The sequence below is a fragment of the Streptomyces flaveolus genome (genome assembly GCF_014648815.1).
In the GTDB taxonomy this organism is placed as follows: Bacteria; Actinomycetota; Actinomycetes; order Streptomycetales; family Streptomycetaceae; genus Streptomyces; species Streptomyces flaveolus.
This window is the reverse complement of the sequence record NZ_BMRV01000005.1, coordinates 167967-394213: the sequence shown is the minus strand read 5'-3', so window position 1 is coordinate 394213 and position 226247 is coordinate 167967. Positions and strand designations below refer to the sequence as shown.

The 226247-nt window shown below is 72.0% G+C and carries 208 protein-coding genes, 7 tRNA genes, 3 pseudogenes and 1 riboswitch (2 of these 219 cut by a window edge); of the genes and pseudogenes, 51 read left to right on the top strand and 167 right to left on the bottom strand.

Going from position 1 to position 226247, the window contains the following annotated elements; translation table 11 throughout:
* Positions 1-208: the 5' portion of an acyl-CoA dehydrogenase gene (locus IEZ05_RS15580; protein WP_189230684.1), read on the bottom strand. Its footprint begins 965 nt before the window's first position; only the first 208 of its 1173 coding nucleotides appear in the window; its start codon is at positions 206-208; its stop codon lies beyond the left edge, outside the window.
* Between the two features lie 357 nt (positions 209-565).
* Here IEZ05_RS15580 and IEZ05_RS15575 point away from each other — a divergent pair, with 357 nt between their 5' ends.
* The gene (locus IEZ05_RS15575) at positions 566-1816 is read left to right on the top strand and encodes a glycoside hydrolase family 18 protein (RefSeq protein WP_189230683.1); all 1251 of its coding nucleotides are present in this window, start codon (positions 566-568) and stop codon (positions 1814-1816) included.
* Here IEZ05_RS15575 and IEZ05_RS15570 read toward each other — a convergent pair.
* From IEZ05_RS15570 to IEZ05_RS15560, 3 genes and pseudogenes are all read right to left on the bottom strand, one after another.
* A pseudogene (locus tag IEZ05_RS15570) lies at positions 1800-2301 on the bottom strand (hypothetical protein); the annotation flags it as partial. The gene IEZ05_RS15575 and the pseudogene IEZ05_RS15570 overlap by 17 nt on opposite strands.
* 25 nt (positions 2302-2326) lie before the next feature.
* Positions 2327-2467: an SCO1431 family membrane protein gene (locus IEZ05_RS15565; protein WP_189230682.1), complete on the bottom strand. Its 141-nt coding sequence runs from the start codon at positions 2465-2467 to the stop codon at positions 2327-2329.
* A 151-nt stretch (positions 2468-2618) separates the two neighbouring features.
* The gene (locus IEZ05_RS15560) at positions 2619-3989 is read right to left on the bottom strand and encodes a peptidase C39 family protein (RefSeq protein ID WP_189230681.1); all 1371 of its coding nucleotides are present in this window, start codon (positions 3987-3989) and stop codon (positions 2619-2621) included.
* Positions 3990-4172: 183 nt separating this feature from the next.
* Here IEZ05_RS15560 and IEZ05_RS15555 point away from each other — a divergent pair, with 183 nt between their 5' ends.
* Entirely contained in the window at positions 4173-4823 is a 651-nt protein-coding gene (locus tag IEZ05_RS15555; protein ID WP_189230744.1) for a uridine kinase family protein, read from the top strand.
* Positions 4824-5277: 454 nt separating this feature from the next.
* Positions 5278-7143, top strand: a complete 1866-nt coding sequence (locus tag IEZ05_RS15550; RefSeq protein ID WP_189230680.1) for an AAA family ATPase — start codon at positions 5278-5280, stop codon at positions 7141-7143.
* A gap of 201 nt (positions 7144-7344) precedes the next feature.
* On the opposite strand, the gene IEZ05_RS15545 is transcribed toward IEZ05_RS15550, so the two are convergent.
* The 9 genes from IEZ05_RS15545 to IEZ05_RS15505 form a co-directional block, all read right to left on the bottom strand.
* Positions 7345-8421: a hemolysin family protein gene (locus IEZ05_RS15545; protein ID WP_189230679.1), complete on the bottom strand. Its 1077-nt coding sequence runs from the start codon at positions 8419-8421 to the stop codon at positions 7345-7347.
* On the bottom strand, positions 8418-9749 hold the full coding sequence (locus IEZ05_RS15540) for a hemolysin family protein (RefSeq protein ID WP_189230678.1): 1332 nt from the start codon (positions 9747-9749) through the stop codon (positions 8418-8420). The genes IEZ05_RS15545 and IEZ05_RS15540 overlap by 4 nt, the downstream gene beginning before the upstream one ends.
* Positions 9750-10028: 279 nt before the next feature.
* Complete coding sequence (locus IEZ05_RS15535) at positions 10029-10508, bottom strand: PH domain-containing protein (RefSeq protein WP_189230677.1); 480 nt, start codon at positions 10506-10508, stop codon at positions 10029-10031.
* A 52-nt stretch (positions 10509-10560) separates the two neighbouring features.
* Positions 10561-11409 carry an ATP phosphoribosyltransferase gene (gene hisG, locus IEZ05_RS15530; protein ID WP_189230676.1) on the bottom strand — a complete coding sequence of 283 codons (849 nt, stop codon included), beginning with the start codon at positions 11407-11409 and terminating at the stop codon, positions 10561-10563.
* A 49-nt stretch (positions 11410-11458) separates the two neighbouring features.
* Positions 11459-11731, bottom strand: coding sequence for a phosphoribosyl-ATP diphosphatase (locus tag IEZ05_RS15525; RefSeq protein WP_055564821.1), 273 nt, complete (start codon positions 11729-11731; stop codon positions 11459-11461).
* Between the two features lie 34 nt (positions 11732-11765).
* Entirely contained in the window at positions 11766-12251 is a 486-nt protein-coding gene (gene ribH, locus IEZ05_RS15520) for a 6,7-dimethyl-8-ribityllumazine synthase (protein WP_189230675.1), read from the bottom strand.
* Between the two features lie 29 nt (positions 12252-12280).
* Positions 12281-13570 (bottom strand): bifunctional 3,4-dihydroxy-2-butanone-4-phosphate synthase/GTP cyclohydrolase II, encoded by a 1290-nt coding sequence (locus tag IEZ05_RS15515; RefSeq protein WP_189230674.1) that lies wholly within the window; start codon positions 13568-13570, stop codon positions 12281-12283.
* A complete protein-coding gene (locus tag IEZ05_RS15510; RefSeq protein ID WP_189230673.1) occupies positions 13567-14211 on the bottom strand; it encodes a nicotinamide mononucleotide transporter family protein in 645 nt (214 codons plus the stop codon). The genes IEZ05_RS15515 and IEZ05_RS15510 overlap by 4 nt, the downstream gene beginning before the upstream one ends.
* Positions 14208-14810 carry a riboflavin synthase gene (locus IEZ05_RS15505; RefSeq protein ID WP_189230672.1) on the bottom strand — a complete coding sequence of 201 codons (603 nt, stop codon included), beginning with the start codon at positions 14808-14810 and terminating at the stop codon, positions 14208-14210. Before IEZ05_RS15505 ends, IEZ05_RS15510 begins: the two co-directional genes overlap by 4 nt.
* A 151-nt stretch (positions 14811-14961) precedes the next feature.
* Positions 14962-15092: riboswitch (FMN riboswitch) on the bottom strand.
* A gap of 227 nt (positions 15093-15319) precedes the next feature.
* On the opposite strand from IEZ05_RS15505, the gene IEZ05_RS15500 reads away from it, so the two are divergent.
* Positions 15320-17683 carry a chitinase C-terminal domain-containing protein gene (locus tag IEZ05_RS15500; RefSeq protein WP_189230671.1) on the top strand — a complete coding sequence of 788 codons (2364 nt, stop codon included), beginning with the start codon at positions 15320-15322 and terminating at the stop codon, positions 17681-17683.
* Between the two features lie 174 nt (positions 17684-17857).
* A complete protein-coding gene (locus tag IEZ05_RS15495; protein ID WP_189230670.1) occupies positions 17858-18625 on the top strand; it encodes an SDR family oxidoreductase in 768 nt (255 codons plus the stop codon).
* 55 nt (positions 18626-18680) lie between these two features.
* On the opposite strand, the gene IEZ05_RS15490 is transcribed toward IEZ05_RS15495, so the two are convergent.
* Positions 18681-19874: an ROK family transcriptional regulator gene (locus IEZ05_RS15490; RefSeq protein ID WP_189230669.1), complete on the bottom strand. Its 1194-nt coding sequence runs from the start codon at positions 19872-19874 to the stop codon at positions 18681-18683.
* 135 nt (positions 19875-20009) lie between these two features.
* Here IEZ05_RS15490 and IEZ05_RS15485 point away from each other — a divergent pair, with 135 nt between their 5' ends.
* A complete protein-coding gene (locus IEZ05_RS15485) occupies positions 20010-21221 on the top strand; it encodes an MFS transporter (protein ID WP_189230668.1) in 1212 nt (403 codons plus the stop codon).
* Here the strand turns inward: IEZ05_RS15485 and IEZ05_RS15480 are convergent.
* Positions 21181-21639: an acyl-CoA thioesterase gene (locus IEZ05_RS15480; RefSeq protein WP_189230667.1), complete on the bottom strand. Its 459-nt coding sequence runs from the start codon at positions 21637-21639 to the stop codon at positions 21181-21183. The genes IEZ05_RS15485 and IEZ05_RS15480 overlap by 41 nt on opposite strands.
* 188 nt (positions 21640-21827) lie before the next feature.
* On the opposite strand from IEZ05_RS15480, the gene IEZ05_RS15475 reads away from it, so the two are divergent.
* Entirely contained in the window at positions 21828-23270 is a 1443-nt protein-coding gene (locus tag IEZ05_RS15475) for a uracil-xanthine permease family protein (protein ID WP_189230743.1), read from the top strand.
* Here IEZ05_RS15475 and IEZ05_RS15470 read toward each other — a convergent pair.
* Positions 23252-24382 (bottom strand): glycoside hydrolase family 6 protein, encoded by a 1131-nt coding sequence (locus IEZ05_RS15470; RefSeq protein ID WP_189230742.1) that lies wholly within the window; start codon positions 24380-24382, stop codon positions 23252-23254. The two genes, IEZ05_RS15475 and IEZ05_RS15470, sit on opposite strands and share 19 nt — an antisense overlap.
* A 174-nt stretch (positions 24383-24556) precedes the next feature.
* On the opposite strand from IEZ05_RS15470, the gene IEZ05_RS15465 reads away from it, so the two are divergent.
* Complete coding sequence (locus IEZ05_RS15465) at positions 24557-25252, top strand: DUF5995 family protein (protein WP_189230666.1); 696 nt, start codon at positions 24557-24559, stop codon at positions 25250-25252.
* Between the two features lie 104 nt (positions 25253-25356).
* Positions 25357-26286, top strand: a complete 930-nt coding sequence (locus IEZ05_RS15460) for an LLM class F420-dependent oxidoreductase (protein ID WP_189230665.1) — start codon at positions 25357-25359, stop codon at positions 26284-26286.
* On the opposite strand, the gene IEZ05_RS15455 is transcribed toward IEZ05_RS15460, so the two are convergent.
* The 11 genes from IEZ05_RS15455 to fmt form a co-directional block, all read right to left on the bottom strand.
* Positions 26283-27980: a flavin monoamine oxidase family protein gene (locus IEZ05_RS15455; RefSeq protein WP_189230664.1), complete on the bottom strand. Its 1698-nt coding sequence runs from the start codon at positions 27978-27980 to the stop codon at positions 26283-26285. The genes IEZ05_RS15460 and IEZ05_RS15455 overlap by 4 nt on opposite strands.
* Before the next feature lie 47 nt (positions 27981-28027).
* The gene (locus tag IEZ05_RS15450) at positions 28028-28816 is read right to left on the bottom strand and encodes a carbon-nitrogen hydrolase family protein (RefSeq protein ID WP_189230663.1); all 789 of its coding nucleotides are present in this window, start codon (positions 28814-28816) and stop codon (positions 28028-28030) included.
* 264 nt (positions 28817-29080) lie between these two features.
* Positions 29081-30286 (bottom strand): MFS transporter, encoded by a 1206-nt coding sequence (locus IEZ05_RS15445; protein WP_189230662.1) that lies wholly within the window; start codon positions 30284-30286, stop codon positions 29081-29083.
* Positions 30287-30424: 138 nt separating this feature from the next.
* Positions 30425-30877 carry an Lrp/AsnC family transcriptional regulator gene (locus tag IEZ05_RS15440; RefSeq protein ID WP_189230661.1) on the bottom strand — a complete coding sequence of 151 codons (453 nt, stop codon included), beginning with the start codon at positions 30875-30877 and terminating at the stop codon, positions 30425-30427.
* Positions 30878-30892: 15 nt separating this feature from the next.
* Complete coding sequence (locus IEZ05_RS15435) at positions 30893-32383, bottom strand: amino acid permease (RefSeq protein ID WP_189230660.1); 1491 nt, start codon at positions 32381-32383, stop codon at positions 30893-30895.
* A 647-nt stretch (positions 32384-33030) separates the two neighbouring features.
* A complete protein-coding gene (locus IEZ05_RS15430; protein ID WP_189230659.1) occupies positions 33031-34473 on the bottom strand; it encodes a GuaB1 family IMP dehydrogenase-related protein in 1443 nt (480 codons plus the stop codon).
* Between the two features lie 108 nt (positions 34474-34581).
* Complete coding sequence (locus IEZ05_RS15425; protein WP_189230658.1) at positions 34582-34935, bottom strand: barstar family protein; 354 nt, start codon at positions 34933-34935, stop codon at positions 34582-34584.
* 26 nt (positions 34936-34961) lie between these two features.
* Positions 34962-36005 (bottom strand): sugar-binding transcriptional regulator, encoded by a 1044-nt coding sequence (locus tag IEZ05_RS15420; RefSeq protein WP_189230657.1) that lies wholly within the window; start codon positions 36003-36005, stop codon positions 34962-34964.
* Between the two features lie 77 nt (positions 36006-36082).
* Positions 36083-36769 (bottom strand): ribulose-phosphate 3-epimerase, encoded by a 687-nt coding sequence (gene rpe / locus IEZ05_RS15415; protein ID WP_189230656.1) that lies wholly within the window; start codon positions 36767-36769, stop codon positions 36083-36085.
* Positions 36770-37214: 445 nt separating this feature from the next.
* A complete protein-coding gene (locus IEZ05_RS15410) occupies positions 37215-38636 on the bottom strand; it encodes an RsmB/NOP family class I SAM-dependent RNA methyltransferase (RefSeq protein ID WP_189230655.1) in 1422 nt (473 codons plus the stop codon).
* Between the two features lie 74 nt (positions 38637-38710).
* On the bottom strand, positions 38711-39643 hold the full coding sequence (fmt, locus tag IEZ05_RS15405) for a methionyl-tRNA formyltransferase (protein WP_189230654.1): 933 nt from the start codon (positions 39641-39643) through the stop codon (positions 38711-38713).
* A gap of 329 nt (positions 39644-39972) precedes the next feature.
* Here fmt and IEZ05_RS15400 point away from each other — a divergent pair, with 329 nt between their 5' ends.
* Positions 39973-40521, top strand: a complete 549-nt coding sequence (locus IEZ05_RS15400; protein WP_189230653.1) for a hypothetical protein — start codon at positions 39973-39975, stop codon at positions 40519-40521.
* Positions 40522-40617: 96 nt separating this feature from the next.
* Here the strand turns inward: IEZ05_RS15400 and IEZ05_RS15395 are convergent, their stop codons facing one another.
* The 14 genes from IEZ05_RS15395 to pyrR form a co-directional block, all read right to left on the bottom strand.
* Complete coding sequence (locus tag IEZ05_RS15395) at positions 40618-42768, bottom strand: primosomal protein N' (RefSeq protein WP_189230652.1); 2151 nt, start codon at positions 42766-42768, stop codon at positions 40618-40620.
* 138 nt (positions 42769-42906) lie between these two features.
* Positions 42907-44115, bottom strand: coding sequence for a methionine adenosyltransferase (metK, locus tag IEZ05_RS15390; RefSeq protein ID WP_189230651.1), 1209 nt, complete (start codon positions 44113-44115; stop codon positions 42907-42909).
* Between the two features lie 240 nt (positions 44116-44355).
* A complete protein-coding gene (coaBC, locus tag IEZ05_RS15385) occupies positions 44356-45558 on the bottom strand; it encodes a bifunctional phosphopantothenoylcysteine decarboxylase/phosphopantothenate--cysteine ligase CoaBC (protein ID WP_189230741.1) in 1203 nt (400 codons plus the stop codon).
* Positions 45559-45672: 114 nt separating this feature from the next.
* Positions 45673-45945, bottom strand: coding sequence for a DNA-directed RNA polymerase subunit omega (rpoZ, locus tag IEZ05_RS15380; protein WP_003977348.1), 273 nt, complete (start codon positions 45943-45945; stop codon positions 45673-45675).
* A gap of 69 nt (positions 45946-46014) precedes the next feature.
* Positions 46015-46608, bottom strand: coding sequence for a guanylate kinase (gene gmk / locus IEZ05_RS15375; RefSeq protein ID WP_189230650.1), 594 nt, complete (start codon positions 46606-46608; stop codon positions 46015-46017).
* A gap of 37 nt (positions 46609-46645) precedes the next feature.
* Positions 46646-46969 (bottom strand): integration host factor, encoded by a 324-nt coding sequence (locus IEZ05_RS15370; RefSeq protein WP_003977346.1) that lies wholly within the window; start codon positions 46967-46969, stop codon positions 46646-46648.
* Positions 46970-47192: 223 nt separating this feature from the next.
* Positions 47193-48038, bottom strand: a complete 846-nt coding sequence (pyrF, locus tag IEZ05_RS15365; RefSeq protein ID WP_189230649.1) for an orotidine-5'-phosphate decarboxylase — start codon at positions 48036-48038, stop codon at positions 47193-47195.
* On the bottom strand, positions 48035-49141 hold the full coding sequence (locus IEZ05_RS15360; protein ID WP_189230648.1) for a quinone-dependent dihydroorotate dehydrogenase: 1107 nt from the start codon (positions 49139-49141) through the stop codon (positions 48035-48037). The genes pyrF and IEZ05_RS15360 overlap by 4 nt, the downstream gene beginning before the upstream one ends.
* Before the next feature lie 73 nt (positions 49142-49214).
* Complete coding sequence (gene carB / locus IEZ05_RS15355) at positions 49215-52523, bottom strand: carbamoyl-phosphate synthase large subunit (RefSeq protein WP_189230647.1); 3309 nt, start codon at positions 52521-52523, stop codon at positions 49215-49217.
* Positions 52516-53658, bottom strand: a complete 1143-nt coding sequence (gene carA, locus IEZ05_RS15350; RefSeq protein ID WP_189230646.1) for a glutamine-hydrolyzing carbamoyl-phosphate synthase small subunit — start codon at positions 53656-53658, stop codon at positions 52516-52518. Before carA ends, carB begins: the two co-directional genes overlap by 8 nt.
* Positions 53655-54221, bottom strand: a complete 567-nt coding sequence (locus tag IEZ05_RS15345; protein WP_189230645.1) for a PH-like domain-containing protein — start codon at positions 54219-54221, stop codon at positions 53655-53657. Before IEZ05_RS15345 ends, carA begins: the two co-directional genes overlap by 4 nt.
* On the bottom strand, positions 54218-55504 hold the full coding sequence (locus IEZ05_RS15340; protein ID WP_189230644.1) for a dihydroorotase: 1287 nt from the start codon (positions 55502-55504) through the stop codon (positions 54218-54220). The genes IEZ05_RS15345 and IEZ05_RS15340 overlap by 4 nt, the downstream gene beginning before the upstream one ends.
* Before the next feature lie 4 nt (positions 55505-55508).
* Complete coding sequence (locus tag IEZ05_RS15335; RefSeq protein ID WP_189230643.1) at positions 55509-56507, bottom strand: aspartate carbamoyltransferase catalytic subunit; 999 nt, start codon at positions 56505-56507, stop codon at positions 55509-55511.
* A gap of 115 nt (positions 56508-56622) precedes the next feature.
* Entirely contained in the window at positions 56623-57222 is a 600-nt protein-coding gene (gene pyrR / locus IEZ05_RS15330; protein ID WP_189230642.1) for a bifunctional pyr operon transcriptional regulator/uracil phosphoribosyltransferase PyrR, read from the bottom strand.
* Between the two features lie 297 nt (positions 57223-57519).
* Between pyrR and bldD the strand changes: the two genes are divergently transcribed.
* Complete coding sequence (bldD, locus tag IEZ05_RS15325) at positions 57520-58023, top strand: transcriptional regulator BldD (RefSeq protein ID WP_006131213.1); 504 nt, start codon at positions 57520-57522, stop codon at positions 58021-58023.
* A gap of 182 nt (positions 58024-58205) precedes the next feature.
* On the opposite strand, the gene nusB is transcribed toward bldD, so the two are convergent.
* The 14 genes from nusB to IEZ05_RS15255 form a co-directional block, all read right to left on the bottom strand.
* On the bottom strand, positions 58206-58640 hold the full coding sequence (gene nusB / locus IEZ05_RS15320) for a transcription antitermination factor NusB (protein WP_189230641.1): 435 nt from the start codon (positions 58638-58640) through the stop codon (positions 58206-58208).
* Positions 58641-58642: 2 nt separating this feature from the next.
* Positions 58643-59209 (bottom strand): elongation factor P, encoded by a 567-nt coding sequence (efp, locus tag IEZ05_RS15315; RefSeq protein WP_189230640.1) that lies wholly within the window; start codon positions 59207-59209, stop codon positions 58643-58645.
* Positions 59210-59267: 58 nt separating this feature from the next.
* On the bottom strand, positions 59268-60374 hold the full coding sequence (locus IEZ05_RS15310; RefSeq protein WP_189230639.1) for an aminopeptidase P family protein: 1107 nt from the start codon (positions 60372-60374) through the stop codon (positions 59268-59270).
* Between the two features lie 169 nt (positions 60375-60543).
* Positions 60544-61392, bottom strand: coding sequence for a Pro-rich N-terminal domain-containing protein (locus IEZ05_RS15305; RefSeq protein WP_189230638.1), 849 nt, complete (start codon positions 61390-61392; stop codon positions 60544-60546).
* Between the two features lie 195 nt (positions 61393-61587).
* Positions 61588-62679 carry a 3-dehydroquinate synthase gene (gene aroB, locus IEZ05_RS15300; protein ID WP_189230637.1) on the bottom strand — a complete coding sequence of 364 codons (1092 nt, stop codon included), beginning with the start codon at positions 62677-62679 and terminating at the stop codon, positions 61588-61590.
* Positions 62676-63191, bottom strand: a complete 516-nt coding sequence (locus IEZ05_RS15295) for a shikimate kinase (RefSeq protein WP_189230636.1) — start codon at positions 63189-63191, stop codon at positions 62676-62678. The genes aroB and IEZ05_RS15295 overlap by 4 nt, the downstream gene beginning before the upstream one ends.
* Positions 63188-64372 (bottom strand): chorismate synthase, encoded by a 1185-nt coding sequence (aroC, locus tag IEZ05_RS15290; RefSeq protein WP_189230635.1) that lies wholly within the window; start codon positions 64370-64372, stop codon positions 63188-63190. Before aroC ends, IEZ05_RS15295 begins: the two co-directional genes overlap by 4 nt.
* A 156-nt stretch (positions 64373-64528) precedes the next feature.
* Positions 64529-64852, bottom strand: a complete 324-nt coding sequence (locus IEZ05_RS15285) for a hypothetical protein (protein WP_189230634.1) — start codon at positions 64850-64852, stop codon at positions 64529-64531.
* 48 nt (positions 64853-64900) lie between these two features.
* The gene (locus IEZ05_RS15280) at positions 64901-65728 is read right to left on the bottom strand and encodes a shikimate dehydrogenase (protein WP_189230633.1); all 828 of its coding nucleotides are present in this window, start codon (positions 65726-65728) and stop codon (positions 64901-64903) included.
* Entirely contained in the window at positions 65728-67446 is a 1719-nt protein-coding gene (mltG, locus tag IEZ05_RS15275) for an endolytic transglycosylase MltG (protein WP_189230632.1), read from the bottom strand. Before mltG ends, IEZ05_RS15280 begins: the two co-directional genes overlap by 1 nt.
* A 128-nt stretch (positions 67447-67574) precedes the next feature.
* On the bottom strand, positions 67575-68039 hold the full coding sequence (gene ruvX / locus IEZ05_RS15270; protein WP_189230631.1) for a Holliday junction resolvase RuvX: 465 nt from the start codon (positions 68037-68039) through the stop codon (positions 67575-67577).
* An 8-nt stretch (positions 68040-68047) separates the two neighbouring features.
* A complete protein-coding gene (gene alaS / locus IEZ05_RS15265; protein ID WP_189230630.1) occupies positions 68048-70720 on the bottom strand; it encodes an alanine--tRNA ligase in 2673 nt (890 codons plus the stop codon).
* Positions 70720-71070: a hypothetical protein gene (locus IEZ05_RS15260; protein WP_189230629.1), complete on the bottom strand. Its 351-nt coding sequence runs from the start codon at positions 71068-71070 to the stop codon at positions 70720-70722. The genes alaS and IEZ05_RS15260 overlap by 1 nt, the downstream gene beginning before the upstream one ends.
* Positions 71071-71077: 7 nt before the next feature.
* Positions 71078-71554: a DUF948 domain-containing protein gene (locus IEZ05_RS15255; RefSeq protein WP_189230628.1), complete on the bottom strand. Its 477-nt coding sequence runs from the start codon at positions 71552-71554 to the stop codon at positions 71078-71080.
* Positions 71555-71690: 136 nt separating this feature from the next.
* On the opposite strand from IEZ05_RS15255, the gene IEZ05_RS15250 reads away from it, so the two are divergent.
* On the top strand, positions 71691-73871 hold the full coding sequence (locus IEZ05_RS15250; protein WP_189230746.1) for an ATP-binding protein: 2181 nt from the start codon (positions 71691-71693) through the stop codon (positions 73869-73871).
* A gap of 31 nt (positions 73872-73902) precedes the next feature.
* Here the strand turns inward: IEZ05_RS15250 and rpsD are convergent, their stop codons facing one another.
* The 5 genes from rpsD to IEZ05_RS15225 all read right to left on the bottom strand — a co-directional run bounded on the left by rpsD (position 73903) and on the right by IEZ05_RS15225 (position 79039).
* Complete coding sequence (rpsD, locus tag IEZ05_RS15245) at positions 73903-74517, bottom strand: 30S ribosomal protein S4 (protein ID WP_030973190.1); 615 nt, start codon at positions 74515-74517, stop codon at positions 73903-73905.
* Positions 74518-74809: 292 nt separating this feature from the next.
* Positions 74810-76165 carry a replication-associated recombination protein A gene (locus IEZ05_RS15240; protein ID WP_189230627.1) on the bottom strand — a complete coding sequence of 452 codons (1356 nt, stop codon included), beginning with the start codon at positions 76163-76165 and terminating at the stop codon, positions 74810-74812.
* A 41-nt stretch (positions 76166-76206) separates the two neighbouring features.
* Positions 76207-76866 (bottom strand): vitamin K epoxide reductase family protein, encoded by a 660-nt coding sequence (locus IEZ05_RS15235; protein ID WP_189230626.1) that lies wholly within the window; start codon positions 76864-76866, stop codon positions 76207-76209.
* 189 nt (positions 76867-77055) lie between these two features.
* The gene (gene hisS / locus IEZ05_RS15230) at positions 77056-78318 is read right to left on the bottom strand and encodes a histidine--tRNA ligase (RefSeq protein WP_189230625.1); all 1263 of its coding nucleotides are present in this window, start codon (positions 78316-78318) and stop codon (positions 77056-77058) included.
* Positions 78319-78331: 13 nt separating this feature from the next.
* A complete protein-coding gene (locus IEZ05_RS15225) occupies positions 78332-79039 on the bottom strand; it encodes an MBL fold metallo-hydrolase (RefSeq protein WP_189230624.1) in 708 nt (235 codons plus the stop codon).
* A 181-nt stretch (positions 79040-79220) separates the two neighbouring features.
* On the opposite strand from IEZ05_RS15225, the gene IEZ05_RS15220 reads away from it, so the two are divergent.
* Complete coding sequence (locus IEZ05_RS15220) at positions 79221-80072, top strand: peptidylprolyl isomerase (RefSeq protein ID WP_189230623.1); 852 nt, start codon at positions 79221-79223, stop codon at positions 80070-80072.
* A gap of 135 nt (positions 80073-80207) precedes the next feature.
* Complete coding sequence (locus IEZ05_RS15215) at positions 80208-81437, top strand: DUF349 domain-containing protein (protein WP_189230622.1); 1230 nt, start codon at positions 80208-80210, stop codon at positions 81435-81437.
* 75 nt (positions 81438-81512) lie between these two features.
* On the opposite strand, the gene relA is transcribed toward IEZ05_RS15215, so the two are convergent.
* The 15 genes from relA to pgsA form a co-directional block, all read right to left on the bottom strand.
* Positions 81513-84053, bottom strand: a complete 2541-nt coding sequence (relA, locus tag IEZ05_RS15210) for a GTP pyrophosphokinase (RefSeq protein WP_189230621.1) — start codon at positions 84051-84053, stop codon at positions 81513-81515.
* Positions 84054-84225: 172 nt separating this feature from the next.
* A complete protein-coding gene (locus tag IEZ05_RS15205; RefSeq protein WP_189230620.1) occupies positions 84226-84765 on the bottom strand; it encodes an adenine phosphoribosyltransferase in 540 nt (179 codons plus the stop codon).
* Positions 84762-85874, bottom strand: a complete 1113-nt coding sequence (gene secF / locus IEZ05_RS15200; protein WP_189230619.1) for a protein translocase subunit SecF — start codon at positions 85872-85874, stop codon at positions 84762-84764. The genes IEZ05_RS15205 and secF overlap by 4 nt, the downstream gene beginning before the upstream one ends.
* Positions 85875-85877: 3 nt before the next feature.
* Positions 85878-87668, bottom strand: a complete 1791-nt coding sequence (gene secD / locus IEZ05_RS15195; RefSeq protein ID WP_189230740.1) for a protein translocase subunit SecD — start codon at positions 87666-87668, stop codon at positions 85878-85880.
* 122 nt (positions 87669-87790) lie between these two features.
* Positions 87791-88285 carry a preprotein translocase subunit YajC gene (gene yajC, locus IEZ05_RS15190; RefSeq protein WP_189230618.1) on the bottom strand — a complete coding sequence of 165 codons (495 nt, stop codon included), beginning with the start codon at positions 88283-88285 and terminating at the stop codon, positions 87791-87793.
* 175 nt (positions 88286-88460) lie between these two features.
* Complete coding sequence (gene ruvB, locus IEZ05_RS15185; RefSeq protein WP_189230617.1) at positions 88461-89534, bottom strand: Holliday junction branch migration DNA helicase RuvB; 1074 nt, start codon at positions 89532-89534, stop codon at positions 88461-88463.
* Positions 89535-89561: 27 nt separating this feature from the next.
* A complete protein-coding gene (ruvA, locus tag IEZ05_RS15180) occupies positions 89562-90167 on the bottom strand; it encodes a Holliday junction branch migration protein RuvA (RefSeq protein WP_189230616.1) in 606 nt (201 codons plus the stop codon).
* Positions 90164-90748 carry a crossover junction endodeoxyribonuclease RuvC gene (gene ruvC / locus IEZ05_RS15175; protein WP_189230615.1) on the bottom strand — a complete coding sequence of 195 codons (585 nt, stop codon included), beginning with the start codon at positions 90746-90748 and terminating at the stop codon, positions 90164-90166. Before ruvC ends, ruvA begins: the two co-directional genes overlap by 4 nt.
* 116 nt (positions 90749-90864) lie before the next feature.
* On the bottom strand, positions 90865-91617 hold the full coding sequence (locus IEZ05_RS15170; RefSeq protein ID WP_189230614.1) for a YebC/PmpR family DNA-binding transcriptional regulator: 753 nt from the start codon (positions 91615-91617) through the stop codon (positions 90865-90867).
* A gap of 48 nt (positions 91618-91665) precedes the next feature.
* Positions 91666-92274 carry a pyridoxal 5'-phosphate synthase glutaminase subunit PdxT gene (gene pdxT, locus IEZ05_RS15165; RefSeq protein WP_189230613.1) on the bottom strand — a complete coding sequence of 203 codons (609 nt, stop codon included), beginning with the start codon at positions 92272-92274 and terminating at the stop codon, positions 91666-91668.
* A gap of 12 nt (positions 92275-92286) precedes the next feature.
* Positions 92287-93198 carry a pyridoxal 5'-phosphate synthase lyase subunit PdxS gene (pdxS, locus tag IEZ05_RS15160; protein WP_189230612.1) on the bottom strand — a complete coding sequence of 304 codons (912 nt, stop codon included), beginning with the start codon at positions 93196-93198 and terminating at the stop codon, positions 92287-92289.
* A 125-nt stretch (positions 93199-93323) separates the two neighbouring features.
* Positions 93324-93866 carry a LemA family protein gene (locus IEZ05_RS15155; protein ID WP_189230611.1) on the bottom strand — a complete coding sequence of 181 codons (543 nt, stop codon included), beginning with the start codon at positions 93864-93866 and terminating at the stop codon, positions 93324-93326.
* Positions 93867-94013: 147 nt separating this feature from the next.
* A complete protein-coding gene (locus IEZ05_RS15150) occupies positions 94014-95180 on the bottom strand; it encodes a glycosyltransferase family 4 protein (RefSeq protein ID WP_189230610.1) in 1167 nt (388 codons plus the stop codon).
* Positions 95177-96106 (bottom strand): phosphatidylinositol mannoside acyltransferase, encoded by a 930-nt coding sequence (locus IEZ05_RS15145; RefSeq protein ID WP_189230609.1) that lies wholly within the window; start codon positions 96104-96106, stop codon positions 95177-95179. Before IEZ05_RS15145 ends, IEZ05_RS15150 begins: the two co-directional genes overlap by 4 nt.
* Positions 96103-96828, bottom strand: coding sequence for a phosphatidylinositol phosphate synthase (gene pgsA / locus IEZ05_RS15140; RefSeq protein WP_189230739.1), 726 nt, complete (start codon positions 96826-96828; stop codon positions 96103-96105). Before pgsA ends, IEZ05_RS15145 begins: the two co-directional genes overlap by 4 nt.
* A 218-nt stretch (positions 96829-97046) precedes the next feature.
* Between pgsA and IEZ05_RS15135 the strand changes: the two genes are divergently transcribed.
* Positions 97047-99245 carry an elongation factor G-like protein EF-G2 gene (locus IEZ05_RS15135; RefSeq protein WP_189230608.1) on the top strand — a complete coding sequence of 733 codons (2199 nt, stop codon included), beginning with the start codon at positions 97047-97049 and terminating at the stop codon, positions 99243-99245.
* 218 nt (positions 99246-99463) lie between these two features.
* Positions 99464-101125 carry a hypothetical protein gene (locus IEZ05_RS15130; protein WP_189230607.1) on the top strand — a complete coding sequence of 554 codons (1662 nt, stop codon included), beginning with the start codon at positions 99464-99466 and terminating at the stop codon, positions 101123-101125.
* Positions 101126-101251: 126 nt separating this feature from the next.
* Here IEZ05_RS15130 and IEZ05_RS15125 read toward each other — a convergent pair whose 3' ends face one another.
* The 4 genes from IEZ05_RS15125 to IEZ05_RS15110 form a co-directional block, all read right to left on the bottom strand.
* Positions 101252-101800 (bottom strand): HIT family protein, encoded by a 549-nt coding sequence (locus IEZ05_RS15125; RefSeq protein WP_189230606.1) that lies wholly within the window; start codon positions 101798-101800, stop codon positions 101252-101254.
* Between the two features lie 82 nt (positions 101801-101882).
* A complete protein-coding gene (gene thrS / locus IEZ05_RS15120) occupies positions 101883-103859 on the bottom strand; it encodes a threonine--tRNA ligase (RefSeq protein ID WP_189230605.1) in 1977 nt (658 codons plus the stop codon).
* A 92-nt stretch (positions 103860-103951) separates the two neighbouring features.
* A complete protein-coding gene (locus IEZ05_RS15115) occupies positions 103952-105181 on the bottom strand; it encodes a hypothetical protein (protein ID WP_189230604.1) in 1230 nt (409 codons plus the stop codon).
* A complete protein-coding gene (locus IEZ05_RS15110; RefSeq protein WP_189230603.1) occupies positions 105178-105744 on the bottom strand; it encodes a DUF4365 domain-containing protein in 567 nt (188 codons plus the stop codon). The genes IEZ05_RS15115 and IEZ05_RS15110 overlap by 4 nt, the downstream gene beginning before the upstream one ends.
* A gap of 171 nt (positions 105745-105915) precedes the next feature.
* Here IEZ05_RS15110 and IEZ05_RS15105 point away from each other — a divergent pair, with 171 nt between their 5' ends.
* On the top strand, positions 105916-106641 hold the full coding sequence (locus IEZ05_RS15105; protein ID WP_189230602.1) for a 3'-5' exonuclease: 726 nt from the start codon (positions 105916-105918) through the stop codon (positions 106639-106641).
* A gap of 140 nt (positions 106642-106781) precedes the next feature.
* On the opposite strand, the gene IEZ05_RS15100 is transcribed toward IEZ05_RS15105, so the two are convergent.
* The 9 genes from IEZ05_RS15100 to IEZ05_RS15060 all read right to left on the bottom strand — a co-directional run bounded on the left by IEZ05_RS15100 (position 106782) and on the right by IEZ05_RS15060 (position 115015).
* A tRNA-Val gene (locus IEZ05_RS15100) sits at positions 106782-106853 on the bottom strand.
* Positions 106854-106892: 39 nt separating this feature from the next.
* Positions 106893-107342, bottom strand: a complete 450-nt coding sequence (locus tag IEZ05_RS15095; RefSeq protein ID WP_189230601.1) for an SRPBCC family protein — start codon at positions 107340-107342, stop codon at positions 106893-106895.
* A 39-nt stretch (positions 107343-107381) separates the two neighbouring features.
* Positions 107382-110120, bottom strand: coding sequence for an exo-rhamnogalacturonan lyase family protein (locus IEZ05_RS15090; protein WP_189230600.1), 2739 nt, complete (start codon positions 110118-110120; stop codon positions 107382-107384).
* Positions 110121-110222: 102 nt separating this feature from the next.
* Complete coding sequence (locus tag IEZ05_RS15085; protein ID WP_189230599.1) at positions 110223-110822, bottom strand: hypothetical protein; 600 nt, start codon at positions 110820-110822, stop codon at positions 110223-110225.
* A 12-nt stretch (positions 110823-110834) separates the two neighbouring features.
* Positions 110835-111725 (bottom strand): carbohydrate ABC transporter permease, encoded by an 891-nt coding sequence (locus IEZ05_RS15080; protein WP_189230598.1) that lies wholly within the window; start codon positions 111723-111725, stop codon positions 110835-110837.
* Complete coding sequence (locus IEZ05_RS15075; protein WP_189230597.1) at positions 111722-112723, bottom strand: carbohydrate ABC transporter permease; 1002 nt, start codon at positions 112721-112723, stop codon at positions 111722-111724. Before IEZ05_RS15075 ends, IEZ05_RS15080 begins: the two co-directional genes overlap by 4 nt.
* A complete protein-coding gene (locus IEZ05_RS15070) occupies positions 112723-114012 on the bottom strand; it encodes an ABC transporter substrate-binding protein (RefSeq protein ID WP_189230596.1) in 1290 nt (429 codons plus the stop codon). Before IEZ05_RS15070 ends, IEZ05_RS15075 begins: the two co-directional genes overlap by 1 nt.
* 399 nt (positions 114013-114411) lie before the next feature.
* Positions 114412-114483: transfer RNA gene (locus IEZ05_RS15065), tRNA-Val, on the bottom strand.
* Between the two features lie 79 nt (positions 114484-114562).
* Positions 114563-115015, bottom strand: coding sequence for a TIGR02611 family protein (locus IEZ05_RS15060; RefSeq protein WP_189230595.1), 453 nt, complete (start codon positions 115013-115015; stop codon positions 114563-114565).
* Between the two features lie 191 nt (positions 115016-115206).
* Between IEZ05_RS15060 and IEZ05_RS15055 the strand changes: the two genes are divergently transcribed.
* On the top strand, positions 115207-115620 hold the full coding sequence (locus IEZ05_RS15055) for an SsgA family sporulation/cell division regulator (protein WP_004002642.1): 414 nt from the start codon (positions 115207-115209) through the stop codon (positions 115618-115620).
* Positions 115621-116068: 448 nt separating this feature from the next.
* Positions 116069-116629 carry a CGNR zinc finger domain-containing protein gene (locus IEZ05_RS15050; protein ID WP_189230594.1) on the top strand — a complete coding sequence of 187 codons (561 nt, stop codon included), beginning with the start codon at positions 116069-116071 and terminating at the stop codon, positions 116627-116629.
* Between the two features lie 51 nt (positions 116630-116680).
* Here the strand turns inward: IEZ05_RS15050 and IEZ05_RS15045 are convergent, their stop codons facing one another.
* Together IEZ05_RS15045 and IEZ05_RS15040 are read right to left on the bottom strand one after the other, a co-directional pair.
* Positions 116681-116860: a hypothetical protein gene (locus tag IEZ05_RS15045; RefSeq protein ID WP_161168424.1), complete on the bottom strand. Its 180-nt coding sequence runs from the start codon at positions 116858-116860 to the stop codon at positions 116681-116683.
* A gap of 144 nt (positions 116861-117004) precedes the next feature.
* The gene (locus IEZ05_RS15040) at positions 117005-117445 is read right to left on the bottom strand and encodes a hypothetical protein (protein WP_189230593.1); all 441 of its coding nucleotides are present in this window, start codon (positions 117443-117445) and stop codon (positions 117005-117007) included.
* Positions 117446-117658: 213 nt separating this feature from the next.
* Here IEZ05_RS15040 and IEZ05_RS15035 point away from each other — a divergent pair, with 213 nt between their 5' ends.
* The gene (locus IEZ05_RS15035; RefSeq protein WP_189230592.1) at positions 117659-118183 is read left to right on the top strand and encodes a DsbA family protein; all 525 of its coding nucleotides are present in this window, start codon (positions 117659-117661) and stop codon (positions 118181-118183) included.
* Positions 118184-118203: 20 nt separating this feature from the next.
* Here IEZ05_RS15035 and IEZ05_RS15030 read toward each other — a convergent pair whose 3' ends face one another.
* Genes IEZ05_RS15030 through IEZ05_RS15020 form a run of 3 tightly spaced genes read right to left on the bottom strand, consistent with a single transcriptional unit; the run spans position 118204 to position 120950 of the window.
* Positions 118204-119028, bottom strand: a complete 825-nt coding sequence (locus IEZ05_RS15030) for a GNAT family N-acetyltransferase (protein ID WP_189230591.1) — start codon at positions 119026-119028, stop codon at positions 118204-118206.
* Between the two features lie 51 nt (positions 119029-119079).
* On the bottom strand, positions 119080-119901 hold the full coding sequence (locus IEZ05_RS15025; RefSeq protein ID WP_189230590.1) for an aminotransferase class IV: 822 nt from the start codon (positions 119899-119901) through the stop codon (positions 119080-119082).
* Positions 119898-120950: a chorismate-binding protein gene (locus IEZ05_RS15020; protein ID WP_189230589.1), complete on the bottom strand. Its 1053-nt coding sequence runs from the start codon at positions 120948-120950 to the stop codon at positions 119898-119900. The genes IEZ05_RS15025 and IEZ05_RS15020 overlap by 4 nt, the downstream gene beginning before the upstream one ends.
* Before the next feature lie 178 nt (positions 120951-121128).
* Between IEZ05_RS15020 and IEZ05_RS15015 the strand changes: the two genes are divergently transcribed.
* The 5 genes from IEZ05_RS15015 (at position 121129) to IEZ05_RS14995 (ending at position 121563) form a co-directional block, all read left to right on the top strand.
* Positions 121129-121201 (top strand) — tRNA-Gly (locus IEZ05_RS15015).
* A gap of 38 nt (positions 121202-121239) precedes the next feature.
* A tRNA-Cys gene (locus IEZ05_RS15010) sits at positions 121240-121313 on the top strand.
* Between the two features lies 1 nt (position 121314).
* Positions 121315-121386 (top strand) — tRNA-Val (locus IEZ05_RS15005).
* A gap of 19 nt (positions 121387-121405) precedes the next feature.
* Positions 121406-121477, top strand: a tRNA-Val gene (locus IEZ05_RS15000).
* 14 nt (positions 121478-121491) lie between these two features.
* Positions 121492-121563: transfer RNA gene (locus IEZ05_RS14995), tRNA-Val, on the top strand.
* A gap of 55 nt (positions 121564-121618) precedes the next feature.
* Here IEZ05_RS14995 and IEZ05_RS14990 read toward each other — a convergent pair.
* The 3 genes from IEZ05_RS14990 to IEZ05_RS14980 form a co-directional block, all read right to left on the bottom strand.
* Positions 121619-121903 (bottom strand): TFIIB-type zinc ribbon-containing protein, encoded by a 285-nt coding sequence (locus IEZ05_RS14990; RefSeq protein WP_189230588.1) that lies wholly within the window; start codon positions 121901-121903, stop codon positions 121619-121621.
* Positions 121904-122003: 100 nt separating this feature from the next.
* Positions 122004-122963 carry a phosphotransferase family protein gene (locus tag IEZ05_RS14985; protein ID WP_189230587.1) on the bottom strand — a complete coding sequence of 320 codons (960 nt, stop codon included), beginning with the start codon at positions 122961-122963 and terminating at the stop codon, positions 122004-122006.
* 475 nt (positions 122964-123438) lie between these two features.
* Complete coding sequence (locus IEZ05_RS14980) at positions 123439-123621, bottom strand: hypothetical protein (RefSeq protein ID WP_189230586.1); 183 nt, start codon at positions 123619-123621, stop codon at positions 123439-123441.
* Positions 123622-124136: 515 nt separating this feature from the next.
* On the opposite strand from IEZ05_RS14980, the gene IEZ05_RS14975 reads away from it, so the two are divergent.
* On the top strand, positions 124137-125603 hold the full coding sequence (locus IEZ05_RS14975) for a serine/threonine protein kinase (protein ID WP_189230738.1): 1467 nt from the start codon (positions 124137-124139) through the stop codon (positions 125601-125603).
* A 70-nt stretch (positions 125604-125673) separates the two neighbouring features.
* Here IEZ05_RS14975 and IEZ05_RS14970 read toward each other — a convergent pair whose 3' ends face one another.
* From IEZ05_RS14970 to IEZ05_RS14930, 9 genes are all read right to left on the bottom strand, one after another.
* Complete coding sequence (locus IEZ05_RS14970) at positions 125674-126516, bottom strand: TrmH family RNA methyltransferase (protein ID WP_189230585.1); 843 nt, start codon at positions 126514-126516, stop codon at positions 125674-125676.
* 1 nt (position 126517) lies between these two features.
* Positions 126518-127750 carry a uroporphyrinogen-III C-methyltransferase gene (cobA, locus tag IEZ05_RS14965; RefSeq protein ID WP_189230584.1) on the bottom strand — a complete coding sequence of 411 codons (1233 nt, stop codon included), beginning with the start codon at positions 127748-127750 and terminating at the stop codon, positions 126518-126520.
* Between the two features lie 239 nt (positions 127751-127989).
* Positions 127990-132123, bottom strand: a complete 4134-nt coding sequence (cobT, locus tag IEZ05_RS14960; RefSeq protein ID WP_189230583.1) for a nicotinate-nucleotide--dimethylbenzimidazole phosphoribosyltransferase — start codon at positions 132121-132123, stop codon at positions 127990-127992.
* 346 nt (positions 132124-132469) lie between these two features.
* Positions 132470-133690 (bottom strand): precorrin-6y C5,15-methyltransferase (decarboxylating) subunit CbiE, encoded by a 1221-nt coding sequence (gene cbiE / locus IEZ05_RS14955; protein ID WP_189230582.1) that lies wholly within the window; start codon positions 133688-133690, stop codon positions 132470-132472.
* A gap of 117 nt (positions 133691-133807) precedes the next feature.
* Positions 133808-134446, bottom strand: a complete 639-nt coding sequence (locus IEZ05_RS14950) for a GNAT family N-acetyltransferase (RefSeq protein ID WP_189230581.1) — start codon at positions 134444-134446, stop codon at positions 133808-133810.
* Between the two features lie 138 nt (positions 134447-134584).
* Positions 134585-135409: a MetQ/NlpA family ABC transporter substrate-binding protein gene (locus IEZ05_RS14945; protein ID WP_189230580.1), complete on the bottom strand. Its 825-nt coding sequence runs from the start codon at positions 135407-135409 to the stop codon at positions 134585-134587.
* Positions 135410-135485: 76 nt separating this feature from the next.
* Entirely contained in the window at positions 135486-136223 is a 738-nt protein-coding gene (locus IEZ05_RS14940) for a methionine ABC transporter permease (protein ID WP_189230579.1), read from the bottom strand.
* The gene (locus tag IEZ05_RS14935) at positions 136220-137266 is read right to left on the bottom strand and encodes a methionine ABC transporter ATP-binding protein (RefSeq protein WP_189230578.1); all 1047 of its coding nucleotides are present in this window, start codon (positions 137264-137266) and stop codon (positions 136220-136222) included. Before IEZ05_RS14935 ends, IEZ05_RS14940 begins: the two co-directional genes overlap by 4 nt.
* A 423-nt stretch (positions 137267-137689) precedes the next feature.
* Positions 137690-138340: an HAD family hydrolase gene (locus IEZ05_RS14930; protein WP_189230577.1), complete on the bottom strand. Its 651-nt coding sequence runs from the start codon at positions 138338-138340 to the stop codon at positions 137690-137692.
* A 100-nt stretch (positions 138341-138440) separates the two neighbouring features.
* Here IEZ05_RS14930 and IEZ05_RS14925 point away from each other — a divergent pair, with 100 nt between their 5' ends.
* Positions 138441-138800, top strand: coding sequence for a hypothetical protein (locus tag IEZ05_RS14925; protein ID WP_189230576.1), 360 nt, complete (start codon positions 138441-138443; stop codon positions 138798-138800).
* 1 nt (position 138801) lies between these two features.
* Entirely contained in the window at positions 138802-139230 is a 429-nt protein-coding gene (locus IEZ05_RS14920) for a hypothetical protein (protein ID WP_189230575.1), read from the top strand.
* Between the two features lie 30 nt (positions 139231-139260).
* On the opposite strand, the gene IEZ05_RS14915 is transcribed toward IEZ05_RS14920, so the two are convergent.
* The 3 genes from IEZ05_RS14915 to IEZ05_RS14905 form a co-directional block, all read right to left on the bottom strand.
* Complete coding sequence (locus IEZ05_RS14915) at positions 139261-139758, bottom strand: GNAT family N-acetyltransferase (protein WP_189230737.1); 498 nt, start codon at positions 139756-139758, stop codon at positions 139261-139263.
* Between the two features lie 57 nt (positions 139759-139815).
* On the bottom strand, positions 139816-140310 hold the full coding sequence (locus IEZ05_RS14910; protein WP_189230574.1) for a sigma-70 family RNA polymerase sigma factor: 495 nt from the start codon (positions 140308-140310) through the stop codon (positions 139816-139818).
* 75 nt (positions 140311-140385) lie between these two features.
* Entirely contained in the window at positions 140386-141567 is a 1182-nt protein-coding gene (locus IEZ05_RS14905) for a glycerophosphodiester phosphodiesterase (protein ID WP_189230573.1), read from the bottom strand.
* 580 nt (positions 141568-142147) lie between these two features.
* Between IEZ05_RS14905 and IEZ05_RS14900 the strand changes: the two genes are divergently transcribed.
* Entirely contained in the window at positions 142148-142819 is a 672-nt protein-coding gene (locus IEZ05_RS14900; protein WP_189230572.1) for a lysophospholipid acyltransferase family protein, read from the top strand.
* A 70-nt stretch (positions 142820-142889) separates the two neighbouring features.
* Here IEZ05_RS14900 and IEZ05_RS14895 read toward each other — a convergent pair whose 3' ends face one another.
* From IEZ05_RS14895 to argH, 4 genes are all read right to left on the bottom strand, one after another.
* The gene (locus IEZ05_RS14895) at positions 142890-144422 is read right to left on the bottom strand and encodes an MFS transporter (protein ID WP_189230571.1); all 1533 of its coding nucleotides are present in this window, start codon (positions 144420-144422) and stop codon (positions 142890-142892) included.
* A 3-nt stretch (positions 144423-144425) separates the two neighbouring features.
* Positions 144426-144971, bottom strand: a complete 546-nt coding sequence (locus IEZ05_RS14890) for a TetR/AcrR family transcriptional regulator (protein ID WP_189230570.1) — start codon at positions 144969-144971, stop codon at positions 144426-144428.
* A 113-nt stretch (positions 144972-145084) separates the two neighbouring features.
* On the bottom strand, positions 145085-146056 hold the full coding sequence (locus tag IEZ05_RS14885; RefSeq protein WP_189230569.1) for an aldo/keto reductase: 972 nt from the start codon (positions 146054-146056) through the stop codon (positions 145085-145087).
* A gap of 73 nt (positions 146057-146129) precedes the next feature.
* On the bottom strand, positions 146130-147557 hold the full coding sequence (gene argH / locus IEZ05_RS14880) for an argininosuccinate lyase (protein WP_189230568.1): 1428 nt from the start codon (positions 147555-147557) through the stop codon (positions 146130-146132).
* A gap of 118 nt (positions 147558-147675) precedes the next feature.
* Between argH and IEZ05_RS14875 the strand changes: the two genes are divergently transcribed.
* The 5 genes and pseudogenes from IEZ05_RS14875 to IEZ05_RS14855 all read left to right on the top strand — a co-directional run bounded on the left by IEZ05_RS14875 (position 147676) and on the right by IEZ05_RS14855 (position 151699).
* A complete protein-coding gene (locus IEZ05_RS14875; RefSeq protein WP_189230567.1) occupies positions 147676-148263 on the top strand; it encodes a pyridoxamine 5'-phosphate oxidase family protein in 588 nt (195 codons plus the stop codon).
* Positions 148264-148266: 3 nt separating this feature from the next.
* Complete coding sequence (locus tag IEZ05_RS14870; protein WP_189230566.1) at positions 148267-148974, top strand: L,D-transpeptidase family protein; 708 nt, start codon at positions 148267-148269, stop codon at positions 148972-148974.
* Between the two features lie 75 nt (positions 148975-149049).
* Positions 149050-150432, top strand: a complete 1383-nt coding sequence (locus IEZ05_RS14865; protein WP_189230565.1) for a ferredoxin reductase family protein — start codon at positions 149050-149052, stop codon at positions 150430-150432.
* A 27-nt stretch (positions 150433-150459) separates the two neighbouring features.
* A pseudogene (locus IEZ05_RS14860) lies at positions 150460-150897 on the top strand (FMN-binding protein); the annotation flags it as partial.
* 64 nt (positions 150898-150961) lie between these two features.
* Positions 150962-151699, top strand: coding sequence for an FAD:protein FMN transferase (locus IEZ05_RS14855; RefSeq protein ID WP_189230735.1), 738 nt, complete (start codon positions 150962-150964; stop codon positions 151697-151699).
* Between the two features lie 170 nt (positions 151700-151869).
* On the opposite strand, the gene IEZ05_RS14850 is transcribed toward IEZ05_RS14855, so the two are convergent.
* From IEZ05_RS14850 to argC, 5 genes are read right to left on the bottom strand one after another with little or no spacing between them, the layout of a single operon-like run.
* A complete protein-coding gene (locus IEZ05_RS14850; RefSeq protein WP_189230564.1) occupies positions 151870-152409 on the bottom strand; it encodes an arginine repressor in 540 nt (179 codons plus the stop codon).
* Between the two features lie 7 nt (positions 152410-152416).
* Complete coding sequence (locus tag IEZ05_RS14845) at positions 152417-153622, bottom strand: acetylornithine transaminase (protein ID WP_189230563.1); 1206 nt, start codon at positions 153620-153622, stop codon at positions 152417-152419.
* Positions 153619-154521: an acetylglutamate kinase gene (gene argB / locus IEZ05_RS14840; protein ID WP_189230562.1), complete on the bottom strand. Its 903-nt coding sequence runs from the start codon at positions 154519-154521 to the stop codon at positions 153619-153621. The genes IEZ05_RS14845 and argB overlap by 4 nt, the downstream gene beginning before the upstream one ends.
* Positions 154518-155669: a bifunctional glutamate N-acetyltransferase/amino-acid acetyltransferase ArgJ gene (gene argJ / locus IEZ05_RS14835; protein WP_189230561.1), complete on the bottom strand. Its 1152-nt coding sequence runs from the start codon at positions 155667-155669 to the stop codon at positions 154518-154520. The genes argB and argJ overlap by 4 nt, the downstream gene beginning before the upstream one ends.
* Positions 155666-156694, bottom strand: a complete 1029-nt coding sequence (argC, locus tag IEZ05_RS14830; RefSeq protein WP_189230560.1) for an N-acetyl-gamma-glutamyl-phosphate reductase — start codon at positions 156692-156694, stop codon at positions 155666-155668. The genes argJ and argC overlap by 4 nt, the downstream gene beginning before the upstream one ends.
* Positions 156695-156914: 220 nt before the next feature.
* Between argC and IEZ05_RS14825 the strand changes: the two genes are divergently transcribed.
* The gene (locus tag IEZ05_RS14825; protein WP_189230559.1) at positions 156915-157598 is read left to right on the top strand and encodes a hypothetical protein; all 684 of its coding nucleotides are present in this window, start codon (positions 156915-156917) and stop codon (positions 157596-157598) included.
* 43 nt (positions 157599-157641) lie between these two features.
* On the opposite strand, the gene IEZ05_RS14820 is transcribed toward IEZ05_RS14825, so the two are convergent.
* Positions 157642-160116, bottom strand: coding sequence for an alpha-L-arabinofuranosidase C-terminal domain-containing protein (locus IEZ05_RS14820; protein WP_189230558.1), 2475 nt, complete (start codon positions 160114-160116; stop codon positions 157642-157644).
* A 134-nt stretch (positions 160117-160250) separates the two neighbouring features.
* On the opposite strand from IEZ05_RS14820, the gene IEZ05_RS14815 reads away from it, so the two are divergent.
* Complete coding sequence (locus tag IEZ05_RS14815; RefSeq protein ID WP_189230557.1) at positions 160251-160694, top strand: DUF6314 family protein; 444 nt, start codon at positions 160251-160253, stop codon at positions 160692-160694.
* Between the two features lie 15 nt (positions 160695-160709).
* Here IEZ05_RS14815 and IEZ05_RS14810 read toward each other — a convergent pair whose 3' ends face one another.
* The 3 genes from IEZ05_RS14810 to IEZ05_RS14800 form a co-directional block, all read right to left on the bottom strand.
* Positions 160710-161294: a histidine phosphatase family protein gene (locus IEZ05_RS14810; RefSeq protein ID WP_189230556.1), complete on the bottom strand. Its 585-nt coding sequence runs from the start codon at positions 161292-161294 to the stop codon at positions 160710-160712.
* Positions 161295-161367: 73 nt separating this feature from the next.
* Entirely contained in the window at positions 161368-161808 is a 441-nt protein-coding gene (locus IEZ05_RS14805) for a GNAT family N-acetyltransferase (protein WP_189230555.1), read from the bottom strand.
* Positions 161809-161848: 40 nt separating this feature from the next.
* Positions 161849-163303, bottom strand: coding sequence for an aminotransferase-like domain-containing protein (locus IEZ05_RS14800; RefSeq protein WP_189230554.1), 1455 nt, complete (start codon positions 163301-163303; stop codon positions 161849-161851).
* On the opposite strand from IEZ05_RS14800, the gene IEZ05_RS14795 reads away from it, so the two are divergent.
* Both IEZ05_RS14795 and IEZ05_RS14790 read left to right on the top strand, forming a co-directional pair.
* Positions 163302-164228 carry a DMT family transporter gene (locus IEZ05_RS14795; RefSeq protein WP_189230553.1) on the top strand — a complete coding sequence of 309 codons (927 nt, stop codon included), beginning with the start codon at positions 163302-163304 and terminating at the stop codon, positions 164226-164228. The genes IEZ05_RS14800 and IEZ05_RS14795 overlap by 2 nt on opposite strands.
* Positions 164229-164268: 40 nt before the next feature.
* Complete coding sequence (locus IEZ05_RS14790; RefSeq protein ID WP_189230552.1) at positions 164269-164463, top strand: DUF1918 domain-containing protein; 195 nt, start codon at positions 164269-164271, stop codon at positions 164461-164463.
* 1 nt (position 164464) lies between these two features.
* Here the strand turns inward: IEZ05_RS14790 and IEZ05_RS14785 are convergent, their stop codons facing one another.
* On the bottom strand, positions 164465-165730 hold the full coding sequence (locus tag IEZ05_RS14785) for a glycoside hydrolase family 10 protein (RefSeq protein WP_189230551.1): 1266 nt from the start codon (positions 165728-165730) through the stop codon (positions 164465-164467).
* Positions 165731-165905: 175 nt separating this feature from the next.
* Here IEZ05_RS14785 and IEZ05_RS14780 point away from each other — a divergent pair, with 175 nt between their 5' ends.
* On the top strand, positions 165906-166778 hold the full coding sequence (locus tag IEZ05_RS14780) for a 3-hydroxybutyryl-CoA dehydrogenase (protein WP_308033458.1): 873 nt from the start codon (positions 165906-165908) through the stop codon (positions 166776-166778).
* Positions 166779-166971: 193 nt separating this feature from the next.
* Positions 166972-167229, top strand: coding sequence for a hypothetical protein (locus IEZ05_RS14775; protein ID WP_189230550.1), 258 nt, complete (start codon positions 166972-166974; stop codon positions 167227-167229).
* Between the two features lie 34 nt (positions 167230-167263).
* Here IEZ05_RS14775 and IEZ05_RS14770 read toward each other — a convergent pair whose 3' ends face one another.
* The 9 genes from IEZ05_RS14770 to infC all read right to left on the bottom strand — a co-directional run bounded on the left by IEZ05_RS14770 (position 167264) and on the right by infC (position 177267).
* Positions 167264-167809, bottom strand: a complete 546-nt coding sequence (locus IEZ05_RS14770) for an NUDIX hydrolase (RefSeq protein ID WP_189230549.1) — start codon at positions 167807-167809, stop codon at positions 167264-167266.
* A 119-nt stretch (positions 167810-167928) separates the two neighbouring features.
* Positions 167929-169269, bottom strand: coding sequence for a transcriptional regulator (locus IEZ05_RS14765; protein WP_189230548.1), 1341 nt, complete (start codon positions 169267-169269; stop codon positions 167929-167931).
* Between the two features lie 517 nt (positions 169270-169786).
* Positions 169787-172309, bottom strand: coding sequence for a phenylalanine--tRNA ligase subunit beta (pheT, locus tag IEZ05_RS14760; protein ID WP_189230547.1), 2523 nt, complete (start codon positions 172307-172309; stop codon positions 169787-169789).
* A complete protein-coding gene (gene pheS, locus IEZ05_RS14755; protein ID WP_189230546.1) occupies positions 172309-173430 on the bottom strand; it encodes a phenylalanine--tRNA ligase subunit alpha in 1122 nt (373 codons plus the stop codon). Before pheS ends, pheT begins: the two co-directional genes overlap by 1 nt.
* A 162-nt stretch (positions 173431-173592) precedes the next feature.
* Positions 173593-174732, bottom strand: a complete 1140-nt coding sequence (locus IEZ05_RS14750) for a sensor histidine kinase (protein WP_189230545.1) — start codon at positions 174730-174732, stop codon at positions 173593-173595.
* A gap of 52 nt (positions 174733-174784) precedes the next feature.
* A complete protein-coding gene (locus IEZ05_RS14745; protein ID WP_189230544.1) occupies positions 174785-175633 on the bottom strand; it encodes a TrmH family RNA methyltransferase in 849 nt (282 codons plus the stop codon).
* Between the two features lie 182 nt (positions 175634-175815).
* The gene (gene rplT, locus IEZ05_RS14740; protein WP_004002577.1) at positions 175816-176199 is read right to left on the bottom strand and encodes a 50S ribosomal protein L20; all 384 of its coding nucleotides are present in this window, start codon (positions 176197-176199) and stop codon (positions 175816-175818) included.
* A gap of 97 nt (positions 176200-176296) precedes the next feature.
* Complete coding sequence (gene rpmI / locus IEZ05_RS14735; RefSeq protein ID WP_003977225.1) at positions 176297-176491, bottom strand: 50S ribosomal protein L35; 195 nt, start codon at positions 176489-176491, stop codon at positions 176297-176299.
* A 110-nt stretch (positions 176492-176601) separates the two neighbouring features.
* Positions 176602-177267 carry a translation initiation factor IF-3 gene (infC, locus tag IEZ05_RS14730; RefSeq protein WP_189230733.1) on the bottom strand — a complete coding sequence of 222 codons (666 nt, stop codon included), beginning with the start codon at positions 177265-177267 and terminating at the stop codon, positions 176602-176604.
* A 385-nt stretch (positions 177268-177652) separates the two neighbouring features.
* On the opposite strand from infC, the gene IEZ05_RS14725 reads away from it, so the two are divergent.
* Complete coding sequence (locus IEZ05_RS14725; protein WP_077800719.1) at positions 177653-178009, top strand: DUF1844 domain-containing protein; 357 nt, start codon at positions 177653-177655, stop codon at positions 178007-178009.
* A gap of 1 nt (position 178010) precedes the next feature.
* Here IEZ05_RS14725 and IEZ05_RS14720 read toward each other — a convergent pair whose 3' ends face one another.
* On the bottom strand, positions 178011-178742 hold the full coding sequence (locus tag IEZ05_RS14720) for an SseB family protein (RefSeq protein ID WP_189230543.1): 732 nt from the start codon (positions 178740-178742) through the stop codon (positions 178011-178013).
* Between the two features lie 117 nt (positions 178743-178859).
* Here IEZ05_RS14720 and IEZ05_RS14715 point away from each other — a divergent pair, with 117 nt between their 5' ends.
* On the top strand, positions 178860-179861 hold the full coding sequence (locus IEZ05_RS14715) for a serine hydrolase (protein WP_189230542.1): 1002 nt from the start codon (positions 178860-178862) through the stop codon (positions 179859-179861).
* Here the strand turns inward: IEZ05_RS14715 and mycP are convergent.
* Entirely contained in the window at positions 179846-181027 is a 1182-nt protein-coding gene (gene mycP, locus IEZ05_RS14710; RefSeq protein WP_189230541.1) for a type VII secretion-associated serine protease mycosin, read from the bottom strand. The two genes, IEZ05_RS14715 and mycP, sit on opposite strands and share 16 nt — an antisense overlap.
* Positions 181024-181836 (bottom strand): hypothetical protein, encoded by an 813-nt coding sequence (locus tag IEZ05_RS14705; protein WP_189230540.1) that lies wholly within the window; start codon positions 181834-181836, stop codon positions 181024-181026. Before IEZ05_RS14705 ends, mycP begins: the two co-directional genes overlap by 4 nt.
* A gap of 1144 nt (positions 181837-182980) precedes the next feature.
* Here IEZ05_RS14705 and IEZ05_RS14700 point away from each other — a divergent pair.
* Positions 182981-184183, top strand: a complete 1203-nt coding sequence (locus tag IEZ05_RS14700) for an amino acid deaminase/aldolase (RefSeq protein ID WP_189230539.1) — start codon at positions 182981-182983, stop codon at positions 184181-184183.
* Between the two features lies 1 nt (position 184184).
* Here IEZ05_RS14700 and IEZ05_RS14695 read toward each other — a convergent pair whose 3' ends face one another.
* Genes IEZ05_RS14695 through IEZ05_RS14680 form a run of 4 tightly spaced genes read right to left on the bottom strand, consistent with a single transcriptional unit; the run spans position 184185 to position 188740 of the window.
* On the bottom strand, positions 184185-185150 hold the full coding sequence (locus IEZ05_RS14695) for a DUF2510 domain-containing protein (protein WP_189230732.1): 966 nt from the start codon (positions 185148-185150) through the stop codon (positions 184185-184187).
* A 37-nt stretch (positions 185151-185187) separates the two neighbouring features.
* Complete coding sequence (locus IEZ05_RS14690) at positions 185188-185979, bottom strand: 3-oxoacyl-ACP reductase (RefSeq protein ID WP_189230538.1); 792 nt, start codon at positions 185977-185979, stop codon at positions 185188-185190.
* A complete protein-coding gene (locus IEZ05_RS14685) occupies positions 185976-187367 on the bottom strand; it encodes an aldehyde dehydrogenase family protein (RefSeq protein ID WP_229869717.1) in 1392 nt (463 codons plus the stop codon). Before IEZ05_RS14685 ends, IEZ05_RS14690 begins: the two co-directional genes overlap by 4 nt.
* An 8-nt stretch (positions 187368-187375) precedes the next feature.
* On the bottom strand, positions 187376-188740 hold the full coding sequence (locus IEZ05_RS14680) for a glutamine synthetase family protein (protein ID WP_189230536.1): 1365 nt from the start codon (positions 188738-188740) through the stop codon (positions 187376-187378).
* Between the two features lie 73 nt (positions 188741-188813).
* On the opposite strand from IEZ05_RS14680, the gene IEZ05_RS14675 reads away from it, so the two are divergent.
* Together IEZ05_RS14675 and IEZ05_RS14670 are read left to right on the top strand one after the other, a co-directional pair.
* Positions 188814-189548: a FadR/GntR family transcriptional regulator gene (locus IEZ05_RS14675; protein ID WP_189230535.1), complete on the top strand. Its 735-nt coding sequence runs from the start codon at positions 188814-188816 to the stop codon at positions 189546-189548.
* A gap of 76 nt (positions 189549-189624) precedes the next feature.
* Positions 189625-190341 carry a gamma-glutamyl-gamma-aminobutyrate hydrolase family protein gene (locus tag IEZ05_RS14670; protein ID WP_189230534.1) on the top strand — a complete coding sequence of 239 codons (717 nt, stop codon included), beginning with the start codon at positions 189625-189627 and terminating at the stop codon, positions 190339-190341.
* A 61-nt stretch (positions 190342-190402) separates the two neighbouring features.
* Here the strand turns inward: IEZ05_RS14670 and IEZ05_RS14665 are convergent, their stop codons facing one another.
* Entirely contained in the window at positions 190403-191359 is a 957-nt protein-coding gene (locus IEZ05_RS14665; RefSeq protein WP_373298776.1) for a LysR family transcriptional regulator, read from the bottom strand.
* A gap of 70 nt (positions 191360-191429) precedes the next feature.
* On the opposite strand from IEZ05_RS14665, the gene IEZ05_RS14660 reads away from it, so the two are divergent.
* Positions 191430-192587 (top strand): TDT family transporter, encoded by a 1158-nt coding sequence (locus tag IEZ05_RS14660; protein WP_189230533.1) that lies wholly within the window; start codon positions 191430-191432, stop codon positions 192585-192587.
* Here the strand turns inward: IEZ05_RS14660 and IEZ05_RS14655 are convergent.
* The 4 genes from IEZ05_RS14655 to IEZ05_RS14640 all read right to left on the bottom strand — a co-directional run bounded on the left by IEZ05_RS14655 (position 192514) and on the right by IEZ05_RS14640 (position 197921).
* On the bottom strand, positions 192514-193233 hold the full coding sequence (locus tag IEZ05_RS14655) for a helical backbone metal receptor (protein ID WP_189230532.1): 720 nt from the start codon (positions 193231-193233) through the stop codon (positions 192514-192516). The two genes, IEZ05_RS14660 and IEZ05_RS14655, sit on opposite strands and share 74 nt — an antisense overlap.
* Entirely contained in the window at positions 193230-193799 is a 570-nt protein-coding gene (locus IEZ05_RS14650) for a helix-turn-helix domain-containing protein (protein WP_189230531.1), read from the bottom strand. Before IEZ05_RS14650 ends, IEZ05_RS14655 begins: the two co-directional genes overlap by 4 nt.
* A 422-nt stretch (positions 193800-194221) precedes the next feature.
* Complete coding sequence (locus IEZ05_RS14645) at positions 194222-196840, bottom strand: ABC transporter permease/substrate binding protein (RefSeq protein WP_189230530.1); 2619 nt, start codon at positions 196838-196840, stop codon at positions 194222-194224.
* Positions 196833-197921 carry a quaternary amine ABC transporter ATP-binding protein gene (locus tag IEZ05_RS14640; protein WP_189230529.1) on the bottom strand — a complete coding sequence of 363 codons (1089 nt, stop codon included), beginning with the start codon at positions 197919-197921 and terminating at the stop codon, positions 196833-196835. The genes IEZ05_RS14645 and IEZ05_RS14640 overlap by 8 nt, the downstream gene beginning before the upstream one ends.
* 155 nt (positions 197922-198076) lie before the next feature.
* Between IEZ05_RS14640 and IEZ05_RS14635 the strand changes: the two genes are divergently transcribed.
* Together IEZ05_RS14635 and IEZ05_RS14630 are read left to right on the top strand one after the other, a co-directional pair.
* Positions 198077-199012: a 5'-3' exonuclease gene (locus IEZ05_RS14635; RefSeq protein WP_189230528.1), complete on the top strand. Its 936-nt coding sequence runs from the start codon at positions 198077-198079 to the stop codon at positions 199010-199012.
* Positions 199013-199175: 163 nt separating this feature from the next.
* Positions 199176-200018: a siderophore-interacting protein gene (locus IEZ05_RS14630; RefSeq protein WP_189230527.1), complete on the top strand. Its 843-nt coding sequence runs from the start codon at positions 199176-199178 to the stop codon at positions 200016-200018.
* Between the two features lie 133 nt (positions 200019-200151).
* On the opposite strand, the gene IEZ05_RS14625 is transcribed toward IEZ05_RS14630, so the two are convergent.
* Positions 200152-200733, bottom strand: coding sequence for a GNAT family N-acetyltransferase (locus IEZ05_RS14625; protein ID WP_189230526.1), 582 nt, complete (start codon positions 200731-200733; stop codon positions 200152-200154).
* An 80-nt stretch (positions 200734-200813) separates the two neighbouring features.
* Here IEZ05_RS14625 and IEZ05_RS14620 point away from each other — a divergent pair, with 80 nt between their 5' ends.
* Positions 200814-201785 (top strand): RluA family pseudouridine synthase, encoded by a 972-nt coding sequence (locus IEZ05_RS14620; RefSeq protein ID WP_189230525.1) that lies wholly within the window; start codon positions 200814-200816, stop codon positions 201783-201785.
* Here the strand turns inward: IEZ05_RS14620 and IEZ05_RS14615 are convergent.
* The 16 genes from IEZ05_RS14615 to IEZ05_RS14540 all read right to left on the bottom strand — a co-directional run bounded on the left by IEZ05_RS14615 (position 201779) and on the right by IEZ05_RS14540 (position 218176).
* The gene (locus tag IEZ05_RS14615) at positions 201779-203263 is read right to left on the bottom strand and encodes a cytochrome P450 (RefSeq protein WP_189230524.1); all 1485 of its coding nucleotides are present in this window, start codon (positions 203261-203263) and stop codon (positions 201779-201781) included. The genes IEZ05_RS14620 and IEZ05_RS14615 overlap by 7 nt on opposite strands.
* A gap of 55 nt (positions 203264-203318) precedes the next feature.
* The gene (locus IEZ05_RS14610; protein WP_189230523.1) at positions 203319-203939 is read right to left on the bottom strand and encodes a GTP-binding protein; all 621 of its coding nucleotides are present in this window, start codon (positions 203937-203939) and stop codon (positions 203319-203321) included.
* Positions 203920-204324: a DUF742 domain-containing protein gene (locus IEZ05_RS14605; protein WP_189230522.1), complete on the bottom strand. Its 405-nt coding sequence runs from the start codon at positions 204322-204324 to the stop codon at positions 203920-203922. The genes IEZ05_RS14610 and IEZ05_RS14605 overlap by 20 nt, the downstream gene beginning before the upstream one ends.
* Positions 204321-204698, bottom strand: a complete 378-nt coding sequence (locus tag IEZ05_RS14600; protein ID WP_202436838.1) for a roadblock/LC7 domain-containing protein — start codon at positions 204696-204698, stop codon at positions 204321-204323. Before IEZ05_RS14600 ends, IEZ05_RS14605 begins: the two co-directional genes overlap by 4 nt.
* 26 nt (positions 204699-204724) lie before the next feature.
* Entirely contained in the window at positions 204725-206332 is a 1608-nt protein-coding gene (locus IEZ05_RS14595) for a sensor histidine kinase (protein WP_189230521.1), read from the bottom strand.
* A 389-nt stretch (positions 206333-206721) separates the two neighbouring features.
* The gene (locus IEZ05_RS14590) at positions 206722-209529 is read right to left on the bottom strand and encodes a DEAD/DEAH box helicase (protein WP_189230520.1); all 2808 of its coding nucleotides are present in this window, start codon (positions 209527-209529) and stop codon (positions 206722-206724) included.
* 171 nt (positions 209530-209700) lie between these two features.
* Entirely contained in the window at positions 209701-210606 is a 906-nt protein-coding gene (tatC, locus tag IEZ05_RS14585; RefSeq protein WP_189230519.1) for a twin-arginine translocase subunit TatC, read from the bottom strand.
* 92 nt (positions 210607-210698) lie between these two features.
* The gene (gene tatA, locus IEZ05_RS14580; RefSeq protein ID WP_189230518.1) at positions 210699-210977 is read right to left on the bottom strand and encodes a Sec-independent protein translocase subunit TatA; all 279 of its coding nucleotides are present in this window, start codon (positions 210975-210977) and stop codon (positions 210699-210701) included.
* A 265-nt stretch (positions 210978-211242) separates the two neighbouring features.
* Entirely contained in the window at positions 211243-211437 is a 195-nt protein-coding gene (locus IEZ05_RS14575; RefSeq protein ID WP_189230517.1) for a hypothetical protein, read from the bottom strand.
* Between the two features lie 49 nt (positions 211438-211486).
* The gene (locus IEZ05_RS14570; protein WP_361577975.1) at positions 211487-211720 is read right to left on the bottom strand and encodes a hypothetical protein; all 234 of its coding nucleotides are present in this window, start codon (positions 211718-211720) and stop codon (positions 211487-211489) included.
* Between the two features lie 56 nt (positions 211721-211776).
* The gene (locus IEZ05_RS14565; protein WP_189230515.1) at positions 211777-212865 is read right to left on the bottom strand and encodes a helix-turn-helix transcriptional regulator; all 1089 of its coding nucleotides are present in this window, start codon (positions 212863-212865) and stop codon (positions 211777-211779) included.
* Positions 212866-212883: 18 nt separating this feature from the next.
* Positions 212884-213837 (bottom strand): helix-turn-helix transcriptional regulator, encoded by a 954-nt coding sequence (locus IEZ05_RS14560; RefSeq protein WP_189230514.1) that lies wholly within the window; start codon positions 213835-213837, stop codon positions 212884-212886.
* A gap of 126 nt (positions 213838-213963) precedes the next feature.
* Entirely contained in the window at positions 213964-214335 is a 372-nt protein-coding gene (locus IEZ05_RS14555) for an FKBP-type peptidyl-prolyl cis-trans isomerase (protein WP_189230513.1), read from the bottom strand.
* Between the two features lie 58 nt (positions 214336-214393).
* Entirely contained in the window at positions 214394-215395 is a 1002-nt protein-coding gene (locus IEZ05_RS14550) for an FKBP-type peptidyl-prolyl cis-trans isomerase (protein WP_189230512.1), read from the bottom strand.
* Positions 215396-215545: 150 nt separating this feature from the next.
* A complete protein-coding gene (gene pafA, locus IEZ05_RS14545) occupies positions 215546-216907 on the bottom strand; it encodes a Pup--protein ligase (protein ID WP_052837743.1) in 1362 nt (453 codons plus the stop codon).
* Positions 216908-216916: 9 nt separating this feature from the next.
* Positions 216917-218176 carry an MFS transporter gene (locus IEZ05_RS14540; protein WP_189230511.1) on the bottom strand — a complete coding sequence of 420 codons (1260 nt, stop codon included), beginning with the start codon at positions 218174-218176 and terminating at the stop codon, positions 216917-216919.
* A gap of 107 nt (positions 218177-218283) precedes the next feature.
* On the opposite strand from IEZ05_RS14540, the gene IEZ05_RS14535 reads away from it, so the two are divergent.
* Positions 218284-219294, top strand: a complete 1011-nt coding sequence (locus IEZ05_RS14535) for a LacI family DNA-binding transcriptional regulator (RefSeq protein ID WP_189230510.1) — start codon at positions 218284-218286, stop codon at positions 219292-219294.
* A gap of 63 nt (positions 219295-219357) precedes the next feature.
* On the opposite strand, the gene prcA is transcribed toward IEZ05_RS14535, so the two are convergent.
* The 6 genes and pseudogenes from prcA to arc all read right to left on the bottom strand — a co-directional run bounded on the left by prcA (position 219358) and on the right by arc (position 225135).
* Positions 219358-220113 carry a proteasome subunit alpha gene (gene prcA, locus IEZ05_RS14530; protein ID WP_189230509.1) on the bottom strand — a complete coding sequence of 252 codons (756 nt, stop codon included), beginning with the start codon at positions 220111-220113 and terminating at the stop codon, positions 219358-219360.
* A gap of 65 nt (positions 220114-220178) precedes the next feature.
* Positions 220179-221024 (bottom strand): proteasome subunit beta, encoded by an 846-nt coding sequence (gene prcB / locus IEZ05_RS14525; RefSeq protein WP_189230508.1) that lies wholly within the window; start codon positions 221022-221024, stop codon positions 220179-220181.
* A pseudogene (locus IEZ05_RS37195) lies at positions 220976-221101 on the bottom strand (endonuclease VII domain-containing protein); the annotation flags it as partial. The gene prcB and the pseudogene IEZ05_RS37195, both read right to left, overlap by 49 nt.
* A 129-nt stretch (positions 221102-221230) precedes the next feature.
* A complete protein-coding gene (locus IEZ05_RS14520; RefSeq protein WP_016325855.1) occupies positions 221231-221449 on the bottom strand; it encodes a ubiquitin-like protein Pup in 219 nt (72 codons plus the stop codon).
* Between the two features lie 178 nt (positions 221450-221627).
* A complete protein-coding gene (gene dop, locus IEZ05_RS14515; protein ID WP_350719022.1) occupies positions 221628-223139 on the bottom strand; it encodes a depupylase/deamidase Dop in 1512 nt (503 codons plus the stop codon).
* A 229-nt stretch (positions 223140-223368) separates the two neighbouring features.
* The gene (gene arc / locus IEZ05_RS14510) at positions 223369-225135 is read right to left on the bottom strand and encodes a proteasome ATPase (protein WP_189230507.1); all 1767 of its coding nucleotides are present in this window, start codon (positions 225133-225135) and stop codon (positions 223369-223371) included.
* A 245-nt stretch (positions 225136-225380) separates the two neighbouring features.
* On the opposite strand from arc, the gene IEZ05_RS14505 reads away from it, so the two are divergent.
* Positions 225381-225686: a ferredoxin gene (locus tag IEZ05_RS14505; protein ID WP_189230506.1), complete on the top strand. Its 306-nt coding sequence runs from the start codon at positions 225381-225383 to the stop codon at positions 225684-225686.
* A 74-nt stretch (positions 225687-225760) separates the two neighbouring features.
* On the opposite strand, the gene IEZ05_RS14500 is transcribed toward IEZ05_RS14505, so the two are convergent.
* Positions 225761-226247 carry the 3' portion of a hypothetical protein gene (locus IEZ05_RS14500; RefSeq protein ID WP_189230505.1) on the bottom strand. Its footprint extends 92 nt past the window's final position, so 487 of the gene's 579 nt are visible here — the last part of the coding sequence; its start codon lies off the right edge, out of view — the gene reads right to left on this strand; it ends in the stop codon at positions 225761-225763.

Genomic DNA, 226247 nt, shown 5'->3' with positions numbered 1-226247 from the left:
CGCCGTACTCGGCGTCGTAGGGCAGGCCGAGCAGTCCGGAGTCGGAGAGCAGGGTGAAGACCTCGCGCGGGAAGCGTCCGGCGTCCTCCTCCTCGGCCGCGCTCGGGGCGATCTCACGCTGCGCGATGTCACGGACGAGCGAGATCAGATCCCGTGCCTCGTCCGTGGGCAGTTGCCGGTCCACCGGCTGCGGGGCGCGGTCGGGCATGGCGACGCTCTCCTCCCTGTCGGGCACATCGGCGGACGTGCGCCTTGGGTGGAGGCGGCTCCGCCTGGTCGTTCGGGCCTGGCCGATGCTCGCACTCCCGGGTCGCGGAAGCGGCTGACCAGCGGCTGTGCGCTGTGAGTATGCCCGATCGGACGTATGGAGTCACCAGTTAACGACCGCTTACTTCAAGAAATCTCCGACCAGGTCGACGGACCCCGAACACCTCCGCACGCCCGGCCGTTTGGTCCGAACCATTGACCGTACTGGTCTAGTCCTCCTACGGTGACGGACCGGACGCACTTACCGCGTTCATGCCAATCGGCGAGCGTTCCCTCTTCCCCCACGAGGAGACACCCGATGCACCTCCCGCACCTCCCCCGCGCCCCCTTCCGGGCGCTGCTCTCCACCCTGTGTTCCGCCGCTCTCGGCGCCGGGCTGCTCGCCGGCGCGGGCGCCGCGACGGCCACGGGCACCGCCACGGCCGCGCCCACCGCCCAGGAGGCGGCCGGCTCGAAGGTCGTCGGCTACTTCACCGAATGGGGCACCTACGACCGCAAGTACTACGTCAAGAACATCGAGACGTCCGGTTCCGGCGCGAAGCTCACCCACATCAACTATGCCTTCGGCAACGTCACCGGCGGAAAGTGCGCCATGGGCGACGCCTACGCCGCCACCGACCGGGCGTACACGGCGGCCGAGTCCGTCGACGGCGTCGCCGACACGTGGGACCAGGCGCTGCGCGGCAACTTCAACCAGCTGCGCAAGCTCAAGAAGAAGCACCCGGACCTCAAGATCCTCTGGTCCTTCGGCGGCTGGACCTGGTCCGGCGGCTTCGCCGAGGCCGCGAAGAACCCGGCCGCGTTCGCCCAGTCCTGCTACGACCTGGTCGAGAACTCGAAGTGGGCCGATGTCTTCGACGGCATCGACATCGACTGGGAGTACCCGAACGCCTGCGGTCTGAGCTGCGACACCAGCGGCCGGGACGCGTTCCCGAAGCTGATGAGCGCCCTGCGCGCCAGGTTCGGCTCCGGCAACCTGGTCACCGCGGCCATCACGGCCGACGCGACGTCCGGCGGCAAGATCGACGCGGCCGACTACGCGGGCGCGGCGCGGTACGTCGACTGGTACAACCCGATGACGTACGACTTCTTCGGCGCCTGGGACGCCGCCGGTCCGACGGCCCCGCACTCGCCGCTGACCTCGTACTCCGGCATTCCGAAGGCCGGTTACCACACCTCCGCGACCATCGCGAAGCTCAAGGGCCTCGGGATCCCGTCCTCGAAGCTGCTGCTCGGCATCGGCTTCTACGGCCGCGGCTGGACCGGCGTCACCCAGTCGGCGCCCGGCGGCACCGCGACCGGACCGGCCAAGGGGACGTACGAGAACGGCATCGAGGACTACAAGGTGCTCAAGACCACGTGCCCGGCGAACGGCACCGTGGCCGGCACGGCGTACGCCAAGTGCGGGAGCAACTGGTGGAGTTACGACACCCCGGCGACCATCGCGACCAAGATGACGTACAAGAACCAGCAGGGTCTGGGCGGCACGTTCTTCTGGGAGCTGAGCGGGGACACCACGAACGGTGAGCTGATCAAGGCGATCGGCTGACCGGCCGACGGGGGGCGCGGGGGCGGGGGCCGGCTCGGGCCTCCGCCCCCGCGTCAGGCGTCCCGTCGGGCGGGGCCGGGTCCAGCTCCTCGACGGCGCGCAGGGCGCCGCCGAGCGCCTTCACCAAGAGGTCGCGCATGGCCTTGCGGGGCAGTCCGGGACGCTCGATCCAGCTCAGGCCGCACACCCAGGAGAGCAGGCCCATGCGGGCCGGCGGGCCGATGTCGCAACGGCCGTACGCGCCCTCGGCGATGGCCTCGACGATCGCCCCGCGCACCCCGTCGCGGATGGCGTGACCTCGGCGTCGAAGCACGCCGCCGCCGACGATCGCGCGGTACGCGGCCTGGTTGTGCTCGGCGTAGCGCAGATAGCCATCGCTGGTGCGGTGGACGCGGTTCATCATTCGCCTGGCGGGCGATGTCGTCCATCGACAGCGCGTCGTACGAGGTGTCGGCGAACAACCTGCGTCCGATGGCGATGAGTTGGGGGACGGGTCCCACGCGGGTCGTGTCAGAGCAGGCCCAACTGGACCACGAGCATCGCGATCACCACGACGAGGGTCCAGCCCATGACGTGCTCGAAGACCTTGGGGCCGTCGTCCTTGGGGCCGCCGGTTCGGACACGGGCGGCGGTGGCGGTGTGTGCGCTCATGACATCTCGCTGATCTCGGACGGTTGCAGGACTCCCCCACTGACCCTGTCCACCTTGCCACCGGCAGCGGCTTTTGCGGCGGAGACCTTGGTCACAGGAAGTCGGCCCCCGGCGGTCGTTCGTGCCGGGGGCCGTCGTGGCGGTGCGGGTGTCAGCGCACGCCCACCGCCGCGAGCGCCTTGCGCTGGCGAGGGCTCGGGTGGGCGGGGAAGTACAGGTAGCAGACGCCGCCGGTGCCCCCCACGACCTTGCCGCTGGCGTTGTACCGCTTGGTCCTGAGCCAGATGTTTTCCCACTCGCGCCGCTTGTAGACGCGGCGCACGGCCTCGTTGTCGTCCGAGGCGGGGTCGTTGGCGATCACGTCGCCGTCGGCGGTGAAGCCGATCACGGTCATCAGGTGACCCGAAGTGCCGTACCCGGCCCCGGTCAGCTCCTTCTCCAGGAAGGACTGGGACGTTATGGCCGGGATACCGGCCGCGATCAGCGTCTCCAGGTCGGTCAGGGAGCCGAGGCGGGTGACCACACCCTGGAGGCCCTTGAAGGTGGCCGCGTAGGCGGCGTTGAAGGGCCAGTTGCCGCAGCCGGCGTACTGGAAGTCGTACGTGTACCGGGCCGCGTGGCAGACCTGCGGGTCGGCGTACGCGGGATCGACCCAGGCGAGCTGCTCCGCGGTGAGCCGGCCGCCCCAGTACTCGATGATCATCTGCGAGGAGGTGGGGCTGCACCAGGCCTCTCCGCCGTTGTCGTACTCCGGGTACTGGCCCTTGTGGATCTCCTGGGAGTAGCGCGGGACGCGCAGTTCCCCGGCGAGGCCGGGAGCGGAGGCGGGGACGGTGAAGCGGTCGGGGATGTCGGAGCCCATGGCGCCGAGCCGCCAGACGGTGGGGGTGACCCGCGAGCCGGGGCGGCGGTAGAGGGTGAGCCTGAGCCGGTAGGAGACCAGGCGCAGACCGGTGGAGGCGTCGTCGATCGAGAAGGTGTCGGTCCAGATGCTGCTTCTGCCGTCGCTCTGGTCGTCGACCGAGGTCCGCCGGATGTCCTGGTCGCCGGCGGCCCAGCGGCCCATCACGTACCAGGGCGTGTCCGTGCCGTCCGAGTACGTGCCCCCGAGCTCGACCTGGAGCCAGGTGCCGTCCGGGGTGTGGGCGTTCCAGGAGGCGATGACCTCCGTCGAGGGCACGCCGAGCCGGTGGACGGGCGACGTCCAGGTGGCGTACTCCCACGTGGCGGTCCTGCCGGTGTGCGGGTCGGTGTAGTCGACGGTGCCGGCCGCGGCGGCGATGACCACACCGGGCCGGGCGCCGGCGACGGGCCGGGCGCCCTGCGCGGTCCCGCCCCGCCAGTCGTAGAACGTGGTCCAGGCCCGGTAGTCGACCGGACGGGAGGTGCGGTCGGGGTCCGCGGTCGCGGTGCCGGCGTACGGCGCGGCCTCGGCGGTGGCCGGGACCGCGCCGCCGGCCACCGCGGCGGCGACGGCGGCGGTCAGCACCGTTCTGCGGGACGGCTGTTCGGCTCTGCTCATGGGCGAAAGACCCCCAGGTGTGCGAGTCGGGGCGGTTCCGTTGCACGGATGTGCGCCAACTATGGCCGCAGGCTGCCACTCCTGCCAGCACTTCTGCGCACGCCACGCCATGAACATTGGTGTCGACCAGTGACACGGAGGTGGGGCGGGGGGAGGGGAGGGCCCGCAGGCGCGGCTAGAGTGCTGGGCGAACGCCCGCCCGCTCCCCCTCCCCCCTTCGCCCAGGACACCGCCATTCACGACCTCGCCGACCGCATCCGCCGGCTGCCCCCCTCCTGCGGGCCCGTGCGCCTCGTCGGCGTGGACGGGCACGCCGGGTCGGGGAAGTCCACGTTCGCCGGGCGACTGGCCGACTCGCTGGGCGGCGCGCCGGTGCTGCACCTGGACGACATCGCCAGCCACGACGAGCTGTTCGGCTGGACCGGGCGGCTGCTGCGTCAGGTGGTCGAGCCCCTGCGGCGCGGCGACACGGCGCACTACGCGCCCTACGACTGGCGGACCCGGCGCTTCACCGCTCCCCGCGCCCTGCCGCCCGCGCCGGTCGTCCTGGTCGAGGGTGTCGGCGCCGGCCGGCGGGACCTGCGCCCGCACCTGGCCCTGCTGCTGTGGATGGACCTGCCGCCCGAGGAAGCGTGGAGCCGCGGACGGGCGCGCGACGGTGCGGAACAGCGGACGTTCTGGGACGGGTGGATCCCGGCGGAGCGCCGGCACTTCGCCGATGACCCCTCGCGCCCCTTCGCGCGCCTTCTGGTACGCCAGAGGGATGAGGGGTACGAGGTGCGTCCGGGGCCTGCCGGGCCCGGGAATCCCGGCACTCTTTGTCACACTGAGTGACAGCTCCTCCGCAATGTGTTGAAGTTGTGAAGGCCGCTCTCGGGCGGCTCGCCGGAGTGCCTCAACTCTGCTTGACCCGGGGGCCGTACAGGTCTTACGTTCTGGATGTGCGGTCTTCCGGGACCGCCCGCAGACACGAAGCCCCCGGTTGTTCCCCCGTGACCGGGGGCTTCGTTCTGCCCAGAACTCTGATTTCGGCTGCTCCGTGGCGCTCCCCGATCACCCTCGGTCACCGCGCGGCGTGCGCCCCGTCCGCTCCCACCTCGGGAAACGGCCTGTCCCGGCACCCTTCGGAGGGAAGACCGCCGCGGGTACGATGCCCTCGGTGTGCGACCTACGGACGGCCGCTGCGCGCACCTTGCAACTCCGGTCGCCCGTACAGCGGTTGGAGTGGAGGGCCGGCGGGCGACGGTCCGGTGGCATACCGACGGGGGCACGGTTCGTGGGGGACGTGATGGACTTCGGCACGCAGGGCCCGCAGGCCCCGGCCGACCTCGCCTGGCTGCGCGGCGTGGACGCCTACACCATGGGGGCCTATCCGCAGGCCGAGGAGGAGTTCCGGACCGCGGTGCGCATCGATCCCTCGATGGCCGACGGCTGGCTCGGGCTGCACGCGCTGCGCGTCGACACCACCAACGCGCTGCTCCGGATGTTCCGGCACAGGGACCGCTTCGGCGAACAGCGCAACCGGCACCGCCGTACGCTCAACTCCTGGTACTGGCTGGGCTGGTGGGTCCAGCCCGTGCTGGAGAGCCCGCGCGACCTGCTGCTGGCGCACGCCTCGCACTGGCTGGACGGCCGCCACGTCCCGGAGCTGGACCGGGCGCTCGCCGGACTGCCCCCGGTGGACACCGACGCCCAGGTCCGCTTCCTGCACGCCTGCCGCGCCTACCTCGTCAAGGACTGGGAACAACTCGTCCGGCACACCGATCCCCTGCTCGGCGACCCCCTGCTGGGCATCGAGGCGGGCCTGTTCAGCGGAATGGCCCGGGTACGGCTGGAGATGTACGGACAGGCCGAACCGCTGCTGTCGGCCGCGCTCATGCGGTGCCGCAGCGAGCAGCCGCAGCGCAAGGAACTGCGCTACTGGCTGGCGCGGGCCCACGAGGGCACGGGCCGCAGCGCCGCGGCACTGCCCCTGTACCGTGCCGTGCACCGCGTCGACCCGGCCTTCATGGACACCTCGGCACGGCTCGCGGCCATCGCCGAGAGCGACGGCTACGACGACCCCGCCGACCTCGCGGGACTCGCCCCGGCCGGTGCCGGACCGGACGGCATGGACGGGGCCGACGGGCTCGATCCGCTCTTCGGCACCGAGGAGCGCGACCTGAAGCTCTCCGACCCCGAGCCGCCGCCGTCCGGCGCGCTCCCCTCGCTGACCGGTCCACCGGTGCGCAGGCGGGACGGCGTACCGGACCCGTCCCTGCCCGCCGGGCCCACGGACCCCGCGTTACTGGAGGAAGCGCTCGCCGAGCTGGAGCGCATGGTGGGTCTCGAACCGGTGAAACGTCAGGTGAAGGCCCTGTCCGCGCAGCTGAACATGGCGCGGCTGCGGGCCGGGCAGGGCCTGCCGGTCCAGCCGCCCAAACGCCACTTCGTCTTCTCCGGCCCCTCGGGCACCGGCAAGACCACCGTGGCCCGCATCCTGGGCCGCGTCTTCTACGCCCTCGGCCTGCTGGGCGGCGACCACCTCGTCGAGGCGCAGCGGGCCGACCTGGTCGGCGAGTACCTGGGCCAGACGGCCGTGAAGGCCAACGAGCTGATCGACTCCGCGCTCGGTGGTGTGCTGTTCGTCGACGAGGCGTACTCGTTGTCCAACTCGGGGTACGGCAAGGGTGACGCGTACGGGGACGAGGCGTTGCAGGTGCTGCTGAAGCGGGCCGAGGACAACCGCGATCACCTGGTGGTGATCCTCGCCGGTTACCCGGAGGGCATGGACCGGCTGCTGGCCGCCAACCCCGGGCTGTCGTCCCGGTTCACCACCCGCGTGGACTTCCCGTCGTACCGGCCGCTGGAGCTGACCTCCATCGGGGAGGTGCTCGCCGCCGAGAACGGGGACGGGTGGGACGAGGAGGCGCTCGACGAGCTGCGGGCGATCGCCGGGCACGTGGTCGATCAGGGGTGGATCGACGAGCTGGGGAACGGGCGGTTCCTGCGGACGCTGTACGAGAAGAGCTGTGCGTACCGGGATCTGCGGTTGTCCGGGTACAGCGGGGTGTTGACGCGGGACGATCTGGCGACGTTGCGGTTGCCGGATCTGATGCAGGCGTACGGGGAGGTGCTGTCGGGGCGGGGTCCGCAGGACCCTCCGGGGGTGTAGCCGCAGGATCGTGGGCGTGCCCGCTCGGGGCGTTGTCAGGTGCCCTCGGGCGGGGCGGCGCCGGGTGGGTATGCCCGCGCCCCGCTGAGAAATGCCGCTGCGCCCACCCGTGCCGCCCTGGGGGTGCCTCCCCCAGGCCGTTCAGGCACTGGGGGAGGCACGACTGCCCGCAGCTACGACGGCTGCGGCCGCGGCTGCCGGCTACGCCGGTACCTCCTCCGGGGCCCCGCTCGCCCGTTGTTCCGCCACCACCGGTGCCTCCCGGTGGGCCGGGTCGCGGACCTCGCCGACCAGGAGTTCCAGTACGTCCTCCAGTGCGACCAGGCCCAGGACCCTGCCGGACGCGTCGGCCACCTGGGCCAGGTGGGTAGCGGCGCGGCGCATGACGGTGAGGGCGTCGTCGAGCGGGAGTTCCGCGCGGAGGGTCGTCATCGGGCGCCACAGTTGCTGGGGCACCGCTCGGTCGGAGTCCTCCACGTCGAGGACGTCCTTGACGTGCAGGTATCCCATGAAGGCGCCCGTGTCCGCGGCGACCGGGAAGCGGGAGTACCCGGTGCGGGCGGTGAGCGCGACGATCTCGCCCGGCGTGACCGACGGGCTGACCGTCACCAGGGACTCGCGCCCGAGGAGCACGTCGGTCACGGGACGGGAGCCCAGTTCCAGGGCGTCCTCCAGGCGCTCCTGCTCCTCCGGGTCGAGCAGGCCGGCCTGACCGGCGTCCTCGACCAGCCGGTTGAGCTGCTCGCTGGTGAAGACGGCCTCGACCTCGTCCTTCGGCTCGACGCGGAACAGCCGCAGGATGCCCTGGGCGCAGGCGCCGAGCGCGAAGGTGATCGGCTTGCAGAGGCGGGCGAAGGCGACCAGGCCGGGGCTCAGCCACAGCGCGGCCTTCTCTGGGGCGGCCATCGCGAGGTTCTTCGGGACCATCTCGCCGATGACGAGGTGGCAGAAGACGACGGCGGCCAGCGCGATGACGTAGCCGAGCGGGTGGATCATGCCGTGCGGCAGGTGGATCCACTCGAAGACCGGCTCCAGCAGGTGGGCGACCGTGGGCTCGGCGACCGCGCCGAGCGTCAGCGAGCAGACGGTGATGCCGAACTGGGCGGCGGCCATCATCTGCGGCAGCCGCTCCAGCCCGTACAGCACCTGCCGGGCCCGGGCGGTGCCGAGGGGCTCGATCTGGCTGCGGCGCACGGAGACGAGCGCGAACTCGGCGCCGACGAAGAAGCCGTTGGCGAGCACGAGCAGCGCGGCGAACAGGAGTTGCAGGACGCTCATCGGGCGGCCTCCAGCAGCGACGCCGGCGCCGTCCGCACCAGCCGTATCCGCTCGGCGCGGTAGTGGCCGACCTGCCGGACCGACAGCCGCCAGCCGGGCAGTTCCGCGCGGTCCCCGACGGCCGGGATCCGGCCGAGCAGGTCGGCGACCAGGCCGGCCACCGTCTCGTACGGGCCCTCGGGCGTCTCCAGGCCGATGCGGCGCAGGGCGTCGACGCGGCAGCTGCCGTCGACGTCCCAGGCGGGGCGGCCGTCCTCGGGCGGGGCGGGGGCGAGTTCGGGCACGTCCGCGCCGTCGTGCTCGTCGCGGACCTCGCCGACGATCTCCTCGACGATGTCCTCCAGGGTGACGACGCCGGCGGTGCCGCCGTACTCGTCGACGACGACCGCGATGGGCTGCTCGCTGCGCAGCCGGGTGAGCAGCGGCCGTACCGGCAGGGTCTCGGGGACGAGCAGGGCCGGGCGGGCGATACGGCCGGCGGGGGTGCGCAGCCGGTCGTGCACGGGGACGGCGAGAGCGTCCTTGAGGTGGACCATGCCGACGATCTCGTCGATCTTCTCCCGGTAGACGGGGAAGCGGGACAGACCGGTGGCGCGGGTCAGGTTGACCACGTCCTCGGCGGTCGCCGAGGACTGCAGGGCGCTGACCTTCACGCGGGGGGTCATGACGTGCTGTGCGGTCAGTTCGCCCAGGGACAGGGTGCGGACGAAGAGTTCCGCCGTGTCCTGTTCCAGGGCGCCGGCCCGGGCGGAGTGCCGGGCGAGGGAGACCAGTTCGCCGGGGGTGCGGGCGGAGGCCAGCTCCTCGGCCGGCTCGATGCCGAGCATGCGGACGAGCCGGTTGGCGACGGTGTTCAGCGCGGAGATCACGGGGCGGAACAGCCGCGCGAAGACGTGCTGCGGGCCGGCGACGAAGCGCGCGACGTGCAGCGGCTTGGACACCGCCCAGTTCTTGGGCACGAGCTCGCCGATCACCATCTGCACGGCCGAGGCCAGCAGCATGCCGACGACGACCGACACCCCGGACACGGCGCCGTCGGGGACGCCGATCGCGGTGAACGGGCCGTCCAGCAGCTGGGCGAGGGCCGGTTCGGCGAGCATGCCGACGACGAGGGAGGTGATGGTGATGCCGAGCTGGGTGCCGGAGAGCTGGAAGGACAGCTCCTTGAGGGACTCGACGACCCGGCGGGCACGTCGGTCGCCGTCGGCGGCGGCCTGTTCGGCGTCCGCCCGTTCGACCGTGACGAGGCCGAACTCGGCCGCGACGAAGAAGCCGTTGGCCAGGATCAGCAGGAACGCGGCTGCCAGGAGCAGCAGGGGGGTGGTCATGATGCCGCCGCCTCCGCAGGGACGCGCACCTCGTGGGTGCGGTCCGCGCTATGTCGGCAGGGGGCGGCGCAGGTACTGCAGGACGATCCGTCCATCGCCGGAGGGAGTCACTCCTCGGGTAGCAGGAACCCCTGCGCACCGGGCGGAGCGACAGGGGCGGAGCCGCGACGACCGCGTCTCCGTTCCCAGATTAATCACGAAAAGGGGGTGTGCGGCAGGGTGGACGCCGCCGAGCCGGTCCCCCGGTTGCTCCGGAGGGCGTCCCGGGGGCGTACGCGGTCAGCCGCGCGGTGCCTCGGGGCCGGCGGCGGAGCGGGCCTCCACCAGGGCGCGCAGGGCACGCGCGTCGGCGATGGCACGCTGCTTGGCGATGCCCGGCTGGATGCCGAGCGCGGGCAGGCTGGTGCCGTCGCTGAGGTCGAGGAACACCCACGGGTCGCCGGCGCGGAGGTTGACCTGGAGGATCTCCGGCCACTCCAGGCGCCGCTTGGCCGTCAGGTTGACGACGGTGACGCCCGACTCCTCGGCGACGACCTTGGGCCGGGACAGCAGCATCAGGACGCCGGCCAGGAAGAGGGCCGTCAGCACGAAGCTGAGGCGCTCCCCCGGGCCGAGCCCGTTCAGCAGCAGGCCGACCGCCGACACGGTCACGACCGTGGCGACGGCGAGGCTGATGAGGACGGCGCGGGTGCGGCCCGGCCGGAAGGTGACGGGCAGGGCGGGCAGATCCGGTCCGGCGCCCGACGGTGCGTCCGACATGGTGTGTGTGCTCCGGGTCACGCTGGAGGGACGACGGGTCAGGGGCGGCGGGTCACAGACGGCAGGCGTGGATGGCCGTGGTCAGGATGGCCCGGGCGCCGATGTCGTACAGGTCGTCCATGATCCGCTGGGCCTCCTTGGAGGGGACCATGGCGCGGACGGCGACCCAGCCCTCGTTGTGCAGCGGGGAGACGGTCGGGGACTCCAGGCCGGGGGTGAGCGCGACGGCCTTCTCCAGCTGCTCGACGCGGCAGTCGTAGTCCATCATCACGTACGTCCGGGCCACCAGGACGCCCTGGAGGCGGCGCAGGAACTGCTGGACCTTGGGCTCCTCCGCGTCGGCTCCGGTGCGGCGGATCACGACCGCCTCGGACTTCATGATGGGCTCGCCGAAGACCTCCAGCCCGGCGTTGCGCAACGAGGTGCCGGTCTCGACGACGTCGGCGATGACCTCGGCGACGCCCAGCTCGATGGCGGTCTCGACGGCGCCGTCGAGGTGGACGACGGAGGCGTCGACGCCGTTCTCGGCGAGGTGGCCGGCGACGATGCCCTCGTAGGAGGTGGCGACGGTCCTGCCCTTGAGGTCCTCGATGCCGCTCGCGGTTCCCGGCTTGGCGGCGAAGCGGAAGGTGGAGCGGGCGAAGCCGAGCGGGAGGATCTCCTCCGCCCGGGCGCCGGAGTCGACCAGCAGGTCGCGGCCGGTGATGCCGATGTCGAGGCGGCCGGAGGAGACGTAGATCGCGATGTCACGGGGGCGGAGGTAGAAGAACTCCACCTCGTTCACCGGGTCGACGATGCGCAGTTCCTTGGACTCGCGGCGCTGCTGGTAGCCGGCCTCATGCAGCATCTCCCCCGCGGGGCCTGACAGGGAACCCTTGTTGGGGACGGCGATGCGCAGCATGAGGTCGGCTTCCTTTGTGTGAAGGGGTGTAAGGGGAGAGCTGGAGACTTCAGAGGTGGGCGTAGACGTCGTCCAGGGAGATCCCGCGGGCGACCATCATCACCTGGACGTGGTACAGCAGCTGGGAGATCTCCTCGGCCGCCGCCTCCTTGCCCTCGTGCTCGGCGGCCATCCAGACCTCGGCGGCCTCCTCGACGACCTTCTTGCCGATGGCATGGACCCCCTTGTCCACCAGTTCGGCGGTGCGGGAGGTGGCGGGGTCGCCGTTCGCGGCCTTGTGCTGGAGCTCGGTGAAGAGCTCCTCGAAAGTCTTCTTGGACATGGTGGCGCCCACTTTACGCGTAGTGCCGCCGGGCCTAACGCCACGGTTCGGATACTGAGCGGAGCGTGGCCGCCGTGGCGACGGCCGCGGTCACCGCCTCGTGCCCCTTGTCCTCGCTGGAGCCCTCGATGCCGGCCCGGTCCAGGGCCTGCTCCTCGGTGTCGCAGGTGAGCACGCCGAAGCCGACGGGCACGCCGGTGTCGACGGAGACCTGGACCAGGCCCTGGGTCACCCCCTGGCACACGTAGTCGAAGTGGGGGGTGCCGCCGCGGATGACGACGCCGAGGGCGACGATCGCGTCGTAGCCGCGGCCGGCGAGGACCTTGGCGACCACCGGCAGCTCGAAGCTGCCGGGGACCCTGAGCAGGGTCGGCTCGTCGATCCCCAGCTCGTGCAGGGCACGCAGGGCGCCGTCCACCAGTCCGTCCATCACCTTGTCGTGCCACTGTGCCGCGATGACGGCGACCCGCAGGTCACCCACGTTGCGTACGGACAGCTCCGGTGCACCCTTGCCGCTCACGTGTCTCCTTGAATCCTTGCTTGCTGCGCTTACTGGTTGCCGCAGGTGGACACGGGCGTCGTGTCCAGCCAGGGCAGGTCGTGTCCCATCCGGTCCCGCTTGGTGCGCAGGTACCGGAGGTTGTGCTCGCCGGCCTGGACGGGCATCGGCTCGCGGCCGGTGACGTCGATGCCGTGCCGTTCGAGGGCGGCGGACTTGTCGGGGTTGTTGGTCATCAGCCGCACGGCGCGCACGCCGAGGTCGGCGAGGATCTGGGCGCCGGCGCCGTAGTCGCGGGCGTCGGCGGGCAGGCCGAGTTCCAGGTTGGCGTCGAGGGTGTCCCGGCCGCGCTCCTGGAGTTCGTAGGCGCGCAGCTTGGACATCAGGCCGATGCCACGTCCCTCGTGGCCGCGGAGGTAGACCACCACTCCCCTGCCCTCGGCCTGGATGCGGTCGAGGGAGGCGTCCAGCTGGGGGCCGCAGTCGCAGCGCTGGGAGCCGAAGACGTCCCCGGTGAGGCACTCGGAGTGGATGCGGACCAGGACGTCCCGGCCGTCGCCGATCTCGCCGTGGACGAGGGCGACGTGCTCGACGCCGTCGACCGTGGAGCGGTAGCCGTACGCCGTGAACTCGCCGTGCCGGGTCGGCAGGTGGACCTCGGCCTCGCGGCGGACGGTGGGCTCGGCGCTGCGGCGGTAGGAGATCAGGTCCTCGATGGAGATGATCGTCAGGCCGTGCTTGCGGGCGAACGGGATCAGCTCGGGCAGCCGCAGCATGCGCCCGTCCTCGCCGGCGATCTCCACGATGGCGCCGGCCGGGCGCAGGCCCGCCAGGCGGGCGAGGTCGACGGCGGCCTCGGTGTGGCCGTTGCGGACCAGCACGCCGCCGGAGCGGGCGCGCAGCGGGAAGATGTGGCCGGGCCGGACCAGGTCGTCCGGCTCGGCGGTGCCGCTCGCCAGGAGCTGGAGGGTGGTGGCGCGGTCGGAGGCCGAGATGCCGGTGCTCACGCCGTGGGCGGCGGTGGCGTCCACGGAGACCGTGAACGCGGTCTTCATCGACTCGGTGTTGTCGTCGACCATCTGCGGGAGCCGGAGCCGGTCCAGTTCGCCGCCCTCCATGGGGGCGCAGATCAGGCCGCGGCACTCGCTCATCATGAAGGCGACGATCTCCTCGGTCGCCTTCTCGGCGGCGATGACGAGGTCGCCCTCGTTCTCGCGGTTCTCGTCGTCGACGACGACGACCGGGCGGCCGGCCGCGATGTCGGCGATGGCCTGTTCGACGGGGTCGAGGGCGAGGTCCTCGGGGCCGTCGGGGCTGTAGAGGATGGGTGCCGCAGTCATGCGGGCGCTCCTTCCGGGACGGGCCGCGTCGTGTTGCGGGAGCGCAGCCACCAGTCGCGCAGGCCCCACAGGACGAGCGCGCCGTAGAGGACGTAGACGAAGCCGGAGAAGGCGAAGCCGTTGGCGAAGTTCAGCGGGACGCCGACCAGGTCGACGAGCAGCCAGGCGAACCAGAACTCGACCATGCCGCGGGCCTGGGCGTACATGGCGACGACGGTGCCGACGAAGATGTACGCGTCCGGCCACGGGTCCCAGGACAGGGTCGGGAAGGCGGTGAACAGGCCGCCGACCGCGAGGGTGCCGACGGCTGCGGCACCGACCAGGGCGCCGCGTTCGCGCCAGGTGGCGAAGCGCACGGCGATCGATCCGTCCTGGCTCTGCTGCCGGCCGCGGTTCCACTGCCAGAAGCCCCAGGCGGCGACGACCATGACGACGATCTGCTTGCCGGCGCTGCCGGAGAGGTGGGCGGTGGCGAAGGCCGTGAAGAGGATGAGCCCGGAGACGAACTGCACGGGCCAGGTCCATATCGAGCGCCGCCAGCCGAGGGCGAGGCCGAGCAGACCGATCACGTTGCCGATCATGTCCGACCACTTGATGTGCTGGTCGAAGAGCGTGAAGGCCTCGGAGTTGAGCCAGTTCACCGGGTGCCCCCCTGGGCGCCGAGCAGCCGCTCGACGTACTTGGCGATGACGTCCACCTCGAGGTTGACCGGGTCGCCGGGCTGCTTGAGGCCGAGCGTGGTCAGGGCGAGGGTGGTGGGGATGAGGCTGACGGTGAAGAAGTCGGGGCCGGCGTCGACGACGGTGAGGCTGATGCCGTCGACGGTGATGGAGCCCTTCTCGACGACGTAGCGCGCCAGGTCGGCGGGCAGGGAGATCTTCACGATCTCCCAGTGCTCGGAGGGCTTGCGCTCGATGATCTCGCCGGTGCCGTCGACGTGGCCCTGGACGATGTGGCCGCCGAGCCGGGCGCCCACGGCGGTGGGGCGCTCCAGGTTGACGCGGGAGCCGACGGCGAGGGCGCCGAGGCTGGAGCGGTTCAGGGTCTCGGCCATCACATCGGCGGTGAACTCGTCGCCGTCGTGGTCGACGACGGTGAGGCACACGCCGTTGACGGCGATGGAGTCGCCGTGCCGCGCCCCCTCGGTGACCACGGGGCCGCGCAGACGGAAGCGACAGGCGTCGTCGAGGGTCTCGACAGCGGTGATCTCGCCCAGCTCTTCGACGATTCCGGTGAACACTTCCCGGGTCCTCCTGCCTCTTCGGGCACGGACTCCGGGGCTGCCGACGAACGACAGAAAGGACGAACGAGAACACCGGGAGCGACGCCGGACGGGGCCCGCCCGTGACGGACGAGCCCAGAGATCGGCGGCGCGCACATATGCTCGCCCGCCGCGCACTGCCTCCCATCCGGACTTTAACCGTCGGTCCAGGAATTTCACCTGGTCAACCGGCCGCTGGAAGCGACCGGGTCGCGGACTGTAACCGCCGGTTCGGACTTTCACCGACCCCGGAGTGCGCTGCTTCTGGTACAGGGCCAGTGTGCCACGACCGACACGCACTCATGCCGACGGAGGGTGTGGGGTGGCTCACAGAGTGCTTCGACGGGTCGTCCGGCCACGGCTCACCCACCACCGCGCGCACTCAACTCCCCCGTCTCCCCACCTTCTTGAGATTGGTCCATACCTATTGACTCACTGGTCTAGTCCTCTCTAGGGTCTGCGCAACTTCCGTGGAGAGGAACCCGACTGTGCCTTCCCCCTCACGCTCCAGAACCCGCCACCGGGCGAGACCGGCCCTGTTCGCCGGCGCCGCCGCCGTCGCCGGCCTGGTGTTCGCCGGGCTCCCGGCCACCGTCTCGCACGCCGCCGACCAGGAGACCTGTCGCCCCGACGGGCTCTACCGGACACCCGGAGTCGACGTCCCGTACTGCTCGGTCTACGACGCCGAGGGCCGGGAGAAGATGGGCGCCGACCACCCGCGGCGGGTGATCGGCTACTTCACGGGCTGGCGCACCGGCAAGGACGGCAAACCCGCCTACCTGGCCTCCGACATCCCCTGGGACAAGGTCACGCACATCAACTACGCGTTCGCGCACATCGACGGGGCCAACAAGCTCTCCGTCGGTTCGGACGGCGCGACGAACCCCGCGACCGGGATGACGTGGCCGGGCGTCGGCGGCGCGGAGATGGACCCGGGCCTCCCCTACAAGGGCCACTTCAACCTGCTGAACAAGTTCAAGAAGCAGCACCCGAACGTCAAGACGATGATCTCGGTGGGCGGCTGGGCCGAGACGGGCGGCTACTTCAAGGACGACGGCACGCGCGCGGACTCGGGCGGCTTCTACTCGATGGCCACCAACGCCGACGGCTCGGTCAACCAGGCCGGCATCGACACCTTCGCGGACTCGGCCGTCGACTTCGTCCGCACGTACGGCTTCAACGGCGTCGACATCGACTACGAGTACCCGACGACGATGAAGGACGCGGGCAACCCGCTCGACTGGTCGTTCGCCAACGGCCGCCGGGCCGGACTGGTCAAGGGCTACGCGGCGCTGATGAAGACGCTGCGCGAGAGGCTCGACCGCGCGGGGGCCGCGGACGGCAGGCACTACCTCCTCTCCGTCGCCGCGCCGTCCTCCGGATACCTGCTGCGCGGCATGGAGACCTTCCAGGTCCAGAAGTACCTAGACTACGTCAACATCATGTCGTACGACCTGCACGGCGCCTGGAACGAGTACGTCGGCCCCAACGCCTCCCTCTTCGACGACGGCAAGGACGCCGAACTCGCCGCCGCGGGCGTCTACTCCACGTCCCAGTACGGCGGCATCGGCTACCTCAACACCGACTGGGCCTACCACTACTTCCGCGGCTCGATGCCGGCCGGGCGCATCAACATCGGGCTGCCGTACTACACGCGAGGCTTCAAGAACGTCACCGGCGGCACCGACGGACTGTGGGGCAGGGCCCCGGCCACGAACTGCCCGGCGGGCTCAGGCCTGACCAAGTGCGGTGACGGCGCGGTCGGCATCGACAACCTGTGGCACGACCTGGACAGCAACGGCAAGGAGTCGCCCGCCGGGTCCAACCCGATGTGGCACGCCAAGAACCTGGAGAAGGGCGTCGTCGGGGACTACCTGACCGACTACGGCTTCCCGGCCGGCACCAGGCTGACGGGTACCTACGCCCGCAAGTACGACGCCACGCTGGTCGCGCCGTGGCTGTGGAACGCGGAGAAGAAGGTCTTCCTGTCCACCGAGGACGAGCAGTCGGTCAAGGCCAAGGCGGACTACGTCGTGGACCGCGGCATCGGCGGCACGATGGTGTGGGAGCTCGCGGGCGACTACGCCTGGAACGCGGGCACGGGGCAGTACGAACCGGGCTCGACGCTGACCAGCACGATGTACGACACCTTCAAGTCGGCCTCCCCGTACGGGGCGAAGCGGTCCGCGGCCGGTCTGCCGGCCGAGGCGCTGGACATCGACGTGGAGTTCGGGCAGTTCCCGCTCGGCGACTCCAACTACCCGATCGGCCCGAAGCTGAAGATCACCAACAACTCGGGCACGACGCTGCCCGGCGGCACGGAGTTCCAGTTCGACTACGGCACCTCCGCCCCCGGCAACGCCAAGGACCAGTCCGGCTGGGGCACCACGGTCGTCCGCAGCGACCACACCGGCTCCAACGCCGGCGGGCTGAAGGGCGACTACCACCGCGTCTCGCTGAAGCTGCCGGCCTGGCAGTCGCTGGCGCCGGGCGCCTCCGCCACCGTGGACTTCGTGTACTACCTGCCGGTGTCGACGCCGTCGAACTGGACGGCGACGTTCGGCGGCAAGTCGTACGCCCTGGCCGGTGACCTGGCCCGGGGCACCACCGTGGTGAACCCCGGTACGCCGACCCCGACGCCCACACCGACGGGCACGGGGTCCCCGAGCCCGAGCCCGACGGGCGGCACCGGTCAGTGCGCCGCACCGGCCTGGAGTGCGGCCGACTCGTACGGCGGGGGCGTCACGGTGTCCCACGAGGGGCACTCCTGGAAGTCCAAGTGGTGGACGAAGGGCGAGGAACCCGGCACCACCGGACAGTGGGGCGTCTGGCAGGACCTCGGCGCCTGCTGAGCCCCCGCAGGACCGGCCCGGCGGCGGTGACGACGGCCCTTGCCCGCCGCCGGGCCACCCAGCGCGACACCGGGCCGGCCCCGCCCGGTGTCACGTTCTCGGCGTGCTGATCCGTCCAAGCCGACGACAGGTGTTCCACTCGGGAGCACCACCCGTGCGAAGGGGCTGAACAGCATGACCACGATCCTGGTGACCGGCGGCACCGGAACGCTCGGCCGGCTCGTCACCGAGCGGCTGCGCGCGGACGGGCACGAGGTGCGGGTGCTCAGCCGGCACGCCCAGCCGTACGCCGTCGACCTGCGCAAGGGCGGCGGCGGCCTGGACGCGGCGCTCGACGGCGTGGACACGGTCGTGCACTGCGCGAGCACGCAGACCGGCGGGGACGAGCGGGCGGCCGTGAACCTGCTGGCGGCGGCCCGGCGGGCCGGGGTGCGGCACCTGGTGTACATCTCGATCGTCGGCGTCGACCGGGTGCCGCTCGGCTACTACCGCACCAAGCTGGCCGTCGAGCGGCTCGTGGAGGAATCCGGGCTCGGCTGGACGGTGCTGCGGACGACGCAGTTCCACGACCTGCTGGTGCGGCTGTTCCAGGGCCTGGCCAAGTCGCCGGTCATGCTCGTGCCGGCGAAGGTCGCCGACCAGCCGGTCGAGGTGCGGGAGGTCGCGGACCGGCTCGCCGAGCTGGCGGCCGGCGAGCCCGCCGGGCGGGTCCCCGACCTGGGCGGCCCGCAGGTGCGCGGCTTCGAGTCGCTCGCCCGTGCCTACCTGGCGGCCACGGGACGCCGTCGGGCCGTGGTGAACGTGCCGCTCGCCGGGAAGACCTACCGTGCGTTCCGCTCGGGCGGCCATCTGGCACCGGAGAGGGCGCTGGGCAAGGGCACCTTCGAGGAGTACCTGACCGCCCGGTTCGGGCGCGGCGCCGGGGGCGGACGGCGCGACTGACCGGGGCCGGCCGTCGCATGACCCCCGCGACCCCGGCAAGATCCGTACGACAGCCCTAGCGCTCCGGCGGTCCGAACAGGTCGTCCTGGGCGCGGTCCCGGGCGGTCAGCAGTGCTCCGCGCAGTACGGCGCCGCCGCCCAGGGTGCCGGCGCGCACCTCGGTGGCGAGGGGTGACATCCGGGCCAGGCGGTCCCGCACGCGGGCGGCGAGTGTGTCGCCGCCCGCCCGCCCGGTCTCGCCGGCCAGCACGACACAGCCGGGGTCCAGGACGGAGACGACGGCTGCGGCCCCGAGCGCGATCCGGTCGGCGAGGACGTCGAGGAACCGCCCGGCCGACGGGTCGGTGCCGGCCCCGCGTACCGCCGCCCGCACCAGCGCGGCCGCGTGCGGCTCCTCCGCCACGGGGTCCGCCGTCACGCCGTGCCGCGCCGCGAGGGCGGCCACCGCCGCCGCCCCGGTCACGGAGTGGAAACCGCCCTCGCAGTCGGTGGCCGACGGCACGCCCGACGTGCCGGGCACCGGCAGGAAGCCCAGCTCGCCCGCGCCGCCGGAGACGCCGCGCCGCAGGACGCCGTCGAGGACGACCGCGCCGCCGACGCCCAGACCGAGCCACAGCAGGACGAACGTGTCCCGGTCGCGGGCGGCCCCGTCGCGCTGCTCGGCCAGGGCGGCGAGGTTGGTCTCGTTCTCCACGCCGACCCGCGCCCCCGGCAGCCGCTCCCGCAAGGCGGCCACCAGACGGCGGTGCCACTCGGGCAGGCCGGTGGAGTCGTGGAGTTCTCCGCTGGCCGGGTCGATCAGGCCGGGGGCGCCGACGCAGACGGTGTGCAGCCGGTCGGCGCCCGCCTCCTTCACCGCGCGCTCGACCAGGCTGACCGCCTGTTCCACCGCGGGGCCCGTCCCGGTGCCGTCGCCGATCGGCACGGACGCCTCGGTGAGGACCCGGCCGAGCAGGTCCGACACGAGGACGGAGACGCTCTCGGTGCGCACGTCGAGGGCGGCCAGGTGGGCCCGGCCGGCGACGATGCCGTACAGCCTGGCGTTCGGCCCGCGGCGCTGCTCTCCCGACTCCCCTGTCACCTCGATCAGGCCGGAGGCGGTGAGGCGTTCGACGAGGTCGGCCACCGTGGGCCGGGAGAGGCCGGTCAGCTGCTTCAGCTGGGTGGCCGTCAACGGGCCCTCCTGCTGGAGCAGACGCAGGGCGAGCCGGTCGTTGATGGCCCGGGCGGTGCTCGGGGATGCGGGCATGCCGGGATCCTTCCAGATCGACGGGCGGAGGGTCGCGCCGAGAACTCACTATCTATCAGGCAGGGTTCCTGATAGTTTACGCCGCGCGACGGAGCAGTGGACCTGACCCGAGCCGATTCGACGGAGGAGCCCGCAATGAGCGCAGTGGTCTACGCGCACAGTGAGGTGAGGCGCGCCCGGTACGCCGTGGCCGCCGTGTTCGCCGTGCACGGCGCGGTCACCGGCTCGTTCGCGACCCGGGTGCCGTGGATCCAGGACCACGCCGGGGTCAGCGCGGGCCAGCTGGGGCTGGCGCTGGCGTTCCCCGCGCTCGGTGCCTCCGTCGCCATGCCGCTGGCCGGCAGCGTCAGTCACCGCTTCGGCGCCCGTACCGCCCTGCGCGGTCTGCTCGCCCTGTGGACACTGGCGCTGGTGCTGCCCTCCCTCGCCCCGAACCTGCTCACCCTGTGCCTCGCCCTGTTCGTCTACGGCGCCTCGGCGGGCATGTCGGACGTGGCGATGAACGCGCTCGGCGTCGAGGTGGAGAACCGGCTCAACAAGTCGATCATGTCCGGCCTGCACGGCATGTGGAGCGCGGGAGCCCTGATCGGCTCGGCGGCCGGTACGCTCGCCGCCCATCTGGGCGCGGACGCGCGGCTGCACCACGTCCTCGCCGCGGGGGTGCTGACCGTGCTGGGACTGCTGGTCTGCACCTGGGTGCTGGACCTCCAGCCCGCCGAGGACGAGGACCCGCCGCCGCGGTTCGCGCTGCCGCCCAGGTCGGCGCTGCTGATCGGCGCGGTCGGGTTCTGCGCGGTGTTCGCGGAGGGCGCGAGCCTGGACTGGTCGGCGGTCTACCTGCGGGACCAGCTGGAGACCTCGGCCGGTCTCGCCGCGGCCTGCACGACGGGCTTCACGCTCACCATGGCCGTGGCCCGGCTCGCCGGGGACAAGGTGGTGGACCGCTTCGGCGCCGTGCGCACGGTCCGGGTGAGCGGCGTGCTGGCCACGCTCGGCGGCCTGCTGGTGGTCGTCGGCGGGCATCCGGCGGTGGCGATGACCGGCTTCGCGCTGATGGGCCTCGGCATCGCGGTCGTCGTCCCGCTGTGCTTCGCGGCGGCGGGCCGGGCCGGTTCCAACCCGAGCCTCGCCATCGCGGGCGTCGCGACCATCACGTACACGTCCGGGCTGGTGGCGCCCAGCGCGATCGGCGGCCTGGCGCAGGCGACCAGCCTGGTGGTGTCGTTCGGCCTGGTGACCGTGCTGGCCTGTTGCCTGGTGGTGTTCGCGAGGGTCCTGCGGGCCGGCGACCGCAACCGGCCGAAGATCAGTCCGTCGAGCGCAGCAGTGCCCGACCGGCAGCCCTGAAGGCCTCGCTCCACGGCGCCGGGCGCAGCGTCGCCGAGTCCAGCCGGACCAGCACCCGGGTGCCGCGGGCGTACGTGGTGGCGCCGTCCGCCGAGCAGAACCGGAAGCCGTAGGTCAGCCCGGTCGTGCCGAGCCGCTCCAGCCAGAGGTGGACGGCGTACGCGCCCGGCCTGGTGACCGGCGCCTCGTAGCTGACCGTCAGCTCCTTGACCGCGTTGCAGGCGTCGCCGGCCGCCGCCCAGTCGCCCTCGAAGCGGAAGCCGTGCTCGGTCCACAGCTCGGCCCAGGCCCGCTCGGCCATCACGGGGTAGCGGGCGTTGTGCAGCAGCCCGAGCGCGTCCAGGTCGTCGAAGTGGACGGTGACGGGGACGAGCCTGCCGTAGGACAGGGCGGGGGCGGCGGGGGCTTCGGCGGTCACGGGCGGGGCTCCTGGTCTTGCTCGGCTGTGCTCACGTGCGGCGGTTCCCCTCCATCCTAAGCGGACGCTCAGCGGCGTCGGCCGTGGGGAAGCCGCTGGTCAGCAGGGGGCGTGGCGCGGGGGACGGCCGGCTACCCCTGACAATGGTGCGGACAGTGCTCACGTTCAGCAGAAAGCGAAACCTCACCATGGACCTCGGCGTGCGCTGGAAGCTGCACGGGGACGGGAAGGTACCCGCCCCCGGAGCGGTGGTCCGCCCCGACGAACGGCTCTCGTGGCCCCGCACGGCCGGGCTCGGCGCCCAGCACGTGGTGGCCATGTTCGGGGCGTCCTTCGTGGCTCCGGTCCTGATGGGCCTGGACCCCAACCTCGCGATCATGATGTCGGGCGTGGCGACCGTCATCTTCCTGCTCGCCACCCGCGGCCGGGTGCCGAGCTACCTCGGCTGCTCGCTCTCCTTCGTCGGCGTCGCCGCCGTGATCCGGGCGCAGGGCGGCACCAGTGCCACGGTCACCGGCGCGGTGCTCGTGGTCGGCGCCGCGCTGTTCCTGGTGGGTCTCGCGGTGCAGCGGTTCGGGGCGCGGATCATCCACGCCGCGATGCCGCCGATCGTCACCGGCGCGGTGGTCATGCTGATCGGCTTCAACCTGGCGCCGGTCACCGCCTCCACCTACTGGCCGCAGGACCAGTGGACGGCCCTGCTGGTGATGCTGTTCACCGGTCTGGCCGTGGTCTGCCTGCGCGGCTTCTGGTCCCGGATCGCGATCTTCCTGGGGCTGGTCTTCGGCTACGCGCTGTCCTGGGCCCTGGACCGGATCTTCGGGAAGATCCACTCGGTGGACGGCAGCGGCAAGGTCACCGACCACTGGCGGCTGGACTTCTCGGCCGTGGGGCACGCCGACTGGATCGGGCTGCCGTCCTTCCACGGGCCGAGCTTCGAGTGGTCGGCGATCCTGGTCGCCCTGCCCGTCGTCATCGCGCTGATCGCGGAGAACGCCGGGCACGTCAAGGCGGTCGGCGAGATGACCGGCGACTCCCTCGACGACAAGCTGGGCACGGCGATCTCCGCGGACGGCGTCGGCTCGATGCTGTCCACCGCGGTCGGCGGCCCGCCCAACACCACGTACTCCGAGAACATCGGCGTGATGGCCGCGACCCGGGTCTACTCGACGGCCGCCTACTGGGCCGCCGCCGGTTTCGCCCTGCTGTTCGGCATCTGCCCCAAGTTCGGCGCGGTCGTCGCCGCGATCCCCGGCGGCGTGCTCGGCGGCATCACGGTCATCCTGTACGGCATGATCGGCCTGCTCGGCGCGCAGATCTGGATCAACGCCAAGGTGGACCTGCGCAACCCGCTGAACCTGGTGCCGGCCGCCGCGGGCATCATCATCGGCGTCGGCAACGTCACCATGAAGTTCACCGACACCTTCTCCCTCAGCGGCATCGCGCTGGGCACCCTGGTCGTCATCACCGGCTACCACGCGCTGCGCGCCTTCGCCCCGGCCCACCTCAAGACGCAGCAGCCGCTGCTGGACGAGGGGACGTCGTCGTACGACGAGGAGACGGACGAGGAGAGGGACGAGAAGACGGACCGGAAGACCGGCGACGGCGGTTCTCAGCGCGCCAAGTCGTAGGCGTACGACGGGGTGAACGTGCCCGGCGACCCCTTGCAGCCGTCCGACTCCCCCGGCAGCTTCACCCACAGGTAGGCGTCGATGCGCCCCATGCCGGTGCTCAGGGTCGGCGCGCGGCCCAGCTTGCGGCCGTCGGGGTCGCACCACTCGCCGTCGGGCGGGGCGCCGTTGCCGTTGCGGCTGGTGTCGATGACGGCGCCCAGGCTCGCCGGGCCTCCGAGGGCGTCGAGGACCGCGCGGTCGTGGGCGACCTCGTCGGCGGTGGTGTGGAAGTTGGAGACGTTGCTGAAGACGCCGTCCGAGGACTCGGCGGAGGCGGCGCCGGCCTGCTTCAGCCACCCCGCCTGCTTGGCGGGCGTGTGCCAGCCGGAGTGGCCCGCGTCGAAGTAGACGCGCGCCTTCGGATCGGCGTCCTTCATGACGCGGCCGGCCCGGGCCAGGGAGGCGAAGCGGTCGGCCCGTTCACCGGCGGACAGGCACTCGGCCTGGGCCACCGAGTCGGGCTCCAGGACGACGATGACCTCGCCGGATCCCAGCCCCGCGGCGAACCGGTCGATCCAGTCGTCGTAGGCGTCGAGGTCCGGTGCCCCGCCCTCCGAGTACCCGCCGCAGTCGCGGCCGGGTATCACGTACGGCACGACCACCGGCACCCGGCCCTGGGCGGCTCCGCCCGAGGTCACCGCGCGGACCCGGGAGGTGATGTTCTCCGGCGAGAAGTCGGCGAACCACACGGCGGCCGGGTGGTCGGCTATGCGGGACTCGATGACGTCCTGGCGCGGGTCGTCGGGATGGGCCCGGATCCACTCGAGGACCTGGGAGTCGGGGTGCCGGTAGAGCCCGGCGGAGGCCGCGGTGGTGCGGGGTTTGTTCCGTTCGGTCTTCCTCGGCGAGGGGCTGGGGCTCGCCTTCTTCGACGGGGAGGGCGAGGCGGAGACCGAGGGCGAGGGCGACGCCGAGGCGGACGGGGTCGGCGCGACGGGCAGCGGGTCCAGCCGCGGCGACCGTGTCACCTGCGGCCGTGCCTCGTCCGCGCCGCGGTCGTCGTCGCCGAGCGCGGTCAGCATGCCGGTCGCGGTACCGACCGCGACGACGACGGACGCCGCCGCGACCATCGCGCTGCGGCGGGCGGCACGCCTGCGCTCGGTCCTGCGAGCGGCCAGGCGCCGGGCACGAAGGCCTGACACGTACGGTTCCCCCTCCCCCGCACGGCGGGTGCGTTCCCCCGTTCTGGGGAAGCGTCGGGCCCGCCGGCACTCCCGCCACCCTAAAGCTGCGACCCTGCCGCCATGGCGCACTGTGAGCAAGTCCCGACGGCCGCCCGGACGGTGGACACCGTCCTGTCCCGGATGCGCGCCCTCGACGCCACGCTGCCCGCGCGGGACGGGGTGGCCGTCTTCAACGGCGTCTACCTGGCCGTCACGGAGGCCGTCGACCGGCACATCGACCATGGTCTGTTCCCGGACGTCCGGGCCGCGATCGCGCTGGACGTGCGGTTCGCGGAGCGCTATCTGGCCGCCGTCGACGCCCTGGAGAGCGGGCGCCGGCCGCCCGCGAGCTGGCGGCCCCTGTTCCAGTTCCGCCGCCATCCCGGCGTACGCCCGCTGCAGTTCGCGCTGGCGGGCATCAACGCGCACATCGGGCACGACCTCGCGCTGGCCTTGGTGGACACCTGTCGTACGCTCGGCTGCGAACCCGTCGACCTGGAGGACGAGTTCGACCGGGTGGGCGATCTCCTCGTGTCGCTGGAGGAGCGCATCCGCGACGAGCTGATGCCGGGTCCCGACCTCCTCCAGATCGCCGACCCGCTGACCCATCTGCTCGGCTCCTGGAGCCTGGAGCGCGCCCGCGACGCCACCTGGGCCACGGCCCGGGCACTGTGGGCGCTGCGCCGGATGCCCGACGTGGCCGGGGAGTTCACCGAGCGGCTGGACGCGGCGGTGGGCTTCGCGGGACGCATGCTGCTCACCCCGCTGCCGGACTGACCCAGGTCGGCACTCCCGGTGCGCAACCCCGTAACTCCCGTGCGTGCGCGGTACGTTGGCCCCTCGGGCAACATCGCACCCCGACTGCGAAGGAGCACCCAGGAATGACGACCCGGCTCGGACTCGGCCTCCCCCAGATGCGTCAGTACGACATCGGCAAGGACGTCCCCGACGTGGCGCGCGCGGCGGAACGGATGGGCTACGAGAGCCTGTGGGTCTTCGAACGGGCCCTGTTCCCCGAGCCCGCCACCCAGGGGCTGTACGGCGTCGAGGGCCTGCCCTGGCCCGACACGTACCGGAGCGTGGCCGAGCCGCTGGTCGCCCTGACGCTCGCCGCCGCGGCCACCGAGCGGGCGCGGCTGGGCACCAGCGTGCTGGTCGCGCCGCTGCACGTGCCGTTCCAGCTGGCCAAGTCGCTGGCCACGCTGGACGCGGCGAGCGGCGGCCGGGTGGTCGCGGGGTTCGGCACCGGCTGGTCCCCCGACGAGTACGCGGCGGCGGCCGTAAGGCCGTTCGCCGAGCGCGGCGCCGCCCTGGACGAGCTGATCGAGGTGTGCCGGGCGGTGTGGGGCCCGGACCCGGTGGTGTACGACGGGCACGTCACGAAGATCGCGTCCGCCGTGGTCGGCCCCAAGCCCGCCCGGCCGATCCCGATCATGCTGGCGGCGGGCAGCGGCCGGGCCCGGCGCCGGCTGGTCGACCACGCCGACGGCTGGCTGCCGAACGGCGTGGGCGCCGAGGCCGTGGCCGAGCAGTGGCGCCTGCTGCGCGACCTCGCCGAGGAACGCGGGCGTACGGAGCCGATCCGGACGGTTCTGCGCGTCAACGCCCGCTACCGGGCGGCCGGCCAGGACGGCGGCGACCGCCGTCCCTTCCACGGCAGCGTCGACCAGATCGTCGAGGACCTGGCCGCCCACGCGGAGATCGGGCTCGACGAGATCCTCCTCGACCTCCAGGCCCCCCTGCGGGACGCCGAGGAACTCAAGGACGTCGCCGCCGAGGTGTACGAGAAGGCCAGGGCCGCCGGGATCTAGTCCTCGGGGAGCTCGACCGGGGCGATCTCGTCGTAGACGTCGCCCGGGCCGGGGTTGGTCGGGTCGGTCTCCCCGCCGAAGTGGTGCATGACGCCCCAGACCGCGTTCAGCGCGGTCTGGACGGCGCCCTCGGCCCAGCCGGCCGTCCAGGAGATGTCGTCGCCGGCCAGGAAGATGCCCCGCTTGTCCTCGGGCAGCCCCTCCTGCATGAAGTGCGTGAACAGGCGCCGCTGGTAGCGGTAGTGACCCGGCAGGTTGGCCTTGAAGGCGCCCATGAAGTAGGGCTCGTTCTCCCAGGAGACCGTCACCGGGTTGCCGATGATGTGCTTCCGGATGTCGACCTTCGGGTAGATCTCGCCGAGCGACTTCAGCATGACCTCCATCCGCTCGTTCGCGGACAGCGGCAGCCACTTCAGGCTGTCGTCGCACCAGGTGTAGGAGAGGCAGATGACGGCGGGCTTGTCCGGGCCGTCGTCGAGCAGGTAGGTGCCGCGGGTCATGCGGTCGGTGAGCGTCATCGACATGACGTCCCGGCCGGTCTCCTCGTCCTTGTCCAGCCAGAAGGGCCGGTCCACGGGCACGAACAGCTTGGAGCTCTCCATGTAGTGGGTGCGCTCGATGGCGGTCCAGTGGTCGATCGGGAAGAGCGAGTCGTCGCAGGCGATCTTGGAGAGCAGCATCCAGGACTGGGCGGTGAAGATGGCCGCCCGATAGGTGCGGATGTCGCCGTCGGCGTCGGTCACGGTGATCCGGTTGCCGGCGGTGCGCGTCAGCCGGGTCACGGCCGGGCGCGGCTCGCCGTCCACGTGCAGGGACTTCAGCGAGGTGCCGTAGGGCCAGTGGACGATCTTCTCCGGCTCGCGCTCCCACAGGCGCAGCGGCAGCTGCTGGGAGCCGCCGACGATGCCGCGGTGGTGGTCGTCGGCCTCGGTGTAGACGACGCGGAGGATCTCCAGGATGGAGTTCGGGAAGTCGGTGTCCCAGCCGCCGGTGCCGAAGCCGACCTGGCCGAAGATCTCGCGGTGCCGGAAGGACTTGAAGGCCTCGGAGTCGCAGAGGAAGCCGTAGAAGGTCTGGTTGTCGAGCTTCTCGACCAGCTTGGCCCAGATCTCGCGGATGCGCGGCACGTCGCGCTCGCGCAGGGCGCGGTTCATGTCGGAGAAGTCGGCGCCCTCCTCCAGGCACCGGGCCCAGGCGTCGGCGACGTCCCGGTAGACCTGCGGCAGGTCGTCGAGCGTCTCGGCGTAGTGCGACTCGCCCTTGAGGTCGACGACGGTCGAGGGCGTCGCCTCGGCGAGGGGGTTGGGGAACGAGCGGGTCTCGAGCCCCACCAGGTCGATGTAGTGCTGGAGGGCGGTGGAGGACGGCGGGAAGCGCATCGCGCCCATCTCGGCGGTCAGCGACGGGTCGCAGCCGTCGAAGCCGACGGTCCGCAGCCGGCCGCCGATCCGGTCGGCCTCGTAGACGACGGGCTTGAGGCCCATCTTCATCAGCTCGTAGGCGGCGACGATGCCGGACAGGCCACCGCCGATGACGGCGACCTCGCTGCCGTGCTCGGTCGCGGGTATCTGGCCGAGGCCCGCCGGGTGGGCGAGGAAGTCGTCGTACGCGTACGGGAAGTCCGGCCCGAACATGGTGATCGGCGGCTGCTGCTCGTCTGCGTGCTCGATCGCGTTGGGCACCGTGGACGTCATGGGGTACGGACTCCTTGCACAGGTGGAACGGGGGTGGCGGTGGGGGTTCAGACGAGGGACCCGTAGAGGCCGGGGCGGCGGTCCTTCAGATACGGGTTGGCCTCGCGTGAGGCGGCGAGGAAGGCCGGGTCGGCGTCGGCGACGGCCAGTTCCTCGGTGCGCCCGGCCCGGGCGCGGGCGGTGCCGTCGGGGCCGGCGAGCACGGACAGCCCGACGAACTCGAACTCGCCCTCCCGGCCGACCCGGTTGACGTACGCCACGTACATCTGGTTCTCGAAGGCCCGCACGGGCACGACCGACTCGGCGACGAACTGGAACGGGTGCATCTGCGCGGTCGGCACGAGCAGCAGGTCGGTGCCGGCCAGGGCGTGGGCGCGCACGTTCTCCGGGAACTCGACGTCGTAGCAGATCATCAGGCCGACGGTCATGCCGTTCAGCTGGGCCTGCACGACGGGCTGCTCACCGGGGACGAAGTGATCGTGCTCGAAGCAGCCGAAGAGGTGGGTCTTGCGGTAGTTGGCGAGGCGGGTGCCGTCGGCGGAGATCAGCTGGACGGAGTTGAAGACGCCCTCACCGGCCCGCTCGGGGTAGCCGTACGCGACGGCGAGGCCGTGACGCGTGGCGGTCTCCGCGATCGCGTCGGCGGCCTCGCCGTCGGCGGCCTCGGCGAGGCGGCCGATGCCGTCGCCGATCGCGTATCCGGTCAGGAACAGCTCGGAGGTGACGAGCAGCCCGGCACCCGCGGCGGCGGCGCGGCCGGCGGCCTCGTCGAGGACCTTGAGGTTCTCGACGGTGGAGCCGGGTCGGCCGGAGCTCTGGAGCAGGGCGGTGCGCATGCGTGTTCCTCACCGGTGGGAGGGGGTCGGGGGGCCAGATAGACGGTACGGTCGGCGGGCTCGGCCGGACAAGAAGGAGCCGTTGCGCGCCGGTGAGCGGATCGTTGCGTCCGCCGGGCAGGTGGCGGCGATTCGTTGCGCACCTCGTTCGTCGTCCCGCCCGGGCGCGGCCGGGCCCCGCTCGGCGGCATGCCGACCACCGGTGACTCGGCCTTCGGGCACGGAGTCGTCCCCTCCCGGGGGCGCTCAGGGGCGCGGCCCCTCTCAGCCGACCCGGTCCGGCCGGCAGGCCTTGGAGCGGGCGCCCGCCAGCACCACCGCCGTCAGCAGATACGGCACCGCGAAGACGGCGAACGCGGTGCCGTGCCCCGTCTGCGTCCCGGCCACCGCGTACGCCCCGTACACCGCGACCGTGGCCAGCTCGGTGCCGAGCCCGGCCACGGAGGTCAGGGTCGCCCGGCCGGAGGCGCCGATGCGTCGCTGGAGGCGGGCGTCGGCGAGCACGCTCGCCAGCTGGAAGCCGCCGAAGGCGACGGCGACCAGCGCCAGCCCCGGCGGCGTGCCCGCGCCGGCGCCCACGGCCAGGGCGAGCGCGGCACCGGCGAGCAGCCCGCCGAACCCGGCGTCGCCGAGCCGTTCGGCGGGCCCGGCCAGCAGGCCTCCGGCCGTGGCACCGGCCCAGATCAGCAGGAGCAGCCACGGCACGGTGGTCTCGGCCACGCCGCTGTCGCGCACCAGCAGCGGGGTGTACTCGTCGAGGGCGCCCCACACGGCCCCCACCGCCGGCACGAGCAGCAGCGCGCCGCGCACGGACCGGTCGGCGCGGGCCTCGGCGAGCCCGGACCGCAGGGTCGAGGCCCACCCGTCGCCGCCCGTCACCGGCGTACGGTGCTCGGGGAACCGGGTCGCCAGGGCCGCCGCCAGCAGGCAGACCAGGATGCTCGCCGCCCCCACGGCCGGGTAGCCGCCGTGGGCGAACACCGGCCCGGCCAGGCCCATCGCGGCCATCACGGCCACCAGCCCGGCCGAGCGTGCCCGGCCCATGACACGGGCGTACCGGTCGGCGGCGCCGAGCCGGTCCAGTTCGTCGTGGACCAGCGCCTCCAGCGCGCCGGACCCGAGCGCTCCCCCGGCGCCCCACAGGACGAAACCGAGCGCGAACGCGCCGTAGGACGGGACGAGCACCCACAGGGCGAAGCCGGCGGCGGTGAGCAGCGGGCCGAGCCACAGCAGCAGCCGCCGGGAGACGGCGTCGGCCCAGGCGCCGGAGGGCACCTCCAGCAGGACGCCGGTGACCGACCACAGGGCGAAGAGTGAGGAGATCTGCCAGACGGACAGACCGGCGTCGCTGAAGAGCAGCGCGTACACCGGGTAGAGCAGGACGAAGTCGTCGAGGAACGCGTAGCCGTACAGCGTGGCCGTCAGCCGCCGGTAGCCGGCGGGCGGCACACGTGTGGGTGCGTGGGTCATGAGGCCTTCCCGAGGGAGCGGATCGGACACCGGAGGTACGGCGTCCGAGGCGGTCCTCGGGGGCGGGCACGGCTGGTGGATCAATGTCGCCAGGTCATGGCACCGATGGTAGACGGGACGGCGCCCCGGGCCCAGCGCTTATGCGGGAGACCCCGACGAGAAGCGCCGCAGCAGCGGCGAGAGCACCAGCACGGACTTGGTGCGTTCCACGAACGGCTCCCCGGCGATCCGCTCCAGGACCCGTTCGAAGTGCCGCATGTCGGCGGCGAAGACCTGGGCGATCGCGTCCGCGTCCCCGGTGACGGTGGACGCGGCCACGACCTCCTGGTAGCGCTCCAGTCCCCGCTGGATGGTCTCCGGCGAGGTGTTGCGGCGGCAGTAGATCTCGACGAACCCCTCGGTCTCCCAGCCGAGCGCGGCGGGGTCGACCCGCACGGTGAAGCCGGTGATGGCTCCGGTGGCGCGCAGCCTGTCCACGCGCCGTTTCACGGCGGGCGCGGACAGGCCGACCGACTGCCCGATGTCCGCGTAGGAGCGGCGGGCGTCCTCGGCGAGGGCGTGCACGATGCGTTCGTCGAGATCGTTCAGCACTGCGGGTCGTTCACTTCACTTCTGGTGCGCCCGGACCTCGGACGTGTCCGGCGTGGCGAGTCGGGAACGGCGATGGCCGTACACGAAGTAGAACACGAGCCCGGCGGCCATCCAGACACCGAAGACCACCCAGGTGATGGTGGACAGGCTGCCCATCATCCAGACGCAGAAGGCGAAGCCCAGGGCCGGCAGGACCGGGGACAGCGGCACCCGGAAGGTGCGGGGCATGTCCGGGCGGGACCGGCGCAGCACCACGACGGCCACGTTGACCAGGGCGAAGGCGAACAGGGTGCCGATGCTGGTGGCGTCGGCGAGCTGTCCGAGCGGCACGGCGGCGGCCAGGACACCGCAGAACAGGGAGACGATCAGCGTGTTGGCGCGGGGCGCGCCGGTCTTCGGGTGGACCTTGGAGAACACCTTGGGCACCAGGCCGTCGCGGGACATGGCGAACAGGACGCGGGTCTGGCCGTAGAGGACGGTCAGCACGACGCTGGCGATGGCGACGACCGCGCAGAAGGCCAGGAGGGTGCCCCAGAAGCTCTGCCCGGTCACGTCGGTCATGATCTGGGCGAGGGCGGCCTCGGAGTCGGTGAAGCCCTTCCACGGCTTGGCGCCGACGGCGACGGCGGCGACGAGGACGTACAGCACGGTGACGATGACGAGCGAGAGCATGATCGCGCGGGGCAGGTCGCGCTGGGCGTTCTTCGCCTCCTCACCGGCGGTGGAGGCGGCGTCGAAGCCGATGTACGAGAAGAAGAGCGTCGCGCCGGCCGCGCTGACGCCGGCCATGCCGAGCGGCATGAAGTTCTCGTAGTTGCCGGAGCGGAAGCCCTGGACGCCGACGGCGCAGAACAGCACCAGCGCGGCGATCTTGACGACGACCATGACCGTGTTGGCGCGGGCGGACTCTCGAGCGCCGCCCAGCAGGAACGTCATCGCGAGGAGCACCACGATCAGCGCGGGCAGGTTGAAGATCCCGCCGTCGCCGGGTGGCGCCGACAGGGCGTCCGGGATGGTGACGCCGATGGTGCCGTCGAGGAGCTCGTTCAGGTACTCGCCCCAGCCGACGGCGACGGCGGCGACGGAGACGCCGTACTCCAGGACCAGACACCAGCCGCAGATCCAGGCGACCAGCTCGCCCATGGTCGCGTAGGCGTACGAGTACGAGGAGCCGGCGACCGGGATGGTGCCGGCCAGCTCGGCGTAGGACAGGGCCGAGAAGAGTGCCGTCAGACCGGCGATGACGAAGGAGAGGGTGACCGCGGGTCCGGCCTTGGGGACGGCCTCGCCGAGGACGACGAAGATGCCGGTGCCGAGGGTGGCGCCGATACTGATCATCGTGAGCTGCCACAGGCCGAGGGAGCGGCGCAGGCTGCCGCCCTCGCCCTGGCCGCCCTCGGCGACCAGCCGTTCCACGGGCTTGCGGCGCATGAGGCGCGCGGCCAGCCCCGGGGACGCGGGGGCGGCCGATGTGTCGTGGTGCGGGGGTGCGCCTTGGTCGAGCACGCGTTGACTCCTTTGTCGCTGCCGGTCGCGCCGCCCGGTGTCGAGCGGGCTCTCTCGCGGCGGGCTTCTGGAGCGGCGGGGACCGGCGGCGTCCCTCGCGGAAGCGGGAACCCACCGAGCGGGGTCCTCGCCACGCCACGTACAGCGAAGAACCCTACGAGCGTCACGTTCCCCGGGTAATGCAGCAACCTTGCGCGTCTCCGCACGATCGTTGCGTTCGTCGCGGCAAGGCGTGTGTTCGTTGCGCGGGGGCTGTCGAGCGTTGCACAGGGCCGGTGTCCGGGCGCGGACCGCAGGTGGATCCGGCCTGGTCAGCGCCCGTCCGGAGCGCCCGCGACGGCCCGTGCCTCGGCGGCGCCCGCCGGGTCGAAGCCGATCTCGCCGGGCCGGTCCGGGCGGCCTCCTGGGCGTCGATCCAGCGCAGGTGCGCCGCCCGCACGGCCTCCTTGCCGGTGCCCGGCGCGGCCCCGATCCGCGACCAGGAGGCACCGGCCTCACGGGCGGCGCGGACGGTGAGCCGGCGGCCAGCAGGCGACCTTGCGGACCACCGACTCGCTCAGGGCGTGCGTACGCCGGGAATGACGAACGGCCTCCGCTCCTCCCCGGCGTCGGGCAGAGCGGAGGCCGTACGGAACGGCCGCGCGGGGTCAGCTCCAGCTGGCGTGCAGCGGCTTGCCCTCGGCGTAACCGGCGGCGCTCTGGATGCCGACGATGGCCTTCTCGGCGAATTCCTCCAGGGAGGCGGCACCGGCGTAGGTGCAGGAGGAGCGGACGCCCGCGATGATCGAGTCGATCAGGTCCTCGACGCCCGGACGGGTCGGGTCGAGGAACATGCGGGAGGTGGAGATGCCCTCCTCGAACAGCGCCTTGCGGGCCCGGTCGTACGCCGACTCCTCCGAGGTGCGGTTGCGCACGGCACGCGCGGAGGCCATGCCGAACGACTCCTTGTAGGGGCGGCCGTTGGCGTCGTGCTGGAGGTCGCCCGGGGACTCGTAGGTCCCGGCGAACCAGGAGCCGACCATCACGTTGGACGCGCCGGCCGCGAGGGCCATGGCCACGTCGCGCGGGTGGCGGATGCCGCCGTCGGCCCACACGTGCTTGCCGTACTTCTTCGCCTCGGCGGCGCACTCCAGGACGGCGGAGAACTGCGGCCGGCCGACGCCGGTCATCATGCGGGTGGTGCACATGGCGCCGGGGCCGACACCGACCTTGATGATGTCCGCGCCCGCCTCGATCAGGTCGCGCACGCCCTCGGCGGAGACGATGTTGCCGGCCACGATCGGCACCCGCGGGTCGAGGTCGCGCACCAGCTTGACGGCGCTGATCATCGACTCCTGGTGGCCGTGCGCGGTGTCGATGACGAGGGTGTCCACGCCCGCGGCGAGGAGCTGCTCGGCCTTGCCCGCCACGTCGCCGTTGATGCCGACGGCGGCGGCGATGCGGAGCCGGCCCTGCGCGTCGGTGGCCGGGGTGTACAGCGTGGCGCGCAGGGCGCCCTTGCGGGTGAGGATGCCGGCCAGGCGGCCGTCCTTGTCGACGGCGGGCGCGTAGCGACGGTTGGCGGCGTCGAGGGTGTTGAAGGCCTCGCGCGGGTCCGTGTCCGCGTCGATCAGGATCAGGTCCTTGGACATGACCTCTTCGAGCTGGGTGAAGCGGTCCACGCCGGTCAGGTCGGTGTCGGTGACCACGCCGAGGGGCCTGTTGTCCTCGTCGACGACCACACCGGCGTTGTGCGCGCGCTTGGGCAGCAGGGAGAGCGCGTCGGCGACGGTCTGGTGCGGGGCCAGCACGATCGGGGTGTCCAGGACGAGGTGGCGGCTCTTCACCCAGGTGACGACGTCGGTGACGACCTCGATCGGGATGTCCTGCGGGATGACCACGAGGCCGCCGCGACGGGCCACCGTCTCGGCCATGCGGCGCCCGGCGATGGCGGTCATGTTGGCGACGACCAGCGGGATGGTGGTGCCCGTGCCGTCCGGGGAGTTGAGGTCCACGCCCTGCCGGGAGCCGACGGCGGACCGGCTCGGCACCATGAAGACGTCGTCGTACGTCAGGTCGTACGAGGGCTGGATGTCATTGAGGAAACGCACGTGCTGCACATCCCAGTCGATCAGAGGTGGCCCCCGGACAGGTCAGCCAGGGGGAAAGAGCACGTACTTCATTGTCCCATGACCGGTGCCGGATTATCCCCGGGCAGATCATCCAGGCTGGTCAGCGGCCCCCTTGGAGGATTCTCCAGGTCCCAGGGTCACGAAGAGCCCCGGGCCGCGGTCGGTGGCCTCGGCGAAGACCTCCTCGGCGACGGCCCACTCGTCCGGCCGCGCCTCGGCGTACCCGCGCCAGCCCCGCACGAGGAGCAGCACGCCCCGCTCCGCCGCCTCCCCGGGCCAGACGGACGGGTCGGCCAGGGAGTCGGCGAGCGCGTCCCAGTTGCGGCCGAACCAGTCGGGCAGGTCCAGGGCACGGGCGCAGCGGTCCATGAGGCCCGCCTTGTCCGTGACCCCGTCGAGGTCCAGCGTGACCACGAGCCGGCCCGCGGGGTCCTCCCTCATGCCTGTGACCTCTCTCTGACTGTCCGTCAGACCCCGTCGGGGTCCGAGCGGTTGAGCGTCGGCTTCGGCGTCGTGCCCGCCGTCATCAGGTAGTCCGCGGCCGAGGTGTCCGTCACCAGGCTGGTGACCAGTCCTGACCGCAGTACCGCGTCGATGGCCGCCGCCTTGCGCTGCCCGCCCGCGATCGCGACGACCTCGGGGATACGGCGGAGCTGGTCGGCTTTGACCGTGATGCACCGCTCCCCCAGGTCCCGGCCGACCCGGCGCCCCTCGGCGTCGAAGAGGTGCGCGGACATCTCGGCGGCGACACCGAGGGAGGCGTAGTGCGCGCGCTCCTCGTCGCTGAGCATGTCGTGCACCGTCGAGATGCCCGGCTCCCAGGAGCCGATGGAGACGCAGGCGACGGTGACCTTGTCGAAGTACTCGAAGGCCCGGGCGATGCCGGTCTGGTGGCGCAGCGCCGTCGCGGTCGCCGCGTCCGGCAGCAGCATCGGTGCGTAGATGGGGTGGGCGTCGCCGCCCGACACCTGGGCGGCACGGCGGACGGCCTCGACCGAGCCGCGCTCGGCGGTCCCGGCGTCGTACACGCCCGTCAGCTGCACGACTGTGCACGGCGGCAGCCGGTCGAGCGCGGCCGCCATGTGGATCGTGGAGCGGCCCCAGGCGAGGCCGAGGACGTCGCCCTCGTTGACCAGCTCGCCGAGCAGGTCGGCGGCCACCTCGCCCAGGTTCTCCGGGTCGGGTGTCTCCTCGGCCTCGGCCGGGGACTCCACCACGACGGCGTGCCTGAGGCCGTAGCGGGCCCGCAGGGCGTCCGAGCGCTCCGCGTCCAACTCGGCCGGCACCCGGATCTCGATGCGTACTAGGTCCCGCTCGAGGGCGGTCTCGAGGACCCGGGCCACCTTGAAGCGGCTGACGCCGAACTCCTCCGCGATCTGGATCTTGGATTTGCCCTCGAGGTAGAAGCGGCGGGCCATGGCCGCCGCCTGGACCAGCTCAGCGGGTCCCATCCGCATGGCTGAACGGCCCGCCGACATACCCGACACGGCGATCTCCTCACTGCTGTTCACACTCTGGATTCGCCGTTCATCCTCGCAGATTCGGCGCACTTGATCAGCCCTGATGGGAGCCGTTCACGTTCTGTTCCTCAGTGGTCGCACGCCCAGGACGCCTTGGCGGTCGCCGCCTCGGCCTGGTTGCGCAATGCACGTACCGCCTCGGCCGGGTCGGACGCCCCGTACACGGCGGAACCCGCGACGAAGACGTCGGCGCCGGCGTCGGCGCACTGCTCGATCGTGGACGCCGAGACACCGCCGTCGACCTGCAGCCACAGCTCCAGACCGTGCTTCTTGATCAGCTCACGGGTGCGGCGGATCTTCGGAAGCATGATGTCGAGGAACGCCTGCCCGCCGAAGCCGGGCTCAACCGTCATGATCAGCAGCATGTCGAGCTCGGGCAGCAGGTCCTCGTACGGCTCGATCGGCGTCGCGGGCCGCAGCGCCATGGAGGCGCGGGCGCCCTTGGCCCGGATCTCGCGGGCGAGCCGGACCGGCGCGGAGGCCGCCTCCACGTGGAAGGTGACGGAACCGGCGCCGGCCTCCACGTACTGGGGCGCCCAGCGGTCGGGGGCGTCGATCATGAGGTGGCAGTCCAGCGGGGTGTCCGTCGCGCGGGCCAGGGACTCCACGACCGGCACGCCGAGCGTGAGGTTGGGGACGAAATGGTTGTCCATGACGTCGACGTGGAGCCAGTCGGCTCCCTCGACCGCCTTGGCCTCGTCCGCGAGGCGGGCGAAGTCGGCGGACAGGATGCTGGGGTTGATCTGCGCGGCCATGCCCCCAAGCCTGCCATGCCCTCCGGGGGTGGGGGGCATCGGTACCGGGGGGATGCGGTGGTTCTTCGGGCGCGGGCCGGTGGGGGTTGGTCGCGCGGGTCCCCCGCGCCCCTTCCGGGCGGGGCGTCCCGGACGTCGGAATGCGGTGGCCGGCGTTGCCCCCGTGGTCGCGGTCGTGCGTTGGCCGCGGGCCGGTGGGGGCTGGTCGCGCCGTTCCCCGCGCCCCTTCCGGGTGGGACGTCCCGGACGTCGGTATGCGGTGGCCGGCGTTGGCCCCGTGGGCGCGGTCGTGCGTTGGCCGCGGGCCGGTGGGGGCTGGTCGCGCCGTTCCCCGCGCCCCTTCCGGGTGGGACGTCCCGGACGTCGGAATGCGGTGGCCGGCGTTGGCCCCGTGGGCGCGGGGCGGGGGCCGGTCGCGCCGTTGCCCGCGGGCCTTCGGGGTGCGCTATGCGGTGCGGCGGAGCAAGGTCAGGTACATCGCGTCCGTGCCGTGGAGGTGGGGCCACAGCTGGATGTCGGGGCCGTCACCCAGGTGCGGGACGCCGGGGAGGAGGGGGCGGGCGTCGAGGAGCTCGGTGTCGGGGTGGTGCTTGAGCACGTCGGCGACGACCGCGCGGGTCTCGGCGAGGTGGGGCGAGCAGGTCGCGTAGCCGACGACGCCGCCGACCCGTACGGCCTCCAGCGCGCTGCGCAGCAGCCCGCGCTGGAGCGGGGCGAACCCGTCCAGGTCCTCGGGACGGCGCCGCCAGCGCGCCTCGGGGCGGCGGCGCAGGGCGCCGAGGCCGGTGCACGGCACGTCGACCAGGACGCGGTCGAAGCTCCCGGGCCGCCACGGCGGGCGCGTCCCGTCGGCGGCGATCACCTGGTACGGACCCGGGTTGCCGTCCAGCGCCTTCGCGACGAGCCCCGCGCGGTGCGGCTGCTTCTCGGAGGCGAGCAGGAAAGCGCCCCGCTCCGCCGCCAGGGCGCCCAGCAGCGCCGCCTTGCCGCCGGGCCCCGCGCAGCCGTCGAGCCAGCGCCGGTCGGGCCCGTCCAGGGGCGCGTTGGCCAGAGCGATCGCGACGAGCTGGCTGCCCTCGTCCTGCACGCCCGCCCGGTTCTCCCGCACGGCGTCGACCGCGCCGGGCTCGCCGCCTTCGCTCAGCCGTACCGCGTACGGCGACCAGCGCCCCGGTACGGCCGCCTCCTCCTCGAGCAGTTCCCCGGTCGTCGCCCGTCCGGGCCGGGCGACCAGCGTGACCTCGGGCCGCTCGTTGTCGGCGGCCAGCAGCTCCTCGATGCCGGCCCGGCCCCCGCCCAGCGAGTCCCACAGCGCGGAGACGACCCAGCGCGGGTGCGAGTGCACGACGGCGAGGTGGTCCTCGGGGTCCTCGTCGTAGGGCGGCGCGACGCGTTCCAGCCAGCCGTCGAGATCGTCCTGCGCGACCTTGCGGAGCACGGCGTTGACGAACTTGGCGCGCCCGTCGCCCAGCACCACACGGGCCAGTTCGACCGAGGCGGACACGGCCGCGTGGGTCGGGATCCGCGTCCCGAGCAGCTGGTGCGCGCCCAGGCTGAGCACGTCCAGTACCGGCGGGTCGACCTCCCGCAGCGGCCGGTCGACACATGCGGCGATGACCGCGTCGTACGTCCCCTGCCGGCGCAGCGTCCCGTACACCAGCTCGGTCGCGAGCGCGGCGTCCCGGGCGTCGAACTTCTCGTCGTTCTCCCGCGCCCTGCGCAGCAGTGGCGGCAGGACGAGGTTGGCGTACGCGTCCCGCTCGTCCACGGCCCTGAGCGCCTCGAAGGCGAGGATGCGGACGGGGTCCTTCTGGGGCCTGCGGTACGGCTTGCCGGACTTGCGGGGACGACGAGGCTGCTCGCTCACGAAAAAGGTGCTCCGGGTGTGGGGTGACGTGCGCTCACCAGCGTACGTCGGGCCGGTGAACGGTGGTGACGAGGTCAGGCGCCGAGCAGTTCGCCCTCGGCGATCCGCACCCCGCGCGCCCAGTCCGCGGCCCGCATCGGCTTCTTGCCCTGCGCCTGCACCCACAGCAGCTCGACGGCGTACGAGCCGGTGCCGACGTACACGTTGTTCTTGCCGGCCGCGAGCTGCCCGGGGGCGAGGTCGGTCCGGTCGGGCACGGGCAGCGCCTGCACCAGCTTGAGCCGCTCGCCGCGGAACGTGGTCCAGGCGCCGGGCGCCGGGGTGCAGCCGCGCACCACCCGGTCGACGCGCAGCGCCGGTGCCGCCCAGTCGATCCGGGCGTCCTCGACGGTGATCTTCGGTGCGAGGGTGACGCCCTCGGCGGGCTGCGGTACGGCCTTCAGGCTGCCGTCCTCGATGCCGTCCATGGTGGCGGCGAGCAGGCCGGCGCCGGCGAAGGCGAGCCGGGTCAGCAGGTCGCCGCTGGTGTCGGTGGGGCGGATGGTCTCGGTGACCGTGCCGTAGACGGGCCCGGAATCGAGGCCCTCCTCGATGAGGAAGGTGGACGCCCCGGTGATCTCGTCGCCCGCCATCAGCGCGTGCTGCACGGGCGCGGCCCCCCGCCAGGCGGGCAGCAGCGAGAAGTGCAGGTTGACCCAGCCCTGGGCGGGCACGTCCAGGGCCACGCGGGGCAGGAGGGCGCCGTAGGCGACCACGGGGCAGCAGTCGGGCGCGATCTCGCGCAGTCGCTCCAGGAACTCCGGGTCGCGGGGCTTCGCGGGCTTGAGCACCTCGATCCCGGCCTCCTCCGCACGCTCGGCCACGGGCGAGGCGACCAGCCGGCGCCCACGCCCGGCCGGTGCGTCGGGCCGCGTGACGACGGCGGCCACCTCGTGACGCCCGGAGGCGATCAGGGCGTCCAGGGCGGGAACGGCGACCTCGGGGGTACCGGCGAAGACCAGCTTCATGGGTGGGACGGGCCTCTCGGGCGGGACGACGGTGAGCGACGCACCAGTCTACGAGCCCGAAGCCGACGGGCGGCCGCCGACGGCGATCAGCCCACCTGGGGAAAGTTCAGCCTCTTGACCGACCGGAAACGGGTGGTGCGCGGATGGGAGGGAAAAGCCGACGGCCGAAGCCGAGGCGCACATCCGCCCGGAGAGGGGCGCACATCCAGACTCACACGCCCCCACCCCGTGACCAGCGGAGCGCCCACGCGTTGGTCAAGGAAGAGTTGACCACACAGGGCCGCCCGTGCGGCTCGATTCCTTTCAACGCCGGTTCGAGAGGCTTGTTCATGGCCGACCACGCAACCCACGACGCCCAGGCTCGGGCCAGCCTGCACTTGCTGGTGCGGGACATCGAGCGGGTCCGCCGGCAGGTGGACGCACTGCGCACCCTCACCGCCCAGTTGGGCAACGTCTACCGACCGCGCCGTTCCGGCCCGTCCACGGGCTTCGTCGTCTACGGACGCGCGCCCGCACCGACGGTGCGTCTCGCCCAGGAACTGCGGGACAGTGTCGAGACCCTGGTCACGGCCGCCGTGGACTTCGACCGCTCGCTCGGCTTCTCGTGGGACGCGGTCGGCTCCGCGCTCGGCGTCACCAAGCAGGCGGTGCACCGGCGCTACGGCTCCCGCCGCGCCGCGGCCCAGGCCGCGGCCACCGAGGCCCCCGAGCACACACCGGAGCCGACGGGCACCCGCCCGGTCAACGTGGGCACCGGCATCCCGGCCGTGCCCACAGTCCCCGCGGCCCGCTCCATGCCGACCCAGCCGACGGCGGGCAGCCCGTCCCTGCGCGACGAGGTCAGGCCGACGGCCTTCCCCGGCCCACGCAACGGCTGACCCGCACCCCCGCCCTCCCGCCACGCTCCGGGAGGGCGGCCCGCCCCCGAGCCACCACTCCTCACACGGCCTCGTGCGGACACCTCGCCCGCGCCCTCACCCGATGTCGGGCGGATCGATCCGCACCCACACCGCAGCGTCGCTCCCGCGTGCCATCCGTGCCGCCTGTGCGGCCTTCAGCGCCGCGGCCAGCGCCGCCCCGCTCCCCGGCGGCACCCGGACCAGCGCCCGCTCCCACTGCTCCCCCGGCGGCGGCCCGCCCACCCGGCGCGGGCGCCCCGGCGCCGTGACGGGGAGCGGCACGGGCCCCAGGATCTCCGCCTCGCGCGGCAGCTCCACCGCGTCGAGGAAGCCGGCCACCGCCTCCGCGGGACCCGCCACGGACGCCATCCGCGACACCGGCGGAAAGCCCAGCTCGGCACGCTCGGCCAGCTCACGCACCGCATGCCCGACGGGGTCCCAGCGCACCAGCGCCTGCACCGGCCGCAGGGTCGGCTCGGCGACCACCACCACGGTCCCGCCGGCCGGCTGTGGACGCACCAGCGCGGCGGCCGCGAGCCAGCGCCGCAGCGCGTCCTCACCGGCGCGCAGGTCGGGCCGCCCGAGCATGGCCCAGCCGTCGAGCAGCAGCGCCGCCGCGTAGCCGCCCTCGGCGACGGGTTCGGCGCCGGGGGTGCTCACGACCAGGGCCGGCGTCCCCGGCACCGTGTCCAGCACGTGCTCGCGCCCCGAGGTGCGCACCGGCACCGCGGGGAAGGCACGCCCCAGCTCCTCGGCGGTGCGGCGCGCCCCCACGATCTGCGCGCGCAGCCGGAAGGCCCCGCACTCCGGGCAGTGCCAGGCGCCCTCCTCGCGCCCGCACCACCCGCACCGCAGCGCCGCCCCGGATTCCTGCCCCTCCAGGGGCCCGGAGCAGTGCCGGCACCGCGCGGGCGTACGGCAGGCGGCACACGCCATCCGCGGCACGTATCCACGCCGGGGCACCTGCACGAGCACCGGGCCCTGACGCAGCCCGTCCCTGACGACCTGCCAGGCGAGGGTGGGCAGCCGCGCGGCCCGGGCGGCCTCGTCGCGGGCCAGGTCCCCGTCCCCCACGGTCCGTACCAGCGGAGCGCCGGCCCTCACCTGCTCCCGTGCGGCGACCAGCGGCCGGGCCCAGCCGGTCTCGACGAGCTGGGCGGCCTCCACGGTGCAGTTCCAGCCGCCCAGCAGGAAGGCGCACCTGTCCTGGGCCGCGCGCAGCAGCAGCACCTCGCGCGCGTGCGGCTGCGGGGCGTGCGGCTCGCTGTGACTGTCGTCGCCGTCGTCCCACAGGGCGACCAGCCCGAGGTCCCGCACCGGCGCGAACATGGCGGCCCGGGTCCCGATGACGGCCCGGACGGCCCCCCGGCGCACCGCGAGCCACTGCGCGTACCGCTTCTCGGGCCCGGCGTCGGCGGTGAGCACCGCGTGCCGTCCCTCGCCGAGCAGGGCGGTCAGCGCGGCGTCGGCCCGGGCGACCGCCCGCCCGTCCGGGAGGACGACCAGCGCGCCCCGCCCGGAGGCCAGCGTCGCCGCCACGGCCCGGGCCAGCTCATCGCTCCACCCGGGGCCGGGCAACGCGTTCCACACGGCCCGCGGCGAGCCGCCCGACGCGAGGGACGCGACGAACGCGGCCCCCTGCTCGTACCGCGCCCAGGATCCCGGCTCGGGCACCGGTGGCGGGGGCAGCGGGTCGGGCGAGGGCCGCTTCTCGGCGCGTGCGTTGCGCGGCGGTACGGCGAGCTGCAGCACGTCGGCGAGGCTGCCGGCGTAGCGGTCGGCGACGGCCCGCGCGAGACCGAGCAGCTCCTCGTCCAGCACGCGCTCGGGCGAGACGACCTGGGCCAGCGCGGCCAGCGGCCCCGAATAGTCGGACTCCGCGAGCCGCTCCACCAGAAAACCGTCGATGAGGCCGCCGCCCTCGCGCCGCCCGTCCCGCACCCGGTGCCGTCCGGCCCCGAACCGCACCCGCACCCGCACGCCCGGCTGGGCCTCGGCGTCGAGTTCCTCCGGGACGGCGTAGTCGAAGTACCGGTCGAGGTGGAGCACGCCCTTGTCGACCAGCACCCGGGCGACGGGCAGCTCCTTGGCGAGCGCGGCCCCGCGCCAGGTCCGCGGCTTGGCCCGCGGCGTCTTCGCCTTGCGCACGCTCTCCCGGATGAGCGCGAGCTGCTCGGGTGGCGCGTCGTCCGCGCCCCCGCCCGCCGGTTCGTTCTCGCTGCTCACGCCTGCATTCTTACCAAAGACCACTGACAACCGACGGCGCCCGGTTCGCACCGTCCCGCATCGGCTCCGGACGCGCCGAGGCCCGGCGCCCCCAGAGGGACGCCGGGCCTCGCGACGTGCCGTCGGTACGGGCCGCTGTTACAGGCCCGCCGCCTTGCGCAGGGCGTCGACGCGGTCGGTGCGCTCCCAGGTGAAGTCGGGGAGCTCACGGCCGAAGTGGCCGTACGCCGCGGTCTGGGCGTAGATCGGGCGGAGCAGGTCGAGGTCGCGGATGATCGCGGCCGGGCGGAGGTCGAAGACCTCGTCGATCGCCTTCTCGATCTTCTCCGTGTCGACCTTGGCGGTGCCGAAGGTCTCCACGAACAGGCCGACGGGCTCGGCCTTGCCGATCGCGTAGGCCACCTGGACCTCGCAGCGGGAGGCGAGGCCCGCCGCGACGACGTTCTTGGCGACCCAGCGCATCGCGTACGCGGCGGAGCGGTCGACCTTGGACGGGTCCTTGCCGGAGAAGGCGCCGCCGCCGTGGCGGGCCATGCCGCCGTAGGTGTCGATGATGATCTTGCGGCCGGTCAGGCCGGCGTCGCCCATCGGGCCGCCGATCTCGAAACGGCCGGTCGGGTTCACCAGGAGCCGGTAGTTCTCCGTGTCGAGCTTGATGCCGTCGTCGAGGAGCGCCTTGAGCTCCGGCTCGACGACGAACTCCTTGATGTCGGGAGCGAGCAGCGACTCCAGGTCGATGTCGCTCGCGTGCTGCGAGGAGACGACCACCGTGTCCAGACGGACGGCCTTGTCACCGTCGTACTCGATGGTGACCTGCGTCTTGCCGTCGGGGCGCAGGTAGGGGATCGTGCCGTTCTTGCGGACCTCGGACAGGCGCTTGGACAGGCGGTGCGCGAGGAAGACCGGCAGCGGCATGAGGGTCGGCGTCTCGTCCGAGGCGTAGCCGAACATCAGCCCCTGGTCGCCCGCACCCTGCCGGTCCAGCTCGTCCTCGTCGCCCTCGACCCGGGACTCGTACGCCGTGTCGACGCCCTGCGCGATGTCCGGGGACTGCGCGCCGATCGACACGGACACGCCGCAGGAGGCGCCGTCGAAGCCCTTCTTGGAGGAGTCGTAGCCGATCTCCAGGATCTTGCCGCGGACCAGCGTGGCGATGTCCGCGTAGGCCTTGGTCGTGACCTCGCCGGCCACGTGCACCAGGCCGGTGGTGATCAGCGTTTCGACGGCGACCCGGGAGGTCGGGTCCTCGCGCAGAAGCGCGTCGAGAATGGTGTCGCTGATCTGGTCAGCGATCTTGTCGGGGTGGCCCTCGGTCACGGACTCCGAGGTGAACAGGCGACGGGACACAACGCTCCCTGGGGTTGCAGCGGCTGCTGGCTGATCATTGGTGGACGGCACGGGGAGCTGCACCCGGCGACGTCCGAGAACAGTTTATCGGTCGCGCTCGGCCGCGGACTCACCCGTCTCAGCTCTCGGAAGGGCTGTGACCTGCGGCACGGGCATTCTGCACAATGCGAAGGGCCATTGGCCAGGCTCGCCACGCCCGAATGCGCGGGGTCCACGAGCTCTGGGGAACGAATGGGGCATTCAGGTGAGCCGTTCCGCCACGAGGTCCCACACCGTTTCGGCCAGGGCCTCCTTCGGGCCGTGCGCCACCGGCGTCTCGCTGCCGTCGGCGCCGAGGACCACGGCCTCGTTCTCCTCGGACCCGAAGGTCTTGCGTTCCCCCACCTCGTTCACCACGAGGAGGTCGCAGCCCTTGCGCTTCAGCTTGGCCCGGCCGTTGGCGAGGACGTCGTCCGTCTCGGCGGCGAAGCCGACGACCACCTGCCCGGGGCGCGCCCGGTCGGCGGAGATCTCCGCGAGGATGTCCGGATTACGCACCAGCGTGACCGGTTCCGGCTCCTGGCCGTCCTTCTTCTTGATCTTTCCGGCGGCGTAGACCGCCGGCCGGAAGTCCGCTACCGCGGCGGCCATGACGACGGCGTCGGCGTCCGCCGCCGCGGTGAGCACTGCCTCGCGCAGCTCCACGGCGGTGCCCACCGGGACGACGTCCACGCCGGCCGGGTCCGGCAGCGCCGCGTTCGCCGCGATCAGCGTGACACGGGCGCCCCGGGCGGCGGCAGTACGGGCGAGGGCGTAGCCCTGCTTGCCGGAGGAGCGGTTACCGAGGAAGCGGACGGGGTCGAGGGGCTCGCGGGTGCCGCCGGCGCTGACGACGACGTGTCGTCCGGCCAGGTCCGGCTCCCGCACGCCGCGGGCGAGCACCCGGCGGCAGACCTCGAAGATCTCGCCCGGGTCGGGCAGCCGGCCCTTGCCGGTGTCGACGCCGGTGAGGCGGCCGACGGCCGGTTCGATCACGACGGCGCCGCGGCGGCGCAGCGTCGCCACGTTCTCCTGGGTGGCCGGGTGCTCCCACATCTCCGTGTGCATGGCGGGTGCGAAGACCACCGGGCAGCGGGCCGTGAGCAGGGTGTTGGTGAGGAGGTCGTCGGCGAGGCCGTGGGCGGCCTTGGCGAGCATGTCGGCGGTGGCCGGGGCGACGACGACGAGGTCGGCGTGCTGGCCGATGCGCACGTGTGGGACCTGGTGCACGTCGTCCCACACCTCGGTGGAGACGGGGTTGCCGGAGAGGGCGGACCAGGTGGCGGCTCCCACGAAGTGCAGCGCGGAGGCGGTGGGGACGACGCGCACGTCGTGTCCCGACTCCGTGAACCTGCGGAGCAGCTCACAGGCCTTGTAGGCGGCGATTCCGCCGCTGACCCCCAGAACGACCTTGGGCTTGTCCACCATCTCTCCCGGACCTCGGAATGCGTATGCCCCCATCACACACCACAGGCCCGGCAGTCGGACTGCCGGGCCTGTGGAAAAGTCAGCTTCAGGCTGAAAATACTACTGCTGGTACTACTGCGCCGGGCCCTCGATGGCCTCGGAGGTCAGCAGACCCGCGTTGATCTCGCGCAGGGCGATCGAGAGCGGCTTCTCGTGGACGTGGGTGTCGACGAGAGGACCGACGTACTCGAGGAGACCCTCGCCGAGCTGCGAGTAGTACGCGTTGATCTGGCGGGCCCGCTTGGCCGCGTAGATCACGAGGCTGTACTTCGAGTCCGTGGCCTCGAGAAGCTCGTCGATCGGCGGGTTGATGATGCCCTCGGGCGCGGAGATGGAAGAGGACACGCTCTACCTTCCGATGGATGGGAAAGATTCAGTCGGACTGATCGGCCGGGGTCGGTGGACCTGTCGCGATCACACGACGTTCGTCAAGGCTAGCAGCTCGCGCGCCACGTCCTCGACGGAGGTGTTCACCAGGGTCTCGTCGAACTCCGGCTCGGCCGCCAGCTCGACCTTGGCCGCGGCGAGGCGGCGCTCGATCACCTCCGGCGGTTCGGTGCCCCGGCCGGTGAGCCTGCGCACCAGCTCCTCCCAGGAGGGCGGGGCCAGGAACACCAGCTGGGCCTCCGGCATGGACTCGCGGACCTGCCGCGCACCCTGGAGGTCGATCTCGAGCAGCACCGGCTCACCGGCCTCCAGGCGCTCCAGCACGGCGGTGCGGGGCGTGCCGTAGCGGTTGCCCGCGAACTCGGCCCACTCCAGCAGCTCGCCGTTGGCGATCAGCTTGTCCATCTCCTCGTCGGTGACGAAGAAGTAGTGGACTCCGTGCTGCTCGCCGGGCCGGGGCTTGCGGGTCGTCGCCGACACCGAGAGCCAGACCTCGGGGTGCTCCTTGCGCATATGGGCGACGACCGTGCTCTTGCCGACCCCCGAGGGGCCGGAGAGCACGGTCAGCCGCGGACGTGCGTCCGGGGGTACGGGGGACGTCCCCCGGGGTGTTGCTGCCATGCAGCGATTATTCCAGCAATCGCGCAGTGCCCGGGACTCAGGAGCCCGTGCTGCCGAACTCACGCTCCAGGGATGCGATCTGGTTGGAGCCGAGGCCTCGCACGCGACGGCTCTCGGAGATGCCGAGTCGCTCCATGATCTGCTTGGCGCGGACCTTGCCCACGCCCGGGAGGGACTCGAGGAGAGCGGAGACCTTCATCTTGCCGATGACGTCGTTCTCCTGGCCCTGCTTGATGACCTCGTGGAGGGAGGCGCCGGAGTGCTTGAGTCGATTCTTGACCTCGGCCCGCTCCCGGCGAGCCGCGGCGGCCTTTTCGAGCGCGGCTGCGCGCTGTTCAGGGGTAAGGGGCGGAAGAGCCACGCCTACGTCACCTCGGATGTCGAACTGTCGGATACGGACCGGTGAGGAACCTAGTCGCCCCACACCTGGTGAGCCACGAGCAACACGCTCGCCCGTTGACTCTCGACGGAGACTAGCGGTCAAGTCCGCCAGAGTCAGCGAGAACAGCGGAAAAGTCCTGGTCAGCCTCCGTCAGGCCAGACATTTAGGACATACTGCCTCGGATTTGAGGATGTATCCAGAGTCAGGCCGCGGTGACCGCGTCGCTGATCTCCTCCGCGAAGCGGTCGGTGGCCGTCCGCAACGCGGCCACATCGGGACCGTGACGCAGAACACCCCGGCTGACGTTGGGAACGACGTTGCGCACCGCGGCACCGAAGACCCGCGGCAGGTCCGCCGGGGTGGCGCCCTGCGCGCCGATCCCGGGCGCCAGCAGCGGACCGTTGATGCCCAGGTCGTACGAGGAGAGGTCGCCCAGGGTGGCGCCCACCACCGCGCCGAACGAGCCGAGGGGCCGCTCCCCCGCGTTCTCGGCCGCCAGGTGCGCCAGCATGGTGGCTCCGACGTTCCGTCCGTCGGCGCGCATGGCGTGCTGGACCTCGCCGCCCTCCGGGTTGGAGGTCAGCGCCAGCACGAACAGACCCACGCCGTTCTCCCGGGCCAGGTCGACGGCGGGCTTCAGCGAGCCGTAACCGAGGTACGGGGAGACCGTCAGCGCGTCCGAGAACAGCGGGGCGTCCTTGTGCAGGAAGGACTCCGCGTACGCGGCCATGGTCGAGCCGATGTCGCCGCGCTTGGCGTCCATGACGACCAGCGCGCCGGCCGCCCGGGCCTCCTGGACCGACTTCTCCAGGACGGCGACGCCGCGCGAGCCGAAGCGCTCGAAGAACGCGCTCTGCGGCTTGAGCACGGCGGCCCGCTCGGCCACCGCCTCGACGACGGTGCGGCTGAAGCGCTCCAGGCCCGCCACGTCGTCGTTCAGGCCCCACTCGGCGAGCAGGGAGGCGTGCGGGTCGATGCCGACGCACAGCGGGCCGCGTTCGTCCATCGCGCGGCGCAGCCGGGCACCGAAGGGCTCGAGTACGGTCATGCGTTCTTCCTCACATCGGCGCCGACGGCGTCGGCGAGCGTGGCGTACGGGCTCTGCCGCAGACGGGCGGCGAGCCCCTTGTGGATCGCGCGGCCCCAGAAGGGCCCCTCGTAGATGAACGCGCTGTAGCCCTGGACCAGCGTGGCCCCGGCCAGGATGCGCTGCCAGGCGTCCTCCGCGGTCTCGATGCCGCCGACGCCCACCAGGGTGATCCGGTCGCCCACGCGCGCGTACAGGCGGCGCAGCACCTCCAGGGAGCGGGCCTTGAGGGGGGCGCCCGAGAGGCCGCCGGTCTCCTTGACCAGGGAGGGCGTCGACCGCAGGCCGAGTCCCTCGCGCGCGATGGTGGTGTTCGTGGCGATGATGCCGTCCAGCCCGAGTTCGACGGCCAGGTCGGCGACCGCGTCGACGTCCTCGTCGGCGAGGTCCGGTGCGATCTTGACCAGCAGGGGCACGCGCCGGGTGGGCACCGCCCGGTCGGCAGCCTCGCGGACGGCGCTCAGCAGGGGGCGCAGCGCCTCGGTGGCCTGGAGGTTGCGCAGGCCGGGCGTGTTCGGGGAGGAGACGTTCACCACCATGTAGTCGGCGTAAGGCGCCAGCCGCTCGGCCGACTTCACGTAGTCGGCGACGGCCTCCTCCTCCGGGACGACCTTGGTCTTGCCGATGTTGACGCCGACGACGGTCCGGAAGACGGGGTTGCGGGAGGCCAGACGGGCCGCCACGGCCCGCGAACCGTCGTTGTTGAAGCCCATGCGGTTGATCAGCGCCCGGTCCTCCACCAGGCGGAACAGCCGCTTCTTGGGGTTGCCGGGCTGCGGCTCCCCCGTCACGGTGCCGATCTCGACGTGGTCGAAGCCGAGCATCGCCATGCCGTCGATGGCCACCGCGTTCTTGTCGAAGCCGGCGGCGAGCCCGAAGGGGCCGTGCATCCGCAGGCCCAGTGCCTCGGTGCGCAGCTCCTTGTGGCGGGGCGCGAGCGCGGCGGCGACGAAGGTGCGCAGCACGGGGACGCGGGCGGCGAGACGGATCCAGCGGAAGGCCAGGTGATGGGCCTGCTCCGGGTCCAGGCGGGCGAAGAAGAGCTTGAAGAAGATCTTGTACATGTGTCCTCGTCAGGGCTTCATGAGGGGCCTCATGAAGAGGGGGACACCGTTTCCGGTGTCCCCCTCGGGGCTGCTAGTCGCGGGCCGCGGTCAGGAATTCGGCGTGTTCCTGGAGTGAGCGGACTCCCACGTCGCCGCGGTTGAGGGCGTCGATGCCCTGGACCGCCGCGGCGAGCGCCTGGACCGTCGTCAGGCACGGCACGGACCGCGCCACGGCCGCCGTACGGATGTCGTAGCCGTCGAGGCGGCCGCCGGTGCCGTACGGGGTGTTGACGATGAGGTCGACCTCGCCGTCGTGGATGAGCTGGACGATGGTCTTCTCGCCGTTCGGGCCGGTGCCCTCGGACTGCTTGCGGACCACCGTGGCGTTGATGCCGTTGCGGCGCAGGACCTCGGCGGTGCCGGAGGTGGCCATCAGCTCGAAGCCGTGGGCGACCAGCTCACGCGCCGGGAAGATCATCGAGCGCTTGTCGCGGTTGGCGACCGAGATGAACGCCCGTCCCTTGGTCGGCAGCGGCCCGTACGCGCCGGCCTGCGACTTGGCGTACGCCGTGCCGAAGACGGAGTCGATGCCCATGACCTCGCCGGTGGAGCGCATCTCCGGGCCGAGGACCGTGTCGACGCCGCGGCCGTGGATGTCCCGGAAGCGGGACCACGGCATGACGGCCTCCTTGACGGAGATCGGCGCGTCCAGCGGCAGCTCGCCGCCGTCGCCGTTGGCCGGCAGCAGACCCTCGGCGCGCAGCTCGGCGATGGTGGCGCCCAGCGAGATGCGGGCGGCGGCCTTGGCCAGCGGCACCGCGGTCGCCTTCGAGGTGAAGGGGACGGTGCGCGAGGCGCGCGGGTTGGCCTCCAGGACGTAGAGGATGTCCCCGGCCAGCGCGAACTGGATGTTGATCAGGCCGCGCACGCCGACGCCCTTGGCGATGCCCTCGGTGGAGGCGCGCAGCCGCTTGATGTCGAAGCCGCCGAGCGTGATCGGGGGCAGGGCGCACGCCGAGTCGCCGGAGTGGATGCCGGCCTCCTCGATGTGCTCCATGACACCGCCGAGGTACAGCTCCTCGCCGTCGTACAGGGCGTCCACGTCGATCTCGATCGCGTCGTCCAGGAAGCGGTCGACCAGGACCGGGCGGGACGGGCTGATCTCGGTCGACTCGGCGATGTACGCCTCGAGGCGGGTCTCGTCGTAGACGATCTCCATGCCGCGTCCGCCGAGCACGTAGGACGGGCGGACGAGGACCGGGTAGCCGATCTCGTCGGCGATGGCCTTGGCCCCGGCGAAGGTGGTGGCGGTGCCGTGCTTCGGGGCGGGCAGCCCGGCCTGCGCCAGGACCTGGCCGAAGGCGCCGCGGTCCTCGGCGGCGTGGATGGCCTCCGGCGAGGTGCCGACGACCGGCACGCCGTTGTCCTTGAGCGCCTGGGCGAGGCCCAGCGGGGTCTGGCCGCCGAGCTGGACGATGACGCCCGCGATCGGGCCGGCCTGCGCCTCCGCGTGGACGATCTCCAGGACGTCCTCCAGGGTGAGCGGCTCGAAGTAGAGCCGGTCGGAGGTGTCGTAGTCGGTGGAGACGGTCTCCGGGTTGCAGTTGACCATCACGGTCTCGTACCCGGCGTCGCTCAGCGCGAAGGAGGCGTGGACGCAGGAGTAGTCGAACTCGATGCCCTGGCCGATGCGGTTCGGGCCGGAGCCCAGGATGATCACCGCGGGCTTCTCGCGCGGCGCGACCTCGGTCTCCTCGTCGTAGGAGGAGTAGAAGTACGGCGTCTTCGCGGCGAACTCGGCGGCGCAGGTGTCGACGGTCTTGTAGACCGGGCGGATGCCGAGCGCGTGCCGGACCTCGCGGACGACGTCCTCGCGCAGGCCGCGGATCTCGCCGATCTGCTGGTCGGAGAAGCCGTGCCGCTTGGCCTCGCCGAGCAGGCCGGGGGTCAGCTCGGGCGCCTCGGCGAGCTCGTCGGCGATCTCCTTGATGAGGAAGAGCTGGTCGACGAACCAGGGGTCGATCTTCGTGTACGCGAAGACCTCCTCGGGCGTGGCACCGGCGCGGATGGCCTGCATGACGGCGTTGATCCGGCCGTCGGTGGGTCGGACGGCCTCTTCGAGCAGCGCCTTCTTGTCGCCGGGCTCGCCGACGAAGGTGAACTGGCTGCCCTTCTTCTCCAGGGAGCGCAGCGCCTTCTGGAAGGCCTCGGTGAAGTTGCGGCCGATGGCCATGGCCTCGCCGACCGACTTCATGGTGGTCGTGAGGGTGGAGTCGGCGCTCGGGAACTTCTCGAAGGCGAACCGCGGGGCCTTCACGACCACGTAGTCGAGCGTCGGCTCGAAGGAGGCCGGGGTCTCCTGCGTGATGTCGTTCGGGATCTCGTCCAGGGTGTAGCCCACGGCCAGCTTGGCGGCGATCTTGGCGATCGGGAAGCCGGTCGCCTTGGAGGCGAGCGCCGAGGAGCGGGACACGCGCGGGTTCATCTCGATGACGATGACGCGGCCGTCGGCCGGGTTCACCGCGAACTGGATGTTGCAGCCGCCGGTGTCGACGCCGACCTCGCGGATGATCGCGATGCCGACGTCGCGCAGGATCTGGTACTCGCGGTCGGTCAGCGTCATCGCGGGCGCCACGGTGATCGAGTCGCCGGTGTGCACGCCCATCGGGTCGAAGTTCTCGATGGAGCAGACGACCACGACGTTGTCGTTCTTGTCGCGCATCAGCTCCAGCTCGTACTCCTTCCAGCCGAGGATGGACTCCTCCAGGAGCACCTCGGTGGTCGGCGAGAGGGTGAGGCCCTGGCCGGCGATGCGGCGCAGCTCCTCCTCGTCGTGGGCGAAGCCGGAGCCGGCGCCGCCCATGGTGAAGGAGGGGCGGACGACGACGGGGTAGCCGCCGAGCGTGTCGACGCCCGCGAGGACGTCGTCCATGGAGTGGCAGATCACGGACCGGGCGGACTCGCCGTGGCCGATCTTCTTGCGGACCTCCTCGACGACGTCCTTGAAGAGGTCGCGGTCCTCGCCCTTGTGGATGGCCTCGACGTTGGCGCCGATCAGCTCGACGCCGTACTTCTCCAGCACACCCTGCTCGTGCATGGAGATCGCGGTGTTGAGGGCCGTCTGGCCGCCCAGGGTGGGCAGCAGCGCGTCGGGCCGCTCCTTGGCGATGATCTTCTCGACGAACTCGGGGGTGATCGGCTCGACGTAGGTGGCGTCGGCGATCTCCGGGTCGGTCATGATCGTCGCCGGGTTGGAGTTCACCAGGATGACGCGCAGGCCCTCGGCCTTGAGCACGCGGCACGCCTGGGTGCCGGAGTAGTCGAACTCGGCGGCCTGGCCGATGACGATCGGGCCGGAGCCGATGACCAGGACGGACTGGATATCGGTGCGCTTAGGCACGCTGGCCCTCCATCAGGGAAACGAAGCGGTCGAACAGGTACGCGGCGTCGTGCGGGCCGGCTGCCGCTTCGGGGTGGTACTGGACGCTGAAGGCCGGCTTGTCGAGAAGCTGGAGGCCCTCCACCACGTTGTCGTTGAGGCAGACGTGGGAGACCTCGGCGCGGCCGTAGGGGGTGTCGGAGACCTTGTCGAGCGGGGCGTCGACGGCGAAGCCGTGGTTGTGCGCGGTGACCTCGACCTTGCCGGTCGTACGGTCCTGCACCGGCTGGTTGATGCCGCGGTGGCCGTACTTCAGCTTGAAGGTGCCGAAGCCGAGGGCGCGGCCCAGGATCTGGTTGCCGAAGCAGATGCCGAACAGCGGGGTGCCGCGCTCCAGGACGCCCTGCATGACCGAGACCGGGTGGTCGGCGGTGGACGGGTCGCCGGGGCCGTTGGAGAAGAACACGCCGTCCGGGTTGACGGCGTAGACGTCCTCGACGGTGGCCGTGGCGGGCAGGACGTGCACCTCGATGCCGCGCTCGGCCATGCGGTGCGGGGTCATGCCCTTGATGCCGAGGTCGACGGCGGCGACGGTGAACTTCTTGTCACCGATCGCCGGGACGACGTAGGCCTCGGTGGTGGCGACCTCGGCGGAGAGGTCCGCGCCGCTCATCTCGGGGGCCTGGCGGACCTCGGCGAGCATGGTGCCCTCGTCGGGCAGCGCGTTGCCGGAGAAGATGCCGACGCGCATGGCGCCGCGCTCCCGCAGGTGGCGGGTGAGGGCGCGGGTGTCGATGCCGGAGATGCCGACGACGCCCTGGGCGGCGAGTTCCTCGTCCAGCGTGCGCGTCGAGCGCCAGCTGGAGGGCACGCGGGCGGGGTCACGGACGACGTACCCGGAGACCCAGATCTTCTTGGACTCCATGTCCTCGTCGTTGACGCCCGTGTTCCCGACGTGCGGGGCGGTCATCACGACGACCTGGCGGTGGTACGACGGGTCGGTGAGGGTCTCCTGGTAGCCGGTCATCCCGGTGGAGAACACGGCTTCGCCGAAGGTCGCCCCCACGGCCCCGTAGGCGCGGCCGCGGAAGATCCGGCCGTCCTCCAGGACGAGTACGGCGGGAGTCCTGTCAACTCCCCTGGTGGAGGTCGTCATCGTGCGCCTTCCGTTTCCGTCTTGTTGATCATGTCGTTCAGGGTTTCGACCCACTCGTTGTGCTCGGCCGCGTGGTCGGAGCGGAAACCGGAGTCGATCAGTTTGTCGCCGTGTGCCCAGGTGACGATCAGCAGACCGCCCTCCGTGAGCACCTTGCCGGCGATGCCCTTGTCGAGCCGGGCCTCGCGCAGTGCGGCGACGGGGACGAAGAAGTCGGCCGCGCCGGGGCGTACGACGTCCAGTCCCGCGTCCGTCAGCGTGAGCTCGGCCCGGCTACGGGTGCCCAGGCCGTGCGCCACGATGCGGTCGAGCCACTGACCGGCGGTGGTGGAGCCGTGGTAGCGGCCGCTCATCGTCAGTTTCGCCGGACCCGGCTCGTCCGGCACGGTGGGCAGCTCGGGCAGGTCGCCCTGGAGGGTGCTGCGCCACTTCCAGCCCTCGCGCATCAGCCAGTAGACGAGCGCGACGAACAGGCCGAGGCCGACGACCCAGCCGACGCGAGCGGCCCAGTCGGTCACTTCCGCCGATTCCTTCCCGGCGGCCAGCAGGATTACAGGTGTCACGTGAGCTTCCCGTCGACGAGCGTGGCCTTGCCCCGCAGCCACGTGTGCGTCACACGGCCCGGCAGCTCACGTCCCTCGTACGGAGTGTTGCGGCTGCGCGAGGCGAAGCCCGCGGGGTCCACCCGGCCACGGTATGCCGTGTCGACGAGGGTGAGGTTGGCGGGCTCACCAGCCGAGACGGGTCGTCCGTGTCCGGCGGCCTGTCCGATCTGCGCGGGCTTGACGGACATCCGGTCGGCGACGCCGGCCCAGTCGAGCAGGCCCGTGTCCACCATGGTCTCCTGGACCACCGACAGCGCGGTCTCCAGGCCCACCATGCCCATGGCGGCGGCGGCCCACTCGCAGTCCTTGTCCTCGTGCGGGTGCGGGGCGTGGTCGGTGGCGACGATGTCGATCGTGCCGTCCGCCAGGGCCTCGCGCAGGGCGTGCACGTCCCGCTCGGTGCGCAGCGGCGGGTTGACCTTGTAGACGGGGTTGTACGACCGCACCAGCTCGTCGGTGAGGAGCAGGTGGTGCGGGGTGACCTCGGCGGTGACGTCGATGCCGCGGGACTTGGCCCAGCGGACGATCTCGACGCTGCCCGCGGTCGACAGGTGGCAGATGTGGACGCGGGAGCCGACGTGCTCGGCGAGCAGCACGTCCCGGGCGATGATCGACTCCTCGGCGACGGCGGGCCAGCCGCCGAGACCCAGCTCGGCGGAGACGACGCCCTCGTTCATCTGGGCGCCCTCGGTGAGCCGGGGCTCCTGGGCGTGCTGGGCGACGACGCCGTTGAAGGCCTTCACGTACTCCAGGGCGCGGCGCATGATCACGGCGTCGTGGACGCACTTGCCGTCGTCGGAGAAGACGGTGACGCCGGCCGCGGACTCGTGCATGGCCCCCAGCTCGGCGAGCTTGGCGCCCTCCAGGCCGACGGTCACGGCGCCGATGGGCTGCACGTCGCAGTAGCCGGACTCCTGGCCGAGCCGCCAGACCTGCTCGACGACGCCGGCGGTGTCGGCGACCGGGAAGGTGTTGGCCATGGCGAAGACGTTGGTGTAGCCGCCGCTCGCCGCCGCGCGGGTGCCGGTGAGGACGGTCTCGGAGTCCTCGCGGCCGGGCTCGCGCAGGTGGGTGTGCAGGTCGACCAGGCCGGGGAGCAGCACCTTGCCGGCGGCCTCGACGACCTCCGCGCCCTCGGCGGACAGGTTCGTGCCCACCTCGGCGATGGTGCCGCCGTCGATCAGCACGTCCTGCGGCTCGCCGCCGAGCACCTTCGCACCGCGGATCAGGGTCTTGCTCATCTTCTTACTTCTCCTCGGTGGTGCGGGCGTGGGTGACGGCGGGCTCGGTCTTCGGACCGAACTCGGCGCCGCCGAGCAGCAGGTACAGGACGGCCATCCGGATGGAGACGCCGTTGGTGACCTGCTCGACGACGGTGCAGCGGTCGGAGTCGGCGACCTCGGCGGTGATCTCCATGCCGCGGACCATCGGGCCGGGGTGCATCACGATGGCGTGCTCGGGCATCTTCGCCATGCGGTCGCCGTCGAGTCCGTACCGGCGGGAGTACTCGCGCTCGGTCGGGAAGAACGCGGCGTTCATGCGCTCGCGCTGCACGCGCAGCATCATCACCGCGTCGGACTTCGGCAGGGTGGAGTCGAGGTCGTAGGAGACCTCGCAGGGCCAGGTCTCGACGCCGACCGGCAGCAGGGTGGGCGGGGCGACGAGGGTGACCTGGGCGCCGAGGGTGTGCAGCAGGTCGACGTTGGAGCGGGCGACGCGGCTGTGCAGGACGTCGCCGACCAGGGTGATGCGGCGGCCGTCCAGGTCCTTGCCCAGGCCGGCGTCGCGGCCGACCAGGCGGCGGCGCATGGTGAAGGCGTCCAGCAGGGCCTGGGTGGGGTGCTGGTGGGTGCCGTCGCCGGCGTTGATGACGTGGGCGTCGATCCAGCCGGAGGTGGCCAGGCGGTACGGGGCGCCGGAGGCGCCGTGCCGGATGACGACGGCGTCGACGCCCATGGCCTCCAGGGTCTGCGCGGTGTCCTTCAGGGACTCGCCCTTGGAGACGCTGGAGCCCTTGGCGGTGAAGTTGATGACGTCCGCGGACAGGCGCTTCTCGGCGGCCTCGAAGGAGATCCGGGTCCGCGTGGAGTCCTCGAAGAAGAGGTTGACGACGGTCCGGCCGCGCAGGGTCGGCAGTTTCTTGATCGGCCGGTCCGCGACCCGGGCCATCTCCTCGGCGGTGTCGAGGATCAGGACGGCGTCGTCGCGGGTGAGGTCGGCGGCCGAGATGAGATGACGCTGCATCTGTCAGGCTCCGTAAGGCGATTCATGCGGAAGAGCGGGATAATTCGGGCGGCCGGGTGCGTGCGGGGGCACACCGAGCGGGCGTACGGCACCGGTGAGGGCGTACGCCGGGGTGCTACGGGTGGGCGCCCGGGGTGGTGTCCGGCTTGGCGCCGAGCAGCACGGTGTCGCGACCGTCCTCCTCGGCGAGCTGGACCTTGACCGTCTCCCGCAGCGACGTGGGGAGGTTCTTGCCGACGTAGTCGGCCCGGATGGGCAGTTCGCGGTGGCCGCGGTCGACGAGGACCGCGAGCTGCACGGCGCGCGGGCGACCGATGTCGTTCAGCGCGTCCAGGGCGGCGCGGATGGTCCGGCCGGAGAAGAGGACGTCGTCGACGAGGACGACCAGGCGGCCGTCGATGCCGTCACCGGGGATCTCGGTGCGGGCCAGTGCGCGCGGGGGCTGCATGCGCAGGTCGTCGCGGTACATGGTGATGTCGAGCGAGCCGACCGGCATCTTGCGCTCGGTGATCTGCTCCAGCTTGTCGGCGAGCCGCCGGGCGAGGAAGACGCCCCGGGTCGGGATGCCGAGGAGCACCACGTCGTCGGCGCCCTTGGCGCGTTCGACGATCTCGTGGGCGATACGGGTCAGGACCCGCGCGATGTCGGGCCCCTCGAGCACGGGCCGTGCGTCGGACTGCGTGTCCTGCTGCCTGCTGTCCTGCTGCTTGTCCATACGAAACGGACCTCCTTCTCCGCCTCACGGGACGGACCTTAAAGGACGTCGGATTTGCGCCACCTACGCTATCAGGCTCACAGGACCGTCTCGAACGGGCCCCCGACACTCCCCTGTCACTCCCACGCCGCCTCCGCATCACCCGTTCGCAGCAACGGAGGGCGGGTACCACGGAAGAGTCGGTGCGGACCATTCGGCTTGACGCAGAAGAGTAACGCTGCGTAACCTCACAGTGAGTTACCAGCCGCGCGGCAGACAACACAGCCGGCCGCGTCGACACCTTGTCCGGGGAGCCATATGTCCAGCGAATACGCCAAACAGCTCGGGGCCAAGCTCCGGGCCATCCGCACCCAGCAGGGCCTTTCCCTCCACGGTGTCGAGGAGAAGTCCCAGGGCCGCTGGAAGGCGGTCGTGGTCGGGTCGTACGAGCGCGGTGACCGTGCCGTGACCGTGCAGCGCCTCGCCGAGCTGGCGGACTTCTACGGCGTTCCCGTGCAGGAGCTGCTGCCGGGCACCACCCCCGGCGGCGCCGCCGAGCCGCCGCCGAAGCTGGTCCTGGACCTGGAGCGGCTGGCCACGGTGCCGGCCGAGAAGGCGGGCCCGTTGCAGCGTTACGCGGCCACGATCCAGTCGCAGCGCGGCGACTACAACGGCAAGGTGCTCTCGATCCGCCAGGACGACCTGCGCACACTCGCCGTCATCTACGACCAGTCGCCCTCGGTCCTCACCGAGCAGCTGATCAGCTGGGGCGTCCTGGACGCGGACGCGCGCCGCGCGGTGGCGTCCCACGAGGACGCCTGAGCCACAGCGCGCTCCTGACACAGCAGAAACGTGCCGCCGGGGTGGCCGGAAGCCTGAGGCTTCGGGCCACCCCGGCGGCGTCTTCGGGTACCGGGGGCTTCGGGAGCACGAAGAGACGCCGATGGGCCTGCGGCAACCGTTGTCGGTTGCCGCAGGCCCATCGGCGTCTGTGTCTGTCTCCGTCAGGCCTCGTCACGGCGCAGCGAAGGCTTCAGTTCCTTCAGCCGGCCGAGCAGACCGTTGACGAACGCCGGCGACTCGTCCGTGGAGAACTCCTTCGCCAGCTGCACCATCTCGTCGAGCACGACGGCGTCCGGGGTCGCGTCGACCCAGATCAGCTCGTACGCGCCGAGGCGCAGGATGTTGCGGTCGACGACCGGCATGCGGTCGAGCGTCCAGCCGACCGAGTACTGGGCGATGAGTTCGTCGATGCGCTTGGCGCGCTCGGCGTACCCCTCGACCAGCTCCATCGTGTACTCGCTCACCGGCGGCTGCCGGGTGTCGGACCGGGAGTGCCGGACCCAGTCGGCGAGGACCGTCAGGACGTCCGCGCCACGCTGATCGCCCTCGAAGAGGATCTGGAAGGCGCGCTTGCGGGCCGTGTTACGGGCAGCCACGGTTAGCTGTTCACCCGGCCGAGGTAGTCGCTCGTGCGGGTGTCGACCTTGATCTTCTCACCGGTGGTGATGAAGAGCGGGACGTTGATCTGGTGACCGGTCTCCAGGATGGCGGGCTTGGTGCCGCCGGTGGAGCGGTCGCCCTGGACGCCCGGCTCGGTCTCCTGGATGGTCAGCTCGACGGCGGCCGGCAGCTCGACGAAGAGCACCTCGCCCTCGTGCTGCGCGACGGTGGCCTCGAAGCCCTCGACGAGGAAGTTGGCGGCATCGCCGACGACCTTGCGGTCGATCATCAGCTGGTCGTACGTCTCCATGTCCATGAAGACGAAGTAGTCGCCGTCCATGTACGAGAACTGCATGTCGCGCTTGTCGACAGTGGCCGTCTCGACCTTGACGCCGGCGTTGAAGGTCTTGTCGACGACCTTGCCGGAGAGCACGTTCTTGAGCTTGGTGCGCACGAAGGCGGGGCCCTTGCCGGGCTTGACGTGCTGGAACTCGACGACGGACCAGAGCTGGCCGCCTTCGAGCTTGAGCACCAGGCCGTTCTTGAGGTCGTTCGTGGAAGCCACGGTTGCGGAATCTCCTGGACTGACGTGGACGACCCCGGGGCGTGCGCACAGCGCGAGGCTAGAGCGCGAGCAGCTCCTTGGTCGTGATGGTGAGTAGCTCGGGTCCGCCGTCCGCCTCGGGGCGCACGACGAGCGTGTCATCGATCCGGACACCGCCCCGGCCCGGGAGGTGGACCCCCGGTTCGACGGTGACCGGCACACAAGCGTCCAGTTTACCCATGGCCGCCGGACCCAACTGCGGGTCCTCGTCGATTTCGAGTCCTACACCGTGACCCGTGAGTGCCGGAAGGTTCTCGGCGTACCCGGCGGAGTCCAGTGCCTGGCGGGCCGCGCGGTCCACATCACGGCAGGCCGCGCCGGGTACGAGGGCCTCCCGGCCGGCCCGCTGCGCGGAGAAGACGAGGTCGTACAGCTCGATCTGCCAGTCCGCCGGCGAGGTGCCGATGACGAACGTACGGCCGATCTCGCAGCGGTAGCCGCGGTACGTCGCGCCCAGGCACACGGAGAGGAAGTCGCCCTCCTCCACGCGCCGGTCGGTGGGCCGGTGACCGCGGCGCCCGGAGTTCGGGCCGGTGCCGACGGAGGTCGGGAAGGCGGGGCCGTCGGCACCGTGGTCGACCAGGCGGCGTTCCAGTTCCAGGGCGAGGTGCCGTTCGGTGCGGCCGACGAGGATGGACTCCAGCAGCTCGCCGAGCGCCTGGTCGGCGATCTCGGCGCCGATCCGCAGGCAGGAGATCTCCTCCTCGTCCTTGACGACCCGGAGCTGCTCCACCGCTTGGCCGAGGTCTGTCAGGCGCAGCCGGGGGGCGACCGAGCGCATGGCCCGCTGCCGGGCGACGGTGAGGTGGTGGTCCTCGGTGGCGAGGGACTCGGCGCCCTGGGCCGCGGCGAGGCCGGCGGCGGCGACTGCCGGGTCACCGCCGGGGCCGGACAGGGCACGCAGCGGCAGCGCCTCGTCGGGCCTGCCCTCCGTGGGCCGCTCGTCCGGCGGTCCGGAGCACACCAGGAGATCCTCGGTCTTGCCCAGCAGCAGCACGGCGCCGTGCGGGGCGGCGCCCGCGAGATAGCGCACGTTGGCGGGCCGGGAGACGAGCGCCGCCGCGCTGCCGCCCGCGTTGCAGCGTTCTCGTAGGCGCGTCCGGCGGGCCTCGTACACCTCTGACATGACCCGAGCGTATGGGCTCCGCTGCGGGGGCGCCGCTCGGGAGAGGCCGAGTGGGGAAGCGCGGGGGTGTGCGCCGGGTGCGCGGTCCGGGGTGGGTGTCGTGTTGTTCGGCGGCTTGCGGTCCGTGGGGGCTGGTCGCGCAGCTCCCCGCGCCCCTTTGGGGCGCTTCCTACCAGGTGGGTGGGCTCGCTATCGAGCGGGAGAGGACCTCGTTGAGGACCTGGGCCGTTTCCGGGACGTCGAGCTGGGAGTTGTCGATGATCGGGAGGCCCGAGCCGTACCAGCCGGCCATGCGGCCGTGGATGCGCGCGACCTCCTCGTCGGTGAGCCGCCGGTTGCCGCTGCGCTCGGCGTTGCGCTCCAGGACGATGTCCAGCCCGGGCAGGAGGACGACGGGGAGCAGGCCGGGCCCGACGTGCCGCTTCCAGCCGCCCAGCCCGACGACCGGTCGGTCCGGGAAGACGGCGTCGTCGAGGATGCACGAGATGCCGTTGGCGAGGAAGTTGCGCGCGGAGAAGCCGCAGGTGCGGCGGGCGAGGCGGTACTGGGCCTCGGAGTTCTCGTTCCACCCGGACTGGGGGTCGGCGAAGCCCGAGCGGACCCATTCGCGCACGTCGTCGAGGCTGATGTGGGCGGTGGGGACCCTGCGGTGCTCCGCCCAGTACTTGGCGACGCTGGTCTTGCCCGCGCCCGCGGGGCCGATGAGGAGCACCGCGAGGGTGGTGGTCGCCGGGTCGGGCACGGCGGCCGCGGCGGGCGGCATGCTGGGCGCGGCGACGGGACCGCCGGGCGGCAGCGGGACGTGACCGGTGGTGTCCGGCACGGGCGGTGGGGCCGGGGCCTGGTGCGGGGGCCCGGGGTGCGGGGCCTGCATGGGGTAGCCCGGCGCCACAGGCGGGGGCACGGGGGCGGAACCCTGGTGCGGGCCCGGGTGGTGTGCGGCCGGGGACCAGCCGACGGCCGGTCCGTGCCCCGGCTGAGGGGGCGGCGGCAGCGGAGAACCCACTGCGTGCTGCATCCGGTGCCACTCCGTCTCGTACAGGCGATGGGCGCTGACAGCGGGACGGGTACCCGCTGTTCCCCACACCCTAAAGGGCGTGGGAGGGGCCCCGCTCGAACGGTACCGTCCCCGGCCGTCCTTTGGTGAACGGCCGGGGGCGGTCCGAAGTGCCCGCCCCGCAAGGCGAATCGGACGGAAGGTGCGACGGGGGACTTACTCGCCCACCTCGCCGTAGGCGGCGAGGAGGACGGCCGGGTCGGGTCCCTCCAGGACGGTGGGCTTGGCCAGGCCGTCGAGGACGATGAAGCGCAGCAGGTCGCCGCGGGACTTCTTGTCCACCTTCATGTTCTCCACCAGCTTCGGCCACTGGTCGTAGCGGTAGTGGAGCGGCAGGCCGACCGCTTCGAGGATGCTGCGGTGGCGGTCGGCGGTGGCGTCGTCCAGCCGGCCCGCGAGGCGGCCCAGTTCGGCGGCGAAGTGCATGCCGACGGAGACGGCGGCGCCGTGGCGCCACTTGTAGCGCTCGTTCTTCTCGATGGCGTGGCCGAGGGTGTGACCGTAGTTCAGGATCTCCCGCAGGCCCGCCTCCTTCAGGTCGGAGGAGACCACCTCGGCCTTGACCTTGATGGAGCGCACGATCAGCTCGGCGGTGTGCGGTCCGGCCGGGGTGCGCGCGGCCTGCGGGTCGGACTCGATCAGGTCGAGGATCGCCGGGTCGGCGATGAAGCCGGCCTTGATGACCTCGGCGAGGCCCGAGACGTAGTCGTTGACCGGGAGGGAGTCCAGGGCGGCCAGGTCGCACAGGACGCCGGCCGGCGGGTGGAAGGCGCCGACGAGGTTCTTGCCCTCGGCGGTGTTGATGCCGGTCTTGCCGCCGACGGCCGCGTCCACCATGGCCAGCACGGTGGTCGGGACGGCGATCCAGCGCACGCCGCGCAGCCAGGTCGCGGCCACGAAGCCGGCGAGGTCGGTGCTGGCTCCGCCGCCGACGCCGACGATGACGTCGGTGCGGGTGAAGCCCGACTGGCCCAGCGCCTTCCAGCAGTAGGCGGCGACCTCGGCGGTCTTGGCCTCCTCGGCGTTGGGCACCTGGATGGCGATCGCGTCGTAGCCCTGCTCGGCGAGGTCGGCGCGCAGCGCGTCGCCGGTCTCGGCGAGGGCCTCGGGGTGGATCACGGCGACCCGCTTGGCCTTCGGCCCGATCAGACCGGCGAGTTCGCCCAGGAGCTGACGGCCCACCAGGACCTCGTAGGGGTCGGATCCCGCGGTGCCGCCGACCTGGATCCGGGTGACTGCCTCGCTCATGCTTCCTTCAACTCCAGTGCGTCCAGGGCCGCTTGCGTGACTTCTTCGGGCGTACGTCCGTCGGTGGCGACGACGACCGTGGCGACCTCCTCGTAGAGGTGGCGGCGGGCCTCCATCAGCTCGCGCCACTGCTTGCGCGGGTTGACCGCCAGCAGCGGGCGCGCGGCGTTCAGGCCGGTGCGCTTGACCGCCTCCTCGACGTCCATCGACAGGTAGACGACGCGCCGGCCGGCGAGCAGGCCGCGGGTGTCCGCGTCGAGGATCGCGCCGCCGCCGAGGGCGAGGACGCCGTCGTGCTCGGCGAGGGCTGTGTGCACGGCCTGCTTCTCCAGGGCACGGAAGGCCGGCTCGCCCTCGTCCACGAAGATCTCGGCGATGGTCCGTCCCTGCGCGGAGACGATGTCCTCGTCGGTGTCCCGGTACGCGGTGCCGAGGCGCTCGGCGAGCAGTTGCCCGACGGTGGACTTGCCCACGCCCATCGGTCCGACCAGGACGATCAGCGGGGTGCTCATCGGATGGCCAGGTTGTCGAGGTACGAGGTGACGTTGCGGCGGGTCTCGGTGACGCTGTCGCCGCCGAACTTCTCCGCCACGGCGTCCGCGAGGACGAGGGCGACCATCGCCTCGGCGACGATGCCGGCCGCCGGGACCGCGGAGACGTCGGAGCGCTGGTGGTGAGCCTGCGCGGCCTCGCCGGTGGTCACGTCCACGGTCTTCAGGGCACGCGGCACGGTCGCGATCGGCTTCATCGCGGCGCGAACCCGCAGCAGCTCACCGGTGGACAGGCCGCCCTCCGTGCCACCGGCGCGTCCGGAGACGCGGCGGATGCCCTCGGGCGTGCTGACGATCTCGTCGTGCGCCTTGGAGCCGGGCACCCGGGCCAGCTCGAAACCGTCGCCGATCTCGACGCCCTTGATCGCCTGGATGCCCATCAGGGCACCGGCCAGCCGGGCGTCCAGCTTGCGGTCCCAGTGCACGTGCGAACCCAGACCGACCGGGACGCCGTACGCCAGCACCTCGACCACACCGCCGAGCGTGTCACCGTCCTTGTGGGCCTGGTCGACCTCCGCGACCATCGCCTTGGAGGTGTCCGCGTCCAGGCAGCGCAGCGGGTCGGCGTCCAGCCTCTCGACGTCCGCCGGGATGGGGTGCACGCCCTGCGGAGCCTTCACGGAGCACAGTTCGACGACGTGGCTGACGATCTCGATGCCGGCCGTCTCCTTCAGGTACGACCGCGCCACGGCGCCCAGCGCCACCCGGGCGGCCGTCTCGCGCGCGGAGGCGCGCTCCAGGATCGGGCGGGCCTCGTCGAAACCGTACTTCTGCATGCCCGCGAGGTCGGCGTGGCCGGGACGGGGCCGGGTCAGCGGGGCGTTGCGGGCCAGTCCCGCGAGCACCTCCGGGTCGACCGGGTCGGCCGCCATGACCTGCTCCCACTTGGGCCACTCGGTGTTGCCCACCATGATCGCGACCGGGGAGCCCATGGTGAGGCCGTGCCGGACACCGCCGAGGAAGGTGACCTCGTCACGCTCGAACTTCATCCGCGCACCGCGACCGTAGCCGAGCCGCCGCCTCGCCAGATGGTCCGCCACCATGTCCGTGGTGATCGGCACGCCGGCGGGCAGACCCTCCAGCGTCGCGACGAGTGCGGGACCGTGGGACTCCCCCGCGGTCAGCCAGCGCAACCTGCTCAACGGTGCTCCTCAGTGCTCGCGCCCCGGTATGCGTACGCGTCTTCTTCGCGTACGGCGACGGCGTGTCCGGGTGCGCGGGCCCCGGTCCGCCACCTCCGATCCTCCCACGTCCGGCCGCCCGACCCGCCCGCCGGTCCATCTGACGGACGGGCCGACTCAGGCGGAGCCGTTGCCCCGGCCCTGCTGGGGAGCGTGGGAACCGAGGAAATCCGCGCCGCTCGGCTGTGGCCGGGGAGGTGCGTAGGGGCCCAGGTGGTCGGCGCCGCGGCCCTGGCCGTGCTGCGCCGGCGCCTGGACCGGTGCACCGCTGCGCGCGGCGCGCCGGCGGGCGATCCGCTGCTTCAGCCCGATCAGCCAGGACGCGACGACGGCCAGCGCGAGCAGGGCGAGCACCGTGATCTGCACCCAGTCGGGCAGAAAGCCCAGCACGGCCTCGAATATCTGGCTCTTGGTGGACGCCAGAGGCATGCCTGTGGACATGGATCGCTTTCCCCTCCCGGTTCCGCCCCCTGCGGAACCGGACGGATCCTAGCGTTCCGCGAGGGCGTGCTCGCCTGCTTTTCGCATGGCCCCCAGCGGGGCCGGGGCGCGGCCCGTCATCTGCTCGACCTGGAGCACCGCCTGGTGCAACAGCAGGTCCAGGCCGCTGACCACGGCACCGCCGTACGCCGACCAGCGGGCCGCGAGCGCGGTCGGCCAGGGGTCGTACAGCACGTCGAAGAGGGTCCCGGGCATCTCGGGCACCGCGGCGGCCAGGGCGTCGGTGGTGCCGGCGGGTGTGGTGGCGACGACCAGCGGGGCGTGCAGCGCCCGCTCGGCGTGCGCCCAGTCGGAGATGCGCACGTCGACGCCGAGCCGCTCGGCCCACCCCCGCATCTCGGCGGCGCGTGCCTCGCTGCGTACGTACACGGTGACCTCGCCCGTGCAGACCCGGGCCAGCGCGGCCAGCGCGGAGGAGGCGGTGGCCCCGGCGCCGAGGACCGCGGCGGTGTCGACCTTCTCGATGCCGTGCTCGCGCAGGGCGGCGACCATGCCGGGGATGTCGGTGTTGTCGCCGGTCCTGCGGCCGTCCTCGGTGAAGACGACGGTGTTCACCGCGTCCACCGAGGCGGCCGTCTCGCTGATCCCGTCGAGCAGCGGGATCACCGCCCGCTTGAGCGGCATGGTCAGCGACAGCCCCGCCCATTCCGAGCTCAGCTTGGCGAAGAAGCCCGGCAGCGCCTTCTCGTCGACGTCGAACCGGTCGTACGTCCAGCCCTCCAGGCCCAGCTCGGCGTAGGCGGTGCGGTGCAGCACCGGGGAGAGGGAGTGGGCGATCGGGGAGCCGAGTACGGCCGCTCGGCGGAATGCGGGCATCAGTTCTTCCTCGAAGCGTTCCACTTGTCGACGAGTTCCTGGTGTTCCTGGTTGGTCTTCGTGAACTCGCTCGTCTTCCCGTCCAGCGAGATGAAGTAGTACCAACCGTCGGAGGTCGGGGCGAGCGCGCCCTGGATCGCTTCGTCGCCCGGGTTGCCGATCGGGCCGGGCGGCAGCCCCTTGTGGTAGTAGGTGTTGTACGGGTTGTCGTAGTTGCGCAGCTCGCTGAGCGACAGGTCGAGCTTGCTCTGGTTCTTGACGTAGTTGTACGTCGAGTCGAACTCCAGCATGCCGTTGGTCTGCACGTTGCCCGGCTTGAGACGGTTGTAGATGACTTCGGCCATCCTGCGGAAGTCGTCGTGACTCGTGCCTTCGGCCTGTGCCAGGCTCGCGACGGTCAGCAGCTGCCACGGTCCCTCGAGACCCAGGTCCCCGGCCTTCTGCTCGAGGCCGAACTCCTGGTACTTCTCATTGGCCCGCGCCACCATCTGCTTCAGCACGTCCTCGGGCTTCTGGCCCTTGGCCGCCGAGTAGCTGGACGGGTAGAGGAAGCCCTCCAGCGGGTCCTTGACGTCCTTGTGGTTCATCGCCCATGCGGGCAGGCCGAGGTTCTTCCACTCGCTCTTGGCGACGCCGGCGGTGGTGCCCTTCTTCAGCCCGAGCTGCGTGTCGATCTTGGCGTAGACCTGCACGTTGCGCAGGCCCTCGGCGATGATCAGGCTGCTGCGGCTCTTGGGGTCGAGCAGCATCTGAACCGCGCTCGCGGCCGACATCTCCTTCTGCAGCGTGTACACGCCGTCCTGGATGCTCTTGCCGTTGGGATTGCTCTGCTGGGCGCTGACGAAGGCGTCGACGCTCTTCACCACTCCCTGGCGCTTGAGCTCCTGGCCGATCGTCGCGCCGCCCGCGCCCTTGGGGATGGTGACGGTCACCTTCTCGCCGTTGCCGTCGCCCGCGTAGTCCGGGGCCGCGCCGAAACGATCCTGGTAGAACTGCAGGCCGAAGTAGCCGACGCCCGCCACCCCGCCGCCGAGCACCAGGCAGACCACGAGGCAGGCGAGGCCGCTGCGGCCCTTCTTCTGCTTGCCGCCCCGGCCCCTGCGACCGCCGCTGCCGCCGTCGTCCCCGGATTCACCTGCGTCCCCGCCCGCGAAGAAGGCGTGCTCGCCCTCGTCGGGACCGGGGTCCCAGTCGGTGCCCTGCGGTTCGGGTTCGGCGCGCCGGCGGCCGGGCGGCTCCGGCGGCGGGTACGCCTCCGGGGTGCCGTAGAAGTCGGGCTGCTCCGCGCCGTACGCGGCGCTCTGCTGGCCGTAGGGGTCCGATGGGTCACCGGGGTACTGCGCTTGGGGATGCGCGCCGGTCCCCCAGCCGCCGTCGTCGTAGCCCTGGCCCTGCTGCGGCTGTTCCTGGGCCTGCTGTGGCTGCGCCTGGGCCGCGTACTGCTGGTCGTACTGCTGCTGACCGTACTGGTCGTACTGCGGCTCGGGGATCGGCTGACCGTACTGGTCGTACTGCTGCTGCCCGTACGCGCCCTGGCCGCCGTCGCCCCAGTCGCCATACTGCGGCTGCTGCGGCTGCTGCGGATAGTGCTGCGGCTGGCCGCCGTAGGGGGACTGCTGACCCGCCTGGGCCTGCTGTCCGCCCCATCCGCCGTCCCCGTACAACGGGTCCTCCGGATGCCACGGTTCGGAGCCTGGGCCCCGGCCATACTCAGTCATCGATCCCCTAGAGCCGCGAGGCGGCGGTCCGCGCGACCTGATGTGGGGGGCCGGCTTCCGTTCCGCCTCTTGCTGTGCGGGGGCTGTTCGAATGCCGCCGCATCGCGCGGAACGTTACCGTATCGCGATCAGATGACCACTTCGACGCCCTCGCCGGGTGCTTTGCCTGACACCCGTTCGGATTCCAGCGCCTGCTGAAGGATGATCACAGCGGCGGCCTGGTCGATGACCGATCTGCCCTTCTTGGACTTCACGCCCGAGGCGCGCAGCCCCTGGCTCGCCGTCACCGTCGTCATCCGCTCGTCGACCAGCCGTACGGGAACGGGAGCGATGCCCTTGGCCAGCTCCTGGGCGAAGCCCCTCACCTTGGCCGCGGCCGGGCCCTCGCCCCCCTTGAGGGAGCGAGGGAGACCGACGACGACCTCGACGGGCTCGTACTCCTCGACCAGTTGGCGCAGGCGGCGGTGCGCCGCCGGGACGTCCCGCCCGGGGACGGTCTCCACCGGGGTGGCGAGGATCCCGTCGGGGTCGCACGAGGCGACCCCGATCCGGGCGTCCCCGACGTCGATCGCGAGCCGGCGGCCTCTGCGCATCGCCGGTCCTACTTCGCGGTCTCGGCGACGAGGCGCTCGACGGCGTCGACGGCGTCACCGATGGCAGCAGCGTTCTGGCCGCCGCCCTGGGCGACGTCCGGCTTGCCGCCACCGCCACCGCCGAGGGTCTTGGCGGCGGTGCGCACCAGGTCACCGGCCTTGAGGCCGCGCTCGCGGGCGGCCTCGTTGGTGGCGATGACCGTGAGCGGCTTGCCGCCCGCCGTCGTGAAGAGGGCCACCACGGCGGCCCGGCCGCCCTGGATGCGGCCGCGCACGTCGAGGACCAGCTTGCGCAGGTCGTCGGCCGTGGTGCCGTCCGGGACCTGACCGGTCACCAGGGCGACGCCGCGCACGTCCTTGGCGGAGTCGGCGAGCGAGCCGGCGGCCTGGAGGACCTTCTCGGCGCGGAACTTCTCGATCTCCTTCTCGGCGTCCTTCAGCTTGCCGAGCATGGCGGAGACCTTCTCCGGGAGCTCCTCCGGGCGGCCCTTGATCAGCTCCTGGAGCTGGGCGACGACCGTGTGCTCACGGGCGAGGAAGTTGTAGGCGTCCACCCCGACCAGGGCCTCGATGCGGCGCACCCCGGAGCCGATGGACGACTCGCCGAGCAGCTTGACCAGGCCGAGCTGGGCGGTGTTGTGCACGTGGGTTCCGCCGCACAGCTCCTTGGAGAAGTCGCCGATGGTCACGACGCGGACGCGCTCGCCGTACTTCTCGCCGAACTCGGCGATGGCGCCCTGCTTCTTGGCCTCGTCGATGCCCATGACGTCGGCGCGGACGTCGAGGTCGCGGGCGAGCACCTCGTTGATCTTCTGCTCGACGTCGGTCATCACGGCCGTCGGCACGGCGGACGGCGAACCGAAGTCGAAGCGGAAGCGGCCGGGCTGGTTCTCGGAACCGGCCTGGGCGGCCGTCGGGCCGAGGGCGTCGCGCAGGGCCTGGTGGGTGAGGTGGGTGGCCGAGTGGGCGCGGGCGATGGCCTTGCGGCGCCGGTCGTCGATGGAGGCGTGGGCCTTGGCACCGACCGTGATCTCGCCGACCTGGACGACGCCCTTGTGGACGTAGACGCCCGGGACCGGCTTCTGGCAGTCGCGGACCTCGATGACGGCACCGGAGTCGGCCTTGATCCGGCCGGTGTCGCCGATCTGGCCGCCGCCCTCGGCGTAGAAGGGGGTGCGGTCGAGGACGATCTCGACCTCGTCGCCCTCGGTGGCGGCCGGGGAGGAGATGCCGTCGACGAGGATGCCGACGATCGTGGACTCGCCCTCGGTGTCGGTGTAGCCGATGAAGTCGGTGGCACCGGCGCGGTCGGCGATCTCGCGGTAGGCACCGAGGTCGGCGTGGCCCGTCTTCTTCGACTGGGCGTCGGCCTTGGCGCGCTCCCGCTGCTCCTTCATCAGGCGCCGGAAGCCGTCCTCGTCCACGGACAGCCCCTGCTCGGCGGCCATCTCCAGGGTGAGGTCGATCGGGAAGCCCCAGGTGTCGTGGAGCAGGAAGGCCTTGTCGCCGGCCAGGACGGTGCCGCCGGCGGCCTTGGTGTCGCTCACGGCGGTGTCGAGGATGTTGGTGCCGGCCTTGAGGGTCTTGAGGAAGGCGTTCTCCTCGGCGAGGGCGACCTTCTCGATCCGCTCGCGGTCGGTGATCAGCTCGGGGTACTGCTGCCCCATCATGCCGATCACGACGTCGATCAGGTCCTTGACGACCGGACCGGTGGCGCCGAGCAGGCGCATGTTGCGGATGGCGCGGCGCATGATGCGGCGCAGGACGTAACCGCGGCCCTCGTTGCCGGGGGTGACGCCGTCGCCGATGAGCATCACGGCGGTGCGGATGTGGTCGGTGACCACGCGCAGGGAGACGTCCGACTCGTGGGCGTCGCCGTAGGCCACGCCGGTGAGCTCGGTGGCCTTGTCGATGACGGCCATCGAGGTGTCGATCTCGTACATGTTCTGCACGCCCTGCAGAATCATGGCGAGGCGCTCCAGGCCGAGCCCGGTGTCGATGTTCTTGCTCGGCAGGTCCCCGAGGATCTCGAAGTCCTCCTTGCCGATGCCCTCGCCCCGCTCGTACTGCATGAAGACGAGGTTCCAGATCTCCACGTACCGCTCGTCGTTGACGGCGGGGCCGCCCTCGACGCCGAACTCGGGGCCGCGGTCGTAGTTGATCTCGGAGCACGGGCCGCAGGGGCCGGGCACGCCCATGGACCAGAAGTTGTCCTTCTTGCCCAGGCGCTGGATGCGCTCGGCGGGGACGCCGACGACCTCGCGCCAGAGCTGCTCGGCCTCGTCGTCGTCCTGGTAGACGGTGATCCACAGGCGCTCGGGGTCGAGGCCGTAACCGCCCTTGTCCTGGGGGCTGGTGAGCAGCTCCCAGGCGAGCTTGACGGCGCCTTCCTTGAAGTAGTCGCCGAAGGAGAAGTTGCCGCACATCTGGAAGAACGTGCCGTGCCGGGTGGTCTTGCCGACCTCTTCGATGTCCGGCGTGCGCACGCACTTCTGGACGCTGGTGGCGCGGTCGTACGGCGGCTTGACCTCGCCGAGGAAGTACGGCTTGAAGGGCACCATGCCGGCGTTGACCAGCAGCAGAGTCGGGTCGTCCGCGATGAGCGACGCCGAAGGGACGACGGTGTGCCCGCGGTCCTCGAAGAAGCTCAACCAGCGGCGGCGGATCTCGGCCGACTCCATCAGTGGTCCTCATTCCGGTTGTACGAGTACGTCGTCCTGTCGACGTACCTCAGGTCGTTGCCGTTCTCGATAGCGTTGTACCGCCTGGCAGCGGGCAGTTCACGGTCGACGGGGGCGTTCAACCCGAGCGCGTCGTCCAGTTCGGCTTCGCGCTGGGCCATGTTGTCGCGGACGTCGAGGGCGAAGCCCACCGCGCGGTCCTTGATCCGGGTGCCCGCGTCGATCGCCTTGTTCGCCGCGGTCGCGGCGAGGCTCTCGGGGGTCAGCTGCTTGAGCTTCCGGTTGACCTTGGTGGTGGCCCACACACCGGCGGCGACACCGGTGCCGAACCAGAACGTACGGCGGAACATCGCTGGATCAGTCCTTCTTCCGCTTCGTCCGCCGCGCGGCCGGGATCGTACGGCCGACGATCACGGTGCGCCGCGGCTCCTTGGGCGGGCCCGCGGGCACGTCCTCCTTGCGACCGCCGAGTGCCCTGCGCACGCCGTATCCGAACGCCGCGACCTTGACCAGCGGTCCGCCGAAGGTGGAGGCCACGGTGGTCGACAGCGCCGAGGCGTTCGACGTGACCTCCTGGACGTCGGAGGCGATCGCGTCGACCCGGTCGATCTGGGTCTGCGCGGAGCGCACCGCCGAGGAGGCGTCGGCCAGCAGCGGGACGGCCTGGTCGGTCACGTCCGCCACCAGCTTGGTGGTCGCCCTGAGCGTCTGGGCCAGCCTCGCCAGTGCGACGGCGAGGAAGGAGACCAGGATCGCCCAGAAGACGGCCACCAGGATCCCGGCCACCTCACCACCGGACACTGTGCACCCGCTCCCTGAAACGTGCCTGAACATCGAGAACATCGAGAAAGTCGTGCACCGAGCCTATCGCGCCGGGCGCGGGGCTCCGTACCGGATTGCCGTCCGCGGACGGCGAAGTCGGGCGAAGCGATTGTACGGAGTGAATACGGGCCAGTACGCTCCGTGTTCCATGCGAGATCAACGGCGCGACGGCAGCTCACCGCACGGCAACCTTCCGCTGGAACTCGACGTCTTCGTGGGGCGCGCGGCGGAACTCGCCGGGCTGGCCCGGGCTCTCGACGCCGCCCGGCTGGTGACGGTGACCGGGGCGGGCGGGGTCGGCAAGTCCCGCCTGGCGGCGCGGGCGGCGGCCCGGTGCGCGCCCCGGGACGGGGTCTGGCGGGTGGACCTGGCGCCGGTGCGCGATCCGGAGTTCGTCGACTACGCGGTGGTGGAGGCGCTCGGCCTGACCGACCACACGACGCGCCTGCCCCGCGAGACGCTGCTCGCGCACCTCGCCGAGCGGGAGCTGCTGCTGGTGCTGGACGGGGTCGAGCACCTGGTGGACGCCTGCGGCGCGCTGGCGACGGCCCTGCTGGGCCGCGCACCGGGGCTGCGGGTGCTGGCGGTCGGGCGCAGGCCGCTGGGCGTGGCCGGGGAGCGGCTGATTCCGCTGGCGCCGCTGGGCGCGGAGGAGGCGGTGGAACTGCTGACGGTCCGGGCGGCGCAGCGGGATCTCGCGTGCGCCGACGCCTTGGACACCGAGGCCGAGGGAGTGCTGCGGGAGCTGTGCCGGCGGCTGGACGGGATCCCGCTGGCGATCGAGCTGGCCGCCGGGCGGCTGGACGCGCTGTCGCCGGAGCAGGTGCTGCGGCGGCTGGACGACCGCTTCCGGCTGCTGACCGGCGGGGACCGTGCCGCGCTGCCCCGGCACCGGACGCTGCGCACCGCGATCGGCTGGAGCCATGAGCTGTGCACGCCGGAGGAACGGCTGCTGTGGGCCCGGTTGTCGGTGTTCACGGGGTCGTTCGACCTGGAGGCCGCCGAGTACGTGTGCAGCGGCGAGGGCCTGCCCGCCGACGAGGTGCTCGACGTGGTCTGCGCACTGCTGGCGCAGTCGGTGCTGACGCGCGAGGAGACGCCGGCCGGGGTCCGGTACCGGATGCTCGACACGGTGCGGGCGTACGGCGCCGACTGGCTGGAGGCGACGGGCGACGCCGCGCGGCTGCGGCGTCGCCACCGGGACTGGTACGTGGGGCTCGCGACCTGGTGCGAGCTGGACTGGTTCTCGCCGCGCCAGCGCGAGGTGGCCGCCCGGGTGGAGGCCGAGCTGCCGAATCTGCGCGGCGCCCTGGAGTACTGCCTGGCCGAGCCGGACGAGGCACACCTGGGCCAGTACCTGGCGGGTGCCCTGTGGTTCCACTGGGTCGGCTGCGGGCGGCTGTCGGAGGGACGGCGCTGGCTGGAGCAGGCGGTGCGGCTGGACGTGGAGGGGCCGGCGGGCGAGCAGTCCCGGCTGAAGGCGCTGTGGGTGCTCGGCTACGTGGCGATCCTTCAGGGCGACACCGTTCCCGCGCTGGCGGCGCTCCACGAGTGCCGGGAGGAGGCCGAGCGGGCGGAGAACCCGACGGCGGTGGCGTACGCGGAGCACCGCACCGGCTGTCTGGCACTGGTCACGGACGACATGCCGCGCGCGGAGACGCTGCTGCGGTCGGCGCTGCGCCGTTACCGGCAGATCGGCGAGCTCAACACCAACGTGCTGATGGGTCAGGTGGAGCTGGCGATGACGCGGGCGTTCCAGGGCGATCTGCCGGACGCGGTGCGGTTGTGCGAGGACGTGCGCCAGGTGTGCGAGGACCACGGCGAGCGCTGGGCCCGGGGGTACGCGCTGTACGTGCTGGCGTACGCGGCCTGGAGCGAGGGCGATCCGGTGCGCGCCCGTGAGCTGCTGGCCGACTGTCTGGCCGGCGCCCACCGCTTCCGGGACCAGCTGGGTTCGGTGCTGGCGGTGGAGCTGCTGGCCCTGGTCACGGTGGCGGAGGGCGATGCGGCGGAGGCCGCGGTGCTGCAGGGGGCGGCGGGGCGGATGTGGCCGTCGGTGGGGCTGCCGCTGTTCGGTTCGGCGCACTACAACGCGCCGCACGAGCTGTGCGAGGCGACGGCCCGGGAGCAGCTGGGCGACGAGCGGTACGAGGAGCACGTGCGGCACGGGGCGCGGCTCGGCCGCGCGGAGGCGGTGACGCGGGCGCTGCGGCGGCCGGGGGCGGCGGCGCTGCCGGCGCCGCGCGGGGCGGGCCGGCCGACGGCGGGTGCGCACAGCGCGAAGCCCGCCGCCTCGCCCACCCGGAGGGGCGGGGAGACAGCGGGCTGAGGTACCGCGGTGGTACTGACGTCCGGCTGGATCAGCGGGCGTAGTACTCGACGACGAGCTGCTCGTCGCAGATCACCGGGATCTCCTTGCGGTTCGGCTCGCGGTCCAGGCGGAACGCCAGGGCCTTGAGGTTCACCTGGAGGTAGCGCGGGGTCTCACCCTCGGGGGCGAAGCCACCCTCACGGGCGATCGTGAAGAGGGTCTTCTCCTTGGAGCGCTCGCGCACCTGCACGACGTCGTCCGGACGGACACGGAAGGACGGCTTGTCGACCTTCTGGCCGTTGACCTGGATGTGGCCGTGGACGACCATCTGGCGGGCCTGGTAGATCGTGCGGGCGATGCCCGAACGCAGGACCAGCGCGTCGAGACGACGCTCGAGCTCGATGACCAGGGCCTCGCCGGTCTTCATGTTGGTCTTGGAGGCACGCTCGTAGGCGCGGACGAGCTGACGCTCGCTGAGGTCGTACTGCGCGCGCAGACGCTGCTTCTCGAGCAGACGGACCTTGTAGTCCGAGTTCTGCTTGCGGCCGCGGCCGTGCTCACCCGGCGGGTAGGGGCGGGCCTCGAAGTACTTGACGGCCTTCGGCGTCAGCGCGATGCCGAGGGCACGCGACTTCTTGACCTTGGGGCGGGACTGGTTCGCCACTGTGTCTCTTTCCTAGTTTCCGGCTTGTCAGGGTTGAGGGAGGTCGCATCCGCAGCCGGGGAAACCCGTCGGGTCCGCGTGGGACCTGCCGGGCAGCCGCTCCCCTGGTCTGGGCACATACGTGCAGCACGCGAGTGGCCCACCGACCGCTCCCGGAACTCCGGGGTGGTGGTGGGCTGCCCGCGACACCGATCGACGGTGCGCGACGCTCCTGGAACCCGCTGGGGGTTCCGGCTGGTTGTCCCGTTCTGACTGCACGGGACTCAGCACTTCGGGCGATTCTACAGGCTGCTCAGGACCGCTTGCGACCGAGGTGCTCCCGGGTCCATTCCACCGCGTCCGCGTACCTGGCCTCGGCACCGTGCCGGGTCGGGGCGTAGTACGTCCGGTCCTTCAGCTCGTCCGGGGCGTACTGCTGGGCCGCGATGCCCTCAGGCAGGTCGTGCGGGTACACGTAGCCCTGCCCGTGACCGAGCTTGCCCGCGCCCTTGTAGTGGCTGTCGCGCAGGTGCGCCGGAACCGGTCCGGCGTGCCCCTTGCGTACGTCGTCCAGGGCGGCGCCGATGGCGGTGGTGGCGGCGTTGGACTTGGGGGCGAGGGCCAGGGCGATGGTGGCGTGGCTGAGGGTGAGGGCGGCCTCGGGGAAGCCGATCATGGCGACGGCCTGGGCGGCGGCGACGGCGATCGGCAGCGCGTTCGGGTCGGCGAGGCCGATGTCCTCGCTGGCGGAGATCATCAGGCGGCGGGCGATGAAGCGGGGGTCCTCGCCGGCCTCGATCATCCGGGCCAGGTAGTGCAGGGCGGCGTCCACGTCGGAGCCGCGGATGGACTTGATCAGGGCGCTGGCGACGTCGTAGTGCTGGTCGCCGTCGCGGTCGTACTTCACCGCGGCCCGGTCGACGGTCTCCTCCAGCGTGGCCAGGGTGACCTCGGCCTCGCCCTTGTCGAGCGCGGCGCCGGCGGCGGCCTCCAGGGCGGTCAGCGCGCGGCGGGCGTCGCCGCCGGCGATGCGCAGCAGATGGTTCTCGGTGTCCTCGGGGAGCGTGACGGCCTCCTTGAGGCCGCGTTCGTCGGTCAGGGCGCGGCGGAGCAGGCCCCGGACGTCGTCGTCGGTGAGGGGTTCGAGGGTGAGCAGGAGGGAGCGGGAGAGCAGCGGGGAGATGACCGAGAAGTACGGGTTCTCCGTGGTGGCGGCGATCAGGGTGACCCAGCGGTTCTCGACGGCCGGGAGCAGGGAGTCCTGCTGCGCCTTGCTGAAGCGGTGGATCTCGTCGAGGAAGAGGACGGTCTCCTTGCCGTATCCCCCGACGGCGCGGCGGGCGCCGTCGATGACCGCGCGGACCTCCTTGACGCCCGCGGTGATCGCCGACAGCTCCACGAACCGCTTGTTGGTGGCCTTGGAGACGACGTACGCCAGGGTCGTCTTGCCGGTGCCCGGCGGGCCCCAGAGGATCACGGAGGAGGGTCCGGCGGGACCGGACGCGCCCTCGCCGACCAGTCTGCGCAGCGGTGAGCCGGGCTTGAGGAGGTGCTGCTGACCGACGACCTCGTCGAGGGTGCGCGGACGCATCCGCACGGCGAGGGGGCTGCCGGTCGGGTCCTTCTCCTGGCGTTCTTCTGCTGCGGCGGTGAACAGGTCGGGCTCCACGCAAGAACCCTAAAGGACCGCACTGACAACGCGGCGCGCTGTCAGCTGGTCCAGAAGTCCCACCAGCGGGTCAGGATCATCATGCCGATGATGCCGATGTGCAGCACCGGCAGGACCCAGGTGAACTCGCCGAAGAAGCCGCGCAGCCAGTTCGGCGCGGGCAGGAAGCCCTTGCGGACGTTGAAGGACGTCACGTACCAGAACATCAGGATGGTGGCGACCCAGGCCAGGCAGCACCACAGGCACAGCGCGTTGATCCGGTACAGGGACTGGAACTGCAGCCACGTGACGAATCCGACGCCGAACAGGCAGCCGGCGTTGAAGGTGAGCCAGTACCAGCGCGGGAAGCGGGCCCGGGCGAGCAGGCTCATGCCGACGCAGACGACGATGCCGTAGGTCACCAGGCCGAGCATCGGGTTCGGGAAGCCGAAGGCGGCGGCCTGGTCGCTCTCCATGACGCTGCCGCAGGAGACGACCGGGTTCAGGCTGCATCCGGGGGTGAACGTCGTGCCCGCGACCTTGGCCTCGAGCAGCTTGAACTTGTCGAGCGTGATGATCCACGAGGAGAGCACCCCGGCGGCGCCCGTGATCACCAGCAGCAGGGCGAAGGCGCGGCTGCCGCCCTCGGTGCGCGGCGTTCCGGTGGGTTCCGGCGCGGGCTCTGCCACGGTGGAGACGTCCTTCACTGTCGTCTTGCTCATCACGCCGATTCCGTCACTTGAGTGGGACCTGCTTCGGGCAGGGCCATTGTGCCGCATGGGCCTGTGCGCGCACCGTTCGCTGAACATAAGAACGCACCGGTGATGGCCCCTGGGCGTGGCGTTCCGGCCGATGTCCGTTCGCCGGGGGCACACGCGAGCGAACGCGTGCACCCCTGCGGCGTAACGGCGCTAGCCGAGCCGCGACTCCAGCTCCGCGACGATCTCGTTGACGCCGATAGCGCTCTGCTCGCCGGACTCCATGTCCTTGAGCTGGACGACGCCTTCGGCGAGGTCGCGCTCGCCGAGGACCAGGGCGTAGCGCGCGCCCGAGCGGTTGGCCGCCTTCATCGCGGCCTTCAGGCCCTTGCCGCCGTAGGAGAAGTCGGCGGCGACGCCGTTCTTGCGCAGCTCGGTGACCTTGGCGAACAGGATCCGGCGGGCCTCCTCGCCGAGCGGGACGGCGAAGACGGAGGTGGCGGACGGGATGTCCAGTTCGATGCCCTCCGCCTCCAGGGCGAGGACGGTGCGGTCGACGCCGAGGGCCCAGCCCACGGACGGCAGGGCCGGGCCGCCGATCATCTCGGACAGGCCGTCGTAGCGGCCGCCGCCGCCGACCGCGGACTGGGAGCCGAGGCCGTCGTGGACGAACTCGAAGGTGGTGCGCGTGTAGTAGTCCAGGCCGCGCACCAGCTTCGGGTCGTCCTCGAAGACGACGCCCGCCGCCGTGATCAGATCGCGGACCTCCTCGTGGTACGCCTTGCAGGCGTCGCACAGGTAGTCGCGCAGCAACGGGGCGCCGGTGAGCTGCTTCTGCACGTCCGGGCGCTTGTCGTCCAGGACGCGCAGCGGGTTGATCTCGGCGCGGCGCAGCGTCTCCTCGTCCAGGTCGAGGCCGCGCAGGAAGTCCTGGAGCGCGGCCCGGTAGACGGGGCGGCACTCCTTGTCGCCCAGGGAGTTGAGCAGGATGCGGAAGTTCTGCAGGCCCAACGAGCGGTACGACTGGTCGGCCAGGATGATCAGTTCGGCGTCCAGCGCCGGGTCCTCGGCGCCGATCGCCTCGGCGCCGACCTGGGAGAAGTGGCGGTAACGGCCCTTCTGCGGGCGCTCGTAGCGGTACTGGGAGCCCGAGTACCAGACCTTCACCGGCAGGTTGCCCGCCTTGTGAAGGTTGGCCTCTAGGACGGCGCGCAGCACGGGCGCGGTGGTCTCCGGGCGCAGGGCGAGTCGGTCGCCGCCCTTGGTCTCGAAGACGTACATCTCCTTGGTCACGATGTCGGTGGACTCGCCGACACCGCGCGCGAACAGCTCGACGTTCTCGAAGCCGGGCGTCTCGATGTAGCCGTAACCGGAGTTGCGCAGGGGGGCGGCGATCGCCTCGCGGACGGCCAGGTACTTGGCGGAGTCCGGCGGCAGCAGGTCGTACGTGCCCTTGGGGGCCTTGAAGGTGCTCACGGAAGGTCTCTCGTCACATTCCTCGTCGGGGAGCCTCGGGGGCGCCCTGGCCGGCCGCCACCTGCCGCAGATACGGGTTGGTGGCGCGTTCCTGGCCGATGGTCGTCTGGGGGCCGTGGCCGGACAGCACCACGGTCGGGTCGTCGAGCGGCAGGACCACGCGGGCGAGGGACGCCAGCATGTCGTCCATGGAGCCGCCCGGCATGTCCGTGCGTCCGATGGAGCCGGCGAACAGCAGGTCGCCCGAGAAGAGGATCGGCGGGATGTCCGCCGCCTCGGGCAGGCCGAAGGTCACCGACCCCTTGGTATGGCCCGGCGCGTGCGCGACCGTCAGCTCCATGCCCGCCAGCTCCAGCTTCGCGCCGTCGGTCAGCTCCCTGACGTGGTCCGGCTCCCCCACGGTGAGCTCGCCCATGAGCGGCATGCCGATGGAGCGGCCGATCCCCTTCTCGGGGTCGCTCATCATGTAGCGGTCGTCGGGGTGGATCCAGGCGGGCACGTCGTGCGCGCCGCACACGGGGACGACCGAGGCCACGTGGTCGATGTGGCCGTGGGTGAGGACGACGGCGACGGGCTTGAGCCGATGCTTGGCGAGTGCCTCCTCGACGCCCTGCGCGGCCTGGTGGCCGGGGTCGATGATCACGCACTCCTCACCCGCGGCGGGGGCGACGAGGTAACAGTTCGTCCCCCAGGCCCCGGCGGGGAACCCGGCAATGAGCACGATCGTCCTTCGTTTGTGTCGGTACGGGTGGCTTGCGGGCGGGCTGCGCCCGTGGTCAGAGCCTACCGGCGGTGCCGTTTCCTCAGCGAACCCATATACGGTACGGGGCTACACGCACGCGGTCGGTTCGTCACGCGCACGCGTACCGGTCGGCACACACGACGCATGAGGAGAGAACCCGGTGGTCAGCCAGGAGCAGCGGCGGCGTCAGCTCGCCCGGGAGAAGTTCTTGCGGCAGCAGCAGCGACGTACCTCGGCGCGACGCAAGGCGCGCATGCGCAACGCGGCGATCGCCTCGGTGCTCGGCGTCATCCTGATCGGCAGCGTCGCGCTGTACACGACCGGGGTGGTCCTCGGGGACGACGACGACAAGACGAACGCGAGCGCGGAGGTCACGCCGAGCGCCTCCGCGAGCAGCAAGGCGCCGGACCCGTGCGACAAGCCCGCCGGGGGCAAGGCCAAGACGCAGACCTGGAAGAAGGAACCTGCGATGGCCATCGACAAGTCGGCGAAGTACACGATGAAGCTGTCGACGACCTGCGGCGAGATAGACATCGCGCTGAAGGCGTCGGCGGCGCCGCACACGGTCAACTCGTTCGCCTTCCTCGCGGGCAAGGGCTACTTCGACCACACGAAGTGCCACCGGCTGACCGACCAGGGCATCTACGTGCTCCAGTGCGGCGACCCGCAGGGCACCGGTGCGGGCGGCCCCGGCTACACGCTTCCCGACGAGAACCTGAAGGACAAGAGCCTCACGGGCAACGTCTACCCGGCGGGCACGGTGGCGATGGCCAACCAGTACAACGCGCAGACGCAGCAGGGGCGCAATACGGGAGGCAGCCAGTTCTTCCTGGTCTACCAGGACAGCCAGCTGCCGCCGGACTACACGCCGTTCGGCACGGTGTCCGAGGCCGGCATGAAGGTGCTCAAGAAGATCGCGGACGCCGGGGCCCAGGCCATGGACCCGACGACCGGGAACACCGCGCCCAACGCGACGGTCGTCATCAACAAGGCGACGGTGGCGAAATCCTGAGCCCCAACTGCGGAATTTCGGTCGCGCGGGATGCGGACAGGCCCCCCGCCGGTCGCCTATGTTGGCCGTGACGAAACTGTGGACGATGCCCGGGGGTAGCAAAGCCCTCCGCAGGCATCATGTGGAGGAGGCGCTGTGAGCAGCGACCCGTGGGGCCGCGTCGACGAGACGGGGACCGTGTACGTGCGTACGGCCGACGGCGAGCAGGTCGTCGGTTCCTGGCAGGCAGGCTCCCCCGAGGAAGCGCTGGCCTATTTCGAACGCAAGTACGAGGGCCTGGTTGTCGAGATCGGCCTCCTCGAGAAGCGTGTGAAGACCACCGACCTGTCGTCGAAGGACGCCCTGGCCGCCGTCGAGCACCTGCGCGAGCAGGTGGACGCGCACCACGCGGTCGGTGACCTGGAAGCGCTGCGGGCCCGGCTGGACAAGCTGGTCGAGCTGGTGGGCAAGCGCCGCGAGGAGCGCAAGGCACAGCGTGCCAAGCAGTCCGACGAGGCGCGGGGCGCCAAGGAGGCGCTGGTCGCGGAGGCCGAGGAGCTGGCGCAGTCCGACCAGTGGCGGGCGGCCGGCGAGCGGCTGCGGTCGCTGGTGGACACCTGGAAGGGGCTGCCGCGCCTGGACCGCAAGTCCGACGACGAGCTGTGGCACCGCTTCTCGCATGCGCGCTCGGCGTTCTCCAAGCGCCGCAAGCAGCACTTCGCGCAGCTGGACGCGCAGCGCGAGGAGGCCCGCCGGACCAAGGAACGGCTGGTCGCGGAGGCCGAGGCGCTGGCGAACTCGACGGACTGGGGCCCGACGGCCGCGCGGTACCGCGATCTGATGTCCGAGTGGAAGGCCGCTGGCCGCGCCCAGCGCGAGCACGAGGACGACCTGTGGAACCGCTTCCGCGGCGCCCAGGACGTCTTCTTCGCCGCCCGCAGCTCGGTCTTCGCCGAACGGGACGCGGAGCAGACGGAGAACCTCAAGCTCAAGGAGGAGCTCGCCGAGGAGGCCGAGAAGATCCTGCCGGTCACGGACCTCAAGGCCGCCCGCGCCGCGTTCCGCTCGGTCAACGAGCGCTGGGAGGCCATCGGCCACGTGCCGCGTGACGCCCGGCCGAAGGTCGAGGGCCGGATGCACGCCGTGGAGCGGGCGATCCAGGAGGCCGAGGAGACGGAGTGGCGCCGGACCAACCCGGAGGCACGCGCGCGTGCCGAGGGTCTGACCGGTCAGCTCCAGGCCGCCGTGGACAAGCTGCGTTCCCAGATCGAGCAGGCGCGCGCCCAGGGCAACAACGCCAAGGCCGACAAGCTCCAGCGGGAGCTGGACGGCCGCCAGGCACTGCTGGACCAGGCCCTCAAGGGCCTGCAGGAGTTCGGCGGCTGAGACTGCCCGAGCACACGAGAGGGGCTCCCGTACACCGCGTACGGGAGCCCCTCTCGTGTGTGCCTGTGCGGGCCGCTACGACGGCCTGCGCGCCGACGTCACCCGGTACACGTCGTACACGCCCTCCACGCCCCGCACGGCCTTCAGGACGTGCCCGAGGTGCTTCGGGTCGCCCATCTCGAAGGTGAAGCGCGAGGTGGCGACGCGGTCGCGGGAGGTCTGGACGGCCGCGGAGAGGATGTTGACGTGCTGGTCGGACAGCACGCGCGTGACGTCCGACAGCAGCCGGGAGCGGTCCAGCGCCTCGACCTGGATGGCGACGAGGAAGACCGAGGACTGGGTGGGCGCCCACTCGACCTCGAGGATGCGCTCGGGCTCGCGGGACAGCGAGTCCACGTTCACACAGTCGCTGCGGTGCACCGAGACGCCACTGCCGCGGGTGACGAAGCCGATGATCGGGTCGCCGGGGACGGGCGTACAGCAGCGGGCCAGCTTGACCCACACGTCCTCGACGCCCTTGACGACGACACCCGGGTCGGCGCTGGTGCGCCGCTTGCGCCCGCGACCGCGCGAGGGCGGTACCGACTCGTCGATCTCCTCGGTGGCGGCCTCCTCGCCGCCGAGTGCCTGGACCAGCTTCTGCACGATGTTCTGCGCGGAGACATGACCCTCGCCGATCGCCGCGTACAGCGCGGAGATGTCCGAGTACCGCATCTCGTGCGCCAGCGTGACCAGGGAGTCGCCGGTCAGGATGCGCTGGATCGGGAGGTTCTGCTTGCGCATGGCGCGGACGATGGCGTCCTTGCCCTGCTCGATCGCCTCGTCGCGACGCTCCTTGGAGAACCACGCGCGGATCTTGTTGCGGGCCCGCGGCGACTTCACGAAGCCGAGCCAGTCGCGGGAGGGGCCCGCGCCGGCCGCCTTGGAGGTGAAGACCTCCACCAGGTCGCCGTTGTCCAGCGTGGACTCCAGCGGGACGAGCCGGCCGTTGACCCGTGCCCCTATGGTGCGGTGACCGACCTCGGTGTGCACCGCGTAGGCGAAGTCCACGGGCGTGGCCCCGGCAGGGAGCGCTATGACGTCGCCCTTGGGCGTGAAGACGAAGACCTCGTTGCGGGAGAGGTCGAAGCGCAGGGACTCCAGGAACTCGCCGGGGTCCTCGGTCTCCTTCTGCCAGTCCAGCAGCTGCCGCAGCCACGCCATGTCGTTGATGGCGTCCTTGTCCTTGCCGGACGACTTCGGCACGTCGGTGCGGACCTTGGAGGCGCCGGCGACGGCCTCCTGCTTGTACTTCCAGTGCGCGGCGATGCCGTACTCGGCGCGGCGGTGCATGTCGAAGGTGCGGATCTGCAGCTCCACCGGCTTGCCGTTGGGTCCGATGACCGTCGTGTGCAGCGACTGGTACATGTTGAACTTGGGCATCGCGATGTAGTCCTTGAACCGCCCCGGAACCGGGTTCCAGCGGGCGTGGACCGTGCCCAGTGCCGCGTAGCAGTCGCGGACGGTGTCCACCAGGACGCGGATGCCCACCAGGTCGTAGATCTCCGCGAAGTCACGGCCGCGGACGATCATCTTCTGGTAGACGCTGTAGTAGTGCTTGGGGCGGCCGGTGACGGTCGCCTTGATGCGGGCCGCGCGCAGGTCCTGCTGGACCTCGTCGGTGACGATGGCGAGGTACTCGTCGCGCTTGGGGGCGCGCTCGGCGACCAGGCGGACGATCTCGTCGTACATCTTGGGGTAGAGGATCGCGAAGGCGAGGTCCTCCAGCTCCCACTTGATGGTGTTCATGCCCAGCCGGTGGGCGAGCGGCGCGTAGATCTCCAGGGTCTCGCGCGCCTTCTTCTCCTGCTTCTCGCGCTTGAGGTAGCGCATGGTGCGCATGTTGTGCAGGCGGTCGGCGAGCTTGATGACCAGGACGCGGGGGTCCTTGGCCATGGCGACGACCATCTTGCGCACGGTCTCCGCCTGCGCGGCCTCGCCGAACTTGACCTTGTCCAGCTTGGTGACGCCGTCGACGAGCAGGGCGACGACGTCGCCGAAGTCTCGGCGCAGGTCCTCCAGGCCGTACTCGGTGTCCTCGACGGTGTCGTGCAGCAGCCCGGCCATCAGCGTGGCCGGGTCCATGCCGAGTTCGGCGAGGATCGTGGTGACGGCGAGGGGGTGCGTGATGTACGGGTCGCCGCTCTTGCGCTTCTGACCGCGGTGCCAGCGCTCGGCGACCTGGTAGGCGCGCTCGATCTGGCGCAGCGTCGCCGTCTCGATCTTCGGGTCGTTGCTGCGCACTATCCGCAGCAGCGGCTCCAGGACCGGGTTGTACGGGTTCGCGCGCTGCACGCCGAGGCGGGCGAGGCGGGCGCGGACGCGGTTGGAGGAGCCGGAGCGGGCCGGCTGCCCGGCGGGCGTGCGGACCACGGGCGCGTTCTGGGGGCGCTCGGGCGGCAGCGGCTTGGGACGCGGCTGCTGCTCGGCGGGCTTGTCGACCGGCGCGGACGGGGCATGCTGGATCGGCCCGTGCGTGTCGTTCTTCGCCTGGGGTGCGCTCGGCGCGGGCTTCGCCGCGGGCGCCGAGGCGGACTCGGGCTTTGCGGCGGTCAGTGGCTGGGCCTCGTCTGGCAAGAGGACTCCTCGTGCGCGATCCGGGTCGCCCGGTCAGGCTCCGGAAACCCCATGGTAGCGATCCTGCCCTCCAGGATCGCCTTCAGGCCGAATGAGGGCCCTCGACGGGAGAAACGCCTGAGGCGGGCGCCGGATTCCTCCGGGCCCGCCTCCCTGTGCGGCACAGGCCGCGTCAGACGGTGAGCAGCGCCTCCAGCGGGGCGCCGGCCAGAGCGGGCTCCAGCCGCGCACGCCCGTCGAGGAAGCCCAGCTCCATCAGCACGGCGAGGCCCGCGACCTGCGCGCCCGCCCTGCGGATGAGCTGGACGGATGCCTCGGCGGTGCCTCCGGTGGCGAGGACGTCGTCGACGATCAGCACGCGGTCGTCGGCGCTCAGGTCCTCGGCGTGCACCTCGATCTCGGCCGACCCGTACTCCAGGTCGTAGGCCTGGCCGAGAGTGGCTCCGGGGAGCTTGCCCGCCTTGCGCACGGGGACGAAGCCGAGGCCGGAGCGCAGGGCGACCGGGGCGCCGAGGATGAAGCCCCGGGCCTCCAGCCCGACGACCTTGGTGGCGCCGGTCCGCCCGGCGACCTCGGCGAGGGCGTCGGTGAGCGCGGTGAACGCCGCCGGGTCGGCCAGGAGCGGGGTGATGTCCTTGAACACCACGCCCGGCTCCGGGTAGTCGGCCACGTCGCGGATGCGGCTGAGCAGCAGTTCCTGGATACCGGTCATCGGCGCTTCCCCGAGGGTCGGCCGCGGCCCCGGTTGCGGGACGCGGGCTGGTTGCGGGGGCCGACGACCGCGGGGGCGACGTCGTCGTCCTCGTCGTCGTACGGCCCGTCGGTGACGGGTGCCTCCGCCGGCTCGGCCCCGCCCTGGGCGCGCTTGGCGAGGACGCGCTTCTTGAGGGCCTTCATCTGCGGCTCGGCCTCCTTGAGGTCGGCGACCAGCGGCGTGGCGATGAAGATCGAGGAGTACGCACCGGCCGCGAGGCCCACGAACAGCGACAGCGAGATGTCGTTGAGCATGCCGGCGCCCAGGACACCGCCACCGATGAACAGCAGGCCGCCCACCGGGAGCAGCGCGACCACCGTGGTGTTGATGGAGCGGACCAGGGTGCTGTTGATCGAACGGTTGGCGATCTCGCTGTAGGTCCAGCGGTTCTGCTTGGTGATGTCCTTCGTCTGCTCCTTGAGGCTGTCGAAGACGACGACCGTGTCGTAGAGCGAGTAACCGAGGATCGTGAGCAGACCGATCACCGTGCCCGGCGTGACCTCGAAGCCGACGAGGGCGTAGATGCCGGTGGTGATGGTGATGTCGTGGATCAGCGCGATGAACGCGGCGAGCGCCATGCGCCACTCGAAGGCGATCGCCAGGTAGATCACGACGAGGACCATGAAGATCCCGAGGCCCTGCCAGGCCTTGTTCGCGATCTGGTCACCCCAGCTGGGGCCGACCAGGTCGGCGTTGATCTTCTCCGCGTCGACCTTCAGGTCCTTGGCGAGGTCGTCCTTGATCTGGTCCGACTTGTCGGTGTCGATGCCCGCGATCTGGATGCGCAGGCTGCCGTCGCCGAGCTTCTGGACGATCGCGTCGTGGCCGGAGGCCTCCTCCGCGTACGTCTCCGCCTGCGACACCGAGGCGCTCATGTTCTTCGGGCTGGTGAAGACCGCACCGCCCTGGAACTCGATGCCCATGTGCAGGCCGCGCACCGCCAGGCCCACGATCGCCGTGATGGTGATCAGGATGGAGATGCCGTACCAGATCTTGCGGTTCTTGATGAAGTCGTAGCCGACCTCGCCATGGTGCAGCCGGGCGCCGAGCTTGCCGAGTTTCGACATCTCTCACGCCTCCTTCGGGTCGACAGGGCCGGCGGACGGACGGCGGGTGCGGCGGAGCGGCGGCTTGGCACCCAGGCTCTTCGGATCGAGGCCGGACCACTTGTGGCCGCTCGCGAAGAACTTGCGGCGGGCCATCAGCGTGAGCAGCGGCTTGGTGAAGAGGAACACCACCACCACGTCGAGCAGGGTGGTCAGACCCAGCGTGAACGCGAAGCCCTGGACCTTGCCGACGGTGACGATGAAGAGCACCGCCGCGGCGAGGAACGACACGAAGTCGGAGACCAGGATGGTGCGCCGGGCGCGCGGCCAGCCACGCTCGACCGCGGGGCGCAGCGAGCGTCCTTCGCGGATCTCGTCGCGGACGCGTTCGAAGTACACGATGAACGAGTCCGCCGTGATGCCGATGGCGACGATGGCTCCGCAGACGGCCGGCAGGTTCAGCGCGAAGCCGATGGTCGGGCCGAGCAACGCCATGATCACGTACGTCAGGCCCGCGGACACCAGCAGCGAGGCGACGGCGATGAACGACAGACCGCGGTAGTAGAGCAGCAGGTAGAGCACGACCAGCGCGAGGCCGATCGCGCCGGCGATCAGACCGGCCTTGAGCTGCTCACCGCCGAGCGCGGCGGTGACGGTGGTGACGCTGTCCTCCTTGAAGCTCAGCGGCAGGGCACCGTAGGACAGCATGTTGGCGAGGCTCTGCGCCTCTTCCTGGTCGAAGCTGCCGGAGATCTCCGCGTTGCCGCCGGTCAGGGCCTGGCTGACGTACGGGTCGGAGACGACCTCGTTGTCCAGGACGATGGCGAACTGGTTCTGCGGGGACTGGTTCTGGGCCAGCTGGCCGGTGATGTCCGCGAACTTCTTGGAGCCGGAGTCCGTGAACTTCATCGTGACGGTCCAGCCGGCGGCGGTCTGCGTGTTGAAGACCGCCTGGGCCTTGTCGACGTCGGTGCCGTCGACCGCGGCGGGGCCGAGGATGTACTTCTGCCACTGGCCCTGCGAGTTCTGGCCGCAGGCCACCGTCGAGTCGCCGGGCTTGGCGCCGTCGCCGGCCTTGGCGCGGTCCGCCTTCTTCGTGCAGTCGAGGGCCGCGTACTGGGCCTGGAGCTTGGCGGCCGCGTCGTCGCCGGAGGCGCTGGCACTCGGGGACGGGGAGGCGTCGCCGGTGGCCTTGCCGGAGGCGGACGGGCTGGGGTCGGCCTTCAGGGCGTCGGTGACCGCGCGGCCCTGGGTGGTGGCACTGGCCGAGGCGGCGTCGGACGGCGAAGAGCTCGCCTTCTCGTCGGTCGCCTTGTCGGTGTCGGTCGCCTTGTCGGTCGCCTTGTCGGTCGCCTTGTCCGAGGCGCCGGAGGCGCTCGGCGTGGGGCTGCCCGTCGCGGCGGCACCGGAGAGTTCGGTGGCGAGGACCGGACGGAAGTAGAGCTTGGCGGTGGTGCCGACCTGGGCCCGGGCTTCCTTGGAGTTCGTACCCTTGGGGATGTTGACGATGATGTTCCGGTCGCCCTGGGTCTGAACCTCGGCCTCGGAGACACCCAGACCGTTGACACGGTTGTTCATGATGTCAACGGCGGTGTCCATGTTGGTCTTGTTGATCGCGGATTCCTGGCCGGGTTCCGAGACCGCCCTGAGGGTGATGCTCGTGCCGCCGGCCAGGTCGATCCCGAGACGCGGAGTCGTGTGTCCGGAGGCGAACATGCCTCCCGTGAGCGCCGCGATGACGATCACGATCAGGGCCAGCGAGCGCCCGGGCTTGCTCTGAGCGCTCGCGGTCTTTCCCTTTTTAGGTGCTACCACCTGTTCGTACTCCCTCTCGAGCCGCGTCACGCCGGGACGGCGCACCGGCGGCCATCACATGGTGTGGGGATCCGCGCGACGCGCGGGGTGCACGGGAACGGTCCGCGCACCTCGGGGCGCGGCTACTTCGCCTCGGAGCCGCCGTCGGACTTCTTCGGCTGCTCGTCCGCCTTCGCCTCGGCGGGCGCGGCGTCGGCCGTCGGCTCGTCGGCCGCGTCCTTCTTGCCGAGGTCGACGGACTTGTCGTCGGACTCGTCGGCGGCCGGGGCGTCGGTCTCGGTGAGGGAGGAGGCGTCGTCCGGAACGACGTCGGCGTCGGACTTCAGGTCGTGCTCGATGCCGTGGACGATGCGGTTGTACTCGTCGTCGGTGAGGACGGCACCGATGGAGTTCTTGGCGAAGAGCAGCTCGACGCCCGGACCGGCGTCGAGGAGGACCGTGTCCTCGCTGACCTCCTTGACCGTGGCGTACATGCCCCCGATGGTGCGGACACCGGAACCGGGCTGCATCTGGTTCCGCATGTCGGCGGCCTGCTGCTGCTTCTTCTTCGCCGACCGGGTCATCAGGAACATGGCCCCGATGAGCACGATGAACGGGAGGAGGGTCACGAGACTCACGGGTCGGTACTTCCTTCACACGACCGCGATGGTGAGCGGCCTGATGGTTGGGGGTGTGTGCGCCGCCGACAGGGGCGGCATCGGCGGAGTCTAAGCGAGTCCGCGCGCATGGAACAACGCTCAGCATGGCACCGGGGTTCCTGCTCCGGCGAATGTCCTCGTCGTGACGGGGGCGTCACGCCCCGAACAAGTCCCCTTGTCCGTTTCCGGAATTCTGCGCACGCGGCGGGGTGAGGCCGAGATGCGCCCATGCTGCCGGGGTCGCGACCCGTCCGCGAGGGGTGCGGGCCAGGAGGCCCTCCCGTACGAGGAAGGGTTCGGCGACCTCTTCCACTGTCTCACGCTCCTCCCCCACGGCGACGGCGAGCGTGGAGAGGCCGACCGGACCGCCGCCGAACAGCTTGAGCAGCGCCTGCAGCACGGCCCGGTCGAGGCGGTCCAGGCCCCGGGCGTCGACCTCGTAGACCGCGAGGGCGGCGGCGGCGATCTCCTGGGTGATCACTCCGTCGGCCTTGACCTGGGCGTAGTCGCGGACGCGGCGCAGCAGTCGGTTGGCGATGCGGGGGGTGCCGCGGGAGCGGCCGGCGATCTCTGCGGCGCCCGCGGGGTCGATCTCGACGTCGAGCAGGCCCGCGGAGCGGTGGACGACGCGTTCCAGCTCGGGCGGTCCGTAGAACTCCATGTGCGCGGTGAAGCCGAAGCGGTCGCGCAGCGGGGGCGGCAGCAGGCCCGCGCGGGTGGTGGCGCCGACCAGGGTGAACGGGGGAAGTTCGAGCGGGATCGCGGTGGCGCCCGGCCCCTTGCCGACGATGACGTCGACGCGGAAGTCCTCCATCGCCATGTAGAGCATCTCCTCGGCGGGCCGGGACATGCGGTGGATCTCGTCCAGGAAGAGGACCTCGCCCTCCTGGAGGGAGGAGAGGATCGCGGCGAGGTCTCCGGCGTGCTGGATGGCGGGGCCGGAGGTGATGCGGATCGGCGCGCCCATCTCGGCCGCGATGATCATGGAGAGGGTGGTCTTGCCGAGGCCGGGGGCGCCGGAGAGCAGGACGTGGTCGGCCGTGGCCCCCCGGGCGCGTGCGGCGCGCAGCACCAGGTCGAGCTGCTCACGGACCTTCTCCTGGCCGATGAACTCGCCCAGGTCCTTGGGGCGCAGGGCCGCCTCCACGGCCTGGTCCTCGCCGTCGGCGACCGAGCCCACCAGCCGCTCTCCGGCGGCCTCGGCGTCGGTCGTGTCGTCCCAGTTCATGAGGTGTGCCTCGGCTCTCGCTACGGACTATCGGGCGCGGTTCAGTGTCTGCAGGGCTGCCTTGAGCAGCTGCCCCACCTGGGGCGTGCCGCCGGCGGCCTCCGCCTGGGGCGCCACGGCGGACACGGCCTCGTCGGCCTCTCGGGTCGCGTACCCCAGACCGATCAGGGCGGCGTGCAGCTGGTCGCGCCAGCCGGCACTGACCGGGGCGCCGACGGCGGGGGACCCGACGGGTGCGCCGAGGCGGTCCTTCAGTTCCAGGAGGAGTTTCTGGGCGCCCTTCTTGCCGATGCCCGGCACGGCGGTGAGGGCCTTCTCGTCCCCGGTGGAGACGGCTCGGCGCAGGGCGTCGGGGCTGTGCACGGCGAGCATGGCCTGCGCCAGGCGGGGGCCGACGCCGCTGGCGGTCTGGAGCAGCTCGAAGACCTGGCGTTCGTCGTCGTCGGCGAAGCCGTACAGCGTCAGGGAGTCCTCGCGGACGACGAGGGAGGTGGCGAGCTTGGCGGGCTTGCCGACGCGGAGGGTGGAGAGCGTGTTCGGCGTGCACTGGACGGCCATGCCGACACCGCCGACCTCGACCACCGCGGTGTCGGGGGCGAGGGCGGCGACCGTGCCGCTGACGAAGGCGATCATGCCGTGTGGCCTTTCGGTGCGTGCGGGGCTTTGGGGGTGCGCGGGTTCCTCGGGGCCTGGAGGACCCGGGAGGCGTGCTGGGCGGCGGCCTGCTGGAGCCGGTTCTGCGCGGGGGCGCGCCAGATGTGGCAGATGGCCAGGGCGAGCGCGTCGGCGGCGTCGGCGGGCTTCGGGGGCGCGGCCAGCCGCAGCAGGCGGGTGACCATGGCGCCTACCTGGGCCTTGTCGGCGCGTCCGCTGCCGGTGACGGCGGCCTTGACCTCGCTCGGGGTGTGCAGGGCGACGGGGATGCCGCGGCGCGAGGCGCACAGGATGGCGACGGCGCTGGCCTGTGCGGTGCCCATCACCGTGCGGACGTTGTGCTGGCTGAAGACGCGCTCCACGGCGACGAACTCGGGGCGGTGCTCGTCCAGCCACTGCTCGATGCCCTGCTCGACGGCGACGAGGCGGTGGCCGAGGTCGGCGTCCGCGGGGGTGCGGACGACGCCGACGCCGAGCATGGTCAGCGGCCTGCCCGCGACGCCCTCGACGACACCGATGCCGCAGCGGGTCAGCCCCGGGTCCACCCCCAGTACACGCACGCCTACGCCCTCCCGTCGATCACCTGTTTGTGCAGGCTATCGGGTGCCACCGACAACGGCGGCGGGCCGGGGGACGTGTCCCCCGGCCCGCCGGGATGCCGCTGCGTGTGCGGACGCTACGCGTCGACCTTCTCCATGACCTCGTCGCTGACGTCGAAGTTGGCGAAGACGTTCTGCACGTCGTCGCTGTCCTCGAGGGCGTCGATCAGCTTGAAGATCTTCCGGGCGCCTTCCTCGTCCAGCTCGACCTGCATGGTCGGGACGAAGTTGGCGTCGGCGGACTCGTAGTCGATGCCGGCGTCCTGGAGGGCGGTGCGCACCGCGACCAGGTCGGTGGCCTCGCTGATGACCTCGAAGGTCTCGCCGAGGTCGTTGACCTCCTCGGCGCCCGCGTCCAGGACGGCGCCGAGCACGTCGTCCTCGCTCAGCTCGCCCTTGGGGACGATCACGACGCCCTTGCGGTTGAACAGGTACGACACCGATCCCGGGTCGGCCATGGAGCCGCCGTTGCGGGTCATGGCGACACGGACGTCGGAGGCGGCGCGGTTGCGGTTGTCGGTGAGGCACTCGATGAGCACCGCGACACCGTTGGGACCGTAACCCTCGTACATGATCGTCTCGTAGTCGGCGCCACCGGCCTCCAGGCCGCCGCCGCGCTTGACCGCGGAGTCGATGTTCTTGTTGGGGACCGACTGCTTCTTCGCCTTCTGGATGGCGTCGTACAGCGTCGGGTTGCCCTCGATGTCGACGCCGCCCATGCGCGCCGCGACCTCGATGTTCTTGATCAGCTTCGCGAAGAGCTTGCCGCGCTTGGCGTCGATCACGGCCTTCTTGTGCTTCGTCGTAGCCCATTTAGAGTGGCCGGACATCTGCCTGTCTCCTTCGCGTAACCCATCTCTGCAACGAACGCAGGAATCCTACAAGGACTCCGCCGCCCGGTTCGCGCGCACCATGTCGGCGAAGAGGCGGTGGACGCGGTGGTCGCCGGTCAGCTCCGGATGGAACGACGTGGCCAGCGCGTTGCCCTGGCGGACCGCGACGATGTGGCCGTCGTGCTCGGCGAGCACCTCGGCCGCCGCGCCCACGGACTCGACCCAGGGGGCGCGGATGAAGACGCCCTCGACCGGATCGCCCGCCACGCCCGCGATGTCGACGGCCGCTTCGAAGGACTCGTTCTGCCGTCCGAAGGCGTTGCGGCGCACGATCATGTCGATGCCGCCGACGGTCTCCTGGCCCGAGCGCGGGTCGAGGATCTTGTCGGCCAGCATGATCATGCCGGCGCAGGTGCCGTAGACGGGCATGCCGTCGCGCACGCGCGCGCGGAGGGGCTCCATCACGCCGAAGAGGACGGCCAGCTTGGAGATGGTGGTGGACTCGCCGCCGGGCAGGACGAGGCCGTCGACCTCGGCGAGTTCTTCGGGGCGCCTGACCGGCCTGGCCACGGCATCGGCCGCGGCCAGGGCGACGAGGTGCTCCCGTACGTCGCCCTGGAGGGCCAGGACGCCGATGACGGGGGTGTCACTCATGGGTTCGGTGCCTTACCAGCCGCGGTTGGCGTAGCGCTCGGTCTCGGGGAGGGTGTCGCAGTTGATGCCGACCATGGCCTCGCCGAGGTTGCGGGACGCGTCCGCGATGATCTTCGGGTCGTCGTAGAAGGTGGTGGCCTTCACGATGGCGGCGGCGCGCTTGGCCGGGTCGCCCGACTTGAAGATGCCGGAGCCGACGAAGACGCCCTCGGCGCCGAGCTGGCGCATCAGCGCGGCGTCGGCGGGGGTGGCGACGCCGCCGGCGGAGAACAGGACGACCGGGAGCTTGCCCAGCTCGGCGACCTCGCGGACCAGCTCGTACGGGGCGCGCAGCTCCTTGGCGGCGGCGTACAGCTCGTTGTTGTCGTAGCCGCGCAGGCGGGCGATCTCGTTCTTGATCTGGCGCAGGTGGCGGACGGCCTCGACGACGTTGCCGGTGCCGGCCTCGCCCTTGGAGCGGATCATGGCCGCGCCCTCGGCGATGCGGCGCAGGGCCTCGCCGAGGTTGGTGGCGCCGCAGACGAAGGGGGTCGTGAAGGCGAACTTGTCGCTGTGGTTGACCTCGTCGGCCGGGGTGAGGACCTCGGACTCGTCGATGTAGTCCACGCCGAGGGACTGCAGGACCTGGGCCTCTACGAAGTGGCCGATGCGGGACTTGGCCATCACCGGGATGGAGACCGCGTTGATGATGCCCTCGATCATGTCCGGGTCGGACATGCGGGCCACCCCGCCGTCCTTGCGGATGTCGGCCGGGACGCGCTCCAGGGCCATGACGGCGACGGCGCCCGCGTCCTCGGCGATCTTCGCCTGCTCCGGCGTGACGACATCCATGATCACGCCGCCCTTGAGCTGCTCGGCCATGCCGCGCTTCACACGGGCGGTGCCGGTCTCGGGGGCCTGGTTTTCGGAGAGCGTGCTGGACACGGGTACCTCGCTGAAGAGAAAGGGGGTTTCTGCAGCACTGAGGAAACGCGATTGGACCAGGCCACAGCAAGGGCCAATGGGCAGCCGGTGGATCCTTTTGCGGGGCGAAGGGGCCGAAACGGCGGCTAGGCGCCCCTGTCCACCAGCGCGGCCGGGGGCTCGTCGTCCATCTCGAAGGCCAGCGGGAAGGGGGCGTGTCCGGCCAGCCGGAACCAGCGGACCTTGCGGTGTTCGCGCAGGCGGCGCGCGGCGCCCACGGCGTCGTTGTGGAAGCGCCGGGCCATCGGCACCCTGCGGACCGCCTCGGTCAGTTCGCGGGCGGCCTCCTCTCCCCCGGGCGCCTCGCGCACCGCCTCCACCTGCCGGGCGTCCTCGAACACCGCCCGCAGGGCCTGGCTCAGCTCGCTCTCGGCGACCTCGCGCTGCTCCTCCTCGGCCTGCCGGGCGGCGTGCGCGGCCTCGTACAGGACGATCGAGGCGGCCGGGTCGAGCACGCCCGAGGTGGCCAGTTCCTGGGCCACGGAGGCCCTGCGCAGCAGCTGGGCGTCGAGCGCGGCACGCGCGGCGTCGATGCGGGCGTGCAGGCGGTCCAGCCGGCCCGCCGTCCAGCTGAGGTACAGGCCGATCGCGATGAGGACGACCAGGATCCAGATGAGGGTTGGAGTCACGGGCGGCAACCCTAACGCTCCGCTGGGTGGGCGATGGGGGCGGGCACCGGGGGCTGCCGCCCCCGGACCCCCGCTTTCGGCCTGGACGGCCTCGTCCTCATACGCCGGACGGGCCGAAACAGCCCGTCAGGACCGCAGCCCCCGCTCTCAGTCCTTCGCCGCCAGGCCGAATCTCGCGCGCAGGCCCGTCGCCCGGTCGTCCGCCGCCACCGCCGCCGCTCCCGCCGTCACCGTCTCGTAGACGGACAGGATGTCCGCGCCGACCGTCGACCAGTCGAAGCGCCGTACGTGCGCGCTGCCCCGTTCCCGCAGCACGGCCCGGCGCTCCGGGTCGGCCAGCAGCCGTACCGCCGCGTCGGCCAGCGCGTCGGCGTCCTCGTTGGCGAAGAGCTCGCCGGCCGCCCCCTGGTCGAGGACCTGGGCGAAGGCGTCGAGGTCGGAGGCGAGCACGGGGGCGCCCGCCGACATGGCCTCGACGAGGATGATGCCGAAGCTCTCGCCGCCCGTGTTGGGCGCCACGTACAGGTCGACGCTGCGCAGGAAGCGGGCCTTGTCCTCGTCGCTGATCATGCCGAGGAACTCCACCCGGGAGCGCAGCTCGGCGGGCAGGGACGCCACCGCCTCCTTCTCGTCGCCGCGCCCGGCGACCAGCAGCCGGACCCCCGGACGCGCCGCGAGGATCTTCGGCAGGGCCCCCATCAGCACCGGGAGCCCCTTGCGGGGTTCGTCGATGCGCCCGATGAAGCCGATCGTGTCGCCCTGCCAGGCGGGGTTCGGCTCGGCCCCGGCGAAAAAGCCGACGTCGACGCCGTTGGGGATCACGACCGCGTCCCCGCCCAGGTGCTCGACGAGTGTGCGGCGGGCGTACTCGCTCACCGCGATCCGGGCGCTGATCTTCTCCAGGGCCGCCTGGAGGATCGCGTAGGCGGCGATCATCGCCCGCGAGCGCGGGTTGGACGTGTGGAAGGTGGCCACGATCGGGCCCTGCGCCGCCCAGCAGGTCAGCAGGCCCAGCGACGGCGAGGTCGGCTCGTGGATGTGGATGACGTCGAACGCGCCGTCGTGCAGCCAGCGCCGTACCCGGGCCGCCGACAGGAAGCCGAAGTTCAGGCGGGCCACCGAGCCGTTGTACGGCACCGGTACCGCGCGCCCGGCCGAGACGACGTACGGCGGCAGCGGGGTGTCGTCGTCGGCGGGTGCGAGGACCGACACCTTGTGCCCGAGGCGGATGAAGTACTCGGCGAGGTCGCGGATGTGGAACTGGACGCCGCCCGGCACGTCCCACGAGTACGGGCAGACGATGCCGATCCTCACGACGCGTCCCGCTCGCCGGCGGTGGGTGCCTTGGCCGGGTCGAGGTCCTTCAGCCACAAGCGCTGCAGCATGTGCCAGTCCTCCGGATGGTCGGCGATCCCCGTGGCGAAGGCGTCGGCCAGCGCCTGTGTCATGACAGACGTCTTCTCGCGCCGGGTACCTGACTCGGGTACCTCGACCGGCGGATGGACCCGGCCCCGCATGACCGGCGAGTCGTCGTACCAGAGCGTCACCGGTAGCAGCCGTGCGCCGGTCTGCTGGGCGAGCAGGGCGGGGCCGGCCGGCATGCGGGCCGTCTCGCCGAAGAAGTCGACCTCCACGCCGGAGGCGGACAGATCCCGGTCGGCGACCAGGCAGACCAGGCCGCCGTCCCGCAACCGCCGGGCCAGCGTGCCGAACGCGGTGCCGCCGCTGTGCGGGAGGACCTCCATGCCGAGGCCCTCGCGGTAGGCGACGAAGCGGTCGTAGAGGGTCTCCGGCTTGAGGCGCTCGGCGACCGTCGTGAAAGGGATGCCCAGCTTGGTGGTGACCCAGGCACCGGCGAGGTCCCAGTTGGCCAGGTGCGGCAGGGCGAGTACCACGCCCTTGCCCGCGTCCATGCCCTCGGTCAGGTGGTGCAGGTCCTCGGGGACGAACCCCGCCTTGACGCGCTCGGCGCTCCAGGCGGGCAGCCGGAAGGACTCCATCCAGTAGCGCAGGTACGAGCGCATGCCCGCGCGCGACAGCTCGGCCAGCCGCTCCGGGCTCGCGCCCGGCACCACGCGCGCGTAGTTGCTCTCCAGCCGCCGCACACCCGTGCCGCGCTGCTTCCAGGCGAGGTCCGCGACGGTACGGCCGAGCCGCACCGCGGCCGGCTCGGGGAGCTTCTTGACGGTGCTCCAGCCGGCGCCGTACAGAGCGTCGGACAGCCGGTCCCGAGCGCTCACTTCGCCGCCTCGGTGCCCTGGTTCTCCTGCGCGGCGGCGTCCGCCTCGGCGGACTCCCGGCGGACCGTGACGACACGCTGGACCAGCGTGACGAGGCTGCCGACGGCGACGATCCACAGGGCGATCGGCAGCAGGTACTGGATGCCGGGCACGCCGAACTTGTGCAGTCCCGCGAAACCGGCCGCGACCAGGGAGACGACGAGGCGCTCGGCGCGCTCGACCAGCCCGTTGACGGCGACCGGAAGGCCGATCGCCTCGCCGCGCGCCTTGGTGTACGACACCACCTGTCCGCTGGCCAGGCAGAAGATCGACACGGCGCACAGCACGTTGTCGTCACCGTGCCCCGCGTACCAGAGGGCGAAGCCGCCGAAGATCGCGCCGTCGGCGACCCGGTCCAGGGTGGAGTCCAGGAAGGCGCCCCAGCGGCTGGAGCGGCCGAGCTGGCGTGCCATGTTGCCGTCGACGAGGTCGGAGAACACGAACAGCGTGATCACGACCGTGCCCCAGAAGAACTCGCCCATGGGGTAGAAGACCAGCGCACCCGCGACCACACCGGCGGTGCCGATCAGCGTGACCGTGTCCGGGCTGACGCCCCTGCGGATGAGAAACGCGGCGAACGGTGTGAGGACACGCGTAAAAAATGCACGCGCGTACTTGTTCAGCATGGCCTTCCCGACGGTCGGTGTGGCCGCGCGGCCCTTGCTGGCCACCGGCTGGCCCATCGTAGTCACGCGCGCGCGTGCACGGCGGACGGGCACCCGAACCCCGGGCTCCGCGGCCGGTGGGCGCCGGGGCCGGGGCCGTCGTACGTCCGTCGTATGGACGCGGCGTGACGGGAGTGGGAATCTCGAAGGACCGCGGGCGTCGCCGGAGCCGCCAGTGCACGCGGTCCCGCGCGTCCGCGCCCACAACGACCTCACCGTGCACGGGAGGCAAGGACATGGGCGACAAGGCACATACCCACCCCGGAGCCGCCGGCAGGGCAACGGCGGCCGACCACCCCGCGTCCGTACGGAATGTGGTGCTGGTCGGCCACTCCGGATCGGGCAAGACGACTCTGGTGGAGGCTCTCGCGCTGACCGCGGGAGCGGTGAACCGGGCCGGCCGCGTGGAGGACGGCGGCTGCGTCTCGGACTACGACGAGATCGAGCACCGGCAGCAACGCTCGGTACAGCTCTCCCTGGTGCCGGTGGAATGGGACGGCATCAAGATCAATCTGCTGGACACTCCCGGATACGCCGACTTCGTCGGTGAGCTCAGGGCCGGTCTGCGCGCCGCGGACGCGGCCCTCTTCGTCGTCTCGGCCTCCGACGGGGTGGACGGCTCGACCCGCATGGTGTGGGAGGAGTGCGCGGCCGTCGGCATGCCGCGCGCCATCGTCGTCACGCACCTGGAGGCGGCGCGGGCCGACTTCGAGGAGATGACGCGGATCTGCGCCGACGCGTTCGGCGCGGACGACCCCGACGCCGTACTGCCGCTGTACCTGCCCCTGCGGGGCCCGCAGGGGCCCGACGGGCACGCGCCCGTGACGGGGCTGATGGGGCTGCTCACGCAGCGGCTGTTCGACTACTCCTCCGGCGTGCGCGAGGAGTCCGAACCCGTCGGGGACCAGCTGCCGCTGATCGACGAGGCCCGCAACCGGCTCATCGAGGGGATCATCGCGGAGAGCGAGGACGAGACCCTCATGGACCGCTACCTCGGCGGCGAGCAGGTCGACGTCAGGACACTGATCCAGGACCTGGAACGGGCCGTCGCGCGCGGCGCGTTCTTCCCCGTTCTGGCCGCCGCTCCCGCCGCCGAGGGCGCCCGGCAGGGACTGGGCACCGTCGAGCTGCTGGAGCTGATCGTCCGCGGCTTCCCGACGCCGTTGGAACGCGAGGCACCCCGGGTGACCACCCCCGACGGCTCACCGCGCGAACTGCGGATGTGCGACCCCGACGAGTCGCTGGTCGCGGAGGTCGTGAAGACCTCCTCCGACCCGTACGTCGGCCGGATCTCGCTGATCCGCGTCTTCTCGGGCACCCTGCGTGCCGACCAGACGGTGCACGTCTCCGGGCACGGGCTGGCCGACCGCGGTCACGAGGACCACGACGTCGTCGAGCGGATCGGCGCCCTGACGACGCCGTTCGGCAAGCAGCAGCGGCCGGTCACGCACGTGATCGCGGGCGACCTGGCGTGCGTGGCCAAGCTGAGCCGCGCGGAGACCGGGGACACGCTGTCGGCCAAGGACGACCCGTTGCTGATGGCGCCCTGGGAGATGCCCGACCCGTTGCTGCCGCTCGCCATCCAGGCGCACAGCAAACCCGACGAGGACAAGCTCTCCCAGGGGCTCGCCCGGCTGGTCGCCGAGGACCCGACGATGCGGCTGGAGCAGAACCAGGACACCCACCAGGTGGTCTTGTGGTGCCTGGGCGAGGCCCACGCGGACGTCGCCCTGGAGCGGCTGCGCAGCCGGTACGGCGTCCAGGTCGACGTCGTACCCCACCAGGTGTCCCTGCGGGAAACCTTCGGGAGCCGGGCGGCCGGGCGCGGGCGGCACGTCAAGCAGTCCGGCGGGCACGGGCAGTACGCCATCTGCGAGATCGAGGTGGAGCCGCTGCCGGGCGGTTCGGGCATCGAGTTCGTGGACAAGGTGGTCGGCGGTGCGGTGCCCCGGCAGTTCATCCCGTCGGTCGAGAAGGGCGTGCGGGCGCAGGCCGCCAAGGGCGTCGCCTCGGGCCATCCGCTGATCGACGTCCGCGTCACGCTGCTGGACGGCAAGGCGCACTCGGTGGACTCCTCCGACGCCGCCTTCCAGACGGCCGGCGCGCTGGCGCTGCGGGAGGCCGCGGCCGACGCCCGGATCCATCTGCTGGAGCCGGTGGCCGAGGTGAGCGTGCTGGTCGGCGACGACTACGTGGGCGCCGTGATGAGCGACCTGTCGGGGCGGCGCGGCCGGGTGCTCGGCACCGAGCAGACCAGCGGCGGGCGGACCCTGATCCGGGCCGAGGTGCCCGAGATCGAGATCGGCCGGTACGCGGTGGACCTGCGCTCCCTGTCGCACGGCACCGCACGCTTCGACCGCCGCTACGCACGGCACGAACCGATGCCGCAGCAGGTCGCGGAGCGGCTGCGCGAGGAGGTGCACGCGACGTCGTGACGGTGCTCGAACCGGCGTGGGCCGCCCCGCGCCGGAGGCCCGCCGCCCCGGCGCGCGACGGCGCACCCGGCGTCAACCGGCGCGCGCGGGGGCGCCTTTGGCCGTCCGGTGACGCACGCCGACTGCTGCGGATACGCTGATGACCTGATCAACAGGTGTGCGGGGCAGGGAAGTCGGGAAGGCCGCAGGAGCGACAGTGGTGGCGATCGGGGGCGGGAATGACCGTTGACGGCGGTTACGCGGACTTCTTCGGACCGCAGGTTCCGCGTACGGACGACGGGGGGCAGACGGCCACCTTCGCGCTGGCCTCGGCCGCCTACCGGGACAACCCGATGGAGGAGATCAAGAAGGCCGACAACGAGTGGCACCAGACGACCGTCAACCCGGGCCGCTCCTGGGCCACGATCTTCCGCCCCAATCTGGGCGAGGCCTTCTCCCGCGCGGTGGCCGACCGCATGCTCGGCGGCGACCGCAAGCCGCTCATCCAGTCCTTCGGGGCCGAGCCGCAGGTGGTCGTGGAGCACTGCCTGGCGGCCAACGGCATCCGCAAGGCCCGTGACAACCGGCTGACCATGGTCAGCGTGCTGTGCGGTCTGCTGTTCCTGCCGGGCACGCTGGTCTGGCTGCTCGGCTTCCAGATCCGCACCACCGTCTCCAAGGCGGAGAACAAGCAGGCCGGGGCCCTGGGCACCGCCGTCCTGGTGGCGATCGCCGCCCTCGCGGTGCTGTTCCTGCTCAAGATGCCGTTCTCCGGCTTCTGGGCCTGGTACGCGCGTGCGGCCGTCGTGATGCCCGTCGTCGGATGGTTCTGGGCCAAACGGATCTGCGAGAGGACGGCCAGGGACCTGCGGGAGCGCTGGGACGGTCTGCTGTCCGGCAGCGGCGTCGGCGCCAAGGTGCCCGAGGCGGTGCCCACCAACCCGAACGAGACGGCGGCCGAGCAGCTGCGCCAGTCGCTGGCCAAGCTCGGCGCCGAGCAGCAGTCCAACTCCGTCTTCTACGCCGGCCCCAAGGGCATCCTCGGCATGGGCACGCGGTGGGGCAGCTGGCAGCTCGCCGAGGAGCTGGTGCCGGCCGACCCGACCCGGGAGATCCACCCGTTCCGCAGCTGGGACGTCATACGGTCCATCCACGACCAGTTGCGCATGCTGGAGCGCGGCCCGCTGAACACCGGCGGCTTCACGAAGCCGTCGATACGGCACTGGATCGTCACGCCGATCGGGGAGAAGGCCACGGCGGTGTCCCGTCCGGAGGGCACGGACGTCGAGGCCTACCAGGTCAAGCCGCACGCGATCCAGGACATCTGCAACAAGCAGCAGTTCGGGGCCGGCGACCGGCACTACCTGGGCGTCCAGTGGACGCTGTGGGACGGCCAGCTGGTCATCACGATGCTGATCACGGTGACCGTGCTGCACTCGACGCTGCGCATCGAGGTCACCGGGCACGCCCTGGGTCCGGTCAACCCGCTCTTCACGACCAAGCCGGAGGCCCCGTCCAAGGAGGTCGCCAAGTCGTTCAAGCCGTGGGAGACACGCAAGGTGATGCTCCCGCTGGTCACCGCCAACGAGGTGGTACGGCTCGCCGTCCGCGCCCCGCTCACCTGGTACCCGCCCCTGCTGAACTGGCTCGGCGGCACGATCGGCCTGCCGGAGCCCTTCGGACTGCGGCACGCGTGGGCGGACCAGCCGTGGCGGCACCGCTTCATGGCCGACGACGCGCTGCGGGCGGCCACACCGGTGCTGCGGGTGGTGCACTCGGCGGCGATCCGGGTGCTGGAGGAGAACGGCGTGGACACGGAGAAGTTCGGCGCGCGGTCGTCGTTCCTCAGCACGGCGGTGCAGGATCCGTCGCCGCGGAAGGCCGACGTCTACGACGCGTAGACCTCCGGCGGTTCAGCCGGGGCGTGCGGGCACGTCGCTGGGGGCTGCGCCCCCAGACCCCCTTCGGCCTGAACGGCCTCGTCCTCGAACGCCGGACGGGCTGACGGGTGCGGCGCGGGCCCTACGTCAGCCCGTCGGCCAGGCCTCCGCCAGCATCTTCCGCGTGTCTCCCAGCAGCTGCGGCAGCACCTTGGTGTGGCCGACGACCGGCATGAAGTTCGTGTCGCCGCCCCAGCGGGGCACGATGTGCTGGTGCAGGTGCGCGGCGATGCCCGCGCCGGCCACCGAGCCCTGGTTCATGCCGATGTTGAACCCGTGGGCGCCGGAGGCGGCCCGCAGGGCCGTCATCGCCTGCTTGGTCAGCAGTGCCAGCTCGGCCGTCTCCGCGTCGGTCAGGTCGGTGTAGTCGGCGACGTGCCGGTACGGCACCGTCATCAGGTGGCCGCCGTTGTACGGGTACAGGTTGAGCACCGCGTAGACGTGCTCGCCGCGCCGGACGACGAGCCCGTCCTCGTCGGACTTGGCCGGGATCGAGCAGAAGGGACAGCCGTCGTCGGCGCCGGGGCCGCTGGGCTTGTTCTCGCCCTGGATGTAGGCCATCCGGTGGGGCGTCCACAGGCGCTGGAACGCGTCCTGCGTCCCCACTCCGATCTGCTGCTCCGGCTCACTCGTCATGCGTGCAGCATATGGCGTTACCGGGAGGCCGCGGAAAAGGCCCCCGGGATCGCTCCCGGGGGCCCTGGGTCCGTCCGTACGGTCAGACCTGCGCCCGCTCCTCGACGACCTTCGCGATCTTCGCGATGGCCTCCTCGACGGGGATGCCGTTCTCCTGCGAGCCGTCGCGGTAGCGGAAGGAGACGGCGCCGTTGGCCATGTCCTCGTCACCGGCGATGACCATGAAGGGCACCTTCTGCTTCTGGGCGTTGCGGATCTTCTTCTGCATGCGGTCGGAGGAGGAGTCGACCTCGACGCGCAGGCCCTGCCGCTTCGCGGCCGCGGCGAACTTCTCCAGGTACTCGACGTGCGCGTCGCCGATCGGGATGCCGATCGCCTGGACCGGGGCCAGCCAGGCCGGGAAGGCACCCGCGTAGTGCTCGAGGAGCACCGCGAAGAAGCGCTCGATGGAGCCGAACAGCGCACGGTGGATCATGACCGGGCGGGTCTTGGTGCCGTCCGCGCCCGTGTACTCCAGGTTGAAGCGCTCCGGCAGGTTGAAGTCGAGCTGGATGGTCGACATCTGCCAGGTGCGGCCGATGGCGTCCTTGGCCTGGACGGAGATCTTCGGGCCGTAGAAGGCGGCACCGCCCGGGTCCGGGACCAGCGGGAGGCCCTGCTTCTCGGCGACCTGACGCAGCGTCTCGGTGGCCTCTTCCCAGGCCTCGTCGGAACCGACGAACTTCTCCGGGTCCTTCGTGGACAGCTCCAGGTAGAAGTCGGTCAGGCCGTAGTCGCGCAGCAGGTTCAGCACGAAGGTGAGCGTCTTGTCGAGCTCCTCCGACATCTGCTCGCGGGTGCAGTAGATGTGCGCGTCGTCCTGGGTGAAGCCGCGGGCCCGCGTGAGGCCGTGCACGACGCCCGACTTCTCGTACCGGTACACGGTCCCGAACTCGAACAGGCGCAGCGGCAGCTCGCGGTAGGAGCGGCCGCGCGCGTCGAAGATCAGGTTGTGCATCGGGCAGTTCATGGGCTTGAGGTAGTAGTCCACGCCCTCGTCGAGCTGCATGGGCGGGTACATGCCGTCGGCGTACCAGTCCAGGTGGCCCGAGGTCTCGAAGAGCTTCCCCTTCGTCGCGTGCGGGGTGTAGACGAACTCGTAGCCCTCTTCCTCGTGGCGGCGCCGCGAGTAGTCCTCCATGACCCGGCGGACGATGCCGCCCTTGGGGTGGAAGACGGCGAGGCCCGAGCCGATCTGCTCCGGGATGGAGAACAGGTCCAGCTCGCTGCCGAGCTTGCGGTGGTCGCGCTTCTCGGCCTCGGCGAGGAACTCCAGGTGCGCCTTCAGCTCCTCCTTGGAGGGCCAGGCGGTGCCGTAGATGCGCTGGAGCATCGGGTTCTTCTCGCTGCCGCGCCAGTAGGCGGCGGCGTTGCGCATGAGCTTGAACGCCGGGATGTTCCTGGTGGTGGGCAGGTGGGGACCGCGGCAGAGGTCCTTCCAGCACAGCTCGCCGGTCTTGGCGTCCAGGTTGTCGTAGATCGTCAGCTCGCCGGCGCCGACCTCGACGTCCGCGCCGTCGTCGTGCGAGGCGGAGCCCTTGAGGCCGATCAGCTCCAGCTTGTACGGCTCGTCGGCGAGCTCCTCGCGGGCGGCCTCGTCGGTGACCACACGGCGGGAGAAGCGCTGGCCGCGCTTCTGGATCTCCTGCATCTTCTTCTCGATGGCCTTGAGGTCATCGGGGTGGAAGGGCTTCTCGACGTCGAAGTCGTAGTAGAAGCCGTCCTTGACGGGCGGGCCGATGCCGAGCTTGGCCTCGGGGAACAGCTCCTGCACGGCCTGCGCCATGACGTGCGCGGTGGAGTGGCGCAGGATGGCGAGGCCGTCCTCGGAGGAGATCTCGACGCCCTCGACGGTCTCGCCGTCCTTCACTTCGTACGCGAGGTCCTTGAGCTCGCCGCCGACGCGGGCGGCGACGATCGAGCGCTCGCCGGCGAAGAGCTCGGCGGCCGTAGTGCCCGTAGTCACCACGCGTTCGTCCCGCTCGGAATCGCGTTGGATGATCACACGGACGTCTGACACCGGTCTCTCCTGACTGAAGGTGGGGCGGCGGCGCCATACCGGAGCGCACGCATGAGGGCGATCGTACCGACCCGGGCCCACCTCGGTCGAAGTCACTCCCCGCCGCAGGCCTCCCCGAAGACGTCCAGGTTCTCGTGGAGGGCCTTCAGCAGGCGGTCCCGCTCGGCCTCGTCGACCTGCACGGGGGCGACCTCGCAGGCGCCGGTGAGGCGACGGAACCCGCCCCGGCTCTCCAGCCGCCCCAGCACGCGCACGGGCAGCCCGACCAGGTGCGCGTGCCCGGCGATCCGGTACGCCTCCTCGTCCAGGGTGATCCGCACGTGCGGGACGTCGGCCCCGGCGAGCACCCGCAGCCGTACGGTACCGGCGCCGCGCGGCCCGGTCCGGCGCATCCGCACGACCGTGCCGGTGAGCCGCACGGGCACGGAGGGCTCCGCGCGCAGATAGCGGGCGCCGGCCTCGCGCAGGGCGGGCAGGTCGCCGGGCGAGAACTCGACGGGTTCGGCGGGGGCGGCGCAGCCCTCGGGGACCCCGGCGGCGGGTGCCCACGCGACGGCGACGCGGGCGCCCTCCGTACCGCGGACGAGGGCGACGAGCGCCTCGGTGAGTTCGTGGCTGACGCCCGCCGCGACGGCGCTGTCGAAGGCGTCCATGGCACCGGTGGCCCGCCGGTAGTCGACGGCCTCGCGGGCGGCGAAGAGGGCCTGGTGGAGGTGGACGGCGAGGGGGCGGCCGCTGGTGACGGGCACGAAGGCCGTGAGGCGGCGGCCGTCGGTGGCGGGGCCGACCAGGACGTTCGCCAGGGACGCGGCGGCGGCGCGGCGGTGCCGGGCACCGTGGTAGCCGGCCCGCGCACGGGTGGCGAGGGCGCCGGCGAGCAGCACGCGCCGGGCGGCGGAGCGCAGTTGCTCCTCCACCGTCCAGGGCGCGGTGCCGGCGGGGCCGGTCGGCAGGTCGCGCCACCAGCGGATCTCGTCGCTGGGCACGGAGAGGGAGACGAGGATCTCGCGGGCGGAGGGCGTGCCGCTGCGGGACAGGGCGAGCAGCGCCTCGCCGAGGAGGTCGTCGCTGTCGGGGAAGGCGCGGCTGTCGGGCACCAGCAGACTGGTGGCGCCGCCGCCGGGGCCGGGCGGGGTCCAGCGGCCGTAGCGGCCGGGGGCGCCGCCGCGCCGGTGCCAGCCGTGCCGGTGCAGGAGCGCGGCGAGCACGGCCGGGTCGACGGCGGCGGGCTCGGGCGTGCCCCCGTCCCAGGCGGTGCCGCCGGCGTCGGCGGGATGCTGCCGCACGGGGCGCAGGGGCTCGCGGATGGGGCGGTGCGTCATGGTTTCCCTCCCGTCCCGACCCGCGTCATGATCTCGCACAGCGCCCGGTCGTCGAAGACCCGCGCGGTCGGTATCCGCACGGTGGTGCGCCGCCGGCCCGTGATCGGGTGTCCGGCGAGGTTGGTCCAGTAGCAGCAGTGCCTGAGGTCCAGCCGGTCGTGGCCGGCGCGCAGCCACTGGTCCCGGGACCGGGGGACGATCATCACGACCAGGATCTTGTGCACCGACACCGGGGTGCGGGCGAGCTTCGCCAGGTGGTCGTTGTCGAGGGTGAACGAGAAGAAGCGGCCCGGCGGGCTCGGCGGGATCTGGTAGGTCGCCTTGAGCTGCACCTTGATGGTGACCTCGTCGTCGACGATGTGGCCGGGCGCGCTGTGACTGACGTGCCAGTCGATGCCGTTGTCCGGAAAGGGCTGGGACAACGAGCAGCCAGCCGCGGCGGCGACCGCGTGCAGATAGCCGACCTGCAGGGTCTCCATGCAGGCGGTGGTGGCGAGGGACCCGCGAGTGGGCGCCGTGCGCTCGGGCAGCAGCCCGCCCCGTTCGGGCTGCGCTATGGCCATGGCCAACAGCCTTCCAGAACTGGTGTAACCACGCTGCGGGTCGCTGAACTGCAAAGACCCGTACTCCTGTTGTGTCCTTCCGGCGTACGTCGCAAACAGCCCGGGTATCACCGAACCGGGACAGAAGACGGCGCGTCAGCTGCCGTGTTTGGACGAGGAGTTGAGTGCCCTATGACGTGCTGGTTCGAGGGGCCGCTGGCCGCCTTCGACACGGAGACCACGGGTGTGGACGTCGAGACCGACCGGATCGTGTCGGCGGCCCTGGTCGTCCAGGACGCCCCGGGACTCAGGCCCCGGGTCACCCGCTGGCTGGTGAACCCGGGTGTGCCGGTGCCCGAGGCGGCGACGGCGGTGCACGGGCTGACCGAGGAGCACCTGCAGCGCAACGGACGCTGGCCGGCGCCGGTGATGTACGAGATAGCCGAGGCGCTGGGCGAGCAGGCCCGGGCGGGCCGGCCGCTCGTGGTGATGAACGCGCCGTTCGATCTCACGCTGCTGGACCGGGAGTTGCGCCGCCACCGGGCCTCGTCGCTGGCCGCGCGGCTGGAGCGGACGCCGCTGTACGTCCTCGACCCGCGCGTGCTCGACAAACACCTGGACCGCTACCGCAAGGGCCGCCGCACCCTCACCGACCTGTGCGCGCACTACGGCGTCGAGCTGGAGGGCGCGCACGACGCGGCGGCCGACGCGCAGGCCGCGCTGGGGGTCGTCCGGGCGGTGGGGCGCCGCTTCCAGTCGCGGCTGGAGCGCCTCTCCCCCGCCGAGCTGCACACGCTCCAGGCGGTGTGGCACGCGGGGCAGGCGCGGGGACTCCAGGCGTGGTTCGCGCTCAACGGGACCGAGGAGGCCGTGGACCCGGCCTGGCCCCTGCGTCCGGACCTGCCGGCGGCGGCGTGACCTGGCATCTCCGGCCCGGGACGACGCCGGGACCGGGGGTGCGGGTGGCGTAGCCCCCACAACGCGCGGCGAAGCCGCGCAGAAACGAAGAGAGCGACGTGGTCCGCTTAGTTTGCGGACACACGTCGCTCTCGCGAGCGTGGGCGATACTGGGTTCGAACCAGTGACCTCTTCGGTGTGAACGAAGCGCTCTCCCACTGAGCTAATCGCCCGGGAACGCACTGAACAATACAGGTCCGGGCACGCTCTCTTCAAACCGTGTTCAGGCGGGCCGCCAGTCCGCGTCGCCCCGCCCGCATCATCAGCCGGTGGTTGGCCCGGAACAGGGGCCGTCCCGGCACGGCGAGGCGGCGCAGCAGCGGCTTGCGGACGTCGACCTCCTGGTCGTAGCGGACGCTGCTGCCGCCGGTGCCGTCGGGGGCGACCGTCCAGCGGGCCCGGCCCTCGATGTCGCCGGACAGGGAGACCTCCAGCACGCCCGCCGCCGGGTCGCGGCTCAGTTCCCGCACGGTCTGGGTCAGGTCGTACGGGAGGAGGGAGCGGATCCGGACGATCCCGCTGGTGGCGTCGAGGCGGGTGACCTCGCGCACCTGGGGCCACCAGCGGGGGTAGTCCTCGATCCGTTCCAGCTCGCGGTAGACGGCGGCTGCGGGTGCGGGCAGGGCCCACAGGCTGCGGAAGACGTAATGGTTCCAGTCCACCCGTGGAGTGTGCCCGGGTCCGCGTCCGTCACATGCGGGCTACGGCATCCTGTCCCCCAGGAGTGCGAGGTTCTCGATGGCGGCGAGGCCGTAGAGGGCGGTGTCGTTGGTGGACACCCAGCTCGCCTCGCTGCCCGGCACCAGCGTGACGGGGCCGCTCAGCTTCTCCGTCGTCCAGGGTGCCGACTCCTTGTAGCCGTCGGAGTTGTAGAACTTGTCCCAGGCCCGCCTGGCCAGCTTGTCGTCCCCGGTCCGGACGGCCGCGTAGGCGTCGAGGCGGGAGTGGCCCTGGAAGAGGATCAGGCTGCCGAAGTTGCTGCCGTAGCGGGCCGCCTGTTCGGTCTTGGAGGCGTTGAAGTAGCGGCAGTAGTCGTAGTACGCCTCGTTGAACTTCGGCATGTCCACCAGGTCGATCAGCTCGGCGCAGAGTTCGCCCAGGCCGAAGACCGCCGAGAGGTGCGAGACGGAGACCACCGGCTGCTCGGCGATGGCGAACTTCCCGGTGTCCAGGTCGTACAGGCCGCTGCCCTGCACGAATCCGTTGGGCTGGGCCGCGATGGTCTCCATGGTGGACAGCACGCGGGCCCTGGCCTTCTCCCACTGGGGGCCCTTGCGTTCCCACTCGGTCAGCCAGGCCGAGACCAGACCGCTCCAGTCGGTGCCGAAGCCGATCGACAGGGCGTGCGGGTCGGGCGTGTAGTCCGGGTCGGGGCGGACCTTGCGCTGCGGGTCGAGGACGAGGAAGGTCTCGTCGGAGTCGACGTTGGCCCGCATGAGGTCGCCGACGCGTTCGTCGGCGGTGAGGAAGTAGTAGAAGCGGCGGTAGGTGGTGTTGGCGATGCGCTGCTGCTTGGCGCTGTCGGCGTAGTGCTGGATGCCGTGCCGGGTGCCGAGGCCCGCCCACTTGCCCAGGTGATAGACGTCGACCTCGCCGGTGTGCCGGGTCATGGCCTCGGCGAAGCGGAAGATGTCGGCGCGGCCGGAGCGCAGGTAGGCGTACCAGAGCCACAGGTCCGGGGAGAGCTCGGAGTTGTCCCAGGCGTAGCCGCCCACGTCGTAGCGCCAGACGTGCCGGGCCGTGTCGTAGGTGTGCATGATGTCGCCGTAGTCCCAGAAGCCGTACCAGCGGCGCTGCTCCACCTGGTCCTTGTAGTAGGTGAAGAGGAAGTCGAGGTGGTCCTCGATCTTGGCCTTGGCGGGGGTGGAGCGGTCGGGTTCGGCATACAGGCCCTTGCCGAAGACGCCCGCCTTGATGAGCTGCTTCGGCGGCGCGGCGAGCTGCGGGAGCACCCGTACGGCCTCGACCTGTTCGGCGAGTGTCTCGGCGCTCGGGGTGGCGGCGTTGGCCCAGAAGAGCAGCTCCGAGGTGCGGGCGATGCCGTAGGGGGTGCCGAAGCCGGGCTCGTAGTCCTCGTAGGTGATGTTGAGGCCTTCGAGCTGCTCGGCGTAGGTGTCCTGGCCCATACCGTCGTGGTAGAAGCGCAGGTCCATGGGCTGGGCCTCGGGCGACCAGAGCCAGAGGGTGACCTCGGCGTGGTCGGTGTGGGCGTCGCGGATGTCGAGCTGGGCGGGGTACTTCTCCCAGAAGTCGCGCAGGCCGAAGGAGAGTCCGCCGCTCACCCCGCCGACGTAGCCGAAGCCGGAGGCGCGCCGGCCGCCGCCGGCGCCGATCCAGCCGTGGCCCTTCTTGGTGCGCTTGCGCAGGGTGAAGCCGTCGGCGGAGAGCTGGGAGAGGGTGTAGTCGCCCCACTCGGGGATGTACCGGAGGCGGGTGGTGACCCGCTGGTCCCACGTGGACGGGTCGGGCAGCTTCTCGCCGGCGAACTGCGCGGCCTGCACGGCCGCTCCCGGGTCGCGGCGCAGTCCGGTGATGCCCTTGACTGCCTCGCGCAGCAGGCCGGTGCCCTCCCCGCCGATGCGGATGTGGCGGTCGTAGGGCTCGTCGCGCATCGGCACGGTGAAGCGGACGCCGAGACCGCGGACGAAGTCGCCGCTCGCCTTGCCGGGCTCCTGGGTCCCGTCGAACGTGATCGTGTGCACCATGCGGAAGGAGTCGGCGCCCGCGTAGAAGTAGAGGCGGATGGAGAAGGGCAGCCGGCCGCGGTCGCCCTTGCGGTGCTTGCCGTCGATGCGGACCACCGCGCGGACCGGGCCCTCCTGCTCGACCTCGACCTTGTCGACGGCGCCGTCGAAGCGTTCGTACTTCACGGTGCCCTGGTCGCCGTCCTCGATCTCGGGCTGGCGCAGCAGGACGAGACGGCCGTTCTTCGCGATCTCGGTGGAGCCTCTGGTGACCGATTTGATCAGCGTGGCGCCGGACGTGCCGATCCTGGCGGTGATGACGCCGGTCGATATGTCGATGGTGCCGCCGCGCCGGTGGACGGTGACCTTCCTGGCGGGTGCGGCGGGGGCGCCGGCGGTCAGGGTGAGCGCGCCGTCGCCCGAGCCGACCGCGTGCGCCGTCCACTTGAGGGAGCCGTCCGGCCAGTACGCGAGGGGCCAGGACTGCACGGGTACGGCCTTGCCGTCCGCGTCCGTCACGGCGAACGACTGGTCCTCCTGGTAGGTGCCCCTGGGCCAGGGGACGCCGACGGTGGAGCCGGGGGCGGCACCCAGGCCGCCGTCCTCCAGCCAGGTCAGGGTGACGGGGCTGTCGTCGGCGGTCGCGGCGGCGGGCGCGGCCTGGGCGTTCCTGGCGCCGAGGGCCCAGCTGAACTGGGCGGCGGCGCCGGCGACGGCGGCCGCCTTGAGGAGGGACCTGCGGGGGATGGGGGACATGGCCTTTCCTTTCCGTTCCGTGCACCAGCACGGGATGTCAAGGGCATGACAGATAGAGGTGCGGCGCCGGGCGCCGACCTCGGTACGGGGAGACACCGCTCGTCAGCGGTGCCGGTAACGCTCCTCCACGGCGACGGCCGCCGCCGCGACGGCGCCCAGCACGGCGACCGCGAGCGGCGCGCTGAACCAGGCGGAACAGACCACCAGGGCCAGCCCGCCGACGATCAGGAAGGAGCCGGCGGGATCGAGTACGGTACGGCGGCCGGCCTCGGCGAGCAGGGACCGCCAGGAGGCGCCGGGCCGCCAGGCCGCCGCCGCGCGCAGCCCGGCCACGGCCGCGCCGATCAGGGCGAGCACCCCGACGGCGCCCACGAAGGGGCCGCCCGGCAGACCGTTCCGTACGGCCTGCACGTCCACCCACACCGCGGCCAGGGCCGCCCACCCGGCGAGCCCGACGAGCCACCCCCGGCCGAGGGCCGCCCGGAAGTCGGCCGCGAACTCGCGCAGACCGCCCTGCTCGTGGGCGAGCCGGCGCCCGAGGTGCCGCGCGCCGGCCGCGAACGCGGCGGGGTAGGTGACCAGCGGCAGCGAGGCCACCGCGATCCACACCCCGGTCAGCAGGCACTCGGCGAACAGCGCGAACCGCTCGGCGAGCCGTGACTCCCCGCGTTCCGCACGGGCCTTCGCGCGCAGCTCGGTCATGACGGGATCACCTCAGCCCTTCAGACCGGACGTCGCCATGCCGTCGATCAGGTAGCGCTGGAAGGCCAGGAAGAACGCGAGGACGGGCAGCAGGGCGACGAGCGACATGGCGATCATGCCGCCGTAGTTGGCCAGCCCTTCCTGGTCCACGAACATCTTCAGGCCGAGGGAGACGGTGTACTTGCCGGGCTCGTTGAGGTAGATCAGCGGGCCCATGAAGTCGTTCCAGGAGTTGATGAAGGTGAAGATCGCGCTGGTGATCAGCGCCGGGCGGCACAGCGGCAGCACGATCGACCAGTAGATGCGGAAGTGCCCGCAGCCGTCGAGCCGGGCCGCCTCGTCCAGTTCCCTGGGCAGGTTGCGCATGAACTGCACCATCAGGAAGACGAAGAACGCCTCCGTGGCGAGGTACTTGCCCAGCAGCAGCGGCGTGTACGTGTTGATCAGGCCCATGTTGCGGAACAGCACGTACTGCGGGATCAGCAGCACGTGGTACGGCAGCAGCAGCGTGCCGATCATCAGGGTGAAGAGCAGGTTGCGGCCCGCGAACCTGATCTTCGCGAAGGCGTACGCCGTGAGCGAGCAGGACACCAGGATCCCGACCACCGAGCCGACCGCGAGGAAGAGGGAGTTGAAGAAGAACGTGGAGATCGGGATGTCCGCGATGCCGTCGGCGAGGCTCGTGTAGTTGGAGACGACCGGGTCGCCCGGGAAGAGGTCCAGGCTGCCGACGATGTCCTCGCTCTTCTTGAACGAGCCGCCGATGACCCAGATCACCGGGTAGAGGATCACCGCGAGGATCGCCAGCGACCCGATGTGCCAGGCGAGCGAGCCCGGCAGTCTGCGCCGCAGCGCTCCCGTCCTGGACGGGGCCGGCGTGACGTCGGTGGCCTGCGCGCTCATCGGCCGCCCTCCTCGTAGTGCACCCAGCGCTTCTGGGACCAGAACAGCACCGCCGTCACCAGGGCGACCGCGACGAGCAGCATCCACGCCATGGCGGAGGCCAGGCCCATACGGCTGTTCTCGAATCCCTGGACGTACAGGTAGCAGGTGTAGACCATCGATCCGTCGGCCGGACCGCAGGCGTTGCCTCCGGCGCCGCCGCCGACGATGTACGCCGAGCTGAAGATCTGGAACGAGTGGATCGTCTCCAGCAGGACGTTGAAGAAGAGGACCGGGGAGATCATCGGCAGGGTGATGTTCCAGAACTGCCGCAGCTTGCCCGCCCCGTCCACGTCGGCCGCCTCGTACAGCTCGCGCGGCACCTGCTTGAGGCCGGCCAGGAAGATGACCATGGGGGCGCCGAACTGCCAGACGGTGAGTGCCACCAGGCTGTAGATGATCAGGTCCGGGTCACCGGTCCAGCCGCCGACGTCGATCCCGAAGAACCGCTGGGTGCGGTCGACGGCCGCGTCGTCCGAGAAGATCGCCTTCCACACGATGGCGATGGACACGCTCGCGCCGATCAGCGACGGGGCGTAGAAGGCGGCCCGGTAGAAGGCCTGCCCGCGCCGCTTCTGCGCCAGCAGCAGCGCGACGCCGAGGGCGGCGATCAGCTTGATCGGCGTGCCGGCGACGACGTACCAGAGCGTGACCTGCACCGAGTGGCGCCAGCGGGGGTCGCCGAACATCTCGGAGAAGTTGTCCAGACCGATCCACCGGGGCGCGTCGAACAGGTCGTAGTCGGTGAACGCGAAGTACAGGGAGGCCACCATCGGTCCCGCTGTCAGCAGCAGGAAACCGGCGATCCAGGGGGACATGAAGAGGTAGCCGGCCAGGTTGTCCCGGCGCCGCCGCCGCTTCAGGGCGGCGGGGCGCGGGGTCTTCACCGGACCGTGCCGAGGCTCGGAGTCCCGGGTCAGGTCCTCCGTCGCGGGGGCGTGTGTCACGGCGGTTCCCATCAGCCGGCGAGAGCCGTCTTCGACTCGTTGAAGAACTGCTCGACCGCGTCGTCCACGGACCGCTTGCCCAGCGCCATCTCCTCGGCGATGCGCAGGAACGCGGCCTCGCAGACGTCGGCACCGGCGGGGTGCGGGGTGATGGGCTCCAGGACGCCCGACTTCACGAGGGACTCCTCGTAGGCGGCGATCGCCTTGTTGACCGGGTCGGTCGGCCGGTACGCGTCGTACTGCACCTGGGTCGGGGGGACACCACGGTCGTAGCCCATGATCTTGGCGACCTCGGGGTCGTGGACCATGAAGTCGATGAACTGGGCGACTTCCTTCGGGTGCTGGGTGCGCTTGGAGGCGCTGAGCATCAGGGAGCCGAGGTACTGACCGGTCTTCTTGCCGTCCGTGGTGGGGATGGGCGCGAGACCGTACTCGCTCTTGCCCTCCGAGGTGTAGCGGACGGTGAAGTTGTCCCAGGTGAATTCGCTGCCGGCCAGTTCGGCGGAGAGCGCCGACTTGGGCTTGACCTGGACGACCTTCTTGGCGTCGGCGAACAGCCCCGACTTCACGCCCTTCTCCGCCTTGGTCCACCACCGGGTCAGGTCCGCCTCGGTGAAGCCGAGTCCGTCCTCCGTGAAGAATGCCTTGCCGTTCTGGCGCAGGTACAGGTCGTAGAGGTACATGACGCCGTACATTCCGCTGTCCCCGGCCCGGCCGGTCCTGTCGCGGATCTTCGTCATCGCGTCGTCGAAGTCGTCCCAGGTCCAGCCCAGCTCGGGCTTGACGCCGGCCCGGGTGTAGACGGGCTTGTCGATGACCAGGGCCATCGAGTTCGAACCGACGGGCACACCGAGGAGCTTGCCGTCGACCTCTCCGAACTTCTCCAGGCCGGCCCGGAATCCCTCCATGGAGAGGTTGCCGGCCTCGACCTGCTCACTCAGGTCGAGCAGGACATTCTTCGCGTCGTATTTGCGCAGAAATCCGATGGCATTCTGGAAGACGTCCGGTGGATTTCCGCCGGAGGCCTGGGTGTTGAACTTCTTCCAGAAGTCGGTGTACTGCTGGAAGTCGGTCTTGACCTTGATCTTCGGATACTTCTTCTCGAAGAGCGCGATGGTCCTGTTGATGCGCTCGGCCCGGTCCTCGGCACCCCACCAGGAGTAACGGATCGTCACCGTTCCGTCTCCCGCGCCGCTGCCGCCACCGCACGCGGTGGCCGTGGCACCCAGTCCGGCGACGGCCAGCGAGGCCCCCGCCGCCTTGAGGATCGTCCGCCTCTCCACATTCCCGTGCTGCTGCATATGAGCCTCCCCGCGCTGGTGCGTCGCTCCATGAATCGTTTCAAGTAAGCGCTTGCTGGCACAAGGTACGGAGGGCCCGGGGGCACGTCAATGATTCGGACAGGAATTGATGGCGCCCGGGAACGGATGACGGTCGGGGCGGCCGCGACCTTCGGGCGCGACACGGAGGGAAATCCGCAGGTCGACGCTGTGTGGCCGACCGGCCGAACATCGGCGGCTCCGGCGGGGACCGCACCGCGGAAGGTCACGGTTGGATGAAGGCGGGCCGAAGCGGAACGGCCGGGCCGACCGGTCGCGTGCGCGCGACGACCGCCCAGCCGGGCCCGCGCACCGGCCGGGCACGCGCACGACGAAGCGGCCCGGCTCACGATCGGTGAGCCGGGCCGCCTGATGATCCGGTGGGCGATACTGGGTTCGAACCAGTGACCTCTTCGGTGTGAACGAAGCGCTCTCCCACTGAGCTAATCGCCCGGACGCAGGAAGAACATTACCCCATGTCAGGGGGTGCCCGTGACCAGCGGGGGCCGGGCGGCCGCGCCCCCGCCGCGGATCACTGGTCCTTGATCTTCCAGGGCATCTGCAGACCGAACTTCCACAGGTAGATGCCGGCCAGCACGCCGATGATCACCACCCCGATCGAGGTCAGGATGATGTTCCGGCGCCGCACCTTGGGATCGAGCGCACGCTGTGCCGCCTCGGTGACCTTGCGCTTGGTCCAGCGCAGCACCAGCTGGGCCCACACGAACTCGGTCGCCCAGATAGCCATGCCGCCGAAGATCACGACCCAGCCGGGGCCGGGCAGCGGCAGCATGATGATGCCGGCCACGACCACCGCGAGCCCCACGACGAAGACGCCGACCTGCCAGCTGACGTGCAGGGCACGGCGCGCTTTGATGAATTCCGGTGCCCGCGACCCGAGCGCACGCTGCTCCGCCGCGCCGTCCGTCCCCGATCGGTCCTGCGCCACGGCAGCCTCGCCGGGTTTGTTACTCCCCGTGTTCATACGGCCAAACACTACCGGAGCGAAACCTGTCACCGGAATGGGCGCACGGCGCGAACGATCTTTCGGCCGGAAGAGTTACGTAAACACACGCAAAACACTCAGAGGGGTTTACAACGGCACCGTAGGTGGCATGTCGATTTCGCCGACGTGCGAATCCCCGAGCGCACACTGAGCGAAAGGCCCTGGCGCTTATGAACACCACGGTCAGCTGCGAGCTGCACCTGCGCCTCGTTGTGTCGAGCGAGTCCTCCCTGCCTGTCCCCGCAGGCCTGCGGTACGACACGGCCGACCCCTACGCCGTGCACGCCACCTTCCACACCGGAGCCGAGGAAACCGTCGAGTGGGTGTTCGCCCGCGACCTCCTCGCCGAAGGCCTCCACCGCCCCACCGGCACGGGCGACGTCCGAGTCTGGCCGTCGCGCAGTCACGGTCAGGGCGTCGTGTGCATCGCCCTGAGCTCCCCGGAGGGCGAGGCACTGCTCGAGGCCCCGGCACGGGCTCTGGAGTCCTTCCTGAAGCGCACAGACGCCGCCGTGCCCCCCGGCACGGAACACCGGCACTTCGACCTCGACCAGGAGCTCTCGCACATCCTGGCGGAAAGCTAGGCGAGGCCCCGTGAAGCCGCCCGGCGCCGTCGACTCGGGGTGACGGCACGGGCCCGGACAACCGCATACGGCACACGCCGGCGTCGCCACCGCGGATCCCCGCGGGGCGGCGCCGGTGCGCTTGCGCGTCCCCTGCGGGCGCTGCGCGCGGCCAGGCGTGTGCCCGAGCTAGCGCGTAACCGGGGCGGCAAGGCTGGGGCGGGTGGGGCCACAGGGTCGCCGTGCGGCTGCCGCGGCAGAGCCGGGTGTCCGAGCCGGGGCAGAGGGGGCTCCGGCAGCAGGGACCCGGGAGGGGCCGAGGTGCGGGAACCCAGGGCGGGTCGGCCGCGTTGTATCGGCAACCGCGGGCCGGGCCGTGGGCGGAGCCGGTCCGGCTGCCGCGCAAGCCACTACCATCGGCCAGCATCGGCGGGCGCCCGCGCCCGACCCCCAGGCCAGGGAGCAGAACGTGCTGATCACCCACGACACCCGGTGCGCACTCGACACCGTGGTGGATCTGGTGAACACCGTGCCGGAGGACGACTCGGCACCGGACGGGCTGCCGGACGTCGCGGCCCTCGAGGATTTCGTGGGAACACACGAGATCAGCGATGTGGGCGTCCTCTCGGAACTGGACCTCGCGGCGGTGCGCAAGATCCGCGGACGGTTCGCGGCCGTCTTCGCCGCCCCGGAGCCCCGTGCCGCCGCCGGGCTGATCAACGAACTGGTCGCCGCCGCCGGGACCACCCCCCGGCTCACCGACCACGACGGCTACGACTGGCACATCCACTACTTCGCGCCCGGCGCCTCGGTCGCCGATCACCTGGCCGCCGACTGCGGGATGGCCCTGGCGTTCTTCGTGGTCGCCGGCGAGCAGGAGCGGCTGCGCCGCTGCGAGGCGCCCGACTGCCGGCGTGCCTTCGTCGATCTCTCCCGCAACCGCTCGCGGCGGTACTGCGACAGCCGTACGTGCGGGAACCGGCTGCACGTGGCCGCGTACCGGGCGCGGCGCAAGGAGGCCACGGGCTGACCACGGGCCGACACGGCCCCGGCGGGTGACGCCGGGGACCGCGGGTACGGCTCACAGCAACAGCAGGTCGTGCAACGCAGCCATGAGGATCAGACACCCGATCACCGCAAGGAAGATCATGAGCGGTGGCTGGGAAAGGGCGAAGAGGCAGCCGCGCGGTTCGTCCTGCGGTGGCGCGGTTTCGCTCTGTCTCGTGTCCAGCTGTGTGTCCAGCTGAGTCGGGTCCGGCATCTCGCCGCGATGATGACGCAGCGCGCCCGCCCGGCGCGATCAACACGCCCGTAAGGACCGGGTGCTCGTTGAATTCCGCACGGTCCGGTCCAGGTTGTGATCATTCCGGAGCGCCCGCTGACGGGCCCGGACCGCTGTGTCGTTTCAGATGCCGTGCTTCTTCAGGATGGCCTCGATGTCGCTGAAGTCCTCGTCGCCGCGGGGCGCGCTCGCGGGCCGGGGCGACGCAGGGGTGGTGGAGCCGCCCGAAGAGGGTTTGGAGGCCGACGGGGCGACCGCCTCGCGCTGTGCGGCGGCCCGTGCCTCCTTGCGTTCCTTGCGGGTGCCGCCGCGGCGGCGCTCCACGGCACGCGTGGTCATGAACAGCACCCAGGCGACGCCCAGCACGCCGAAGCCGGCCCAGGCCGTCGGGCTGAAGGCGGTGTCGGCCAGCCAATCCACGACACCCGTCATCACCAGGCCGACCGGAATCAGTGCGTACGCGGCGATACGGGCGGCCGCGAGGAATCGCCTGCGGTACGCGGTGACCGCCGCGATGCCCAGGCCGGCCGCGGACACCGCGGAGCAGACGGTCTCGGCAATCATCCGGTCCTCCAGGCTGGGCTCGGTCGGGCATGAGCGCTTCGTCCCTTCCATCCTGCACCGCCGGGGCCCGCACGGGCCACGCTCCGGCCCGACATCAGGGAGATCTGAGGGAGATCTAGGGGTCGACTCCTCCCCAGGTACCGGTGACGGCGTACGCCGGCGGCCTCCCGGGTCCGGTTGGGTCGCCCTCGCGGAGGCTGGGAGACTGGGGGCATGAGCGACTCCTCCCCCGTGCCTGCCGCCGTTCCCGTTCTCGACGTCTGGTGCGAGCTGCAGTGCCCGGACTGCCACACCGCCCTGGACGACATCCGCGCCCTTCGCGCCCGCTACGGCGACCGTCTCGAGGTGCGGCTGCGGCACTTCCCGCTGGAGAAGCACAAGCACGCCTTCGCCGCCGCGCAGGCCGCCGAGGAGGCCGTGGAGCAGGGCCGGGGCTGGCCGTACGCGGAGGCCGTGCTGGGCCGGGTCGCGGAGCTGGACCGCATGGGAGAACCCTTCCTGGTCGAGGTTGCCCGGGAACTGGGACTGGACGCGGAGGAGTTCGACACCGCCCTCGTCGACGGCCGGCACATCCTGATCGTCGACGCCGACCAGGCCGAGGGCAAGGCGATCGGCGTGAGCGGCACCCCCACGTACGTGATCGGCGGTGAGCGCCTCGACGGCGGCAAGAGCCAGGAGGGGCTGCGCGAGCGCATCGAGGAGATCGTGGACCGGCTCCTGGCCGGCCAGGAGGCCTGAACCGCCGTCCGTCCCCGCCGCTACAGCAACGGTTTGTAGTAGTTGTACCGGGTGGTCTCGTAGCCGAGCGACTCGTAGAGCCGCTCGGCCGGGGTGTTGCCCACGAAGACGTTCAGGCCGACGAGACGTCGGCCTGCGGCGAGCGCCTGGGTCTCCGCCAGCAGCATCAGCGTGCGGCCGTGCCCCTGCCCGCGGTGGGCCGCGTCGGCCTCGACGTCGAAGACGTAGGCCCGGTCCGCGCGCAGCGCCAGCCACAGGACGCCGACCCGGTCGCCATCGTGCTGGAGCACGCTGAAGAGCATGTTCTCGGTGTGCAGGCCCTGCGGCAGCAGGGTTCGGTGGTCGTTGCGGGCCTTGGCCCGGGCCTCGGCCTCCGGGACGCCCTGCTCCATCCAGGTGCGGGCGTACTGCTCGGACTGATAGGCCTGCCAGGCGGCGAACTCGGCGGGCGACATGGGCCGCGAGCTGCTGCCCGCGGGCAGGGCGGGCGGGGTGCCGCCGAGTGATTTCTCCATGCCGCGGGTGCGCAGGACGTAGCCGAGCGCCCGGGCGAGGTGCGGGCCGGCTTCGTCGGCGCCTCTGACGCTCACCTGGATCTGCCGGCAGCCCCAGCTCCGTGCCACCTCCTCCGCGGCGAGGGCGGCGACCGTGCCCCTTCCGCGCCGGCGGTCGGATTCGTCGATGCGCAGCTGGTGGATCACCGCCACCGAGTCGCCGAAGGCCGGGGAGGTGGCGAGGTGTATCGCGCCGACGGGACGGCTGTTCACGCACACCTGGTAGCGGCGTGAACGGCTCCCGTCGGCCGCGCGCTGAAGCGGCTCGGTCGGCCGCAGGGTCGTGGTCATCAGGGGTGTTCTACCCCCCGCGAGACCCGCGGAGCAGCCGAATATCCCGCCTCACGGGTCGAGGTCGTCCCCGGAGCGCTCCTCGAAGATCCGCATGGCCTTGGCGGTCACCGGGCCCGGGGCGCCCGGCAGTTCGCGGTCGTCGATCCGGTGCACGGCCTGCACGTCCCGCAGGGTGGAGGTCAGGAACACCTCGTCGGCGCGCTCCAGGATGTCCAGCGGGAGATCGGTCTCGCGGGCGCCGGTCCACTCGACGGCCAGGGCCCGGGTGATCCCGGCGAGGCAGCCGGAGGCGACCGGCGGGGTGTGGATCTCGCCGTCGAGGACGACGAAGACGTTCGACCCGGTGCCCTCGCACAGCTGCCCGACCGTGTTGCCGAACAGGGCCTCGCTGGCGCCTCGTTCGCGGGCGCGGGCCAGGGCGACGACGTTCTCGGCATAGGAGGTGGTCTTCAGACCGGTGAGCGCGCCGCGCTCGTTGCGGGTCCAGGGCACCGTGATCACGGCCGTGGAGTCGGGACGGCGGCCGGTCTCGCCGAGGGCGACCACCAGGGTCGTGCCGTGCTCCCCGCGGTCGGAGCCCAGTGGCCCGTGGCCGCCGGTGTAGGTGATCCGCAGCCTGCCGAGCGGCATGGGATTGGCCTCGAGGACGGCGGCGCAGGCGCGGCGGACCAGGTCGAGGTCGGGGTCGGGCAGGCCCAGGCCGCGGGCCGAGCGGGCCAGCCGGTCGAGGTGCCGGGTCAGCGCGAACGGCCTGCCGTTCACCGCCTTGACCGTCTCGAAGATGCCGTCCCCCACGGTCAGCCCGTGGTCGAACACGGAGACACGGGCGGACTCGATGTCCTGCAGTCCGCCGTCGAGCCAGATCTTCACGTCTGTTGCGCCTCTCCACTTCCGTCCGCCTCGTACGCACCCGACGCTACCGCGAGGAGCCGGGACGCCTTCAGTTCGGTCTCCCGCCACTCCCCCTCGGGGTCGGAGCCCCAGGTGATGCCGGCGCCCGTGCCGAAGCGCAGCAGGCCCGCGGCCCGGTCGATCCAGAAGGTGCGGATGCCGACGGCCAGCTCGCCGGTGCCCCGGTCGGCGTCGACCCAGCCGATGCCGCCGCAGTAGGGGCCCCGGGGCGTGGTCTCCAGCTCCTCGATGATCCGCAGGGCGCTCGACTTGGGGGCGCCGGTGACGGAACCGGGCGGGAAGGCGGCGCCGAGCAGCTCCGGCCAGCCGGCGCCGGCGCGCAGCTCGCCCCGCACGGTGGACACGAGATGGACCAGCCCAGGGTGCTTCTCCACGGCGCACAGGTCGGGCACCGTCACGCTGCCCGTGGCGCAGACCCGCCCGATGTCGTTGCGGACCAGGTCCACGATCATCACGTTCTCGGCGTAGTCCTTCTCCAGCAGGTCGGCCTCGGTCCGTCCGGTGCCCTTGATCGGCCCGGACTCGACGGTCCGGCCGTCCCGGCGCAGGAACAGCTCGGGCGAGGCGGTGGCGATCTCGGCCCCGTGGCCGGGCAGCCGGATCGTTCCCGCGTACGGCGCGGGGTTGCCGCGGGCCAGCAGCGCGGTGAGGGCGTCCACGTCGGCGTCCGGGGCGACGGGCGCCGACAGCACCCGGCAGAGGTTGGCCTGGTAGACCTCGCCGGTGGCTATATACGCGCGGATGCGGCGCACGGCGTCGGTGTACGCGTCGCGGTCGAGGGACGACGTCCAGTCACCGACGGCCGGACCCCGCCACCGGCCCGGCACCGGCGCGGGAACGGCGCGCATCCGTACGTCGGCGAAGCGTGCGCAGGTCAGACGGCCCTCGAAGTCCGCGCACACGGCCCAGAAGCCACGCGATTCGAGGGCGGCGGGATCGCTCGTGACGTCGAGGAGACCGGTGGCGAGACGGTCGCCGAAACGGGCGAGGGGAGGGAGGTGGAGCACGTGGCCGAGTCTAGGCGGCGTGTCGTCGAGGTGACCCGAACGTGTCCTTCCGGGGGCCCTGACCAGGTCCGTGCGCCGGGGCACCGCAGCACGCTGCGCAAACGCGTTTTTGTGCTGGCTCCGGAATCCGCTAGAGTTCAACACGTCGCCGGGACGCGCAAGCGGACCGAACCGACAGGCGGACGTAGCTCAGTTGGTAGAGCGCAACCTTGCCAAGGTTGAGGTCGCGAGTTCGAGCCTCGTCGTCCGCTCGCAGGAACAGGAGACCTCCCGGGTCTCCTACACTCCTGGTGGAGTGGCCGAGAGGCGAGGCAACGGCCTGCAAAGCCGTCTACACGGGTTCAAATCCCGTCTCCACCTCCAAGGACGATTAGCTCAGCGGGAGAGCGCTTCCCTGACACGGAAGAGGTCACTGGTTCAATCCCAGTATCGTCCACTGGACCTTCGGGTCCCCCGCGCGATTAGCTCAGCGGGAGAGCGCTTCCCTGACACGGAAGAGGTCACTGGTTCAATCCCAGTATCGCGCACGCAGTATCTCCCAGGACGATTAGCTCAGCGGGAGAGCGCTTCCCTGACACGGAAGAGGTCACTGGTTCAATCCCAGTATCGTCCACACCACCGGAGCCCCCGGCCGTCTCGTACGGCCGGGGGCTTCGTCGTGCCCGCGCTCAGCTGGAGAACAGCATGCGGCCGAAGCTCTTCTGTCGGTGGTGACCGTAGTGGCCGTGGCCGGCCTGCGGGGCGCCCCAGGCGGGAGCCGGTGCGGCCGGGTAGGCCTGCGGGGCGGCGGGCGGGGCCGGCGGCGCGGGCTGGGACCACTGCGCCTCCAGGCGGGTCAGCGACTCCAGCTCCCCGTAGTCGAGAAAGATCCCGCGGCAGCCGCTGCACTGCTCGATCTGAACGCCGTTGCGGTTGTAGGTGTGCATCGGTGCGTGACACTTGGGGCACTGCATGCTCGGCTCAACTCCTCGCCGGTCGGTCCTGCTTCGCGTATCGCCAGGACAGACTCTGTCCGGCGGCGGTCGGTTGCACCCTACTTCGGGAAACCTCGGCTCAACTCGGCGGGGAGGAAGGCGGGGCGGGGGCGGCAGGGGTGACGGCGCCCATCCGCGCGCAGGCGTCGACCAGGGAGTGTTCCACCTCGTCCAGGGCGCGGCCGGCCGCGGCGGCCTTGGTCAGGGCGCGGGCCGCGGTCTGTGCGGTGAGGGCACGCGCCGGCACGTCCAGGGCGGGCCAGGGGTCGCCGTCCGGCGGGACGGCCGGGCCGCCCGCCGCGCGGTAGGCGGTCAGGAAGCGGTCCCACTCGTCGGACGGGAGCAGCCCGCAGGCGTACCAGGCCGCCGGCCGGGCCAGGTCCCAGGCGGGCACGCCCACGCCCAGGTCGTCCACGTCGATCAGCAGCCAGGGGCCGTCGGGGGCGGGGTGGCGTACGAGCTGGCCGAGGTGGAGGTCGCCGTGGCAGAGGGTGGTGGTGTCCGGCATGGCGGCCTCGCCGCGTGCCCAGGCGGGGAGCGCGGCCCAGGCCCGGAGCACGGGGGCGGTGCCCGGGTGGTGCGGGGCGGTGGTCCGCAGCCGGGCGATGGCGTGGGCCGCCTTTTCGGGGCCGCGCATGACGGGTGTCCCCGCGACGGGGGACGGGGCGCGGTGGAGGCGGGCGAGGAGGGTGGCGGCGGCCTCCCAGGGCGCGGCGTCCGGGGCGTCGGGGTCGACGGGGGTGCCGTAGGGCCAGTGGGTGACGAGCCGTCCGTGCAGGTCGGTGGGGGTGGGGTGGAGTGGGGGGAGCAGGATGCCGGGGAAACGGGCGGCGATGGTGACCCGGAGTGCCAGCCGGGCCGGGTCGGCGTCGGCGGCGTGGGCCTTGGCGACGGTGCCGGCGTGGCGGACGACGGTGGCGTCGGGGCGGTCCGCGAGGGTGGCTGCGCCACAGGGGCAGGGGGTGGGTGGGAGGGCGGGGGCGTGCGCGGCTGCTCTGGCGTGGGCCGTCAGGGCGGGGAGGAGGGCGTCGGGGGTCACGGGGGTGAGGGTACGGGTGCCTCGGTGGCTCGGTCAGGGTGAGGTGCGTGGCCCGGCGTCATCGGGTGACCGGTGTGGGTGCGGGGCCGGGGTGGGTCGCGTGGCCCGGCGTCATCGGGTGACCGGCGTGGGTGCGGGGCGGGGGTGGCGCGCGGCCCGGCGCTGTCGGGGTGCCTCCTCCCCCACCGCCCACCCGTACCGCCCCTGGGGGTACCTCCCAGGCCGTTCAGGCACTGGGGGAGGCACGACTGCCCGCAGCTGCGCGGGAGGGCGGGGTGGGCTACGGCCGTACGGCGGGCCGCGGCTGTGCGCGGGGGCGGTCGGGTGGGCCGGCGTGGTTCTGGCGGGAAAAGCAATGCCGGCGCAGCTCCCCAGCTGCGCCGGCATTTTGCCGTCCGCCGCACCCCCGTCCCCACGGGGTTTCATGGATGGATGTCCCCGCCCGGACCGCTCTTCCGGGCCTGGGGGTCGCTTCTCAGCGCCCCAGCATCACACCCACGGACGACGCCTGTGTGGCCACTGTCTCCCACCCGTCGAAGACGAGGAGGAGCAGGACCGCCAGGGGCAGGGCCATGAGCGTCGCCACCACGGGGTGACGACGTCCCTGACGGCGCTGTTCCCGTGTGCGGAGCAGTGTCCGCGGTGCCGTCTGGGCCATGGTCCCTCTCCTGACCGATTCCGTTGTCTTTGGCAGCGGCGGGCGTCTGACCTCGGGGGACGAGTGCTGCACCCGCCGCTTGACCTCAAATCTAGGCGCCCGGGAACCACCGGGCGTCATGCCCTCGTACCGATTGCCGGGCCTCCCGGAGGATGAGCCGTCCGCCGCGGTGTACTCCCCTGGGTGGAGACCGGCCCGTACGGTTCGGGGTCTTCCCGGAAGGGTCACCCGCCGTCCGGTGACTTCGATCACGTGCGCGACGCTCGGCTCGTGGTCTCGACACCGGCCGGGGGCGCCGACTCGCATGATCGTTCTCCCGTGGACCAATCCCCCGTCCGTGCCCGGCGGTTGGGATTACCGGCTGGGCCGGGCGCGCATGCCCCCCGGGGGTCTGACCGACCTTCAACTCTCGCACCCCGTACCGACAATCCCTCGGGAGCAGAGGGCGCGGCCTCTGCGCGCGGGCGGCCGTGGAAACGTAAGCTGTGGCACGTCACAGGGACCGGGCAGCGGGGATGAACATGGCGATGATGCGCCTGAGGCGCGAGGACCCGCGCGTCGTCGGCTCGTTCAGGCTTCACAGGCGGCTCGGCGCGGGCGGTATGGGCGTGGTCTACCTGGGCTCCGACAAGAAGGGGCAACGGGTCGCGCTGAAGGTCATCCGGCCGGACCTCGCGGAGGACCAGGAGTTCCGGTCCCGGTTCGCCCGCGAGGTGTCGGCGGCCCGGCGGATCCGCGGCGGGTGCACCGCGCGGCTGGTCGCCGCGGACCTGGACGCGGACCGGCCCTGGTTCGCGACGCAGTACGTCCCCGGGCCGTCCCTGCACGACAAGGTCGTCGACGAGGGTCCGCTCGGTGCGGCGGACGTCGCCGCCGTCGGGGCCGCCCTGTCCGAGGGCCTGGTCGCCGTGCACGAGGCGGGGGTCGTGCACCGGGACCTGAAGCCGTCCAACATCCTGCTGTCCCCGAAGGGGCCGCGGATCATCGACTTCGGCATCGCCTGGGCGACGGGTGCCTCGACGCTCACGCACGTCGGCACGGCGGTCGGCTCGCCCGGCTTCCTCGCGCCGGAACAGGTGCGCGGGGCGGCTGTCACTCCGGCCACGGACGTGTTCTCGCTGGGTGCCACGCTGGCGTACGCCTCGATGGGCGACTCGCCCTTCGGGCACGGCAGCTCCGAGGTGATGCTGTACCGCGTGGTGCACGAGGAGGCCCAGCTCCACGGGGTCCCGGACGCGCTGGCGCCGCTGGTCCGGGCGTGCCTGGCGAAGGACCCCGACGAGCGGCCGAGCACCCTCCAGCTGTCCCTGCGGCTCAAGGAGATCGCCGCCCGGGAGGCCCAGGGGATCGCCGACGTACGGCCGCCAGCGCCGCGTTCCGCGGAGACGGACCGGCCCACGGGACAGCTCGCCGACACCTATCCGGAGCGGGAGCGTGTCCAGCGGCGCCCGCAGGGGCAGCCGGGCGGTCAGGGCACTCCCGCGCCCCGGGGTCCCTCGGGTTCCCGGGGCGGTACGCCCGCGCGGGGCGCCACGCCCGCGCGCGGCAGAGGCCCCTCCTCACGCGGTGACGTGCCGTCACGCGGGGGCTCGTCCGCCCGGGGCGACAGCACGTCCCGCGGCGGTGCCGCGCGCGGCGGCCGCGCGGGATCCCGGTCGGGGGCGCGGCCCACACCCGCCTCCCGCGACACCGGGCGCAACGGCACCCGCTCCGGCGGCAGCCGGCCCGGGTCGCGCGGGTCCGGCCGTCCGGGTCAGAGGACCACGGGGACCCGGCTGCGTCCCGCGAATCCGCGGCTGCTGCGACAGCGGCTGACCGTGTTCGTGGTGGTGACGCTGCTGGTCGCCCTGGGTATCGCCGCCGCGCAGGGGTGCCAGGGGCCGTCCCGGGGTCTCGGTGACGAGCGGGGCGGGGTACGGGCTCAGCAGGAGCGGGTCGACGTGCGCGCCGACGCGCCGGGACTGGGGACGTCCGGGCTCTGATCCGCCCGGTCCGGGTCGTCGTCGCCACGCCCCGCGCCGCACGGCCCGGCGCTGCCGGGGGCGGCAGGGGTCAGGCTGGTCCCGGGCGGGTGACGTAGAAGACGACCGCCGAGGCGGCTGCCACGTTGAGGGAGTCGACGCCGGCGTCCATCGGGATGCGCACGTGCTCGTCGGCCGCGGCGAGCGCCCCGGGGGTGAGGCCGGTGCCCTCCGTGCCGAAGAGCAGGGCGAGTTTCCCGTGTTGCTTCGCGGCGAGTTCGTCGAGGGTGACGGCTCGGTCGCTCAGGCAGAGCGCGGCGACCGTGAAGCCCTCGGAGCGCAGCGTGTCGATGTCCGCCGGCCAGGACTCCAGGCGGGTCCACGGCACCTGGAGGACGGCGCCCATCGACACCTTCACGGACCGCCGGTAGAGCGGGTCCGCGCAGCGCGGGGTGAGGAGGACCGCGTCGACGCCGAGGGCGGCGGCGTTGCGGAAGGCGGCGCCGACGTTGGCGTGGTCGACGATGTCCTCGAAGACGGCGACGCGGCGGACCGTGCCCTCTCCCCGTCCGTGCGCGGGCGTCGCGCGCAGCAGGTCGGACACCGTGGGCAGCGGTTCGCGCCGCATGGAGGCGAGGGCGCCGCGGTGCACGTGGTAGCCGGTGACCTGTTCGGCGAGCGCGGGGTCCACCACGTACACCGGGGCGGGGGTGGCGTCGATGACGTCGCGCATGACGTCGACCCACTTGGCCGACAGCAGCATCGACCGCATCGCGTAGCCCGCCTGGGCGGCCCGCCTGATGACCTTCTCGCCCTCGGCGATGAACAGGCCCTCGGCGGGTTCGCGCCGGCGGCGGAGCTGGACGTCGGTCAGGTTCGTGTAGTCGTGCAGACGGGGGTCGTCGGGGTCGTGGAGGGTGATGGGTTCGGCCATGTCACACGGTTCCCTGCGGTCCCTGGTTGACGACGTCGCCGACGACGATGACCGCGGGGGGCTTGATCTCCTGGGCGACGACCGTCTCGGCGACCGTGGCGAGGGTGGCGTCGACCCGGCGCTGGGCGGCGGTCGTGCCCTCCTGGACCAGGGCGACCGGGGTCTCGGGCGACCTGCCGTGCGCGACGAGGGTCTCGGCGATCCGGCCGATCTTGTCGACGCCCATGAGGATCACCAGCGTGCCGGTCAGCTTCGCGAGGGACGGCCAGTCGACCAGGGAGCGCTCGTCGTCGGGGGCGACGTGCCCGCTGACCACGGTGAACTCGTGGGCGACGCCCCGGTGGGTGACCGGGATGCCGGCCGCGCCGGGGACCGAGATGGAGCTGGAGATGCCGGGGACGACGGTGCACGCGATGCCCGCCTCGGCCAGCGCCTGCGCCTCCTCCATGCCCCGGCCGAAGACGAACGGGTCGCCGCCCTTGAGCCGTACGACCGACTTGCCCTGCTTGGCGTGCTCGATCAGCGCGTTGTTGATGGCCTCCTGCGCCATGAACCGGCCGTAGGGGATCTTCGCCGCGTCGATGACCTCGACGTGCGGCGGCAGCTCGGCGAGCAGGTCGCGGGGGCCGAGCCGGTCGGCGATGACGACGTCGGCCTCGGCGAGCAGGCGGCGGCCGCGGACGGTGATCAGGTCCGGGTCGCCCGGGCCGCCGCCGACCAGGGCGACGCCGGGGGTGCGGGTGCGGTGGTGCGGGGCGACGAGGGTGCCGTCGCGCAGGCCCTCCACGACCGCGTCGCGGATGGCGGCGGTGTGGCGGGGATCGCGGCCCCGGGCGTCGGTGGTGAGCACGGCGACCGTCACGCCCTCGCTGGTGCCGGTGGCCGGCGTCCAGGCGGTGGCCGCGTCGGCGTCGTCGGAGCGGACGCACCACACGCGGTGCCGTTCGGCCTCGGCGGAGGCCGCGGTGTTGGCGGTGGTGTCGCTGGTGGCGATCAGGGCGTACCAGGCGTCGGCGAGGTCCCCTTCGGCGTACGGGCGCTTCTCCCAGGTGAGCTCGCCCGCGTCCGCCATGGCCTCGACCGAGGGAGTCGCCTCGGGGGAGACGAGGCGGATGTCCGCGCCCGCGGCGATGAGGGCCGGGAGGCGGCGCTGGGCGACCTGTCCGCCGCCGAGGACGACCACACGGCGGCCGGTGAGGCGGAGGCCTACGGGGTAGGCGGGGTGTTCGGCCATGAGGGGACGGCTCCTCTTGCGGCGGTGGCGCTGACGTGCGGATTTTATGGCGGGGTGGCCCGTGGGGCCCAGGTGGTCCGGTGGTTGGACTGCGTTGCCGGTGCGGGCCGTGGGCGGTTGTGCCCAGCCGTTCCGCCCTGCGGACGGGTGCCCACGACCGCGGGAGTCGACAGGTCGACAGGTCGACGGCTCGGCTGGGGGACCGGGAGTGTGGTCCCGGTCCCCCAGCCGTGCGACGGCTACTTCTCGGTGACGCCCGCGGAGTCGAACGTCGCCACCTCGTGCATCGCCCGCGCCGTGCTCTGCACCATCGGCAGGGCGAGCAGCGCGCCGGTGCCCTCGCCGAGGCGGAGGTCGAGGTCGACCAGGGGGCGCAGGCCCAGCTTGTTGAGCGCGGCGACATGGCCGGGCTCGGCGCTGCGGTGACCGGCGATGCAAGCCGCGAGGACCTCGGGGGCGATCGCGCGGGCGACGAGTGCGGCGGCGCCGGCGCTGACGCCGTCCAGGATCACCGGGGTGCGCAGGGAGGCGCCGCCGAGCAGCAGGCCGACGATGGCCGCGTGCTCGAAGCCGCCGATCGCCGCGAGCACGCCGATGGGGTCGGCCGGGTCAGGCTGGTGGAGGTCCAGCGCGCGGCGCACAACCTCCGTCTTGCGGGCCAGCGTCTCGTCGTTGATGCCGGTGCCGCGGCCCGTGACCTCGGCGGGGTCGGCGCCCGTGAACACGGAGATCAGGGCGGCGGACGCGGTGGTGTTCGCGATGCCCATCTCGCCGGTCAGGAGCGCCTTGTTGCCGGCCGCGACCAGGTCGCGGGCGGTCTCGATGCCCACCTCGATGGCCTGCACGGCCTCCTCGCGGGTCATCGCGGGGCCGGTGGTCATGTCGGAGGTGCCGGCGCGGACCTTGCGGGGCAGCAGACCGGGGGTGGCGGGCAGGTCGGCGGCGACACCGACGTCCACCACGCAGACCTCGGCGCCGACCTGGGTGGCGAAGGCGTTGCAGACCGCTCCCCCGCCCAGGAAGTTGGCCACCATCTGGGCGGTGACCTCCTGCGGCCACGGCGTGACGCCCTGGGCGTGCACTCCGTGGTCACCGGCGAAGACGGCGACGGCCGCGGGCTCCGGGATGGGCGGCGGGCACTGCCGGGAAAGCCCGGACAGCTGCGCGGAGATGATCTCCAGCATGCCGAGCGCGCCGGCCGGCTTGGTCATGCGCTTCTGGCGCTCCCAGGCCTCGCCGAGCGCCTTGGCGTCCAGCGGGCGGATCTGCGCGACGGTCTCGGCGAGCAGGTCGTGCGGGGCCTCGCCGGGCAGGGCACGGCGGCCGTACGTCTCCTCGTGGACGACCCACGACAGCGGGCGGCGCTTGGACCAGCCGGCCTGCATCAGCTCGGGCTCGTCCGGGAACTCGTCGACGTACCCGACGCACAGGTAGGCGACGACCTCCAGGTGCTCGGGCAGGCCGAGGGCGCGGACCATCTCGCGCTCGTCGAAGAAGCTGACCCAGCCGACGCCGAGGCCCTCGGCGCGGGCGGCGAGCCAGAGGTTCTCGACGGCGAGCGCGGAGGAGTACGGCGCCATCTGCGGCTGGGTGTGCCGGCCCAGGGTGTGCCGTCCGCCGCGGGTCGGGTCGGCGGTGACGACGATGTTGACCGGGGTGTCGAGGATGGCCTCGATCTTCAGTTCCTTGAACTGCTTGGCCCGGCCCTTGGGGAGGGACTTCGCGTACGCGTCGCGCTGACGCATCGCCAGTTCGTGCATCGCGCGCCGCGTGTCGGCGGAGCGGATGACGACGAAGTCCCAGGGCTGCGAGTGGCCGACGGAGGGCGCGGTGTGGGCGGCCTCCAGGACGCGGAGCAGCACCTCGTGCGGAATGGGGTCGCTGCGGAAGCCGTTGCGGATGTCCCGGCGTTCCCGCATGACCTTCAGGACGGCCTCGCGTTCGGCGTCGTCGTAGGGGGGCGCGGCCGGGCCGGTGGACTGTCGTACGTCTGCCTCTGCGGCCGTGCTCACGTGCGGGTCTTCCTGGTCTTCCTGTCCGGCGTCCCGGGTGTCCAGGTCGTCGGCGTTCTGTACGAGTTCGGCGTCGGCCTCGCGCGGGGCGGGGACGTCTGCGACGGCGTCCTGGGCCGGTGCCTCCTGGGCCTCCTGGGCCTCCTGGGCCTCCGGGGGGAGGACGAGGGCCTCGGGCGGGGTCGGGGCGAGGTGCGGGGTGGTGGGCACCTGGCCGTCGCCGACCGGCACGAACCGGCCCACCGGCTGGTCCGGGTGGGGCACCGGGGCCTCCGCCGGGGCTGCGGGCTGCGTCGTGGCCGCGTGCGTCTGCGGCGTCGCGTCGGTGTCCGGCAGGGACTGGGGGCCCTGGGCGGTGTGCGGCGGTTCCGGGTGCGGCTGCGCGAGGTGGTCCTGCACGGCGGCGGCCTCCTCGGCCTCCTCGGCGACGAACGCGGGGGCGGCCGTCGGGTCCGCGGGTGCCTCCGGGGTGGGTCCGGGCACGGCGGGGGCCTGGGCGTCCTCGGGTGCGAGCGCTTCGGCGGGCTGGGGGTGCTGCGGCGCGGGGGCCGGGGCCGGCTCGGTGGTCGCGGTCGGTTCGGCCTGGGCGACGGGCTCGGCGGTCGGGCTCGGCTCCGCCGGGACGACGGGCTCTGCCGACGGGGCCGGCTCGGCCGCCACGGGCGGGGCGACAGTCGGGGCCGGCTCGGCGACCGGGGTCGGCTCCACGGACCGGGTCTGGTCCACGGCCGGGGACGACGGGGACGCGGGCTCTTCCGTCGGCTCGGCGATCGGCTCGGCCTCGTCCGCCACGGCCGGCTCGGCGACTTCCGCGGCGGGCGCGGGCGCGTCGGGGGTCGGCATGGGCTCGGACGCGGGCACCTCGGGGGCCGCCACGCCCTCACCCGGCACCAGTATGGGAGCAGGCTCCGAGGCGCCGGGCTGCTCGACGCCGCCCTCCGGCGCGGACAGCACGGCGGCGGCCTGGTCGGCCTCCGGTGCCGGCACGGCCTCGGGAACCTCGGCGACCGGCACGGACTCAGGAGCGACCGACTCGGGAGCCGGCACGGACTCGGGAGCGAGCGCCTCGGGAGCCGGTTCGGACTCGGGCGCGAGCGCCTCGGGAACCGGCTCGGACTCGGGCGCGAGCGCCTCGACGACGGGCTCGGGCTCGGGAGCCGGCTCGGACGGGGCGACGCCTTCGGAAGCCGGGGCGGAGTCGGACGCGGGCACCTCTGCACCCGCGGCGGGCTCGGACACGGGCACCTCGGGGGCCGCCACGCCCTCACCCGGCACCAGTATGGGAGCAGGCTCCGAGGCGCCGGGCTGCTCGACGCCGGCCTCCGGCGCGGACAGCACGGCGGCGGTCTGGTCGGCCTCCGGTCCCGGCACGGCCTCGGCACCGGCCTCGGGAACCTCGGCGACCGGCTCGGACTCAGGAGCAACCGGCTCGGGAGCCGGCTCGGACTCGGGCACGAGCGCCTCAGGGGCCGGCACGGCACCGGGCTCCTGTGCGGGCGGCTCCTGTGCGGCCACCGCTCCCGGCACATCTCCGGCCCCGAGCGCACCGTCGGTCTCCTGGGCATCATCGGTCTCAAGGACACCGTAGGTCTCAGGCACGTCGCCCGTCGCGGGGGCCGTCCCGTCACCCGGCACGGACTGCGTATCCGCCTCGGCTCCGGGCTCACCGGCGCCCTCGGCCGGGGCCTCGGCCTCACCGGTCTCCCCCGGCGTCGGGACGGCGCCGGTCGCCGCCACGGCCTCCGTCGCCACGCGGGTGACGAGTGCCTGGGCCGCACCCACCGGCTCGGGACGCTGCTCCGGTACCGGAACAACCGTTTCCGCAGGCGCCGCCCCGGCGCTCGACGGGGCCGCCTGCGCGCCCCAGGGCGCAGCCCCCTGCGGAGGCATCGCGGCGGCCTGCGGGACGTCGAGGTACTCGGGGCCGACGGTCGGCGGTCCGGCGTGCCGCACCGGCATGTCGGCGGGGCCCCGGTCGGCGAGGGAGCGGACGGGGCTGGCGGAGGTGTCGGGGATCGGCGGACCGAGGTGCAGGGGCCGGCGCGGCGGGGACGGCGCGGCCGTGGGCTCCGCGGCCGGTTCCGGCAGGCGGACGCCGCCGAGGTCGACCGAACCGCTGTCGCGGCCGGACATCTCGTGCGGACCCGGCTGGTGCACGGTCTCGACGACCGGCTCCGGCGCGGGCGGCGCGACCTCGTTGCCCCAGGCGCTCTGGGCACCCGGCAGCAGCAGGAGGTCCTCGTCCTCGGCGGTGGTCTCGGAGAGGTAGGTGTACGCGCCGGATGCGGGGACGCCCGGCTGCTCCACCATGCCTGAGTTCTCCGGCAGCCCCTCGCCCGGGATCTGGCCGGTGTCGGTCATGCGTAACCCCTCGCCCATCGGTTAGTGCTTCTACGACCAGCTCACCCGGGACGGCGCACCGACCGCCCCGTAGTGAAGAACGAGCGTGCGTGCCCAGCGGCACGAACGACCCGCCGGAAAAGACGACAAAGCCATTGAGTGGCATTGTCGCGGTCGTTCCCCCGTCACGACAGCTTGATCCGCGACGGCCCGCTGTGGACTGCGCCACGTTGCGCGTCCTCCGGTTCTGCCGTACCACACGCCGCCCAAAACTGGCGGGTTTTCAGGACATTGGACGACGAAGCGTCCGGTGTCCGAGTGCGGTACAACAATCCGCCAGCCTACCCCGCGCGGTACGACGATCCGATCACGGGGCGCGGTCGGGCAGTACCCCGCTGAGCAGGAACGCGACGCTCCGCTCCGTCTCCGTCCAGGCGCGGGTGTCGAGTCCGACGGACTGCAGCAGGGCGCACTCGACGCGGTAACCGTGCTCCGACAGGTCCCTGCCCACGAGTTCGGCGGCGTCGCGGGTCGCCGCGTGGGCGACGATGCGCTGCGGCCGGCGGTCGGCGACCGCGGAGACGACGGCCGCTCCCCCGCCGCCGACGCGGACGACGTCCGGTTCGGGGAGGTTCTCCAGGACGTGCGGGGCGGTGCCGTGCACGGTCTGGAGCTGGACGCCGAAGTGCCGTGCGGTGGCCTCGGTACGGGCGCAGGCGTCCCGGTCGCGGTCGACGGCGATGACGGCGGCGCCGCCGCGCGCGGCCTCGGTGGCGAAGGCTCCGCTGCCGCAGCCGATGTCCCACACGAGGTCCCCGAGGCGCGGCCCGAGCCGGGCGAGTTGGGCCGTGCGCAGCAGTTCGGTCTCGCCCTCGCCGAGTTCGCCGCCGTAGGCCTCGGCGGGCAGCGACCAGCCGCGCGGCCCGGTGGCGGGGTCCCGGCCGGCGATCCAGCCGCTCCCGTCGGACGGGGTGCCCGGGCCGGTGGCGCCGCCGACGACGATGACGACGTTCGGGTCGCGCCAGGTGTGGTCGGCGGCCTTGTCGGAGGTGACGACGGTGACCTGCTCGCGGGCGGTGCCGAGTTCCTCGCAGATGACGAAGGTGCGGTGGATGCCCTCCATCAGGAGGCCGAGTTCGGCGGGTCCGGCGCCCGGGGAGGTGAGGACCGCGACCTTGCTGTGGGCCCGGCATACGTTCACGGCGCGGCGCAGCGTACGGGGGTGGGCGACCACCACATGGGCGTCGTCCCAGGGCATGCCGGCGCGGGCGAAGGCGGCGGCCACGGAGGAGACGGCGGGGTCGACCTCGACCTCGAGGCCGAACTCGGGCGCGCGCAGGGTGCGGACGACGCCGAAGAAGCCGGGGTCGCCGTCGGCGAGGACGACCGCCGTGCCCCGGTGGGCGGCGATGCGGCGGGCGGCGAGGGCGACGCTGCCGAGCCGGATGCGTTCGGCGGCGGGCGGCACTTCGGGGAGCGCGAGGTGGTGTGCGGCGCCGGCCACCAGCGTGGCGGCGCCCAGGGCTGCGCGTGCCGCGGCGGTCAGCGGCGAACCGTCCCAGCCGATCACCGTGACCCGGTCGGCCATCGTCGTCAGTCTCCAGGGGTCTTCGCAGGTCGTGGTCGCGGAATCCGCTCGTGGGCGGGCTCCGTGAGGGTACCTGGTGCGGCTCGGGGCGTGGTGGTGGCGCCGCCGTCCCCCAGGTCAGTTCCAGTCGGTGAAGGTGGTGAAACCGTCACTGTCGGCCAGTTGCTCCGCCGCGCCCTCGAGGTCCTCGGGCAGCAGGCTCCACACGATGAAGTCGGTGCGTACGTCGGTCCAGGTGCCGTCGTCGGTGCGCATGCGCGCTATGCAGGCGTTGCGCAGGACGCCCTCGCTGATGCAGCCGATCTTCTGGGCGACCTGCTGGGAAGCGGTGTTGTCGGCCGCGGTGCGCAGCTCGATGCGCTCGAACTTCTGGTCGCCGAAGAGCCACTGCGCGGTGGCGAGCGCCGCTTCGGAGGCGTAGCCCTCGCCGCGGGCCCAGGGGGCGATGATGTACGACAGCTCGGTGGACCGTACGTGCCAGTTGGTCTTGGTGAGCTGGACGATGCCGACCAGCCGCTGGGTGAGGAACTCGGTGACGGCGAGGTCGAGTCCGCGGCCGGCGGTGCGTTCGGCGGGGGCGTACTCGGTGATCCAGGTGCGGGCGCCCTGTTCGGTGAAGGGCTGCGGGACGTGGGTCCACGCGGCGACCTGCTCGTCGTTCATCATCGCCGCGAGGGCGGGTACGTCGTCCTCGTCGAGGGGGCGCAGCACCAACCGCTCCGTGCTGATGGAGATGTTGGGGAAGGTGCTCGTCATGCGCCGCTCCGTAACCTGTGTGACCGTCAGGGCCTGCTGAACTGCCCAGCATGCAGCATGAAAGCACTCAGCCGCACCACCGGGTCCCACTCCTGCGGAAGGAGGGAACCCGGTGCGCGGCGCGGGGCTCGCCCGGTGTCAGAAGGAGGGGAGCACGGACCCGGCGTAGTGGTCCTCGATGAACTTCTTGACCTCGGGGGAGGTGAGGAGCTTCGCGAGCTTCTGGACCCGCGGGTCGTCCTCCTGGCCCTCCTTGACGACGAGGAGGTTGACGTTCGGGTTGTTCTTGGCGGACTCCAGGACGAGGGCGTCCTTGGCCGGCTTGAGGTCGGCCTCCAGGGCGTAGTTGCCGTTGATGACCGCCGCGTCGACGTCGTTCAGGGAACGCGGGGTCTGGGCCGCCTCCAGCTCCTTGAACTCCAGGTTCTTCGGGTTCTTGGTGATGTCGGCGGTGGTGGCCGAGTTGCCCGCGCCGTCCTTGAGCGTGATCAGGCCCTGGGAGGCGAGCAGCTGCAGGGCGCGGGCCTCGGTGACCGTGTCGTTGGGGAGGGCGATGGTCGCGCCGCTCTTCAGGTCGTCCGCCTTGTCGGCCTTCTTGGAGTAGAGGCCGAGCGGCTCCAGGTGCACCGAGGCGACGGACTTCAGGTGCGTGCCGTTCTTCTTGTTGAAGTCCGCGAGGTAGGGCTCGGTCTGGAAGTAGTTGGCGCCCACCGAGCCGTCCTCCGTCGCCGTGTTCGGCGTGACGTAGTCGGTGAACTCCTTGACCTCGAGGTCGAGGCCCGCCTTCTTCGCCAGGTTGTCCTTGACGTAGGTGAGGATCTCGGCGTGCGGGACGGGCGTCGCGGCGACGACCAGCGGGCCGGAGGTGTCGGAGGCGTCCTTGTCCGAGCCGCAGGCGGAGAGCCCGAGGGTGAGGGCTCCGGCGGCGAGGACGGCAGTGGTGATCTTGGCGGTGTTACGCACGAAAAGTGCCTTTCCTGAGGTGGTGCGACCCCGTCTCGGGTACGACGGGGAGTCCGGGGGGGGAACGCGTGGCGGGTTACGCGACCTTGCTGACGTCGGCCGCCGCGGGCTCCTTGGCCTTGAGCAGCCGCAGTTTCGGCGCGCCGCCCCCGCGTCCGCCGCGGCGGTGCAGGGTGCGGGCCGCGTAGTCGCCGGCGAACTGGATGAGCGAGATGGCGACGGCGAGGAGGGCGACGGTGACCCACATGAAGGCGGGCTCGAAGCGCTGGTAGCCGTAGCGGACGGCGAGGTCGCCGAGACCGCCGCCACCGACGGTGCCGGCCATGGCCGAGTAGCCGATGAGGGCGATGATCGTGGTGGTGGTGCCGGCGATCAGCGACGGGAGCGCCTCGGGGACCAGGACCTTGCGGACGATGGTCCAGGTGTTGCCGCCCATGGACTGGACGGCCTCGACCAGCCCTCCGTCGACCTCGCGGACGGCCGTTTCGACGAGCCGCGCGAAGAAGGGGATGCCGCCGATGGCGAGCGGCACGATCGCGGCCTCGCTGCCGATGGTCGTGCCGGTGATCCAGCGGGTGAAGCTCATCAGCGCGACCATGAGGATGATGAACGGCATCGAGCGGCCGATGTTCACGATCTGGCCGATGACCTTGTTGACCACGATGTTCTGCAGCAGGCCGCCCTTGTCGGTGAGGACGAGGAGAACGCCGAGCGGGAGGCCCGCGGCCACGGCGATCAGGGTGGACCAGCCGACCATGATCAGGGTCTCCCAGGAGGCCTGCTCCAGCAGGGGCTGCATCTCGGACCAGGTCACTTGGCACCTTCCTTCACCAGCAGGGACGGTTCCTGGTTCACCACGTCGATCTGCAGGCCCTGTTCGCGCAGGAAGCCGACGGGCACGACGTTGTCCTCGTAGCGGCCGGGGAGTTCGATGCGCATCCGGCCGATCTGGAGGCCGCCGACGGTGTCGATGGCGGCGCCGAGGATCGATATGTCGATGTTGTAGGTGCGGGACAGCTGGGAGATGACGGGCTGGGTGGCGGCCTCGCCGTGGAAGGTGACGTCGAGCACGGTGCGGTCGTCGCCCGACGCCTCACCGCCGACCGGGAAGAGTGCGGAGGCCAGCTCGGATCCGGGGGTGGCCAGCAGCTCGCCGACGGTGCCGGACTCGACGATGCGGCCCCGGTCCATGAGGGCTGCCGAGTCGCAGACGCTCTTGACGACGTCCATCTCGTGGGTGATGAGCAGAACGGTCAGGCCGAGCTCGCGGTTGAGGTCGCGCAGCAGCTGGAGGATGGAGCGGGTGGTCTCCGGGTCGAGTGCGCTGGTGGCCTCGTCGGACAGCAGCACCTTGGGGTCACCGGCCAGGGCGCGGGCGATGCCGACGCGCTGCTTCTGGCCGCCGGAGAGCTGGGCGGGGTAGGACTTGGCCTTGTCGGCGAGGCCGACCAGGTCGAGCAGTTCCAGCGCCTTGCGGGAACGTTCCTTCCCGGACCTGCCGAGGATTTCCAGCGGCAGTTCGACGTTGTCCTGCACGGTCCGCGTGGACAGCAGGTTGAAGTGCTGGAACACCATGCCGATACGGCTGCGCGCCTGCCGCAGCTCCCGGCCGGCGCGGGGGCCGCGGCCGGCCAGCGCGGTGAGGTCCTGACCGGCGACGGTGACCGTGCCGGAGGTGGGGCGCTCCAGGAGGTTGACGCAGCGGATGAGCGAGGACTTGCCGGCGCCGGACTGGCCGATGACGCCGAACACCTCGCCCTCGCGGACGTGCAGGTCGACGCCGTCCAGGGCGGTGACCTCGCGGCCGCGGGAGCGGTGCGACCGATAGACCTTCGTGAGGCCCGATGTGGTGATCACGTGGGTTTCCGTCACTGTCGAGTGCGCGGCGCGGGTGTGGGCGCCGGGCACGGGGGCGTTGTTCTTCGGGGTTCTCGGGGGACCTTCGGAACGCGGCACGGTTCTCGCGGTGGCGATGCGCGGTGGCGGTGGAACCGGGGAGAACGTGCGCGGGGCGTGGCTCGGTCGCGTGCGCGGGGCGCGGCGGCGGACACGAGCCGGCACTCGCTTCGGGGCGCGAGGCTCAGATGGTGCAGGGGCCCTCTAGAAGGCGCACATTCGGCACATACAACGAGCACCGGGCGTCGTCGTCGCCTCGGTCGCAGGGGTGCGGTCGCTCGTGGTGCTCATGCGGATCAGTAAAGCAGACCGGTGGTTCTCAGCGGACACCGCTGTCCGGATGCTGGACAGCGGTGGACGGTGGCCGGTCACGACGGGCGCGACTCAGTGCCGGACGGAGATCTCGATCCCGCCGTCGGTGACCAGGACGGACAGGGCCGAGAGGTCGTCGACCACCAGGTCGGCGTCGAGTTCGGCGGCCCGGTGGGTTGTGGCCAACGCCACGGTGGTCATGCCGGCGGCCCGGCCGGCCTGCAGTCCGGCGGGCGCGTCCTCGAAGACGACGCAGGCCGCCGGGTCGACGCCCAGCGCGCGGGCACCGAGCAGGTAGGGCTCGGGGTGGGGCTTGCCGCGGGTGATGTCGTCGGCGGCGACGAGGGTCTTGGGGAGGATGCCGACGGCGTCGAGCCGGGCCTCGGCGAGCCGCCTGGTCGCGGAGGTGACGACGGCCCAGCGGTCGGCCGGCAGCGCGTCGAGGAAGACCCGTGTGCCGGGCAGCAGGTGCACACCGCCGTTCGGTACGTCCTCGACCTCCAGGTGCTCGATGCGCGCGACGGCCTCCGGGACGACATCGGCGGGCAGCAGGTCGGCGGCTATCTCCGCGGCCGGCCGTCCGTGCAGCTCGACCTGCGCGAACCGCTCGGCCATGATCCCGTACTCGCCGGCCCACCGCGTCCAGCAGCGGCGCACGGACTCGAGGGAGGAGACGAGGGTTCCGTCGTTGTCGAACAGCAGGGCCTGGGCGTGGATCGTCATGCCCTCGACCCTACGGCCCCGCCCGTGAGGTGCCCGGCCGGGCACCTCACGGGCGGGGCCGCGCGCGGCGGGCCTTTTGGGGCGTAATAGGGTCGCTGCCATGCTTGACGTCCTGACGCCGGTGACCGGAGTCGCCGCGCTGCTGCTCGCCGCCTGGTGCGGCTGGGCGGCCTACCGTGACCAGCCGACGAAGGACTGGCATTTCCTCGGCATGGCCGCGGTCTCGGTGCTGGCGCTGATCCAGCTGGCGGTCGGGATCGTGCAGCTGGCGCGGGGCGAGAAGCCGGAGCAGGGCACGGTGATCTTCGTGGCGTATCTGCTGGGCGCCTTCGCCTGCGTCCCGGCGGCGGGGTTCATGTCGCTGGCCGAGCGCACCCGCTGGGGCTCGGTGACGGTCGCCGCCGGCGGTGTGGTCCTCGCCGTCCTCGAGGTGCGGCTGTACGACATCTGGGGAGGCTGAGATGACGGCGACCGAGGAGAAGCCGGCCCGCACACGGCTGATCGGCGGGCCCGGGATCCTGCTGGTGTGGCTGTACGGGGTGATGGTCGTCGGCGCGGTGTCGCGGTCCGCGTACCAGATCGCCACCGATTTCGACCGGGCACCGCTCGCCTACACGCTGTCGGCCGTCGCCGGTGTCGTCTACGGCTTCATCACGTACACCCTGGTGCGTGGCGGGGAGACGGCCCGCAGGGCGGCGCGGATCTGCTGCGCCGCCGAGCTGGTGGGCGTGCTGGCCGTGGGGACGTGGACCATGGCCGAGCCGTCGGTGTTCCCCGACGCGACCGTGTGGTCCGACTTCGGCATGGGCTACGTCTTCATTCCGGTGCTCCTGCCGGTGTCCGCGCTGTACTGGCTGCGGAAGGGCGCCCCTCACGGGGACGCCGCCTGAGGCGTCGGGCGGCCGGGGCTCGCCCGCGGCTCACGCCGTCGTCGCGTACGTCCCCGCCGGCTTCTCCAGAACGATCATCCTGACGCCGTCCGCGCCCTCGGCCGTCCCCACCGTCTCGTAGCCGACCCGCCGGTACAGGCGCAGGTTGCTCTCGCTGCGGTGACCGGTGTGCAGACGGAAGCGCGTGGCGCCGCGCTCCTCGGCGAGGGCGGACTCCGCGGCCCGCAGCAGGCGGGCACCGATGCCGTGGCCCTGGAGGCGGGGGTGGACGCACAGCTTGCCGATGGACGCGGCGCCGTCCTCGGTGACCCGGCCGCGGACCGAGCCGACGACCTCGTCGCCGAGCCGCGCCACGAAGACGCAGTCGCCGGCGACCTCTTCGCGCACGGAGTCGAGGGTCTGGACGAGCGGGTCGATGCGGTAGTTGCCGTACAGCGCCGCCTCGCTCTGGAAGCAGAGGTACTGCAGCCGGAAGATCTGCTCGGCATCCTGCTCGGTCGCCGCCGAGATGGTCACGCTCATGCCCATGTGCGCATGCCTCCCGCTCACCTGATCACCTGTGGTCCCCCACTCCTATCCCCGTCCTCAGCGGGCCGCAACCTCCGGCGTCAGCAATCGCCGAAGACATCCCAGACATCTGGAGCGTTCCGGGCCAAGACTGCCCTGTGAGATACCCAACTCCCCCGCGATCTCCCGGTATGTGAGGTCCTTCGGGGACAGCAGGGCCTCCATCAGGCGGGGGCAGCGGCCGGGCAGCCGTCGCACGGCGTCGCGCAGGGCACGGTGGCGGGCCGCGGTGAGGGCGAGCTGCTCGGGCTCGCGTTCGAGGGCGTCGGCCGGTTCGGTCTCGTACGGCCGCTCGGCGCGGGCCGCGCGGCGGCTGCGGCGGGCCTCGATGCGGACGGCGCTGCGCAGCCAGCGGTGGGGGTCGTGGGGCGGGCCGTCGGCCTCCAGGCGTTCCAGGAGGCGCAGCCACACCGCCTGTTCCAGATCTCCGGGCTCGGCACCGGTGGCATATGCCTCGGCCGAGGCCTCCGCGGTGAGAAGGGGGCGCAGGGAGGCGACGAGGTCGTGCGTCATATGCAGTGCGACGCGGCCGCCCGGGCGTTGGTTGCCCCGGGCAGCCGAACGTCACCCCAACCGGGGTGGTGCCGCTCAGCGGTTGACGAAGTCCTCGCGGGCCAGCACGCCGGTGTCCGGGTTGTCGGTGAAGACGCCGTCGATGCCGGTGGCGAAGTACGTCCGGAAGGCCCCGAAGGCATCGCCGTAGGCGTCGGGGTCCGAGCCCTTGCGGAAGTCCGCGGGCAGGAAGGGGTTCTCGTTGCGCATCGTGTAGGGGTGCAGGATCAGTCCCGCCCGGTGGGCGTCGCGCACCAGGGTGGTGGGCTCGGTGAGCCTGCCGGCCGAGTCCTTCGGGATGATCAGGTCGAGGGTGGGGCCGATGCCCTGGGCGTAGGAGGCGATCTCCTTCAGGCCCGCGGGCGTGACGAGGTCGGCGGTCGTGCGCGGGTCGCCGGTCTCGACGAAGTCCCAGGGGCGGCTGTTCGCGCCGGACAGCAGGACGGCGAGGGGGTTGCCGACGAGCTTGTTCATCCGCTGGATGCTGGTCGGCTCGAAGGACTGGATGATGACGGGCGAGTTCTTCCCGTCCTTGCCGTGCTTGCGCAGCAGCCGCGCGAGGCGCTCCTCCGTCCCCAGGCCCAGCTTGCGGAAGTAGGTGGGGTGCTTGAGCTCGGGGTAGATCCAGACCTGCTTGCCGCGCCTGCGGGTCTGCTCGTCCTGCCAGCGGAGCACCTCTTCGAAGGTGGGGATCTCCCAGCGCCCGTCGTAGAGGGTGTTGTGCGGGCGGTTGGCCGGGATGCGCTCGGTGGCGCGGAGCGTCTTGAGCTCGGCGAGCGTGAAGTCCTCGGTGAACCAGCCGGTGGTGGAGACGCCGTCGAGCAGCTTGGTCCGCCTGCGGCCGGCGAACTCGGGGTGGTCGGCGACGTCCGTGGTGCCGCCGATCTCCGGTTCGTGACGGCAGACGAGGTACCCGTCCTTGGTGGGGACCAGGTCACCGGCCTCGACGATGTCGGCGCCCATGTCCAGAGCCAGTTCGTAGGAGCCGAGGGTGTGTTCGGGGCGGTAGCCGCTGGCGCCGCGGTGGCCGATGACCGTGGGGACGGGCAGGCCCTTCAGCCCGCCCCGCGCGCCGCCGTGCCGGGCGTCGGCGGCTCTCGCCGTGCCGGACAGGCCCAGTACGGCCCCGCCCGCGCCGAGCACCGCGGCGCCGAGGAGCGCCCGCCGTCCGGTGCCGCCCGCCCGCTCGTCCGACTCCTGCGTTCCCTGCGTTGCCATGGGGCCTCCCGCCGTTGACCGTCGCTGCGGGCCGATCGTAGGGGCGCGTACATGACGAGCGGGAGACCTCCCGCGGAACACGCGGGTGACCCGGGATGTCGGACGGGCGTGGAGGGGCAGATGGGGCGGGATGTCTGACGTGCCGTCGGCTTGGGGGTGCCGGTCCGGGGTACGCGGTCGGTGGCCGCGGCTCGTCCGGCGGTGCCCGACGGGACCGTGGCCACGGAGACAGGGCCGGCGGCGCGGCTCCGACGGCGCGCCTCACGCGGTCGGCGCGTCGCGTGTGCTTCGATCCGGGCGGTGTCCGCGCCCGAGGAGCAACGACGCCGGTCCCTGTGGACCAGGACGGCGCGGTACGGCACGAGCGGCGAGCGTGGGCGGGCGGATCCTTCCCCGCGGACGCGAGTTGCCTCACACCCCGCCGTCCGCGTTACGGCCGTGCGACGGCACGGCCTCCCAGGTGAACACGCGTCAACACCAGGTAAGACCTCGGTGAACCCGACGTGCGCGACCCCCTGGGCCGCGAGTAATGTCCTCACCTGCACAGACTCATACCGCATCCCCGACACCGGAGGACCCGTTGTCCCGCTTCGCGCTCATCAAGGCAGTGCTCGGCCCGATCATGCGCCTGATGTTCCGCCCACAGGTGGAGGGCGTGGAGAACATTCCGGGTGACGGTCCGGTGATCCTGGCCGGCAACCACCTCACCTTCATCGACTCGATGATCCTTCCGCTGGTCTGCGACCGGCAGGTCGTCTTCATCGGCAAGGACGAGTACGTCACCGGCAAGGGCCTCAAGGGCCGGCTGATGGCCTGGTTCTTCACCGGCGTCGGCATGATCCCGGTCGACCGGGACGGCGGCCGGGGCGGCGTCGCGGCGCTGATGACCGGGCGCCGGGTGCTGGAAGAGGGCCGGATGTTCGGCATCTACCCGGAGGGCACCCGCTCCCCCGACGGGCGCCTCTACCGCGGCCGCACCGGTATCGCCCGCCTCACCCTGATGACCGGCGCCCCCGTCGTCCCGTTCGCCATGATCGGCACCGACAAGCTCCAGCCGGGCGGCGCGGGCCTGCCCCGGCCGGGCAAGGTCACGGTCCGCTTCGGCGAGGCGATGGAGTTCTCCCGCTACGAGGGCATGGACCGCGACCGCTACGTCCTGCGCGCCGTGACCGACTCCGTGATGACCGAGGTCATGCGCCTGTCCGGCCAGGAGTACGTGGACATGTACGCCAGCAAGGCGAAGGCGGCGTAACAGCGCGAGGAGCACACGCACGGAGGGCGGGCCACTGATCCAGTGGCCCGCCCTCCGTGCGTCCGTACGGCTACGGGTGCTCGGCCCCGTCCTCCAGCCGCTGGCCGCGCAGCAGGAACCAGGCCGCGCCGGCGGCGGCGAGCAGCACCACCGCGCCGACGCCCGAGGCGAGCGTCAGTCCGTCGACGAAGGACTGGCGGGCGGCGTCCAGCAGTGCTCCGGCCGTGTCCGCGGGCAGCTCGGAGGCGGCCTGCACCGCACCGCCGAGCGACTCGTGGGCCGCGGCCGGGGTGCCCGCCGGGCCGGTGAAGTCCCGGTAGACGCCGGTCACGATGGAGCCGAGCAGGGCGATGCCGAGGGCCGCGCCGAGTTCGTACGCCGTCTCGGAGACCGCCGAGGCGGAGCCCGCCTGCTCCTTGGGCACGCTGGAGAGGATCACGTCGGCGGTGACGGTGAACGAGAACCCGGCGCCGACGCCGACCACCAGCAGGGCCGCGCCGAGCAGCGGGTAGCCGGTGTGCTGACCGATGACGGTCAGCGCGGCGAGCGCGAGGCCGACGGCGGCGAGCCCGCCGGCTACGACGGCACGCACCGAGAAGCGCCGGGCCACCCGGCCCGCGATCAGACCGGCCACCACCGCGCCGATCGCGGCGGGCAGTTCGGCCAGCCCCGCCTCGAACGGCGGCCTGCCCTGCACGAGTTGCAGGTACTGCGACAGGAAGAACACCAGCCCGGACAGGCCGAGGATGGTCAGCAGGTCGGCCAGCACGGCGCCGCTGAAGCCACGGCTGCGGAACAACCGCATGTCGAGCAGCGGGACCGGCATGGTCAGCTGGCGGCGGACGAAGCCGTACAGCGCGGCGGCGCCCAGCAGGCCCGCGGCGAGCGTGGCCCACCCGAAGCCGTGCGCGGCGGCCTCCTTGACGGCGTACACGACGCCGACCATGCCGACCAGGGACAGGAGGACGCTGGCCAGGTCCCACGGGCCCGGGTTCGGGTTGCGGGACTCGGGCAGCAGCTTGATGCCGACGAGGACCAGGACGACCATCACGGGCAGGTTGATCAGGAAGACCGAGCCCCACCAGAAGTGCTCCAGCAGGAAACCGCCCACGATAGGGCCGACGGCCGTGCCCGCGGAGGCGGTGGCGCCCCAGATGCCGACGGCGAGGCTGCGTTCGCGCGGGTCGTGGAAGAGGTTGCGGATCAGGGCGAGGGTGGCGGGCATCAGGGTGGCGCCGGCGACGCCGAGCAGAGCCCGGGCGACGATCATCAGCTCGGGCGTGGAGGCGTAGGCGTTGAGGACCGATATCAGGCCGAACGCCGTGGCGCCGATCAGCAGGATCCGCTTGCGGCCGATACGGTCGCCGAGGCTGCCCATGGAGACCAGCAGACCGGCGATGACGAACGAGTAGACGTCGCCGATCCACAGCAGCTGGGTGCCGGAGGGTGCGAGGTCCTCACTGATGTAGGGGGTCGCGAGACCGAGGACGGTCGCGTCGACGGCCACCAGCAGTACGGCCAGCACGAGGACGGACAGCGCCAGCCAGCGGCCGGGGCGCTTCACCGCCTCGGTCGACTGCGCCGACTGCAGGGTGCGGGTCATGGTTCACTCTCTCCGAAGTGCGCCGCCGAGCAGCAGCTCGGCGATCATGTGGGTGAAGTCGTTGCGGGCCACGCGGCCCTCGGTCACCGCCCAGGCGCCGGAGGCCAGCAGGCCGTAGAGCGCCTCGGTGAGCCAGACCGGGGTGAGGTCGATGCGGAACTCGCCGCTCTCCTGGCCCCGGCGGAACAGCTCGGTGAGCCGGGCGTCGATGCGGGCCCAGCCCTCGTTCTGCTGCTCGCCCTCGAACAGCTGGTTCTCGGTGTAGAGGAAGGCGATCAGGCCGGCGGCGGATTCCATCTCCCGCACGAGCCGGCGCACCGCCTCCGCCGCGGGCCCGTCGTCCGGGCGGGCCGCGTCGATGGCCGCCTCGCACTCGGCGATGCCGAGGGCCTCCAGGGCGCGGACGAGGGCGTCGCGCCCGGCGAAGTGGCGGTGCAGCGTGGCCCGGCTGATCCCGGCGGCCCTCGCGACCTCGTCCATGGTCGCGGTGGCTCTGCGGGTCAGCAGGGCCGCGGCGCTGCGCAGTACCTGTTCTCGATCGACGGCCATGAGACAACGATAACCCACATGAGACATGAATGTCTCACCGTGGGCATGTGTGACTCACCACCGGGGCGCCGGGTCACCGGGCCGCCGGGGCAGTCGCACGGGCGGGGGTCCGCTCAGTGCCAGGGCAGCTGTCCGCGCCGCTCCCAGTAGGCGCGCGGGTCCTCGGCCAGGGTGGCGAGGCGGGCGACCTGGTCGTCGTCGAGGTCGACGACGGCGGCGTGCAGGTTCGAGCCGAGCTGGCCCACGGTCGCGGCGCCGGAGAGGACCACACCGGCCCAGGGCTGCCGCAGGATCACCGCGAGGGCGACCGCGTCGCAGCCCAGGGTCGTCTCCTCGGCCACGGCCTTCAGGACGTCCGGCGCGTACGGCTCGGCGAGGCGCCCGTTGGCCATGCCCTCCTTGACGATCACCGTGACCCCGGCGTCGTGCGCCTCGGCCAGCGCGGGTCCGGCGGAGGGGTCCAGCACGTTGTACGTGGACTGGACGGTGCGGAAGAGTGGCTCGCCGTCGACAGTCACGGCGAGCGCGGCGCGGATGGTGTCGGCCTGGGCGGGACCGCTGGTGGAGAAGCCGACGGTGACGCCCCGCGCGGCGGCCTCCGCGAGCTTGGCGTGGAGCTTCGCGTCGGCGAGGGCCGGGCTGTCGGGGGTGAGGGAGTGGATCTGGTAGAGGTCGAGCCGGTCGCCGAGGAGGGCGTCGGTCTCGGCGCGCTGACGCTCGTAGGTGGCGACGCCGTGGTCCTTGACCTCGTGCTGCTCGGCGTCGGCGGACCAGTCGGCGGTGTAGGTGTAACCCCACTTGCTGCCGACGACGACGTCGCCCGCGTCGGGGCGCTCCCGCAGCCAGGCGGCGAGGAACTCCTCCGACCGTCCGTAGGACCGGGCCGCGTCGAAGTAGCGCACGCCCTGCGCGTAGGCGGCGTCGAGGAGGTCGTGGGTCCGCTCGCGCATCGCCTCCACGCTGCGGTCCTCGCCGAGGTCGCGCTCTCTGCCGAGGTTGATGTACCCGGGGCGGCCGACGGCGGCGAGGCCCAGGCCGATGTGGCTGGTGGGGGTCGTCACGGCGGCGAGACGGGCGAAGGGCATCGCGGGCTCCGTTCGGTCGGCTCGTACTGCTGCCGACCAACGTAACCGCGATGCCCCTCGGGCACACCGGCTGCTACTTCTTGGCGTTCGCCCACTCGTGCTGGCCGGCCACGTCCGCCTTCACCTCGGCGAGCTGTACGGCGACCGCGCTGGGGGCCGTGCCGCCGCGACCGCTGCGGGAGGCGAGGGCGCCGGGGACGTTGAGCACCGAGCGGACCTCGGGGGTCAGATGCGCGGAGATCTTCGCGAACTGCTCGTCCGTCAGCTCGTCCAGCTCCTTGCCCTCGGCCTCGGCGACCTTCACGCACTCGCCGGCCACCTCGTGCGCGACCCGGAACGGCACGCCCTGCTTGACCAGCCACTCGGCGATGTCGGTGGCGAGCGAGAACCCGGCCGGGGCCAGCTCCTCCATGCGCTCGCGGTGCACGGTGAGGGTGGCCATCATGCCGGTGAAGGCCGGCAGCAGGACCTCGAGCTGGTCGATGGAGTCGAAGACCGGCTCCTTGTCCTCCTGGAGGTCACGGTTGTACGCGAGCGGGAGGGCCTTGAGGGTGGCCATCAGGCCGGTCAGGTTGCCGATGAGGCGGCCGGACTTGCCGCGGGCCAGCTCGGCGATGTCCGGGTTCTTCTTCTGCGGCATGATCGACGAGCCGGTGGAGAAGGCGTCGTGCAGGGTCACGAAGGAGAACTCCTTCGTGTTCCAGATGATGATCTCCTCGGCGATGCGGGAGACGTTCACGCCGATCATCGCGGTGATGAAGGCGAACTCGGCGACGAAGTCCCGGGAGGCCGTGCCGTCGATGGAGTTGCCTGCGCTGCCGTGCTCGAAGCCGAGGTCGCGGGCGACCGCCTCCGGGTCGAGACCGAGGCTGCTGCCCGCGAGCGCTCCCGAACCGTACGGCGAGACGGCCGTCCGCTCGTCCCACTGGCGCAGCCGCTCCGCGTCCCGGGACAGCGCCTGGACGTGGGCGAGGACGTGGTGGGCGAAGAGCACGGGCTGGGCGTGCTGGAGGTGGGTGCGGCCGGGCATCGCCACGTCCGGGTGGGCCTCGGCGAGGCCGATCAGGGCGTCCTGGAGGTCGGCGATCAGGCCGCCGACCGTGCGGGCGTGGTCGCGCAGGTACATCCGGAAGAGGGTGGCGACCTGGTCGTTGCGGGACCGCCCGGCGCGCAGCTTGCCGCCGAGGTCGGGGCCGAGGCGCTCCAGCAGGCCGCGCTCCAGGGCCGTGTGGACGTCCTCGTCGGCGATGGTGCCGGTGAAGGAGCCGTCGGCGACGTCCGCCTCGAGCCGGTCGAGTCCGGCGATCATCCGGGTCAGCTCGTCCTCGGTGAGCAGACCCGCCTGGTGCAGCACGCGCGCGTGGGCACGCGAGCCGGCGATGTCGTAGGGGGCGAGCCGCCAGTCGAAGTGGACGGACGCGGACAGCTTCGCCAGGGCCTCGGCGGGACCGTCGGCGAAACGGCCGCCCCAGAGCCGTACGTCACCGTTGTTGCTGCTCACTCGTGTCGCTCCTCACCGTGCAATCACTGGCCTGCATGAGTATGCAGAACTCTGCATGATTCGTCAATCTCACAGGTCCCCGGGACGCGCCGGGCCCCGCGACCCATAATCGTTAGACATGGGAAAGACTTATGAACGCATAGACGGCCGCCTCCGCACGTTCATCGAGGCGCAGCCCCTTTTCTTCACCGCTACCGCACCGCTGAGCGGCGACGGGACGGTCAACCTCTCCCCCAAGGGACTCACGGGCTCCTTCGCGGTGCTCGACGAACGCACCGTGGCCTACCTCGATTTCGCCGGGTCCAACGCCGAGACCATCGCCCACCTGCGGGAGAACGGCCGGATCACCCTCATGTGGTGCGCCTTCCAGGGACCGCCGAACATCGTCCGGGTGCACGGCCGCGGGGAGCCGGTCTTCCGCGACGACCCGCGCTTGCCGGAACTGCTGGCCCGCTTCCCCGGCATCGACCCGAGCGCGCACGGACTGCGCGCCGTCATCGTCGTGACCGCCGAACTCATCCGCGACACCTGCGGATACGCCGTCCCCTTCATGACGTACGAGAGTGACCGGGATCTGCACGCGAAGCGGTTCGCGCGGGAGGACGACGCCTCGCTCAGCGCGTACTTCACCAAGAAGGAGCACATCGCGACGAGCATGGACGGCCTTCCCGGGCTGCCGTTGCCGCTGCCCCCGTCTACGGTCTGAGCCATGCGCCCCGGTGCCCTTGCCGCCCTCCTCGCCCTGTCCGCCCTCGTCCTGGGAGCCGCGCCCGCTTCCGGGCCGGCGCCCCGGCCGCTGCCGGCCCGCATGGCGGACACCGGCGGCGGCACCCAGCTGATCACCGCGATCGCCCCGGGCACCGGCTCGACCACGGGCACCGTCAGCTGGTGGGACCGCAGGGGCGGCCGCTGGACGAAGACCGGCTCGGCGCCCGCCCGTTTCGGGGCGAAGGGGCTGGCGGACGGCGCGACGCGCACCCAGGGCACGAACACCACCCCGACCGGCCTGTACGACCTGCCGTACGCCTTCGGCATCCAGGCCCCGCCGCGCGGGACGGCGTACCCCTACCGTCCGGTGCGGGAGGACTCCTGGTGGTGCCAGGACAACGTCTCCCCTGCCTACAACCGCTGGGCCGAACCGCTTCCCGCCGACTGCCGCGCCACCGAGGCCGAGCACCTGATCACCTACCCGGCGCAGTACGCGCACGCCCTGGTCGTCGGCTTCAACTACGACCGTCCGGTGCGCGGGCGGGGTGCGGGCATCTTCCTGCACGTGCACGGGCGCGGGGCGACGGCCGGCTGCGTGTCGGTGCCGGCGGACGCGATGCGCCGGATCCTGCGGTGGGCCGACCCGGGGGCCCGGCCGCACATCGCGATCGGCACGTCGGGCGGGGCGACCGCGGTGACCCGCTACTGAGTACCGCGCGGGCTGAACATCCGGGCGGAGCGGTGCGTATCTGTGGGCCAAGGGTCAAGTCCCCACGGAGGAACCGTGACCACCACGCTCGCCGGCGGCCGTGCCGCCCGCCGCCAGACGATGCGGCGCATCCGCCCGCGCCGATCCCCGGCCGTCCCCCTGCTGCTCGCCGTGTGGGCGGGCGCGGCGGGCGTGTTGTGGCTGTGGTGGCGCAACACGCCCGCCATCACCGACGACACCGGGAAGATCCTCAACGCGGGCCGGATCACCGGACTGCTCGCCGGGTACCTCATGGCGCTGGTGGTGCTCCAGATGGCCCGGGTGCCCGCACTGGAGCGGCGGGTGGGCTCCGACCGGGTGGCCCGCTGGCACGCCATGACCGGCCGCTACACGCTCTGCCTGGTCCTCGCGCACATCGTCCTGATCATGTGGGGCTACGCGGCGCAGGCCGGCCTGGGTTTCGGCGGCATCGTCCAGCAGACGGTCGACTCGGTCACCCAGCTGCCGGACATGGGCAAGGCGGCCATCGGCACCGCGCTGTTCGTGCTCATCGGGCTGCTCTCCATGGGCCCGGTGCGCCGCCGGATCCCGTACGACGTCTGGTACCACGTGCACCTGCTCACCTACGCGGCGGTGTTCCTGACCTTCTGGCACCAGCTGGCCACCGGCAACGACTTCGCCGTCGAGCCGGTCGCCGGGACCGTCTGGTACGCGCTGTACGGGACGGTGACCGCGCTGGTGCTCTGGTACCGCGTCCTGACCCCGCTGCGTCTCAACCTGCGGCACCGGCTGCGCGTCGAGGCGGTGATCGAGGAGACGCCCGGGATCGTGTCGGTGCTGATCGGCGGGCGCCGGCTGCACCGGATGGGGGCGGAGGCCGGGCAGTTCTTCCGCTGGCGGTTCCTGGCCCCGGGCATGCGGTTCAGCTCCCACCCGTACTCGCTGTCGGCGGCGCCGCGCCCGGACATGCTGAGGATCACCGTGAAGGCGATCGGCGACCACAGCGCCCGGCTGCGCGAGCTGACCCCCGGCACCCGGGTGTGGGCGGAGGGCCCCTACGGCGCCCTGACCGCCCAGCGCCGCAGCCGCGGCAAGGTGCTGCTGGTCGCAGGCGGGGTCGGGATCACGCCGATGCGGGCGCTGTTCGAGACGCTGCCCGGCGCGTCCGGTGACCTCACCCTGCTGTACCGGGCCAACAGCACCCAGGACCTCGCGCTGTGGGACGAGCTCGCCCGGATCGCCGACGAGCGCGGGGCCCGGCTGATGTACGCGGTCAACAGCCCGGACGGGGAACGGCCGGACATCTCCGCGGAGAGCCTGAGCCGCAAGATCCCGGACGTCGACCGCCACGACGTCTTCCTGTGCGGGCCGCCCGGTTTCGCCCAGTCGGTGTACGAGGCACTGCGCGGCGCCGGAGTCCCTGCCCGTCGTATCCACCACGAGTCGTTCGCGATGTGAGCGACGGACGTCAGGAGCTCAGCGGAGATGAGGAAGAGCCACCCCGTACGGCGTGCCGTGCTCGCCGGTGCGGCGACCGTGTCCGGGATCGTGCTGCTGCTGTCGCTGAAGCCGGCGTCCGACCCGGCTTCCGCCTCGGCGGCGGGCGGCGCCGCGCCGCCGGTGGCCGCGCAGTCGCCGCAGGGCGGGCGGGGCGCGGGGGCGGGTACGGTCACCGGCGACGTGGCCGACACCCAGTACGGCCCGGTCCAGGTCCGGGTCACCGTCAGCGGCGGCCGGATCACCGCGGCCGAGGCCGTCCAGGCGCCCAGGGGCGGACGCAGCGACCAGATCACCGCCGACGCCGTGCCCAAGCTCAACCAGGCGGCTGCGACGGCCGGCAACGCCGACATCGACGCCGTCTCCGGGGCGACCTACACCAGCGCCGGGTACCGGCAGTCCCTGCAGTCGGCGCTGGACCGGGCCGGTGACTGACACGGTGGCCGAACCCGCACAGGCTCCCGCCGCGGTGCGTCGGGTGGTGGAGACGATGGGGACCGTCTTCTCCTTCGACGTCCGCGGCGGGGAACCCGCGGCCGTACGGGCGGCGCTCGACCAGGCGGTCGCCGGGCTGCACCGGGTAAACAAGGTGTTCAGCACCTACCGGGAGGACAGCCAGGTCTCCCGGCTGGCGTGCGGCGAGCTGACCCTCGCGCAGTGCGCGCCCGAGGTCGCCGAGGTGCTGGAGCTGGCCGCGGAGGCGGAGCGCGTGAGCGGCGGCTGGTTCAGTCCGTCGTACCGGGGGCGGCTCGACCCGACCGGGATCGTCAAGGGCTGGGCGGTGGAGCGCGCGGCCCGGCTGGTCGCGGGGGCGGGGGCGAGCGGCGTCAGCGTCAACGGGGGCGGCGACGTGCAGATGCTCGGGACGCCGGGGGCGCGGCGGCCGTGGCGGGTGGGGGTGGCGGATCCGCTGCGGCCGGGCGGACTCGCGGCCGTCGTCTCCGCGTCCGGGGCGAGGGAGCTGGCCGTCGCCACGTCCGGGACGGCGGAGCGGGGTGCGCACATCGTCGATCCGCGCACCGGGCGCTCCGCGGTGACGGACCTGGTGGCGGTGACGGTGGTGGCGCCGCGGCTGACGTGGGCGGACTGCTGGGCCACGGCGGCGTTCGCGATGGGGTCGCGGGAGGGGTTGCGGTGGCTGGAGTCGCTCGACGGGGTGGAGGGGCTGTTGATGACCGCAGGGGACGAGGTGCGGTGCACCGGGGGGCTGGCGGGTTGGCTGGGGTGAGCGGGGTCGGCGGGTGAAGGGTGCCTCGGCTCAGGTACCGGCGTCTCACTCGCCGCGTTCGCGGGGTGCCGCTGCGGCCGGCCGTCATGCAACGCCTCAGGGGCGCGGGGAACTGCGCGACCAGCCACCGGCCACCCGCGCCCTGCCGACGAACCGAAGCCCCGCGGCGCTCAATGCCCGTTCTGGGCCAACCTCAGCAAGTGATCCGCCAGCGCCTGACCGCCCGTCGGCTCCCTGCTGATCAGCAGCAACGTGTCGTCACCCGCGATCGTCCCCAGGATGTCGTGCAGCTCCGCCTGGTCGATGGCCGAGGCGAGGAACTGCGCCGCCCCCGGCGGGGTCCGCAGGACCACGAGGTTCGCCGACGCCTCCGCGGAGATCAGCAGCTCCGCGGAGAGCCGCCGCATCCGCTCCTCCTTCGCCGACTCCCCGAGCGGCGCCCGCGGGGTACGGAAACCGCCCTCGCTGGGCACCGCGTAGATGAGGTCGCCGTCGTTGTTGCGGATCTTCACCGCGTTCAGCTCGTCCAGATCCCGGGAGAGCGTCGCCTGCGTGACGGTCAGCCCGTCGTCGGCGAGCAGCTTCGCCAGCTGGCTCTGCGAGCGCACCGCCTGCCGGTTGAGGATGTCCACGATCCGGCGGTGGCGTGCGGTGCGGGTCTGCGGTACGGCAGGCCCGTTGGTCTGCTCGTGCTCCTGCGCCTGGCTCATCGTCGTCTCATTCTCCGGATCGTCCGTCCCCGTGGGCCTCGTGGGCCTGGTCAAGGATGCCGGGCAGCGCCCCGAGGAACGCGTCCACCACGTCGTCGCCGAGATTCAGCGCGGGCATCAGCCGTACGACATCGGGTGCGGGCGCGTTCACGAGGATTCCGGCGTCCTGAGCCGCCTGCTGCACTGTGGGCGCGAGCGGCTCGGTGAGCACGATACCCAGGAGCAGTCCGGCGCCCCTGACGTGGGCGACGAGCGGGTGGCCGAGGGCCTCGACGCCGCCGCGGAGTTTCTCGCTCTGCCGCTTGACGTTGTCCAGCAGCCCCTCGCCCGCGATGGTGTCCAGCACGGCGAGGCCGGCGGCACAGGCGACGGGGTTGCCGCCGAAGGTCGTGCCGTGCTGGCCGGGCTGGAGGAGATCGGCGGCGCGTCCGAAGGCGACCGTCGCGCCCAGCGGCAGTCCGCCGCCGAGGCCCTTCGCGAGGGTGACGACGTCCGGCAGGACGCCCTCGTGGGCCTGGTACTCGAACCAGTGCCCGGTCCGCCCGATGCCGGTCTGCACCTCGTCCAGCACCAGCAGGGCACCGGTGGCCGCGGTGATGGCCCGCGCCGCCTTCAGATAGCCGGGCGGCGGGACGACGACGCCGTTCTCGCCCTGGACCGGCTCGATGATCACGAGGGCGGTGTCCTCGGTGACCGCGGCGGCCAGCGCCTGGGCGTCGCCGTACGGGACGTGCGTGACGTCGCCGGGCAGCGGCAGGAACGGCTCCTGCTTGCCGGGCTGCCCGGTCAGCGCCAGGGCGCCCATGGTGCGGCCGTGGAAGCCGCCCTCGGTCGCGACCATGTGCGGCCGTCCCGTGAGCCGGCCGATCTTGAAGGCGCCCTCGTTGGCCTCGGCGCCGGAGTTGCAGAAGTAGACCCTGCCGTCGCGGCCGAAGTGCTGGAGCAGCCGTTCGGCGAGCGCGACGGGCGGCTCGGCGACGAAGAGGTTGGAGACGTGGCCGAGGGAGGCGATCTGCCGGCTCACGGCGTCGACGACCGCCGGGTGGGCGTGGCCGAGGGCGTTGACCGCGATGCCGCCGACGAAGTCGAGGTACTCCGTGCCGTCGGCGTCCCAGAGCCGGGAACCCTCGCCGCGTACCAGGGGCAGGCGGGGCGTGCCGTAGTTGTTCATGAGCGCGCCCTGCCACCGGGCGGTCAGTTCCTCGTTGCTCACGACTCCCCCTGTTCGTCCGGCACGACCATCGTGCCGATGCCCTCGTCGGTGAAGATCTCCAGCAGGATCGAGTGCTGGACCCGGCCGTCGATGACGCGGGCGGTGGTGACGCCGTTGCGTACGGCGTGCAGGCAGCCCTCCATCTTCGGCACCATGCCGCTGGACAGCTCGGGCAGCAGTTTCTCGAGCTGGGACGCGGTGAGGCGGCTGATCACCTCGTCGGAGTTCGGCCAGTCCTCGTAGAGGCCCTCGACGTCGGTGAGGACCATGAGAGTCTCGGCGCCGAGCGCCGCAGCGAGTGCCGCAGCCGCCGTATCAGCATTGACGTTGTAGACATGTCCGTCGTCCTGGGAACGGGCGATCGAGGAGACGACCGGGATGCGGCCGTCGGCGAGCAGGGCCTCGATGGCTCCGGTGTCGATCTGGGTGATCTCGCCGACCCGTCCGATGTCGACCGGCTCGCCGTCGATCTCCGGCTGGTGCCTGGTGGCGGTGATGGTGTGCGCGTCCTCGCCGGTGAGGCCGACGGCGAGCGGGCCGTGCTGGTTGAGCAGCCCGACCAGTTCGCGCTGCACCTGCCCGGCCAGCACCATCCGTACGACGTCCATGGCGTCCTCGGTGGTGACGCGCAGGCCGGCCTTGAACTCGCTGACGATGCCGTGCTTGTCGAGGGCGGCGCTGATCTGGGGGCCGCCACCGTGTACGACGACGGGCTTGAGACCGGCGTGGTGCAGGAAGACGACGTCCTGGGCGAACGCGGCCTTCAGGTCCTCGTCGACCATGGCGTTCCCGCCGAACTTGATGACGACGGTCTTGCCGTTGTGCCGGACCAGCCACGGCAGCGCCTCGATGAGGATCTGCGCCTTCGGGAGGGCGGTGTGCTTCCGGGTAGTGCTCATGAGGAGTACGCGCTGTTCTCGTGGACGTAGTCGGCGGTGAGGTCGTTGGTCCAGATGGTCGCGGTGGCGTCGCCGGCGGCGAGATCGGCGACGATGTGGACCTCGCGGTAGCGCATGTCGACCAGCTCGCGGTCCTCGCCGACGCCGCCGTTCTTGCAGACCCAGACGCCGTTGATGGCGACGTTCAGCCGATCGGGCTCGAAGGCGGCGTCGGTGGTGCCGATCGCGGCGAGCACGCGGCCCCAGTTGGGGTCCTCGCCGTGGATGGCGCACTTGAGGAGGTTGTTGCGGGCGATGGTGCGGCCCACCTGGACGGCGTCCTCCTCGGTCGCGGCGTTCACGACCTCGACCTTGATGTCCTTGCTGGCGCCCTCGGCGTCCCGGATGAGCTGCTGGCCGAGGTCGTCGCAGACGGTGCGGACGGCCTCGGCGAACTCGGCGTACTCGGGGGTGGCGCCGGAGGCACCGGAGGCGAGCAGCAGCACGGTGTCGTTGGTGGACATGCAGCCGTCGGAGTCGACCCGGTCGAAGGTGACCTTGGTGGCGGCGCGCAGGGCGCGGTCGAGGACCTCGGTCTCCAGGTCGGCGTCGGTGGTGATCACGACCAGCATGGTGGCGAGGCCCGGGGCGAGCATGCCGGCGCCCTTGGCCATGCCGCCGACGGTCCAGCCGTCCTTGGTCACCACGGACGTCTTGTGCACGGTGTCGGTGGTCTTGATGGCGATGGCGGCCTTCTCGCCGCCGTGCTCGGAGAGCTGACCGGCGGCGGTCTCGACGCCGGGGAGCAGCTTGTCCATGGGCAGCAGGACGCCGATGAGGCCCGTCGAGCAGACGGCGACCTCACCCGCGCCCGTGCCGAGCACCTCGGCCGCCTTCTCCGCGGTGGCGTGGGTGTCCTGGAAGCCCTTGGGACCGGTGCAGGCGTTCGCGCCGCCGGAGTTGAGGACGACGGCGGTCAGCTCACCGCTCTTGAGGACCTGCTCGGACCACAGGACCGGCGCGGCCTTGACGCGGTTGGCGGTGAAGACGCCCGCGGCGGAGCGTCGGGGGCCGGTGTTGACCACGAGGGCCAGGTCGGGGTTGCCGTTCTCCTTGATCCCGGCGGCGATGCCCGCCGCCGTGAATCCCTTTGCTGCCGTCACACTCACGGCGCAACTCCGATCGTCGTCAGTCCGGTGGTCTCGTCGAGACCCAGGGCGATGTTCATGCTCTGGACGGCACCGCCCGCGGTGCCCTTGGCCAGGTTGTCGATGGCGCTGATGGCGATGACACGGCCCGCGGCGGCGTCGTACGCGACCTGCACCTGGACGGCGTTCGAGCCGTACACGGAGGCGGTCGCGGGCCACTGCCCGTCGGGCAGCAGGTGCACGAACGGCTCGTCGGCGAAGGCCTTCTCGTAGGCCGCGCGAACGGATTCGGCGCTCACTCCGTCCTTCGCCTTCGCGCTGCAGGTGGCGAGGATGCCGCGGGGCATCGGCGCGAGGGTCGGCGTGAAGGAGACGGAGACCGGCTCGCCGGCGACCGCGCCGAGGTTCTGGATCATCTCGGGGGTGTGCCGGTGGCCGCCGCCGACGCCGTAGGGCGACATGGAGCCCATCACCTCGCTGCCCAGCAGGTGGGGCTTGGCCGCCTTGCCCGCCCCTGAGGTGCCGGAGGCGGCGACGATCACGGCCTCGGGCTCGGCGAGGCCGGCGGCGTAGGCCGGGAAGAGCGCGAGCGACACGGCGGTCGGGTAGCAACCGGGCACCGCGATGCGCTTGGACCCCTCCAGCGCGGCGCGGCAACCCGGCAGTTCGGGGAGGCCGTAGGGCCAGGTACCGGCGTGCGGGGAGCCGTAGAACCTCTCCCAGTCACCGGCGTCCTTCAGCCGGAAGTCGGCGCCCATGTCCACGACCAGCACGTCCGGGCCGAGCCGCTCGGCGACGGCGGCGGACTGGCCGTGCGGCAGCGCGAGGAACACGACGTCGTGCCCGGCGAGCGCCTCGGGCGTCGTCGCCTCCAGGACGCGGTCGGCCAGCGGCAGCAGGTGCGGCTGCAGCGCGCCGAGCCGCTGTCCGGCGTTGGAGTTGCCGGTCAGGGCGCCGATCTCGATCTCGGGGTGCGCGAGGAGCAGACGCAGCAGCTCTCCGCCCGCGTACCCACTCGCTCCGGCCACCGCCGCACGTACCGCCATGGAAAACCCTCCTCCTGGATGGCATGACTATACGTTTCGCTGCACGTTTATGCAACGCCGTGACAAGGCGGCCCGGCCCGTTGCCACCATGGAAGCGGAGCGAGTCCGGTGAGGAACTGTGAGGGGCGGTCGACCGCACATCCGTCGGGGGGTTCCGGGGGCCGACGGCCGCTCGCCCCGCCCGCCCGGGGCGGCACACGCGTCCGCGATGATGAGCCGCATGACTCCGATCACCGGCATGGACCTGACCGGCTTCACCGAGCGCGAGCCGGGGGTGTGGACCGACGCGCACGGGACGGTGCTGTCGATCCACTTCTTCCCCCTCGTCCCGGACCTTCCGGCCCCGCTCGACGCGCCCGTGCCCCTGCGCATCGGTCTCGCCCACGGCGTGGCGGGGGCGGGCGGCGCGCTGATCGAGGCGCTGGACGGCACGGTGGACGGTGTGCCGGCGGTCCGGCAGCTGATCAAGGTGCCGCGGCCGAACGGACACGGCCAGGTGTTCCTCGGCTCGTGGACGGTGCCGAAGGCCGCGTGCAGCACGGTCCTGAAGGTGCAGGCGGCGGAGGGTGCGACGACCGGGATACGGGAGGCGACGGTGATGGCGCGGGTGGGGCCGTCCGACTACTTCCGGCCCCACCCCTACGCCCCCGGGGTGACCGGCGGGCTTCCGCACCACGTGGCCGACGACGCGTCGTGGGACGCGCACTTCCCCGACCACCCGCTCACCCTGGTCCGGGCCGCACTGGACCGGATCACGCCGACGGTCACGCTGGACGAACGGTTCAAGATCCTGCCGCCGTTCGCGGGACCGGCGGCGCCCCACGCACCGCAGCCGCCTCATGCCCCCGAGCCGCCGCAGCGTCCCGGGGGACGGGGCCGGTTCGGGCGCCGCAAGGAGCGGTGACCGCGCGGCACCCGCCAGGAGGCCGCGCGGTCCGGGGCCCCCGCTACCGCTGCTTGATCCGCAGGAACGTCACCGAGTTGGCCGGGAAGGTGTACGTGAACTTCCCCGCCACCCCCGAGAAGGTCGACGTCACCGGGGTCACCGGTGCGTCCGTCTCGGTGTTCACGGCGTCCTGGTCGGCCGCCAGGGTGGTGACCCGCGCCTTGGAGGCGACCTTGGCGCCGCCGAGGTCGACGGCCGTGCGGGCCGCCGTGTCCTGGGCGTTGACGACCTTGACGATCAGCTCGCCGTTCCGCGCGTCCTTCGTGACGATCTGGCGGAACGGCTCGGCCGGCTTGTCGTCGGTGAAGCCGCCCCACTCCTCGCCGTCGAGGTAGAGGGTGACCTGACGGCCCCGGACCTTGATGTCGATGTCGTAGGCACGGCCCGTCTCGATCGACCCGGCCTTGGTCAGCAGCGTCGACTTGCCGCCGTCCGAGGCCTGTTCGACGGCGGACTGGGTGTTGTTCCAGCCGCCCAGGTTCCACCAGTAGTAGTTGCCGGTGTCCTTGACGCCGAAGGCGACGAGGAAGCCCTCCTTGCCGGACTTCTTGGTGGCCTTCACGTGCAGGTCGTAGTTCTGCCAGGCCGGGTCGCCCGCCGTGACCAGGGTGTTCTCGGCGGCGGCGTCGGTCTGCACGTACTGCCCGTCCTGGACGGTCCAGGCCCCGGCGCCGCTGTGCGTCCACTGCGAGGCGTCATGGGAGAAGTCGTCGGAGAGCAGGGTCCGCCCGTCGGCCGAGGTCACCTTCACGTCGTCGTAGGCCGCGCTGGTCGCCCAGGTCGACAGGCCGACGGCGCCGGTGATGGGACCGCTGACGGCCGGGGTGCCGGTGGCCTTGGAGGGGACCACACGGTCGCCGGTGTTGTTCATGAAGAGCTTCTGGACCTCGTAGTTGGCCGAGTTCCAGGAGGCGCGGTTGTTGAACCAGATCAGGTCCGGGCGCCACTGCACGTAGTCCTCGTTGGCGAGCAGCGGGGCGTAGGAGGCGAGCTTGACGACGTCGGCGTTGCGCTCCAGGCCGGTCATGAAGGCGGCTTCGGCCAGGGCGTTCTTCCAGGCGTTGCCCTGGGAGGCGTACTCGCCGAGGAAGACCTTCGGGCCGCTGCGGTCGTAGGAGTCGTAGCGGTCGTTGTTCTGCAGGAACCACTCGGGGCTGTTGTAGTAGTGCTCGTCGACCATGGCGACGCCGGCGTCCCGGTTGAGCTGCCAGGCGGTGTCGAAGGTGGCACCGGAGTCGTCGGGTCCGGAGTTGGAGACGACGGTGACGTCCGGGTACTTCGCCTCGATGGCCGCGCGGAACTTCTCGAAGCGGGCGAAGAACTGGACCGGGAGGTTCTCCTCGTTGCCGACCTCGAGGTGGGTGAGGTGGAACGGCTTCGGGTGGCCCATCTCGGCGCGCTTCTTGCCCCAGGTGGAGGTCACGGGCCCGTTGGCGAACTCGATGAGGTCCAGGGTGTCCTGGATGTGCCGCTTCAGCAGCGCGTCGTCGTCGACGGCCCGGTTCTGGCCGCAGCCGGTGACCAGGGCGGGCACGACGGGCAGCGGCATGGCGCCGATGTCCTCGGCGAAGCGGAAGTACTCGTAGTAGCCGAGGCCGTAGCTCTGGTTGTAGCCCCAGAAGTTGGCGTTGGTGGCACGCTCCTCGACCGGGCCGATGGTGTCCTTCCACTGGTAGGAGCGCTTGCGCTGCCAGCCGGAGGCGGCGCTGTAGTCCTCCATGGAACCGGTGTTGACCAGGCAGCCGCCGGGGAAGCGCAGGAAGCCCGGGTGCAGGGCCTCGATCTTCTCGGCGAGATCCTTGCGCAGACCGTTGGGCTGCCCCTTGTAGGTGTCGCGGGGGAAGAGGGACACCATGTCGAGGGCGGCCGGCGCGGTGGTGGCGACGACGAGCCGGCCGCGGTTGCTGGTGCGGGTCGCGGTGAAGGTGGCGGTGTACTTGCGCCACACGCCCCGGGCGGCCACCTGGCCCACCTTCGCGAGCGTGCCCGCGCTGTCCCGGAGGGAGACGGTGAGGGTGGTGCCGCTCTCGGCGCGGGCCCATACCGAGAAGTCGTACGTCCTGCCCGCCTCGACGCGGATGCCGGTGTTGTAGCCGGCGTTGGTGACCGAGGAACCGGCGGCCAGGGAGAGGTAGTTGCGGTTGCGCTCGTTCAGCCTGCCGTCGTCGTTCAGCACCTCGGCCGTGCCGTCGGCCGTCCAGGCGGTGAGCGGCGTGTACGAGCCGTTGTCCGCGGTGGAGTACTCGAAGGAGCGGTTCTGCACCAGTTCGGCGTACAGGCCTCCGTCGGCGGCGCGGTTGATGTCCTCGTAGAAGACGCCGTACATCGTGTCGTCGATCGCGGCGCCGGTGGCGGCCGGGTCGACGGTGATCGTGTAGTCGGCGGCGGCTTCGGCGTGGGCGGGGGACGGCAGCAGGGCCGTGGCGGTCAGGAGGGCGGTGGCGCCGAGACCGAGTCTCAGGCGGGTGCGTGACATGGATACTCCGCGGCTCTCACTAGGGTAGTTCGAAATATCGGACGTTGATCAGCACTTCGAACGGCAACATAGGGAGGGGGCGGATGCGCGTCAATGGGTCGCGCAGTAATGCGTGGGACGGAGAGCGGCACGGGATGGGCGAGTTCTGGCCAGTACCGGACGTACTGGCGTACCTGGCCGGGCGGTGGCGCACGGAGCGGTCGGTGCGGGACCTCGCGAGCGGCGACGTCGGCCGCTTCGAGGGAACGACCGCTTTCGAGACGTGGGAGGGCGGCGGTCTGCGCGGCCACGAGTCCGGCGCCTTCACCTGGCGGGGCGTGGCCCGTCCCGCCGAGCGGACGCTGCGCTACGAGCCGGGCGGCGCGCCGGGCACGGCCCACGTGTGCTTCGCGGACGGCCGGCCCTTCCACGACCTGGACCTGACGTCGGGCCGTCATGTGGCCGACCACCCCTGCGCGGCCGACCTCTACCGCGGCGAGTTCACCGTCCGGGACCGGGACCACTGGCGGACGGTGTGGCGCGTGGGCGGCCCGGCCAAGGACCTGCTGCTGACCACCGACTACACGCGCGAGGGCTAGCCCGCCGCGGGGGCCTCAGGGTCCGGCCGGCGCCCCGTCGAAGCGGAGGTTCCAGCGGCCCGCGCGGCCCGTGAGGGTGGTCGTCGACAGCGGGCGCACATCGAGGTTCCAGTACGTCGCGGGCGGCGCCTTCAGCGCGTACACCAGGGCCGCCCGGACCACGGAGGGCTCGGCCACCGCGACGATGCGGTCGCCGTCCTCGCCGGGCCGGGTGTCGAGCCAGCCGCCGACGCGGGTGATGAGGGCGAACAGCGACTCCCCGCCGTGCGGGGCGGAACGCGGATCGGCGAGCCAGGTGTCCACCGCCGCCGGTTCCCGGGCCATCGCCTCGCCGAGCGTCAGCCCGCCCCAGCGGCCCATGTCGCACTCGCGCAGGGCGAGTTGGGCCAGCGGGGCGTAGCCGAGGGCGTCGCCGGTGGCGCGGCTGCGGGGCGTGGGCGAGCAGTAGCGCAGCTCTGCCGCCGCGAGCGGCAGCAGGTCGGGCGCGGCGCGCAGCACCTCGTCCCAGCCGGCCTGGTCCAGCGGCCGGTCGTCCCCGAAGCGCTCCGCGAGCAGGGGCGAGCTGCGCGCAGCCGCGACGAACGTGACCCGAAGCGCCATGCGGTGATGGTGGGCCGCGGAAGTGGGCTGGTCAAGAGGTGTTACCAGTGGGTTACCCAGGGTGCGTCACGGCTCACCGACCGAAGGCGAGGGTCATCCACTGGTCGGGGCGGTCCAGCGGGGTGAAGCCGAGCTTCTCGTAGACGCCGTGCGCGTCGTGCGTGGCGAGCAGGATGCGGCGCAGCCCGTACGGCCTCAGCTGCTCGCGCACGGCACCGACCAGGGCGGTGCCGAGGGCCTTGCCGCGCGCCGAGGGGTCGACGTACACGTCGCACAGCCAGGCGAAGGTCGCCCGGTCGGTGATGACGCGGGCGTACGCCACCTGCTCCCCCGTCACCGCCTCGTACACCCCGAAGTTGAGCGAGCCGGCGATCGCCCGGTCCTGCTTCTCGCGGGTCCGGCCGAGCGCCCAGTACGCGTCGGTGGACAGCCACCGGTGCACGCGTCCGGCGTCGATCCGGTCGGGGTCGGTGGAGATCTCGTAGCCCTCGGGCAGGCGCGGCGTGTCGGTCATGGCGGGATGGTCGCAGCGGCGGCCGGACGGCGTCGACCCGTTATCCGCGCGTCCCGGCCTGTTCGCGCACCTCGGCCCAGGCCGTGCTCAGTCGCCGCACCCCCTCCGCGATCTCGCCCGTCCCGGCCACCGCGGCGAAGCTCAGCCGCAGGTGGGCGGCCGGGGGCTCGGCGCTGAAGTAGGGGCGGCCCGGTGTGATCGCGACTCCCGCCCGCAGGGCGGCCGCGGTCAGGGCCGCCTCTGCGGTGCCGTCGGGCAGGCGCGGCCACAGGTGGTAGCCGCCGGACGGGATGTGGGCCAGGGTGAACTCGGACAGGTGCAGGCGGAGTGCGGACGTCATCGCGTCGCGGCGGGCCTTCAACTCGGCGGAGACGGCGCGCAGATGGCGTGGCCAGGCGGGCGAGCCGACGAGTTCGAGCGCCGCCTCCTGAAGGGGGCGGGGCACGAAGAAGGTGTCGACGACCTGGATGGCGCGCAACCGCTCCAGCACGGGGCCGCGCGCCGCCAGGGCGCTCACCCGGAAGCTCGGCGAGGTCGCCTTGGTCAGCGAGCAGACGTGCACGACGACGCCATCCGCGTCGTCGGCGGCCAGCGGACGCGGCAGTGGCCCCGCGTCCTCGTGCACGAGCCGCCGCACGAAGTCGTCCTCGACGACGAAGGCGCCGGCCTCGCGGGCGATGCGCAGCACCTCGCCGCGCCGCTCGGGCGCGAGTACGGCACCCGTCGGGTTCTGGAAGAGGGGCTGGCAGACGAAGACGCGGGCGCCGGTCGCCCGGAAGGCGTCGGCGAGCAGGGCCGGCTTCACGCCGTCGGCGTCGACGGGGACCGGCACCGGGCGCAGACCGGCGGCCCGTGCGATGGCGAGCATGCCGGGGTAGGTCGGCGACTCCACGAGGACGGGCGCGCCGGGCGGCGCGAGGGCGCGCAGGGCGGTGGTCAGCGCCGACTGTCCGCCCGAGGTGACGAGCACCTCGGCGGCCGTGACCGCACCGCCGATGCTGCGGGCGAACCACTCCCGCAGTTCCGGCAGTCCCTCCATCGGCGGCCTGCCCCACGCGCCGGGACGGCGTCCCGCCCGGGACAGCGCCGCCGCCATGGCCCGTTCCGGCTGGAGCGAGGTGTGCAGGTAGCCGCCGTTGAACTCGACGACGCCGGGCGGCGGGGCGGCCAGCGAGACCAGGACCCCGGAGGCGTCCACCGAGCGCGGCACGAGGTCGGCGGCGCCGTCGGCACTGAGGGCGACCTCCTGCCAGGAGGTGTCCCCGGCCGGGGCGGCACTCGGCCGCGCGGCCGCCCGGAAGGCCCCCGCGCCGGGCCGGGTCACCACCAGACCCTCGGCGGCCAGTTGCGCCAGGGCGCGGGAGACGGTCACCGGACTCACCCGGAAGCGGTCGACGAGGGCACGGCTGGACGGGAGCTTTCCACCAGGTGAGTAGCGGTCGAGTTCCCGTCGCAACTGGTTCGCCAGTTCAGCGACACTGCTACGCTCTTGCATGACAGTACAGAGTAGCGCTACCAGCCCGACGAGGATAGCGGTCAGCGGTCCGGCCACGGCATCCGGCGGTACCTCCTCCGGCACCCTGCTGGCCGCGCTCGGCGTCGTCGCGTTCTCGCTCACCTTCCCCGCCACCGCCTGGGGCCTGGAGGGCTTCGGGCCCTGGTCCCTGGTCGCCGTGCGCAGCGTGCTCGCCGCGCTGATCGCCGGGGGCTGTCTGCTCGGCCTGCGCGTGCCGCTGCCCGAGCGGCGGCACTGGTTCGGCCTCGCCGTGGTCGCCGGGGGCGTGGTCCTCGGCTTCCCCCTGCTGACCACGCTCGCGCTGCAGACCTCGACCACCGCGCACGCGGCCGTCGTGGTCGGCCTGCTCCCGCTGACCACCGCGCTGCTGTCCGCGCTGCGCATCGGCACGCGCCCCTCGCGCACCTTCTGGATCGCGGCGCTGGCGGGCGCGGCGGCCGTGGTGGCGTTCACCGTGCAGCAGAGCGGTGGCGCGCTGACCACCGCCGACGCCTACCTCTTCGCGGCGCTGCTGGTGTGCGCGGCCGGATACACCGAGGGCGGCCGGCTGGCCCGGGTGATGCCGGGCTGGCAGGTCATCGGCTGGGCGCTGGTGCTGTGCCTGCCGCTCACCGTGCCCGCCACCGCGCTGGCCCTGGCCCACGAACCCGTGCACCTGACCGCGCACAGCGTGGCCGGGCTGCTGTGGGTGGCGGCGGGCTCTCAGTTCCTCGGCCTGGTCGTCTGGTACCGGGGCATGGCGGCCATCGGCGTACCGAAGGCCAGCCAGTTGCAGCTGGCCCAGCCGCTGCTCACACTGGTGTGGTCGGTACTTCTCCTGGGCGAGCACCTGACGGTGGCCGCCCCGCTGACGGCGGCTGCGGTGCTGGTGTGCATCGCGGTCACGCAGCGGTCACGGGGCTGAGCGGCGAAACGTGCGGCACACACGTGAGGAGGCCTCACAGATGCACGCGATGAAGGGCGACCAGCTGGTGCAGCACGGCCGGGTGGTCGGTGAGCACGACAAGGTCGGCGAGATAGTCGAAGTGATGGGCAAGGAAGGCACTCCCCCGTACCGGGTCCGGTTCGAGGACGGGCACGAAGGCGTGTGCTCGCCCGGCCCCGACACCGAGATCCGGCACAGGGAGATGCGGATCTAGCTCAGCGCGGGGTGTCCGCGGGCTGCTGGTAGTGGTCGGCGGCCACCCGCGCCATCGCGCCGAGCCGGTCGTCCGCCACGTCCTTCGCGGCGAAGAAGACGTGACCGCGCACCTCCGGGTGGTCCGCGGCCAGGGCGAGGTGCCGGGAGAGTTCGTCCCGGTCCTGCCACGCGGCGGGTTGCGCCGGGTCACCGGCCTTGTACAGCGCCTCCCCCACGTACAGCTGGGTCCGGCTGCCCCTGGCCACCTCCGCCCACCACGGCAGCAGCTTCGCGTAGTCGGCGGCGGGCAGACCGATGTTCCAGTACAGCTGCGGGACGATGTAGTCGAGCCAGCCCTCGCGCACCCACTTGCGGGTGTCCGCGTACAGGTCGTCGTACGTCTGGACGCCCGCGGTCGTCCGCGAGCCGCGCTCGTCGGTGGCCGCGTTGCGCCACACCCCGAAGGGGCTGACGCCGAAGCGGGCGGTGGGCCGGGCCTTCTTGACGCGGGCCGCCGTCTCGCGCACCAGCCGGTCGATGTTGTCCCGCCGCCAGTCGGCCTTGGTGGCGAAGCCACTGCCGTAGGTGCGGTACGTCCCGCCGTCGTCGAAGGCCTGCCCCGCCACCGGGTACGGGTAGAAGTAGTCGTCGAAGTGGACGCCGTCCACCGCGTACTTCTCCACCGCGTCCATCATCGCGTCCTGCACGAAGGCGCGGACCTCGGGCAGCCCCGGGTTGTAGTAGAGCTTCCCGCCGTACGGCACCACCCACTCCGGGTTCCGGCGGGCGGGATGCGCGGGCACGAGGTGGGACGGGTCGTCGTGCAGGGAGACGCGGTACGGGTTGAACCAGGCGTGCAGCTCCAGACCGCGGGCGTGGGCCTCGCGCACGGCCGTGCCCAGCGGGTCCCAGCCCGGGTCCCGGCCCTGGCTGCCGGACAGGTACTGCGACCACGGCTCGTACGCCGACGGCCACAGCGCGTCCGCCGTGGGCCGCACCTGGAAGATCACCGTGTTGAGGTTGTGGCGGACCGCGGTGTCGAGGAGCTCGACGAGTTCGGCGCGCTGCTCGGACGCCCGCAGGCCGGCCCGGGTGGGCCAGTCCCGGTTGTTCACCGTGGCCAGCCACATGCCCCGCATCTGCGTGACGGCGCGGCGCCGGTGGCCGGGCCGTCCCGGTGGGGCCGGTGGCGCGGGCGCCGCCGGTGCCGCGGACGCGGGCGCGGGCGCCAGGGTGAGCGCCGACAACGCGGCCACCGCGAAGGCCCGACGCGAGACACGGCCCATGGGAGACCTCCAGAAACGCTGTGGATCCGCACCGTCACGGATCGTGTACGGGACCTCAGCATGCCCGACCCGGGCGACGGATCCGCGGCACTTCGGGGGTAACGTGCACGATCGGAGCAGGCGCCGGGGACCCCGGCGGACCTGCCTCAGCCGTGGAGTCAGCGAAAGGGACGATGTGACCGGCATCTCGGGAGATATCGCACGCGTCGGCGTGGTGGGCTGCGGTCAGATGGGGGCGGGCATCGCCGAGGTGTGCGCCCGCTCCGGCCTGGAGGTGAAGGTCGCCGAGACCACCGGCGAGGCCTTGGAGATCGGCCGGACCCGGCTGTTCAACTCCCTCACCAAGGCCGCCGAGCGCGGCAAGATCACCGAGGAGGAGCTCGAGGCGACGCAGGCGCGCCTGAGTTTCACCACCGACCTGGGCGAGTTCGCCGACCGTGACCTCGTCATCGAGGCCGTCGTCGAGAACGAGCAGGTCAAGACCGAGATCTTCCAGGTGCTCGACCAGGTGGTGACCCGGCCGGACGCGATCCTGGCCTCCAACACCTCCTCGATCCCGCTGGTGAAGCTGGCGGTCGCCACCTCGCGGCCGGACCACGTCATCGGCATCCACTTCTTCAACCCGGCCCCGGTGCAGCAGCTCGTCGAGCTGATCCCGGCGCTCACCACCTCCGAGGGCACGCTCAGCCGGGCGCAGCTCTTCACGGAGAAGGTGCTCGGCAAGCACTCGATCCGCGCCCAGGACCGCTCCGGCTTCGTGGTCAACGCGCTGCTGATCCCGTACCTGCTCTCCGCGATCCGGATGTTCGAGTCGGGCATCGCCAGCCGCGAGGACATCGACAACGGCATGGAGATGGGCTGCGCCCACCCGATGGGCCCGCTGAAGCTGTCCGACCTGATCGGTCTGGACACGGTCGCCTCGGTCGCCTACTCGATGTACGAGGAGTACAAGGAGCCGCTCTACGCCGCTCCCCCGCTGCTCCAGCGCATGGTCGACGCGGGCCGGCTGGGCCGCAAGAGCGGCTCGGGGTTCTACACCTACGGCTGACGCTGAGTGACCGCTTCGCGGGCCCGGCACCCGGTGCGGTGCCGGGCCCGCGGCGTTCGCACCCCGTGTGCGCACCGGGCCCGCATATGCCGTACGCACACTCTCCCCACACGCCCACCAGGCGAGTTGACTCATCATGCGCATTGCAAGGGATGTGATTCGACCCCCGTTCGACCACGAAAGGAGCGGATTCGTGACCGCCGATCCCGAGCATCCCGCCGTCCCTGGAGAACTCGCAGAGTTACGGCGCCGCCTCGATGTCGCCTACGCCCGCGTGGAGGGCGGGCTGGCACTGCTCAGCCATCGCACCGAGGAGACCGCCAAGGACCTGGACGAGCTGAGCACCCGGCTCGTCACCCTGGAGCACGCCCGCTGGCCCCTGCCGGCGGTCACCGCGGTCACGGCCGTGGGCGCGCTCGTGGTGGCCCTCTGGCAGGCGTTCGGACGCTGAGCGGCGCGGTGGCGGACGCGGCAGACGCCGGGGATCACGGCATGGCGTCCTGTCCGAGCCGCAGGTGGTGCAGCAGGAGTAACGCGGCCGCCATGTTGGCGGCCGGGACCTCCCCGCGGGCGACCAGGTCGGGGACGAGTTTGAGGGGCACCCATTCCCGGCGGTCCGACTCGAAGTCGTCCACGGGGTGTCCGACGTACTCGCCCTCGTCGGCCCAGTAGACGTGGTGCCGGGCGTCGGTGAGCCCGTTGGACGGCTCCACGCTCATGAGGTGGCGCAGCGGTCCCGGCCGCCAGCCGGTCTCCTCCTCCAGTTCCCTGGCCGCCGCCACCGCGACGTCCTCGCCGTCCTCGACGACACCGGCCGCGAGTTCCCAGCCCCAGCTGTCGGTGATGAAGCGGTGCCGCCACAGCAGGAGGACCTCGTTCGCCTCGTTGACCACCGTGGCGACGGCCACGGGGCGCATCCGTATGAGGAAGTGGTCGAGATGCCGGCCGTCCGGTAGCTCGACATCCGCGAGGTTGACGCTGAACCAGCGATTTGCGTACACATTCTGTTCGTTCTGTTTCGTCCACTGCACGGTTCTGCCACCTTTCTTGAGTAGGTGGCAATATCGCAGCCGGAGCGGCCCGACAGCAGGCGCACGACGGCCGCTCACGGCGCAGTGGTGGGCGCGGCGTCCCCGGGAGGGCGAGCCGGCTAGAGCGGTACGCGCAGTGCCCCGTCGATGAGTTCGGCGGCCTCGGCCGTGCCTCCGCAGCCGCTGCGCACCAGGTGTTCGCGCACCGCGCGAAGTCTGTCGCGCAGGCGCTGGGACTCCATTCCGCGGGCCTGTTCCGCCATCTGCACGGCGGTGGCGACCGCCTTGTCGGCGTTGCCCCGGCGCAGTTCGATGGTGCTGAGCATGGCGAGCCGGTGCACACGGCCCCGGTCGTGCGCCGGGTTGTCGACGGCCTGCGCGGCGTGCTCCCCGGCCGCCGCGAGTTCGCCGAGGCTGAGCAGCGCCTCGGCCACCTGGACGTTGACCAGGCCGGGCTGGACATAGCCGGTCTCGTCGGGCTCGTAGCCGCGCCGGATGCGTTCGGCGGCCTGCTCGGCCCGCCGGATGCACGACAGGGCGCCGGTGCCGTCGCCGAGGTGGGCGTACGCCTTGGCCTGCATCGCGTACAGGTCGGAGGCGAGCGCCGGGGTGATGTGCCGGCCGGCGGTGCGCAGGGCGGCCTCGGCGAAGGCGACGGCCTGGCGGTACTCCCGCAGGAACAGCGCCTGGTTGACCAGCAGCGCGATGACGTACGCGCCCAGCCCCCGGTCGCCGCTGGCCTTGGCCAGGCGGAGCGCCTGGTGGAAGTAGCGCTGGGCGAGGCCGTGCGCGTCCGAGTCGTACGCGCAGATGCCGGCCACCGCGACCAGGCCGCCGGTGGCCCGGTGGAGCTGGCGGCCGGTGGCGTCGGTGTAGCCGCCGCGCAGCAGCGGGGCGGCCTCCGCGTTGAGGAAGCCGACGATGCGGGCGCGCGTCGCGACACCGCCGGCCTTGCGGTACATCTGCTCGTAGTGGGTGCGGGCCGAGCGCAGCATCTCCAGGTCGGCCGTGGTGACCCGGTGCCGGCCGCCGCGGGAGACGTCCACGTCCTCGGGCGGGTTCTCCCACTCCCACACCGGCATCACGGCGGGCGTGCCGGTGAGCGCGGGCGCGCCCAGGATGTGCGGGCGCTGCTGCTGGTCGGAGCGCCACAGGGCGGTCGCCCGCTCCACGAACCCGGACAGCGAGCCGGTGTGCGGCCCGGCGGGCTCGCCGGGCACACCGAGGCCGATGTCGTCGAGGGTGACGGGCCGGTGCAGCCGTGCGGCGAGGACCTCGCAGATCAGGTCGGGCACCTGGCCGCGCGGCCGCTGTCCCTTCAGCCACCGGGCGACGGCGGTGTGTTCGTATCTCAGCGAGAGCCCGCGCGCCCGTCCCGCCTGGTTGACGTGGGCGGCCAGTCCCGCGTGCGAGACCCCTGCCTCGTCCAGGACCGCGTCGAGCAGAGTGTTGGGCTGCATGATGCCCCCCGGGTGATTCGGTGCCGACAGCGTAGTGTGTCGTCCTTCACACGGGGTGTGAACGGAGTACGCGAATCCGCGGCGTGTGCGCGCTGTCGCGGAGAGTGCCGGGCCGGTTGACTGAACTGCCTCGAAAGAGGCCGGCCGGGCCGCCGGCTCCCCCTCGTACAGTGCGGCGGCCCGTTTCACGCCGTCCGCCCAGCTGCCTGCCCGACACTCCGTGGCGGGGCGGACGGCTCCGCCGGCCCGACAGGGCGACTGGCTCCGCCGGTTGCGTGGAGGATCGCGGTGCGTCGTCGTCCGCGGGCGCGTCGTGGTTGCTCGCGCCCACGCGGCGGAGCCGCACATGTCACAGCCCCGCGCCCCTTACCGGCATGACCGCAACGCCCTCGAAGGGCCCCCGCCTCTCGATGAGCGTTGCGCCGGCGGACTGAAGGGGCGCGGGGAACTGCGCGACCAGCCACCGACTACCGTCAGCCGCCGGACGGCAGAAGCCCCCCGCCCCTCGGGCGCACCGCTAGCTGCGCAGTACCGCTCCGACCCGCTCGCCCGCGAGGGCGACCGCCGCGTCGCGGGCTGCGGACGCCTCGTCGACCGTCAGCGTCCGGTCCCCCGCGCGGAAGCGCAGTGCGTACGCGAGGGACTTGCGCCCCTCCCCCAGCTGCTCCGCGTTGTCGTAGACGTCGAACAGCCGGATGGACTCCAGCAGTTCGCCCGCACCGTCGCGCAGCGCGGCCTCGACGTCCGCCGCCGGGACGAACGCGTCGACGACCAGGGCGACGTCCTGCGTGGCGACCGGGAACGTGGAGATGCTCGGCGCCTGCGGGGTGTCGTTCCCGGCGCGGGCCACCGCGTCGAGGTCCAGCTCCATCGCACAGGTCCGCGCGGGCAGACCGAGCGCCTTGATCACCCGCGGGTGCAGCTCACCCGCGTGCCCGACGACTCGCTCCGCACCGTCGGCCGTGACGATCAGCTCGGCGCAGCGCCCGGGGTGCCAGGGCCCGTACTGTCCCTTGCGGAGGATCAGCTCGGCCCCCGCCGCCCGTGCCACGAGGCGCCCCGCCTCGACCGCGTCGGCCCAGTCGGCCGGGCGGCCCTGGCCCCACCAGCCGGCCTGCTCGCGGGCGCCCGCGAGGACGACGGCGACGTGCCGGGGCTGGTCGGGCAGCGCGGCGTCCAGCGCGGCGAGGTCCTCCTCGCTGGGGCGCCGGTCGACGGGCAGGTTGACGGCGACACGCTGCTCGTCGCGGGGCTGGAAGACCAGGCCCGTCTCGAAGAGGGCGAGGTCGTGGCTGCCCCGGCCGTCGTTGCGGCGCAGGGCGCCCAGCAGGCCCGGCAGCAGCGAGGTCCGCAGCGCGGGCTCCTCGTCGCTGAGCGGGTTGACCAGCCTGACCACCTGGCGGGCCGGGTCGTCGGCGTCCAGGCCGAGCTGGTCGAAGACCTGCTCGCTGACGAACGGGTAGTTCAGCGCCTCGACGTAACCGGCGCCGGCCAGCGCCCGGCCGACGCGGCGGTGCAGCCGCTGCCGGGCGGTCAGGCCACGGCCCGCCGGGGGACGGGGCAGCGTGGAGGGCAGGTTCTCGTAGCCCTCCAGGCGGATGACCTCTTCGGCCAGGTCGTTCGGGTCGGTGAGGTCGGGCCGCCAGGACGGGGCGGTGACGATCAGCTCGTCCTGCCCGTACACGTCGCAGCCGACCTCCTGGAGGCGGCGTACGACGGTCTCACGGCCGTACGTCACGCCCGCCACCTTGTCCGGGTGGTCGGCGGCCATGGAGATGGTGTGCGGCGCGGACGGGGCGCTGAGCTCGGTGACACCGGCCTCGGCGGTGCCGCCCGCGAGGAGCACGAGCAGGTCGACGGTGCGCTGGGCGGCGGCGGCCGCGGCCTGCGGGTCGACGCCGCGCTCGAAGCGTCGGGACGCCTCGGAGGACAGCTTGTGGCGGCGGGCGGTGCGCGCGACGGACACCTGGTCGAAGTGGGCGGCCTCGATGACCACGTCACTCGTCGCGTTGCCGCCGTTCTCGGCGGCACCGTGGTCGGCGATCTCCGTGTTGGCGCCGCCCATGACGCCCGCGAGGCCGATCGGGCCGCGGTCGTCGGTGATGACCAGGTCCTCGGCGTGCAGCGTCCGCTCGACGCCGTCGAGGGTGACGATCTTCTCGCCCTCCTCGGCCCGGCGCACGCCGATGGTGCCCTGGACCAGGCCGCGGTCGTAGGCGTGCAGGGGCTGGCCGAGCTCCATCATCACGTAGTTGGTGACGTCGACGGCGAGCGAGATCGGGCGCATGCCGACCTTCTGCAGGCGCCGCTGGAGCCAGATCGGGGAGCGTGCCTCGGGGCTGAGGCCGGTGACCGTGCGGGCCGTGAAGCGGTCGCAGCCCGTGGGGTCGGCGATCTTCACGGGGTAGCCGTAGGCGTTCGGACCGGGCACGTCGAGCAGGGCCGGGTCGCGCAGCGGCAGGCCGTAGGCGATCGCGGTCTCGCGGGCGACGCCGCGGATGGACAGGCAGTCGCCGCGGTTGGCGGTGACGGCGATGTCCAGGACCTCGTCGACCAGCTCCAGCAGCTCGATGGCGTCCTTGCCGACCTCGGTCTCCGGCGGCAGCACGATGATGCCGTGCGTGCCGTCGTCGCCCATGCCCAGCTCGTCGCTGGAGCAGATCATGCCGTGGGACGTCTTGCCGTACGTCTTGCGCGCGGAGATCGAGAAGCCACCGGGCAGGGTGGCGCCGGGGAGGACCACGACGACCTTGTCGCCGACGGCGAAGTTGCGGGCGCCGCAGACGATCTCCTGGGGCTCACCGGTGCCGTTGGCCTGGCCGACGTCGACGGTGCAGAAGCGGATCGGCTTCTTGAAGCCCTCCAGCTCCTCGATGGTCAGCACCCGGCCGACGACGAGGGGGCCCTTGAGGTCGGCGCCCAGGTGCTCGACGGTCTCGACCTCCAGGCCGGCCGAAATCAGCTTGGCCTGCACGTCGCGGCCGGTCTCGGTGGCCGGCAGGTCGACGTACTCCCGCAGCCAAGAAAGCGGGACCCGCATCAGATCTCCATCCCGAACGGCCGGGTGAACCGGACGTCACCCTCGACCATGTCTCGCATGTCCTCGACGTTGTGGCGGAACATCAGCATCCGCTCGATGCCGAACCCGAAGGCGAAGCCGCTGTACTTCTCCGGGTCGACGCCGCAGGCGACGAGCACCCGCGGGTTGACCATGCCGCAGCCGCCCAGCTCGATCCAGCCTTCGCTGGAGCAGGTGCGGCAGGGCCGGTCGGGGTTGCCGACGGACGCGCCCTTGCAGACGTAGCAGAGCATGTCCATCTCGGCGGACGGCTCGGTGAAGGGGAAGAAGTTCGGCCGCAGCCGGGTCTTCATCTCCGCGCCGAACAGCGACTGGACCATGTGGTCCAGGGTGCCCTTGAGGTCCGCCATGGTCAGGCCCTCGTCGATGGCGAGCAGCTCGACCTGGTGGAAGACGGGGGTGTGCGTGGCGTCCAGCTCGTCGGTGCGGTACACGCGGCCGGGGCAGATCACGTAGACCGGCAGCTCACGGCCGAGCGCCGAGCGGATCTGCACGGGCGAGGTGTGGGTGCGCAGCACGACGCCGGACTCGGTGCCGCCCTCGGGGCCCTCGACGAAGAACGTGTCGGCCTCGCCGCGGGCCGGGTGGTCCGGGCCGATGTTCAGGGCGTCGAAGTTGAACCACTCGGTCTCGACCTCGGGGCCCTCGGCGACCTCGTAGCCCATGGCCACGAAGATGTCCTCGATGCGCTCGGAGAGCGTGGTGAGCGGGTGGCGGGCGCCGGCCGGCACGCGGTCGTGGGGCAGCGTGACGTCCACGGCCTCCTCGACCAGCACGCGGGCGTCGCGCTCGGCCTCCAGCTCGGTCTGGCGGGCGGCGAGGGCCTTGTTCACGGCGCCGCGGGCCATGCCGACGCGCTTGCCGGCCTCGGCCTTGGCGTGCGGGGGCAGGGCGCCGATCTCGCGGTTGGCCAGCGACAGCGGGGAGGTGCCGCCGGTGTGGGCGACCTTGGCCTCCTGGAGCGCGTCGAGGGAGTCCGCGGCGGCGAAGGCGGCGAGCGCCTCGTCCCGCATGCGCTCGATCTCTTCCGGTTTCAACGCCTCGACCTCGACAGGGTCGTACGACTTATTCGGTGCCGACATCTCTTCCCGTGCTTCCGATTGGCTGGCTGGTGGTCCCCGTCACCGGCTCGTGGACGAAGCGTCTCGATCTGGACGTCTCCGTCTGCGGGACACAAAGGTGCCAAAGGCCGAGTCTAACGGGGTGGAGAAAGGCGAATGCGCCCGTGGGGGTCCCGGACCGTCTCAGGTGAGATACGCGGGAGCCGACACGGGCAGCGTAAATCGGAACTCGGCGCCGCCGCCGGGGGCGCGGCCGACCGTGATGGTGCCGCCGTGGGCCTCGACGATGCCCTTGACGATGTAGAGCCCGAGGCCGGTGCCACCGCGCTTGCTGCCCCGCCAGAAGCGGGTGAAGACGCGGTTCATGGACTCCTCCGGGATGCCGGGCCCCTCGTCGCTCACCGTGACCGACGTGCCGGCGTCCTCCTCTTCACGGGGGGACGCCGCGGGCGTGATGTCAATGGTGACCGTTCCCTCGCCGTGCCGCACGGCATTTTCGATGAGGTTGCTGAGCACCTGGTCGATCTTGTCGGGGTCGGCCCACAGGGCGGGCAGCGGCCGGCCGAGGCGCAGCAGGAAGCGGTCGGCGGGCTGTCCGGCGGCGACGTAGGCCTGGATGTGGCGGCCGACGGCGGCACCGATGTCGACGGGCTGGCGCCGGACCTCGAGCCGTCCGGAGTCGATCCGGGAGATGTCCAGCAGCTCGGCGATGAGCCGGGTGACGCGGTCGGCGTCGGCGTCGACGGTCTCCAGCATCAGCCGCTTCTGGTCGTCGGTGAACCGCTCCCACTTGGCCAGCAGCGTCGCCGTGAAGCCCTTGACGGAGGTGAGCGGGGAGCGCAGTTCGTGGGCGACGGTGGCGATCAGCTCGGCGTGGCTGCGCTCGGTGCGGCGGCGGGCCTCGGTGTCGCGCAGGGTGACGACGACGCGGTGGACGGGGCCGGTGCGCTCGGTGCGGACGTAGCGGGCGGAGACGAGGACCTCGCGGCCGCCGGGGAGCAGCAGGTTGCGCTCCGGCTGGCCGACGCGGATGGCGAGCCCGCCGTAGGGATCGGTCAGCTGCCACCAGCGCCGTCCGTCGAGGTCCTCCAGGGGCAGGGCCCGGTCGAGGGGCTGTCCGAGGGCGTGCGCCGCGGGGACGGCGGTGATGCGGGCCGCGGCCGCGTTGAAGCAGATCACCCGCCCGTGCTCGTCCGCTACGACGAGGCCGTCGGGCAGCTCGTCGGGGCCGATGCCGAGGTCGGCGAGGTCTCCGGGCAGGCGCGGCTCGGGAGGGCGCCCCGTCCGGTGTGCCCCCGGTGCGCTGCTCGTGCCGACGCTCATCCCCGTGCCCCACCTCTCTGGCTGGTCTGGGGTCCCCGAGCTGGTCACCCTACTAGCTGGTGGTGACGGAGCGGCACCCTCCGGCGGCGCGCTGTGCACGCGCGGACGCGTAGAGACATACGGCCGCGGCGGTGGCGAGGTTCAGACTCTCGGCCTTCCCGTGGATCGGGACGCGGACGACGGCGTCGGCGAGGGCGCGGGTCTCCTCCGGCAGTCCCCACGCCTCGTTGCCGAAGACCCAGGCGGTGGGCCCGCCCATGGTGCCGGCGTCCAGCTCGGCGTCCAGGTCGTCCTCGCCCGCTCCGTCGGCGGCCAGGACCCGCACGCCGGCGTCGCGCAGCTCGGCCACGGCCCGCTCCACGGGGACGCCGACGGCGACCGGCAGGTGGAACAGGGAGCCGACGGAGGCGCGTACGGCCTTGGGGTTGTACAGGTCGACGGAGGCGTCGGTGAGGACGACGGCCTCGGCGCCGGCGGCGTCGGCGCAGCGCAGCACGGTGCCGGCGTTGCCGGGGTCGCGGACGTGCGCGAGGACGGCGACGAGCTTGGGGCGGGCGGCGAGGATCTCGTCGAAGGGGGTGTCCACGAACCGGCACACCCCGACCAGGCCCTGGGGGGTGACGGTGGTGGAGATGTCCTCGATCACCGCGTCGGCGGCGAGGTGCACCCGCGCGCCGGCGTCACGGGCGGCGCCGATGATGTCGGCATACCGCTCGGCGGCCTCGACGGTGGCGAACACCTCGGTCAGCGTGTCCCCGTACCCTGCGGCCTCCCGCACGGCCTGCGGCCCCTCGGCCAGGAACAGCCGCTCCTTCCCCCGGAAGTTCCGCTTCGCCAACCGCCGCGCGGCGGCGACACGGGGCGAACGGGGGGAGATCAGCTCGGGGCTGGCAGGACGCACTCTTGCTCACCTTCACATCTGAATCATCGTGGACCGCAACGCGCCCTCCAGGGGCGCGGGGAACTGCGCGACCAGCCACGACGCACCCGCAGCAGACAACGGACCGGACAACGGCAATCGAAGGGACCCGCAGGCTCAATGCCTGCGGGTCCCTTCGACGACGGCTCAGAGCCGGCGCAGCGTCACGCGGCCTTCGGCGCGTTGACGTCGCTCGGCAGCGCCTTCTGGGCGACCTCGACCAGCGCGGCGAACGCGCCCGCGTCGTTGACGGCCAGCTCGGCGAGGATCTTGCGGTCCACCTCGACGTTGGCGGCCTTCAGACCCTGGATGAAGCGGTTGTACGTGATGCCGTTGGCGCGGGCAGCGGCGTTGATGCGCTGGATCCACAGCTGGCGGAAGTCACCCTTGCGCTTCTTGCGGTCGTTGTAGTTGTAGACCAGCGAGTGGGTGACCTGCTCCTTGGCCTTGCGGTACAGGCGCGAACGCTGACCGCGGTAGCCGGAGGCCTGCTCGAGGATCGCCCGGCGCTTCTTGTGGGCGTTGACTGCCCGCTTGACGCGTGCCACTTGTTAACTCCTTGTAGCGGGGCCGCGGTTGTCCTCACGCGGCCCGGTATCGATTGGGTCCCGGTCCTGCCGTACGGCGCTCAGCGGCGCCCGTACGTCACTTGCCGAGAAGCTTCTTGATCTTCGCGGCGTCGCCCGGGGCCATCTCGGCGTTGCCGGTGAGGCGACGCGTCACGCGGGACGACTTGTGCTCGAGCAGGTGGCGCTTGCCGGCGCGCTCACGGAGCACCTTGCCGGAGCCGGTGATCTTGAAGCGCTTGCTGGCACCGCTGTGCGACTTGTTCTTCGGCATAGCGCCGTTATCTCCTCGTCGGTGGCGCTCCGATGCCCGGTCGTGAAACCGGGCACGGTGGAGCGTCGCTCTTGTATCGGTTACGTCCTGGGGACTCGCGTCCCCCGGGATCACGCCTCGGCGGAAGCCTCGGCAGGAGCCTCTGACGGAGCCTCGGCGTTGGCGGCGTCGGGGTCCGCGGCGTTCATCGAACGGCCGGGATTGGCCTTCGCTTCGGCCTTGCGGGCTTCCTGTGCCTGGCGAGCCTCGGCCATCGCCTCGGTCTTCTTCTTGTGCGGACCGAGGACCATGATCATGTTTCGGCCGTCCTGCTTCGGGTTCGACTCGACGAAACCGAGGTCCGCGACGTCCTCCGCGAGACGCTGCAGCAGTCGGTAGCCGAGTTCCGGCCGGGACTGCTCGCGACCACGGAACATGATCGTGATCTTGACCTTGTCGCCCTGCTTGAGGAACCGGACGACGTGACCCTTCTTGGTGTCATAGTCGTGCGGGTCGATCTTCGGCCGGAGCTTCATCTCCTTGATGACCGTGTGCGCCTGGTTCTTGCGCGCCTCACGGGCCTTCATGGCCGACTCGTACTTGAACTTCCCGTAGTCCATGAGCTTGCACACGGGCGGACGGGCGTTCGCCGCGACCTCGACGAGATCGAGGTCGTACTCCTGCGCAAGCTCCAGGGCCTTGGCAAGCGGGACAATCCCGACCTGCTCGCCGCTGGGACCGACAAGTCGCACCTCGGGAACGCGAATCCGGTCGTTGATGCGGGGCTCGGCGCTGATGGATCCTCCTCGGTAGCACCACGCGACGGTCTGGCGGACAGCCGCGTAACGTCTGTGTTCGTTAGACCTAACCGCGCCGGCGCACAGAAAATGCCCCGGACGATCACAGGCGGGGCTCCTCGAACTACCGGAGCACCGCCGCGACAGCCGCGGGGCGCGATTTCGGGCCGGTCGCCGCCGCGAGGACGGGACCGCCTGACCGGTGACCCGCCGTCCCGGAGGACGGTCAGGTGGGAGTTCGAAAGCCTCCACTTGTGGGCCGGGCCCGCTGCCGTGGGGGCGTGCGTGTCCGACCGGTCGTTACACAAGGTTAGCAGCTCGCCAGGGGAAGGGCTAACCGAGACCGAGTGGGGCCCCCGCTGCTCCTGCGCCTATCGTGAGCGGCATGAGTGAGACCCCTCCTGAGACGCCCGACTTCGACGCCATGGCCCGCGACATCGCGGAGGTTCCCGCGGTCGAGGTGATCGTGACGGTCGCCGTCAACCTGATGAGCGCCGCCGCCGTGAAGCTCGGACTGACCGAGGAGGGCGACGCCCACAAGGACCTGGACGAGGCGCGCAAGCTGGTGCACGCGCTGGCCGGTCTGCTGGACGCGAGCACGACCGAGATCAGCTCGTTCCACGCGGCGCCGCTGCGCGACGGGCTGAAGTCGCTCCAGCTGGCGTTCCGCGAGGCGTCGCTGGTGCCGGACGAGCCGGGCCAGGGCCCGGGCGAGAAGTACACCGGCGCCGTCTACGGCTGACCTATCCGCGTACGTACAAGGGCTCGCCCGGAGGCGTCGCCCCGGCCGGCAGCAGTGCCAGGTCGAGGCCGCGCACCAGGCGGGCCCTCAGTGTCTCGTCGGCGGCCAGCCGCCCGGCGACGGCGCGGGCGGCCTCGGCCGGGGCCGCGGCGGGGTCCAGCACGAGCACCAGGGTGCCGTCGGCCTGTCCCGGCCCCAGGTGGGCGCGGAGCACGGCGGGCTCGGCGGCCACGGCACCGCGTACGGCCTCCACGACCGCCGGGTCGGCGAGCGGATCGGTCGTCGTGCGCCCCTCGGCCAGCGCCAGCAGGGCCGCCCCGGTCAGCTCGAACGGCACCGGTCCGGCCATGTCCAGCACGACCGTGTCCGCCTTCTCGTGGGCGGCGGCCTGCAGGGCCTGGTGCAGGGGTACGGCGACGGGGCGGGCCTCGGGGTCCCAGCGGGCCAGCGAGTCGGTGGAGGTGAAGGCGGGCAGGGCGGTGCGGTCGCCGGCCTTGAGGGTCGGTACGGCCATGTCGCTGGTCTTCTCGCGGCGCAGCCCGTTCTCGTCCTCCTCGACCTCGCCGAGAACGGCCACGACGGGCACGAGCAGCCGGGCGCCCTTGAGCGCCTCCAGCACCGGTGCCAGGGCGGTGCGGTCCTCGGCCCAGGCGGCGAGCGCCGCGCTCAGCCGGGGATCGGCGGAGCCGTCGTCGTCGGAGAAGCCGGAGTCGGGAATGTTCTTGTTCGCCACGGTCCCCGACCCTATCGGGGGGTGGACGACCGTCCTCACCGGCCTCTCAGGGATCTCTGAGCCGCGTTTCACCTCCGTCCCACGGTGCGCACAGCCACCGCCCCGAGCATCGCGGGCATGGAGTCCCCCAGAGCCCGGCGGCGCCGTCGCGCCCGCCCGCCCCGGCGCCGCGCCCTGGTGGCCGCCGCCCTCGCCACCGTCGCCGTGGTGGGCGCCACCGCCGCCGGGACGGTGTACGTGACGGCGCGGGCGCACCCGGGCGCGGGCACCGTATCGTCGGCGGGCTCGGCGAGCGCGGACGAGGAGGCACCCGTGGAGAGCCCGACGGAGACGGCCCTGGACCGGGACGCGCTGCTCGCGGCGGCGATGGAGGCGGTGCCGGTGGCGGACGGCGCCGAGGTGTCGGTGGCGGTGCTCGACCCGGAGTCCGGGGAGAGCGCCACGTACGGCAGGGGGGTCTTCGACACCGCGAGCATCGTCAAGGTCGACATCCTGGCGGCGCTGCTGCTGCGGGCGCAGGACGCGGGGCGGGCGCTGACCGCCGAGGAGAAGGCGTACGCCGTCGACATGATCGAGAACAGTGACAACGACGCGGCGACGGCGCTGTGGCAGGCGATCGGGGCGGCCGAGGGGCTCGACGCCGCGAACGAGCGCTTCGGTCTCACCGCGACCGAGGGCGGCGACGGGCCGCTGTGGGGGCTGACGCGGACGACGGCCGCCGACCAGATCGCGCTGCTGCGGCAGGTGTTCGGGGCGGAGGGCTCCGCGCTGGGCGCGGCCTCCCAGGCGTATCTGCGGGAGCTGATGGGGCGGATCGCCGAGGGTCAGCGGTGGGGTGTGTCGGCGGCGGCGGACGGTGCCGATGGTGCGTGGGCGCTGAAGAACGGCTGGCTGCGGCGCAGCACCACCGGGCTGTGGGTGGTCAACAGCATCGGGCGGGTGACGTCCGGCGGCCACGACCGGCTGGTGGCGGTGCTCTCGCGAGGCAGCGCGACCCAGGAGGCGGGCGTCTCGCTCACCGAGGCGGCGGCCCGGGCGGCGGTGTCGGTGTTCGCCGGCGCGGACGACGGGGGGACGGCGGACGGGGACGGCGCGGCCGGGGATCAGAAGTCGTCGTAGCGTTCACGGCGGCCGCGCCACAGGACCACGGAGGCCACGATCAGGACGCCGCCCGCGCTGCCGGCCAGCGGAGCCGCCCAGGCCGAGGTGTCGTCGTGGGAGGCGGGGGCGTCCGGTCCTGAGCCGAAGTACTTCTCGCCGTAGGCCGCCGGGTCCAGTCCTCGCGGCTTCAGACGTCCGGCGGCCTCGATGGCGGCGGCGGGGTCGATGAAGCCGAAGCCCCGGGAGTCGTCGCGCCCGTCGGCGGGGGCGTTGCGGGCCGTGTCCTCCAGGAGCTTCTTGACCTGGGCCGGGGTGAGGTCCGGGTGGGCCGACTTGACCAGGGCGGCGGCGCCGGAGACGAAGGCGGAGGCGGCGCTGGTGCCCCAGCCCTCGTAGTAGCGGTGGTCCGGGTCGGCGATGATCACGTCGACGCCGGGGGCGCTGACCGTGGCGTACCAGCGGCGGGTGGAGAAGGAGGCGCGGGTGCCGAAGCGGTCGACGGCGGTCGCGGCGATGACGCCCGGGTAGGCGGCCGGGTAGGAGATGTGGTCACCCTTCTCGCCGCCGTTGCCGGCCGAGGCGACGACGACCACGCCCTTCTTCAGGGCGTACTGGATGGCCTCGTCCTCGGCGGGTTCGGGGTGGGCGGAGGCGGAGTCGTCGCCGAGGGAGAGGTTGATGATGTCGGCGCCGTGGTCGGCGGCCCAGCGGATGCCCTCGGCGAGCGCGTTGCCGCGGGTCTTGCGGGCCTTGGCGCGGGAGGGGTCGCCGTCCTCGAGGATCACGCGGACGGGGAGGATCCTGGCCTCGGGCGCGATGCCCATCACGCCCTCGGTGTCGCCGGGCCCGTGGCCGTGACCGGCGATGATCCCGGCCATGGCGGTGCCGTGCCGGGCCCAGGCGCGGTCGCCCTCGCTCGCGCCGAAGCCGACCAGGTCGGTGCCGGTGAGGACGTTGCCGGCCAGGTCGGGGTGGTCGGCCTCGACGCCGGTGTCCAGGACGGCGACGGTGACGCCCGCGCCCTTGGTGGTGCGCCACACCTCGTCGGTGTGCATGGCGTCGAGGGCCCACTGCTTGGCGCGGATGCCGTCGGCGTGCGCTGCGGGCGCCGGGACGAGGACGAGCGCGGCGGCGAGCAGGACGCTCAGGGCGCCGCCGGTCCGGCGGACAGTGGCGGTCTTCACGAGGGCTGCTCCGTGGCCGGGCCGACGTTCTTGCGCAGGGCGCGTTCGACGCGGTCGGCGAGGCCCTGCGCCTCGTGACCGAGGCCGGCCTGGGCGGGGGCCGAGGTGGCGCCGGACTCCAGGGCCTCCTCCGCGGGCTCGGGCCGGTCGACGGTGCGGCCGTCGGCCCAGCCGGAGACGGCGTAGACGACGACGGGGGCGTCGGTGAGGACGGAGACGGTCCACGAGGCGCGCCCGTCCGCGCCGAAGCCGGCGGCGACGGTGTCCTCGGCGGCGTACGGCAGCGGCACGAGGTCGGCGCGCCGGGCCAGGCCCTCCTTCTCGAACCGGCTCGCCAGCGAGGTCATGGCGGCGGCGTCGGCCTTGGTGAAGAGCAGGCCGACGGTGGTGACGTAGCTCTGGGTGGCGTCGGTGTAGGTGGCGCGCAGCAGGCGTGCGCAGCCGGCCGGGGCGAGGGCCTTGCCCAGCAGCGGGTCGAAGGCGCCCGCGCAGCCGCTGTCCGGGGCCACGGCGACGCGGGTCCAGGTGCGGTCGGCGCCGCCGGGGCCGGCGCCCTGGCCCTGCACGGTGGGCGGGAAGAGCTGGTCGACCGGGACGCTGTGCCACAGGTCTCCGGCCGCGGTGAAGGCGCTGCGCGCGTCGGCGTCGCCGGAGTCCCCGGCGAGCCAGCTGCCGGTGACGGCGCCGGTGACGAGGCCGGCCCCGAGCACCAGGCAGACGGCCGCGGCGACGGCCTGGGTCCGCGGGCGGCCGCCGAGCGGGCGCGGCCTGGCGTGCTCGTCGTACCCCTCGGGCTCGGCGAACGACACGCGGGGCCGCGGCCCGGCACCGGGGCTGCTCCACGACCGGGCCGGGTCGGGGGCGTGCGGTTCGTGCGCGGGGCCAGGGCGCGGTGCGGGCTGCGCCGGGATCGGGCGCAGGCGCGTGGTCGTCTCCGACGGCGTTTCCGCGGCGGCTGGACGGCGTTCCGACGGCACGCCGCGCCCTCGCGGCGCTTCGGCGGCGGCACCGTCGCGTCCGACGGTCGGCGGGGCGTCCGGGAAGCGGGCGGTGGCACGCGGCGGCGGGGGCGTGGAGGCGGCACCCGGCGGGCCGGCGGGCCCCGGCCGGGTGGCGGACCGCCGATCGGCACCGCCGGGCGCCTGCGGCGGACGCTGCGGCCCCACGGGACGGGCCGGAGTGCCCGCGTCGTCCTGGGTACCGGAAGGCGTCGGCTCGTCGCCGGGCGGCGCGGTGGCCGGGCGCGCTGGCATGCCCGGGCGGCGCGGGGCCCCGGGGGCCGCTGACGTGGCCTCGGGAGGCAACGGTGTGCTCGGACGGCGACGGGGACCCGCGGTCGGCGGGGTGCCGGGAGGCGTCGGCTCGTCGCCGGGCGGCGCGGTGGCCGGGCGCGGCGGCATCCCCGGGCGGCGCGGGGCCCCGGGGGCCGCTGACGTGGCCTCGGGGGGCAACGGTGTGCTCGGACGGCGACGCGGACCCGCGGTCGGCGGGGTACCGGGACGTGGTGGTGCGGCCTCGGGGGCCGGCGCGCTCGGGTGGTGGGGTGGGCCGGCGGGCGGGGGTGTGGCGGGGCGGGGCGGAGGGAGCGGGCCGGGGTGGGGGGCCTCGGGCGGTGTCGCGCCGCCGGCGGGTGGGGTCGAGGGGCGTGCGGCGCGGCGTGCTTCCGTGCTCATGCACCCCCCGTTTCCTCGGGCCCTGGCCGGTGGTCCGGCGCGGGCCGGCGTTCTCCTGCCCGGGCCCGGAGCCGGACTGGCCGTCCCGGGCACGCATACCCGCACGGGCGGACCGCCATCCCGGCGCGGACCCGGGGCCCTGCTGCCCGGGCCGTTCCACCGTGCGTGCGCGTCACTCTACGGCGTGCCCCCGCCCGGAGGGGAACCAGTCCGCGGGCCCGTGGCATTGGCCCGGAACGTCCCCCTACCCTGCGGTAATCCCGTCTGGCAGGCTTCGTTCATGACTGCGCGCGCCGCCGACCGGGCCCGTTACGACCGGGCCACCGCCCATCTGGACGCCCCCGTGGCGATCGTGGACCTGGAGGCTTTCGACGCCAACGCGGACGATCTGGTCCGCCGGGCCGGCGGGAAGCCGATCCGCGTCGCCAGCAAGTCCGTCCGCTGCCGTGCCCTGCTCGAACGCGTCCTGTCGAAGGACGGTTTCGCGGGGATCATGTCCTTCACGCTGGCCGAGTCCCTGTGGCTGGCACGCTCCGGGTTCGAGGACGTGCTGCTCGCCTATCCGTCCGCGGACCGCGCCGGATACGCGGAGCTGGCCGCCGACCCCAAGCTCGCCTCCGCCGTCACCGTGATGGTCGACGACCCGGCACAGCTGCGGTTCATCGACGAGGCCCGGGACGGCGGCCGCGAAGTGGTGCGGGTCTGCCTGGAGTTGGACACCTCGCTGCGGCTGCTCGGCGGGCGGGTGCGCGTGGGGGCGCGGCGGTCGCCGCTGCACTCCCCCGCGCAAGTCGCCGACCTGGCCCGGGCGGTGGCCCGGCGGCCGGGGTTCCAGGTCGTCGGAGTCATGGCGTACGAGGGTCATGTCGCCGGGGTCGGGGACGCGGTGGCGGGACGGCCGCTGCGGTCCCGGGCGGTGCGGCTGATGCAGGCCGCCGCCCGCCGCGAACTCGCCGAGCGGCGCGCCGCGGTGGTGCGGGCGGTGCGGGCCGTGGTGCCGGACCTGGAGTTCGTCAACGGCGGCGGCACGGGCAGCGTGCAGCACACCGCCGCGGAGGACGCGGTCACCGAGATCGCCGCCGGGTCCGGGCTGTACGTGCCGCGGCTGTTCGACAACTACACGTCGTTCAGCGGGCGTCCGGCGGCCCTGTTCGCCCAGCCCGTGGTGCGGCGCCCCGGCGTCGGGGTGGTGACCGTGCTCGGCGGCGGCTATCCGGCCTCCGGCGCGGCCGGCGCCGACCGGCTCCCGGTGCCGTATCTGCCCGAGGGGCTGCGCTACGACCCCCAGGAGGGCGCCGGCGAGGTGCAGACGCCGCTGCTCGGCTCCCCCGCGGACGACCTGCTGATCGGCGACAAGGTGTGGTTCCGGCACGCCAAGGCCGGTGAGCTGTGCGAGCGGTTCGACGCCCTGCACCTGGTGGAGGGGGACGCGGTGACGGCCACGGTGCCGACGTACCGGGGCGAGGGGCGCACCTACCTGTAGGTCAGGCCGAGGGGCCGATGCTGCTGCCCACGCCGCCGCCCGTACCCGCGTCGCCGACGGGCCGGATGCCGTCGGTGATCCGGTCCATGTCGGCGAGCGGCGGCCCGTCCTCGCCGGCGTCGAAGACGTAGCGGACGAGGACCGGGGACTCGGTGCCGACGGTGGACGGGAACACCAGCGACTGCACGTAGCCGCCGGGACCCTTGGCCGTCGTCACCCGCCAGCGCACGTAATACCCGGCGCGTCCGGCGACGGCGACCGGCCCGGACCCGACGACCTCGTGGGACTCGACGCCCCCGAACGGTTTGCCGCCGACCGTGTCGCGGTCGTAGGCGTCGTCGGCCGCGTCCTCGATGTCCTGTTCGGCGAGGACCTTCGGGGAGCTCTCGGCGTTCGCGGTGACCGTGCGGGAGATGACGAGGCCGTGCCGGCACACGCCGCCGTCGCCGGGGCAGTCGTAGGTGCCGTCCGTGGTCATCATGACGTCGTCCTCGGGGACGTACTGCGGGCGCACCCAGCCCTCCGGCAGCGGGAAGGTGATGCCGTTGAGCTGGTCCTCGACGACGGCGGGGTCGTCCGCGGAGGGCTCGGAGGGGCGCGGCGAGGAGGTCGGCGACGCGGTCCGCGGTGCGGGGGCCGTGGAGGTCGCCGCGGTCGGCAGGGTCCGAGCCCCCGTGCCCGTGTCGTCGTCCTCGCCGAGGAGGACGACACCCGTGGCGATCGCCGCGACGAGGACCGCCGCGGCGGCGGTGAGGGCGGCGGCCTTCGCGCGCCGGTTGCCGCCGCCCGGCCGCCGCTGTCCCGGGCCGCCCGTGGTCAGCGGCACGGTCGGTGGCTCCGGGGGCTGCGGCACGGGCGCTCCGAAACCCTCGGGCGCGCGCCGGTGTTCGGTCCAGGCCGTGCCGTCCCACCAGCGTTCCCGGTGCGGGGCCGACGGGTCGCGGTACCAGCCGGGCGGAGGCGTCATGCTCATCCCGGCACTGTAGGACGCCGCGTGCGGCGATCTACAGCGGTGTGACGTACGCCCCGGAGATCCCGCCGTCCACCAGGAAGTCGGTGGCGTTGACGAAGGAGGAGTCGTCGCTGGCCAGGAACGCGACGGCGGCGGCGATCTCCTCGGCCTCGGCGAAGCGGCCGACCGGGATGTGGACCAGCCGGCGCGCGGCCCGTTCCGGGTCCTTGGCGAACAGCTCCTGGAGCAGGGGGGTGTTGACCGGGCCGGGGCACAGGGCGTTGACCCGGATGCCCTCCCGGGCGAACTGCACGCCCAGCTCCCGGGACATGGCGAGGACGCCGCCCTTGGAAGCCGTGTACGAGATCTGGCTGGTGGCTGCGCCCATCCGCGCGACGAAGGACGCGGTGTTGATGATCGATCCCCGGCCCTGGCGCCGCATGTAGGGGATGGCGGCCTTGCAGCACAGGTAGACGGAGGTGAGGTTGACCTCCTGGACGCGCTTCCAGGCCTCCAGGCCGGTCTCCAGGATGGAGTCGTCGTCGGGCGGGGAGATGCCGGCGTTGTTGAAGGCGACGTCGACGCTGCCGTAGGTGTCGTACGCCGCTCTGAACAGCGCCTCGACCTGCTCGGGGTCGGTGACGTCGACCTTGACGAAGAGTCCGCCGGTCTCCTCGGCCGCCGCCTTGCCCCGGGTCTCGTCCACGTCACCGCAGACGACGTGCGCGCCCTCGGAGGCGAGCCGGCGGGCGGAGGCGAGGCCGATGCCGCTGCCGGCTCCGGTGACGACGGCGGTACGGCCGGCCAGGCGGCGGCAGATGATCTCCTCGGTCGCTTCGCTCACTGTGCGGGGCCCTCCGTGCTCGACGGGACGTTGCTGAGGAAGACGTTCTTGGTCTCGGTGAAGGCGGTCAGCGCGTCCGGACCCAGCTCGCGGCCCAGCCCGGACTGCTTGAACCCGCCGAACGGCGTCCAGTAGCGGACGCTGGAGTGGGAGTTGACGGACAGGTTCCCGGCGCGCACGGCGCCCGACACGCGCAGGGCGCGGCCGACGTCCCGGGTCCAGACCGAGCCGGAGAGGCCGTAGTCGGTGGCGTTGGCCAGGCGGATCGCGTCGGCCTCGTCGTCGAAGGGCAGGACGACGGCGACGGGCCCGAAGACCTCCTCGACGGCCACGCGGGCGCCCGGGTCGACGCCGGTGAGGACGGTGGGCGGGAACCAGAAGCCGGGGCCGCCCTCGGGCGCCTTGCCGCGGATGCCGTCCGCGTCGTCGGGGACGTAGGAGCGGACGCGGTCCAGCTGGGCCCGGGAGATCAGCGGGCCCATGTCGGTGCTCTCGTCGGCCGGGTCGCCGACGCGGACGGACTCGATCGCGGGGGCGAGCAGGCCGAGGAAGCGGTCGTGGACGCCGCGCTGGACGAGGATGCGGGTGCGGGCGCAGCAGTCCTGGCCCGAGTTGTCGAGGAAGGACATGGGGGCGGCGGCCGCGGCGGCCTCCAGGTCGGCGTCGGCGAAGACGATGTTGGGGCTCTTGCCGCCGAGTTCGAGGGTGACGGGCTTGAGGAGTGCCGCGCCCTTGGCCGCCACCTGACGGCCCACGGCCGTCGACCCGGTGAAGACGATCTTCGCCACGTCCGGGTGCTGGACCAGCGCGTCGCCCGCGACGGGCCCGTGGCCCGGCAGCACCTGGAACAGGCCCTCCGGCAGCCCGGCCTCCAGGGCCAGTTCGGCCAGGCGCAGAGCGGTCAGCGGGGTCGTCTCGGCGGGTTTGAGGAGGACCGCGTTGCCGGCCGCGAGCGCGGGGGCCGTGCCCCAGGCGGCGATCGGCATCGGGAAGTTCCAGGGCGCGATGACGCCGACGACGCCGAGCGGTTCGAGGAGGGTCACGTCGAGTCCCCCGGCCACCGGGATCTGCCGTCCGGTGAGCCGCTCCACTCCTCCGGCGGCGTAGTCGAGCAGGTCGCGCACGTTGCCCGCCTCCCAGCGGGCGTTGCCGACGGTGTGCCCGGCCTCCCGGACCTCCAGCCGGGCCAGCTCCTCCAGGCGGCCGTCCACGGCGGCGGCGAAGCGGCGCAGCAGCCGGGCCCGGTCGCCCGGCGCGAGCGCGGCCCAGGTCGTCTGGGCCCGGGCGGCCCGTACGACGGCGGCGTCCACGTCGGCGGCGGAGGCGGCGGGGACGGTCGCGAGGACCTCTTCGGTGGCGGGGTTCAGTACGCGGAGCTCGTCGGACAACGGGGACCTCACAGGCGTTCGAAGGAGCGGCGCAGCTCCCAGTCCGTGACCGCGGCGTCGAAGGCGTCCAGTTCGACGCGTGCCATGTTGCGGTAGTGGGCGACGACCTCGTCCCCGAAGGCGGCCTTGGCGATGGCGCTGTTCTCCCACAGCTCGGCGGCCTCGCGCAGGGTGGTCGGGACGTGCGCGAAGCCGGCGGCGTAGGCGTTGCCCGGGCAGGGCTCGGGCAATTCCAGGCGCTGTTCGACGCCGTGCAGACCGGCCGCGACCATGCCGGCCACCGCGAGGTACGGGTTGACGTCGCCGCCGGGGAGCCGGTTCTCGAAGCGCAGGGAGCGGCCGTGGCCGACGACGCGCAGGGCGCAGGTGCGGTTGTCGTGGCCCCAGGCGACGGCGGTCGGGGCGAAGGAGCCGGGCTGGAAGCGCTTGTAGCTGTTGATGTTGGGTGCGTAGAGGAGCGAGAACTCCCGGAGCGCCGCGAGCTGTCCGGCGAGGAAGTGCCGCATGACCTCGGACATGCCGCCGTCGCGGTCGCCGGGCATGACGCTGTTCCCGTCGGCGTCCGCGAGGGAGAGGTGGATGTGGCAGGAGTTACCCTCGCGCTCGTTGTACTTGGCCATGAAGGTGAGCGACATGCCCTCCTGGGCGGCGATCTCCTTCGCGCCGGTCTTGTAGACGGCGTGCTGGTCGCAGGTAACGAGGGCCTCGTCGTAGCGGAAGGCGATCTCGTGCTGGCCGGGGTTGCACTCACCCTTGGCGGACTCGACGGTGAGGCCGGCGCCGGCCATCTCGTTGCGGATGCGGCGCAGCAGGGGCTCGATGCGGCCGGTGCCGAGCACCGAGTAGTCGATGTTGTACTGGTTGGCCGGGGTCAGTGCGCGGTAGTTCGCGTCCCAGGCCTGTTCGTAGGTGTCGCGGAAGACGATGAACTCCAGCTCCGTGCCGGCCCGGGCGGTCCAGCCGTGTCCGGCGAGGCGGTCCAGCTGACGGCGCAGGATCTGGCGGGGCGCGGCGAGCACCGGGGAGCCGTCGTCCCAGGCGAGGTCGGCGACGACCAGGGCCGTGCCCTCGTTCCAGGGCAGGCGGCGCAGGGTGTTCAGGTCGGGGTGCAGGGCGAAGTCGCCGTAGCCGCGGTCCCAGGAGGACATGGCGTATCCGTCGACGGTGTTCATGTCGGTGTCGACGGCGAGCAGGTAGTTGCAGCCCTCGGTGCCGTGCTCGAGGACCTCGTCCAGGAAGAACCGCGCGGCGAACCGCTTGCCCTGCAGGCGCCCCTGCATGTCGGGGAAGGCCAGGACGACGGTGTCGATCTCGCCGCCCGCGACCAGGGCGTGCAGTTCCTCGACCCCGAGCGGGGGTGTGCGGTCTGCCACGGAGGGGCCTCCTTCCGACCGGGACCCATAAGGTATTGCTGGGAACCATTGCTTGGGAAGGGGGCGCGGCCGTATGCCGGAGGGGAACGGGGGGAGCGTGCCGGACCGGCTCACGCCGGTGCTGCGCCCGGTGCGGGCCGGCAACGGCTTCGAGGAGGCGCTGGAGCAGATCCTCCAGGTGGTCCGGCTGGGCCTGGTGCCGGAGGGCGGGCGGCTGCCGGCCGAGCGGGATCTGGCGGAGCGGCTGGGGGTCAGCCGGGTGACGCTGCGCGAGGTCCTGAAGGTGCTCCAGGACCAGGGGCTGCTGGAGGCCCGCCGTGGGCGGTACGGCGGCACGTTCGTGCTGCCCCGCCCGGACGCGGGCGGCGAGGACGAACTGCGGCGCCGGATCGCCGGGGTAGACCTGGAGGACGTGCTGCGCTTCCGGGAGGTGCTGGAGGTGGGGGCGGCCGGGCTGTGCGCGGCGCACGGGCTGACGGACGGCCGGGCGGCGCGGCTGCGCGCGGCGCTGGACGCCACGCACGAGGCGCCGCTGGCGGAGTACCGGCGAGTGGACACGATGCTGCACCTGGCCCTCGCGGAGCTGTGCGGCTCGCCGACCCTGACCGCGCAGTACGCGGCCGTGCGGGCGAGCGTGAACGGCCTGCTGGACTGCATCCCGCTGCTGGTGCGCAACCTGGAGCACTCCCAGCGGCAGCACACCGCGCTGGTGGAGGCGGTGCTCGACGGGGACGCGGACGGGGCGCGGGAGATCATGCGGGAGCACTGCGCGGGGACGGCCGCGCTGCTGCGCGGGTTCCTGGCGTGAGGGTCCGCTCCGTAGGGTGTCGCGGGGCCGGCCGGGTCTGCAAAGGTACGGAGACGGTCCATTACCGGGAGGTCGGATGGGCGCCAGGCCGCTGATCGGCGTCAGTACGTATCTGGAGCCCGCGGCGCGCTGGGGCGTGTGGGAGCTGGAGGCGGCGCTGTTGCCCGCCGGGTATCCGCGGCTCGTGCAGCGAGCGGGCGGGCTGGCCGCCATGCTCCCGCCGGACGCGCCGGAACACGCCGCCGCCACCGTCGCCCGGATCGACGGCCTGGTCATCGCGGGCGGCCCCGACGTGGAGCCGGTCCGTTACGGCGCCGAGCCCGACCCCCGCACCGGCCCGCCCGCGCGCGCCCGCGACACGTGGGAGCTCGCGCTCATCGGGGCGGCCCTCGCGGCGCGCGTCCCGCTGCTGGGCATCTGCCGGGGCATGCAGCTGCTGAACGTCGCCCTGGGCGGCACGCTCGTGCAGCACATCGAGGGCCACGCGGAGGTGGTGGGCGTGTTCGGCGGCCATCCGGTCACGCCGGTGCCGGGGACGCGGTACGCCGCTGTCGTGCCGGAGGAGACGTTCGTGCCGACGTATCACCACCAGGCGGTGGAGCGGCTCGGAGCCGGCCTGATCGCCTCGGCCCACGCGGCGGACGGAACGGTGGAGGCGGTCGAACTGCCCGACGCCGACGGCTGGGCCCTGGGCGTCCAGTGGCACCCGGAGATGGGCGAGGACACCCGGGTGATGCGGGCCCTGGTCGACGCGGCGAGCGGATCGGCCGCGGACGAAGCCCGGATCGGCTGAGCGGACCGACCGGCGGACCACCCTGCCCCGGCCTGCCGGGCGGACCAGCCCGCCGGGGGGCTCACCCCCGCGTCAGTGACAGCAACTGTCTCGCCGGTCCCGTCGGGCGGTGGCCCGTGGGCCATACGGCGCGCAGGTCGCGTGCCAGGGCGACGTCCGCCACCGGCACGCTGACCAGGCGGCGCGTCGTCAGCTCCTCGCCGACGGCGAGTTCGCTGAGGACCGCCGGGCCGGCGCCGCCGACGGCGGCGGCCTTCACCGCGGTGGTCGACGACAGCTCGATCAGGGGACGGGCCAGGCCGCCCAGGGCCGCGTCCAGGACCTGCCGGGTGCCCGAGCCCTCCTCCCGCAGGATCAGCGGGGTCGCCGCCAGCTCCTGCGCGGCCAGGGGGCGGCGCCGGCGGGCCCACGGGTGCGTGGGTGCCGCCACGACGATCAGCCGGTCGTGGGCGATGACGGCGGAGTCCAGACCCGCCGGGACGCTCACGCCCTCCACGAACCCCAGATCGGCCTCGTCGGCGAGCAGCCGCTCCGCCACGGCCGCCGAGTTCCCCGCGAGCAGCGACACGGCGGTGTCCGGCAGCTGGCCGCGCAGCGCGACCAGCCAGCCCGGCAGCAGGTACTCGGCGATGGTCATGCTCGCCGCCACCCGCAGCCGCGAGTCCCGTCGGTCCCGCAGCGCCTGCGCCCCCGCGTCGAACGCCTCGGCCGCCTCCACGATCCGCCGCGCCCAGTCCGTGACCAGTGCGCCGGCGTCGGTGAGCCGGGATCCGCGCGGCGAGCGGTCCACCAGCGCCACCCCCAGCTGCCGCTCCATCGAGCGGATGCGGCTGCTGGCGGCCGGCTGGGTGATGCCCAGCTCGCGCGCGGCCCCGCCGAGGCTGCCCAGCCGCGCCACCGCCAGCAGCAGCTCCATGGCGCCGAGATCCGGCACGCGGTGCGACAGCGAGCCCGCCACGTGCCGCCCGGGCTCGCCCTGCCCGTCCTCCCCGTTGCCCCTGACACTCCTGCTGCTCATAACCCCAGCTTATGCCCTCATAGGGGCATGGTCCCTGGTCAGGGACTTCGGGCGCCGCGACCGTAGGATCATGGTCACCGCAGCCCAGCCCCTGTCACCCGCCTCCGCCCCGGTACGGCGCGTCCCGGCCGTCCGCCACCTCGGCCCGAACTGGTACGCGTGCGTCATGGGCACCGCCATGGTCGGTACCGCGGGCGCCGCGCTCCCGTGGCACATACCCGGTCCGCGCACCGTCTGCACCGCCGTCTGGGCGCTGTCCCTCGCCCTGCTGACGGCCCTGCTCGTGGCCAGGTCCCTGCACTGGCGGCACCACCGCGACCAGGCCCGCGCCCATCTGCTGGACCCGGCCGCGGCCCCCTTCTACGGCTGCCTGTCCATGGCCCTGCTGGCGGTCGGCTCCGGCGCCGTGACCGTCGGGCGTGACTGGATCGGCGAGCCGGCCGCGGTCGCCCTCGACACCGTGCTGTTCACCGCCGGTACGGCGATCGGGCTCGCGGCGGCGGTCGCCGTCCCGTACCTGATGGCCGTAGGGCACCGGACAGAACCGGGCCAGGCCAGCCCCGTGTGGCTGCTGCCGCTCGTCGCACCGATGGTGTCCGCGGCCGTCGGTCCGCTGCTGGTCCCGCATCTGCCGCCGGGGCAGCCCCGCGAGACGCTGCTGCTCGCCTGCGTCGCGATGTTCGGGCTGAGCCTGCTCGCGACCCTGATGACACTCCCGGTGATCTTCGGCAGGCTGCTCACCGGCGGTCCGCTGCCGCTCGCGCTCACCCCGTCGCTGTTCCTGGTGCTGGGCCCACTCGGGCAGTCCACGACCGCCGTGGGCCAGTTCGCGGACCTGGCCCCCGGTGTCCTGCCCGGCCCGTACGCCGAGGGGTTCGCGGTGTTCGCCGTCCTGTACGGCGTTCCGGTGATGGGCTTCGCGCTGATGTGGCTGGCCCTCGCCGCCGCGCACGTCGTGCGGGCCCGGCGCCGTGGCATGCGCTTCTCGATGACGTGGTGGTCGTTCACCTTCCCGGTGGGCACCTGCGTCACCGGCTGCGAGGCGCTGGCCCGGCACACCGGTCTCGCCGCCTACGACGTGCTCACCCTCGCCCTGTACGCGCTGCTCGTCACCGCCTGGTTCGTCGCGGCCGTGCACACCGCCCGCGGCCTGGTCAGCGGCGCGCTGCTCGCAGCGCCGCGCCCAGCCGCCGGGGCGCCTCGGCCAGGGACGGCCCGTACCACGTGAGGCACCGCCCGTCGACGAGGGCGCAGGGCAGGCCGGGGAATGCCTCCGGCCCGTCGTCGGCGGTGAAGCGGTACGGCTCGTCCGGCAGCACCACGACGTCCGGGCGGGCCGCGCGCAGTTCCTCGACCGGGACCTTCGGATAGCGCTCGGCGTGACCGGCGTACAGGTGGTCGACGCCGAGGCGGGCGAGCACGTCGCCGGCGAAGGTGTCGCGGCCCAGCACCATCCAGGGCCGGCGCCAGACCGGTACGACGGCCGTGGCGCGGCGCTCCGGGACGGGCAGCGCCGACCAGGCCTCCTGGGCCGCGTCCAGCCACCGGGGCCGGGACGGCGCGCCGCAGGCCGTCAGCACCCGGTCGAGTTCCGTGAAGGCCTGCGCGACGGTGCGCACCTCGGTGACCAGGACGTCGACCCCGCCCGCGCGCAGGGCGTCCAGGTCGGGTGCCCGGTTCTCCTCCTCGTTGGCGAGCACCAGGTCGGGGGCGAGGGCGAGGATCCGCTCGACGTCCGGGTTCTTCGTGCCGCCGATCCGGACGGCGTCGAGGCCGGCCGGGTGCGTGCACCAGTCGGTGGCGCCGGCCAGGGCGCCGGGGACGGTGTGCGCGACGGACTCCGTGAGGGACGGTACGAGGGAGACGACCCTCACCGGCGCGGCCGGTCGTGTACGGCCTCGATGTGCTCGGCGACGGCGACGACGATCAGCCGCGTGTCGGGCACCGTCGCCCGCCAGCGGTGCCGCACCCCGCCGGTCAGGTAGAGGGTGTCGCCGCGTCCCAGCCGGTAGGCGCGCCCCTCGGCCTCGATCTCCACGGCGCCCTCGGCGACGAACATCAACTGGTCGTTGCGGTACTGCAGTTCCCGGCCCGCGTCGTGGTCGCCGGTGAACTCCGAGGCGTGCATCTGGTGGTGTCCGCGCACCAGGGACCGCACCCTGGGCGCGAGCTCGGGGTCCGGGTCCTCGGCCCGCACCACGTCCACGCTGCACGCGGGGTCGGCGGCGGCGAGCAGCTCCACGGCGGTGGTGCGCAGGGCGTCGGCCACCTTCTCCAGGGAGGTCTGGCTGGGGCGGGCCCGGTCGTTCTCGATCTGGCTCAGGAAGGGCACGGACAGGCCGCTGCGCTCGGAGACGACGGCGAGCGTCAGCTCCAGGGCGCGGCGCCGTCGCCGTACGGCCGCGCCCACTCGAAGGTGCTGGTCTTTGTGGTCGCCCATCGCTCCGGCTCCCTCCTTCGCCCGTCGCCGTCGTACCGTCGTCCCGTGCCGGGGCGCCGTCCTCCCGAGGAGTTCTCTGCACCCTACGCATGTTCGGCAAACCGTTTCATGCGGCCGTCACATCGATGTCACGGTGCGGTGGCCGCGACCTCACAGTTCTCGCCACGCGACGAGCCGCCCGCCGTGTGCGGCGGGCACCTTACCGGTTCAAGGCACAGGCGGCTCTCCGTGTTCCCCGCTGGTCCACCGTGCCCTCACCGCCGGGGCTGGGGTGGTGGCATGGCGCTCCGTGGTTGTCCGGATCCTAACCGTGTCCCGGCGGGAACGACCCGAGGGGTGGGTCCCCGCGCTCTCGGGAAGCGCGGGGACCCACCCCTCGGGGACGCTCGGTACGGAGGCCGTACCCCAGCGGGTTCAGCCGGTCACTGCGGGGTCATCCGCTCGACCATGTCCGGGTGCTCCTTCAGCCACGCCGCCACCGCCTGCTCCTCGTGGCCCTGGCCACGGTCCTTGATCTCGGCCTCCAGGCTGCCGAGTTCGTCCTCGCTCATGTGGAAGTTCTTGATCCACTCGGTGAGCTGCGGGTACTTCCCGGGGAAGTCCTGGCTGGAGATGGTGCGGATCGTGTTGCCCTCGCCGAAGGCCTTCTTGGGGTCCTTCAGCTTGGTCAGCCCGTACTCGCTGTACGCCCAGTGCGGGGACCACAGGACGACGGCGACCGGCTCGTGCTTGGCGTAGGCCCGCTTGAGCTCGGCCAGCATCGCCGGCGTGGAGCCGTCGACGACCTCGTACTCCTTGTCCAGGCCGTAGCCCGGCATGACCTCGTCCTTGAGCAGCTGCATCTCGCCGGTGCCGGGCTCGATGCCGATGATCTTCCCGTCGAAGAGGTCGGCCTTGCCCTTGAGGTCCGCGAGGGACTTGACGTCCTTCACGTACGAGGGGACGGCGATCTCCAGGGAGGTCGGCTGGTACCAGGTGCCCAGGTCGGTGAGCTTGTCCTTGTTCTTGTCCCAGTAGTTCTTCTGGGCGTGGGGCAGCCACGCGTCGAAGTTGAGGTCGATGTCGCCGGAGGCCAGGCCGGTGTAGACCGGGCCGACGTCCATCTGCTTGAGGTTCAGCTTGTAGCCGCGCCGCTCCAGGACGTTCTTCCACAGATAGGTGACGGCGACGTCCTCGTCCCAGGGGAACCAGGCGACGTCCACGGCACGCTCGGCCTCGGGCGGGGTGGCGCCGGACCCGGAGGAGACCGGGGCCAGCTTGTCGACGACGCCCGGGTTGGCCTTCAGCCAGGTGCGGACGGCGTCCTGCTGCCCACCCTTGCCGGCCTTGTTGATCTCGGCCTCGAGGCTGGTGAGCTGCTTCTCGGTCATCGAGAAGTTCTTCAGCCACTTGCCGACGACCGGGTTCTCGGCCGCGAAGCCCTTGCGGGACAGCGTGTGCACGCCGTCGCCCTTGCCCCAGGCGCCCTTCGGGTCCTTGAGCTTCTTCAGGTCGTAGTCGTTGTACGCCCAGTGCGGCGACCAGAGCGTGGTGACGATCGGCTCCTGCTTGGCGTAGGCGCGCTTGAGCTCGGCCAGCATCGCCGGCGTGGAGCTGTCGACGACCTTGTACTCCTTGTCCAGGCCGTACTCCTTGAGCACCTTGCTCTTCAGCAGGGCCATCTCACCGGCGCTGGCCTCGATGCCGGTGATCTTGCCACCGAAGACGTCGGCCTTGCCCTTGAGGTCCTCGAGGGAGTCGACGTCCTTCATGTACGCCGGGACGGACAGCTCCAGGGACGTCTGGTCGTACCAGGCGCCGAGGTCGTCGAGCTGCTTGCCGTACTTCTTCCAGTACTGCTCGTGCGTCGTCGGCAGCCAGGAGTCGGTCTGGAAGTCGATGCTGCCCTGGGCGAGCGAGGTGTACAGCGGTCCGGCCTCGAACTGCTTGACGTCGACCTGGAAGCCGCGCTGCTCGAGGATCTCCTTCCACAGGAAGGTGGAGGCGACGCCCTCGTCCCAGGGGATGTAGCCGATGCTGACCTTCTTGCCCTGGCCGACGTTCTTGTCGGCGGCCACGGCGGGGGCGCCGCTGTCGCTTCCGCCGAAGAGGCCCATGCCGCCGGCCACCAGCGCGAGGATCACGACGCCGACTGCGGCGACCTTGGGGTGGGGCCGGTAGGACCAGATCTTCAGGCCCTGCATGCTGCGGGCCTTGGCGGCGGCACGCCGGCCGAGCGGCGAGACCTGGGTGCCCAGGGCACTGGTCATGCGGTCGAGGTAGATCGCCAGGATCACGATGGCGACGCCGGCCTCGGAACCGAGGCCCACGTTGAGCTGGCCGATGGCCTCGTTGACGTCGCCGCCGAGGCCGCCGGTGCCGACCATGCCGGCGATCGCGGCCATGGACAGGCCGAGCATGATGACCTGGTTGACGCCCGCCATCACCGTGGGCAGGGCCAGCGGGAGCTGGACGCGCAGCAGGGTGTTGCGGGGCGTGGTGCCGAAGGCCTCGGCGGCCTCGACCAGTTCCTTGTCGACCTGCCGGATGCCCAGCTCGGTCATGCGCACGCCCGGGGCGAGCGCGAAGATCAGGGTGGCGACGATGCCCGCGGAGGCACCGGTGCCGAAGAACAGGATCGCCGGGATGAGGTAGATCATCGCGGGCAGCGTCTGCATGAAGTCCAGCACGGGCCGGACGATGCCGCTGACCCGGTCGGAGCGGGCCGCCCAGATGCCCACGGGCACCGAGATGACCAGGGCGATGATCGTGGCCACGAGGACCAGCGCCAGGGTGATCATCGCGTTCTCCCACAGTTCCATGGAGACGATGAACGCGAATCCGAGGAACGTGAGGACACCGGCGACCGTGCCGCGCAGCCAGAAGGCGATGACCGCGAAGATGCCGACGAGCAGCAGCGGTTCGGGGGCCTGGAGGACGGCGTTGATGCCGTCGTAGGTGCCGGTGAAGACCGTCTTGAAGAAGTCGAAGAGCCACGCGACGTGCTCGAGCAGCCAGTCGACCGCGCTGTTGACCCAGTCGCCGAGCGGGATCCTAGGCACGGGACATCACCTTCTTCGGACCCTCTTCGCGCGGCGAGGCGCAGGTGGCGGCCTCGGCCTGCTCCTCGCCCAGGAAGGCGACGAGGCGCCGGGCCGGGACGACGCCGACGAGCCGGTCGCCGGCGTCGACGACCGCCACGGGGTGGGACACCCGGGCGCTGATCGCGCACAGTTCGGCGAACGGCGTGTCGGGCGTGGCCGTCTCGCAGTCGCAGTCGGCCTCGTCGCCGTTCAGGTCGGTGTCCATGACGGAACCGGCGGTGAGCACGCGGGAGCGGTCGACGTCCTGGGTGAAGGAGGCGACGTAGTCGTTGGCGGGACGCATGAGGATGTCCTGCGCGGTGCCTATCTGCACGATGCGGCCGTCGCGCATGACGGCGATGCGGTCGCCCAGACGCATGGCCTCGTTGAGGTCGTGGGTGATGAAGACGATGGTCTTCTTCAGCGTCTTCTGCAGCTCGATCAGCTGGTCCTGCATGTCGCGGCGGATCAGCGGGTCGAGGGCACTGAACGACTCGTCCATCAGCAGCAGGTCGGCGTCGGTGGCGAGTGCGCGGGCCAGGCCGACGCGCTGCTGCATGCCGCCGGACAGCTCGTCCGGCCACGACTTCTCCCAGCCGGCCAGGCCGCACAGGGCGAGCGCCTCGTCGGCGCGGCGTTCGCGCTCGGCGCGGGGCACGCCCTGCACTTCAAGACCGTAGGCAGCGTTGTCACGGACGCTGCGGTGGGGGAAGAGCGCGAAGTGCTGGAAGACCATGCTGATCTTCTTCGAGCGGACCTCGCGCAGCTGGCGCTCGCTGATCTCGGTCAGATCCTGGCCGCCGAAGCGGACGTGCCCGGCGGTCGGCTCCAGCAGACCGTTGAGCATGCGCAGCAGCGTGGACTTGCCGGACCCGGACAGCCCCATGACCACGAAGATCTCTCCGGGCTCCACGGTGAAGGAGGCGTCGATGACGGCGGCGGTGGCGCCGTCGGCGCGCAGCTCCTCCCGGTCGGCCGACTTGCGCAGTCGTTCGACCGCCTGGTCCGGTTTTCTGCCGAACACCTTGTACAGGTGCTCGGCCTCTAGCCTCGCTGACACGCTTACCTCTTGGCTCGGGGGCAGGGACAGGGATACGAAGCCTGGCTAACAGTTGAACGAATCAACCAGCTACGACCCGGCTGCGCGCCTGCCCCGATCGCCCCGACCCAAACACATGAGTGACCCGGCTCACACGATGTCCACCGCTCGCCCGCATGACCTGCGGCATGATGCGTGGCGTGACCGGACGACTGATGCTTCTCGACACCGCCTCCCTCTACTTCCGCGCCTACTTCGGCGTACCGGACTCCGTGAAGGCCCCCGACGGCACGCCGGTGAACGCCGTGCGCGGACTCCTCGACTTCATCGACCGCCTGGTGAAGGACCACCGGCCCGACCACCTGGTCGCCTGTATGGACGCCGACTGGCGCCCGCACTGGCGGGTGGAGCTGATCCCCTCCTACAAGGCGCACCGCGTCGCCGAGGAGCGCCCGGACACGGAGGAGGTGCCCGACACGCTGTCCCCGCAGGTTCCGGTCATCGAGGCCGTCCTCGACGCGCTCGGCATCGCCCGCGTCGGGGTGCCCGAGTACGAGGCGGACGACGTGATCGGCACCTACACCGCCCGCGCGAAGGGGCCGGTGGACATCGTCACCGGCGACCGCGACCTCTACCAGCTCGTCGACGACGCCCGCGGGGTGCGCGTGCTCTACCCGATCAAGGGCGTCGGCACGCTCCAGCTCACCGACGAGGCGGCGCTGCGCGAGAAGTACGGCGTCGACGGCCGCGGGTACGCCGATCTGGCGCTGCTGCGCGGCGACCCGAGCGACGGTCTGCCGGGCGTGGCCGGCATCGGGGAGAAGACGGCCGCCAAGCTGCTCGCCGAGTTCGGGGACCTCGCCGGGATCCTCGCCGCGGTCGACGATCCGGCGGCGAAGCTCACGCCCTCGCAGCGCAAGCGGCTGACCGAGGCCCGGCCGTACCTCGCCGTCGCTCCCAAGGTCGTCCGGGTCGCCGACGACGTCCCGCTGCCGGACATCACCACCGCGCTGCCGCACGCCCCGCACGACAAGGCCGCGCTGGACGAGCTCGCGGCCCGCTGGGGTCTGGGCGGATCCCTGGAACGCCTGCTGACCACGCTCACCGCCTGAGCCGTACCGTCGGCGCAAGCAATGCCTGCACTTGGAATCGGCACCCGGCCGAGGGGAAGCCGTACGGTGCGCCGGGGAACTCGTGGAGCGGTGGACCACGAGGCCCCGACGGGGACGGAGATGCTAACTTAGGTAAACCTAACTCAGGGACTGGGAGGCCGTCATGGCAGAGCGTCCGGGCCGCAGGCCGCGCAAGCCGCACACCGCACAGGTCGTCCGCACGGAGCGGCTGACCCCGCACATGCAGCGCGTGGTCCTCGGCGGTGAGGGACTCTCCGCGTTCTCGGCGGACACCTGCACCGACCACTATGTGAAGCTGCTGTTCCCCGCCGAGGGCGCGACCTACCCGGAGCCCTTCGACATGGAGCGGATCCGCGAGGAGTTCCCCCGCGAGCAGTGGCCGGTGACCCGGACGTACACGGTGCGCCAGTGGGACGCCGAGCACCGGGAGATGGTCCTGGACTTCGTGATCCACGGTGACGAGGGCCTGGCCGGGCCCTGGGCCAAGCGCGTCCAGCCGGGCGAGACCGTCCGCTTCATGGGGCCCGGCGGCGCCTACGCCCCCGATCCGGCCGCCGACTGGCATCTGTTCGCGGGCGACGAGAGCGCGCTGCCCGCGATCGCCCGGTCCCTGGAGGGGCTGCCCGACGGCGCCCGCGCGTTCGCCTTCGTGGAGGTCGAGGGGCCCCAGGAGGAGCAGAAGATCGACTCCGACGTGGAGGTCGTCTGGCTGCACCGCGGCGAGCGTCCGGTGGGCCAGGCCCTGGTCGAGGCCGTGCGCGGCCTCGACTTCCCCGAGGGCCGGGTGCACGCGTTCGTGCACGGCGAGGCGGGCTGCGTGAAGGAGCTGCGCAAACTGCTGCGGGTGGAGCGGGAGATCCCCCGCGAGGACCTGTCCATCTCCGGGTACTGGCGGCTCGGCCACAACGAGGACGGCTGGCAGGCGTCCAAGCGCGAGTGGAACGCCCGCGTCGAGGCGGAGCAGGAGGGCACGCCGACCGCGTAGCCGACGACGCCGGGGTACTGCGCGTCCGACCTCGTGCCGGCGGCGGTGCGGCGCGGCGCGTCACACCGGCCGCCGCGCAGCAGGCGCCAGGCGCCCGGCCCGCTGCGCCGGCCGCACGACGGGCCCTCCCCCGTCAGTCGCCGTGTACGCGCGCGTGCAGGTGCATGTCGTGCCAGCCGTCGGGGTGCAGCACCGCCCGTCGCTTGGTGCCCTCCAGGGCGAATCCGGTCTTCTCCGCGACGCGGCAGGACGCCTCGTTGGCCACGGAGTGCAGCAGCTCCAGCCGCTGGAAGCCGACCTCGTCCAGGGCCCAGCGGGCGAGCGCGGTCGTGGCGCGCGTGGCGACGCCCTGGCCGCGGGCCGCCGCCGTCGTCCAGTAGGCGACCTCGGCGACCCCGTCGCCGAGTACCACCTCCCGCAGCGCCACGCGGCCGAGGAGCCGGTCGGTCGCCGCGTCGGCGACCGCCCACTGCGGCCTCCGCTCCCGCGCCCACGCCTGCTGCCACTCGGCGATCCAGCCGCGCACCTCCTCCTCCGAGTCCGCCGCACGGATGTGCCACTGGTGCATCACCGGGTCCTGGAAGGCCGCGTGGACAGCGGGCGCGTCCTCGGTGCGCCACGGACGCAGGACCAGCCCGTCCCCGGTGGGGATCACGGGCTGCGGGGTGGAGGAGAAGGTGCCGGGCGGGAGCACGGGGCTCGTCAGATCGGGCATGACCGCCATCCTTCCCAGGACGCCGGTGCACGGACCACCCGTTTTCCGCGGCCCTCCCCCGCCTCGTACGCTGGCACCCGATGAGACGCCGTACGCCTCCCCCGCCCTCGCCCCTGCCCCAGCGCCACGGGGTGGACCCGGTGCGGGTGCGGCTGCCCGCTGCCGGGCCGTGGGCCACGGTGCGTGAGCACCTGGTGGAACGGCTGTCCGGCGCGGGCGCCGGCACGGTCGAGGGCATGTTCGACGCGGGCCGGATCGTCGGGGCCGACGGGCGGGCCGTCGCGGCGGACGCGCCGTACGAGCCCGGGATGTACGTCTGGTTCCACCGCGACCTGCCGCCGGAGGTGCCGGTGCCGTTCCCGCTGGAGGTCGTGTACCGGGACGAGCACATCGTCGTCGCCGACAAGCCGCACTTCCTGGCCACCACCCCGCGCGGCGGCCACGTCGGCGAGACCGCGCTCGCCCGGCTCCGCCGCGAGCTGGGCGTCCCCGCGCTCGGGGCCGCGCACCGCCTGGACCGGCTCACCGCCGGACTGGTGCTGTTCACGGTCCGCCCCGAGGAGCGCGGCGCCTACCAGTCCCTGTTCCGCGACCGGCGGGTGCGCAAGGAGTACGAGGCGGTCGCGCCGTACGATCCCGCGCTCGCCCTGCCCCGGACCGTGCGCAGCCGGATCGTGAAGGAACGCGGGATCCTGGCCGCCCGTCAGGTCGAGGGCGAGCCGAACGCCGTGAGCCGCGTCGAGCTGACCGAGCACCGCCGCCCGGGCCCGGCGGACGCACCGGCGCTGGGGCGGTACCGGCTGGTGCCCGCCACCGGGCAGACCCACCAGCTGCGCGTGCACATGAGCGCGCTCGGCGTCCCGATCCTCGGTGATCCCCTCTACCCCGAGGTGGCCGCGCCCGTGCCGGCCGGCGACTTCCGGCACCCGCTGCAACTGCTGGCGCGGGAGCTGGCGTTCACCGATCCGGTCACGGGGCGCGAGCACCGGTTCCTGAGCGGACGGCCCCTCGGGGCGTGGGCGGCGTACGAGGAGTGGGCCGGCGATCAGTAGCCGCGCCACCAGAGCAGGAAGCGCTGCCAGACCCCCTTGGGGCGGGCCGGCTCCGGGGGCGCCGCCGTCGCCGCGGGAGCGGAGGGCGCGGTGGGCGCGGTGGGCGCCGGGGACGCGGGTTCCGGTGCCGGCGGCACGGTGCCGACGTGCCAGGCGGCGCGCTGCTGCGGGACGTCGGTGTGGCTCGGCCGCTGTGTCACGTCCTGTTGCGGCCGCGGTTCGAACCGCACCGGCAGTTCCACCAGGTGGCGCGAGGCGATCGACGACCGCCAGCTGAGTTCGTCCTCGTCGCAGTCCAGCCGTACGTCCGGCAGCCGCATAAGCAGCGCGTCGATGCCGGCGTCCGCGATGGCACGCCCGATGTCCTGGCCGGGGCACTCGTGCGGGCCGCCGCCGAAGGCGAGGTGGGAGCGGTTGCCCTGCATGCTCGCGTCCAGGTCGGGCCGGATGCGCGGGTCGACGTTGCCCGGGGCGATGCCGAGCAGCAGTCCGTCGCCCGCGCGGATGCGCTGACCGCCCAGTTCCGTGTCCTGCTTGGCGAAGTAGGCGAAGACCGTGCTGAACGGCGGCTCGTCCCACAGGGACTGCTCGACCGCCTCGGGCACCGTCATCTGGCCACCGCTGAGCTGGGCGCGGAAGCCCGGGTCGGTGAGCACCACCCGCAGCACGTTGCCGATGAGGTTGACGGTCGCCTCGTAGGCGGCGAGCAGGACCAGCCGCAGGTGTTCCCTGACCTCGTCGTCGGTGAGTCCGGCCGGGTGGGTGACGAGGTGGCTGGCGATGTCGTTCTCGGGCCGCGCCCTGCGGGCGGCGGTGAGCCGTCCGAGGGCGTCCATGACGTAGCCGTGGCTGGCGATGGCCGTCTCGGTTCCCTTGAGCGTGTCGCGGGCGGCCTCCACCATCCGGTCGTTGTACTCGTCCGGCATGCCGAGGACCTCGCACATCACGCCCATCGGCAGGTGCTCGGCGAACTCGCCGACGAGGTCGGCGCGGCCCTCCTCGCAGAACCGGTTGACGAGGCGCTGGGTGTGCCGCGTGATGTGCCGGCGCAGCCCCCGGTAGTCGATCGTGGACATGGCCCCGGTGACCGCGCCGCGCAGCCGCTTGTGTTCGTCGCCCTCGGCGTGCGAGCAGATCGGCTGCCAGGCGATGTGCGGCATGAGCGGGTGGTCCGGCTTGACCATGCCCTCGTTGAGCGGGGTCCAGATGCGGCTGTCGCGGGAGAACTGGGCCGGGGTGCTCACCATGTGCAGGTTCTCGGCGTGCCCGAGGACCACCCACATCGGCACGTCGTCGTGGAGCAGCACGGGTGCCACCGGCCCGTACTGGCCCCGCAGCCGCTCGTAGAGCTCGTCCAGGTCTTCCGTCTCGTTCAGCCGGTGCAGTCCGCCCGGTCCGAGGCCGTGCGCGGGGCAGCCGGGAGGTGGTCCGAGCAGGGGGTCGCCCGTTCCGGTCGGGGAGTGGCGTTCAGGCGTCACAGTGTCGCTCCGCAACAGAGGTGAGGGTCAGCAGGGTGTCGGTCGGCCGCGTGGGTCAGGTGAGCGCGCCCTTCATGGCGAGGGAGTGCAGGAAGCGCATCAGCGTCATCAGGACGTCCCGGCTGGAGGCCCGGCGCCGTACGTCGCAGTCGAGGATGGGGATCTCCTCGGGCAGGTCGAGTGCGGTGCGCAGCTCCGCGACGGGGTAACGGGGCGCGTCCGGGAAGGAGTTGACGGCGACGACGAAGGGCACGCCGCGCTCCTCCAGCCGCCCCATGACGTCGAAGCTGACCTCCAGCCGGCGGGTGTCCACCAGCACCACCGCGCCGAGCGCGCCCTCGAACAGGCCGTTCCACAGGAACCAGAAACGCTCCTGGCCGGGCGTGCCGAACAGGTACAGCACCAGTTGGTCGGTGATGCTGATGCGGCCGAAGTCCATGGCCACGGTGGTGGCGGTCTTGGAGGGTGAGCCGTAGTTGTCGTCCACTCCGATGCCCGCCTGGGTCATCGTCTCCTCCGTGGTCAGCGGTCTGATCTCGCTCACGGAGCCGACCATGGTGGTCTTGCCCACGCCGAAACCGCCCACGATGACGATCTTCACGGCGGCCTCGGCGGTGTGCGGCAGCCGGTCCTCCGTCCGTGGGCCCGGAATCGTGTCAGAGCTTTTGAAGTCCATGCATCACCGCTTCGAGAAGGGATCGGTCGGCGACCTTCTGGCGGACGATCGGGGCGCGGAACTGCACCAGCTCCGCCGCCAGCAGGTCGGTGAGCAGCACGGTCACCACACTGAACGGCAGGCTCAGGTAGGCCGACAGCTCGGCTACGGACAGGGGTGCGGCACACAGCCGCAGCAGGGCCGCCTGTTCCGGCGTGGCGGACACCGGCGGGTCGGCGCGGGCCACGATCAGCGTGACCAGGTCGATGTCGGCGCGCTCGCCGCTCCCCTCCCCGCCGATGACGAAGAGCCGTTCGGGGTTGCGGAGTTCGCCTTCCTTGGGCGGCGGGCCCGCCGTGGACGGATCCTGGCCGGGAGATCGCCTCTGGCGTTGCGGAGGAGTCATACGGTCTGCCCGTTGCGCCGCGCGGGACTGGTCAGATGGGGCCCGATGCGGGCGACCAGGTCCGCCATGCTGAGGCTCATCCGCCCGGGCTCGCAGCGGACGTCGGAGAGCACCGCGAGGAAGGCGTTGGGGCCGGCGGCCATCAGGTAGAAGTAGCCGCCGTTCATCTCGATGATGACCATCTTCATCTCGCCGTCGCTGGTGGGGATCTCCTGGGCGACGGCCCCCGCCAGGCTCTGCAGGCCCGCGCAGGCCGCGGCGACCCGGTCGGCGGCGTCCGGGTCACCGGAGTAGCGGGCGATGCGCAGGCCGTCGGCGGAGAGCACCACGATCATCTCGATGCCCGGGACGCCGTCGTAGAGATCCCTGAGCATCCAGTCGAACTTGCCTTGCTGCTCGATCACTTGAGGTTCCCCTCGTCGTCGGCCGGGGCGCTGGCCGGCTGGTTGCTGGACTGCTGGTGGGCCTGGGTCAGACCCGGATGGTTCTTGAGGCCCTCCCAGAAGGCCTCGACCCACTGCCCCGGCGGGGTCGCGTCGACCGGTTCGGGTTCGGGAGCCGGCGGGATGCCGTTCCGGGCCCGCTCGGCGGCCTCCCGGGCCTCGCGCTCGGCCTCTTCGCGCTCCCAGACCGCCTGCTCGGCGAGCCGCTGGCTGAGCGGCATCTTGACCCTGCTGCGGCGCTGCGGGAGGCCGCCCGCCGTCCACTCGGTGACCTCGGGGACGTCGTCCTCGAGCGAGACCGTGGCCGGGATGCGCGGGCTGGTGGGGCGGCGCTTCTTGGGCTTGCGCTGGGGGCCGGGGAGGGCGTCGGGGCCCGGGGTGGGGATCGAGGTCGCGCCGATGCCGTGGGCGAGGCCGACGCCGGGCTCGGTGGTCATCATCTTGCTGGGCACGATGAGGATGGCGCGGACCCCGCCGTACGCGGAGGCCCGCAGCGAGACGTCCATGCCGTACTGGGTGCACAGCCGGCCGACGACGGACAGGCCCAGGCGGGGGTGGTGGCTGAGGTCCTGCACGTCCGTGCCGCGCTTGGCGTCCTCGAGCAGGCCCTCGATGCGGGCGCGGGACTCCTCGCTGAGGCTGACGCCGGCGTCCTCGATCTCGATGCACACCCCGCTCTGCACCTCGGTCGCGGTGACGTGCACCTTGGACCCGGGCGGCGAGTAGCGGGTGGCGTTGTCGAGGAGTTCCGCGGCGGCGTGGATGACCGGCTCGACCGCGGTGCCCTTGATGTTGACCTTGGCGATGGAGGCCAGGTTGATCCGGCGGTACTCGAGGATCCGGGACATGGCGCCGCGCAGCACGCTGTAGAGCGCGACCGGGTCGGGCCACTGGCGTCCGGGCCGGCCGCCGCCGATGACGGAGATCGAGTCGGCGAGGCGGCCGATCAGCGCCGTGCCGTGGTCGATGCGCAGGAGGTCGTCGAAGACCTCGGGGTTGCGGCCGTGGTCCTCCTCCATCTCGCGCAGTTCCTTGTTCTGCTGGTGGACGATCGCCTGGACGCGTCGGGCGATGTCGACGAAGGAGCGCTCGGCGGACTCGCGCATGGAGTCCTGGTGGTCGATGATCGCGCACACCTTGCGGACGAGGTGGCGCTGGGGCTCGCCGAGGTCGGCGTAGGAGGGGTCGAGTTCGGGCAGGTGCCGCACCACCTCGTCGGGGGTGTTGCCCCGGCGCATGTAGTGGATCGCGGCGGGCAGGATCTCGCCGCCGAGGCGGGCCATCTCCTCATGGTGTCCCGCCACCCGCCGTTCCAGATACGCGCTGTGACGGGCGTGTTCGGCGCGCACGGCCCGCAGGGTACGGCCCCGGCGTACCGCTTCGGCCGCCGCCGCGGTCACCAGCAGCGTGGCGACGGCGCCGCACCAGCCGACGGCGAGCCGGGCCGGTTCCGTCACCAGGGCGACGGCGGCCCCGGTCGCCGCGGCCATCAGTACGGCGGGAAGCAACAGCGTGCGCGCGTACGGAAGTTCACGGCGCCCTGGAGGGGAATCAACACTCACCATGTAGGCCCTCTGAAAACGAATCGGCGGGTATGGGGGAGCTTGCAGGGGGGTATGTCTGGGAGTTGCCGGGATCTTCGGCGCATTGGGAACAAGCGCGCGAATTCACCTCAACTCGGTGCGCTGCGGGCGAGCTTAGTCCGAGCGGATCATCGCCGTGTCATATTCGGCAAGCACCTGAAACGGGCATGGGGACTGGAGTAACCTCGGGCCCATTTGCACGCTGGGGAGCCGTTCGAACACCTGGAGTAAGGGCGTACGGGCGCGCGAAGACACGCACCGTGATGAGGGATCGTGACGCCGGGAGCCTTGACGCACGAAGGCCCGGCACGACGCGGGCCGCCCCGGGTGCCGGGGTCGGACCGCGCCCTGCCGGGCCGGTGAGGTACCGGTCAGCCCACGGACGAGTAGGCGACCACTCCGCGCAGCAGCCCCTCGACCGCCTTGCGCGCGTTCTTCGGGACCGTCGAGCCCTCGCGGGGCGCGGCCGCCGCGATCTGGCCGAGGACGTCGATGACCTGCTTGCACCAGCGCACGAAGTCACCGGCCGGCATCTCCGCCTCGCGCAGCACCTCGTCGAGGCCCTTGCCGGACGCCCACTCGTGGGCGGCCCAGGCGAAGCCGAGGTCGGGCTCGCGCTGGCCGACGCCCTCGGTCTGGCTGATCCGGAACTCCTCCTCCAGGGCGTCCAGTCGTCCCCAGATGCGCACCGTCTCGCCGAGCGCGGCCTTGGCCTTGCCGGAGGGCACCTTCGGCGCCATCGCGTCGTCGGCGACCCGCGACTCGTAGACCAGCGCCGAGACGCAGGCGGCGAGTTCGGCCGGGGACAGTCCCTCCCAGACGCCCTCGCGCAGGCACTCGCTGGCGAGCAGGTCGAGTTCGCCGTACAGCCGGGCGAGCCGCTTGCCGTGCTCGGTGACCTCGTCGGCGCGCAGGTAGTCCATCTCGGTCAGCAGGGCGACGATCCGGTCGAAGGTGCGGGCGATGGTGTTCGTCCGTCCCTCGATCCGGCGCTCCAACTGGGAGGTGTCACGCAGCAGCCGGTGGTAGCGCTCGGCCCAGCGGGCGTGGTCCTCGCGGTCGTCGCATCCGTGGCAGGGATGGGCGCGGATGGCCTTGCGCAGCCGTGCGATCTCCCGGTCGTCGGCCGCCTGGGACCGCTTCTTGCGGGCCCGCTCCGGCGGGATGTGCCCGGCCTTGGTGCGCAGCGCGGAGGCGAGGTCCCGGCGGGACTGCGGTGAGCGCGGGTTGAAGGACTTCGGGATCCGCATCCGCTCCAGCGCCTCGACGGGCACCGGGAAGTCCATCGACGCCAGCCGCTTGACCTGCCGTTCGGCGGTCAGCACCAGCGGGCGGGGCCCGTCGTGGTGCTCGAAGCCGCGGTGGCCGTTGGTACGTCCGGCGGGCAGGCCCGGGTCCAGCACCAGGGCGAGACCGGCGTACTTGCCCGTCGGCACGTGGATGACGTCGCCCGGCTTCAGCTTCTCCAGCGCCACGGCGGCCTCGGCGCGCCGCTGGGCCACGCCCTGCCGGGCCAGCTCGGTCTCGCGGTCCTTCAGCTCGCGGCGCAGCCGCGCGTACTCGTCGAAGTCGCCGAGGTGGCAGGTCATGGAGGCCTTGTAGCCCTCCAGTCCCTCTTCGTTGCGCTGGACCTGCCGGGAGATCCCGACGACCGACTTGTCCGCCTGGAACTGCGCGAAGGAGGTCTCCAGCAGCTCCCGCGAGCGGTGCCGGCCGAACTGCTCGACCAGGTTGACCGCCATGTTGTACGACGGCCTGAAGCTGGAGCGCAGCGGGTACGTGCGGGTCCCGGCCAGTCCGGCGAGGTGCTCGGGGCTCATGCCGCGCTGCCACAGCACGACGGCGTGGCCCTCGACGTCGATGCCGCGCCGGCCGGCCCGGCCCGTGAGCTGTGTGTACTCGCCGGGGGTGATGTCGGCGTGCTGCTCGCCGTTCCACTTGACCAGCTTCTCCAGCACCACCGAACGGGCGGGCATGTTGATGCCGAGGGCGAGGGTCTCGGTGGCGAAGACGGCCTTGACCAGGCCGCGCACGAAGAGTTCCTCGACGACCTCCTTGAAGGTCGGCAGCATGCCCGCGTGGTGGGCGGCGATGCCCCGCTCCAGACCCTCCAGCCACTCGTAGTAGCCCAGGACGTGCAGGTCCTCGGTGGGGATGGAGGCGGTGCGCTCCTCGACGAGGGCGCGTACCTCCGCGCGCGCCTCGTCGTCGTTCAGCCGCAGTCCGGCGTACAGGCACTGCTGGACGGCGGACTCGCAGGCGGCGCGGCTGAAGATGAAGGTGATCGCGGGCAGCAGCCCCTCGGAGTCGAGCCGCTCGATGACCTCGGGCCGGCCCGGCGTCCAGATGCGGGAGCGCTGCCGGCGCTCGCGCTCGCGGTCGGCCTCACGCATGTGCCGGCCACGGCGGCGGTCCTGGTACGAGGGGCGGGTCGCCTCCATGCGTGCCATGCGCATGAGATCGGGGTTGACGGCCTTCTTGTGGCCCTCGCCCTCCTCGAACAGGTCGTACATGCGGCGCCCGGCCAGCACGTGCTGGAACAGCGGCACCGGACGGTGTTCGGAGACGATCACCTGGGTGTCGCCGCGCACCGTGTCCAGCCAGTCGCCGAACTCCTCGGCGTTCGACACGGTCGCCGACAGCGACACCAGGGTCACCGACTCGGGGAGGTGGATGATCACTTCCTCCCACACGGCGCCGCGGAAGCGGTCGGAGAGGTAGTGCACCTCGTCCATCACCACATAGCCGAGGCCGAGGAGGGTCTGCGATCCGGCGTACAGCATGTTCCGCAGGACCTCGGTGGTCATCACGACCACCGGGGCGTCGGAGTTCACGCTGTTGTCGCCGGTGAGCAGGCCCACCTTGTCGGCGCCGTAGCGGCGGCAGAGGTCGGCGAACTTCTGGTTCGACAGGGCCTTGATGGGTGTCGTGTAGAAACACTTCTTGCCCTGCTGGAGGGCGAGGTGGACGGCGAACTCGCCGACGATCGTCTTGCCGGAACCGGTGGGCGCGGCGACCAGCACGCCCTTGCCGGCCTCGAGTGCCTGGCAGGCCTCGATCTGGAAGGGGTCGAGGCCGAAGTCGTACATCTCGCGGAAGGACGCGAGCGCGGTGGCCTGCTCGGCAGCGCGCTGACGTGCTGCCGCGTACCGCTCGGCCGGTGAGAGATCCTCTGTCATCGTACTTTCGAGCGTACCGGGCCCCACTGACAACAGGACGATCTTTATCCGACCCGGGCCCGGATACCGCCGTCCCGCCCGGGATGTGACGTTCGTCCTCGGAGCCCCACGCGTGAGGGGCCGGACGGTGGTCCGTCCGGCCCCTCACGTGTACCGCTGTCGCGGCCGGGGTCAGGTCACGTCGTCGTAGCCGTTGTACCGGGCCGACGGGGTGCCGTCGACGGACCCGCTCGCCTGCTGGGGCAGGGCCCGCGCCGCCGTCACGGGTTCGATCTCGTCGACCGGTTCCGGCGTGAGGTCGAGCGGGGACGCCTCGTCGTCGTCGAGTTCGGCGTCGGGGTCGGCGCGCCGCCGGCGCTTGTCGTTGAGCACGGCGAACCCGACCGCCATGAAGTACAGGACCACGATCGGCCCCGCGAGCGCGATCATGCCGACGGGGTCGGTGGTGGGCGTGGCCACGGCGCCGAAGACGAAGACGCCCATCACGATGCCGCGCCACCAGCCGGCCATCCTGCGCCCGGTGACGACACCGGCGGCATTGAGCATGACGAGCACCAGGGGCAGCTCGAAGGCACCGCCGAAGATGAGGATCATCCGGACGATGAAGTCCAGGATCTTGTCCATCGGCAGGATGTTCGCCGAACCGTCCGGCGTGATCCCCAGCAGCACGCGCATGCTGACGGGCATGATCGTGTACGCGAGCCAGCCACCGCCCAGGAAGAGGGGTACGGCCGCCGCCACGAACCAGTACGTGTACTTCCGCTCGTGCTTGTGCAGACCCGGCGCCACGAACGCCCAGAGCTGGTAGAGCCAGACCGGGCTGGAGATGACGATGCCCGCCATGAGGCACACCTTCACCGTGGTGGTGAAGGGCGACAGCAGGTCGGTGTAGGCGATGACGGCGCAGGCGCCGCCGGTCGACTCACCCAGCCCGTCGGTACAGCGCGGCACGGGGTCCATGAGGAAGGTCATCAGCTGCTGGCTGTAGAAGACCGCCACCACGGTGACGACCGTGATCGCCAGCATGCCTTTCGCGAGCCGGTTGCGCAGCTCGCGCAGGTGCTCCACGAGGGGCATCCGCCCCTCGGGATCCTTCTCTCTCTTGCGGGCAGACTTGAGCAACCCACATCCTCATCTCGTGCGGCGGGCCGGTCGCCACCGGCCCTGCGTCAGCGCTTGGTCGTGTCCGTCGGCTCGGTGACCGGGCGCGAGCTGGTCACGTCGCCGGGGGCGGCCTGGATGGTGCGCTGCGCCGCGGCCTGCTCGGGGTTCGGCGGATCGGCGGGGGCGGCGGACTTGTTCTCGTCCTTCATCGCCTTCGCCTCGGACTTGAGGATGCGCGCGGACTTGCCGAGCGAGCGTGCCATGTCCGGGAGCTTCTTCGCGCCGAACAACAGGATGATGACGACGAGAATAAGAATGATCTCGGTAGGTCCGAGCCTTCCCATAAGTCTTTACCTTCTCACCGAGGCGGCTGGGTGGGGTGCTGTCCGACCCGTCGGACAGGTGTCCGACCGACCGTGTTGTGCAGCGATCGTAACGCTCTGGGGTAAACGTGAGGCAATCCCCGTGCGTACTCCCGTCCGCGTCCGGGCCTCGTTTTCCGGACCGCGATCAGCAGCGTACCTTCCGGGACCTGCGCGGTGACAGGGCGGAGTCATACGGAACGCGACGGGCGTCACCCGTCGGGTCACTGCCGGAATGCGGCAGGGTTCACAGGGCGTCCACGGAGCGGGCGGCGCTCTCCGCGGCGCGTTCCAGGTCCGCGGCGGCCCGGTTGATGCGGGACGCCGAGTCCGTCACCTGCCGGCCCAGCCGCTGTGCCTCGACGAACACCCGTACAGCGAACACCGCAAGAACGGCGAGACCCAGGAAACCCACGGCAATCGCGAACATCGGCCAGAACATGACGCCGAGCCTAGACCGTCCCGCGGGCCGGCCGTGCACCGCCGGTCGGTCACACGGTGGAGTGCAGCCGCAGGGTCCTGACTCCGCCGCCCGTGAGCAGCTCCACGATCCGCTCCCCCGCGGGCTTGCGGACGGCGGACCCGCACTCGGGGCACGTGAACGAGTAGAACGTGGTGCGGCTCGTGGCGCCGATGGCCAGGCGCAGGGCGCTCGCGGCGAGTTCGAAGCGGCCCCGGCAGTCCGGGCAGCCGGCCCTGAAGACGACCGGGGAGACACGTCTCATGCCGGCGAACGCGGACGCCGCCGTCACGCCCGGCAGACCGGGCCCCGTCGCCTCGCTCACAGTGCCCGCTCCTGCCCGTCGTGCCCGGTGCCCGGCCCGTCGGGCACCGCCTGCCCCGCCGTGGTCTCCTGTGCGGGCTCCGCGCCGTGCGCCGCGACGGCCTCGATCCCGTCGTACGCCGCGAGCGCCTCGCGGGCGGCCTGCCGGGCGCTGCCGGCGAGCTCGGGCGGGGACACGATCCGGCCGTCGCGGCCGAGCCGGAGCGCCAGCCGCCGCAGGGACGCCGGGTCGGGCGTGCGCAGGGTGATGCGCAGGCCGCCGTCGGGCAGCTCCTGCGCGCTGTCGTGCGGGTAGTACTCGGCGACCCAGCGCCCGCCCGGGCCGACCTCCACGACGACCTCGGGGTCCTCGGCGGCGGGCTGCACCAGCGCCTCGGACAGGTCGCGCAGCTCCACCTCCGGCGGTGCGGCGGGCTCGTCGAGGATCCGGATCTCGGCGACCCGATCGAGCCGGAAGGTGCGCCGGGCCTCGGAGCGGCGGCACCAGGCCTCCACGTACGTGTGTCCCACGCTGACGAGACGGATGGGGTCGATCTCGCGCTCGGTGAGCTCGTCGCGGGCCGGGGAGTAGTAGCGGATCCACAGGCGCCGGCGCTCGGAGATCGCCCGGTCGACGTCGGCGAAAACACCGCCCTCGGACTCGAAGGTGACGGACAGGCGCGAGCTGGCGCCCGCGGCCTCACCGGCCGCCGTCTCCACCTTGGCGGTCGCCCGCAGCAGCGCCTGCCGGTCGCTCTCGCGCAGGCCGGGCAGGGTCGCCACCGCGCGGGCGGCGACGAGCAGCGCCGTGGCCTCGTCGGCGGCGAGTCGCAGCGGCTCGGCGGCGTCCGCGCCGAGGGCCGCGGGGTTGTGCCACCAGATGCGCTCGCCGTCGGTGTCGATGTCGAGCAGATCGCCGCCGCGGAAGCTGGTGCCGCACATGGGCAGCACGTCGAGGTCGGAGACCAGTTCGTCCTCGGTGATGCCGAAGGCGCGGGCGACGTCCTCGACGCGGGCGCCAGGGCGCTCGCGCAGATACGTCACCAGGGACAGCATCCGTCGGGTCTGGTCGATGGCGTTCACGGGCCTGACCGGTTTGCCTGCCACTGTGTTGTCCGCTCCCCCTCAGCCCTTGGCCACGGCACGCAGCCGGTCCACCACGTCCGCACGCAGCTCCGCGGGCTCCAGGACCACGACGTCCGGCCCGAACTCCACCAGCCAGGCGTCCAGGCCGTGCCCGTACGGAATCTCCAACTCGTCCCAGCCGTCGCCGAGTTCCCGCACGGCGGTGGCCTTCGCCCGCAGGGGGTACCCCGCGCCCGCACGCAGCCGGATCAGCGCGGAGCGGTCGGCGGTCTCCCCCGCCCAGCTCGCGACCGTCTCACGGACGGTGACGACGTCGGGCACGGGAGCGGTGAACCGCGCCCCGCGCGAGCGCACCTTGCCGGTGATCCGCGACAGCCGGAAGACCCGCTCGGCGCCGCGGTCGCGGTCGAACCCCGCCAGGTACCAGTGGCCGCGCCAGCACTCCAGGGCCCACGGCTCGACATGCCGGGGCTCGGGCTGCGCGGCGTTGGCCTTGCGGTACTCGAAGAGGACCGGCCGGCGGTCGCGGCAGGCCAGCATCAGCGGCTCGAAGGCGGCCTCGTGCACGGGGATGCGCGGCTCGAGAGCGCTGTGCGCCTCGTACGGGTCGACGTCCTCGGGCAGCCCGGCGGCCCGCAGCTTCTGCAGCGCGCCACTGGCGGCGCCGGCGAGCCTGGCCTGCTGCCAGACCTTGGCGGCGAGCCCGAGGGCGGCGGCCTCCTCGGCGTCGAGGGTGATCGGCGGCAGTCGGTTGCTGTCGCGGCGGGCCAGGTATCCGATCTCGCCGTCGAGGCCCTCGACGGTCTCGATGACCAGGCCGAGTTCCCGCAGGTCGTCCTTGTCCCGCTCGAACATGCGGTTGAAGGAGTCGTCGGATCCCGCCTCGAGGTAGGCCTCGATGGAGTCACGCAGCTCGCGCTTGCTGAGTGGCCGCCGCGTCCCGAGCAGACACAGCGCCAGGTTCATCAGCCGCTCGGCCTTGGCAATGGCCATCGACGCCCTTCTCCCTATGGTGCTTACGACGGATGACCGTACCGTCCCGCGGTGGCGCGGCAAAAGCCGAGGGCCCATGCCCGACCAGGCATGGGCCCCGAATGACCGGCTCCGATCGGACGTCGGTCAGACTCCGAGCAGATCGACCACGAAGATCAGCGTCTCGCCGGGCTGGATCGCCGGGGTCGGGCTCTGGTCGCCGTAGGCGAGGTGGGCGGGGATGGTCAGCTGGCGGCGGCCGCCGACCTTCATGCCCTGCACGCCCTGGTCCCAGCCCTTGATGACCCGGCCGCCACCGAGCGGGAAGCGGAACGGCGTACCGCGGTTCCAGCTGGCGTCGAACTCCTCGCCCGTGCTGAAGGCCACGCCGACGTAGTGGACGGTCACGGTCTGACCGGCCTGCGCGACCGGGCCGTCGCCCTCCCAGATGTCCTTGATCTCGAGGTCCGCCGGGGGCTCGCCGCCCGGGAAGTCGATCTCGGGCTTGTCGATGCTCACGTGTCTAGCTCCTGCTTGTCTGCGAAAAGGCAACGCCCAAGTCTTACATCCCCGTGGGTCACATCTTCGCGAGGATGTCGACCGAGAAGACCAGCGTCGAGCCCTTCTCGATGCCGCTGCCCTCCGGCGGGTTGTCGCCGTAGCCCAGGTCCGGCGGGATGACGATCAGGACGCGGCTGCCGACCTTCTTGCCGGTCAGGCCCTGCGACCAGCCCTTGACGACCTGCTGGAGCGAGAAGGACGTCAGCTGCTTCCTGCTGTACGTGGAGTCGAACTCCTTGCCGCCGTCCCACACCACGCCCTTGTACTGGACGAGCACGGTGTTCTGCGCGCCGACCTCGGGGCCGTCGCCCTCGATGACGTAGTCCGCCACGAGCTTCTTCGGCGCCGCCGTGTCGGGCACCTCGATGGAGGGTGCCGCGCCGTCGGTGTTGGTGCCGACCTTGGGCAGCGCCGCGTCGTCCTGCGGGATCTCCTTGCCCTTGGCGGAGCTCTTGGCGTTGAAGGTGTCCTTCACGTCCACCACGAACACCAGGGTGTCGGTGCCCTTGATGCCCGCCTGCTCGCTGCCCTGCTCGCCGTACCCGTAGGCCGGCGGGACGGAGAACTCGACGCGGCTGCCGGTCTTCTTGCCGGTGAGCGCGTACCGCCAGCCGTCGATGATGCTGCCCTGCGCCAACTGGATGACGATCGGCGTCTTGCGGTCGTAGGAGTTGTCGAAGACCTTCGCGCTGGCCCAGATCTGGCCCAGGTAGTCGGCCACCAGGAAGTCGTTCTCGGCGACCGCCTTGCCGCCGCCGGCGATCACCGTCTTCACCGCGAGGTCCTTGGACGGCTCGCCGCTCCCCTTGGCGACCGTCGGCTTCTCACCGAACTTCGTGCCCGCCGTGATCGCAGGCAGCGGACCGTCCACGATCTTCGGGGGCGGCGGCGTGGACGTGTCCGACGCCTGGGGCGTCGCGCTGTCGCTGGCCTTGCTCGAGCCGGAGTCCTCGTCACCGCATGCGGCGAGCGTGACCAGTCCGGCGGGAACGGCGATGAGGAGGGAGCGTCGGCGCACGGTGGGGGCCTCGTAATCGGTGTCGGTCGATCTTGTCTGCTGACGTGCGCGCAACTCTACGGCGTGAGAAGGGCACCGTACGGATAACGTACGGTGCCCGTGTGGCGTTCCGGACCCTTCGGGTACGGGCGCCTTCTCGGTTCGTCCCGGTCACATTCCGGCGATCAGCTTCTCCACCCGGTCGTCCACCGATCGGAACGGGTCCTTGCACAACACGGTGCGCTGCGCCTGGTCGTTGAGCTTGAGGTGGACCCAGTCGACGGTGAAGTCCCGGCGCTGTTCCTGGGCCCGCCGGATGAAGTCGCCGCGCAGCCGGGCCCGAGTGGTCTGCGGCGGAACGGACTTGCCCTCGAAGATCTTCAGGTCGTTGGCGACCCGGGCGGCCTGGCCCTTCTTCTCGAGCAGGTAGTACAGACCACGACGGCGGTGGATGTCGTGGTAGGCGAGGTCTATCTGCGCGACCCGCGGGTGGGACATGGTCATGTTGTGCTTGGCCCGGTACCGCTCGAGGAGCTTGTACTTCATGACCCAGTCGATCTCGGTGCCGATGCGGTCGAGGTCCTCGGCCTCGATCGCGTCCAGCGTGCGGCCCCACAGCTCCAGCACCCGCTCGACGGTGCCGGTGCGGATGCCGCGGCGCTCGCAGAAGTCCACGGCCTTCTCGTAGTACTCCCGCTGCACCTCCAGCGCGGACGCCTCCCGGCCGCTCGCCAGGCGCACCTTGCGCCGTCCGGTGATGTCGTGGCTGACCTCGCGGATGGCCCGGATCGGGTTCTCCAGGGTGAGGTCGCGCATCACCGTGCCCGCCTCGATCATGCGCAGCACCAGGTCGGTGGCGCCGACCTTGAGCAGCATGGTCGTCTCGGACATGTTGGAGTCGCCCACGATGACGTGCAGGCGCCGGTAGCGCTCGGCGTCGGCGTGCGGCTCGTCGCGGGTGTTGATGATCGGCCGGGAACGGGTGGTCGCCGAGGAGACGCCCTCCCAGATGTGCTCCGCCCGCTGGCTGACGCAGTACACGGCGCCGCGCGGCGTCTGCAGCACCTTGCCGGCGCCGCAGAGCAGCTGCCTCGTCACCAGGAACGGGATGAGGATGTCCGCGAGCCGGGAGAACTCCCCGTGCCGGGCCACCAGATAGTTCTCGTGGCAGCCGTAGGAGTTTCCCGCGGAGTCGGTGTTGTTCTTGAAGAGGTAGACGTCGCCCGCGATTCCCTCCTCGTGCAGGCGTCGTTCGGCGTCCACCAGGAGTCCTTCGAGAATGCGCTCGCCCGCCTTGTCGTGGGTGACGAGTTCGATCACGTTGTCACATTCGGGTGTCGCGTATTCCGGATGTGATCCCACGTCGAGATAGAGGCGGGCGCCGTTGCGCAGAAAGACATTGCTGCTACGGCCCCATGACACGACACGGCGGAAGAGGTACCGCGCCACCTCGTCAGGCGACAGGCGGCGCTGTCCCCTGAACGTGCACGTGACGCCGTACTCGTTCTCCAGCCCGAAAATGCGGCGGTCCATGACTGAACATTACGCCTGATGACCCGAACTGAAACGGGGTTCGACGGCACGGTTTGGATCATTTTCCGATGAAGCCGCAACCACCGCTGCCCGGGCGGGAGCTGCGAGGACCCGTCCCGTGCACGCCAGCACGAGCAGCGACACGGCCCCGGCCGCCCCCGGTACGGCGAAGCCCCACAGCGCCCCGCCCGCCTCGACGACCGGCCCGGTGAGGCCCGTGCCCACCGAGGCTCCCACGGTGAAGGTGGTCACCAGCCAGGAGAACGCCTCCGTCACCGTGCCCCGCGGCGCGTGCCGGTCCACCAGGACGAACGCGCAGGCGATGCACGGCGCGAGGAAGACACCCGCGACCGCGGTCAGCAGCACCATGGCGAAGGCGCCCGGCATCAGCATCAGCGGCAGGTAACACACCGCCAGAAGGGCCACCAGAAGCCTCAGTCGCCGAGCCGGGTCACCGGCCCACTGCCGGGCCCCGTAGACGGTCCCGCCGACCAGCGCGCCGAGCCCCAGGGCGGCCATCAGCCAGCCGTAGACGGCGTCACCGCCGTGCTCGTCCGCGTAGGGCACGGAGGCCACGGTGATGGACCCGAGAGCCATGCCGATGAACAGGAAGGCCCCCAGCAGCGCCAGCAGTCCGGACGAACGCAGCGCACCCAGCCAGTGCGCCTCGCGCGGAGCCGACCGCCACGCGCGCGAAGGGGGCGACACGACCACGGACAGGGCGCCCAGCACGCCCACGGCGTTCAGCACGAGCAGTGCCACCAGCGGCGACCACAGCGACACGCACACCGTCACGAGCAGCGGCCCGACGGTGAACATGACCTCCTGCGCCACGGCGTCCATGGCGTACGCCGAGTGCACCTGCCCCTCCTCCCGGAGCACACCCGGCCACAGCGCCCGCAGTCCGCCCTCCAGCGGGGGCGTGAACAGTCCCGAGGCGCCCACGGCCGCGTACGCGAGCGCCGCCGGCTCGGTCCCGGCGAACGCGAAGACGGCCATCGCCAGCCCCGACAGCACGGCGGCCGGCAGCTGCACCCGGGGCTGCCCGTACAGATCGACGAGCCGTCCCAGCACGGGCTGCCCGACCGCGTTGGCGACCCCGTACACGGCGGCCAGTGCCCCCGCGAGGCTGTACGAGCCCCCCTCGGCCCGCACGAACAGCACGATCGCGATCGCCGCGGTGGCGTTGGGCAACCGCCCCACGAGCGTGCCGACGAGCAGCCGTACGGCGTGCCGCGCCCGGAGAATGTCCAGGTATCCGGCGACCACGACCCACCCCCTTCGCATGAGACCTCGACGAGGTTTTACGTATAACTTCCGTCGTCATACGTACCATGTCGGCTGTTCACGAGTCCAGACGAAAGCGCAGGCGAACGGTGGCACGAGGCAGCACCCGCCCCACCAGCCGGGACGTCGCCCAGGCCGCCGGCGTCTCCCAGGCCGCGGTCTCCCTGGTCCTCGGCGACAAGTGGCGCGGCCGGGTGTCGGAGCCCACCGCCCAGCGCGTCCGGGAGGCCGCCCACGCGCTCGGCTACCGCCCGAACCTCGCCGCCCGCAACCTCCGCCTCGGCCGCACCCGCACGGTCCTGCTGGTCGTCCCGGCGCTGACCACCGAGTTCTTCGCAGGCGTCTACACCGGCGCGGCACGCGTCGCCGCCGAGCACGGCTTCGGAGTGGTCCTCTACCCCTCCCCCGAGGGCATCGGGCCCGCCCGGGACCCCTTCGCCTCCGCACAGGCCGCCCTGGACGGCGTCATCGCGTCCTCCATGGCGGCCGACGCGCTCTCCGCCATCCGCGGCGACCAGCTCCCGCTGGTCATGCTGGACAGCGACCCGGAGGGCAGTCTGGGTGCGGCGACGGTCAACCTGGACATCGCGGACGCCGTCCGCCAGATCGCGGAGCACCTGCTGCTGCTGGGCCACCGCCACTTCCTGCACCTCGCGGCGGACGTCCCGTCCTGGACGTTCGAGGTCCGCGCGCGGGAGCTCGCGGCACGGCTGGACGCCGTCCCCGGCACCACGCTGCGCACGGCCAGGGCCCCGATCTCGATCGAGGACGCGCGGACGGCCACCGAGGCCGCGCTGGCGGGGCCGGGCCCCCGTCCGACGGCGCTGGTCTGCGACGACGACAAGCTGGCGGTCGGCGCGTACAAGGCGGCCCGCCGCGCGGGGCTCCGCATCCCCGACGACCTCTCCGTCACGGGCCTGGACGACCTCGGCCTGGCCACGGCCGTCGACCCCGAGCTGACGACGGTCCGCCTGGACGCGGAGCTGTTCGGCGAACGGGGGATGCGGGCGCTGCTGGCCGTCCTGGAGGGCGGGGTCCCCGAGGCCGGCGACATCCCCGTCAACCTGGTGGTACGGGGCTCCACGGCGCCACCGCGGTGAGCGCGGGGGAACACGCGCAGGCCGCCGCGGGCATCCCACGGCGGCCGACGGCGACGGGGCGGACTACTCCTCGGCCCCGTCCTCGTCCTCGGACGCGGTCTTCGAGGCGGCCCCGGCGGCTCCTCCGTCCAGGAGCCGCGACAGCTGGCCCCCCACGACCCGCTTGAACTTCCGCTTCTGCGGCCGCGTGCGGTCCAGGACGGCGACCTCCAGCCGCTCCGCCGGGATCTCCCGCTCACTGCCGTTGGTGTCGCGGGACAGCGCCTGCACCGCCAGCTTCAGCGCCTCGGCCAGCGTCATGCCGTCGCGGTGCCGCTGGTCCAGGTACCCGCTGATCTGCTCCGCGTTGCCCCCGACCGCGACCGAGCCGTGCTCGTCCACGATCGAGCCGTCGTGCGGCAGCCGGTAGATCTGGTCGCCCTCGGGGCTGTCGCCGACCTCGGCGACGACCAGCTCCACCTCGTACGGCTTCTCGGCCGAGCTGGAGAAGATCGTGCCCAGCGTCTGGGCGTACACGTTGGCCAGGCCCCGGGCCGTCACGTCGTCACGGTCGTACGTGTAGCCGCGCAGGTCGGCGTACCGGACGCCGCCGATCCGCAGGTTCTCGTACTCGTTGTACTTGCCGGCGGCCGCGAAGCCGATCCGGTCGTAGATCTCGCTGAACTTGTGCAGCGCACGGGACGGGTTCTCGCCGACGAACACGATGCCGTCGGCGTACTGCAGCACGACCAGGCTGCGGCCACGGGCGATGCCCTTGCGGGCGTACTCCGCCCGGTCGGCCATCGCCTGCTGGGGTGAGACATAGAACGGCGTCGACACCGGTTATCCGTCCCTTTCTGTCGAAGTCACTGGACCACCTGTCATCAACACGGTGAGGCCCGGCGCTACAGCAGCGCGGCCCGCGGGCCGTCGGGCTGCTCCAGCCGCCGGTCGAGGACCGATCGGGCGAGCTGGGAGCTCTCGTCCTCGGTCAGCCGGCGGAAGCCGTCCTCGGTGATCACAGTGATGATCGGATAGATCCGGCGCGCGACGTCGGGACCACCGGTCGCCGAGTCGTCGTCCGCCGCGTCGTACAGCGCCTGGACCACGAGCGTCGTGGCCTCTTCCTCGCTCAGGTCCTCACGGAAGAGCTTCTTCATCGCCCCGCGCGCGAAGATCGATCCCGATCCCGTGGTCGCGAAGTGATGCTCCTCGGAGCGCCCGCCCGTCACGTCGTACGAGAAGATGCGGCCCCGGCCGCGGTCCACGTCGTACCCCGCGAACAGGGGCACCACGGCCAGCCCCTGCATCGCCATGCCCAGGTTGGAGCGGATCATCGTCGACAGACGGTTCGCCTTGCCCTCCAGGGACAGCTGCGCGCCTTCGACCTTCTCGAAGTGCTCGAGCTCCAGCTGGAAGAGCTTCACCATCTCCACGGCCAGACCCGCCGTGCCGGCGATGCCCACCGCGGAGTACTCGTCGGCCGGGAACACCTTCTCGATGTCCCGCTGCGCGATCATGTTGCCCATGGTCGCCCGCCGGTCACCGGCGAGCACGACGCCGCCGGGGAAGGTCACGGCCACGATCGTGGTGCCGTGCGGCGCCTCGACCACGCCCTGGACCGGCGGCAGCTGCCGGTTGCCCGGGAGCAGCTCCGGCTGGTGCTCTCCCAGGAAGTCCATGAACGAAGAGGACCCAGGCGTCAGGAAGGCAGCTGGTAGACGCCCGGTGCTACGAGTGTTGGCTTCCACGCGATTCCTTCCACGTATGCGTCAGCTATGCCACGGACCCTACCCGCCCTGCGGCGGTGATCCACATACTCGGCGGGAACCACGGAACGAACACCTTGGCCCCCCGTTGTGTGCCGCGCGCGGCACGGGCATGACCCGCACCGCGCGCGACATCTCTCGTTCTGCTCGTCCGTCCCTCGGGCCTGTGCGACGAGGGGGGAACAGGCCTACTGGCCACCCTTCTGCACGAAGGAGCGCACGAAGTCCTCGGCGTTCTCCTCGAGGACGTCGTCGATCTCGTCCAGGACGGAGTCCACGTCGTCGCTGAGCTTCTCCTGGCGCTCCTTGAGGTCCTCGGACGCCTGCGCGTCCTGCGCCTGCTCCTCGACCTCCTCGGTGGAACGCGTGGCCTTCTGCTGCCCGCCGCCGGTGTCCTTGGTCGCCATAACCCTCACCCCGCTCGGTTCGCCCGACACAGTTGCTCGGTCAAGATCAGACCCTACAAGCCGGGTCCGACATCGGCCCCGCAGTTTCTCCAACGTGCGGGGGCCATCTCGATGGTTCCCGGACCCGGTGACTTTCACCCTGTCCGGCGGTCTTCTCCCGTGTACCCGCTCGGCGCCGTCACCCGCCGGACAGGACCCTGACCAGGTCGTCCGCGGTGCGGCAGCGGTCCAGGAGCTCCTTGACGTGATTACGCGTTCCGCGAAGCGGTTCCAGGGTTGGGACCCGCTGGAGGGAGTCCCGTCCCGGCAGATCGAAGATCACCGAGTCCCAGGAGGCCGCCGCGACGTCGTCCGCGTACTGCTCCAGACAGCGTCCGCGGAAGTACGCCCGGGTGTCCTCCGGAGGCTTCGTACGGGCCCGCTCGACCTCCGTCTCGTCCAGCAGCCGCTTGATGCGGCCACGGTCCACCAGCCGGTTGTAGAGGCCCTTGTCGGGCCGTACGTCGGCGTACTGGAGGTCGACGAGGTGCAGCCGGGCGGCATCCCAGTCCAGATCGTCCCGGCGCCGGTAGCCCTCCATGAGCTCCCGCTTGGCGACCCAGTCGAGTTCGCCGGCAAGGCTCATCGGGTCGTTCTCGAGCCGGTTGAGGGTGTCCTCCCAGCGGCCCAGGACGTCCTTGGTCTGCTCGTCGGCGTCCGCTCCGTACCGCTCCTCGACGTACTTGCGCGCCAGCTCGAAGTACTCCATCTGAAGCTGCACCGCGGTGAGGGTGCGCCCGCTGCGGAGGGTGATCAGGCGCTGGAGGGTCGGGTCGTGCGAGACCTGGTGGAGGGTGCGTACGGGCTGGTCCACGGCCAGGTCGACGGCGATGAAGCCGTCCTCGATCATGGACAGGACCAGGGCCGTCGTGCCCAGTTTCAGATAGGTCGAGATCTCGGACAGGTTCGCGTCGCCGATGATCACGTGCAGACGGCGGTACTTCTCCGCGTCCGCGTGCGGTTCGTCGCGCGTGTTGATGATGGGCCGCTTCAGCGTCGTCTCCAGGCCGACCTCGACCTCGAAGTAGTCGGCGCGCTGGCTGAGCTGGAAGCCGTGTTCGTGCCCGTCCTGGCCGATGCCGACGCGGCCGGCGCCGGTGACGACCTGGCGGGAGACGAAGAAGGGCGTCAGGTGGCGCACGATGTCCGAGAAGGCGGTCTCCCGCTTCATCAGGTAGTTCTCGTGCGTGCCGTAGGAGGCGCCCTTGTTGTCGGTGTTGTTCTTGTAGAGGTGGATCGGCTGGGCGCCCGGCAGCTGGGCCGCCCGCTCGGCCGCCTCGGCCATGATGCGCTCGCCCGCCTTGTCCCACAGCACGGCGTCCCGCGGGTTGGTGACCTCCGGAGCGCTGTACTCGGGGTGGGCGTGGTCGACGTAGAGCCGTGCTCCATTGGTGAGGATCACGTTGGCCAGGCCGATGTCCTCGTCGGTGAGCTGGCTGTTGTCGGCGGCCTCCCGGGCGAGGTCGAAGCCTCGCGCGTCCCGCAGCGGGTTCTCCTCCTCGAAGTCCCAGCGAGCCCGGCGGGCCCGGTGCATCGCCGCCGCGTAGGCGTTGACGATCTGGGACGAGGTGAGCATGGCATTGGCGTTGGGGTGACCGGGGACGGAGATCCCGTACTCCGTCTCGATGCCCATTACTCGCCGTACGGTCATGCGGCCCTCCTTGCCCGGCGGCGCCCTCGGTCGTGGGCGCCGCTCACGTGGCGCTCCGGTGCGTGTGCGGTGCCCGTCCCCGCACTGCGCGACTCGGCGGTACGGAAGAGCCTAGAACGCCTTTGCGCTGGTGGGGAGATCATTTGCGTCATTGCCTTGCTCCAGCCGTGGCCCCGAAAAACAGTCGGCTGCGGGTACCCACTGAGGGCACCCGCAGCCGCCCTGCCTTTTACAGGTACTGACCGGTGTTCGCCACCGTGTCGATGGAGCGTCCGGTGTCCGCGCCCTGCTTTCCGGTGACGAGCGTACGGATGTACACGATCCGCTCGCCCTTCTTTCCGGAGATGCGGGCCCAGTCGTCCGGATTGGTGGTGTTGGGCAGGTCCTCGTTCTCCTTGAACTCGTCCACGCAGGCCTGGAGGAGGTGGGAGACGCGAAGGCCCTTCTGGTTCTTGTCGAGGAAGTCCTTGATCGCCATCTTCTTGGCGCGGCCGACGATGTTCTCGATCATGGCGCCGGAATTGAAGTCCTTGAAATAGAGGACTTCCTTGTCGCCGTTGGCGTAGGTGACTTCCAGGAAGCGGTTCTCCTCGGATTCGGCGTACATGTGTTCCACCGCCGTCTGGATCATGCTCTGGACGGTGGCCGCCTTGTCCTTCTCGTGCTCCCTGAGGTCGTCCTCGTGGAGCGGGAGGCGCTCGGTGAGGTACTTGCCGAAGATGTCCTTGGCCGCTTCGGCGTCCGGACGCTCGATCTTGATCTTCACGTCGAGCCGGCCGGGCCGCAGGATGGCGGGGTCGATCATGTCCTCACGGTTGGAGGCGCCGATCACCACCACGTTCTGCAGGCCCTCCACACCGTCGATCTCGGCGAGCAGCTGCGGGACGATGGTGTTCTCCACGTCCGAGCTGACACCGGAGCCACGGGTGCGGAAGAGGGACTCCATCTCGTCGAAGAAGACGATGACGGGAGTGCCCTCGCTGGCCTTCTCCCGTGCACGCTGGAAGACGAGGCGGATCTGCCGCTCGGTCTCGCCGACGTACTTGTTCAGGAGCTCGGGTCCCTTGATGTTGAGGAAGAAGCTCTTGCCGGCGGCCTGGCCGGTCACCTCGGCGACCTTCTTGGCCAGCGAGTTGGCGACGGCCTTGGCGATGAGCGTCTTGCCGCATCCGGGGGGTCCGTAGAGCAGGACGCCCTTGGGCGGACGCAGCTCGTGCTCCCGGAACAGGTCGGGGTAGAGATAGGGGAGCTCGACCGCGTCGCGGATGGCCTCGATCTGTCCGCCGAGGCCACCGATCTGCTCGTAGCCGATGTCGGGGACCTCTTCGAGGACGAGTTCCTCGACCTCGCTCTTGGGGACGACCTCGTAGACGTATCCGGAGCGGGGCTCGAGCAGGAGGGCGTCGCCGGGGCGGATGGTGATGCCCCGCAGCGGCTCGGCGAGCCGGACCACGCGCTCCTCGTCGGTGTGCCCGAGGACGAGGGCGCGCTCGCCGTCCTCGAGGATCTCCTTGAGGGTGACGATGTCGCCGACGCTCTCGTACTCCATGGCCTCGACCACGTTGAGGGCTTCGTTGAGCATCACTTCCTGGCCGCGCCGGAGCTCGTCGAGCTCGACGCTCGGGCTGACGTTCACCCGGAGTTTACGGCCGCCGGTGAAGATGTCGGCGGTGCCGTCCTCGTTGGCCTGCAGGAACACACCGAAGCCTGCCGGTGGCTGGGCCAGCCGGTCGACCTCCTCCTTGAGGGCCACGATCTGGTCGCGGGCCTCGCGGAGTGTGCTGGCGAGTCGCTCGTTCTGGGCGGACACGCCGGCCAGGTTGGTCTGCAGCTCGACGATCCGCTCTTCGAGAATTCTCGTGTGCCGCGGAGAGTCGGCGAGCTTGCGTCGCAGGACGGCGATCTCCTGCTCAAGATAGGCCACCTGCCCGGCCGGGTCCTCGGACCCGCGTCCCGGGCGGATGCCGCGGTTCATGTCGTCGTCGTGGGCTGCCACGGTCCTCACCTCCTCCAAGGGGAGCTGGACGCTTCCAGACCCTACCTGGGTGGGTGTCGATTGAAACCCCTAGATCAAAAGACTGTCGGGGTGTGTCCGATCTTCACCCTTGCGCTCTCCCTCACGCCAGGGGAATACCCACCGAACGTGACGGGAACCCAGGCGGGGGTAGGGTCGAAGCGTTCAACACCCGTCAGAGCTGGCCGGATTCCCGACCGGCTCGACGCAGGAAACGGCAGGAAGCAATGAGTGTGCAGCAGGAGGCCGGAGTCGACGGCGAGGCTCTCGAGGTCTGGATCGACCAGGATCTGTGTACCGGCGACGGCATCTGCGCGCAGTACGCGCCCGAGGTGTTCGAGCTGGACATCGACGGTCTGGCCTACGTGAAGGGCGCGGACGACGAGCTCCTGCAGGCCAAGGGCGCGACAACGCCCGTGCCGTTGCCGCTCCTGACGGACGTGGTCGACTCGGTGAAGGAGTGTCCGGGCGAGTGCATCCATGTACGTCGCATTTCAGACAGGGCAGAGATCTACGGCCCGGACGCAGAGTGACCGAACTGTGACGTAGACGGCACGCATAGTAACCACTGTGCGGTGGGTCACACCCTTCGAGGGGTCTCCGTCGTTCAGACGGTGCGTGCCTGGGACGGCGTGTCGCGGACGAACGCGCCGTCCTTCCACTGCCACTTCACGTCGTCGGTGACGTCCGGGCAGCAACTGGGCACGTCGGCCGACGAGTAGCCGAGGAGCGTCGCGAGGACGGCACCGCCGCGCACCGCGAAGTCGGTGACGGTCCGGCGGTCCTTCGGATCCACCAGGGTGGCGACCACACGGGACTTGCCGCTGCCGGTGTCCCGGGTGATGACGTAGACGCCGTCGGGCGGGGTGCCCATGGGCGCGTCGCAGTGCACGACGGCCACCGTCTCGGGCCGGCCGTCGCCGTCGAGGTCGCCGGACGCCTTCTTCTGCACCAGGGCCTTGACCGGGCCGCAGTCCAGGGGGAACGTGACGGCCGCCGGATCGGGCGGCGTGCCGTGCGCCGGGGCGGTCTTCGTCTGCGGTCCGGCGGCCTGGGCCGCTGTCGCGGCGTCGGGCTGCAGGACCGAGGAGAGG

Bases quoted from the DNA above. Each gene is read 5' to 3' on its own strand.
- IEZ05_RS15575 (WP_189230683.1), top strand. From the start codon at position 566: ATGCACCTCCCGCACCTCCCCCGCGCCCCCTTCCGGGCGCTGCTCTCC.
- IEZ05_RS15565 (WP_189230682.1), bottom strand. From the start codon at position 2,467: ATGAGCGCACACACCGCCACCGCCGCCCGTGTCCGAACCGGCGGCCCC.
- IEZ05_RS15560 (WP_189230681.1), bottom strand. From the start codon at position 3,989: ATGAGCAGAGCCGAACAGCCGTCCCGCAGAACGGTGCTGACCGCCGCC.
- IEZ05_RS15550 (WP_189230680.1), top strand. From the start codon at position 5,278: ATGGACTTCGGCACGCAGGGCCCGCAGGCCCCGGCCGACCTCGCCTGG.
- IEZ05_RS15545 (WP_189230679.1), bottom strand. From the start codon at position 8,421: ATGAGCGTCCTGCAACTCCTGTTCGCCGCGCTGCTCGTGCTCGCCAAC.
- IEZ05_RS15540 (WP_189230678.1), bottom strand. From the start codon at position 9,749: ATGACCACCCCCCTGCTGCTCCTGGCAGCCGCGTTCCTGCTGATCCTG.
- IEZ05_RS15535 (WP_189230677.1), bottom strand. From the start codon at position 10,508: ATGTCGGACGCACCGTCGGGCGCCGGACCGGATCTGCCCGCCCTGCCC.
- hisG (WP_189230676.1), bottom strand. From the start codon at position 11,409: ATGCTGCGCATCGCCGTCCCCAACAAGGGTTCCCTGTCAGGCCCCGCG.
- IEZ05_RS15525 (WP_055564821.1), bottom strand. From the start codon at position 11,731: ATGTCCAAGAAGACTTTCGAGGAGCTCTTCACCGAGCTCCAGCACAAG.
- IEZ05_RS15515 (WP_189230674.1), bottom strand. From the start codon at position 13,570: ATGACTGCGGCACCCATCCTCTACAGCCCCGACGGCCCCGAGGACCTC.
- IEZ05_RS15495 (WP_189230670.1), top strand. From the start codon at position 17,858: ATGACCACGATCCTGGTGACCGGCGGCACCGGAACGCTCGGCCGGCTC.
- IEZ05_RS15490 (WP_189230669.1), bottom strand. From the start codon at position 19,874: ATGCCCGCATCCCCGAGCACCGCCCGGGCCATCAACGACCGGCTCGCC.
- IEZ05_RS15485 (WP_189230668.1), top strand. From the start codon at position 20,010: ATGAGCGCAGTGGTCTACGCGCACAGTGAGGTGAGGCGCGCCCGGTAC.
- IEZ05_RS15475 (WP_189230743.1), top strand. From the start codon at position 21,828: ATGGACCTCGGCGTGCGCTGGAAGCTGCACGGGGACGGGAAGGTACCC.
- IEZ05_RS15470 (WP_189230742.1), bottom strand. From the start codon at position 24,382: ATGGTCGCGGCGGCGTCCGTCGTCGTCGCGGTCGGTACCGCGACCGGC.
- IEZ05_RS15465 (WP_189230666.1), top strand. From the start codon at position 24,557: ATGGCGCACTGTGAGCAAGTCCCGACGGCCGCCCGGACGGTGGACACC.
- IEZ05_RS15460 (WP_189230665.1), top strand. From the start codon at position 25,357: ATGACGACCCGGCTCGGACTCGGCCTCCCCCAGATGCGTCAGTACGAC.
- IEZ05_RS15455 (WP_189230664.1), bottom strand. From the start codon at position 27,980: ATGACGTCCACGGTGCCCAACGCGATCGAGCACGCAGACGAGCAGCAG.
- IEZ05_RS15450 (WP_189230663.1), bottom strand. From the start codon at position 28,816: ATGCGCACCGCCCTGCTCCAGAGCTCCGGCCGACCCGGCTCCACCGTC.
- IEZ05_RS15445 (WP_189230662.1), bottom strand. From the start codon at position 30,286: ATGACCCACGCACCCACACGTGTGCCGCCCGCCGGCTACCGGCGGCTG.
- IEZ05_RS15425 (WP_189230658.1), bottom strand. From the start codon at position 34,935: ATGAGGGAGGACCCCGCGGGCCGGCTCGTGGTCACGCTGGACCTCGAC.
- rpe (WP_189230656.1), bottom strand. From the start codon at position 36,769: ATGGCCGCGCAGATCAACCCCAGCATCCTGTCCGCCGACTTCGCCCGC.
- fmt (WP_189230654.1), bottom strand. From the start codon at position 39,643: ATGAAGCTGGTCTTCGCCGGTACCCCCGAGGTCGCCGTTCCCGCCCTG.
- IEZ05_RS15400 (WP_189230653.1), top strand. From the start codon at position 39,973: ATGGCCGACCACGCAACCCACGACGCCCAGGCTCGGGCCAGCCTGCAC.
- gmk (WP_189230650.1), bottom strand. From the start codon at position 46,608: ATGGCAGCAACACCCCGGGGGACGTCCCCCGTACCCCCGGACGCACGT.
- pyrF (WP_189230649.1), bottom strand. From the start codon at position 48,038: ATGACCGTACTCGAGCCCTTCGGTGCCCGGCTGCGCCGCGCGATGGAC.
- IEZ05_RS15360 (WP_189230648.1), bottom strand. From the start codon at position 49,141: ATGTACAAGATCTTCTTCAAGCTCTTCTTCGCCCGCCTGGACCCGGAG.
- carA (WP_189230646.1), bottom strand. From the start codon at position 53,658: ATGACGACCTCCACCAGGGGAGTTGACAGGACTCCCGCCGTACTCGTC.
- IEZ05_RS15340 (WP_189230644.1), bottom strand. From the start codon at position 55,504: ATGAGCAAGACCCTGATCCGCGGTGCGAAGGTGCTCGGCGGCGAGCCG.
- IEZ05_RS15335 (WP_189230643.1), bottom strand. From the start codon at position 56,507: ATGCAGCGTCATCTCATCTCGGCCGCCGACCTCACCCGCGACGACGCC.
- pyrR (WP_189230642.1), bottom strand. From the start codon at position 57,222: ATGGACAAGCAGCAGGACAGCAGGCAGCAGGACACGCAGTCCGACGCA.
- bldD (WP_006131213.1), top strand. From the start codon at position 57,520: ATGTCCAGCGAATACGCCAAACAGCTCGGGGCCAAGCTCCGGGCCATC.
- IEZ05_RS15310 (WP_189230639.1), bottom strand. From the start codon at position 60,374: ATGTCAGAGGTGTACGAGGCCCGCCGGACGCGCCTACGAGAACGCTGC.
- IEZ05_RS15305 (WP_189230638.1), bottom strand. From the start codon at position 61,392: ATGCAGCACGCAGTGGGTTCTCCGCTGCCGCCGCCCCCTCAGCCGGGG.
- aroB (WP_189230637.1), bottom strand. From the start codon at position 62,679: ATGAGCGAGGCAGTCACCCGGATCCAGGTCGGCGGCACCGCGGGATCC.
- IEZ05_RS15295 (WP_189230636.1), bottom strand. From the start codon at position 63,191: ATGAGCACCCCGCTGATCGTCCTGGTCGGACCGATGGGCGTGGGCAAG.
- IEZ05_RS15285 (WP_189230634.1), bottom strand. From the start codon at position 64,852: ATGTCCACAGGCATGCCTCTGGCGTCCACCAAGAGCCAGATATTCGAG.
- IEZ05_RS15280 (WP_189230633.1), bottom strand. From the start codon at position 65,728: ATGCCCGCATTCCGCCGAGCGGCCGTACTCGGCTCCCCGATCGCCCAC.
- mltG (WP_189230632.1), bottom strand. From the start codon at position 67,446: ATGACTGAGTATGGCCGGGGCCCAGGCTCCGAACCGTGGCATCCGGAG.
- ruvX (WP_189230631.1), bottom strand. From the start codon at position 68,039: ATGCGCAGAGGCCGCCGGCTCGCGATCGACGTCGGGGACGCCCGGATC.
- alaS (WP_189230630.1), bottom strand. From the start codon at position 70,720: ATGGAGTCGGCCGAGATCCGCCGCCGCTGGTTGAGCTTCTTCGAGGAC.
- IEZ05_RS15260 (WP_189230629.1), bottom strand. From the start codon at position 71,070: ATGTTCCGCCGTACGTTCTGGTTCGGCACCGGTGTCGCCGCCGGTGTG.
- IEZ05_RS15255 (WP_189230628.1), bottom strand. From the start codon at position 71,554: ATGTTCAGGCACGTTTCAGGGAGCGGGTGCACAGTGTCCGGTGGTGAG.
- IEZ05_RS15250 (WP_189230746.1), top strand. From the start codon at position 71,691: ATGCGAGATCAACGGCGCGACGGCAGCTCACCGCACGGCAACCTTCCG.
- IEZ05_RS15235 (WP_189230626.1), bottom strand. From the start codon at position 76,866: ATGAGCAAGACGACAGTGAAGGACGTCTCCACCGTGGCAGAGCCCGCG.
- IEZ05_RS15205 (WP_189230620.1), bottom strand. From the start codon at position 84,765: ATGACCGGTATCCAGGAACTGCTGCTCAGCCGCATCCGCGACGTGGCC.
- secF (WP_189230619.1), bottom strand. From the start codon at position 85,874: ATGTCGAAACTCGGCAAGCTCGGCGCCCGGCTGCACCATGGCGAGGTC.
- ruvB (WP_189230617.1), bottom strand. From the start codon at position 89,534: ATGAACTGGGACGACACGACCGACGCCGAGGCCGCCGGAGAGCGGCTG.
- ruvA (WP_189230616.1), bottom strand. From the start codon at position 90,167: ATGATCGCCTTCGTCAGCGGCACGGTCGCCGCCCTCGCCCCCGACACC.
- IEZ05_RS15170 (WP_189230614.1), bottom strand. From the start codon at position 91,617: ATGTCCGGCCACTCTAAATGGGCTACGACGAAGCACAAGAAGGCCGTG.
- pdxT (WP_189230613.1), bottom strand. From the start codon at position 92,274: ATGAGTGACACCCCCGTCATCGGCGTCCTGGCCCTCCAGGGCGACGTA.
- pgsA (WP_189230739.1), bottom strand. From the start codon at position 96,828: ATGGGCCAGCCGGTGGCCAGCAAGGGCCGCGCGGCCACACCGACCGTC.
- IEZ05_RS15135 (WP_189230608.1), top strand. From the start codon at position 97,047: ATGGGCGACAAGGCACATACCCACCCCGGAGCCGCCGGCAGGGCAACG.
- IEZ05_RS15130 (WP_189230607.1), top strand. From the start codon at position 99,464: ATGACCGTTGACGGCGGTTACGCGGACTTCTTCGGACCGCAGGTTCCG.
- IEZ05_RS15125 (WP_189230606.1), bottom strand. From the start codon at position 101,800: ATGACGAGTGAGCCGGAGCAGCAGATCGGAGTGGGGACGCAGGACGCG.
- IEZ05_RS15115 (WP_189230604.1), bottom strand. From the start codon at position 105,181: ATGACGCACCGCCCCATCCGCGAGCCCCTGCGCCCCGTGCGGCAGCAT.
- IEZ05_RS15110 (WP_189230603.1), bottom strand. From the start codon at position 105,744: ATGGCCATAGCGCAGCCCGAACGGGGCGGGCTGCTGCCCGAGCGCACG.
- IEZ05_RS15105 (WP_189230602.1), top strand. From the start codon at position 105,916: ATGACGTGCTGGTTCGAGGGGCCGCTGGCCGCCTTCGACACGGAGACC.
- IEZ05_RS15090 (WP_189230600.1), bottom strand. From the start codon at position 110,120: ATGTCCCCCATCCCCCGCAGGTCCCTCCTCAAGGCGGCCGCCGTCGCC.
- IEZ05_RS15085 (WP_189230599.1), bottom strand. From the start codon at position 110,822: ATGACCGAGCTGCGCGCGAAGGCCCGTGCGGAACGCGGGGAGTCACGG.
- IEZ05_RS15080 (WP_189230598.1), bottom strand. From the start codon at position 111,725: ATGAGCGCGCAGGCCACCGACGTCACGCCGGCCCCGTCCAGGACGGGA.
- IEZ05_RS15075 (WP_189230597.1), bottom strand. From the start codon at position 112,723: ATGGGAACCGCCGTGACACACGCCCCCGCGACGGAGGACCTGACCCGG.
- IEZ05_RS15070 (WP_189230596.1), bottom strand. From the start codon at position 114,012: ATGCAGCAGCACGGGAATGTGGAGAGGCGGACGATCCTCAAGGCGGCG.
- IEZ05_RS15060 (WP_189230595.1), bottom strand. From the start codon at position 115,015: ATGAACACGGGGAGTAACAAACCCGGCGAGGCTGCCGTGGCGCAGGAC.
- IEZ05_RS15055 (WP_004002642.1), top strand. From the start codon at position 115,207: ATGAACACCACGGTCAGCTGCGAGCTGCACCTGCGCCTCGTTGTGTCG.
- IEZ05_RS15045 (WP_161168424.1), bottom strand. From the start codon at position 116,860: ATGCCGGACCCGACTCAGCTGGACACACAGCTGGACACGAGACAGAGC.
- IEZ05_RS15040 (WP_189230593.1), bottom strand. From the start codon at position 117,445: ATGATTGCCGAGACCGTCTGCTCCGCGGTGTCCGCGGCCGGCCTGGGC.
- IEZ05_RS15035 (WP_189230592.1), top strand. From the start codon at position 117,659: ATGAGCGACTCCTCCCCCGTGCCTGCCGCCGTTCCCGTTCTCGACGTC.
- IEZ05_RS15030 (WP_189230591.1), bottom strand. From the start codon at position 119,028: ATGACCACGACCCTGCGGCCGACCGAGCCGCTTCAGCGCGCGGCCGAC.
- IEZ05_RS14990 (WP_189230588.1), bottom strand. From the start codon at position 121,903: ATGCAGTGCCCCAAGTGTCACGCACCGATGCACACCTACAACCGCAAC.
- IEZ05_RS14980 (WP_189230586.1), bottom strand. From the start codon at position 123,621: ATGGCCCAGACGGCACCGCGGACACTGCTCCGCACACGGGAACAGCGC.
- IEZ05_RS14975 (WP_189230738.1), top strand. From the start codon at position 124,137: ATGAACATGGCGATGATGCGCCTGAGGCGCGAGGACCCGCGCGTCGTC.
- IEZ05_RS14970 (WP_189230585.1), bottom strand. From the start codon at position 126,516: ATGGCCGAACCCATCACCCTCCACGACCCCGACGACCCCCGTCTGCAC.
- cobA (WP_189230584.1), bottom strand. From the start codon at position 127,750: ATGGCCGAACACCCCGCCTACCCCGTAGGCCTCCGCCTCACCGGCCGC.
- cobT (WP_189230583.1), bottom strand. From the start codon at position 132,123: ATGACCGACACCGGCCAGATCCCGGGCGAGGGGCTGCCGGAGAACTCA.
- cbiE (WP_189230582.1), bottom strand. From the start codon at position 133,690: ATGGCCGACCGGGTCACGGTGATCGGCTGGGACGGTTCGCCGCTGACC.
- IEZ05_RS14950 (WP_189230581.1), bottom strand. From the start codon at position 134,446: ATGACGAGCACCTTCCCCAACATCTCCATCAGCACGGAGCGGTTGGTG.
- IEZ05_RS14930 (WP_189230577.1), bottom strand. From the start codon at position 138,340: ATGACGATCCACGCCCAGGCCCTGCTGTTCGACAACGACGGAACCCTC.
- IEZ05_RS14925 (WP_189230576.1), top strand. From the start codon at position 138,441: ATGCTTGACGTCCTGACGCCGGTGACCGGAGTCGCCGCGCTGCTGCTC.
- IEZ05_RS14920 (WP_189230575.1), top strand. From the start codon at position 138,802: ATGACGGCGACCGAGGAGAAGCCGGCCCGCACACGGCTGATCGGCGGG.
- IEZ05_RS14915 (WP_189230737.1), bottom strand. From the start codon at position 139,758: ATGGGCATGAGCGTGACCATCTCGGCGGCGACCGAGCAGGATGCCGAG.
- IEZ05_RS14910 (WP_189230574.1), bottom strand. From the start codon at position 140,310: ATGACGCACGACCTCGTCGCCTCCCTGCGCCCCCTTCTCACCGCGGAG.
- IEZ05_RS14905 (WP_189230573.1), bottom strand. From the start codon at position 141,567: ATGGCAACGCAGGGAACGCAGGAGTCGGACGAGCGGGCGGGCGGCACC.
- IEZ05_RS14895 (WP_189230571.1), bottom strand. From the start codon at position 144,422: ATGACCCGCACCCTGCAGTCGGCGCAGTCGACCGAGGCGGTGAAGCGC.
- IEZ05_RS14890 (WP_189230570.1), bottom strand. From the start codon at position 144,971: ATGGCCGTCGATCGAGAACAGGTACTGCGCAGCGCCGCGGCCCTGCTG.
- IEZ05_RS14885 (WP_189230569.1), bottom strand. From the start codon at position 146,056: ATGCCCTTCGCCCGTCTCGCCGCCGTGACGACCCCCACCAGCCACATC.
- IEZ05_RS14875 (WP_189230567.1), top strand. From the start codon at position 147,676: ATGGGAAAGACTTATGAACGCATAGACGGCCGCCTCCGCACGTTCATC.
- IEZ05_RS14870 (WP_189230566.1), top strand. From the start codon at position 148,267: ATGCGCCCCGGTGCCCTTGCCGCCCTCCTCGCCCTGTCCGCCCTCGTC.
- IEZ05_RS14855 (WP_189230735.1), top strand. From the start codon at position 150,962: ATGGGGACCGTCTTCTCCTTCGACGTCCGCGGCGGGGAACCCGCGGCC.
- IEZ05_RS14850 (WP_189230564.1), bottom strand. From the start codon at position 152,409: ATGAGCCAGGCGCAGGAGCACGAGCAGACCAACGGGCCTGCCGTACCG.
- argB (WP_189230562.1), bottom strand. From the start codon at position 154,521: ATGAGCACTACCCGGAAGCACACCGCCCTCCCGAAGGCGCAGATCCTC.
- argC (WP_189230560.1), bottom strand. From the start codon at position 156,694: ATGGCGGTACGTGCGGCGGTGGCCGGAGCGAGTGGGTACGCGGGCGGA.
- IEZ05_RS14825 (WP_189230559.1), top strand. From the start codon at position 156,915: ATGACTCCGATCACCGGCATGGACCTGACCGGCTTCACCGAGCGCGAG.
- IEZ05_RS14820 (WP_189230558.1), bottom strand. From the start codon at position 160,116: ATGTCACGCACCCGCCTGAGACTCGGTCTCGGCGCCACCGCCCTCCTG.
- IEZ05_RS14815 (WP_189230557.1), top strand. From the start codon at position 160,251: ATGGGCGAGTTCTGGCCAGTACCGGACGTACTGGCGTACCTGGCCGGG.
- IEZ05_RS14810 (WP_189230556.1), bottom strand. From the start codon at position 161,294: ATGGCGCTTCGGGTCACGTTCGTCGCGGCTGCGCGCAGCTCGCCCCTG.
- IEZ05_RS14805 (WP_189230555.1), bottom strand. From the start codon at position 161,808: ATGACCGACACGCCGCGCCTGCCCGAGGGCTACGAGATCTCCACCGAC.
- IEZ05_RS14795 (WP_189230553.1), top strand. From the start codon at position 163,302: ATGACAGTACAGAGTAGCGCTACCAGCCCGACGAGGATAGCGGTCAGC.
- IEZ05_RS14800 (WP_189230554.1), bottom strand. From the start codon at position 163,303: ATGCAAGAGCGTAGCAGTGTCGCTGAACTGGCGAACCAGTTGCGACGG.
- IEZ05_RS14790 (WP_189230552.1), top strand. From the start codon at position 164,269: ATGCACGCGATGAAGGGCGACCAGCTGGTGCAGCACGGCCGGGTGGTC.
- IEZ05_RS14785 (WP_189230551.1), bottom strand. From the start codon at position 165,730: ATGGGCCGTGTCTCGCGTCGGGCCTTCGCGGTGGCCGCGTTGTCGGCG.
- IEZ05_RS14765 (WP_189230548.1), bottom strand. From the start codon at position 169,269: ATGCAGCCCAACACTCTGCTCGACGCGGTCCTGGACGAGGCAGGGGTC.
- pheT (WP_189230547.1), bottom strand. From the start codon at position 172,309: ATGCGGGTCCCGCTTTCTTGGCTGCGGGAGTACGTCGACCTGCCGGCC.
- pheS (WP_189230546.1), bottom strand. From the start codon at position 173,430: ATGTCGGCACCGAATAAGTCGTACGACCCTGTCGAGGTCGAGGCGTTG.
- IEZ05_RS14750 (WP_189230545.1), bottom strand. From the start codon at position 174,732: ATGAGCGTCGGCACGAGCAGCGCACCGGGGGCACACCGGACGGGGCGC.
- rpmI (WP_003977225.1), bottom strand. From the start codon at position 176,491: ATGCCGAAGAACAAGTCGCACAGCGGTGCCAGCAAGCGCTTCAAGATC.
- IEZ05_RS14725 (WP_077800719.1), top strand. From the start codon at position 177,653: ATGAGTGAGACCCCTCCTGAGACGCCCGACTTCGACGCCATGGCCCGC.
- IEZ05_RS14715 (WP_189230542.1), top strand. From the start codon at position 178,860: ATGGAGTCCCCCAGAGCCCGGCGGCGCCGTCGCGCCCGCCCGCCCCGG.
- IEZ05_RS14700 (WP_189230539.1), top strand. From the start codon at position 182,981: ATGACTGCGCGCGCCGCCGACCGGGCCCGTTACGACCGGGCCACCGCC.
- IEZ05_RS14695 (WP_189230732.1), bottom strand. From the start codon at position 185,150: ATGACGCCTCCGCCCGGCTGGTACCGCGACCCGTCGGCCCCGCACCGG.
- IEZ05_RS14675 (WP_189230535.1), top strand. From the start codon at position 188,814: ATGCCGGAGGGGAACGGGGGGAGCGTGCCGGACCGGCTCACGCCGGTG.
- IEZ05_RS14670 (WP_189230534.1), top strand. From the start codon at position 189,625: ATGGGCGCCAGGCCGCTGATCGGCGTCAGTACGTATCTGGAGCCCGCG.
- IEZ05_RS14665 (WP_373298776.1), bottom strand. From the start codon at position 191,359: ATGAGCAGCAGGAGTGTCAGGGGCAACGGGGAGGACGGGCAGGGCGAG.
- IEZ05_RS14660 (WP_189230533.1), top strand. From the start codon at position 191,430: ATGGTCACCGCAGCCCAGCCCCTGTCACCCGCCTCCGCCCCGGTACGG.
- IEZ05_RS14650 (WP_189230531.1), bottom strand. From the start codon at position 193,799: ATGGGCGACCACAAAGACCAGCACCTTCGAGTGGGCGCGGCCGTACGG.
- IEZ05_RS14635 (WP_189230528.1), top strand. From the start codon at position 198,077: ATGACCTGCGGCATGATGCGTGGCGTGACCGGACGACTGATGCTTCTC.
- IEZ05_RS14630 (WP_189230527.1), top strand. From the start codon at position 199,176: ATGGCAGAGCGTCCGGGCCGCAGGCCGCGCAAGCCGCACACCGCACAG.
- IEZ05_RS14625 (WP_189230526.1), bottom strand. From the start codon at position 200,733: ATGCCCGATCTGACGAGCCCCGTGCTCCCGCCCGGCACCTTCTCCTCC.
- IEZ05_RS14620 (WP_189230525.1), top strand. From the start codon at position 200,814: ATGAGACGCCGTACGCCTCCCCCGCCCTCGCCCCTGCCCCAGCGCCAC.
- IEZ05_RS14610 (WP_189230523.1), bottom strand. From the start codon at position 203,939: ATGGACTTCAAAAGCTCTGACACGATTCCGGGCCCACGGACGGAGGAC.
- IEZ05_RS14605 (WP_189230522.1), bottom strand. From the start codon at position 204,324: ATGACTCCTCCGCAACGCCAGAGGCGATCTCCCGGCCAGGATCCGTCC.
- IEZ05_RS14600 (WP_202436838.1), bottom strand. From the start codon at position 204,698: ATGCTCAGGGATCTCTACGACGGCGTCCCGGGCATCGAGATGATCGTG.
- IEZ05_RS14595 (WP_189230521.1), bottom strand. From the start codon at position 206,332: ATGGTGAGTGTTGATTCCCCTCCAGGGCGCCGTGAACTTCCGTACGCG.
- IEZ05_RS14590 (WP_189230520.1), bottom strand. From the start codon at position 209,529: ATGACAGAGGATCTCTCACCGGCCGAGCGGTACGCGGCAGCACGTCAG.
- tatC (WP_189230519.1), bottom strand. From the start codon at position 210,606: ATGCCCCTCGTGGAGCACCTGCGCGAGCTGCGCAACCGGCTCGCGAAA.
- tatA (WP_189230518.1), bottom strand. From the start codon at position 210,977: ATGGGAAGGCTCGGACCTACCGAGATCATTCTTATTCTCGTCGTCATC.
- IEZ05_RS14575 (WP_189230517.1), bottom strand. From the start codon at position 211,437: ATGTTCTGGCCGATGTTCGCGATTGCCGTGGGTTTCCTGGGTCTCGCC.
- IEZ05_RS14570 (WP_361577975.1), bottom strand. From the start codon at position 211,720: ATGAGACGTGTCTCCCCGGTCGTCTTCAGGGCCGGCTGCCCGGACTGC.
- IEZ05_RS14560 (WP_189230514.1), bottom strand. From the start codon at position 213,837: ATGGCCATTGCCAAGGCCGAGCGGCTGATGAACCTGGCGCTGTGTCTG.
- pafA (WP_052837743.1), bottom strand. From the start codon at position 216,907: ATGGACCGCCGCATTTTCGGGCTGGAGAACGAGTACGGCGTCACGTGC.
- IEZ05_RS14520 (WP_016325855.1), bottom strand. From the start codon at position 221,449: ATGGCGACCAAGGACACCGGCGGCGGGCAGCAGAAGGCCACGCGTTCC.
- dop (WP_350719022.1), bottom strand. From the start codon at position 223,139: ATGACCGTACGGCGAGTAATGGGCATCGAGACGGAGTACGGGATCTCC.
- IEZ05_RS14505 (WP_189230506.1), top strand. From the start codon at position 225,381: ATGAGTGTGCAGCAGGAGGCCGGAGTCGACGGCGAGGCTCTCGAGGTC.